The organism is Terriglobia bacterium, assembly GCA_020072845.1.
In the GTDB taxonomy this organism is placed as follows: Bacteria; Acidobacteriota; Terriglobia; order Terriglobales; family Acidobacteriaceae; genus JAIQGF01.
Map to the genome: position 1 here is coordinate 1 of JAIQGF010000009.1, position 230686 is coordinate 230686.

190 protein-coding genes, 3 tRNA genes and 7 pseudogenes (1 of these 200 cut by a window edge) are annotated in these 230686 nt (G+C 61.8%); 113 read left to right on the forward strand and 87 right to left on the reverse strand.

Annotation, left to right across the window (positions count from 1 at the left end; all coding sequences use genetic code 11):
- Positions 1-473: DNRLRE domain-containing protein (locus LAN70_09145; protein MBZ5511326.1), on the reverse strand; the 473-nt coding region annotated here is incomplete at its 3' end.
- 301 nt (positions 474-774) lie between these two features.
- Here LAN70_09145 and LAN70_09150 point away from each other — a divergent pair.
- The 4 genes and pseudogenes from LAN70_09150 to LAN70_09165 all read left to right on the forward strand — a co-directional run bounded on the left by LAN70_09150 (position 775) and on the right by LAN70_09165 (position 3609).
- Positions 775-1241, forward strand: a pseudogene (locus LAN70_09150) (NAD-dependent epimerase/dehydratase family protein).
- 353 nt (positions 1242-1594) lie between these two features.
- Positions 1595-2719 carry a Gfo/Idh/MocA family oxidoreductase gene (locus LAN70_09155; GenBank protein ID MBZ5511327.1) on the forward strand — a complete coding sequence of 375 codons (1125 nt, stop codon included), beginning with the start codon at positions 1595-1597 and terminating at the stop codon, positions 2717-2719.
- Complete coding sequence (locus LAN70_09160; protein MBZ5511328.1) at positions 2716-3213, forward strand: N-acetyltransferase; 498 nt, start codon at positions 2716-2718, stop codon at positions 3211-3213. Before LAN70_09155 ends, LAN70_09160 begins: the two co-directional genes overlap by 4 nt.
- Before the next feature lie 36 nt (positions 3214-3249).
- Positions 3250-3609, forward strand: a complete 360-nt coding sequence (locus LAN70_09165) for a fibronectin type III domain-containing protein (protein ID MBZ5511329.1) — start codon at positions 3250-3252, stop codon at positions 3607-3609.
- A gap of 9 nt (positions 3610-3618) precedes the next feature.
- On the opposite strand, the gene LAN70_09170 is transcribed toward LAN70_09165, so the two are convergent.
- Both LAN70_09170 and LAN70_09175 read right to left on the reverse strand, forming a co-directional pair.
- Complete coding sequence (locus tag LAN70_09170; protein MBZ5511330.1) at positions 3619-5046, reverse strand: choice-of-anchor D domain-containing protein; 1428 nt, start codon at positions 5044-5046, stop codon at positions 3619-3621.
- A 52-nt stretch (positions 5047-5098) separates the two neighbouring features.
- Positions 5099-7930, reverse strand: a complete 2832-nt coding sequence (locus tag LAN70_09175; protein MBZ5511331.1) for a choice-of-anchor D domain-containing protein — start codon at positions 7928-7930, stop codon at positions 5099-5101.
- Between the two features lie 372 nt (positions 7931-8302).
- On the opposite strand from LAN70_09175, the gene LAN70_09180 reads away from it, so the two are divergent.
- Positions 8303-9016 carry a response regulator transcription factor gene (locus LAN70_09180; protein ID MBZ5511332.1) on the forward strand — a complete coding sequence of 238 codons (714 nt, stop codon included), beginning with the start codon at positions 8303-8305 and terminating at the stop codon, positions 9014-9016.
- Between the two features lie 13 nt (positions 9017-9029).
- On the forward strand, positions 9030-9683 hold the full coding sequence (locus tag LAN70_09185; GenBank protein ID MBZ5511333.1) for a hypothetical protein: 654 nt from the start codon (positions 9030-9032) through the stop codon (positions 9681-9683).
- A gap of 1165 nt (positions 9684-10848) precedes the next feature.
- On the opposite strand, the pseudogene LAN70_09190 reads toward LAN70_09185, so the two are convergent.
- The 6 pseudogenes from LAN70_09190 to LAN70_09215 all read right to left on the reverse strand — a co-directional run bounded on the left by LAN70_09190 (position 10849) and on the right by LAN70_09215 (position 18993).
- Positions 10849-12678: pseudogene (locus tag LAN70_09190) on the reverse strand (choice-of-anchor D domain-containing protein).
- Between the two features lie 216 nt (positions 12679-12894).
- Positions 12895-13524 (reverse strand): annotated as a pseudogene (locus LAN70_09195) (discoidin domain-containing protein).
- Positions 13525-13662: 138 nt separating this feature from the next.
- Positions 13663-13986, reverse strand: a pseudogene (locus tag LAN70_09200) (discoidin domain-containing protein).
- A 117-nt stretch (positions 13987-14103) separates the two neighbouring features.
- Positions 14104-14439, reverse strand: a pseudogene (locus LAN70_09205) (discoidin domain-containing protein).
- Between the two features lie 429 nt (positions 14440-14868).
- Positions 14869-16428, reverse strand: a pseudogene (locus LAN70_09210) (discoidin domain-containing protein).
- A gap of 609 nt (positions 16429-17037) precedes the next feature.
- Positions 17038-18993 (reverse strand): annotated as a pseudogene (locus tag LAN70_09215) (carboxypeptidase-like regulatory domain-containing protein).
- Between the two features lie 1245 nt (positions 18994-20238).
- Between LAN70_09215 and LAN70_09220 the strand changes: the two are divergent.
- From LAN70_09220 to LAN70_09235, 4 genes are all read left to right on the forward strand, one after another.
- On the forward strand, positions 20239-21639 hold the full coding sequence (locus LAN70_09220; protein MBZ5511334.1) for a UDP-glucose/GDP-mannose dehydrogenase family protein: 1401 nt from the start codon (positions 20239-20241) through the stop codon (positions 21637-21639).
- A gap of 284 nt (positions 21640-21923) precedes the next feature.
- On the forward strand, positions 21924-23165 hold the full coding sequence (locus LAN70_09225) for a hypothetical protein (protein ID MBZ5511335.1): 1242 nt from the start codon (positions 21924-21926) through the stop codon (positions 23163-23165).
- Positions 23166-23271: 106 nt separating this feature from the next.
- Positions 23272-24765 (forward strand): glycosyltransferase, encoded by a 1494-nt coding sequence (locus tag LAN70_09230; GenBank protein ID MBZ5511336.1) that lies wholly within the window; start codon positions 23272-23274, stop codon positions 24763-24765.
- 155 nt (positions 24766-24920) lie between these two features.
- Positions 24921-26060 (forward strand): DegT/DnrJ/EryC1/StrS family aminotransferase, encoded by a 1140-nt coding sequence (locus LAN70_09235; GenBank protein MBZ5511337.1) that lies wholly within the window; start codon positions 24921-24923, stop codon positions 26058-26060.
- A gap of 45 nt (positions 26061-26105) precedes the next feature.
- On the opposite strand, the gene LAN70_09240 is transcribed toward LAN70_09235, so the two are convergent.
- The 5 genes from LAN70_09240 to LAN70_09260 all read right to left on the reverse strand — a co-directional run bounded on the left by LAN70_09240 (position 26106) and on the right by LAN70_09260 (position 30316).
- The gene (locus LAN70_09240; protein ID MBZ5511338.1) at positions 26106-26495 is read right to left on the reverse strand and encodes a PIN domain nuclease; all 390 of its coding nucleotides are present in this window, start codon (positions 26493-26495) and stop codon (positions 26106-26108) included.
- Entirely contained in the window at positions 26492-26692 is a 201-nt protein-coding gene (locus tag LAN70_09245) for a type II toxin-antitoxin system VapB family antitoxin (protein MBZ5511339.1), read from the reverse strand. Before LAN70_09245 ends, LAN70_09240 begins: the two co-directional genes overlap by 4 nt.
- 112 nt (positions 26693-26804) lie before the next feature.
- On the reverse strand, positions 26805-27557 hold the full coding sequence (locus LAN70_09250) for a glycosyltransferase family 2 protein (GenBank protein ID MBZ5511340.1): 753 nt from the start codon (positions 27555-27557) through the stop codon (positions 26805-26807).
- Positions 27558-27689: 132 nt separating this feature from the next.
- On the reverse strand, positions 27690-29840 hold the full coding sequence (locus tag LAN70_09255; protein ID MBZ5511341.1) for a molybdopterin-dependent oxidoreductase: 2151 nt from the start codon (positions 29838-29840) through the stop codon (positions 27690-27692).
- Positions 29837-30316 (reverse strand): (2Fe-2S)-binding protein, encoded by a 480-nt coding sequence (locus LAN70_09260; GenBank protein MBZ5511342.1) that lies wholly within the window; start codon positions 30314-30316, stop codon positions 29837-29839. The genes LAN70_09255 and LAN70_09260 overlap by 4 nt, the downstream gene beginning before the upstream one ends.
- Positions 30317-30522: 206 nt before the next feature.
- Between LAN70_09260 and LAN70_09265 the strand changes: the two genes are divergently transcribed.
- A complete protein-coding gene (locus tag LAN70_09265; GenBank protein ID MBZ5511343.1) occupies positions 30523-31881 on the forward strand; it encodes a nucleotide sugar dehydrogenase in 1359 nt (452 codons plus the stop codon).
- 14 nt (positions 31882-31895) lie between these two features.
- Positions 31896-32849, forward strand: a complete 954-nt coding sequence (locus LAN70_09270; GenBank protein ID MBZ5511344.1) for an SDR family oxidoreductase — start codon at positions 31896-31898, stop codon at positions 32847-32849.
- A gap of 19 nt (positions 32850-32868) precedes the next feature.
- Here the strand turns inward: LAN70_09270 and LAN70_09275 are convergent, their stop codons facing one another.
- Positions 32869-33819 (reverse strand): SDR family oxidoreductase, encoded by a 951-nt coding sequence (locus tag LAN70_09275; GenBank protein MBZ5511345.1) that lies wholly within the window; start codon positions 33817-33819, stop codon positions 32869-32871.
- A 630-nt stretch (positions 33820-34449) separates the two neighbouring features.
- Here LAN70_09275 and LAN70_09280 point away from each other — a divergent pair.
- The 25 genes from LAN70_09280 (at position 34450) to LAN70_09400 (ending at position 67753) form a co-directional block, all read left to right on the forward strand.
- Positions 34450-35025: a UpxY family transcription antiterminator gene (locus tag LAN70_09280; GenBank protein MBZ5511346.1), complete on the forward strand. Its 576-nt coding sequence runs from the start codon at positions 34450-34452 to the stop codon at positions 35023-35025.
- Between the two features lie 124 nt (positions 35026-35149).
- Positions 35150-38608, forward strand: coding sequence for an SLBB domain-containing protein (locus LAN70_09285; protein MBZ5511347.1), 3459 nt, complete (start codon positions 35150-35152; stop codon positions 38606-38608).
- 266 nt (positions 38609-38874) lie between these two features.
- On the forward strand, positions 38875-41511 hold the full coding sequence (locus LAN70_09290; protein MBZ5511348.1) for a phosphatase PAP2 family protein: 2637 nt from the start codon (positions 38875-38877) through the stop codon (positions 41509-41511).
- 32 nt (positions 41512-41543) lie between these two features.
- Positions 41544-42542: a GDP-mannose 4,6-dehydratase gene (gene gmd / locus LAN70_09295; GenBank protein MBZ5511349.1), complete on the forward strand. Its 999-nt coding sequence runs from the start codon at positions 41544-41546 to the stop codon at positions 42540-42542.
- A 34-nt stretch (positions 42543-42576) separates the two neighbouring features.
- On the forward strand, positions 42577-43539 hold the full coding sequence (locus LAN70_09300; GenBank protein ID MBZ5511350.1) for a GDP-mannose 4,6-dehydratase: 963 nt from the start codon (positions 42577-42579) through the stop codon (positions 43537-43539).
- Positions 43540-43588: 49 nt separating this feature from the next.
- Positions 43589-44980 carry a lipopolysaccharide biosynthesis protein gene (locus LAN70_09305; protein ID MBZ5511351.1) on the forward strand — a complete coding sequence of 464 codons (1392 nt, stop codon included), beginning with the start codon at positions 43589-43591 and terminating at the stop codon, positions 44978-44980.
- Between the two features lie 72 nt (positions 44981-45052).
- The gene (locus LAN70_09310) at positions 45053-46372 is read left to right on the forward strand and encodes a polysaccharide biosynthesis C-terminal domain-containing protein (GenBank protein MBZ5511352.1); all 1320 of its coding nucleotides are present in this window, start codon (positions 45053-45055) and stop codon (positions 46370-46372) included.
- Between the two features lie 36 nt (positions 46373-46408).
- On the forward strand, positions 46409-47272 hold the full coding sequence (locus tag LAN70_09315) for an FkbM family methyltransferase (GenBank protein ID MBZ5511353.1): 864 nt from the start codon (positions 46409-46411) through the stop codon (positions 47270-47272).
- Complete coding sequence (locus tag LAN70_09320; GenBank protein MBZ5511354.1) at positions 47256-48290, forward strand: glycosyltransferase family 4 protein; 1035 nt, start codon at positions 47256-47258, stop codon at positions 48288-48290. The genes LAN70_09315 and LAN70_09320 overlap by 17 nt, the downstream gene beginning before the upstream one ends.
- A 118-nt stretch (positions 48291-48408) precedes the next feature.
- On the forward strand, positions 48409-49272 hold the full coding sequence (locus tag LAN70_09325) for a class I SAM-dependent methyltransferase (GenBank protein MBZ5511355.1): 864 nt from the start codon (positions 48409-48411) through the stop codon (positions 49270-49272).
- A 59-nt stretch (positions 49273-49331) separates the two neighbouring features.
- A complete protein-coding gene (locus LAN70_09330; protein ID MBZ5511356.1) occupies positions 49332-50168 on the forward strand; it encodes a glycosyltransferase family 2 protein in 837 nt (278 codons plus the stop codon).
- Positions 50156-51463, forward strand: a complete 1308-nt coding sequence (locus tag LAN70_09335) for an O-antigen ligase family protein (GenBank protein MBZ5511357.1) — start codon at positions 50156-50158, stop codon at positions 51461-51463. The genes LAN70_09330 and LAN70_09335 overlap by 13 nt, the downstream gene beginning before the upstream one ends.
- On the forward strand, positions 51460-52551 hold the full coding sequence (locus LAN70_09340; GenBank protein ID MBZ5511358.1) for a glycosyltransferase family 4 protein: 1092 nt from the start codon (positions 51460-51462) through the stop codon (positions 52549-52551). Before LAN70_09335 ends, LAN70_09340 begins: the two co-directional genes overlap by 4 nt.
- Positions 52552-52556: 5 nt before the next feature.
- On the forward strand, positions 52557-53324 hold the full coding sequence (locus LAN70_09345; protein ID MBZ5511359.1) for a class I SAM-dependent methyltransferase: 768 nt from the start codon (positions 52557-52559) through the stop codon (positions 53322-53324).
- A 292-nt stretch (positions 53325-53616) separates the two neighbouring features.
- Positions 53617-54558 carry a class I SAM-dependent methyltransferase gene (locus LAN70_09350; GenBank protein MBZ5511360.1) on the forward strand — a complete coding sequence of 314 codons (942 nt, stop codon included), beginning with the start codon at positions 53617-53619 and terminating at the stop codon, positions 54556-54558.
- On the forward strand, positions 54551-55762 hold the full coding sequence (locus tag LAN70_09355) for a glycosyltransferase (GenBank protein MBZ5511361.1): 1212 nt from the start codon (positions 54551-54553) through the stop codon (positions 55760-55762). Before LAN70_09350 ends, LAN70_09355 begins: the two co-directional genes overlap by 8 nt.
- Before the next feature lie 67 nt (positions 55763-55829).
- A complete protein-coding gene (locus LAN70_09360; protein ID MBZ5511362.1) occupies positions 55830-56456 on the forward strand; it encodes a sugar transferase in 627 nt (208 codons plus the stop codon).
- 107 nt (positions 56457-56563) lie between these two features.
- Positions 56564-57565 (forward strand): UDP-glucose 4-epimerase GalE, encoded by a 1002-nt coding sequence (gene galE / locus LAN70_09365; protein MBZ5511363.1) that lies wholly within the window; start codon positions 56564-56566, stop codon positions 57563-57565.
- A gap of 241 nt (positions 57566-57806) precedes the next feature.
- Positions 57807-58448, forward strand: a complete 642-nt coding sequence (locus LAN70_09370) for an SIS domain-containing protein (protein ID MBZ5511364.1) — start codon at positions 57807-57809, stop codon at positions 58446-58448.
- A gap of 181 nt (positions 58449-58629) precedes the next feature.
- Positions 58630-60069: a sugar transferase gene (locus LAN70_09375; GenBank protein ID MBZ5511365.1), complete on the forward strand. Its 1440-nt coding sequence runs from the start codon at positions 58630-58632 to the stop codon at positions 60067-60069.
- Complete coding sequence (locus LAN70_09380; protein MBZ5511366.1) at positions 60038-61129, forward strand: GHMP kinase; 1092 nt, start codon at positions 60038-60040, stop codon at positions 61127-61129. The genes LAN70_09375 and LAN70_09380 overlap by 32 nt, the downstream gene beginning before the upstream one ends.
- 21 nt (positions 61130-61150) lie before the next feature.
- Positions 61151-61879, forward strand: coding sequence for a nucleotidyltransferase family protein (locus LAN70_09385; GenBank protein MBZ5511367.1), 729 nt, complete (start codon positions 61151-61153; stop codon positions 61877-61879).
- Positions 61873-62550: an HAD family phosphatase gene (locus LAN70_09390; protein MBZ5511368.1), complete on the forward strand. Its 678-nt coding sequence runs from the start codon at positions 61873-61875 to the stop codon at positions 62548-62550. The genes LAN70_09385 and LAN70_09390 overlap by 7 nt, the downstream gene beginning before the upstream one ends.
- 345 nt (positions 62551-62895) lie before the next feature.
- A complete protein-coding gene (locus LAN70_09395; protein MBZ5511369.1) occupies positions 62896-66990 on the forward strand; it encodes a M36 family metallopeptidase in 4095 nt (1364 codons plus the stop codon).
- Between the two features lie 265 nt (positions 66991-67255).
- On the forward strand, positions 67256-67753 hold the full coding sequence (locus LAN70_09400; protein ID MBZ5511370.1) for a hypothetical protein: 498 nt from the start codon (positions 67256-67258) through the stop codon (positions 67751-67753).
- 77 nt (positions 67754-67830) lie between these two features.
- Here the strand turns inward: LAN70_09400 and lhgO are convergent, their stop codons facing one another.
- The 4 genes from lhgO to LAN70_09420 form a co-directional block, all read right to left on the reverse strand.
- Positions 67831-69045, reverse strand: a complete 1215-nt coding sequence (lhgO, locus tag LAN70_09405; GenBank protein MBZ5511371.1) for an L-2-hydroxyglutarate oxidase — start codon at positions 69043-69045, stop codon at positions 67831-67833.
- 195 nt (positions 69046-69240) lie between these two features.
- Complete coding sequence (locus LAN70_09410; GenBank protein MBZ5511372.1) at positions 69241-74385, reverse strand: hypothetical protein; 5145 nt, start codon at positions 74383-74385, stop codon at positions 69241-69243.
- 302 nt (positions 74386-74687) lie between these two features.
- Positions 74688-75479, reverse strand: a complete 792-nt coding sequence (locus tag LAN70_09415; protein ID MBZ5511373.1) for an ABC transporter ATP-binding protein — start codon at positions 75477-75479, stop codon at positions 74688-74690.
- Between the two features lie 73 nt (positions 75480-75552).
- Entirely contained in the window at positions 75553-77058 is a 1506-nt protein-coding gene (locus LAN70_09420) for an efflux RND transporter periplasmic adaptor subunit (GenBank protein MBZ5511374.1), read from the reverse strand.
- 228 nt (positions 77059-77286) lie between these two features.
- Here LAN70_09420 and modA point away from each other — a divergent pair, with 228 nt between their 5' ends.
- Positions 77287-78102, forward strand: coding sequence for a molybdate ABC transporter substrate-binding protein (modA, locus tag LAN70_09425; protein ID MBZ5511375.1), 816 nt, complete (start codon positions 77287-77289; stop codon positions 78100-78102).
- A complete protein-coding gene (modB, locus tag LAN70_09430) occupies positions 78099-78773 on the forward strand; it encodes a molybdate ABC transporter permease subunit (protein MBZ5511376.1) in 675 nt (224 codons plus the stop codon). The genes modA and modB overlap by 4 nt, the downstream gene beginning before the upstream one ends.
- Here the strand turns inward: modB and LAN70_09435 are convergent.
- Complete coding sequence (locus LAN70_09435; protein ID MBZ5511377.1) at positions 78770-79471, reverse strand: VTT domain-containing protein; 702 nt, start codon at positions 79469-79471, stop codon at positions 78770-78772. The two genes, modB and LAN70_09435, sit on opposite strands and share 4 nt — an antisense overlap.
- 28 nt (positions 79472-79499) lie before the next feature.
- Between LAN70_09435 and modC the strand changes: the two genes are divergently transcribed.
- Positions 79500-80678 carry a molybdenum ABC transporter ATP-binding protein gene (gene modC / locus LAN70_09440; protein MBZ5511378.1) on the forward strand — a complete coding sequence of 393 codons (1179 nt, stop codon included), beginning with the start codon at positions 79500-79502 and terminating at the stop codon, positions 80676-80678.
- 11 nt (positions 80679-80689) lie between these two features.
- Here modC and LAN70_09445 read toward each other — a convergent pair whose 3' ends face one another.
- The 5 genes from LAN70_09445 to cysK (LAN70_09465) all read right to left on the reverse strand — a co-directional run bounded on the left by LAN70_09445 (position 80690) and on the right by cysK (LAN70_09465) (position 85899).
- Positions 80690-81736, reverse strand: a complete 1047-nt coding sequence (locus LAN70_09445; GenBank protein ID MBZ5511379.1) for a UDP-N-acetylmuramate dehydrogenase — start codon at positions 81734-81736, stop codon at positions 80690-80692.
- Positions 81737-81852: 116 nt separating this feature from the next.
- Positions 81853-82230: a hypothetical protein gene (locus LAN70_09450; GenBank protein ID MBZ5511380.1), complete on the reverse strand. Its 378-nt coding sequence runs from the start codon at positions 82228-82230 to the stop codon at positions 81853-81855.
- A 213-nt stretch (positions 82231-82443) separates the two neighbouring features.
- The gene (locus LAN70_09455) at positions 82444-83625 is read right to left on the reverse strand and encodes a hypothetical protein (protein ID MBZ5511381.1); all 1182 of its coding nucleotides are present in this window, start codon (positions 83623-83625) and stop codon (positions 82444-82446) included.
- A 107-nt stretch (positions 83626-83732) separates the two neighbouring features.
- A complete protein-coding gene (gene aroF, locus LAN70_09460; GenBank protein ID MBZ5511382.1) occupies positions 83733-84785 on the reverse strand; it encodes a 3-deoxy-7-phosphoheptulonate synthase in 1053 nt (350 codons plus the stop codon).
- A gap of 142 nt (positions 84786-84927) precedes the next feature.
- Positions 84928-85899 carry a cysteine synthase A gene (cysK, locus tag LAN70_09465; GenBank protein ID MBZ5511383.1) on the reverse strand — a complete coding sequence of 324 codons (972 nt, stop codon included), beginning with the start codon at positions 85897-85899 and terminating at the stop codon, positions 84928-84930.
- A 120-nt stretch (positions 85900-86019) separates the two neighbouring features.
- Between cysK (LAN70_09465) and LAN70_09470 the strand changes: the two genes are divergently transcribed.
- The 5 genes from LAN70_09470 to guaA all read left to right on the forward strand — a co-directional run bounded on the left by LAN70_09470 (position 86020) and on the right by guaA (position 93421).
- Positions 86020-87021 carry a deoxyribonuclease IV gene (locus LAN70_09470; protein ID MBZ5511384.1) on the forward strand — a complete coding sequence of 334 codons (1002 nt, stop codon included), beginning with the start codon at positions 86020-86022 and terminating at the stop codon, positions 87019-87021.
- Positions 87022-87118: 97 nt separating this feature from the next.
- On the forward strand, positions 87119-89659 hold the full coding sequence (leuS, locus tag LAN70_09475) for a leucine--tRNA ligase (protein MBZ5511385.1): 2541 nt from the start codon (positions 87119-87121) through the stop codon (positions 89657-89659).
- A 360-nt stretch (positions 89660-90019) separates the two neighbouring features.
- Positions 90020-90706, forward strand: a complete 687-nt coding sequence (locus tag LAN70_09480; protein MBZ5511386.1) for a lipid-binding SYLF domain-containing protein — start codon at positions 90020-90022, stop codon at positions 90704-90706.
- An 86-nt stretch (positions 90707-90792) separates the two neighbouring features.
- Positions 90793-91779, forward strand: coding sequence for a hypothetical protein (locus LAN70_09485; GenBank protein ID MBZ5511387.1), 987 nt, complete (start codon positions 90793-90795; stop codon positions 91777-91779).
- Positions 91780-91855: 76 nt separating this feature from the next.
- Entirely contained in the window at positions 91856-93421 is a 1566-nt protein-coding gene (gene guaA / locus LAN70_09490) for a glutamine-hydrolyzing GMP synthase (protein ID MBZ5511388.1), read from the forward strand.
- A 107-nt stretch (positions 93422-93528) separates the two neighbouring features.
- On the opposite strand, the gene LAN70_09495 is transcribed toward guaA, so the two are convergent.
- The 5 genes from LAN70_09495 to LAN70_09515 form a co-directional block, all read right to left on the reverse strand.
- On the reverse strand, positions 93529-93909 hold the full coding sequence (locus tag LAN70_09495) for a hypothetical protein (GenBank protein MBZ5511389.1): 381 nt from the start codon (positions 93907-93909) through the stop codon (positions 93529-93531).
- Positions 93910-94164: 255 nt separating this feature from the next.
- A complete protein-coding gene (locus LAN70_09500) occupies positions 94165-95172 on the reverse strand; it encodes a tagatose 1,6-diphosphate aldolase (protein ID MBZ5511390.1) in 1008 nt (335 codons plus the stop codon).
- Positions 95173-95250: 78 nt separating this feature from the next.
- A complete protein-coding gene (gene rph / locus LAN70_09505) occupies positions 95251-95988 on the reverse strand; it encodes a ribonuclease PH (protein ID MBZ5511391.1) in 738 nt (245 codons plus the stop codon).
- A gap of 187 nt (positions 95989-96175) precedes the next feature.
- On the reverse strand, positions 96176-97258 hold the full coding sequence (locus LAN70_09510) for a VWA domain-containing protein (protein MBZ5511392.1): 1083 nt from the start codon (positions 97256-97258) through the stop codon (positions 96176-96178).
- A complete protein-coding gene (locus LAN70_09515; protein MBZ5511393.1) occupies positions 97242-98309 on the reverse strand; it encodes a VWA domain-containing protein in 1068 nt (355 codons plus the stop codon). Before LAN70_09515 ends, LAN70_09510 begins: the two co-directional genes overlap by 17 nt.
- Positions 98310-98454: 145 nt before the next feature.
- Between LAN70_09515 and LAN70_09520 the strand changes: the two genes are divergently transcribed.
- Positions 98455-99915, forward strand: coding sequence for a DUF1015 domain-containing protein (locus tag LAN70_09520; protein MBZ5511394.1), 1461 nt, complete (start codon positions 98455-98457; stop codon positions 99913-99915).
- Positions 99916-100196: 281 nt separating this feature from the next.
- Here LAN70_09520 and LAN70_09525 read toward each other — a convergent pair whose 3' ends face one another.
- The gene (locus tag LAN70_09525; protein MBZ5511395.1) at positions 100197-101078 is read right to left on the reverse strand and encodes a hypothetical protein; all 882 of its coding nucleotides are present in this window, start codon (positions 101076-101078) and stop codon (positions 100197-100199) included.
- Positions 101079-101162: 84 nt separating this feature from the next.
- Positions 101163-102047 carry a helix-turn-helix domain-containing protein gene (locus LAN70_09530; GenBank protein ID MBZ5511396.1) on the reverse strand — a complete coding sequence of 295 codons (885 nt, stop codon included), beginning with the start codon at positions 102045-102047 and terminating at the stop codon, positions 101163-101165.
- 387 nt (positions 102048-102434) lie between these two features.
- Between LAN70_09530 and LAN70_09535 the strand changes: the two genes are divergently transcribed.
- The 5 genes from LAN70_09535 to LAN70_09555 all read left to right on the forward strand — a co-directional run bounded on the left by LAN70_09535 (position 102435) and on the right by LAN70_09555 (position 107069).
- Positions 102435-102647: a hypothetical protein gene (locus tag LAN70_09535; protein ID MBZ5511397.1), complete on the forward strand. Its 213-nt coding sequence runs from the start codon at positions 102435-102437 to the stop codon at positions 102645-102647.
- A gap of 79 nt (positions 102648-102726) precedes the next feature.
- Complete coding sequence (locus LAN70_09540; protein ID MBZ5511398.1) at positions 102727-104172, forward strand: N-acetylmuramoyl-L-alanine amidase; 1446 nt, start codon at positions 102727-102729, stop codon at positions 104170-104172.
- Positions 104169-104753, forward strand: a complete 585-nt coding sequence (locus LAN70_09545; protein MBZ5511399.1) for a GerMN domain-containing protein — start codon at positions 104169-104171, stop codon at positions 104751-104753. Before LAN70_09540 ends, LAN70_09545 begins: the two co-directional genes overlap by 4 nt.
- Before the next feature lie 104 nt (positions 104754-104857).
- Entirely contained in the window at positions 104858-105802 is a 945-nt protein-coding gene (gene cysK / locus LAN70_09550; GenBank protein MBZ5511400.1) for a cysteine synthase A, read from the forward strand.
- 103 nt (positions 105803-105905) lie between these two features.
- Complete coding sequence (locus tag LAN70_09555; GenBank protein MBZ5511401.1) at positions 105906-107069, forward strand: PLP-dependent aspartate aminotransferase family protein; 1164 nt, start codon at positions 105906-105908, stop codon at positions 107067-107069.
- Positions 107070-107187: 118 nt separating this feature from the next.
- Here LAN70_09555 and uvrC read toward each other — a convergent pair whose 3' ends face one another.
- Positions 107188-109008: an excinuclease ABC subunit UvrC gene (gene uvrC, locus LAN70_09560; protein ID MBZ5511402.1), complete on the reverse strand. Its 1821-nt coding sequence runs from the start codon at positions 109006-109008 to the stop codon at positions 107188-107190.
- 288 nt (positions 109009-109296) lie between these two features.
- Between uvrC and LAN70_09565 the strand changes: the two genes are divergently transcribed.
- Positions 109297-110025: an OmpA family protein gene (locus LAN70_09565; protein ID MBZ5511403.1), complete on the forward strand. Its 729-nt coding sequence runs from the start codon at positions 109297-109299 to the stop codon at positions 110023-110025.
- A gap of 307 nt (positions 110026-110332) precedes the next feature.
- Positions 110333-111088 carry a hypothetical protein gene (locus LAN70_09570; GenBank protein ID MBZ5511404.1) on the forward strand — a complete coding sequence of 252 codons (756 nt, stop codon included), beginning with the start codon at positions 110333-110335 and terminating at the stop codon, positions 111086-111088.
- Here the strand turns inward: LAN70_09570 and LAN70_09575 are convergent.
- Positions 111057-111692 (reverse strand): hypothetical protein, encoded by a 636-nt coding sequence (locus LAN70_09575; GenBank protein MBZ5511405.1) that lies wholly within the window; start codon positions 111690-111692, stop codon positions 111057-111059. The genes LAN70_09570 and LAN70_09575 overlap by 32 nt on opposite strands.
- Before the next feature lie 90 nt (positions 111693-111782).
- On the opposite strand from LAN70_09575, the gene LAN70_09580 reads away from it, so the two are divergent.
- A complete protein-coding gene (locus LAN70_09580; GenBank protein ID MBZ5511406.1) occupies positions 111783-112298 on the forward strand; it encodes a DUF1569 domain-containing protein in 516 nt (171 codons plus the stop codon).
- Between the two features lie 123 nt (positions 112299-112421).
- Here the strand turns inward: LAN70_09580 and tpiA are convergent, their stop codons facing one another.
- From tpiA to LAN70_09605, 5 genes are all read right to left on the reverse strand, one after another.
- Positions 112422-113171, reverse strand: coding sequence for a triose-phosphate isomerase (tpiA, locus tag LAN70_09585; GenBank protein MBZ5511407.1), 750 nt, complete (start codon positions 113169-113171; stop codon positions 112422-112424).
- Between the two features lie 31 nt (positions 113172-113202).
- Positions 113203-113772: an O-acetyl-ADP-ribose deacetylase gene (locus LAN70_09590; GenBank protein ID MBZ5511408.1), complete on the reverse strand. Its 570-nt coding sequence runs from the start codon at positions 113770-113772 to the stop codon at positions 113203-113205.
- Positions 113773-113804: 32 nt separating this feature from the next.
- Positions 113805-115019 (reverse strand): phosphoglycerate kinase, encoded by a 1215-nt coding sequence (locus LAN70_09595; GenBank protein ID MBZ5511409.1) that lies wholly within the window; start codon positions 115017-115019, stop codon positions 113805-113807.
- Positions 115020-115187: 168 nt separating this feature from the next.
- On the reverse strand, positions 115188-116198 hold the full coding sequence (gap, locus tag LAN70_09600) for a type I glyceraldehyde-3-phosphate dehydrogenase (GenBank protein ID MBZ5511410.1): 1011 nt from the start codon (positions 116196-116198) through the stop codon (positions 115188-115190).
- 143 nt (positions 116199-116341) lie between these two features.
- Positions 116342-117001 carry an NYN domain-containing protein gene (locus LAN70_09605; GenBank protein MBZ5511411.1) on the reverse strand — a complete coding sequence of 220 codons (660 nt, stop codon included), beginning with the start codon at positions 116999-117001 and terminating at the stop codon, positions 116342-116344.
- 548 nt (positions 117002-117549) lie between these two features.
- Between LAN70_09605 and LAN70_09610 the strand changes: the two genes are divergently transcribed.
- A complete protein-coding gene (locus LAN70_09610; protein ID MBZ5511412.1) occupies positions 117550-118446 on the forward strand; it encodes an AAA family ATPase in 897 nt (298 codons plus the stop codon).
- A 91-nt stretch (positions 118447-118537) separates the two neighbouring features.
- Positions 118538-120589 carry an acetate--CoA ligase family protein gene (locus LAN70_09615; protein ID MBZ5511413.1) on the forward strand — a complete coding sequence of 684 codons (2052 nt, stop codon included), beginning with the start codon at positions 118538-118540 and terminating at the stop codon, positions 120587-120589.
- A 4-nt stretch (positions 120590-120593) separates the two neighbouring features.
- Here LAN70_09615 and LAN70_09620 read toward each other — a convergent pair whose 3' ends face one another.
- Positions 120594-121196, reverse strand: a complete 603-nt coding sequence (locus tag LAN70_09620) for a hydrolase (GenBank protein MBZ5511414.1) — start codon at positions 121194-121196, stop codon at positions 120594-120596.
- A gap of 231 nt (positions 121197-121427) precedes the next feature.
- Here LAN70_09620 and LAN70_09625 point away from each other — a divergent pair.
- A tRNA-Gln gene (locus LAN70_09625) sits at positions 121428-121501 on the forward strand.
- A 28-nt stretch (positions 121502-121529) separates the two neighbouring features.
- Here LAN70_09625 and LAN70_09630 read toward each other — a convergent pair.
- The gene (locus LAN70_09630; GenBank protein MBZ5511415.1) at positions 121530-121943 is read right to left on the reverse strand and encodes a cupin domain-containing protein; all 414 of its coding nucleotides are present in this window, start codon (positions 121941-121943) and stop codon (positions 121530-121532) included.
- A gap of 56 nt (positions 121944-121999) precedes the next feature.
- On the opposite strand from LAN70_09630, the gene typA reads away from it, so the two are divergent.
- Entirely contained in the window at positions 122000-123904 is a 1905-nt protein-coding gene (gene typA, locus LAN70_09635; GenBank protein ID MBZ5511416.1) for a translational GTPase TypA, read from the forward strand.
- Between the two features lie 18 nt (positions 123905-123922).
- Here the strand turns inward: typA and LAN70_09640 are convergent, their stop codons facing one another.
- Genes LAN70_09640 through LAN70_09650 form a run of 3 tightly spaced genes read right to left on the reverse strand, consistent with a single transcriptional unit; the run spans position 123923 to position 126697 of the window.
- Positions 123923-125053, reverse strand: a complete 1131-nt coding sequence (locus LAN70_09640) for a glycosyltransferase (GenBank protein MBZ5511417.1) — start codon at positions 125051-125053, stop codon at positions 123923-123925.
- Positions 125050-125874 (reverse strand): hypothetical protein, encoded by an 825-nt coding sequence (locus LAN70_09645; protein MBZ5511418.1) that lies wholly within the window; start codon positions 125872-125874, stop codon positions 125050-125052. Before LAN70_09645 ends, LAN70_09640 begins: the two co-directional genes overlap by 4 nt.
- Before the next feature lie 37 nt (positions 125875-125911).
- Entirely contained in the window at positions 125912-126697 is a 786-nt protein-coding gene (locus LAN70_09650) for a class I SAM-dependent methyltransferase (protein MBZ5511419.1), read from the reverse strand.
- A 189-nt stretch (positions 126698-126886) separates the two neighbouring features.
- Here LAN70_09650 and LAN70_09655 point away from each other — a divergent pair, with 189 nt between their 5' ends.
- The 5 genes from LAN70_09655 (at position 126887) to LAN70_09675 (ending at position 132286) form a co-directional block, all read left to right on the forward strand.
- Positions 126887-129277, forward strand: a complete 2391-nt coding sequence (locus tag LAN70_09655) for a trehalose-6-phosphate synthase (protein MBZ5511420.1) — start codon at positions 126887-126889, stop codon at positions 129275-129277.
- Positions 129278-130026: 749 nt separating this feature from the next.
- A complete protein-coding gene (locus LAN70_09660) occupies positions 130027-130425 on the forward strand; it encodes a four helix bundle protein (GenBank protein MBZ5511421.1) in 399 nt (132 codons plus the stop codon).
- Between the two features lie 7 nt (positions 130426-130432).
- Positions 130433-130843: an OsmC family protein gene (locus tag LAN70_09665; protein ID MBZ5511422.1), complete on the forward strand. Its 411-nt coding sequence runs from the start codon at positions 130433-130435 to the stop codon at positions 130841-130843.
- Positions 130844-131025: 182 nt separating this feature from the next.
- Positions 131026-131184 (forward strand): glutaredoxin family protein, encoded by a 159-nt coding sequence (locus LAN70_09670; protein ID MBZ5511423.1) that lies wholly within the window; start codon positions 131026-131028, stop codon positions 131182-131184.
- A gap of 115 nt (positions 131185-131299) precedes the next feature.
- Positions 131300-132286, forward strand: a complete 987-nt coding sequence (locus LAN70_09675) for a DMT family transporter (GenBank protein ID MBZ5511424.1) — start codon at positions 131300-131302, stop codon at positions 132284-132286.
- A 104-nt stretch (positions 132287-132390) separates the two neighbouring features.
- Here the strand turns inward: LAN70_09675 and LAN70_09680 are convergent, their stop codons facing one another.
- Positions 132391-133641 (reverse strand): MFS transporter, encoded by a 1251-nt coding sequence (locus tag LAN70_09680; GenBank protein ID MBZ5511425.1) that lies wholly within the window; start codon positions 133639-133641, stop codon positions 132391-132393.
- A 142-nt stretch (positions 133642-133783) separates the two neighbouring features.
- Here LAN70_09680 and LAN70_09685 point away from each other — a divergent pair, with 142 nt between their 5' ends.
- A complete protein-coding gene (locus LAN70_09685; protein ID MBZ5511426.1) occupies positions 133784-134086 on the forward strand; it encodes a HigA family addiction module antidote protein in 303 nt (100 codons plus the stop codon).
- Between the two features lie 9 nt (positions 134087-134095).
- Here LAN70_09685 and LAN70_09690 read toward each other — a convergent pair whose 3' ends face one another.
- The 6 genes from LAN70_09690 to LAN70_09715 all read right to left on the reverse strand — a co-directional run bounded on the left by LAN70_09690 (position 134096) and on the right by LAN70_09715 (position 140413).
- The gene (locus LAN70_09690; GenBank protein ID MBZ5511427.1) at positions 134096-135337 is read right to left on the reverse strand and encodes an ABC transporter permease; all 1242 of its coding nucleotides are present in this window, start codon (positions 135335-135337) and stop codon (positions 134096-134098) included.
- Positions 135338-136588 (reverse strand): ABC transporter permease, encoded by a 1251-nt coding sequence (locus LAN70_09695; protein MBZ5511428.1) that lies wholly within the window; start codon positions 136586-136588, stop codon positions 135338-135340.
- A gap of 228 nt (positions 136589-136816) precedes the next feature.
- Positions 136817-137758: a bifunctional riboflavin kinase/FAD synthetase gene (locus tag LAN70_09700; GenBank protein ID MBZ5511429.1), complete on the reverse strand. Its 942-nt coding sequence runs from the start codon at positions 137756-137758 to the stop codon at positions 136817-136819.
- 134 nt (positions 137759-137892) lie between these two features.
- Positions 137893-138663 (reverse strand): MBL fold metallo-hydrolase, encoded by a 771-nt coding sequence (locus LAN70_09705; GenBank protein ID MBZ5511430.1) that lies wholly within the window; start codon positions 138661-138663, stop codon positions 137893-137895.
- Positions 138660-139268 (reverse strand): DUF1844 domain-containing protein, encoded by a 609-nt coding sequence (locus tag LAN70_09710; GenBank protein MBZ5511431.1) that lies wholly within the window; start codon positions 139266-139268, stop codon positions 138660-138662. The genes LAN70_09705 and LAN70_09710 overlap by 4 nt, the downstream gene beginning before the upstream one ends.
- Positions 139269-139342: 74 nt before the next feature.
- Positions 139343-140413 (reverse strand): aminomethyltransferase family protein, encoded by a 1071-nt coding sequence (locus LAN70_09715; protein ID MBZ5511432.1) that lies wholly within the window; start codon positions 140411-140413, stop codon positions 139343-139345.
- A 178-nt stretch (positions 140414-140591) separates the two neighbouring features.
- On the opposite strand from LAN70_09715, the gene LAN70_09720 reads away from it, so the two are divergent.
- The 10 genes from LAN70_09720 to LAN70_09765 all read left to right on the forward strand — a co-directional run bounded on the left by LAN70_09720 (position 140592) and on the right by LAN70_09765 (position 153100).
- Positions 140592-141647: a 3-isopropylmalate dehydrogenase gene (locus tag LAN70_09720; protein ID MBZ5511433.1), complete on the forward strand. Its 1056-nt coding sequence runs from the start codon at positions 140592-140594 to the stop codon at positions 141645-141647.
- 107 nt (positions 141648-141754) lie between these two features.
- Entirely contained in the window at positions 141755-143221 is a 1467-nt protein-coding gene (locus tag LAN70_09725; protein ID MBZ5511434.1) for a hypothetical protein, read from the forward strand.
- A gap of 102 nt (positions 143222-143323) precedes the next feature.
- Positions 143324-144196: an S-methyl-5'-thioadenosine phosphorylase gene (gene mtnP, locus LAN70_09730; GenBank protein ID MBZ5511435.1), complete on the forward strand. Its 873-nt coding sequence runs from the start codon at positions 143324-143326 to the stop codon at positions 144194-144196.
- 81 nt (positions 144197-144277) lie between these two features.
- Positions 144278-145201, forward strand: a complete 924-nt coding sequence (locus LAN70_09735) for a sugar kinase (GenBank protein ID MBZ5511436.1) — start codon at positions 144278-144280, stop codon at positions 145199-145201.
- A 110-nt stretch (positions 145202-145311) separates the two neighbouring features.
- On the forward strand, positions 145312-147015 hold the full coding sequence (locus LAN70_09740; GenBank protein ID MBZ5511437.1) for a hypothetical protein: 1704 nt from the start codon (positions 145312-145314) through the stop codon (positions 147013-147015).
- A 77-nt stretch (positions 147016-147092) separates the two neighbouring features.
- Positions 147093-147836 carry a diaminopimelate epimerase gene (gene dapF, locus LAN70_09745; protein MBZ5511438.1) on the forward strand — a complete coding sequence of 248 codons (744 nt, stop codon included), beginning with the start codon at positions 147093-147095 and terminating at the stop codon, positions 147834-147836.
- A 108-nt stretch (positions 147837-147944) separates the two neighbouring features.
- The gene (locus LAN70_09750) at positions 147945-148961 is read left to right on the forward strand and encodes an LD-carboxypeptidase (protein ID MBZ5511439.1); all 1017 of its coding nucleotides are present in this window, start codon (positions 147945-147947) and stop codon (positions 148959-148961) included.
- A gap of 89 nt (positions 148962-149050) precedes the next feature.
- A complete protein-coding gene (gene mpl, locus LAN70_09755; GenBank protein MBZ5511440.1) occupies positions 149051-150469 on the forward strand; it encodes a UDP-N-acetylmuramate:L-alanyl-gamma-D-glutamyl-meso-diaminopimelate ligase in 1419 nt (472 codons plus the stop codon).
- A gap of 11 nt (positions 150470-150480) precedes the next feature.
- Complete coding sequence (locus LAN70_09760) at positions 150481-152343, forward strand: PDZ domain-containing protein (protein ID MBZ5511441.1); 1863 nt, start codon at positions 150481-150483, stop codon at positions 152341-152343.
- A 49-nt stretch (positions 152344-152392) separates the two neighbouring features.
- Positions 152393-153100, forward strand: coding sequence for a 1-acyl-sn-glycerol-3-phosphate acyltransferase (locus LAN70_09765; protein MBZ5511442.1), 708 nt, complete (start codon positions 152393-152395; stop codon positions 153098-153100).
- 254 nt (positions 153101-153354) lie between these two features.
- Here the strand turns inward: LAN70_09765 and ribA are convergent, their stop codons facing one another.
- On the reverse strand, positions 153355-153987 hold the full coding sequence (ribA, locus tag LAN70_09770; protein MBZ5511443.1) for a GTP cyclohydrolase II: 633 nt from the start codon (positions 153985-153987) through the stop codon (positions 153355-153357).
- A 155-nt stretch (positions 153988-154142) separates the two neighbouring features.
- On the opposite strand from ribA, the gene LAN70_09775 reads away from it, so the two are divergent.
- Positions 154143-154218 (forward strand) — tRNA-Ala (locus tag LAN70_09775).
- A 23-nt stretch (positions 154219-154241) separates the two neighbouring features.
- Here LAN70_09775 and LAN70_09780 read toward each other — a convergent pair.
- Complete coding sequence (locus LAN70_09780; protein MBZ5511444.1) at positions 154242-155516, reverse strand: threonine ammonia-lyase; 1275 nt, start codon at positions 155514-155516, stop codon at positions 154242-154244.
- A 449-nt stretch (positions 155517-155965) separates the two neighbouring features.
- Here LAN70_09780 and LAN70_09785 point away from each other — a divergent pair, with 449 nt between their 5' ends.
- Positions 155966-156433 carry an Rrf2 family transcriptional regulator gene (locus LAN70_09785; GenBank protein ID MBZ5511445.1) on the forward strand — a complete coding sequence of 156 codons (468 nt, stop codon included), beginning with the start codon at positions 155966-155968 and terminating at the stop codon, positions 156431-156433.
- 81 nt (positions 156434-156514) lie between these two features.
- On the opposite strand, the gene LAN70_09790 is transcribed toward LAN70_09785, so the two are convergent.
- Positions 156515-158125 carry a UbiD family decarboxylase gene (locus LAN70_09790; GenBank protein MBZ5511446.1) on the reverse strand — a complete coding sequence of 537 codons (1611 nt, stop codon included), beginning with the start codon at positions 158123-158125 and terminating at the stop codon, positions 156515-156517.
- Between the two features lie 75 nt (positions 158126-158200).
- Between LAN70_09790 and thiS the strand changes: the two genes are divergently transcribed.
- The 3 genes from thiS to LAN70_09805 all read left to right on the forward strand — a co-directional run bounded on the left by thiS (position 158201) and on the right by LAN70_09805 (position 159373).
- Positions 158201-158410 carry a sulfur carrier protein ThiS gene (thiS, locus tag LAN70_09795; protein MBZ5511447.1) on the forward strand — a complete coding sequence of 70 codons (210 nt, stop codon included), beginning with the start codon at positions 158201-158203 and terminating at the stop codon, positions 158408-158410.
- Between the two features lie 145 nt (positions 158411-158555).
- Positions 158556-159080: a MerR family transcriptional regulator gene (locus LAN70_09800; GenBank protein ID MBZ5511448.1), complete on the forward strand. Its 525-nt coding sequence runs from the start codon at positions 158556-158558 to the stop codon at positions 159078-159080.
- A 29-nt stretch (positions 159081-159109) separates the two neighbouring features.
- Positions 159110-159373: a hypothetical protein gene (locus LAN70_09805; GenBank protein ID MBZ5511449.1), complete on the forward strand. Its 264-nt coding sequence runs from the start codon at positions 159110-159112 to the stop codon at positions 159371-159373.
- A 115-nt stretch (positions 159374-159488) separates the two neighbouring features.
- Here the strand turns inward: LAN70_09805 and LAN70_09810 are convergent, their stop codons facing one another.
- Complete coding sequence (locus LAN70_09810) at positions 159489-160355, reverse strand: aminotransferase class IV (GenBank protein ID MBZ5511450.1); 867 nt, start codon at positions 160353-160355, stop codon at positions 159489-159491.
- Positions 160356-160441: 86 nt separating this feature from the next.
- Positions 160442-161188 carry a class I SAM-dependent methyltransferase gene (locus tag LAN70_09815; protein MBZ5511451.1) on the reverse strand — a complete coding sequence of 249 codons (747 nt, stop codon included), beginning with the start codon at positions 161186-161188 and terminating at the stop codon, positions 160442-160444.
- Positions 161189-161480: 292 nt separating this feature from the next.
- On the opposite strand from LAN70_09815, the gene LAN70_09820 reads away from it, so the two are divergent.
- The 5 genes from LAN70_09820 (at position 161481) to LAN70_09840 (ending at position 167520) form a co-directional block, all read left to right on the forward strand.
- A complete protein-coding gene (locus LAN70_09820) occupies positions 161481-162224 on the forward strand; it encodes a hypothetical protein (protein ID MBZ5511452.1) in 744 nt (247 codons plus the stop codon).
- 326 nt (positions 162225-162550) lie between these two features.
- Positions 162551-162639: transfer RNA gene (locus tag LAN70_09825), tRNA-Leu, on the forward strand.
- Between the two features lie 383 nt (positions 162640-163022).
- Positions 163023-163250, forward strand: a complete 228-nt coding sequence (locus LAN70_09830) for a hypothetical protein (GenBank protein ID MBZ5511453.1) — start codon at positions 163023-163025, stop codon at positions 163248-163250.
- Positions 163251-163461: 211 nt separating this feature from the next.
- A complete protein-coding gene (locus LAN70_09835) occupies positions 163462-163917 on the forward strand; it encodes a DUF4126 domain-containing protein (GenBank protein MBZ5511454.1) in 456 nt (151 codons plus the stop codon).
- A 117-nt stretch (positions 163918-164034) separates the two neighbouring features.
- On the forward strand, positions 164035-167520 hold the full coding sequence (locus tag LAN70_09840) for a carboxypeptidase regulatory-like domain-containing protein (protein MBZ5511455.1): 3486 nt from the start codon (positions 164035-164037) through the stop codon (positions 167518-167520).
- A gap of 123 nt (positions 167521-167643) precedes the next feature.
- Here the strand turns inward: LAN70_09840 and LAN70_09845 are convergent, their stop codons facing one another.
- The 3 genes from LAN70_09845 to LAN70_09855 form a co-directional block, all read right to left on the reverse strand.
- A complete protein-coding gene (locus LAN70_09845) occupies positions 167644-168078 on the reverse strand; it encodes a (deoxy)nucleoside triphosphate pyrophosphohydrolase (protein MBZ5511456.1) in 435 nt (144 codons plus the stop codon).
- A complete protein-coding gene (locus tag LAN70_09850; protein ID MBZ5511457.1) occupies positions 168075-168557 on the reverse strand; it encodes a GAF domain-containing protein in 483 nt (160 codons plus the stop codon). The genes LAN70_09845 and LAN70_09850 overlap by 4 nt, the downstream gene beginning before the upstream one ends.
- Before the next feature lie 301 nt (positions 168558-168858).
- On the reverse strand, positions 168859-170022 hold the full coding sequence (locus tag LAN70_09855) for a radical SAM protein (GenBank protein ID MBZ5511458.1): 1164 nt from the start codon (positions 170020-170022) through the stop codon (positions 168859-168861).
- 46 nt (positions 170023-170068) lie between these two features.
- Here LAN70_09855 and LAN70_09860 point away from each other — a divergent pair, with 46 nt between their 5' ends.
- Positions 170069-170533 (forward strand): iron-sulfur cluster assembly scaffold protein, encoded by a 465-nt coding sequence (locus LAN70_09860; protein MBZ5511459.1) that lies wholly within the window; start codon positions 170069-170071, stop codon positions 170531-170533.
- 53 nt (positions 170534-170586) lie between these two features.
- On the opposite strand, the gene LAN70_09865 is transcribed toward LAN70_09860, so the two are convergent.
- Together LAN70_09865 and LAN70_09870 are read right to left on the reverse strand one after the other, a co-directional pair.
- On the reverse strand, positions 170587-171216 hold the full coding sequence (locus tag LAN70_09865) for an HAD-IB family phosphatase (protein ID MBZ5511460.1): 630 nt from the start codon (positions 171214-171216) through the stop codon (positions 170587-170589).
- An 83-nt stretch (positions 171217-171299) separates the two neighbouring features.
- Entirely contained in the window at positions 171300-171905 is a 606-nt protein-coding gene (locus LAN70_09870) for a nucleotidyltransferase family protein (protein MBZ5511461.1), read from the reverse strand.
- 101 nt (positions 171906-172006) lie between these two features.
- Here LAN70_09870 and LAN70_09875 point away from each other — a divergent pair, with 101 nt between their 5' ends.
- The 4 genes from LAN70_09875 (at position 172007) to LAN70_09890 (ending at position 176674) form a co-directional block, all read left to right on the forward strand.
- Positions 172007-173653 carry a hypothetical protein gene (locus LAN70_09875; protein MBZ5511462.1) on the forward strand — a complete coding sequence of 549 codons (1647 nt, stop codon included), beginning with the start codon at positions 172007-172009 and terminating at the stop codon, positions 173651-173653.
- Positions 173654-173772: 119 nt separating this feature from the next.
- On the forward strand, positions 173773-174795 hold the full coding sequence (locus LAN70_09880; protein MBZ5511463.1) for a zinc-binding dehydrogenase: 1023 nt from the start codon (positions 173773-173775) through the stop codon (positions 174793-174795).
- A 219-nt stretch (positions 174796-175014) separates the two neighbouring features.
- Positions 175015-175581 carry an NADH-quinone oxidoreductase subunit B gene (locus LAN70_09885; protein ID MBZ5511464.1) on the forward strand — a complete coding sequence of 189 codons (567 nt, stop codon included), beginning with the start codon at positions 175015-175017 and terminating at the stop codon, positions 175579-175581.
- Positions 175582-175816: 235 nt separating this feature from the next.
- Complete coding sequence (locus LAN70_09890) at positions 175817-176674, forward strand: hypothetical protein (protein MBZ5511465.1); 858 nt, start codon at positions 175817-175819, stop codon at positions 176672-176674.
- 132 nt (positions 176675-176806) lie between these two features.
- Here the strand turns inward: LAN70_09890 and LAN70_09895 are convergent, their stop codons facing one another.
- Entirely contained in the window at positions 176807-177070 is a 264-nt protein-coding gene (locus tag LAN70_09895) for a hypothetical protein (protein ID MBZ5511466.1), read from the reverse strand.
- A gap of 176 nt (positions 177071-177246) precedes the next feature.
- Here LAN70_09895 and LAN70_09900 point away from each other — a divergent pair, with 176 nt between their 5' ends.
- From LAN70_09900 to LAN70_09920, 5 genes are all read left to right on the forward strand, one after another.
- Entirely contained in the window at positions 177247-177420 is a 174-nt protein-coding gene (locus LAN70_09900) for a hypothetical protein (GenBank protein MBZ5511467.1), read from the forward strand.
- A 210-nt stretch (positions 177421-177630) separates the two neighbouring features.
- On the forward strand, positions 177631-179040 hold the full coding sequence (locus tag LAN70_09905) for an aminotransferase class V-fold PLP-dependent enzyme (protein MBZ5511468.1): 1410 nt from the start codon (positions 177631-177633) through the stop codon (positions 179038-179040).
- Positions 179041-179157: 117 nt separating this feature from the next.
- On the forward strand, positions 179158-180255 hold the full coding sequence (locus LAN70_09910; protein MBZ5511469.1) for a GHMP kinase: 1098 nt from the start codon (positions 179158-179160) through the stop codon (positions 180253-180255).
- Positions 180252-181154, forward strand: a complete 903-nt coding sequence (locus LAN70_09915) for a CPBP family intramembrane metalloprotease (GenBank protein MBZ5511470.1) — start codon at positions 180252-180254, stop codon at positions 181152-181154. The genes LAN70_09910 and LAN70_09915 overlap by 4 nt, the downstream gene beginning before the upstream one ends.
- 102 nt (positions 181155-181256) lie before the next feature.
- A complete protein-coding gene (locus LAN70_09920) occupies positions 181257-182270 on the forward strand; it encodes a hypothetical protein (protein ID MBZ5511471.1) in 1014 nt (337 codons plus the stop codon).
- Positions 182271-182501: 231 nt separating this feature from the next.
- On the opposite strand, the gene LAN70_09925 is transcribed toward LAN70_09920, so the two are convergent.
- Positions 182502-182765, reverse strand: a complete 264-nt coding sequence (locus LAN70_09925) for a hypothetical protein (protein ID MBZ5511472.1) — start codon at positions 182763-182765, stop codon at positions 182502-182504.
- 72 nt (positions 182766-182837) lie between these two features.
- On the opposite strand from LAN70_09925, the gene LAN70_09930 reads away from it, so the two are divergent.
- Positions 182838-183062 carry a hypothetical protein gene (locus tag LAN70_09930; GenBank protein ID MBZ5511473.1) on the forward strand — a complete coding sequence of 75 codons (225 nt, stop codon included), beginning with the start codon at positions 182838-182840 and terminating at the stop codon, positions 183060-183062.
- Positions 183063-183123: 61 nt separating this feature from the next.
- On the opposite strand, the gene LAN70_09935 is transcribed toward LAN70_09930, so the two are convergent.
- The gene (locus LAN70_09935; GenBank protein ID MBZ5511474.1) at positions 183124-183714 is read right to left on the reverse strand and encodes a transposase; all 591 of its coding nucleotides are present in this window, start codon (positions 183712-183714) and stop codon (positions 183124-183126) included.
- A gap of 357 nt (positions 183715-184071) precedes the next feature.
- Entirely contained in the window at positions 184072-184503 is a 432-nt protein-coding gene (locus LAN70_09940; GenBank protein MBZ5511475.1) for a hypothetical protein, read from the reverse strand.
- A gap of 54 nt (positions 184504-184557) precedes the next feature.
- On the opposite strand from LAN70_09940, the gene LAN70_09945 reads away from it, so the two are divergent.
- Positions 184558-184818, forward strand: a complete 261-nt coding sequence (locus LAN70_09945; protein ID MBZ5511476.1) for a hypothetical protein — start codon at positions 184558-184560, stop codon at positions 184816-184818.
- Between the two features lie 54 nt (positions 184819-184872).
- Here the strand turns inward: LAN70_09945 and LAN70_09950 are convergent, their stop codons facing one another.
- The 5 genes from LAN70_09950 to LAN70_09970 all read right to left on the reverse strand — a co-directional run bounded on the left by LAN70_09950 (position 184873) and on the right by LAN70_09970 (position 190016).
- A complete protein-coding gene (locus LAN70_09950) occupies positions 184873-186660 on the reverse strand; it encodes a dynamin family protein (GenBank protein ID MBZ5511477.1) in 1788 nt (595 codons plus the stop codon).
- Positions 186657-187127 (reverse strand): hypothetical protein, encoded by a 471-nt coding sequence (locus LAN70_09955; GenBank protein MBZ5511478.1) that lies wholly within the window; start codon positions 187125-187127, stop codon positions 186657-186659. The genes LAN70_09950 and LAN70_09955 overlap by 4 nt, the downstream gene beginning before the upstream one ends.
- Before the next feature lie 228 nt (positions 187128-187355).
- The gene (locus LAN70_09960) at positions 187356-188342 is read right to left on the reverse strand and encodes a polyprenyl synthetase family protein (protein MBZ5511479.1); all 987 of its coding nucleotides are present in this window, start codon (positions 188340-188342) and stop codon (positions 187356-187358) included.
- Between the two features lie 115 nt (positions 188343-188457).
- Complete coding sequence (locus LAN70_09965) at positions 188458-188955, reverse strand: YajQ family cyclic di-GMP-binding protein (protein ID MBZ5511480.1); 498 nt, start codon at positions 188953-188955, stop codon at positions 188458-188460.
- Positions 188956-188963: 8 nt separating this feature from the next.
- Complete coding sequence (locus tag LAN70_09970; protein ID MBZ5511481.1) at positions 188964-190016, reverse strand: peptidyl-prolyl cis-trans isomerase; 1053 nt, start codon at positions 190014-190016, stop codon at positions 188964-188966.
- 154 nt (positions 190017-190170) lie between these two features.
- Here LAN70_09970 and LAN70_09975 point away from each other — a divergent pair, with 154 nt between their 5' ends.
- Positions 190171-191601 (forward strand): cation-efflux pump, encoded by a 1431-nt coding sequence (locus LAN70_09975; GenBank protein MBZ5511482.1) that lies wholly within the window; start codon positions 190171-190173, stop codon positions 191599-191601.
- Between the two features lie 89 nt (positions 191602-191690).
- Here the strand turns inward: LAN70_09975 and LAN70_09980 are convergent, their stop codons facing one another.
- From LAN70_09980 to LAN70_10000, 5 genes are all read right to left on the reverse strand, one after another.
- Positions 191691-191915, reverse strand: a complete 225-nt coding sequence (locus tag LAN70_09980; protein MBZ5511483.1) for a hypothetical protein — start codon at positions 191913-191915, stop codon at positions 191691-191693.
- Between the two features lie 132 nt (positions 191916-192047).
- The gene (locus LAN70_09985) at positions 192048-192317 is read right to left on the reverse strand and encodes a PspC domain-containing protein (GenBank protein ID MBZ5511484.1); all 270 of its coding nucleotides are present in this window, start codon (positions 192315-192317) and stop codon (positions 192048-192050) included.
- A 24-nt stretch (positions 192318-192341) separates the two neighbouring features.
- The gene (locus tag LAN70_09990; protein MBZ5511485.1) at positions 192342-193304 is read right to left on the reverse strand and encodes an NADPH:quinone reductase; all 963 of its coding nucleotides are present in this window, start codon (positions 193302-193304) and stop codon (positions 192342-192344) included.
- 111 nt (positions 193305-193415) lie between these two features.
- Positions 193416-194087, reverse strand: a complete 672-nt coding sequence (locus LAN70_09995) for a dienelactone hydrolase family protein (protein MBZ5511486.1) — start codon at positions 194085-194087, stop codon at positions 193416-193418.
- A 14-nt stretch (positions 194088-194101) separates the two neighbouring features.
- Entirely contained in the window at positions 194102-194755 is a 654-nt protein-coding gene (locus tag LAN70_10000; protein ID MBZ5511487.1) for a phosphoribosyltransferase, read from the reverse strand.
- 358 nt (positions 194756-195113) lie between these two features.
- Here LAN70_10000 and LAN70_10005 point away from each other — a divergent pair, with 358 nt between their 5' ends.
- The gene (locus tag LAN70_10005; protein ID MBZ5511488.1) at positions 195114-196397 is read left to right on the forward strand and encodes an amino acid permease; all 1284 of its coding nucleotides are present in this window, start codon (positions 195114-195116) and stop codon (positions 196395-196397) included.
- The gene (locus tag LAN70_10010) at positions 196394-197479 is read left to right on the forward strand and encodes an aminotransferase class I/II-fold pyridoxal phosphate-dependent enzyme (GenBank protein ID MBZ5511489.1); all 1086 of its coding nucleotides are present in this window, start codon (positions 196394-196396) and stop codon (positions 197477-197479) included. The genes LAN70_10005 and LAN70_10010 overlap by 4 nt, the downstream gene beginning before the upstream one ends.
- A gap of 204 nt (positions 197480-197683) precedes the next feature.
- On the opposite strand, the gene LAN70_10015 is transcribed toward LAN70_10010, so the two are convergent.
- Positions 197684-198460 carry an enoyl-CoA hydratase gene (locus tag LAN70_10015; GenBank protein MBZ5511490.1) on the reverse strand — a complete coding sequence of 259 codons (777 nt, stop codon included), beginning with the start codon at positions 198458-198460 and terminating at the stop codon, positions 197684-197686.
- A gap of 313 nt (positions 198461-198773) precedes the next feature.
- Between LAN70_10015 and LAN70_10020 the strand changes: the two genes are divergently transcribed.
- Genes LAN70_10020 through LAN70_10035 form a run of 4 tightly spaced genes read left to right on the forward strand, consistent with a single transcriptional unit; the run spans position 198774 to position 201661 of the window.
- A complete protein-coding gene (locus LAN70_10020; GenBank protein ID MBZ5511491.1) occupies positions 198774-199037 on the forward strand; it encodes a 4Fe-4S binding protein in 264 nt (87 codons plus the stop codon).
- Positions 199027-200187 carry a 2-oxoacid:acceptor oxidoreductase subunit alpha gene (locus tag LAN70_10025; GenBank protein MBZ5511492.1) on the forward strand — a complete coding sequence of 387 codons (1161 nt, stop codon included), beginning with the start codon at positions 199027-199029 and terminating at the stop codon, positions 200185-200187. The genes LAN70_10020 and LAN70_10025 overlap by 11 nt, the downstream gene beginning before the upstream one ends.
- The gene (locus LAN70_10030) at positions 200184-201059 is read left to right on the forward strand and encodes a 2-oxoacid:ferredoxin oxidoreductase subunit beta (protein MBZ5511493.1); all 876 of its coding nucleotides are present in this window, start codon (positions 200184-200186) and stop codon (positions 201057-201059) included. The genes LAN70_10025 and LAN70_10030 overlap by 4 nt, the downstream gene beginning before the upstream one ends.
- Positions 201059-201661 carry a 2-oxoacid:acceptor oxidoreductase family protein gene (locus LAN70_10035; GenBank protein ID MBZ5511494.1) on the forward strand — a complete coding sequence of 201 codons (603 nt, stop codon included), beginning with the start codon at positions 201059-201061 and terminating at the stop codon, positions 201659-201661. Before LAN70_10030 ends, LAN70_10035 begins: the two co-directional genes overlap by 1 nt.
- A 162-nt stretch (positions 201662-201823) precedes the next feature.
- Here the strand turns inward: LAN70_10035 and LAN70_10040 are convergent, their stop codons facing one another.
- Positions 201824-203218, reverse strand: a complete 1395-nt coding sequence (locus LAN70_10040; GenBank protein MBZ5511495.1) for a citrate (Si)-synthase — start codon at positions 203216-203218, stop codon at positions 201824-201826.
- Between the two features lie 343 nt (positions 203219-203561).
- Positions 203562-204530, reverse strand: coding sequence for a hypothetical protein (locus LAN70_10045; protein MBZ5511496.1), 969 nt, complete (start codon positions 204528-204530; stop codon positions 203562-203564).
- Between the two features lie 329 nt (positions 204531-204859).
- Here LAN70_10045 and rpsO point away from each other — a divergent pair, with 329 nt between their 5' ends.
- The 3 genes from rpsO (at position 204860) to LAN70_10060 (ending at position 208526) form a co-directional block, all read left to right on the forward strand.
- Positions 204860-205126, forward strand: a complete 267-nt coding sequence (gene rpsO / locus LAN70_10050) for a 30S ribosomal protein S15 (GenBank protein MBZ5511497.1) — start codon at positions 204860-204862, stop codon at positions 205124-205126.
- Between the two features lie 169 nt (positions 205127-205295).
- Entirely contained in the window at positions 205296-207713 is a 2418-nt protein-coding gene (gene pnp, locus LAN70_10055) for a polyribonucleotide nucleotidyltransferase (protein MBZ5511498.1), read from the forward strand.
- 180 nt (positions 207714-207893) lie between these two features.
- Complete coding sequence (locus LAN70_10060) at positions 207894-208526, forward strand: FecR family protein (protein MBZ5511499.1); 633 nt, start codon at positions 207894-207896, stop codon at positions 208524-208526.
- Positions 208527-208707: 181 nt separating this feature from the next.
- On the opposite strand, the gene LAN70_10065 is transcribed toward LAN70_10060, so the two are convergent.
- From LAN70_10065 to LAN70_10085, 5 genes are all read right to left on the reverse strand, one after another.
- On the reverse strand, positions 208708-210372 hold the full coding sequence (locus LAN70_10065) for a carboxypeptidase-like regulatory domain-containing protein (GenBank protein ID MBZ5511500.1): 1665 nt from the start codon (positions 210370-210372) through the stop codon (positions 208708-208710).
- A 53-nt stretch (positions 210373-210425) separates the two neighbouring features.
- Entirely contained in the window at positions 210426-212069 is a 1644-nt protein-coding gene (locus LAN70_10070; protein ID MBZ5511501.1) for a carboxypeptidase-like regulatory domain-containing protein, read from the reverse strand.
- Between the two features lie 78 nt (positions 212070-212147).
- Entirely contained in the window at positions 212148-213452 is a 1305-nt protein-coding gene (gene murA / locus LAN70_10075) for a UDP-N-acetylglucosamine 1-carboxyvinyltransferase (GenBank protein ID MBZ5511502.1), read from the reverse strand.
- 281 nt (positions 213453-213733) lie between these two features.
- Positions 213734-214678, reverse strand: coding sequence for an N-acetylmuramic acid 6-phosphate etherase (gene murQ / locus LAN70_10080; protein MBZ5511503.1), 945 nt, complete (start codon positions 214676-214678; stop codon positions 213734-213736).
- An 84-nt stretch (positions 214679-214762) separates the two neighbouring features.
- Complete coding sequence (locus LAN70_10085; GenBank protein MBZ5511504.1) at positions 214763-215842, reverse strand: beta-lactamase family protein; 1080 nt, start codon at positions 215840-215842, stop codon at positions 214763-214765.
- 75 nt (positions 215843-215917) lie between these two features.
- Here LAN70_10085 and LAN70_10090 point away from each other — a divergent pair, with 75 nt between their 5' ends.
- From LAN70_10090 to LAN70_10105, 4 genes are all read left to right on the forward strand, one after another.
- Positions 215918-218362: a DUF1343 domain-containing protein gene (locus LAN70_10090; protein ID MBZ5511505.1), complete on the forward strand. Its 2445-nt coding sequence runs from the start codon at positions 215918-215920 to the stop codon at positions 218360-218362.
- A gap of 177 nt (positions 218363-218539) precedes the next feature.
- Complete coding sequence (locus LAN70_10095) at positions 218540-219208, forward strand: TrbI/VirB10 family protein (GenBank protein ID MBZ5511506.1); 669 nt, start codon at positions 218540-218542, stop codon at positions 219206-219208.
- 157 nt (positions 219209-219365) lie between these two features.
- A complete protein-coding gene (locus LAN70_10100) occupies positions 219366-220142 on the forward strand; it encodes a hypothetical protein (protein ID MBZ5511507.1) in 777 nt (258 codons plus the stop codon).
- Between the two features lie 240 nt (positions 220143-220382).
- Positions 220383-220994, forward strand: coding sequence for a hypothetical protein (locus LAN70_10105; GenBank protein MBZ5511508.1), 612 nt, complete (start codon positions 220383-220385; stop codon positions 220992-220994).
- 267 nt (positions 220995-221261) lie between these two features.
- On the opposite strand, the gene LAN70_10110 is transcribed toward LAN70_10105, so the two are convergent.
- From LAN70_10110 to LAN70_10120, 3 genes are all read right to left on the reverse strand, one after another.
- Entirely contained in the window at positions 221262-221984 is a 723-nt protein-coding gene (locus LAN70_10110; GenBank protein ID MBZ5511509.1) for an SIMPL domain-containing protein, read from the reverse strand.
- Positions 221985-222168: 184 nt separating this feature from the next.
- Positions 222169-222831: a hypothetical protein gene (locus LAN70_10115; GenBank protein MBZ5511510.1), complete on the reverse strand. Its 663-nt coding sequence runs from the start codon at positions 222829-222831 to the stop codon at positions 222169-222171.
- A gap of 221 nt (positions 222832-223052) precedes the next feature.
- Positions 223053-224150, reverse strand: a complete 1098-nt coding sequence (locus LAN70_10120) for a response regulator (GenBank protein ID MBZ5511511.1) — start codon at positions 224148-224150, stop codon at positions 223053-223055.
- Positions 224151-224320: 170 nt separating this feature from the next.
- Between LAN70_10120 and LAN70_10125 the strand changes: the two genes are divergently transcribed.
- The 3 genes from LAN70_10125 (at position 224321) to amrS (ending at position 229887) form a co-directional block, all read left to right on the forward strand.
- Complete coding sequence (locus LAN70_10125; GenBank protein MBZ5511512.1) at positions 224321-227800, forward strand: GAF domain-containing protein; 3480 nt, start codon at positions 224321-224323, stop codon at positions 227798-227800.
- A gap of 386 nt (positions 227801-228186) precedes the next feature.
- On the forward strand, positions 228187-228711 hold the full coding sequence (locus tag LAN70_10130; protein ID MBZ5511513.1) for an RNA polymerase sigma factor: 525 nt from the start codon (positions 228187-228189) through the stop codon (positions 228709-228711).
- A 216-nt stretch (positions 228712-228927) separates the two neighbouring features.
- Positions 228928-229887 (forward strand): AmmeMemoRadiSam system radical SAM enzyme, encoded by a 960-nt coding sequence (gene amrS, locus LAN70_10135; GenBank protein ID MBZ5511514.1) that lies wholly within the window; start codon positions 228928-228930, stop codon positions 229885-229887.
- A gap of 212 nt (positions 229888-230099) precedes the next feature.
- Here the strand turns inward: amrS and glmU are convergent, their stop codons facing one another.
- Positions 230100-230686, reverse strand: partial view of a bifunctional UDP-N-acetylglucosamine diphosphorylase/glucosamine-1-phosphate N-acetyltransferase GlmU gene (glmU, locus tag LAN70_10140; protein ID MBZ5511515.1) — the end only. It continues 868 nt past the right edge of the window; 587 of the gene's 1455 nt are visible here — the last part of the coding sequence; the start codon falls outside the window, past its right edge — the gene reads right to left on this strand; its stop codon occupies positions 230100-230102.

The window sequence follows — 230686 nt, forward strand, 5'->3', positions numbered from 1 at the left end:
TCGATGATGACGTAGCCATCGACCTGGCCGGTGGAAATGCACTGCGGATGCGTAGGATCGGCAGTCGCGGGAATCGGACTTGCGCAGCTGCCACCAAACACGAGCGAGCCCGGCCCTGAACCAGGCTGGCTATTCCAGGACAGAGCGGACTCCGACCACGGCCCGCCTGCCAGGCGAATGTCGAACGCGCCCGGGGTGGTAGCGGCGGTGACAAACAACCGCAACGTCGCCTTGGTCACGGTGGAACCCGCCGGCACCTGCGACAGATTGAATCGCACGTAGGTGTAGGTGGGCTGCGCACCGGCCTGCACAGCCAATGTGCCTTGGTTGCCGAAGTTACTGTCGGCGCTGGTCTGCGTGACAAACGTATCGTCGGTGACTGGCGCTTGGGCCAATGCCACCGTCGGAACGATTGCGAGAATGCCAAGCAATAGAATTACGGCTGAGAAGGACCACGAACGCAGCGATGACATTTCAGTTTCTCTCCGGCGTGCAGATTCGACACATTCTTGCGATGACAGCTACAGCGATTTTTCAAGCCCTGTCAGCACATCCTGGGAGGGGCGTTCGTAAGAAAGGCACGTGAATTGCCAATCGTTTCAGCCATAAAGTGTTTAGAATCATTCAGAATCAACCTAGATCCTTGCTACTGCAAAAGCTTTGCAACATTTTTGCAACATTGAAGCATGCAGCTTCCTTCCACTTTCGTAACGGTACCCCCCAAAGAAGCCGTCCCATCTGCCGCTCTTTGCTGCTCGCTCAGCGATCGATGAAATGGCGCCCAAATCCGTCCTCGTCACCGGGTCCTCGGGCCTCATGGGCTCCGAGTGCGTAGCCTATTTTGATCGTCTGGGATGGCGTGTCCACGGTGTGGACAACAACATGCACATGGTGTTCTTCGGCGCCGACGGCGACACGCGAACCATCGCGCAGCGGCTCGCGCAGGCCTGCAGGAACTTTGAACACCATGACCTCGACATTCGATTCCGTCAGGGAGTCTTGCAGTTAATCAAAGAAGCTCGTCCTGCGCTCGTCGTCCATTGCGCGGCGCAACCTCCCACGAACTCGCCAAGGCTTGTATTTTTCATGGTTTCGACATCAACACGTGCGGGACCTTCTGCTATATCAGCGACCAGCGGCGATTCCGGGCTGATTACCCAACTTGGACGGTGCAGGTCGCGCTCCCTGAGATCATCCGTCAATTCGTTGGGGAGGATGCCGCAACCATGCGGCGAGGCTAGGGGCGCGCCGAAGGGCGATGCACCCGCGGACACACCCCTGACAGCGCTACTTGCTTTGACGGCGCCGGTCTGGTCCGGCGCGTTCTCGCCAGCCACGCAACTTCCCGGGTGAGCATCTTCAGGTACATCTCCTTTATATGTAGTGGGCGCAAGGGGTCCACAAGACAAAGGTCTTCCTTTGTGTGCAGATGATTGCACACCTCATCTGCCATCAACAAAAAGCGCTCCACGGCATGGGCCTTAATTATCAGCAGCTTACGTCCTTGGCGCCGTTTTCTGCCAAGCGTCTTGGTGGCACGCTGATTGCTTCAACCCAAGCAGCGGCATTCTGGGGTAATGGAGGAGCAGGGATCATGGCAACATGGCCAACGCCTGACGCGGCCGACACGGAATCAACACAGCCACCCAAGGCTGGGGCTCGAACTGGCGGTATTTTGGCCCCCTGGGCACTCCCCGCGGCATCTCTCAAGACCAACGCTCTGCGTGTAGGCGTCATCGGCTACGGCTATTGGGGACCGAATATCGTTCGCAATTTTGACATACAAGAGCACTCGCGGGTGACCGTGGTTTGCGACTCGCGTCCGGAAGCGCTTGCCAAAGTTGCCAAAGCACATCCGCGCATGGAAGTAACCACCGATGTCGCCGGGGTGATTCGTTCACCTCACATCGACGTTGTCGCCGTGGTCACACCGGTTTGCTCGCATTTTGAATTAGCCAAGGCCGCACTGCTCAATGGCAAGCACATTTTTGTCGAAAAGCCATTCACGGCCAGTGTCGCTCAGGCCGCGGAGCTGATCGAAATCGCGGAGCGCAAGAACCTCAAGATCATGGTCGACCACACGTTCCTGTTCACCGGCGCGGTGCGCAAGATCCGCCAGTTGATCGACCAGGGCGTGCTCGGCGACCTCTACTATTATGATTCCACGCGCGTCAACCTGGGCCTGTTCCAGCACGACGTGAACGTCGTGTGGGACCTGGCGCCGCATGATCTCTCGATCATGGACTACCTCATCGAGTCCAAGCCGGAAGCGATCGTCGCCACCGGCCAGAACCACGTTAACGGCGTAGAGGATGTCGCGTACCTGACGGTGTACTATCCCAACAAAGTTATCGCCCATGTGAACGTCAATTGGCTTTCGCCGGTGAAGGTGCGCACGACTCTGGTCGGCGGCGAAAAGAAGATGCTGGTGTGGAACGACCTGGAAGCCGATGAGAAGATCAAGGTGTACGATAAGGGCGTCCAGATGAAGACCCGCGAAGGCGTGTACGACATGCTCGTCAGCTACCGCTGCGGCGACATGTGGGCGCCGCAGATCGAGCAGACCGAAGCCCTCAAGCTGGAACTTGAGTACTTCCTCGAATGCATTGCCACCGGCAAATCGCCGATTAACGACGGCCATGCCGGATTGCGGATCGTCAAAATGTTGGAAGCGGCTGACGAATCCATTCAGAAACGCGGTAATATCGTCCAACTATGAGCGAATTCGTTTGTATCGCCCCCGACGTCAAGCTCGGCAAAGACGTTAAACTCTCAAAGTTCATCAACCTGTACGGATGCGAAATCGGCGATAACACAAAAATTGGCGCATTCGTCGAGATCCAGAAAAAAGCCACCGTCGGCCGCAATTGCAAGATCTCCAGCCACACCTTCATCTGCGAAGGCGTGACCGTTGAGGACGACGTTTTTGTGGGCCACAGCGTGACGTTTATCAACGATTCCTACCCGCGCGCCACCGCCGGCGGCCAGTTACAGACCGAAGCCGACTGGAAGGTGGAGACCACGGTGGTGAAGAAGGGGGCCTCCATCGGCTCCGGATCCACCATCCTCTCAAGGGTTACGATCGGCGAGAATGCGATTGTCGGCGCCGGCAGTGTGGTCACCAAGGACGTGCCGGCGAACGCGATTGTCGCCGGCAACCCCGCGAAACTGCTCCGGTATATCGCGCCTGCAACCAGCCCGGTCGGCCGTTAAGCGGCATTGCATTGCTGGCTTTTCAGAGAGTGGGACTTGAAGGGCATTTTCCAACCCGCACGCCTCCTAGGAATCGCCCTACTCCTTCTTGTCTGCATCGCCATCAGTTTCAGAGGCTACTCCCGCCTCAGCTCGCCTAAGCGGGCATCCACCCCGCATTCGGCCAAGTTGTCGTGGAAACCGAGCACATCGGCGGTGAAGGGCTACAACATTTATCGGACGAAACCTGGCGGCTCGTACACCCGCATCAACCCCACTGTTCATCCCGATACGTCGTATGTCGACTCCGATGTTGAGGCCGGCGCGACTTACTACTATGTGACGACGGCTGTGACCGCTGCTGGTGTTGAAAGCAAGTTTTCGGACCGGGTCGTGGCCGTGATCCCGAACGATTGAACCTTGAAGCTAAGGCGTGGGAATCACCGCCGTCGCTGGGCTCGAGTACCCGCTCTCCAATCCTGAGCTGTCCATCTCCGTGACCACGTAGTAGTAAGTGTGTCCTGAGGCCACGGTGGAGTCCGCGTAATTGGCAGCGGCATTCAGCGCGCTGTTCAGCCGCGTATACGGCCCACCCGTCACCGTTGAGCGATACACGTTGTAGCCAGTCGCTGACGAGTCGCCTTGCCAGCTCAGCATGGCGGTGTGCTGGACCGGGGCCGTGCCCGAGCCGCTGAGCGCCACCGTTGTCGGCGAGTTCGTCGCATTGCTCACGAACGAGACACTGCCCGAGGCCGGGCCGCTGCTGGGCGGCGCAAAGGTCAAACTGGCACTCTTGCTGGCCGCCGCGGCCAGCGTGAACGGGAATGTAAGTCCGCTCACCCCGAACCCCGAACCGGTGAAGCTGGCCGATGAGACCGTTGCCGCCGAGTTGCCGGTATTGCTAAGCGTCACCGCCTGGCTGGCCGACCCTCCCACCAGCACCGACCCGAATGAAACCGAGGTCGGAGAAGCTGACAAGAGCACGGTGGCCGGGGCGTTGATGGTTATGTTGGCCAGGGCGCTGGATTTGGGATTGGCCACGCTGGTGGCAAGCACCGAAGCGGTACCGGCCGTGGAGGGCGCGGTGTAGAGGCCGCTGGTCGAAACCGTCCCGCTGCCGCTGGCCACCGACCAGGTCACCGCCGTGTTCGTCGAACCTGTTACCGTGGCGGTGAACTGCACCGTGCCATTGGTGGTTATCGTCGTGTTGTTCGGTGTAACGCTGACGATGACTGGCGCAGTAACGGTTGCGGTGGCGCTGGCACTCTTGGTCGGATCGGCGGCGCTCGTGGCCTTGACGGTGTAGGCGCCGGCGGTGCTCGGCGCGGTATAGAGACCGGTCGAGGAAACCGTCCCACCGGTCGCCGACCAGGTCACCGCGGTATTGGTGGAGCCGCTGACCGTGGCGGTGAATTGTGCCGTGCCGTTGGTGGTCATCGCTGTGCTAGTAGGCGAAATACCGACACTGATCGCAGAGCCGCCGGCCGCAGTGATCGTCACGGTGGCGGTTGCAGTCTTGCTGGGATCTGCGACGCTGGTGGCCATCACCGTAGCTGTGCCGGCTGAAGCCGGGGCAGTGTACAGACCGCTGCTGGACACCGTCCCTCCGCCGCTGGCCACGCTCCAAGTCACCGCGGTGTTGCTGGTGCCGCCTACCGTGGCGGTGAACTGCACGGTGCCATTGGCAGCAAGCGTCGTGCTGGTTGGGGCGACGCTGACGCTAACCGTCGCAGGAGCGCTGCTCGTTTTCGATGTTGTCGTTGAACCCGCGCCGGCTGCTCCGCCGCAACCTGAATGGATCAGCGTTAGGGTGACGAGAAGCACGACATGTAGGGCTTTCCATAATTGCTTCATCAACCAACCTCGCGACAACGGACTTGCGCTGCAACCAGCTTTGGCCAGGGTCTTACGGCGTGGGAATCACCGCCGCCACCTGGCTCGAGTACCCGCTCTCCATTCCTGTGTTGTCCAATTCAGTAACAACGTAGTAGTAGGTCTGTCCCGATTGCACTGTGGAATCTGTGTAACTGGGAGTTGCGTTCGTGGTGCTGTTTACCCGTGTGTATGACCCGCCACTGATTGATGAGCGGTACACATTGAAGCCAGACGGGTTCGAGCTGCCGGCTTGCCAGCTCAGCATGGCGTTGTGCTGGACCGGGGCCGTGCCCGAGCCGCCGAGCGCCACCGTTGTCGGCGAGTTCGTCGCATTACTCACGAACGAGACACTGCCCGAAGCCGGGCCGCTGCTGGCCGGCGCAAAGGTCAAACTGGCACTCTTGCTGGCCGCCGCGGCCAGCGTGAACGGGAAGGTAAGGCCGCTGAGACCGAACCCCGAACCGGTGAAGCTGGCCGATGAGACCGTTGCCGCCGAGTTGCCGGTATTGCTAAGCGTCACCGCCTGGCTGGCCGACCCTCCCACCAGCACCGACCCGAATGAAACCGAGGTCGGGGAAGCTGACAAGAGCACGGTGGCCGGGGCGTTGATGGTTATGTTTGCCAAAGCGCTGGACCTGGGATCGGCCACGCTGGTGGCAAGCACCGAAGCGGTACCGGCCGTGGATGGGGCGGTGTAGAGGCCGCTGGTCGAGACCGTCCCGCTGCCGCTGGCCACCGACCAAGTCACCGCCGTGTTCGTCGAACCTGTTACCGTGGCGGTGAACTGCACCGTGCCATTGGTGGTGACCGTCGTGTTGTTCGGTGTAACGCTGACGATGACCGTGACGGGCGCAGAAACGCTCACGCTGGCGCTGGCACTCTTGGTCGGATCGGCGGCGCTCGTGGCCTTGACGGTGTAGGTGCCGGCGGTGCTCGGCGCGGTGTACAGGCCAACTGTGGAAACCGTTCCACCGGTCGCCGACCAGGTCACCGCGGTATTGGTGGAACCGCTGACTGTGGCGGTGAATTGTGCCGTGCCGTTGGTGGTCGTGGTTGTGCTGGTAGGAGCAACGCTGACGCTGACCGTGGCCGGTGCAGAAACGCTCACGCTGGCGCTGGCACTCTTGGTCGGATCGGCGGCGCTCGTGGCCTTGACCGTGTAGGTGCCGGCGGTGCTCGGCGCGGTGTACAGGCCAACTGAGGAAACCGTTCCACCGGTCGCCGACCAGGTCGCCGCGGTATTGGTTGTGCCGCTCACAGTGGCGGTGAACTGTTGCGTGCCGCCGGTGGTTACCGTCACACTCGTGGGTGCAACGCTGACACTGACAATGACAGGCGCACTGACGTTCACGGTAGCACTTGCCGTCTTGGTCGGATCGGCAGCGCTTGTGGCCGTGACCACGTAGTTGCCGGCGGTGCTGGGTGCGGTGTACAGGCCGGTCGAGGAAACCGTTCCACCGGATGCCGACCAAGTTACCGCGGTATTGGTTGTGCCGCTCACAGCGGCGGCGAACTGTTGCGTGCCAGCGGTGGTTACCGTCGCCGTGGTGGGCGAGACGCTAACGCTAACAACAGGGGAGGAATTCGTGCTAACAGTCACAACCGCGCTGGCCGACTTGGTCGGGTCGGCTACACTGGTAGCTGTGACCGCGTAGGAGTTGGCGCTAGGTGCCGCAGTGGAGGTGTTGGCGCTAGGTGCCGCAGCAGAGGTGTTGGCGCTTGCTGCCGCAGCGATGTCCGCAGCCACCATGCCCCACTGGTCGTTGGCAATCCGGTAATTCATCCCCACCGAAGCTGCACCAGCGGCTATCGATTGAGCTCCGTTGCTGCCTCCAGTAGAACAACTGATTTGCTTCATCCATGCCAGGGCCTGTGCCGAGCTGCCACCCGAGCATCCATAGTCGATCGCGTTGACGACCATGTCCCCGATAGCACTGCTGATCGATATCGAGGGCGTGCTGCTATACCCAGTACTGGTGGCGGTGTGGCGAAGAGGGGTCAATTGATTGACACCGGTAAAGCTGACCGACCCGCACTCCAAGTCCGCCGTTGTTCCGGACAGCGTTACCATCACCGTTTGTTGACCGGTGGGCGGGGCGACCAGGTAAAACATCTGCACCGCGCCGTCCCCCGTGCCGTTGACCTTTTTCAGGCTGACGGGGTCGCTGAGCATGCTGATGCCGCCGTAGGTCACCGAGAGCGTGAATGGCGGGAGGTCGAGTTTGCCAAGCGAACAACCGACCATCACGAGACGGTTGTCGCCAGAAGCCGCGTGCAGCCAGCTCACGGTTGAGCCGTGCCTGACCGAGGCGCCTGCCGGACTCGGTCCCACTGCGTCCGGCAGCACCTGCGCCGTGCTGACGGGGCTGGGGGCGGTGTACAACCCGGTGGACGATATGGTTCCACCGGTGGCCGACCAGGTTACGGCAGTGTTGGTTGTGCCGCTGACGGCGGCGGTGAATTGCTGCGGGCTGCCCGGGCTTAATGCGGTGCTGCCCGGTTCAATGCTGACACTGACGGGCGCACCGGCAGTGATCGTGAATGTCACCGCACTGGAAAACGTGCCCGACCGGGAATCCCATATCGCTACGTTGGCATTACCGGCACTGGCCAGGTAGTTAGCCGGAACCACTGCCTGGGCCTGCGTCAGCGAGACGAGCGTTGTGGTGAGCCGCACGCCATTCCAGGTAATCTTGTCCTTGCCATTGAAGTATGAGCCCGAAACCGTAAGAGTGAAGCTGCCGGAACCAGCGGGGACCGCACTAGGCGAAATCGACGTGATGGACGGCAGATTATTGGCTGCTAGGGGGAGGGTGACCGCAACGACGACCGCCACGATAAGAATGAGCCGCGTAGCCCGCATGAGTACATCTCCCAATAAGATTGCTTTCCTGCAAGGTTAGGAGAGGCCACGCGGCGAAACTACTGGACAGGGTGTCAGAAAAGGGACAGCAAAGGGTTGCTGTACTTCGCCTGTACTAAGGTCCAGCCTGCCGCGCATTCCGCTGCCAGGCGATGTTGGATGGGGGGTCGAGCCTGGGGGCCATGCGCTTAACCAGCGAACCGCAGGCTTGTCGCAGTACCGTGGGGACCGGAACCAGTCGAGGAGATGATCCCGAGTTGCAGTCGCAACTACCCTGCCAGGGCTCGTTTTGGGTCTTCCTTCTTATGCAATCAGGGCGCCTGCTGAGAATTGCCCACACCACGGTTTTGCGCTATTCTGAGCATTCGCGACATGCCAATACCGCCGGCGTCAACCCGGAAGATCTCCGTCTGCCTGCTGGCGAACCACCCACTCGTGCTGGCAGAGTTTCAGCGGTTGCTCAGCACGGTTCCCGCTCGCGTTCAGCCCAAGAGAGTCGAGCCGCAGCTTTCAGGCAAAGCTTCGCTTCCACGTGCGAGCGTGTATGTCGTCGATTTCGAAGGCAACCGGATGGCGACCGAATCCCTGGTGGCAAAGGTAATGGAACGGTATCCCAACGCCCGCTTGCTCCTGGTCGGTGGAGATTTCAGTGAGGACGTCGCTTTTCCGCTGCTTCGACTGGGGGTGAAGGGTCTTTTGCAGCACTCACAACTTGCGGATCAGCTCCAGCGTGCCCTGCAGTCAATTGATGCGGGCGGATATTGGGTGCCGCGGACGTTGCTGTCCAGGTTTGTCGATTCCGTTCTCGCCAAGACGACACATGGTGCGGCCATGTCCTCCCGCGCACGGCTGAGTCGGCGCGAAAAGGAAGTCATCCAGGCTCTGCTGGAAAACCTCTCGAATAAGGAAATCGGGAGTCGACTGAACATTTCCGAACGCACCGTCAAATTCCATGTCTCCAACCTCTTGCGGAAATTCGGGGTGGGTCGCAGAGCTGACCTCATTGTGATGGCCTACCAGGAGGCTTCTCGGACCTCTCCTTCCGTTGCCGGCGCCACCCTGGGCGAATTCGGGCGTGTCCATTAGTGATTCTGCTCTAATGCGTGCTCGCGTCCAGCGGTGGATTCGGATTCTAGCCGTTGTCGTCCTGGCGAGCTGTATTGCCATTGGTGTACCGGCGATTCGAAGCCACATTCTGCGGTCGGCTGGATGGGCGCTGGTTCTTAGCTACCAGCCCGTCCTGTCCGCCGACATCATCGTCGTCGGCGTGAGTGCCGACGGCGCCGGGACGCTCGAGGCGGCCGACCTTGTCCACAACGGCGTGTCGACGCGCGTCGCGGTTTTCGCCGACCCCCCGGACGCCATCGACCGCGAGTTTCTCCGCCGGGGATTACCTTACGAAGATCGTGCCGCGGTTTCCACTCGCCAGCTCCGATCGCTTGGCATCTACAACATTGAGCAAATCGCAAGAAATGTGACGGGAAGCGAGGAGGAGGGGGAAGTGCTTCCGGCTTGGTGCGACCAGCACCAGTACCGCTCTGTCGTGGTGGTGACCACATCCGACCACTCGCGACGGCTCGGCCGCATACTGCGGCGTGCCATGAAAGGCCACAAAACGAGCGTCACGGTTCAGCCCGCGCACTACTCCAAATTCGATCCCGACCGGTGGTGGCAAACGCGCGATGGCACTCGAACCGAAATCGTCGAATTGGAAAAACTCTTGCTTGATATTGCCTGGCATCCCTTTTCGTAAACTCACCTTGTGCGTCGCATTTCTTTGGAACGTGGTAAAGCGCTGAAGCCCCATCGATCAACGCTCTATTTCACCAGCCTCGCCCGCTCCCGACCAAGGCGCTCCGTGCCTTCCGTTTTCGACAATGCAGCTCCCAACCTCGGAACGACTGCAGCTTTTTTCGCTATTAACGTAACTATTACCTGGAAAATGTTTTCCACGGCTGTCGTTTCCTTTTAAAGTCAAGGGAATGAAGTGGTAATCATCCTGCAAATGCAGACTTGAAGCTCCAACAACCAGTACATATGGAGGCCCAGTTGGATCATATCCTGCAGTGTGTTGTTGTCGATGTCGAGCTTCGGGTCCCCGGTCACGATTGCGGCCCGGATTGCCCTTGTTGGGGGTCGGTAAAAGCTGAGCGCAGTATTGTTCTGCCCTTCCAGGACGAGACTCGAAATCGCGCCGCGAGCCCCGCAACCCTAAAAGCAGGTAGTCCCATGTAATGGCAAATCGTTAAGCAGCAGCACCGCGGGAAAGCCGGAAGCAAACTCGATCCTAGGCAGTGCGACGCGGATTATGGCGTTCCCACTGTGGCAGAAATCTCCGTGGAATAACTGCTTTCTGTCCCGTCTCCACCGAGGGCCGTTATTACCCAGAAATAGGTTTGGCCGCTGGCGAGACTGGAATCGACGAACGTTGTTCCCGTCACCGGCGCAACGTTGATTTTCTGGAACAGGATTCCCGATGTCGTTGACCGATACACGTTGTAACTGACGTCCGTGGCGGTTGTGCTCGCTGTCCAATTGAGAGTCGCCGTGTGGCCGGAGGCAAACCCTCCCGTGCCCGTCAATGCGACGGGTGGCGCTGGAGTACAAGTAGCATTTGTGTTGAAAGTTACCGTGCCGGAGGATGGACCGTCCCCCGGCGGTGTAAACGATATCGTAATCGGCTGGCTGAAGCCGACCGGGATTGTTATTGGCAGAGCGGGGTTGGTAACGCTATACCCGGCGCCAGTCACCGTAGTGCTGGACAGGGTCAGCGATGTGTTACCTGTGTTGGATAGCGTAACGCTCTGCAGCGACGTGAACCCCAGTATTGCTGTCCCGAACGATACATCCGTGGGAGCCACGGTGAAGCAAGTGATGGGGGTGATGCCGTTGCCGCTCGCAACCAGCGAAACTACCGGGGAAGAGGCCGCATTGCTGGTAAACGTCACACCGCCGGTGATAGAACCGATCGATTGCGGCGAGAAGGAAATCGTTACCACCTGATTCGCTCCGGCAGCTAACGCCAGCGGGAAAGTCGGACTGACAATTGCAAATCCAGTTCCACTCGCGGTGCCAGCGGACACGATTGTACTGGTCGTGCCTGGATTCGAAATGGTGATTGCCAGGGTCTGTGTATTTCCGACAGCCACATCTCCAAACGAGATCTCCGTCGGTGTGACTGCCAGCGCTGAGGACTCGGGAGGCCCGGCTGCGGCGTAGCAACGATCAGCATTGAAATCGATTAGAACCCCATTAGCGTCCTTGGTAGCGTTGTCGTAGCAAAGTTGCGCCGGAAGTTTATAGGCGTGACCATCGATATCCGGGATGTCCCCACCGGTCACATCGGGGCCGACCGCCGGCCAGGGCATGGTGCCCCACCAACCCGGCTTTGCGTTCAGAAAGAACGACGGCGGCAGGGTGTCGCCGGCCGGAACGGGGTTGGCGTAGGCGCCAATTCCGCTCGGCACTTCCGACGCCAAGAAGCGATTTGCTCGGTTCACGGTATCGTAGTTTCCCCAGCGCATCATGGTGGAAACGACGATCGAATCGTCGGCAACCACGACGCCGTCGCAACAATCTCCACGGCCGATGTCGTAGATGGGAACGTCGCTGTTTTCATAGGCAGTCTGTACTCCGGACTGGCCGAGAACGTTGCCGATTAAGTTCTCGTATCTGTTATACGAGCTGATTATGATCGGGTTAAGCGATTGCGTCTTGCCGGATTCCCACCCGTTATATCGGTTGCGGAACAGGGTGTTGAGGCCACCGGCGCCTTGCATGACGTCAGCCCGGAATCCGTTGCCATTGTTGCTTTCGAAAAGATTGTAGATCGTTCCCGCACCATGCACGTCGGTGCTCTGGTTCAAGAGACTCGGTACCCCGCTGTAATTATCGTTGATTGAGAAGTTGTAGCCGTACACCTCCGCTTCGGAAGTACCCGCCAGCAGCGGCGTATCGACGTTCTGGAAGATGTTGTTCATGATCAGGTCATCCGACGCGATGCCAGATTCAACGCCGCGGCTGCTCGTTCCCAGCACTCCGTAGAAATAGCTGTCTTGCACAGTATTGTGCGCCGACTGGAAAAGCCACACGTGATTGCGGTAGTAGCCCGGGGAGATCGAACGTACGCCCTTGATCCAGCAATTCATCGCTCCCGCGAGCATGACCGCTCCTCCCGTGAAGGCTCCATTATTGTTGTTATCGATCGAGAGGTCTTCGAGTCCCGCCGACTGGATCGGCGACATCCACCAAGCGCCAGGATTTTTCGCTGCGCTCCAGTTGCCGGCGTAAAGGCCCGGAGTGATCGTGAACGTGCTTCCGCTGGTGCAGGACGGAGTGCAATCGGTGATCTTGACGATCTGGATCTGGCTGCGGTCAACCCCGTTGAGGTTGCGCCCCGGTGAGCTGCCTAGAGCGGAGCAGGCGAACGGACTGGTGGTATCGCAAACGAAGAGACTTCCGTTGTCGGCAATGTCGTTGGCCTGGTCCAAGAAGATGTACTGACCAACAGACAGACCGGAGCTGCCGATGTTGCTCAACGTGATTTGCGTGGTCCCCTTCGCGTACCCCGCGGTCCACGTCGCTGCGTTACTGCCCCCCGGCTGAACCTCGCCACTGCCGTAGTACAGGGGATGTTTTTGGAAGCAAATGTCCGTCGGGATAAGCGTGCAGATCGCAACGTCGCTGAGTGTGAAAACCAGGAAAGTCTGGTCGGCTCCAGCTCCGCGCAAGGTCACGTTTTCTTGCATCACGATGCCGGTGGAGAGATGGTAGATGCCCGCATTTAGATACACGACTTGACCGCTCGGGCAGTTTGCAATCGCGGTGTTGATGGCATCGGCGGGCCCGGCGTAGGGATTGATCGTCGCACAGACGGTGGTGCGGTTGGGAATGCCGCCGGTGACTCCTGCGCTGCTCCAGTTAATCGCCCGGCTCGGGGCGAGGAGGCCGGACCAGACCGGCGCTCCGAGCACGTTCAGTTCGGCGACGGCAGTCCAAGGGCCACCAGTAACTTCCGTCAACGCCCGCAGCCGCACGTAGCGTCCCGCCGTGCCGGTGAAGGTCACCTGCTTCTGCGTGTGATCGGAGGCGCTGGTCATCAGCGTGCCACTGGCAACGGCTGTCCCCCAGTTCACCCCGTCCATGCTGACGTAAAACTCGTAATTGGCGATGTTGCCGTTGCTGTACTGATCCTGCCGCGGCAGGTACTGGAAGCCGCTGATGGTGTAGCTGGCGCCCAGATCAATCTGGATCTCGTGGGGCGCCGGAGGCGACGACTTGCACCATTCCGTGAACCACGTCGTGCCGGGATTGCCGTCGATGGCGTTGGTCGCGCCGCCGTTGCCGCAGGTCGCCACGCTATCCACGTACAGCACCCGCCATCCACTTTGGGGAATACTAGCCAGCGAAGGCGGGGTAACGGTCAGGATGGCCGTTCCGTTCGATCCGTTGACGGTAGCGCCAATAACCGAGGTTACCGTCGTGCTCACGGTAGAAGCGGAAGTCACAGGGAAGCTCGCGGTTATTGTGCCTGCGCTCACGGCTACCGTCGCCGGCACCGTCGCCGCACCCGGGTTGCTACTGGTGAGGGCCATGGAGACATCGGTTAAGGGCGCGCTGGTCAGGGTCACCGACGCCGTGCTGGTATCCCCGCCTGCAGCAATGGACGCGGGAGTCAGTATCACACTGGCAACTTGCGCGCCGCTGGTCGCCACGGCTGAGCCGAGCACATTTAGCTCCGCCACGACCGTCCAAGGGCCACCATTGACTTCCGTCAGCGCCCGCAGCCGCACGTAGCGTCCTACCGTGCCGGCGAAGGTCACCTGCTTTTGGCTGTGGTCGGAGGACTTGGTTATCAGGGTCCCACTCGACGCCGGGTTGCCCCAGTTCACCCCGTCCGTGCTCACGTAGAACTCGTAATTGGCGATGTTGCCGTTGCTGTACTGATCCTGCCGCGGCAGATACTGGAAGCCGATGATGCTGTAGCTGGCCCCTAGATCAATCTGGATCTCGTGGGGCGTCGGGGGCGCCGAGTTGCACCATTCCGTGACCCACATCGTGGCGGGATTGCCGTCAAAAGCGTTGGTCGCGCCTTGGTTGGTGCAATTGGTCTCCTGGCTGTCCACGTAGACCAGTCGCCAACCTGCACGTGGAATCGTGCTCAGGGCCACCGTGCCGAGCACGTTGATCTCCGCCGCATCGGTCCATGGTCCGCCGTTGACCTCGCTTAACGCGCGCAGGCGCACATACCGTCCCACCACTCCGGTAAACGTCACCTGCTTCAGAGATTTGTCCTGGGAGCTGGTTATCAGCTTGCCATTCGCAACCGGATTGCCCCAGTTCACACCGTCGGTGCTGACATAAAACTCGTAATCGCGGATATTTCCGTTGAAGTACTGATCCTGCCGCGGCAGGTACTGGAAGCCGCTGATGGTGTAGTAAGCCCCCAGATCAATCTGGATCTCGTGCGGCGTCGGAGGCGCCGAGTTGCACCATTGCGTGACCCACATCGTGCTGGGATTGCCGTCGATGGCGTTGGTCGCGCCTTGGTTGACGCAACCGGTTTCCTGGCTATCCACGTACAGCACACGCCAACCGTTGTGCGGAATCGGCGCCGTCGCTGAGGTCCCCGGCGTCACCGTCAGCAGCGCCGCTGCGGTGGAGCCGTTGTAGCTGGCGTTAATCACCGACAACGCTGTCGCACTCACCGACGAGGCGCTGGTGACGGTGAAGTTCGCGCTCGTCGTGCCCGCATTCACGGTGACCGTCGCCGGCACCGTCGCCGCCGCCGGGTTGCTGCTGGCGAGTGTGACCGTGGCGTTGGCAAGTGGCGCACTGGTCAGCGTGACCGTGGCCGTGCTGATTGTGCCGCCGCCCGCAATCGAAGCCGGACTCAGCGTCAGACTCCCCACCTGCGGCCCGCTGGTCGCCACCGCCGATCCCAGCACATTCAGCTCCGCCACGTTCGTCCACGGACCACCATTGACTTCCGTCAGCGCCCGCAGCCGCACATAGCGTCCTACCGTGCCGGTGAAGGTCACCTGCTTCTGCGTGTGATCGGAGGCGCTGGCCATCAGCGTGCCGGTCGATACCGCCGTCCCCCAGTTCACCCCGTTCGTGCTCACGTAGAACTCGTAATTGGCGATGTTGCCGTTGCTGTACGGATCCTGCCGCGGCAAGTACTGGAAGCCGCTGATGGTGTAGTTGGCCCCCAGGTCAATCTGGATCTCGTGCGGCGTCGCGGGCCCCGAGTTGCACCATTGCGTGACCCACATGGTGCCGGGATTGCCGTCGATTGCTTTGGTCCCCGCTTCGTTGGTGCAACTGGTCTCTTGGCTGTCCACGTACAGTACCCGCCACCCGTTCGCTGGCAGCACTCCCGAGGTCAGAATCGAGAACGACCGTGGGACGTCGGCGGCTGGGTTGTAGTTGTTGTCGCCGGCCTGCGAAGCCGTAATGGTGCACGAGCCAGCACCGCTGATGTGCACTGTCGAGCCGGTCACGGTGCAATTGCCGCTGGCCGCAAAGGTCACCGCGAGTCCAGAGGACGCGGTCGCGCTCACGGTGAAATCGGGGTCGCCCAGCATCTTGTTAGCAAGAGCACCAAAAGTGATCGTCTGTGCCGCCTTGGCAATCGAGAACGACTGTTGCACGTTCGCCGCCGGACCGTAGGTGCCGTCGCCGACCTGCGAAGCCGTGATGGTGCACGAGCCAGCACCGCTGAGGTGAACCGTCGCGCCGGTCACGCTGCAATTGCCGCTGACCGCAAACGTGACTGTCAATCCGGAGGACGCAGTAGCGCTCACGCCGAAGTCAGGATTACCAAACGTCTTGTTGGCCAATGCGCCGAAGGTGATCGTCTGAGCCAGCTTTTGTACGGTTAAGGTGCCTGACCCGCTGCTTGCGCCGTATGCCGAGTCGCCCGCAAAGGCGGCGGTCACCGCGCCCGGATAGCTGCCTGCACTGATGCCAGCGAGGCTCACGGCGGCGACCGTCGCATTGCCGGAGGCGTCGCTGATGGCGCTGCCGACGTCGTTTCCATTGAGCTTAAAGCTGATGGACTTGCCGCTCACACCGGCGCCGGCCGAAGTCAGCGTGGCGGATAAATCAGCCGTGCCGCCGACCGGGCCCGACGCTGCCGCCACCGCCAGCGTGCTTGGGCCTAGGTCGCTGAAGCACACACTCACGTCGTGGAGCGTGGGGGTGACCGCGCTGCTTGTGGTGCTGAGTGAGGCCTGATACTTCAGGTAGCGTTGGCCGGTGAATTGCGCCAGCGACCCGCCGTTGGTGAAGAACGTTCCCGCCGTGCCGTCGGGTCCGACAAAATTGAATGGCCCATCCGCATTGTTGCTGGCCGCCACTTGGAATTGAATGGCGGTACCGGTAGGAGTGTCGGCCGTCCATGACAGGGTGGACCAGTTTACATTCGCGCCTGGAGCCGGATTGGCATCTTTGGTCGAAGATACGAGGGTGCCGGAGGACGCAAAGCCGGACATCATGAACACCGTAAAACCGAGATCGCGGCCGCCCGACGTCGAATCTGCCGTCCAGGTTGAACCGCTGTTCGTAGAGGTTACTTGTTGCCCGTTGGCGAATGGATTGCTGTCGGGTGAAGTGCAACTGCAGACGTACGCATAGGTGCCCACGGAGGGATTCGATGTAGCGCGGAAGATCACTGCGTACGTTGTGCCTGCGATGAGCGTCGGCGGACTGCTGAAGTTCGCAGTGAAGTAGCCCCCACTGCCGCTTGAAAATCCTGTGATCGTCGCGGTCGCCAGATCGGCGCCCGTAGGCACAGCCGGGCTGCCCGTGGTCGCTCTGATCGAAACGGTAATGTCCGGAGTAGTGCCAGTGCAGCCGCTGCAGAACAGGTCCAGGTCGACTCTTGTTAGTTGACCGCTAACTCCCGCTTTGAAGGTCTGGCCGGCCCAGCTCGTGGCAGTAAAGCCGAAGCCGCTGGTGGTTACCGTTGTGTTCTGCTGATCGATGTTCGCAGGATTCGCCAGAATGACGTCGCCAGGACTGCCGGTGAGGTCGCAATTGCTGGGTACGCCGGCTTGGAAGTCCGCTTGCGTCGTATCCGTGAAGCAGCCGCTGGTGGCCGCCGCCGTCAGGGCGAAGTTCTGCGTAGTGATCGCGCCATCGCTCACCACGATATTCGCTGCCGTCTTGGAGTTGTAACCCGGGAAGCGGGTCGCAACACTCGGATAGACGCCGGAAGCAAGAGCCGCAAAACTGTAATTGCCATTCACGTCGGTGGTCGCTGTCCTGCTCCCAAATTCCACGGTCGCGCCACTGATTGGATTGCCGCTCGCTGCCGCCGTCACTGTGCCTTGCAACGAACCAGTAACCACCCCCGTGCAACCCGGCAAACTGAATGTGCCGATGCGGGTGTTGAAGTTCAATCCCGTGGTCTGGTAGTAGAGGTTGGTGTACCAGAACGTGCAGCCATCAACGTCGAGGGTCATCGCGCTGTAATCACCCCAGCGTATGCAGGACGACGAACCGCAAATCCCAGACTGTGATCCCGTGCCCTCGATCAGCGATTGCTCCGTTTGCGTGATCGAGTTCACCGGATCACCGGCGAGGCGTGCCGCATAACGAATGGCTGGTTTCAAGGTGGCGCTCGACGCCGAGTATCCGATCGCCATGTCCCCAGCGCGGTCCACGGCGACGCTGGGCATGAAGCGAAACACGGCGGCATCGGGGCTATAGGTGAAGGACTGGGTAGCGCTGGCTTCCACGCTCCCCCCGGTGACTTTCACCTGGTAGTAACGCACCGCGGCCTGGGTGGAGGTGACGTTGGAGGTTGGATTCCCCGCGCCAACGGTGTGGCTGGCCCACAAGGATTCGACTCCTCCGAGGTTGGTGTACTGGTTTTGCGCCATCAGGCGGAGGTACAGCGAATCCAGCCGGTTGGCGGGAGATGGCACAGTCGTGGAGTTGGAGTTGGAATACTGCGCCCACCACGTGGGCGTGATAGAGATGAATGGGCCGCTGAATGTGGACGTGCTGATGCTGGTCCAATCCACATGGAATTTATAAACGCTGACCGCGCTGAAATACTGCCATACAACCGCGAAGTAGTTCGGGCTGCCTGCGGGTGGCGTCCCGGTTTGCAGCCGGGCATTGCTGGGAAGCAGCGTGAATTCGGCGGACGGAGCATCGAAGGAGAGGATTTGGACCGTCGGCTCTCCGGCGTACATTTGCGCCTTATTGAACGCCCACACGCGAACGTTCTGATATGAACCGCCGGCGCCAAAGCCAAACAAGTTGGCCGACATGTACAGACCATCAGGCCAGAGACCAAACTTGGGGTAGTCGCCGAACCCGCTGGTGGAACTGATGGAATAGAAATTCCAGCCGCCCGCCACCGGATCGCCCGACTTGGAAACTGCGAAACACTGATACGCAGGAGCAATGATGTTGCCCGACCCATCGAACTTGAAGGCAAAATCGGTCAGGATCCAGCGGTCCTCAAACGTGTCATAGAGGACGACCGGATCCCCGAAATTGTTGGTGTCGCACAGGTTGCCGAAATTGCCCTGGCTCATCAACGAATTGAACGTGAACGCCGCCAGGCGAACGCCGTTCTTGCCATAAATGCCAACCGAAAAATTGATGGTCTGAATATAGTGTTGAGGCCCCACGTCTCCGTTGGTGTCGGGCGGATGGCCGCCCCCCCAGTTGGCAAAATCGAGTCCCTCGAAACTGCTGCTCGGCGTTGGGGCAGGTGCGTTGAGGGTCGCTGCTGCGGCCGAGGTTGCCATGCCACTCTGAGCGACGGCGGCGGTCCCCGGGTAAGGCACCGGCGTGACTTCCGGCTCTTCAAATTCCGGCCGCTCGAACTTCGTTGGGGGCACCTGCGGCAAGGTCCTCACGTCTCCATGAAACGGCTTCCCGCGCGTCAAGTGTTCCTCTCGGGGGTGGCGCATCACGTTGACGCCGGCAATGGCTGAGGAGGGGGCTTGCGCCGTCACTTCCTGACCACGGACGCAGACCGGCAGCAGAAATGTGAAAGGGAGAACTAAGGCACTCCACCTGCGGACGACCCCGTGGCGCATCAGGCGAACCTCACATCAGGCAGGGAAAACGGCGCGCGGTTTGGACTGAGAGGATTGGTTTGCGCTGCTGCCAGCACGGCAATAGCAAACCAGCAACAGATGGCCGTCCCGAGATGTTTCAATGTGAGTACTCTCCCCGCAGAATCCCAGTAAGGTTTAAGGGGGAGAGGAATATAGCTTACAGCAGCAGCGCCGGACAATCAACCGGAATGTTCGGTTTTGGTGCAATTTTGGCGCAGTACTGGGACGAGTTAAGACCATGCGCAGGAACACCTTACGTGGAAGGTTGGTGGACCTGACCTGGACAGGAGAACCGCTTCCCGGTTCGGACACGGGGGCGCATAAACCGTTACTGCTGATCGGGCCGAGCGAAGTTTTCAGTCCCACTTTGCACCCTGCGTGTGGCAGTCGATGAGGGCCGCTCATCGCTCCGGTAGGCCTTTGTTTTGTTCATGCCGGCGGTCGGCGCGGTCCTGCGGCCCGTCTTCCATCGGAATATGTCGTTCGACAATCTTGGGTTGATGTAAACTGCGCCACGAGCGACCCCCCTCAGGTGCAAATCGGCACACTTTCGGAGGCGTATCTGCCGACGCAGTGCTGTGAGCTAAGTGCATGGGCGCTGTTTGACGTTGGGGCAATCCCGTTGGTCCGCCTTTGTGAGGAAACTGGAATGTTGCGTCGCAGTCACAACCACTCCCGAGCTCATGGCTACCGTACAGTGTTGGGTTTAACGGCGGGTCGTGCGCGTACGATCACTGTGTTAACGTTTTTGTTAACAATAGCAACGATAGCGCAGGAAGTTCCAACCCGCCCCGCCCCGCCAATATTGAGTGCGCCCGCCGTTCAGCAGCGGTCCGTTCCCTCAGCGGTCCCCCGGGAACAGAAAGTCCATTGGGCGGAACTGAGTTGGACGCCGAGCTCGAGCAAAGGCATCGATGGTTATTACGTATATCGAACCGTCGCCGGAAGCGGCGCTAAGCCCCAGCGCATCACCGCTCATCCGGTGAAGGGAACAAAATACAGGGACACTACGGTCAAGCCTGGCACGACATACATTTACTCCATCAGCGCTGTGCAGAAGATCAACTCCCGGTGGGTCGAAAGCGATCGCACGCCACTGGTGACAGCGCGAATACCAAGTCCGTAGACATTGCCGGTTGTTGCCAACTGCCGAGACGTGCGGTTGCGGATGCGGCCCAGGCTGCGAGCTGGCCGCGATATACTTTGGTTGAATCAGGAGGAATTTTGCGGGTTTCGATCTTCGGGTGTGGATACGTCGGGCTGGTGACCGGCGCATGTCTGGCGGAAATCGGGCACCAGGTGCTGTGCTCCGACAACGATGCCGCCAAGGTTCAGACGCTGAAAAGCGGCAAACTGCCGATTTACGAACCCGGCCTGGACAGCGTGGTCGAAGCCAACGTCGCCGCCGGCCGGCTGCGCTTCTCGTCCGATCTGGAGGACGCGGCGAAGTCGGGAGATGTGCTGTTCGTGTGCGTCGGCACGCCACCGCTGCCCAATGGCGAAGCCGACCTGAGCGCCGTCGACAACGTTGCCCGCCTGATTGCCAAGGTGGCCCGAACGCCCAAATTGGTGGTCGAGAAGAGCACGGTTCCCATTCAGACCGGCCAGCAAGTGAAGCGCGCGCTCGCGGTCTACGGACGTCAGCAGGAGAAGTTGTTCCGCGTGGCATCCAACCCCGAGTTTCTGCGCGAGGGAACGGCGGTCGCCGATTTCCTGCACCCGGACCGCATTGTCGTGGGGGTGGACGATCCCGAGTCGGAACAGATCCTGCGCGAAATGTACGGGCCGATTGTGGAGCGAAACTTCCACTGCCGGATCCACAATAACAACTGCGGTGTGCGGCCCGCCCCGCGCTTCCTGGTTACCACCATCAACAGCGCGGAGCTCATCAAGCACGCTTCCAATTCGTTCCTGGCGCTGAAAATCTCCTATGCAAATCTTATTGCCGACGTCTGTGAGCAAATGGGCGCGGACATCGCCCAGGTCACGCAAGCCATGGGAATGGATCCGCGCATCGGCAGCGCATTTCTGAACGCCGGCCTCGGGTTCGGCGGCTTCTGCCTGCCCAAGGATGTGCAGGCGTTCATCCACCTGGGAGAGACCGCCGGCGTCGACATGGCGATGCTGCGCAGTGCCGAGGAAATCAACAAGAGTCGCGTCACCAAATACGTCAACCGGTTGCGGAAGCTGCTCTGGGTCCTGAAGGACAAGCACGTCGGGGTGCTCGGTCTGGCCTTCAAGCCCTACACCGATGACATCCGTTTTGCCCCCGCGATTGACTTGATCAAGGCACTCGCAGGCGAGGGAGTCCGGGTGAAGGCGTATGATCCGGAAGCGATGGAGCGCGCTGCGACGGAGCTGCCGGGCATCCAGCTATGCCGCCGCGCCGACGAGGTCGCGGAAGGCGTCGATGCGCTGCTGGTGGCCACCGAGTGGCCGGAATTCAAGCAACTCGATTGGCAGCTGTTGCGCGAGCGCATGAGCCGTCCCCTGATTCTGGATTGCCGAAACCTGCTGGATGCGGACAAGATGATCTCGATCGGCTATGAGTACTACTGTGTCGGCCGGCCGGAGCGGGATCCAGAAGCGGGGACCAGCTTTGGGGAAGCCGCATCCCGCCGGTAGTATTCGTCGGTTTTTGCGGCATTGTGGTTCGGAAAGAATTTGCGAGCCCAAGAATCTTGAATTCTCGCGAGGGGCAGGGAACTCGTGCGCGGCGCGTTCTCGTTGCGCTGCTGATGGCACTCCTGACAGCGGCCACGGTGCTGCCCATTTGGGCGGTCAAGTTTCCGCCTCTCCTTGATTACCCCAATCATCTGGCCAGCAGCTATGTCCTCGCCCACCTGCATGATTCGCTCCCGTTTCATTCCTGGTACGCGGCCGATTGGGGACCCTATCCCTATGTCGCCATGGACGTCATGCTGCGAGCACTGCAATTTCTTTTGCCGATTGAGGTGGCCGGCCGGTTGTACCTCACTTTCGCGGTGCTCGCATTGCCGGCGGCCATGTGGTTCTTTGTTCGGCAATCGAATCCAGGACAGGACGCCATTGCCTGCTGGGCGTTGGTGGGAACGCACAACATTTTCTTTCTGCTGGGATATTTGAATTTCTACGTTGGGCTGGCGTTCGGCTTCCTGGCACTCGGGCTTTGGCTGAAATGGAATGCGCGCCCGTCACTATTCTCTTGGCTGCTCGCGATGCTGGCGGTCAGCGTGACGTATTTTTCGCATTTGCTTGCCTTCGGCATCGTTGGCATCGCGGTTACCGCCTATTGCGCCTTTGCGCGACAGTCTGTCCGCTCGCTGCTGCTGACCTGGGTCATGTTCGTGCCCGGCGCGTGCTGCTACCTGTACTCCGCCCGAATCATGGAAAAGCAACACAGCGGGTTCGTTTTTCTCGGCTTGTCCGAGAAGATCGACAACCTGCACGGCATGATGCACGGATATTCCGACGCACTGGATGTCGTCACGCTGGTCGCGTTATGCGTTTACTTCCTGTGCGCATGGTTCCGCAATAGCGAGTTCCGCTGGAACTGGCGCTGGATCGGCGTGGGAGCGGTTCTGTTAGCCGCGTACTTCATACTGCCTTATTCCTACGGCGATGGTTTCGACCTGGACATACGCGTTCTTCCCGTTTTGTTCGGTATAACGCTGGCGTTCGCCAGGGTTGGTCGGCGAGCTTGGTGGCTGGCTCCGCTGGTCCTCGCGCTGTTTTGCGTGCGAGTGGCGGATATCACATACAACTACCGGAGCATGCAGCCGGAATTGAAAGGCTTGGCAGCGTCCTTCGACCTTACATTCCCGAACGCGCGCGTGCTCCCAATCGTCCAGGCCGATGAAGATAGCGATGCGTTGCACCACGCCTTCGCGCATTTTTGGGCTTATGGCGTCATCCGCCGGCGCTGGTTCTCGCCCTACTTGTTTGAGTTACCCGGACTGAATCCACTAAAAGTAGCTCGACAGTCGTACACGCTGGATGGTTTCTGGGAATTGGATTACCGGGAAACGCCGGATTGGCGAGCGATCCAGGCGGACTACGATTTCGTGTGGAGTTATAACGCGCCCCAGTACGATGCCGGCTTGAAGAAAATCGGCACGTTAACGTATGCGGACGGAAAGCTCCGCCTGTACCGCCTCACGGCGTTGCGGTGACGTAGAACACGTTCTCAATCGTGGGGGCGGCGGCTTCCAAGGCAGCGTCAGATGCGGCGCGACATGGCGCGCCGGATAGTCAGTTAAAATGAAATCTATCCAGGGCATGGCATCTATAGGAAATTCATTGCGCTCAGCGGCGCCCTCGAATGGCGCCGGCGCACGCACCTCTCTGTCCGTTGTGGTGCCGGTGCACAACGAGCAATACCTGGTCGAGGCCAGTCTGTTGCGGCTCCTGGATTTGACAGAATCTCCCCTATTAGCCCGCATCCAGGTGATCGTTGTGGATGACGGCTCGTGCGACCAGACCCCGGCCGTGCTGGAGCGCTTCCAGAAGCATCTACCGGCCGATAGTTCCGGCGCCATCGAGTGGCTTTTTCTTCGCCACGAGCGCAATCAGGGAAAAGGCGGCGCGGTTCGAACGGCGATCGAGCACGCTGATTGTGATCTTTGCGTCGTCCACGACGCCGATCTCGAATACCACCCGCGAGACCTGCTGCAAATGTTGCCGCTGTTCCTGCACGAGAATGCGGACGCTGTGTTCGGCTCGCGCTTCATGGCCGGCGGATTCAAGCGCGCCCTGTTCTTCAAACATTCCGTCGGCAATCACATCCTGACATTCCTCTGCGATCTTGCCTGCGACCTCAACCTGACCGATATGGAAACCTGCTACAAAATGGTGCGCACCGATCTGCTGAAGACCATTCCCCTGGTGAGCAGCGATTTCCGTATCGAGCCCGAGTTGACCATCAAACTGGCCAAACGCGGCGCCAACATTTTCGAAGTTCCCATCAGCTACTCCGGTCGCACCTACCAGGAAGGGAAGAAGATTGGGTGGAGGGACGGAGTGCGGGCCCTGGGGGCAATCGTCCGGTTCAAAGTTTCCGACCTCATCTGCAAGCCCGATCAGTACGGCAGCGAAGTATCCGTTCGCCTCGGACGTGCGCCCAATTACAGCCGTTGGCTGGCGGATCTGGTGCGGCCGCAACTCGGCTCGCAGGTATTGGAAATTGGCGCTGGTACCGGCAGCCTGACCGTGCAGTTGATCCCTCGGGCGCAATACTGGGCCTGTGACGGGAACCCGCTGTTTGTGCGCGCCTTGCAAAAACTGACCGTCACCCGGCCCTATCTTGCCGCCGCGGTTGTCGATCCCGCGGATCCGAGCTCGTTTCCCGCGGGTCACTCGTTTGAGACGGTGATCTGCCACAATGTGCTGGAGCACGTCGATGACGACGTGGGCGTGCTGCGCGGCATCGGCAACACGGTCGGTGAAAGCGGCCGGATTGTCGTTCTGGTGCCGAACGCGCCCGGGCTGTTCGGCGCCATCGACCGCAGCTTGGGCCACCGGCGGCGGTATACGCGCGCCCAGATCCGTGCGCTCGCCGAAAACGCCGGCCTGCAATGCGTCGCCATTATTCCTTTTAACCGGTTCTGTTATGTGCCGTGGTGGGTTGCGGGCCGTCTCCTGCGCCGCCGCCATTTCAGTCTGTTGCAAGTTAAGCTGGTGAACTGGATCGCGCCCGTCCTGCGGCGTCTTGACAGGTTTGTCCCGGCGCCGCCGCTGTCGTGGATCGCAGTTTTCGAAAAGCGGGCTGGGTAGTCATCGCCGGCAACATCCGTCGAGGAACGGAACTCTTCTTCTGTGCTTGTCCCGTGAAACGAACGCGATGCCGCCGGGACCAGCGATCCGCTTGCGCCGCCGAGGAGCTGTTCATGCAGACAAAAGCCGTTACCAAGGCCCCTGCTCCCGTACCCATGCAGTTTCCTTTTCTCGACTTGAAGGCGCAGTTTGCCACGATTCGCGACGAGGTGATGGCGGCGGTGAACCGGGTGATGGAGTCGCAACGCTTCATCATGGGCCCGGAAGTCAGCGCCCTTGAAGAGGAAATCAAGGCGCAGGTCGGTTGCCAATTTGCGTTCGGTTGCGCGTCAGGCTCCGACGCGCTGCTGCTTGCGCTGATGGCATTGGGGATCGGCCCTGGCCATGAGGTCATTACGGTTCCGTTCACATTTGTTGCCACTGCCGGCAGCATCGCCCGCTTGCATGCCAGGCCGGTGTTCGTGGACATCGACAGCGCCACCTTCAACATGGACCCGGCCAAGCTGGAGGCAGCGATTACGCCGCGTACCAAGGCCATCATTCCGGTCCACCTGTTTGGATTGTCCGCCGATCTCGATCCGATCCTTGAGATCGGCAAGCGGCATGGCATTGCGGTGATCGAGGATGCCGCCCAGGCGATCGGGGCGAAGTACAAAGGGAAGCCGGCCGGGAGTATGGGAACCTTTGGCTGCTACAGCTTTTTCCCGTCGAAAAATCTTGGCGGCGCCGGCGATGGAGGGCTCATTACGACCAACGACCCGGCGCTGGCAGCCCAACTCAAACTTTTGCGCGAGCACGGCAGCCGCACCAGGTACGACTATGAAATCCTCGGCATCAACAGCCGCCTTGACGCGCTGCAAGCGGCGATTCTGCGCGTCAAGCTGAAGTATCTGGATGGTTGGACTGCCGGCCGGCGGCGCAACGCCGATCGCTATCGCCATCTCATCCAGGAGCGCGGATTATCCAAGCACGTGCGGGTTCCGGCATGCCCGTCGCACGCCACCCACATTTACCACCAGTTCACCATCCGCGTACGCCAACGCGATCAACTCAGAACGCACCTGGCGCAGCAGGGCATTCCGAGCGAGATTTACTATCCGCATCCACTCCATCTGCAGCCGGCGTTTGCAGATCTCGGATATCGGCCCGGCAGCATGCCGGAATCGGAGGCAGCGTCGCGCGAAGTTCTGTCGCTGCCGATTTATCCGGAACTGACTGACCGGCAGTTGCAGATGGTGGTCAAGGCGATCGCCGGGTTCGATCACGCCACGCCAGCGCCGGAATCCCGAGCCTAGACGTCGCTCTCCCACCGTCGCTGGAGGATCGTGGACGTCGGTGCCTCAAAAGCTGTAGAGCGCGAGGGTCGTAATGCGAGCGATTCTGGAGAAATCTTGGTCGAGGGTGAAAACGCTGGCCTTGTGTTCCAGAGCAATGGCCGCGATCACGGCATCAATTGTGGTCGGAGTAAAGCCTTTCGCGCGTGCTGCCCGGTAGATGGCCGCCGCCTCGCGGTAGGTTTCAAAGCCGCGGGGTTCGAGCATCTCCCAGTGCGCCAGATACTGCTCAATGCGGCTCGCGTCCCTGATGAGACCCTGCAACACTTCGGCAACGATGACTCCGGTAAGGGCGAAGGGCTCGGCCTCCTCGATCAAGCGGCGCAGCTCGGCGCCGGCGCGACCGGGAGAAGAACTGAAGAAATCGATCCAGACGGAGGTGTCCACCAGGATCAAACGCGGTTTCTCCGTGAGGCTTTGAGGTCGCCCTTCCAGATGCCGCTCCCGTAGAAGCGAAGAATGCCTTTGCGACTCTCGGAGCGAACGAGCAATTCCAGGGCTCTATCCACGATCTGCCGTTTCGTCCTGAGACGAGTCAGTTTGCGTGCCTTGCGGATCAAGCCCTCGTCGATGTCGATATTGGTTCTGCTCATAGACAAACAATACACCATTTCGCGAAAAAATTGTGTATCCCTGGCCATTCGTCGAACCAGCCAGGGGTGCCTTCGGGTGGCCGGACTGAAACCCGGGCTGAGCCTGCGGCGGCTAGCGCGCTGCCGCTTGCGTGACCGCCGGCTTGGCGTACTTGCCGCTCACGCCGTTCCAGCGGATGCTGAGCAACTCGCGGAACATCCGCGCGCCATCCACGACAGGATTGATCTTCGATTCTCCCACGTGCCCCCACTCCACCGGTACTTCGGCCACGCGCAGGCGATACAGCTTCGCTAGGAACAGCAATTCAGGGTCAAATCCCCAGCGCTCAATTTTCTGCGCCGAAAAGATCAGGCGGGCCGCCGGGCGCGTGAACGCCTTGAATCCGCATTGCGTGTCCCGGTAGTCCAGGCCGAGAACGACCCGGAGCAGCAGGTTGTAAATCCGGCCGTACAGTTGTCGCAGTAGGGATTGCCGCTGCGTCTGCACCTCGGAGTTGAGCCAGCGTGAGCCGATGGCCACTTCGGCGCCGTTTTCAATGGCGGCGAACAGTTTGGGCGCTTCTGAAATCGGGGAAGAAAGGTCGGCATCGCTGAACAGCAACACGTCGCCATGCGCGTTGAGCATCCCGTTGCGCACGCTGTACCCTTTGCCGCGATTGCCGGGGTTCTGCACCAGCCGCACGATCGCGTTGCGGCGAGTGTATTCGCGCACGATGTCGGCAGTACCATCCGTGGAACCATCATCGACCACGATGATTTCCGCCTTCCAGTGCTGCTGAGACACGTAGCTCAGCACTGTTTCGAGAGTCGGGGCCAGCCTCGCACTCTCGTTAAAGGCGGGAAAGATTAGGCTGTACGTTGCCATTTGGGGATATGTGTATCTTACCTTGGTCTGCCCCGTCGCGGCGATTGCCACCTTTGAGTGAGGCTGGCTGGGCCTCATCGGCATTATTCCCCGCAGACTACAAGGAAGACTCTGGGGACCCTGTGCAAGAGGTCAGGCGCGTTTCATGGCCTCGAGCACGCGTGCAGGAGTCATAGGCAACTGCAGCACCCGCGCACCCACGGCGTCAAAGATCGCGTTGGCGATGACGGCGCCCATGGTGATGATCGCCGGTTCTCCGCAGCCCTGCGGCGGCACCTCGGGATTCTCGACCAGGATGGTCTCGATCTGTGGCAGCCATGTAAAGCGCGGGATCTCGTAGGTGTCGAAATTGCGATCCAGTATCTTGCCGTCTTGGAACCGGACTTCCTCGGTGAGCGCGTAGCCCAGGCCCATGGTGATGCAGCCTTCCATTTGCTGGCGCGAGCCGTCGGGGTTGACGATCACACCTTCATCCTGGGCGCAAACCACGCGCTTCACCTGGACGCGCCCTGTGCTCTTGTTGACGTCCACCTGGGCCATGGTGGCGACATAGGATCCCGAGTCGATGCCGCAAGCCACCCCCACGCCGCGGCTGCTGGGCGTGCGCACCGCCTTCCAGTCGAACTGTTTTGCGGCTGCTTCCAGAACACGCCGCATGCGCTTGTCGGCGAGGTGGGTCCGGCGGAACTCCACCGGATCCATCCTGAGCTTCCAGGCCAGGATGTCGATCTGCGACTCCCGCGCAAACGTGTTGGTGTTGGCGGAAGGCGCGCGCCAGGGGCCAACCCCAAAGGGATGCATCTCCGCCGGATTGCCCCCCTGCCAACCACCGGCGGAAGTCGTCCGCTGGTGGGGGATCTCATAAAACTGGCGCGCTCCGCGGTCGCCGGCGGCCAAAACCTCGAACTGCCACAGAACCAATTTTCCAGCGCCATCGACACCGGAGCGGACCTTGACGACGGCCGCGGGCCGGAAGGTATCGTAGAAAAACTCCTCCGCACGCCCCCACACCACCTGCACGGGTTTCCCCACCAATTGAGCGAGGCGTGCCGCCTCCGCTGCCTGCCTCGCGGCAGACTTTCCACCAAAACCGCCGCCCAGGTACGGCGTGATGATCCGGACATTCTGCGGCGGGAAGCCGAGCGCCTGCGCGATCTGCTGTTTCAATGGGAAAGGCGTCTGCGTGCTAGCCCAGACTGTCGCTTTGCCGTTTTCGATCTGCGCCGTCGCGGAGTGGGTTTCCAACGCGGCATGGGCAACGTAGCTGTTCAGGTAGGTCTGCTCCACGAGCGTGGTGGCGGCTTTTTCGCCTTCCGCGAGGCTGCCGCTTTCGTGCACCACGCGGGGCTGCGGCGCATGCTGGAGCAGGTGTGCGAAGATCGTCTTTTCATCCGGGCCCGGGCGGGGCCGGTCGAAGCTTGCTTGGACGAGCGCAAGCGCCTTGTCAGCCACATCGCGACGTTCGTGCAACACGGCGATGAGGTCGTGGTCGCGGACTACGCGCACGCCGGGCAGCTTCTCCGCCGCCGTGGTGTCGGCATCCTTCATGGCCGAGCCATGCGCCGGGGGGCGCACCAGGCGCGCATGCAGCATGCCGGGTAGCGCGATGTCGCCGGCGTAGCGGGCCTTGCCGGTTACTTTTTCCAGCGTGTCTTTGCGCGCCGGCGATTGCCCGATCACCGTGGCCATGGTGGCCAACTTGATCGGCACTTTCTCGATGTGCCGCTCGATGCGCTGGCCCTTTACCAATTGGCCGTAGGAAATGTGCCTGCCTTGCTGCGGGTCGGTGACGATCCCGTCCTTGACCTGCAACCGCTCGACCGGCGCTTGCAGTTGCTCGGCCGCCATCTGTAGCAATACCGCTCGGGCTTCGGCGCCGGCAGCCCTCAGGACGGGCCCGAACTGCCGCACCGAAAGCGATCCGAAGGTGCCCATATCCCAGGGGCACTGGTCGGTGTCGCCCATGATCATGTCGACGGAGTCCAAGCGCACATCGAGTTCATCGGCCAGCAATTGCGCCAGAGAAGTCATGATCCCCTGGCCCATCTCGATCTTGCCCACCAGGCAAGTGACGCGCCCATCAGGAGCAATTCGAAGGTAGGCGTTGAAATCGGTCGGGTAGCCCGGGCGGACAGGCGCGCGCTGCGCTTCCTGCAGGGCAGAGAGGGGGTCGATCATGCAGAAGACAAACAACCCTGAACCGAGCGCGAGGAACTCGCGCCGGCTCAGGTCCGGAGGTTCGGCCGTCTCGACACCGGCCTGCAGATGACGATCGTCCTTCACGACGCGCCCCCTTTCATGGCGGCCGCGGCTTCCTGGATGGCATCCACAATGCGGGTGTACGCGCCGCAGCGGCAGAGGTTGTCGTCCATGCCCTGGAGAATTTCGGCGCGCGTGGGCCGCGCTGTACGCAGCAGCAGTGCATAGGCGTTTAGGACCATTCCCGGCGTGCAGTAACCGCACTGAAAGGCGTGATGCTTGGCGAATGCCGCTTGCAGGGGGTGCAGGGTGCCGCCGGCGCCGAGCCCTTCGATCGTCAGCAAGTGTTTGCCGGAAACGTCCTTCATGCGGACGGAGCAGGAACGTACCGCTTGCCTGTCCACGATGACGGTGCAGGCGCCGCAATGGGCCTCGCCGCACCCGAACTTCGTGCCCGTCAAGCCCAGGTCCTGGCGCAGAACCCAAAGCAGCACGCGGTCTTCGTCGACCTTGACCTGGGTCGGTGTTCCATTGAGAGTGAATGAGATGGTCCGCTGCATCAGGACCTCCGTCGGCGTATGCCGTTCCTACGCTCTTTACACGAACTCCGGGGCAAGAAGCTGTGACAGATGTGACCCGCGAATGTGACGTAGAGCCGCGGGCAGTCCCGTCGTATGAAGCTAACCAGGATTTTCTGGTTGAGTATGCGGTCGTTGGAATAATCCGCTAGAATTGCAGGGCGAAACCAACACTAATCAAAGGACCTATGACTGTCGCCTCCGCTGCGGTACGAATCCCGAGCGATTTCCGGTCCAGGATTGATGCCCGCACCGCTCGTATCGGAGTGATTGGTCTCGGCTACGTCGGCCTCCCCTTGGTGCTGCTCTTTTCCGGCGAAAAGTTCGCCATCACCGGTTTCGACGTGGACCAGCGGAAAGTTGACACGCTGAACAGCGGCGGGTCGTACATCGTCCGTATTGAGGCTTCGCAGATCCGGTCGGCCCGCGAACGCGGGTTCACCCCCACCACCGAATTTGCCCGCATTTCCGACATGGACGCGGTCATCATCTGCGTTCCCACCCCGCTGGACGAGTTCCGCCAGCCGGACATGAGCTACATCGTCAAGACCGCCGAGTCCATCGCGCCCTATCTCCACGCCGGCCAGCTCGTGATTCTCGAGAGCACCACCTATCCGGGCACGACGGAAGAGGTGCTGGTTCCCATCCTCGAGAAAGGAAACAAGAACGGCCTGAAAGCCGCGCGCAACGGCCAGTCCGCGGACAACGTCTTCTATGTCGCTTTCTCGCCCGAGCGCGAAGATCCGGGCCGAACCGACATCGAGCGCCATGACATTCCCAAGGTTGTCGGCGGGCTGGATGCGACCGCCGGTGAGCTGGCAGCGGCGGTGTACGGCGCCATCTTTCGCCGCACCGTCCGCGTCTCCACCCCCGCGGTGGCGGAAATGACCAAGCTGCTGGAGAACATCTATCGCTGCGTCAACATCGCCATGGTGAACGAACTCAAATTGCTTTGCCTGCGCATGGGTGTGGACATCTGGGAAGTGATCGAAGCCGCGAAAACCAAGCCCTTCGGATTCCAGGCGTTCTATCCCGGTCCGGGTCTCGGCGGCCACTGCATTCCCGTCGATCCCTACTATCTCTCGTGGAAGGCGAAGGAGTTCGATTTCCAGGCCCGTTTCATCGAACTCGCCGGCGATATCAATACCGCCATGCCGTACCACGTCGTCGCTTCCGTTTCCGGGGCCCTGAACCGCCACAAGAAGGCGCTGAACGGCGCCAAGGTCCTGGTGCTCGGGGTGGCTTACAAGAAGGACATTGACGACCTGCGCGAATCCCCGTCGCTCACCATCATCGAGCTATTGCAGCACGAGGGCGCCGCGGTGTCGTACAACGATCCGTACTTTGCCTTTGTCGGGAAGGGGCGCAAGTACGATTTGCAAATGAGGAGCACGCCGCTGGACAACCTCGGACAGTACGATTGCGTGCTCATCGTGACCGACCATTCCGCTTACGACTACGCCCGCATCGTGCGTGAGTCCAAGCTGGTGGTGGACAGCCGCAACGCCACCCGCGGCATCACTGCGCCCAACATCGTGCGCTGCTGATCTGACGCAAGAACATGCCTGTTTATCTGGTTACCGGAATCGCGGGCTTCATCGGATCTGCGCTCGCCCACGCATTGCTGGAGCGCGGCGAGCGCGTGCGCGGCATCGACAACTTCAGCACCGGCAAGTCGGCCAACGTTGCCGGCATCCGCTCGCGGATCGAGCTGATCGAGGCCGACCTCAACGATACCGCAGCCGCCGCCGAAGCCTGTCGCGGCGCCGACTACGTGCTGCACCAGGCGGCCATCCCTTCCGTTCCAAGGTCGGTGGTGAACCCGATGGAAAGCAACCGTGCCAACGTGGACGGCACCCTCAGCCTTCTCATTGCCGCGCGCGATGCCAAAGTCAAGCGCGTCGTCTACGCGTCGTCGTCGTCGCTGTACGGCGACACGCCCACTCTGCCGAAGCGCGAGGACATGCTCCCCAGCCCCATTTCGCCGTACGCCGTGTCCAAGCTGACCGGCGAGTACTACATGACTTCCTTTTACCGCGTGTACGGATTGGAGACGGTGTCGCTACGCTACTTCAATGTCTTCGGCCCGCGCCAGGATCCCACGTCGCAATATTCCGGCGTGCTGGCGAAATTCATTTCCTGCATGCTGCGGGGCGAGCAGCCCACCATTTTCGGCGATGGCGAGCAAAGCCGTGACTTCACCTTTGTCGATAATGTTGTGAATGCCAACCTGTGCGCCTGCACTGCACCAGCAGCGCAGGTGGCGGGACACGCGTTCAATGCGGCCACCGGGCGCCGCGTGACGCTCAACCAGACATATGCGGCGCTGCAGAAGTTGACCGGCTACAACGGCCCGCCGGAATATGGCCCTGAGCGCGCGGGCGACATCAAACACTCACTCGCCGACATCTCACGGATCGAAATGGTAATCGGGTACAAGCCCACGGTGATGTTCGAGGAGGGTCTGCGCCAAACCGTGGACTGGTATCGTACCCAGGCGGCCGCCGCAGAGTGATCGCCGGCTGCTGGCGCCATCAGCGCCTAGTTCCGACTGCAGCAGCCCGGTCACGGAAGTAATGCAACGTTCGCTCCAGCCCCTCCTGCAGCGAAATTTCCGGCTGCCAATTCAACAGGCGCTGTGCCTTGCTGATGTCAGGCCGCCGTTGCTTGGGATCATCCTCGGGCAGCGGCTCAAACACAATCGGTACATCGGATGCGGTCAGCGACTTGATGCGTTTCGCAAATTCCAGGATCGTAATCTCGTTCGGATTACCAATGTTGACCGGAAAATGTTCCTCCGATTGCATCAGCCGGTAGATGCCTTCGATCAGGTCCGACACGTAGCAGAAACTGCGCGTCTGCGACCCATCTCCATACACGGTGATCGGTTTGCCCGTCAGTGCCTGGTAAAGAAAGTTGGGCAGAGCGCGGCCGTCGTTCAGGCGCATGCGAGGACCGTAGGTATTGAAGATACGCACGATTCTGGTGTCCACGCCGCGGGCCCGGTGGAACGCCATGGTTAGCGCTTCGGAAAACCGTTTGGCCTCATCGTAAACGCTGCGCGGCCCAACCGGGTTCACGTGCCCCCAGTACGTCTCCGGCTGCGGACTGACTTCCGGATCTCCATAGCACTCCGAGGTGGATGCCAACAGGAACTTGGCGCGCTTCTCCTCCGCTAGCCGGAGCGCGTGGTACGTGCCGAAGGACCCGACCTGCAGCGTCTCGATGGGAAACCGGTGGTAATCCGGCGGGCTGGCGGGCGAGGCAAAATGCAGCACGTAATCCAGGCTGCCGGCATACGTGAGGTCTCGACTGACATCCGCCCGAACGTACTCAAATCGTGTATTGCCGAGCAGATGGCATAGGTTCGACTCGGTTCCGGTGACCTCATTGTCGATGCAGACCACATCCCAGTCGTGAGCTAACAGGTAGTCGCACAGGTGTGACCCGAGAAATCCCGCACCACCGGTGACCAATGCTCGCATAGGCTCTCTGGGTTGAATTATGGCGGCCGGTTCCGAGTGTAATGGGCGTCGCCACTCTTGGCAATTTTGCCGCACACCGATGAACGACCCCGGTGGTTGGTGCGGCAGCCCTGCAGTATCAGTTGGTCTGTCCTGAAAGCAGCCACGGCAAAGAAGTAACAACGTTACGGTCCAACGACTTACTCCGGTTTCGACATTTTTTCGCCACCTCCTCGCTCCACCTGCGTGCCCCGGCATAGTGACGTACCCGGCACTCTCGTGGTATACATACTTTTCGTCCTAAGTGCTCCTGGCCAGCTCTTTTCCTATGGGACCGCCAAGTGCTGGTGTCCGATAGTTGCGACCTGGCGGTGAGACCGGTTTGTGTGCGCGACTGAACTAGGGCAACAACCCCGATAGGAGCTGATCGGCTTTTCGGTTATTGTTGGGCCGAGTCATTTCGTAAGTGGTGGAGCGGAAGGTCCTCACGCCGTTGTTCTTGCACTCGTCGGCAGATGAGAAGCAGCCCCACTGATGGCCCACAATTTCTGCCCGTCTCCAGGGACACTCACGGCAGTATTTTTTTCTTATAAGTAGATGAAGTAGCTAGGTTTATTTCAATTAAGGCCCTGTAACTGACAGGGCGAAGCCATGTCATCGCCTGCCACTGTGATGAGCACATTGCTGTCCTCGCCGATGCTCACGCTGGCTCCCGCCGGGCTGGCAGAAGCGTCACCCGCTGAGTGGTACGCGCTCTACACTCGCTCTCGTCACGAGAAGCAAGTTGCCGCCAGGCTTCAGCAGCTCGACATTGAGTATTTCCTTCCGGTCTACTCCAGTGTTCGCCGCTGGAAAGACCGCCGGGTCAACCTCCAGCTCCCCTTGTTTCCCGGTTATATCTTCGTCCAGACCTCCTTCCAGCACCGCATCCAGGTGCTGAGTGTTCCCGGGGCGCTACGCTTCGTCGCCTTCAGCGGGCGTCCTGCCGCTCTTCCCGAATCCGACCTGCTGCGGTTGCGCATCGGTCTGGATCACGGAATTCGTGCCCAGCCTCATCCTTATCTGAAAGTCGGCCGGCGGGTCCGCGTCTGCAGTGGTCCCCTGGCCGGGACCGAAGGAATTCTGCTACGCAAGAAAAATCAGTTTCGGCTGATTGTGTCCATCGATCTCATCATGCGCTCGGTCGCGGTTGAAATCGACTCCGCCGACGTCGAGCCCGTGCGCTGAGGTTCCCAAGGTTTTCGTTTGATGCGGTTGAGTGAGAGGTCGTATGAGCAGTTTGATCCCCCAGAATGACCGGTCTTCGTGCAAAGTGGTCTGCGCGCTTGGCGCGCCTCATCCGGGCCGTTTCATGGGCAGTCTGATCCTGGTTGCTTTCCTGTTGACCGCCGCTTCGGTGGCCCAGGTCCCGCGGGATGACGTTCGCCCGCGTCGTGACCCGGACGAGCCGCAAGTCTCGGCCGCGCGCCGTGCCGCCGACGCTGCCGTCGCTTTGTCACCCGAAATTATTATTGACACCCTCCGCCGCGAGCCCGGCCTCTTGCTCCAATTGAAGAAAGTGTTGGTCGAAAAAGCCTATGAGCAGGGACGGCTGCTCGATCCCGAAGACTTGACCGACGACGTCCTTTTCCATCTGATCCGCGACGACCAGAAGATCCGCATCCTTGCCACCCGCGAGATGGAAACTCGCGGCTACATTCACGTCAAGCCGACGCTGCAGGAACAGAAAGAGCAACTCGAACTGGAACGCCGCTGGCGCCAGTTGGAAGGCACGCAAGGACGCGAACCGGCGCAACCGCAGCAGCCGGTGGGAACTGACCAGCGTCGTACCCTGAGCACCAGGCAGGAAGACGATTACTACGCCCGCCACGAACCCCTTCCTTACGTGCCGCCTTCGCAGGCGCGGCCCCGGCAGCAATCTCCGGACCAGCAGCCCGTCCCCGATTACGACCAGTCCCAGCCCCAGCAACAGCGTCGTCAGAATCGCGCCTCGCTCAACGCCGAACCGCCGGCTGATACCGACGTTCCGCAAATGGCGCGCGTCCGCCCCGATGATTTGTCCGGCATTCTTCCTGAGCAATCCGTCGAGACGCCGACCCTTGCGGCTGACCGTGGGCGGCTGCGCCCGAGGCCGGAGCAGTCCGACATACCGCCGGGCAGCCTGCCTCCCGCGGGTTCGTATGGCTCACAAGTCGAGGAATCTTCGCGGCCGCGGACCTCGGAGACCGCCGCCTTGAACCGGAGCGCCCTTGGCCCCTGGATGCCGGAGCGCGAGCCCAGGTACGAGCAACCGCCGATCCGGCGTCGCCCGAACCCCTATGCCGACGTTCCCTCGCTCTACGATGTTTATGCGCAGGTGGCGCGGCATGCGCCGGTGCTGGACCGCTTTGGCAGCGACATTTTCGTCAATGGCACCGGGAACACCGACGAACTTCCCATGGACTTGCCGGCCGGTCCCGATTACGTGCTCGGTCCGGGCGATGGCCTTACCATCAATCTGTGGGGCGGAATCTCCCAGCGGCTGCAGCGCACGGTGGATCGCGAGGGCCGGGTGGCGCTTCCCGAGGTTGGTACCGTGCTCGTCGCGGGGCGAAACCTGGGGGATGTCCAACGCCAGATTCAGACCGTGCTGCGCACCCAGTTTCGCGACGTGCAGGCCGATGTCTCACTGGGAAGGCTGCGCACCATCCGGGTGTATGTGGTTGGGGACGTTCACCGTCCCGGCGCCTACGACATCCGTTCGCTTTCCACCCCGCTCAACGCCCTGTATGGGGCTGGCGGGCCTACCTCGCGTGGCTCGCTGCGCACGCTGAAGCATTACCGCGGCAAGCAACTGGTCCAGGACGTCGATCTTTACGACCTGATCCTCCACGGGGTGCGCTCGGACGTGCTCGGTCTGCAGCCGGGTGACACCATCCTGGTGCCGCCGATCGGCCCCCAAGTGACCGTGGAAGGCATGGTGCGCCGTCCCGCCATTTACGAACTGCGTGGGCCCGACGCCAGCCTGGCGGAAGCGCTGGAATTGGCGGGCGGCGTGCTCTCCACCGGCACCCTGCGCCACGTCGCCGTCGAGCGCGTGCTCGCTCACCAGCAGCGCACCATGCTCGACCTCGACATTCCCGAGACCAACAACCAGGAGGCGGTCACCACGGCGCTGGAAAACTTCAAGATCCAGGACGGCGACAAGATCCGCATCTCCCCGATTTTGCCTTACAGCAACCGGACCGTGTACCTCGACGGGCACGTGTTCCACCCCGGCAAGTACCCGTGGCAAGAGGGCATGAAGTTGACGGATCTGGTGAAATCGTATTCCGACCTCCTGCCCGAGCCCTCCAAGCGCCATGCCGAGATCATTCGCCTCAACCCGCCCGACTTCACTCCCACCGTGCTTGCCTTCAACCTGGCGGACGCGCTGTCGGGCAAAGGCGACGTGCCGGTGCTAAAGCCTTTTGACACGGTTCGCATCTTCGGACGCTACGACTTTGAGGATCCCCCGCAGATTACGGTTTCCGGAGAAGTTCGCGACCCCGGCGATCGCCTAACCAATGGAGTCACGCACGTGCGCGATGCCGTGTATTTGGCAGGCGGCGTGACCCCCGACGCAAAGCTTGACGACGCCGAGATCCTGCGCAAGGACGGCAACACGCTTCAGGTCATTAGCGTGAATCTGGCCAAGGCGCTGGCTGGCGACGACGTCCATAACGTTCTCTTGCGGCCCAAGGATCGCCTCATCATCAACCGTGACCTCGCCAAGCTGGACCCCCCCCGCGTCACGATTGAGGGCGAAGTGGCTAAGCCCGGCAAGTATCCGCTCGGCGACAACATGACTGCCGCCGATCTGGTGCGCATAGCCGGAGGGCTGAAGCGCGGTGCATATAGCAAGTCGGCCGATCTTACGCGCTACATCCTGCAGAATGGCGCCAAGGTGATCGCAGAACACGAAGAGGTCGCCATTGGCAAGGCCCTCTCCGGCGACGCCGACACTGACATGCGCCTGCGCGATGGCGACGTGCTTACCATAGGCCAGCTTGCCGGCTGGTCCGATGTCGGGGCCACGATTGCGGTCAAGGGCGAGGTCGTTCACCCCGGGTCCTACGGCATCCAGGCTGGCGAGCGCCTCAGCTCGATCCTCGAACGAGCGGGCGGCTTCCGCGCTGGGGCGTATCCCTATGGCGCAATCCTTCTGCGTAGCCAGGTCCGCGAGCTTGAGGAGCAAAGCCAATCCGAAATCATTCGCCGCGTCGAGGGTCAGAAGGGCAGTCTGATGCTGATTCAGGACACTGACCCACAGCAAAAGCAGGCCAAGGAAGCTGTCCTCCAACAATGGGAGGTTACGCTGGAAAAGCTGCGCAGCTATCCGCCCCAGGGACGCCTGGTGGTTCACATCGGCTCCAGTATCGAGCACTGGAAGAATACCGCCGGCGATGTGGAAGTCCGCGCCGGCGATGTGCTCATCATCCCCAAACGTCCCAACTACGTTACTGTCTCCGGCCAGGTATTCAATCCCACCGCGCTGACTTACAGGCCGGGGAAGAGTGCGCGCTGGTATCTGGGCCAGGCTGGCGGACCGACAACCCTGGCCAACAAGAAGGCGATTTTTGTTATCCGTGCGGACGGCTCTGTGGTGGGCAGCTCCGGCGGCGGATTCTGGCAGGGAAGTCCCCTCTCTACGACTTTGCAGCCGGGCGATACGGTTGTCGTCCCCGAGCGCGCGATTGGAGGGCCGAGGAATTGGCAGGGCATCTTGCAAACTGCTCAAGTACTGTCTTCGATCGCTGTGACTTCCCTCGTGGTTTCCACCAGTTTCTAACTGCGAACTGGCTTGCCTAGACTCAGGGACGGTGCAGGGTGATTGAATCTCTGAAGCCTGTTGTCGCAAAACTCGTCATCGGGTTACTGCTTGGTGGCGCCGCATGGGCGCAGTCCCCTCCCGGCAATAGCGACTCCACTGCGCCAGTATGTACCGATCTGTCGGGCAAGATTCCACTACCCTGTCCCGGACAAAAGAACCCCGCGCCGGCCCGGCCTGCTAAAGCACCCGCACCGGCGCCGGCCCCAGCGTCTGATGTGCAAGGGATGTCGGCACCGGCTGCCCAGGCGAGTCAGCGTGACGCATCTGCCGCAACTGGGCTGCATCCGATTTCGGCTACCACACCCCCGCCGGTAAAGGTAGAACCGCCTCATGCGGAGCCGCCGCCGTCCGCGAGCAGTTCCGCGTCTGCCGCGCTCGTACCGACGCAGGGCTGCACGGATCTGTCCGGCAGGCATGCGGTGCCCTGTCCAGCCAAGACTTATGCCGTGGTTGCGACGGAGGCGACTCGCGGTCCGGATGCGGGTCCCGGTGCGACTCCTTCCGGTGCAGCTTCCTCGGCTGCCGTTGAACCGAAACCGGATTCGCCACCGGCCGGCCCCAGTGGTCATTCGCCCGAGCGGGCGTTGGTCCGCAACCTCGTCCAGGACCAGAAGGACATCTGGACCAGTCCCCTGCGCTTGCGTCTCAACGACGTCCAGTGGCTCGTTCCTCTCCTGGCAGCGGGAACCGTAGCCGCTCTCAGCGATACTGATATCCAGCGCCATCTGCCCACCAGCGCCACGCTGCAGTCGCGCAGCAAAAGTTATTCCACTTACGGTGCGGTTGCGTTCGCGGGCGCCACCGGCGCCGCCTGGCTCTGGGGACGCTCCACTCACAACGACCATTTGCGGGAGACCGGCATTCTGAGCGGCGAAGCCGCCCTGGATAGCTTCGCGCTGACCTATGCGATCAAGAGCGTCACCCAGCGCGACCGGCCGTATCAGGGCAGCGGGCACGGTACTTTCTTTTCCAACGGCGACTCCTTCCCCTCCGAACACGCCGCCGCTGCCTGGTCGATGGCCACGGTAATCGCGCACGAATATCCCGGGCCCTTCACCCAGCTGTTGGCTTACGGCGGCGCTGCCGCGGTGAGCGCCCTGCGGGTCACCGCCCGCCAGCACTTCACTTCCGATGCCCTGGTCGGAAGCGCGCTCGGATATTTCGTCGGCCGTCACGTCTACAATGCACACCACGACCGTGAGGACCTGGCCAGGTATGGCACGTTTGAACGTTTGCCCACGGCCGAAACGCCGCGCTCGCCCGAGAATATGGGTTCCGCGTTCGTGCCGCTCGATAGCTGGGTCTACGATGCCTTCGATCGCCTGGCTGCGCTCGGTTACATCCACACTGCGTTTACTGGCCTGCGGCCGTGGACCAGGCTGGAATGCCTGCGCCTGGTAGACGAGGCCGCACCCGCGCTACAGGAGTCAACCGGCGACAACGACGCAGTCCTTCGGCTGTTCCGCAGCTTGCAGGCCGAGTTTGCTCTCGATGCCGAAAGCGTTGCCGGCGGACGCAACCTCAGTGCTGAACTCGAGTCCCTCTACACGCGCTTCACCGGCATTTCCGGCAAGCCGCTCAACGACGGCTACCACTTCGGGCAAACCCTCATCAACGACTACGGCCGGCCCTACCAGCAGGGCTTCAACATGGTGTCGGGATTTTCTGCCCGCGCCGAGGCCGGCCCGCTCGCCTTCTACGTCCGTGGCGAATACCAGCACGCCCCGGCAGGTCCCGCCTATCCGTTGAACGTGCGTACGCTCATCAGCACGGTTGACTGGAATCCTGTGCTGCCCGCCACTCCGGTAGCGGGCCACGATGACTTCCGTTTGCTCGACACTTATGTCGCCTTAAACATCAAGAACAATGAATTCTCCTTCGGCCGGCAGAGCGTGTGGTGGGGTCCCGGCCAGGGCGGTGCGTTGATGTTCTCGGACAACGCTGAGCCCTTCTACATGCTCCGCTGGAACCACGTGAGCCCTTCAGCGCTGCCCTCGTTCCTGCACCTGCTCGGCCCCATGCGGACAGATATGTTCGTGGGAAAACTTGAGGGCCATCACTTCCCGGCAGATCCATTTATTTCAGCCCAGAAGGTCAGCTTCAAGCCGACCGAGAATCTTGAGTTGGGCTTTTCGAAGCTGTCCATTTTCGCCGGCGGAGGCCGCACGCTGACTTGGTACAATTTCTACAAGTCAAGCTTCAGCATAAACGACACTACTTCACTAACGCTTCAGCAGTATCTCGCAAACAAGTACGACGTCGGGGATCACCGCGGTGGCTTCGATTTCTCGTACCGCCTTCCCGGGTTGCGCAATTGGCTGACCCTCTACAGTGACTCCCTCGTGGACGATGATCCTTCCCCCTTGGCAGCGCCGCGCCGGGCTGCGATCAACCCCGGCATCTACCTGTCGCACGTGCCGGGCCTCCCAAGACTCGATTTCCGCGCCGAGGCAGTCAACACCGATCCGCCCACCGGCCGCAGTTTGGGCGGAAATTTCATTTACTGGGAAAACGTTTATCACGACTCCCATACCAACGCCGGCAATCTCATGGGAGACTGGATCGGGAGGGAAGGCAAGGGTCTGCAGCTCTGGTCCACGTATTGGCTCTCCGGCGTCAGCACGGTCCGTGTTGGCTACCGCAATGCTCACATCGCTCACGACTTTATTCCCGGAGGCGGCAGTCTGAACGATTTCTCCGCCAGAACCGACCTTCGCCTCCGCCGCGATCTGTTCTTGACAGGCTGGATGCAATACGAACGCTGGAACCTGCCGCTGCTCGCCGTCACCCCACAGACGAACTTTTCGGCATCCTTTCAGTTGACGTTCCGTCCCGGCTGGCGGCTGGAAAAGAAACACTGAACATAAATGTCTTTAACCGAGGTGGCGCCGCTTTGAAACAAAGAGCCTTGATCACCGGCATTACCGGCCAGGATGGCTCCTACCTGGCGGAATTTCTGCTCGCAAAGAACTACCAGGTATTCGGTCTGGTGCGGCGAAGCAGTACCATCAATTTCGAACGAATCGCGCACCTGCAGGATCGCGTGACTCTCCTCCCCGGCGATCTCCTGGATCCCAGCTCGCTGGTCAGTGCCATGCAGCAGGCGGAGCCTGACGAGGTGTACAACCTTGCCGCGCAGTCTTTTGTGCCGACTTCCTGGAATCAGCCGGTGTTGACCGGCGAATTTACCGCGCTCGGTGTCACCCGCATGTTGGAAGCGATTCGCATCGTGAATCCGAAGATTCGCTTTTACCAGGGTTCTTCCAGCGAAATGTTCGGCATGGTCCAGGAATCGCCGCAGAACGAAACGACCCGTTTTTACCCGCGCAGTCCTTACGGTGTCGCCAAGTTATACGGCCACTGGATGACCATCAACTGCCGCGAAAGTTATGGCATGTTTTGCTCGTCGGGCATCTTGTTCAATCACGAGTCGCCTCGCCGCGGCATCGAATTTGTGACCCGCAGGGTCAGCTACGGGGTGGCCCGAATCAAGCTTGGGCTCGAGGACAAATTGAAGATCGGCAACCTGGACGCGGAACGCGACTGGGGATTTGCCGGCGATTATGTGCGTGCGATGTGGTTGATGCTGCAGCACAACCACCCCGATGACTTTGTTATTGCCACCGGGGTTACCCATTCCGTGCGCCAGTTGGTGGAACTGGCTTTCACCCACGCCGGTCTCGATTATCGGGACCATATCGAAGTCGATCCTGCGCTCCTCCGCCCGGCGGAGGTACATCATTTGCGAGGAGATTGTGCGAAAGCCCGCCGCGAACTCGGTTGGATTCCAGTGGTCAGTTTCGAGCAACTGGTCGCAATGATGGTTGACAGCGATCTGGAGCTGGTCAGCGCGACCGCCGGCAAGGTGGCCACGACTGCGGCGGCGCGGTGATCGGCATCGCGGGCCTAATCGTCCCTTCTGAGTCATGCGAGCTCTAATCACCGGGGGAACCGGGTTTGCCGGCGGGTACCTGAGCGAGTTTCTCCTGGCTCAGGGATGGAGTGTCACGGCAGTTTCCAACATTCGAGATTCCGCCGGTCCTCCCGGCGTGAATGTCGTCACGGCTGACGTTTCCAATGCCGAGGCAATCGCGCGTGTTATCCATGAGGTGCAGCCCGATCACGTTTATCACTTGGCGGCCATCTCTTCGGTCCCGGATTCGTGGCGCGACCCGCAACTCACCTTGACGGTGAACGTCTGGGGCACGTACAACGTGTTTCGGGCATGCGAGCATCTGGCTCAGCCGGTTCGCATTCTTTACGTAAGCACCGCCCACGTTTACAGCACCGGCTGCCCGACTCCCATCCGCGAGGACTGGCCGGTCCGCCCCGCCACGCCCTATGCCTCCAGCAAAGCGATGGGAGAAATCGCTGCGCTTCAGTTTGTCGCACACGGAAGCCACATTGTGATTGCCCGGCCGTTCAATCACTCCGGTCCAAGGCAGACCCCTGACTTTGTGCTGCCGGCGTTGACCAGGCAGGTCGCCGAAATTCAGGCGGGTCTGCGCCCGCCGGTGGTCGAAGCCGGCGACCTCAATGTACGCCGTGATTTGCTGGACGTCCGCGACGCCGTGCGCGCGTATTATTGTCTGCTGGCCGACGGTGTGCCCGGTGAGGCCTATAACGTCTGTTCCGGCTTCCCCTGCCTTCTTACTGACGTGGTGGATGCTCTGAAGAACATGGCCGGCGTTAATTTCGACCTTGCGTTGAAGCAGGGTCTCGGCCACTCAGGCCAGCCATCGACGGTCGTGGGTGATTTTGCAAAAATACAGAAACAGACCCGCTGGTGCCCCACGATTCCGTTGGAACGAACGCTGCGGGATCTGCTTGAATACTGGCGAACACAACCTCGCCGTTCCGTCGGCAGTTCGGCCGTCTCTTGTTCGTGATCTACTGAGAGCAAGTAGGGAATTCCAGCAACCGTAGATTGATGTAACCATGGATTACGACAGCGCGACCGATCAGCACGAAACGCTGGAAGACCGGATTCCTGATTCGGTCATTCTGCCCGCCCCGGCGCCGCGTGGCCGGCTTGCCTTTACCAGGCTGCTTTGGGAGCGGCGGGCTCTTCTATGGCGCCTTACGTGGCGTACGGCTGTCGCCGCCACGATTGTGGCCTTTCTCCTGCCAAAAACATGGACATCCGTTGTCCGTCTCATGCCTCCTGACCAGGCGCCCGGTGGCTTGTCGGCCTTGGCCTCGCTCTCCTCGTTCACGTCGCGAGTCGGGGATTCTGTGCCAGGTCTTGCTTCTCCCGGCGGGCTGGCGAGCGATCTGTTGGGGGGCAAGAATAATGGCGCATTGTTTGTCGGTGTGCTTCGCAGTCGCACCGTGCAGGATCGGCTGATCAATCGTTTTGACCTTCGCCGCGTCTACTTCGTCAAAACCTACGAAAGCGCTCGCAAGATCCTCTCCGAACGTAGCGATATTGTGGAGGACCGGCGGAGCGGCATTATCACGGTTTCGGTGCGTGATCGGGACCCAAATCGGGCGCGCGATCTCGCCAGCGCCTACATCAATGAGCTGGACCGCCTGATGGCCGAGGTCAGCACTTCCTCGGCGCGCCGCGAACGCATATTCCTGGAGCAGCGCCTGGTTGCCGTCAAGGCCGATCTCGACCTCGCTTCCAAGCAGTTGAGCGAATTCTCCAGCAAGAATGCCACGTTGGACGTTTCGGTTCAGGGCAAGGCCATGCTGGAAGCCGCCGCCACATTGCAGGGGCAGTTGATCGCGGCTGAGTCCGAGCTCCGCGGCTTGGAAGCAATTTATACCGAGAACAATGTGCGAGTGCGTTCCTTGCGTGCCCGCATTAAGGAACTCCAGAGTCAATTGGATAAGCTCGGCGGCAGCAGTACCAGGCCTGACATGACGGGCGGCAACGAGCCACCCTATCCCTCGATCCGTCAGCTGCCGGTGCTCGGTCTTACCTACGCCGACCTTTATCGCAGGACTAGGATTCAAGAGGTGGTCTACGAGACACTGATCCGGCAATACGAGCTTGCCAAGGTACAGGAGGCGAAGGAAATTCCGACCGTCAAGGTCCTGGATGCGCCTCTAGTTCCGGAGAAGAAGACTTCGCCCCAGCGGCTGCAGATCATCTTTGCGGCCTCCGCACTCGCTTTTCTGTTCGGCGTCGCCTGGCTGGGCGGCCGGATGAAGTGGGAGGCCCTCGATCCTGCGGATCCTCGCAAGCTTTTGGCCGAGGAAATGTTCGGAACCGTGCAAGCGAGTCTCTCCGGCCGGCGACAGCAACTCCTGGAATCGAGTTCTGTCGGGAAATGGTGGAGGCAGCGTCGCCTGACCTCCGGCCACCCTTCCGAGGAGCCCTGAACCTCGGCTCGCGGCCTGCACCCCCGCTTCCTAAGAATCCCAGATCATTGTTTCCCGGGCAGCTAAGCGCCGTTGCCGTTGCGTCTCGTCGAGGAAGTGACACCTAAGGTCAAGCAAACGATCCGTTCCTTGCTGCGCCTCAGTATGGGTGAGGCAGGTTCCCGCGTTGCTTCATTCATTCTTTACGCTTACATCTCGCGCCGTCTTGGCGTCGAAGTCCTCGGCATCGTGGCCCTGGCACAGACGGTCGCCTCGTACGTGACCTTAAGTACCGACCAGGGGCTGCGGCTAATCGGTGCTCGCCTCGTAGCGAGGGATGCCGGTTCGGCACGCATAGTGGCGCGGCAGCTTGTGCCCAAGCGGCTGCTGCTCGCGGCATTTTCGATCGCTGCTGGCACGCTTTATGCGCTTTTCGGGCCTTTGCCCGTGCCGGCGCGCCCCTACGTGCTCTGTTTCGTTCTGGCAGTACTGCCCTACGCGTTTTCCCTGGACTGGCTGGCGTGGGGACTCAATCATTTGGGCTGGCTCGGTGGGTGGCGATCGGGCATCAGCTTGGCTTTCGCCCTGGGCGCCGTCGCCGGTATTCACTTTACCGGCAACGTATTTTCTTCCATTACCTTGGCCAATGCGCTGAGCGCCGTGCTGGGTGCAGCCTTCCTCTGGCCGGTGTGGCGCTTCTTCTGGGGTGACGCAAGTCGGCCCGCGCAGCCGCGATCCGCAAAATTGGACTCCGAGATTCTCAGCGAGCTGAGATGGGCCCCAATCATGACTCTGGGCATGGCGAGCATTCTGAACCTGATGTTCAAGAATTTCGACACCGTCATGTTAGGCGCGCTTTCCACGACTGCGGAGGTCGGCCGTTATAGTGCCGCGACCAAGGTTTTGTTTTTCGTTTTTAGCGGCTATTACCTGCTGATGCAGACCTTGTATCCGCAGTTGTCGCGTGTGGCAGATGACAGAATGCGATTTCTCGTCAAGCGCGCGCTGGTCAGTGTTGCCGCGATTGGCTTCGTGGTTGCCATTTTGACGGCAGCGCTCGCCCCCGTCATCCTGCGCATCATTTATGGTTCCGACCTGGGTTCAACCCGGTTATTGCGCATCTTGGCCATTTCCGTACCTTTCGATTTTTGTGTTTCGCTGCTGGGTACGGTGTTTGTGAGCCGTGGTTTTGACAAGCTGGTCCTCGCGACCGCCGGAATCTCTGCTGTCGGCAATATCCTCATGAACTGGTTCTTGATCCCGCGCATGCAAGCGGAGGGCGCCGCTTGGGCCACACTCGGCTCCTATGTCTTGTTCTTAGCCATATTCTTGGTGTTTTTGTTCCGTCTGCCAAAGCTGGAACACCTCAAGGCGCGGGGGAACGAGACTGAATCACTGGCGGTCGTGCCCTAAGCAATTCCGCCTACTGCAGATCGCACCCGGAAATTGATGACAATCACCAGCCTCGTACCGCGCTCGATCCGCCGATTGCCCTTGCTACGCCGGCTCTATTTCAATCTGTTCACGATGCGCTATGTTCGCGCCCTGCTATTCCCGCGCCCCAGCTACGCGCAAGCAGGCGAGGACACCAGGATTCGCGAACTGTTGAAGGATGTTCGTTTCTTCATCGATATCGGCAGCTATGACGGCATCACCGATTCCAACACGTTTTTGTTTGCCCTTCGTGGAGCCCACGGTATCTGCTTTGAACCCGTACGGGAGACCTTCATCAAATTGTCGGCGCTGTACCGTTTTAATCGGCGTGTCGAATGCAGGTGTTGCGGCATCTCGGATATCAAACGGCAGGGAACCATCTACCCCATGCAGGGTCTTTCCTGCATCCCTGAAACCGAAGATCCCGACCACAGCGTATGCCATCCCGTCCTCGCCCAACGCACCCGGTGTGAGCCAATCCAGTTGGTGACTTTTGCCGACGCCGTTGCCGGCCTCGACCTCCCTGACCCCATTGATTTGCTCAGCCTCGATGTCGAGGGCCACGAACTTAACGTCTTGCGCTCCATTCCATTCGAGCAGTTCCGGTTCCGCATGATTGTCGTCGAGACCCATCTTCGGCAACCGCTTACGAGTGGATTTCTGTGGCGGCATCGCGACCTGGATGCAATCAATGCCTTACTGAGGACTTGCGGCTATTACCCCGTTTCAGAGAGCTGGGCAAATACGCTTTATGCGCCTCGGTCAGAACCCGCTGACGTCGCTCGGGAGGAAACAGGTGCTGCCAACCACGCGCAGGAACACCCATTCGCCGAACCGCGAATGACAGTGCTTGACCCTCATAATGATTGTTGCGTTTGACGCCCGTTCGCTCGGTCCGGAAACGCGGCACTGGGGCGTCGGAGTAGTGATTGACAATATCCTCTCCCGGCTCAACGCCCGGTTCTCATTTGTCGGCATCACGCACCGGTTCCAGGGCGCGGCCGCGCAAGGTCTACGGACTTGGCCGAGGTTGCCCAAGACGAACGCTCTGTTTTTCGAAGCGAGCACGATCTTGGCCGGTACCTTTGATCTGTACTGGGGCACCAACCATTTCGTCCCGGCCTCCTGCCATAGACCGGCCGTAGTGACCGTCCACGACCTTTTGCTGCTGAAGTATCCGCATGAGCAACCCCATTCAGGAATGTTGGCGCGCCGCTTGGCGTCCTCGGTTAACAGGGCTCGCCGCGTCTTGGCAGACTCTCGCACCACGGCCGATGACTTGATCGAGGCGTTCCCGGAGGTCAGGAGCAAGGTGCAGGTCGCCACGCTGGGATTTGAAAGCTGCGAAGCGGTGGTTCCCGGCGGCGACTCACAAGCCGATCCCTACGTCATCATGCTGGGCGCGCATCATCCTCGAAAGAACCTTGCCTTCGCAGCACAGGTGATGCAAAAGCTGCAGGAAGCCGGCTTGCGCGTGCCCCTGAGGCTGACCGGAGACGTGCACCCCTGCTTTGCCGAAATCCTGCGCTCGCATGGCGCTTGCATCCAGGCGACGGGAGTGTTGCCCAAGCAACAGGTGTTCACCCTTTTGCGCCATGCGCGAGCCATGATGTTTCCGTCTCGTTATGAGGGTTTCGGATTTCCGGTCTTGGAAGCCATGGCGGCCGGCTGCCCCGTTCTCGCGCTGGATACCCCGATTAACCGGGAGACCGGCGGAGATGCAGCCTGGTTCTTGCCGGACGATGCCCAAGCATGGGCCAGCGCAATCCAGGAGTTGCTGCGTTCAACCTGGCTCGCGAGCGACCTGTCGGGCAAGGGTGCGGAAAACGTGAAGCGATTTTCCTGGGATCACACCGCACAAATTTATGCCGACGCGTTCGCCGGGTTGTGCGGTTAATACGCCTTTTCCGAGTTAGGCCGTCGCCGGATTTCTCATGATTCACACTGCTCCCGGCCAGTCCGCAATTGGCGTCGACATCAAGGGCATTCCCCTATGCTGCCCTCGTTGCAGGAATGTGCTTGCCGCCAATTATGCATGCGCCTCCTGTGGCATCACGTTCCCAGCGGCGGGCAACCGCCCGATCTTGATTAACGAGACCAACAGTGTATTCCGCATTCCAGAAATTGAGAGCTTCAGCTTCATGGGCATGCACCAAAGGCCCTCGATTTTTGTCAGGCTGCTTCCTAGTCCGGATTGCAATGTCGCTGCCGACCGCAACTACCGCCGACTGGCTCAGCAACTTCTGCCCGGCGCTCGCATCCTCGTGCTGGGAGCGGCCAACGGTGGGTTGGGAACCGAGACAATCTATCATTCCAATTTCACGGTCATTAATTCCGATGTCTGGCCCGGCGCCGTTGTCGACATCATCCTCGACGCGCACGACATCCCTTTTCCCAGCGAGTCCTTTGACTGCGTGGTCGCGCAAGCGGTGCTCGAACACGTGGCGGATCCGTTCCGCTGCGTCGCCGAGATTCACCGCGTATTGAAGCCGGACGGCATCGTCTATGCGGAGACGCCGTTCATGCAACAGGTCCACGGCGCGGAATACGACTTCTGCCGCTTCACACACCTGGGTCACCGGCGCCTGTTTCGCTGGTTTTCCGTTATTGACAGCGGCATCGTTGCCGGACCTGGCATGTCGCTGGCGTGGGCTTGGGAGTATTTCTGGATGAGCTTTGTCAACCGGCGCGGGCTCATGCGCAAGCTGTTGCGCGCCATGTCGCGCCTCACTGCTTTCTGGATGCCTTGGTGCGATGCATTTCTCAGCACTCGATTGGGCGCGTACGATGCTGCGTCGGGCTTTTACTTCATGGGTCGCAAGGCGCCACAGCCAATCAGTGACCGCGATCTGCTGGCCGAATTTCGCGGGGTGCGCTAATGCAGGCACTCCCCCTCGCTCCGACCGCATGCGGTGAACCGGTTGGGCGCCACGGACGAATGAAGTTCTCTCTCATCTTGTGCACTCTCGGCCGGACAACGGAGCTGGCCAGGTTTCTGGAACACTTGGACCGTCAGACCTATCGTAATTTCGAACTGGTCGTCGTGGACCAGAATCCTGAAGGCCTTCTCGATCCGGTATTGGCGCCGTATCGGGACCACTTCCAGGTCGTCCACGTCAGATCGAAGCTGAGAGGACTGTCCCGTGCCCGCAACCTCGGGCTGGCGCACTTGAGCGGCGATATCGTCGCCTTCCCTGACGATGACTGCTGGTATTCGCCCGATATCCTGGAGCAAGTCGCACAGAGCTTGCAGCGTCACCCCGACCGCAATGGACTGACCTGCCGCTGCGTTGATGAATCGGGTAGCGATGCGTTCAACAAGTTCGATAGCGCCGGCGGCGATGTCACCAAGTACAACGTCTGGCGGCGCAGTAACTCGAATTGCATTTTCCTGAGCGCTCGATTTGTGGCGGCTGCGCGGCAGTTCAACGAGGATCTTGGAAAAGGCACCGCATCCGATACCGCCGCGGAAGAAATGGATTTTCTGTTGCGGGGCATGCAGACGGGCTTACAGGTCTTGTACTGTCCGGATTTTCATGTGTATCACCGGCTGAAAGTCCCGTCCTACGACGAAGCCGGCACGCGCGAAGCCCGCAGCCACGCCACAGGTCAAGGCTACGTCCTCCGCCAATATGGCTACTGGTTTCCTTACGTGGTGTATTTCTGCTCTCGCCCGTTAGGGGGAATGCTGGTGGCTTTGGCGACCGGCAATTCAGGCCGCTTCCGGTACCACTTGGCGATGATGCAGGGGAGACTTCGAGGATGGATCGGCTAACCCCAACCCGGTACCTGTTCGGCTTGGCCCTGGTGTTGATGCCGGCGTCGTACACCATGAAGTACTTTCTAGGGGCGCTGGACATCACCTGGGTCAATCCCACCCTGGTGCTCGGTGCCGTGGCGTTCCTGCTCGTCGGGTACCGCGCGCGCGACGGATGGACCTTTGCCCTCACCGCCTACGCATTCATCGCGGCGCTGCTCGGCAGTTTTTATCTCGCGCCGTCCCTGGAAAGGGAGAAGGCGCCTCTGTATGTCATTTATGCGGAGCCCGTTCGTCTGGCCCTGAATGTTGCCTGGTTCTGGGTGTGCTTACAGTACTGGAAGAAGCACCGCGACTTCACACTGCGGTGGCTTGCCATCTCCGCCATTCTGCAATTTGCCGTCGCGGTTTATCTGTATCTGGCTATGCTGGAGCTGCTGCCGGTACCGCAACTCGTTCAACTCTATCTCGACATTTACAAGACCCGACAGGTCGTTTGGTTTGGCGACCTTCCGGTGTATCGGATGGCAGGGACGTTTTTCGAATCGCCTCCCTTCGGGCTATTCATGATCTGCTGTTTTGTCGTCCTGGCGCTAGAATGGATTGCGCCGGCTGAAACCCACGATCCGCGTCTGCAATTGTGGATTAAGACCGGTGCGGCTGTTTCCCTGATCGCAACCATCGCCTCCCTTTCCGATCAGATCCTGATCGCGTTCTTTGTGCTGGGCGTAGCGTTCCTGTTGCACAGGATGAAACAATCCAAGCGCAACCAGGCGCTCGTGTGGGCTGGTATTGCTTTTGCCGCAGCTCTTTACATTGGCGCTCAAGCGATCGCGAAGTGGCAATCCGCGCAATCCGTCGGCCAGGATATCTATGGGCAAAGCATGGGCGAGCGGCTGTACCACACCGGGTACAGCTTCCGGATATTGGCCGAGGCGCCGGCCAGCATAATCACGGGCATTGGCCCGGGACGATACGGCGACTATGTTGCGCGTACCGGTATCTTTGAAAGTACAGTTAATCCCGGAGTGACCGTCATCCAGTGGATGGTTGAGTTTGGGCTTGCCGGCTTAATCCTGCTGACGGGCTGGTTTTGGCGAATTTGGTCGAAGGCATCGCTTCGCTTCGGGCCGCTGGGCACCGCCGCGGTCGCCACGCTGCTCATGGCCAATATGTTCCAGATGAACTGGAAACTGGAGAGCTGGTTTCTCGCACTCGCGTACCTGTACGCCGCGGATCCCGTCGAACACTTGGCCTCCACGGCAGAGGTGAGGACGAACACCGGCGGCGCCTTGGCGCGCGCGGGGCTATGAAGCAGCTGGTTTGCGACGCCCGTTGCATGGGCACAGGACTTGGCACCTATGTGACCAACGTGCTTCGCTCGCTGCGCGCGCTCAAGCCCGAGTTTTCCACCACGGTAATCACCACCCGCCAGTACGAACCCCAAGTGCGCGGCTTGTGCGACAGAACCATCGCACTCGATCTTCCAGTCTATTCGGTGCGTGAGCAGATTCAGATACCGTGGGCTGCGCGCGGCGCCGACTTGCTGCACGTCATGCATTACAACGCTCCTCTGGCCCGAACCGGGCGCCTGGTTGTATGCATTCACGATTTGACCCACATCTTGGACAAGACGCATGCGCGCACATTGAAAAGTTGGATCTATGCCCGCCCCATGTTGAACCTCGTGGCGCGCAAGGCCGATCACATCTTTACCTTGTCGACCTACTCCAGGGACCAGATCGTGCGGTGCTTGGGTGTGCCGCCGGAAAAGATCACCATCACGTATGTCGGTGTAGGTGATCAATTCCATCCCATGTCCGCCGAACAAACCAGGCCGGAGTTGCGCAGCCTGAAGGTGGATCGTCCGTATCTATTGTTCGTCGGTCATCTCAAGCCCCACAAGAATGTCAAGACATTGCTGCGGGCGTTCGCAGAATTGGTCAAACACGGCCACGATGCGGACCTGGTCATTGTCGGTGATGACCGCATCGGTCGCCCGGCCGTCCTCGCCGAGATTGAAGCCCTGGGCATCCAGGATCGCGTCAGGATCTTTCAGGGACTCGAAATTCGACTCCTGGCCGCACTCTATAGCGCTGCGGAAGTCCTCGTACTCCCCTCGTTCGAGGAAGGCTTCGGGCTCCCGGTTCTGGAAGCGATGGCGTGCGGCGCGCCCGTGGCCTGCTCCCGGGCGGCCTCGCTACCCGAAGTCGGAGGCGATGCCGTGGAGTACTTTGATCCGCATAGTTGCTGCGAGCTCGTGGCCTGCCTCGACCGCATCCTGCAATCACCCGAAAAGCGGCAGCGCATGCGGGAACTGGGATTGGCCCGGGCGCGCTTGTTTAGCTGGTCCGACTGCGCGCAAAAGCATTACGATGTTTATCGGCGATTTCTGTCCTAATATCCATGAATCCCAAAGAAATTATTGCAATTGCCAGGACCGTTGTAATGAATGCGAATTTGTCTGCGCTGCTTCTGCTTCGCCGACCACGCGAAGCCGCCTACTACGTCAGCGAATGCGGATTCTTGAAGCGTGCGCTCTTTCCCAACCGCGATTTGCCGCAACGCCAAGTTTATGAGGTGTTTGGCGATCAGGATTTGTGCGTGACCATTCTTCCCAAAATAGCCGCAGAATGGATGCGGCCGGTTGGTTCTTTTACCGCCGATTTACTGGCATTATGCATGATCTGTCGTGCCATTAAACCCAAGATGATCTTTGAGATTGGCACATTCCACGGAGCCGGCACATTGCACCTGGCGGCAAATGCGCCGGAAGCCGAGGTTTTTACGCTTGATCTTCCGCTCGAATCCGCTGCCGCGCTGAATGTGACTGCCGTGGATTCGCTACACATCGCTGCAAGAACGAGAGCCGATTGGCTGAGCGGGGCGAAACGGATTAGTCGAGTTTATGGCGACAGCGCCACATTCGATTTCTCGCCCTGGCGTGGGAAAATCGACCTGTTTTTCATCGACGGCGCCCACTCCTACGAGTACGTTAGGAACGACACCCTGAAAGCTCTCGACTGCTGCCGGCCGAACGGCGTCATCGCTTGGCACGACTACGGCCGTGTCGGCGTAAACGGAGTCTCCCGCTGGCTGCACGAATTTGCCCGCCAAGGCCGTCAAGTATCCCGGGTGCCGGGCGGATCTTTGGCGTACTACATCAAGCATTAACCGACTTCTTTCCTCGGCGGCATAGGATTGCGTGTCGGGGGATGGTCGCCGTCAGGAGCGATCGCTAGCCGCCTCCCGCCTTTTTTCGGGATGCCACACTTTCAATCTGATGAGCATGGAGCCCATTCCTCGGTCGGCAAGACAGCCTCGACCGCATCTTGCAGTCACCCGGGAAGCGACAGCGCATGCGCGAACTGGGATTGGCCCGTGCGCGCCTGTTTAGCTGGTCCGACTGCGCGCAAAAGCATTACGAGCTTTACCGTCGGTTCCTGTGCTGATGGGAGATAAGAACATGGAAGCTGCACAATGTCCCGCATGTGGGGTCAGCCGTCCCGACCACTTGCCGTGCGGCAGTCGTAGCGAATATCAGCTATTGTGCTGCGCTGCGTGCGGCATCCTTTTCTCTGACCCCATGGTGCCGGCCGACAATGCATGGTACGAGCACTCCGAAATCTATTCAGCCCGTCATCAATGGCTTAAACACGTGGCAGTCTCGTCACAGCGGCCACGTTGGGAGTTCAACGAGGCGTTGAAGGTGGTGGGCTCGGGTGCGACGGCGCTATTGGACGTGGGCTGTGGCTTCGGCGATTTCCTGTTCCACGCACGGCGTGCAGGCTGCGACGTGACTGGAATCGATTTCAGTGCAGCGTGCGTAGAGTTCGCGCGCACGGAGCTTGGCATTCAGTCTGTTTTCAATTGCTCTCTTGAACAGCTTGCCAGCCGCTGTTCGGGACAGTTGTTCGACGCGATTACAATTTTCGAGGTACTGGAACATACCGCCGACCCGTTTGAAGTGCTGCGGAGTGCCAAGTCACTGCTTCGCCAAGGTGGTCAGTTGTGTGTGTCCGTTCCCGGGTACCGACGCTGGCCGGCATTATTCGACCCCGACGTCGATTTCCCGCCGCACCATTTGACCTTATGGAGCGAGCAGGGCCTCGAACGTCTGCTGGAACGCGCCGGATTTCGAGTTATAAAGGTTAGCCGAAAACCGCTACAGGCAGCCGATCTGGGACTGCACATAAAATGGGCGATTCGACGGGCACTGAAGCGCCGGATCACCACCGTACCTGCGTCAGAACAGCAGGTGTATGCAGCAACACCTACGGCTAAGAAAATCGTTGCGAGAGCAGTCCGCAGGCTTGCGGGAGGGCTGCTGGCAATCGCTTGCGTTCCGCTGCGCGTACATCGGCGCGCGGGCGGCTTTACCCTTTTCGTGCACGCAGAGAATGCTTGAGACAAAAGTAAACCTCGACCGGTTGCGTGTTGCCATCGTCCACCACTGGTTCGTAGAACCGTGGGGTGGGGCCGAGCGTGTCGTCGAAGTCATCGCTAGCGTGTTTCCAAACGCGGACTTATTCACCCTCATGTCCGACCCCAGCGTTCTCCCGCCCGATCTTAAGCGGCGCAGGATCCAGACCTCTTTTCTGCAGCACATCCCCGGCAAGTATCGCTGGCGTCGGCAACTGATGCCTTTGTATCCCCTGGCCCTGGAGCAACTCGACCTCAGCGGTTATGATCTGGTGATCAGTTCCGAATCCGGTCCTGCCAAGGGCGTGGTGACTTCTCCTCGCACCTGCCACATCTGCTACTGCAACTCGCCGATGCGCTATATCTGGGAGATGTACCACGATTACCTGGGCAGCATTCGCGGACCTGTCGCTCGTGCTGTTTTCAGGCTCAGCGCCCATTACATGCGGCTTTGGGACTTAGCGACGGCTTCGCGCGTGGACTACTTCATTGCGAATTCTCACAACGTGGCCTGCCGCATAGGCAAGCACTATCGCCGTGATGCCGCTGTCATCCACTGCCCGGTCAGAACTTCCGAAGGATTCCTTGCGTCCGATGTCGGCGATTATTATTTGGTTGTAGGCCGGTTGGTGGATTACAAACGCGTCGACCTGGCCATTGAGGCCTGCAACCGGCTGAAGCGTCCGCTGAAAGTGATCGGGGATGGCCCACAATATAATGCACTCCGTCGCATCGCCGGTCCCACGGTGGAGTTTCTCGGTTTTGTCTCGACGGAACTCGTGCAACGCTCTTATGCTGGTTGTCGGGCACTGCTCTTTCCGGGCGAGGAAGATTTTGGGCTGGTGCCGGTGGAAGCCCAGGCTTTTGGCAGGCCGGTGATCGCCTTTGGCGCTGGTGGAGCTTTGGAAACGGTGAATGGTCTCTATCCTGGCGATGCCTTTGCGTCCGCGGCCACCGGCGTTTTCTTCCGCGAGCAGTCGACGGAATCCCTGATCGAAGCGATCCGGTATTTCGAGGCGGTGGAATCGCGGTTTTCGAGCGCATCCATTCGCGAGCATAGCGCGGCTTTCGACGAGGCGCATTTTCGCGCCGCTTTTGAGAGCTTTGTCGCTGCCAAATGGGCGGAATTCCTGGATGTTACCTCGCATTCGGCTAAGAACACTCAGATTGCGGCGGGACAGCGTATCTAGGCGTAATCACAGACTCATGCTCAAACCTGTCGATTTCACTGAAACCACCCGGGGTGTTACCGGGCCGATGCTCGTGTCGTCGCGGCACTGGAATGATCCGGTGCAGCGGGCCTTGAAGCGCGTCTTGGATATTGGCCTTTCGGGGTTCCTGCTCGTCGTCCTGTCGCCGTTGTTCCTGTTGTTGGCCGTCTTGGTTAAGCTGTCCTCCCCAGGTCCGGTTTTCTTCCGTTGGTGTGTCGTCGGAAAACGCGGGCGCCCGTTCGTCGGCTACAAGTTCCGGACTATGCTGGTCGGCGCGGACCAGATGAGGGAGCAGTTGGGGCACAAGAACGAAATGACCGGCCCATTTTTTAAGATGACCTACGATCCTCGAGTGACCGCTGTAGGACGCATCCTGCGGCGGTTCAGCCTGGACGAACTGCCGCAACTATGGAGCATCCTCAAGGGCGACATGAGTTTGGTCGGCCCCCGTCCCACCCAGGTCTTCGAGTATGAGCGGCTGCTGGAATGGCAGAAGACCAGGGTGCACGTGAGGCCAGGTGCGGTTTCATCTTGGATTGTCTCCGGCAAATCGCGTGATTTTGACGAAATGGTGCGCTTGGACTTGCGGTACATCCATGAATGGTCCATTTGGACGGATATTCGCATTTTGCTCAAAGCACTGCCCTACGTCTTGCTGGGCAGGAATTGTTGACGGACCAGTACGAGCGGAACATGCGTCCGATTTCCTCCTGAAATACACATTCTGCTGATGGGCTCTCAGTTCGCATGGATTGGATCTGGGTCCGGAAGGAGCACCTGATGGCCAGGGTCCTCGTAACCGGCGGGGCCGGCTACATCGGTTCCATTTGTGCTCGAGAATTGCTGCGCCTTGGGCACGAAGTCATCATCATTGACGATCTCTCGGCCGGGCATCGGCAAGCCGTGCCGGCGGGAGCGAAGTTTTACCACCTCGATATCGGCGATCGTAATGCGATTCGTGAACTGCTCGCCTCCACGCCCATGGATGTCGTCTTCCATTTTGCGGCCAAGGCGCTGATCTCGGAATCGGTCACCAATCCCGGCGTTTTCTTCGATCGCAACCTGGCCTCCAGCATTGCCCTTTGCGAAGAGCTGCGGCGCGCCGGCGTCGCCAATTTTGTGTTCTCCTCGTCCGCGGCCGTCTACGGCAATCCTTCCACCGTTCCCATCCCCGAAGACCATCCCAAAGAGCCTGTCAACGCATACGGCGAGAGCAAGCTTGCCTTCGAACGTGTCCTGCGCTGGTACGCCTCCAGTTACGGTTGGAGCGTGGTCGCTTTCCGCTACTTCAACGCTTGTGGAAGCACTCCGTCCGGCGGTGAGCTCCACGACCCCGAGACCCACATTCTCCCGCTGCTCCTGCAAACCGCATCCGGCCGCCGCGCGTACTTTGAGATCTACGGCGCTGACTACGAAACGCCGGACGGAACTTGCCTTCGCGATTATGTCCACGTGTCGGATATCGCCGACGCACATCTGCTGGCTTTCCAAAAGATGAATGTTCCAGGCTTTCGCGCCTATAACATCGGAACCGGGACCAGCTACTCCGTGCGGCAGATCTGTGATGCAGTTGCTGCCGTGACGCAAAAGCAACTTGACCTACGCGTCGGCCCCAGGCGATCGGGAGATCCGGCCGTGCTGTGCGCCAGTCCCGCGCGTTTGATCAATGACTTCGGCTGGAAGCCCGGGCGATCCGATCTGACGACGATCGTGGCATCGGCTTGGGAATGGGAACAGCGGCAGGTTCGTAACCTTCGACCCGCCTCGCGCTCTCTCTCCTGACATCTCCCAAAACGTATCGCGTCCGTCCGTTAACCTGGCGCTCATTAGATTTCCGGCTGTGTTTCGACCTGCGCTCGATTTCCACAGCCCGAGGGTCGTTAGTAAGCGTCTAGCGACTCCGGCGTTGTATACTTGGCGACGATCTGAATACCTGCGATCCAGGTACTTTTGTGTTCCGCAACAACTTGACCCACCTTTACGGGTTTCGGGTGATTGGGACAGCGAACAAGGGGCAACCTAGATGAATGTTTCTCCCGATCCAGTTTCCGGCGCTCCCGTGCTCGACGTATTTCGTCCCGCCGGCTACTTCAGGGCATTGACGGATGTCATTGCGCGCATGCCGTTGTCGGTCATCAATGGCATCGTGGATGTCATCTTGCGTGCCTATCACGAACGCCGCACCGTGTTTCTTTACGGCAATGGTGGTAGCGCAGCTCTCGCTTCGCACTGCGCCTGTGATCTGGGCAAGGGGACCAGCAACGGTGATGACCGGCGCCTGCGCGTCGTCTCGCTGACCGATAACGTACCGTTGATCACCGCCTGGGCCAATGATTCCGCCTACGAGTATATTTTTGTCGAGCAGCTTCGGAATCTCTTGCGGCCGGGCGACATCAGCTTCGCAATCAGCGCCAGTGGCAATTCGCCCAACGTCGTGAATGCGTTGCAGTACTCGCGCGATGTGGGTGCAAGTAACGTTGGTATCACCGGATTCGGGGGCGGACGAATGAGGGACCTTTGTGATCTCTGTCTCGTCGTCCCGTCGGATAACATGCAATTGGTGGAAGATCTTCACCTTTCCGTTTCCCATGCGGTGTTTACCAGCGTTCGCCATCGCATTGCCGAGTCCGCTCGCGCCAAAGCGGCAGAGGTGGCGGCAGATTGAACGGCGGTTGTAATTCCGCCAATGGGAAATGGGAAGTGCGTTACCACGGCATGCCGTTCGAAGCCTTGACTTCGCATTGGCAACGCGAAACAATTCTTTGGCATCATCGTTCTTGACAATCGCTCCCAACTGCAAACCCTACACGACGTTTTAGTCTGGCAACTGGTCGACGACACCCAACATGACGCGAAGACTGGCGCAATTCATTTTTGTTGCTGATTTGCTCGTCGTGGGCGCCTCGTTGTTCCTGGCGTACTACGTCCGCTCCTTGGCCGGACCCTCGCCGGGGACCCTTGCGGTCTTCATTGCACAGTGGTGGCCAATGATCCTCTCCGCCATTGGCCTATGGACGATCCTGTATATTCACATGAAGCTGGACGGATTCCGCGGCGGGTGGCATCTTCCCAGACTTACGTCGCAGCTTACCCTGGCTGTCTTTCTTCTTATCACTCTCCTGCTCGCGGTGGGCTATCTCCAGCACCAATTTTATTATTCCCGCCTCGCGCTGCTGTCATTCGGATTTCTTGTTCTGGTTGGCTTTATCCTCGTCCGTTGTTGCGTGCGTTCGTTGGTAATGTCGAAGACCCGCTCCGGTGGCAGCCGGAAGGTCGTTATCCTGGGCAACGGTAACGTCGCCCGCGAACTGGCCCACAAGATTGAGCAGCATCCGGAACTCCTGCTGCAAGTCGTGGGCTTTCTCTACCCGGGGACTTCCGAGTCCATGAACGGCGCCGCCGCGATTCTTTCGTCCGCGAAGGACTCGCAGCCGGTGACGAGTCTCGGTGTCGTCGACCTCTTCCGGGCATCGCAGGTCGAGGAACTGATCGTCGCGCTTCCCGACTCCTCCGCCTTGGAAACAAGAAAGCTTATTGCGGTTTGCCGCAGCGAGGGCTTTCACGTATCCCTCATTCCGCAGTGGTATGAACTCTATGTTTCCAGGGCGCGTCTCGTGGAACTCGACGGCCTTCCGATGATCTCGCTGGAAAATCGCAGCCTCTCGCCCGTCAGTTTGTTGTACAAGCGCACCATGGATCTGGTTCTCGCTTCCTTCCTGGTTCTGCTCGCCTCGCCTCTTCTGCTCGTCATCGCCGCCTCTCTACTGGTCCGGCGTGGCAAGATTTTCAAGTTTGAGGTGCGCTGCGGAGAGAATGGCAAGCCCTTTAGGATGTACCGCTTCAACGTTGATCGCGAGCACCCGGATCGCCTGATTGGTTTTGAGCGCCTGCTTGCCCAGCTCAGCCTCACCGAGCTGCCCCAGCTGTGGAATGTGCTGCTCGGAGACATGGCTTTGGTCGGGCCGCGTCCCGAATCACCGGATCGCGTTCGGCACTACTCGGATTGGCAGAAACAACGCCTTACCATCACCCCGGGGCTCACCGGCCTGGCCCAAGTCTATGGCCTGCGCGACCGCCATTCGTCCGAGGCCAAGGCGCGCTTCGACGTTCAATACATCTACGACTGGTCGCCATTGCTCGATTTGTCGCTGGTGTTGCAGACGGTGTGGACGTTGGCAGTTCGGCTCTTCCATCCCGATCGTGCCGTGGCGCAGGTTCCGCCGGTCGTTGCGCCCGGGCTCACGGAGGTGATGCGTGCTAATCGTACGCACTCCGGTGCGGATTAGCTTCGGCGGGGGCGGAACCGATCTCCCTGCCTATTACGAGCAGTTCGGCGGTGCCGTCCTCAGTGCCGCTATCAATAAGCATTTCTATACCATCCTGCAGAAGCGCACCGACGGCAAGGTGCAGGTGATTTCCTCGGATCTGCGGGCGATCGAGACCTGGGAAGACATTACCCGCATGGCGGGCAAGGGCAGTGATCTCGAGATCCCGTTCTCCGTCCTCAAGGAAATCGGCTGTGCGGTTTCCGTCAGTTTATTTCTCGCATCCGAGATTCCGCCCGGCACCGGCTTGGGTTCCTCGGCCAGTGTCTGCGTCAACGTCCTCAAAACTCTTGCGACCTACTTGCGCATGAACCTGTCCAAGTACGAACTGGCGGAACGCGCGTTTCACATCGCCCGCAACGTCCTGCGCAAGCCCGTCGGTAAGCAGGACGAGTACGCTGCTGCCTTTGGCGGCCTGAATTACATCAAGTTTGAACGTGACGGCTCCGTCGTTGTTGAACCGCTGATGCTTGACTCCGACGTCATGCGCGAGCTGCAAAGCAGCCTGATGTTGTTCTTCACCGGCGCTTCGCACGATTCCTGGAAAATTCTGGCGGAACAGGAGTCCTCGACGAAAGACGAACATGGGTTGGCGGTGGAATCGCTGCACCAGATTCGTGAACTCGCCGATGAGATGCGGGTCGCCCTCAAAAGTGGTAACTTGCGCGCCTTCGGATTGCTGCTGCACCAGGGGTGGCAAGCCAAAAGACGTGTCTCCAACAAGATCTCTACCGCTCGCATTGATGCGATGTATGAGGCGGCTCGCAATGCCGGTGCTCTGGGCGGCAAGATTACCGGCGCGGGCGGCGGCGGTTTCCTTCTTTTCTTCTGTCCGGAACAGCAGCAGGCTGACGTTCGCGCAGCCATGAGCCAGTTCGGCGCACGGGAAATGACCTTCGATTTCGATTTTAACGGCGCTCAGGTCGTCGCCGACGACCCCTTCATCGACGGAGATGAACTCGGCGGCATGCGCTGGACCTTTTCCCCGGTGCGTTCCACCGCTTCTACTCCTCATCCCTAGAAATCATCCAGGAATCTCCGCGTGAAAGCCTTTCTCCTCGCGGCGGGGCACGGAACACGCCTGCGTCCGCTCACCGATAGCATTCCCAAATGCCTCGTGCCCATCCGTGGCACCCCGATGTTGCGCATCTGGCTGGAGCTGTGTCGCCGCTACGGCATCAACAAGGTCTTGATCAATCTTCACGCCCACGCCGACCAGGTGCGCGCATATCTGTCGCGCGAGAATTGCGGGCCCGCCGTGGAGGTCTTCGAAGAGCCAACGTTGTTGGGCAGCGCCGGCACGCTGTTGGCCAATCGCGGTTGGATCGACTCGGACGAGTTGTTCTGGGTTTTTTACGCCGATGTCCTGACCACCGTCAATCTTGGGCGCATGTTGGATTTCCACCGCAGCCACGGCGCATGCGCCACTCTCGGCGTATACTCCGTGCCCGATCCCTCACGCTGTGGCGTCATCACCGCCGACCCGCGGGGAGTGGTTCGCAATTTCGTCGAGAAGCCGCTCCACCCCACCAGCAACGTAGTGTTTTCGGGGATCCTGATCGGAACCCAGGCCATGCTCAGCGCCATTCCTGCTGTGCCGCAAGCGGATATCGCTCGCCACCTGCTCCCCAACCTGCTGGGCCGGATGTACGCCTATCCCATTTCCGAGTTTCTGGTTGATATCGGTACAATGAATAACTATCGCTTTGCACAAGAGAGCTGGCCCGGTCTTTTGGGTTCCAAGTCCGATTCGGGATTGACCTCATGCTGAAGGGCATAATTTTCGACTTGGATGGCGTCGTGATTGACAGCCATCCCATTCACAAATCAGCTTGGAAGCGTTTCTTGGCCTCCCTCGGCAGGCACGTGACCGACGACGAATTGGACTTTGTTCTCGACGGTCGGAAAAAAGAGGACATATTGCGGCACTTCCTGGGCGATCTGTCGGAGGAACAGATACGCAATTACGGCCATCAGAAAGAGATGATGTTCCGTGAAGAGTCGCGGGCCATCAAGCTGGTGGACGGCGTCGCCGACTTCCTCGGCCAGATCCAACGAGCCGGAATTCCCATGGGTTTGGCGACTTCGGGGAGTTATAGCAGGGTGCAATACATTCTTGACCGCTTGGACTTGCGCCGCCGCTTCCAGGTCGTTGTAACCGGCGATGATGTCCTCAAGGGCAAACCCGATCCCGCGATCTTCGTCCTGGCTGCCCGACAACTTCAATGCCCCCATGCAGATGTGCTGGTTGTAGAAGACGCGGTCGCCGGGGTCCGGGCAGCCAAGCAAGCCGGTATGAAGTGCCTCGGCATTGCCGGCTCCAACGGCCTTGGCCCGTTGTTGCGCGAGGCGGGTGCGGACGGGGTTGTGTCCAACTTCGTCGGCCTTTCCGTGGAATCCTTACACAATATCGGAAACGGCTATCGCATTGATCTGGCCTGACGGGCCGTGCGGAGAAAGTTCGCACCGTTTATTGCCCGGCCCTTAAGGCCGGGTTTTTCTTTGGGCGCGGTCCCTGTGCCGCTGTAATGCCTCACAACTGAGGCAACGCCTTCGCAGTTATCACTTGCAAAAGTGACCGTCGATACAGACAATATGCTTCGCGCTGAAGGAGCATTTAGCGCTAACCTTCATTCCCCCACGGCCCCGGGTTCCCACAAGACGGGCAGGATAGGATCACGCTTTACTACCCATGGCCAGCAAGCAGGCCATGACATGTCAGCTCCGCATGGCAGCACTTCAGGATAAAACGTCACCGCAAACACGTTCCCTGAATGGAGGCATGAAATGAAATCGCTAATCCTTCGTCTTCTGCTGATCACATTGAGTTTCAGCCTGTACGCCAATGCGCAGAACTCCACCAAGAGAATTCCCGGACCACGTCCGGATCCCACCCGAGATGCATCGTTCTTGTGGATGCGCGATTCTGAGCGAGCCGCACGAGGCCTTCCGCTCACCGACTTCGACATGCGCAACCGGTGGCGGCCCACGACGCCGCCCACGCATGCTCCCGGCGATGTCCAGCCGCTGCAACGCAGCCTCGGAAAGAGGGCGGAGGTGTCGGTATCGTACGACGCCGCGTCCGGCGTGCCGCGCCACCTGTTTGCGACGAAAGGCCGGTTGAGCGCGCCCGGCACCCCGTCCAGCGATGCCGTGATCGGGTTCCTGCGCTCCCACCCGGAGCTTTTCCGGATGAGCGACAGCGACCTGAATCGGTTCCTCGGCGTCCGTAACTACACCGACGCTCATAATGGCGTCACTCACGTCATCTTCAAACAATTCGCCAACCGAATTGAAGTCTTTCAAGGAGATGTCACCGCCGCGTTTGACCGCGACGGAGCGCTGGGCAACTTGGCCGGCTCGCTCCATCCCGGATTGCAGTTTCCACCTCTGGCTTACAAGATCGATGCGTTTGAGGCGGTGCGGCGGGCTGCAGCGAACGTTTTCCCCGACTTGAAATACAACCCCCAGTACTACACGCTCCCGCAAACCGACGACCAACTCACAGAATTCGAGCAGGGGCCGTTCACCAGCAAGCCGTGGGCGCGGCTGGTGTGGTTCCCCATCGACGGCACCGCGCGGCTGGCCTGGCGCGTGCGCCTGAATTCCGCTCGGCGTCTGGGTTGGTACGACATGCTGGTAGACGCCGTCAGTGGAGAGCTCCTATTCCGCTACAACCTGTTCAAATCCGACCAGGGGCTCTATTTTCCGATCAGCCCGGATGCCACGCCGGCACAGCAAATCTCCTTCAATGGTGACCCGCTTGCCTCGCCTAACACCTGGGTGTTTGGTTTCTCTCCGCAAAAAACGCGTGGCAACAATGTTGTCGCCGGCGAAGATCACGATGGCGATCTGGAAAATACGAGCAGCTTCCTCTCCGTCAACGCCGGTTTCCCCCTGATTCAGGATTCGCATGCCGCCGGAGGGAACTTCAGCGTTTACACCTTTAAGAACACCTTTTTGAATACTGGCTCAAGCCAACTCACGACATTCGATCTGGCCAATAAGCGGGTTCGCTACGCCCCAAATGCCGTGACGGGAGGTTATGACGTAACGCTTTCTTCCGCGGCATTCACCGCTCCCGGCACCGTCACAGTGGCTGGCGTCAGCACATGCGATGACTGCTTCGCCAGCGTTACGGCGACCGGCTTTACTTTCCAGTTTTATGGAACCCCGTACACCACCTTCTACATCAGCAGCAATGGTCTGGTGACCTTTGCCGCCGGGGATTCGGACGGTTACCCGAGGACGGACAAACTCCGCGTCACGGCGGCGATTGCTCCCCTCTGGGACGACTTCGATCCATCGGCCAACCCGGGCCACGTTTTCCTCGATACCTTCGCGGAAGGCACCGGAACCAGCCTTCGCATCACTTTTTCCGCCATCCCGGAGTTCCTCACAACCAATTCCAACACGTTTCAGATCACGTTGCACAATCATGGCGCCGGGGCCTTGGCGGACGTGATTGACGTTGATTATCAGGCCGTGGCTGCCTCGGTTGGTGTTCTGGGTATCAGTCCGGGAGGAGGCGCCAACACGGTGCTGTGGCTGCGTGATTTCTCGGCTGATCTGCCCGTCACCAGTCTGGTGAGCGCCGGACAGGGCATCGCAGAGCCCTATCCTGCCCCCGACATCAACGTCGCCATCGTGAACCTCTTTGTTCAGGCCAATCTGTACCATGATCGCATGTATCACCTCGGGTTCACCGAAGCGGCGGGCAACTTCCAATACGACAACTTCGGTCGCGGAGGTGTGGGCGGAGATATGGTTCTGGCGGGAGCGCAGGCGGGTGTCCTTAATGGCGACCTGTGTAATGCGTTTTTTGCGACCCCGGAAGATGGTACACCGGGGATCACCATGTTCTTCCTCTTCTCCCAGCAGTTCTGCGGCTTCCGAAATGTGGATGGTGTTCTCGACGCGACCGTCACCATCCATGAGTTAACCCACGGTCTCTCCAACCGCCTGGTCGGCGGACCTCTGAATGTGACGGCTCTCGCAGGATACCAGGGTGGGGCGTTGGGAGAGGGCTGGAGCGATGCCTACGCGGCTCACTTCAACAATACGCCGATAATGGGCGTGTATGCCACCGGAAACAGCACCACCGGGATTCGCACCGTGGCCTACAACAACAGCCCGCTCACCTATGCGCAATTCGGCAATCGCGTGCAGGTACTGCTTCCCCCATCGTTTGCCCCGCCCATTGGATCTATATTCGTGCCGGAAGTGCACACCGATGGCGAAATCTGGGCCTCTACCATGTGGGATTTGCGTACTCAACTGGGTGGCGACACCTTCATACAACTGGTTACCGATGCGATGAAGCTGACGCCCCCCTCCCCATCGATGCTGGATGCCCGCAATGCCATCTATGTCGCCGACGTGCTGGACTCCGGGGGGGCGCACATCGCAACCATCGTGCGTGTCTTCGCCGCGCGCGGCATGGGGTCATCAGCGTCGATCGAACCGCATGCGACGGGGAGCAGCAACGCCACGACGGTGTTTGCAGCTTTTGACAATCCTAAGGTGGATCCCATCCGCCGGATCGTGTGGCAGGATCGCGCCGAGTCGGGCATGGGCGGTTGGACCTTGGATCCGAACCCCAACAATCTCTGGCATATCACCACCTACCGCTCGGCGGACCTCCCCGGGGGACACTCCTTCTACTTTGGGCTGGAATCCACCCATACCTACAGCAACGGCAGCCGTGTGCTGGGCACGCTGACTTCACCGCCCATCGCTCTCCCGCGGGTGCTGAGCAATAGCAACCTGGTATTGGAATTCGATGATTTCTTGGCGACGGAAGCTTTCTCGATCTACGACTCCGGTTATGTACGCGTGTCCACTGACAACTTTGCCACCTTCACCCAGGTTGCGTTTCGCAACCTGAACACCATCGGCTATTACACCAGCAGCAGTTTTGCTCACCAGCGGATCAACCTGGCGCCGTTTGCCGGCAAGACCATTCAAGTCCAGTTCTATTTCGATTCCCTCGACAGTGGTGGAAATGCCTACGAGGGCTGGTACGTGGATAACGTCCGCGTCGTGATGGAAGGCAATGACGTTCGCCTCATGCGCAACCAGGCTGGACGATTCTTGGCTTCCAGCGGAGCATCGAATTTCGGTGTTTTCCGTCCCAGCACAGGTCAATGGTTCATTAATCCCAGCGGACTTGTAGCTGTGTTCGGCGGCATTGGGGACGTGCCCGTGCCCGCGGACTACAACGCGGACGGCAAGTCCGAAATTGCCATCTTCCGGCCCACTACCTGCCAGTGGTTTATCGCTGGCGTCACTGTTACCGCGTTCGGCTGTGGCACTCTTGGAGACATCCCCATGCCTGGAGACTACGCGACTAACGGTACTTTCACCGTGGCTGTATTTCGTCAGCCTACAGGCGAGTGGTTTGTGCCAGGTTTGCCGGCAGGATTGATTTTGTCCAATGCACCGGATGCGATCCCCGTCGTCGGCGACTTTGATGGCGATGGCCTTATTGACCTGGCTGTCGTGGCCCACGAGTCGACCGATGAGCTAACCGACAACCTGACTTGGACATACCGAAGGAGTTCCGACGGAGTAATCGTAAAGTCGGTCTTTGGCAGTCTGCTGACGGGCGATATACCCGTCCCAGCAGATTACAACGGCGATGGCAGAACAGAAATGGCAGTCTTCCGCCCAACGACGAGTCAATGGTTCATCAACGGTGTGGGCACATTCTATTTTGGGGCCGCGGGCGACATCCCCGTGCCGGGCGATTACGTAGGAGATGGGAGGGCCCGGATCGCGGTGTACCGCGTCAGCGGCGGAATTGGCCACTGGTTCATTGTCGACGTGGGAAATTTCTATTTCGGCAACTCTACGGACATTCCGATAGGAGCACAGAACTAAACAGAACCAGATTGTAACGGCGCCTCGACCGCTCGTGCGTTCTGTGGCGCCGTTGGGTTCGCAGTGGATCTTCACACCTCTTGGCTTGGCGATGGCGAGGGCACGCAACCTTCGCTCATCGCCAGGCCATCTTCTGTCTAGCATCTATTTTGCTACCCGAACAGACACCAATCCAGCGTGGCACGGGTGCTATGAAGACCCATCAAAAACGCATGTGGGCGCCGGCCCTTCTCGCTGTCGCCGCCGCCGCGGCGGTTTATATTGCATGGCAAGACAAACGGCCACAGCAGGTGATTTCACCGCAAGGCAGCGAACAACGGCTGATCACTCCGGCAGTGGCAGCGCCCGCCCCGCCTCCGCCGGTTGCTGGCTCGCGACCGCCTGCGCCAATGCCGGCACTATCTCCCAAGTCGCAATCAAAACGCGCTTCGAGCTCGGGACTTCCGTCCCGTGCTTCCGGTACCGTCCTTCGTCCGCTGCTGATATCGTTCTCGCACTCGGCACACCTGTCGACGTTTCCGGTACACCGCTTCGCCTCACCGTAACCGGGTTTGCCGATTCCCGCTGCCCTCCAGGAAAGTCGTGTGTTTGGCAAGGCGAGCTTGCGGCAGCCGGAGAGGCGGTCAATACGCAAACCGGCGAGAAGACCGAATTTCGCTTCGGAACGGTCAAGATGCCGGAAGCGCAGATTCTCGGCTACAAGTTCGAGCTTGTCAGTATTGATGCGAAGCGCAGGATCTTGTGCCTGCACCGACTCCCCTAGAAGCGCACAACTTTCCCATGACGAGGCGGTCTGCGGCTGCTGTTCATTGAGTGCACGCGCGCGCTGATGGCGGGCTCTCATGCATTCGTTAGGCGTTCCGCCGCCATCTTCACGATCTCCCGGCCGATGACGATCGAGGCCGTCGCTGCGGGCGAGGGAACGTTGACGACGTGCACGGCGCGCTCGCTGACGGCAAACCGAAAATCGTCCACCAGTTTGCCGCTGCGGTCCACGGCTTGCGCTCGCACGCCCGAGCCGCCCGGCGCAAGATTGGCGGCCTGCAACTCCGGGACTAGCCGTCGCAGCGCCTTCACGAACGCCGCTTTGTTGAGCGACCGGTAGTACTCGCCGGCGCCCACCTTCCAGAACTTGCGCGCCATGCGCCAGAAGCCGCCGAAGGTCATGGCTTGGCCTAACTCGCCGATGCTGATGTCGGTCTTGCGATAGCCCTCGCGGCGCAACGCCAGCACCGCGTTGGGGCCCGCTTCGATGCTGCCGTCCACGCGCCGGGTGAAGTGCACGCCAAGAAAGGGCAGGTCGGGGTCGGGTACGGGATAGATCAGGCCGCGCACCAGGCTCCGCCGCGCGGGCGCGATCTCGTAATACTCGCCGCGAAACGGAATAATCCTGACATCGGTTTCAGCACCTGCCAAACGGCTGATCCGATCGCTGTACAGCCCGGCGCAGTTGATTAGAAATCCTGCACGGTAATCCCCGCGCGTAGTCTGCACCACAACTTCTCCGCTGCCGCGCACGATCCCCACGACTTCCGTTCCCGTCAGCACGGTTCCATTCGCCGCCGCGACGATTTCCGCATACTTGCGGGTGACGGCGGCGTAGTCCGTGATGCCGGTGGTGGGCACGTGCAGTGCGCGGATTCCGGCGGCGTGCGGCTCCAGTTCGCGCAAGCGCTCCGGGCCGATCATCGCCAGGCCGAAGACACCGCTGGCATGACCACGGCGCTGCAACTCCTCCAAGCCCGGAAGTTCGCGCTCGTCGGTCGCGACCACCACCTTGCCGCAGATCTCATACGCGATGCCATGCTCGCGGCAGAAGGCGACCATGGCGGAGGCGCCGGCGACGCACAACTTCGCCTTCAGCGAGCCGGGACGGTAATAAAGGCCAGAGTGGATAACGCCGCTGTTGTGGCCGCTCTGGTGGGCGGCGAGGCCGGCTTCCTTCTCCAAGACGGCGAGGCGCAGGGCGGGGAAGCGGCGCGTAACTTCCATGGCGGTGGCGAGTCCGACGATTCCGCCGCCGATAATGATGAGATGGAAGTGGTTATCAGTCATGTAACGTTTGTTTGAAAGTAAACATTAGAACGTCCCCGGACCCCCTCCCCCCATTCATAATGGAATCAGAAACTTACACCCGAGATCACGGCGCCATTCAGACTGTAGCGCGAGCGCAAATGGTGAAGGTGGTGCCGGGGAGTCGAGAGTACCACCATAGTTAATGGAGATCTGAACTGCCGGCGGCACTCTGCACTAGTTCACCTGCAGGGTGATCTGTGTGAAGTGCGACAGGGAGGTGGCCCCGCTGCCGGAGGCGCCGGTAACGGTGATTTGGTATGTGCCCGCGGGCGTGCCCGGCTTGGGGATCGGTGGCGTGGTGGTGCTACCGCCGCCGCCTCCGCCACAACTTGCCAGCATGAGCAAGATTCCGAGCACTACAACCAGCCCGATATGACCGAGCAATTTTCCGCGCCGGTTCCTGGGCGTAACCCCGATTCCGATGATCCCAACCACGATGCCGGGCAAGGTCAGCCAGAAGGCGTAGAGAGGAACGGTATGTCTGTCCGAAGGCGGGCGCAGTAGCGACACACTGGGCGCGGTGGTGGTCACGGTGAGCACGGTGGAAACCTGACCGTTCGTTGGATCCAAAGTTATGGACGAGGCGTTGTTTGCGCCAAACTGGCATGCGGCGAGACTCGGCACGCCCGAAGTGCACGAGACCGTGACGGACCCCGTCGCTCCTGCCGACCCTGGTGCGATTGCAATGGTGTAGACCCCGGACTGACCTGCTGTCACCGAGCCGGTGGTGGTAGTCGGGGTCATCCTGAAATCGAGAACCGGCAGATTGGGCGTCATGCTATGGCTGACAATCGAGTCCGATGTCGCGATGGTAATCGCGTAGGAACCGCCGCAGGAATTCGCGCTGTTGGTGCAGTTCGGGCCGGAAATGGTTGCCGTCGTAAGCGGCACGGATACAGATCCGTTAATGGGGAAATTTGGTCCCGGCGGGTTGAGCGAGCATCCCACGCCGGAGCCGGACGGCCCGGTGCACGTCACGTTCACAGTTGCGTTAAAGCCGTTTAGCGGGGCGATGGTGATTGGAATCTGGGTTGATCCGCTGGCGCCATTCGGTATGACCGCAGCCGGAGTCCCTGTCGTGAGGGCATAGTCGATGATCGAATAGTTGAACGTCTGGCTCTTGCTGGTAGTCGTGTCTTGAGCGGTGACAGTGACCACCTGGTTTGTTGCCGGGGTGGCGACCGTGGTGGTAACGACCACGTTGACCGTCTGAGCGGTCGACGACGTCGCCGGGGTGAACGTAAGCGTTAAGGTAGTCAGAATCGTTGTCGGAGAACTTGGTAAAGAAAAGCCGCATGATGTACCGGTCGAATCAGACAGGGCGCATGTGAGCGAAACTGTGCCGGTGTACGCGGAAGGTGTAATGGTCACGGTGCCAGAAAGTGGCTGTCCGGGTCTGGCGGGCGTGGGAGACAGGTTGCCGGCCGAAATTCCCCACGAGTTGCCGGTCACATTCAGCGTCAGCGACTGCGAATGCAGAACCACGCCGTTGGTAGTTGACACGCTGGCGTTGACGGCGACCGTGTAGGTCCCCGGCGCGACGGCGGAAAGCGGCAGGGTCACTTGCACCGAGGTGGCAGTTGTCTGCCCGGCGGTGAGGCTCGGCGAAGCAGGAGTGAAGGCGCAGGGTCCTGCGCCGGTTGGCAAGCCAGTACAGGAGAGACTTACCGTGCCGGACAGCGTGGTGTTCGGCAGGAGAGTGAAACTGCTGGCAGCCGTGTCGGTCGTGCTCAGGTTCAAGCTCGCCGGCGACAGCGCACTCATGGTGAAGTCGGGCGGCGTTGTCACACTTAGGGTTGTCGTCGTTGTCTGCGAGAATCCGGAATAGGTTCCGGTAATCGTGATTGAATAGCTGCCGATAGGGGTGGTCGAGGCCGTCGGGATTGTGACGCTTACGCTGGCGGTTTGCCCAGCACTCAAGGTCGGAACGGCGGGTGAAAAGCCACACGGGCCGGCGCCTGCCGGCAGTCCCGAGCATGCGAAGGAAACATTGATGGTGCCGGAGACAGCAGTGGAGGCGGTGACCGTAAAGCTGGTGGTGGCGGCACCGCCTGCGGGAGCGCTTGTGTCGGCGGCTGCTCCCAGGCTGAACGGGATGACGGAGTTGAGAGTCACCGGAAACTGCTGGGTCACGGCTTTGGGATCGCCACCGACGGCGACAATCTTGAAATTAAAGGTGGCTGCGGTGGAATCGCCGACAGTCACGGTGAACGTGGTGGCTCCTGGGGCTAGCGTCGGCGGGTTGGCGGTGCACGTCGAGGGAAGGGCGCCGCCGACCGGCTGGCAAGAAATAGAAATCGAGGAGTTGTAGCCGTTGAACAATGTGATGGTGCCGTTCAGGGTGGCGGTTTGGCCGACGATGGAGGTTGCCGCTGCCGGAGTAACACTCAACTGAAAACCGGGCGCGGTGCTGATGGGAATTTCCCAGATGCCGCGGCCGTAGGTGGAGGCGCGCAGGCGCAGCGGAATGGAGTCGCTGGGATTGTTGTAGATCTTTAGCTGCGTGATCGTCACATTGGGCAGGGAGCCGGCGCCGGAAGAGGGGCCAAGCTCGGTCCAGGTGCCATCTCCGATTGACTGGAATGCGCCGACGTCGGTGCCGATATAAACCAGGTTGGCGACGCTGGGATCGGCGACGACGGCGTCGGCGGGGGCGTCGGGCAGGCCGGTGGTGCTGGGATCGCCGTCGAGCTTGGCCCAGGTGACGCCGGCGTCGGTGGTCTTGAAAATGTGGCCGACGCCGAAGCCCATGACGGTGACGTACGCGGTCTTGCCGGTGGCGTCCTTGGGATCCAGCGCAATGCCGGAAATGTTGTAGTGCTTGGGATTGATGTTGCAGGCCGACGGCGTGGAGGTGCAGGCGGTGCTAGGGTTGGTAGTGAGGCCACTGACCTCGCTCCACTTATTCGGCGTTGTTGAAAGATCAGCATCTGCTTGAGTGGTTACCCACACCTGGCCGCCGCAGGGAAGGCCATTGGGACATTGCACAGCCGCGCTGCTGGAATCGGCAATGCCTTCCATGCCCGCCCAGACGACCTGTGAGCCTCCACCGCTGCTTGTTCCAGGCGTGGCTCCCGGATCGCACGTTCCGTTGCACGGGCCGCCAGCGGTGATGGTGTTCACAAAAAATGGCGTGCTCGCGCCGCAAGTGGCCCCGCTTCCTGTCGTGCCGGTGTCGAAATTTTGACTGAGCGGACTCCCACCGCCGGACGACCAGTCGCTGCCGGAGCCGTCGCTATTGCCGCGCCAGACGCGGCAAGAGCCCACCAGCATTCGGCCTGAGGCCTGCGGATCGAGCGTGAAAAACGTGTAGAAGGACGAATTGTCGCTGCCGATCTGGTTTTGCGTGATGGCCGAAAGGAAAGTCTGAAACGTGCAGGTAATCCCTGTCGCACAGCGCTGAATTCCGCCACCCAGGGTGAGGGGGGCGGGATTGGAGGTGAACCATTCGTTGGCGTTGAGCGGGTTGATGGCGTTGAATCCGCCGTCACCATTGTTGACTTGCAGCCAATTGCCGGTGGAAGGAGAAGCGCTGCTCACCGCCGGCGATCCATTGTCCTGAGTGCCGCCGACCAGGGTCGTGGCGTCGGAGGCGGCCTGCGAGAAGCCCACAAACTGGATCATGGAAAAGCCGGTGGAGGAACTGAGGTTGTCAAATGGGCTGGCCGGTGTTGCACCCGATGCCGGACACGTTCCGTTGGTCAGCGACGAGCTTTGCAGCACGCGATAGACGCCGCCATCGTTGCCAAAGAAGACGGGAGGGCTGAACGTGGGGTGGGCGGCGAAAAACGCGCCCGTGCCGTCGTTCCCCAGGAAATCAACGCCGTGTTCGTCGGGATGAACGTGGGCGATATTGGCAGTCGGGCTGCAACCGTATACATGCGTCAGGTTCAAAAAGGGCGACGTGGTGCAGGTGGCGTTGGTTACCGGATTGATGGCGCACTTGTATTCGTTGACGCCTCCGGCATAGAGATCGGTAGCGGAAGTGCCGTTGGGCACCGCGGCGAGCGCGATGTTGTAAGTGCCTTGGCCGGTGGAATCGTTGCCGCAACCCTGCTCCGGTCCACAGTTATCAATGCCGGTGGTCGAGATCTGCGTCCAGGCGCTTTGCCCGCCGTCTTTGGTCTGGAAGATTCCGATGTCATTCTCGCTGGAGTTGTAAACCCAGACGTACATCTCGTCGCGTCCGGAGACGATTGCCATCTCCGCGCGGTAGAGGGGACAACCGCTGCTTGCCGGGGAGGAGGGGCAATTGGACAGCGTGATGTTGGCGGGTTGGTTGGCCAGGCGCGTCCAGGTGGCGCCATCAGCAGAGGAATACACGCCGTGGAAGCGGAGGTTGGCGTAGAACTTGTGTTGCTGCGCATTGTAGATGACGGCATTGGCGGAGCCGGGATCGGGAGTAATTTGAGTCGCACCCGATGAGTCATCGGTGACCTTTGCACGCGTCCAGGTGATGCCCACGTCCGTCGAGAAGTAGATTCCTCGGGCATTGCTGCCGCCGGTCTCGGCGCCGACGCTGATGCCGCCGCTGGCCGCCGCGGCGGTGGCGACCACGCGGCTAGGGGCATCGGTGCTGAAGGCAATATGCGTGAACCCCAGGCCATGGAACGACACGGTTCCCGACGCAGCGCAGGCCGGATTTTGAGTGGGGCAGGTGGCGCTGCTGATCAAGCTCCAGGTGGCGCCGGCGTCGGTGGAGCGCAGGATGCCGAGGCCGTAATACGAATCGGCGGAGTTGTTGGCCTCGCCGCTTCCGACCAGGATGAGGTTGCTGTTGCCGGGCTGAAGCGCGATGGAGCCGACCGTGAGCGTCGCCTGGCCGTCGGTGAGAGGAGCCCACGTTACCGGCGCGGTGCAGACTCCGTTGCTGTCGCAGGTGCGCGCGGCGCTCACCGCGTTGGTGGTCTTCCACACGCCGCCGGATGCGCCGCCGATGTACACCGTGTTGCCGGTTGTGTCGCCCTGGTCCACCGCAACCGCGGTGACGCGTCCCACGGCGGGGCCGTAGTTCTGCTGCTTGAGGTTGTTGAAGGCGGCGGTGGAGGTTGGGGCTGGGCCGAGGAAATTCCACGGCGCACTGCCGGCCGGCGCCGGCACGAACAACGGCCTGGGAGACGCGGTGGTTCTACCGGATGTGCCCTGAGCGGCAGTGGCCCAGGCCAGTCCCAGTAAGCGGCGATTATTCAGCTTCTGGTCGTAGGCGCGGTGGAGCTGCTCGGCGCCGGGCTTGCCGTCCACCATGCGCCCGCGCATGAACCACTTGGCGCGCTCCTGGGGCCGGTCGCGCTCGCTTTCAGCGGGATTTTCCGTTGACACTTTGGCGCCTTGCGCGAAGGCGGTCGAACAAAGCAGCAATAGAACCATGGGAAAGGACAGGAATGGCCTGACAACTGATCTCATAATTCCTGGCAGCAGAAGGATTCTGGGAAAGCGGTCAAGTATGTTGCTGGCTAGGAACTCTGTCAATCGGGAAGGGAACCTAAGAAAGGCTTCAGGCTCCAGGCTTCAGGCGCAAGGCAGAAACGGTTCGATTTTCTTTGGCCGGTTGAGCTTGGTCGGTTGAGTTTCGTGCCTAAGGCTTCCAGCACGCCTGGAGCCCGAAGCCTGAAGCCCGCAGCCTAGTCTTCCAGCACCGGCATGTGCTGTAGAACTTCGATGGCGCGGGGGCGGTTGGAGAGCACTTCGTCGCGGCGGATTTTTCCATCGCGGAAGAAGAGATTGCGCTTGGCGAACTGCGCAATGTCTGGCTCGTGCGTAACCAGCACGATGGTCAGCCCGCGCTCTTCGTTGAGGCGCTGGAAGATGTCCATGATTTCCACCGCGGTGCGGCTGTCGAGATTGCCGGTGGGTTCGTCGGCGAGCAGGATGGTGGGCAGGTTGACGAGCGCGCGAGCGATGGCAACACGCTGCTGCTGCCCGCCGGAAAGCTGGGAAGGGAAGTGCTCGGCACGATCCGCGAGGCCGACCTGGTTGAGCGCGGCCACGGCGCGGCGCGTCGCTTCCTCACGCGGGATGCGGGCATAATGCGTCGGCAATTCGACATTCTCCATGGCGGTGGTGCGCGCCAGCAGGTTGAATCCCTGGAAGACGAATCCGATTTTGCGGTTGCGGATGGCGGCCAGGTCGCGCTTGGTCAGGGTGGAGACGTCGGTGCCTTCCAGCACGTAGCGCCCGCTGCTGGGCCGGTCAAGGCAGCCAAGGATATTCATGAAGGTGGATTTGCCGCCGCCGCTGGCGCCCATGACGGCAACGAACTCGCCGGCGGCGATGTCCACCGAAACACCGCGCAGGGCGTGCACCTTCGCTTCGCCCAGGTCGTAGTACTTGTGCACCTCTTCGACATGGATGACGGGGGTGGAAGCGGTGGTTTGTGATGTCGAGGATGTGGTCGTTTGTGAAGTGGTTCCCATGAAGAATTAAAGTATCACTTAAAGTCTGCGGCACGCTCTCTGGTTTGTCATCAACCAACAACTGCCAACTGCCTTACCGTCCCGGCGGGCGACCACCCATTGGCCCTCCCACGCTCGCACGCCCGCTCTTGCTGGCGCCGATGATGAGTTCGTCGCCCTCCTTCAGGTCGCCGTGCAACACCTGCACCAACTCGGTGACAGTGTGGTCAGTAATGCCGGTGCGTACCTGGACGGGCTTCAGGGTCTTGTCGGCCAACTGCGTCCAGACAATGCCGAGATCGGTCGGCGCTGCTTCGTGCGGCTTCACGCCGCCGCCGGGCTGCTCGCCGCCCTGACCGGCGCGGTGTCCACCGGTACTGGGGGCACCGCTTGCGACTTGAGCTCCCGGACCGCGCGCGCCACTCGCGCGTGGCTGGCCTTGGGCTTGCGGCGGTCCTCCACTCGCTTGCGTTGCCGGTTGTGCAGGGACTTGCGCCGGCGTTCCCGGCTGTCCCTGACCTTCGCCTTGCCCCGCGCGGCGGCGTCCGCCAGCGGGCTCGATGCCGTTCTCCTTGAGCAATGCGCGGAGTTCGTCAGGCTTTAAGTCCGGCGTGTAGCGGAGGGCCCCGTTGGGAATTTTGATGACATCACGCGCGCTGGCCACCGGGATGGTGACGTAGGCGGTCATGCCGGGAAAGAGCTTGAGTTCGGGATTGTCGAAATCAATGATGGTGTCGTAGGTGACGACGTTCTGCACCGTGGTGGGATTCATGCGGATCTGCGAAACCGCGCCGCTGAAGGTCTCGCGTGGGAAGGCGTCCACCTTGAAGGAAACCTTTTGGCCGACCCGGATCTGGCCGACGTCGCTTTCGTCGGTCTTGGTGTAGACCTGCATCTTGGTCAGGTCCTGCGCGATGGTGAACAACGTGGGCGCCTGTAAGGAGGCGGCGACGGTCTGTCCGACGTCGATGGCGCGGTTGACTACGGTGCCGTCAATCGGGGCGTAGATGGAGCAGTGATCGAGATTGGTTTGCGCCACTGAAACCGCGGCCTTGCGCTGTTCGACCTGGGCCACGGCCTGCGTCACTTGGGCGTCGGCGGCGGAAACGGCAGCGACGGCGGAGTCGTAATTGGCCTTGGCGAGATCGAGCTGCTGCTGGCTCATGACGCCCTGCCTGGTCAAACCCAGGGTGCGCTCGTAATCGGCCTTGGTCTGCTCCTGCGCGGCCTTTGCTTTTTCCAGATTTGCCTTGGCGGAAGCGACATTGGCCTTGGCGTTTTCATAATCAGCCTTGGCTTGGAGCAGCGCGCCGTCGAAAAGCGAGGGTTCAATCTCGGCGATCAACTGACCGTGCTTGACCTTGGAATTGAAATCGGCGTGGAGCCGGTAGATGTTCCCGGAAACCTGCGATCCGACCTGGACCGAGGTGACGGCGTTAATGGTGCCGGTGGCATCCACCACGGCGCGGATGTCGCCGCGCTCCGCCCGGGCGGTAAAGTATTGCGTTTTGTCCTTGCGATTGAGTCCGAAGGCCGCAAACAGCACCACGGCGACCAGGATGACGGCCACAATCGTCCATTTGTTCTTCAGTATGTTCACGAGGGAAACAGCCTCTCTTATGACTTATGATCGCAGATGAGCACGGTGCAATCTTTAAGTGTATCTCGCCCTGCCGGAGAGCACTGCGCGTTTTTACAAAAAATTACACCCTGCATCTATTGTGGCGCGCGCGGAATGGAACCGCAACTGGCTTCGGATTCCGGCCCCTGAGACCGGGCGCGTACAATCGTTGGTCCAAGATTCGATGCTTTTTCGCGGGAGAGGTCTATGACGCGGGTCACAAGAGCAGGGCCTGTCGGTCCGCCGGTCTGCCGGTCCATCGCAGTTGTGTTGCTGGCCGTCATTTGCGCAAGCTGTGCGCTGCAGGCGCAAACCACTCTGACCGTGGCGGCCGCTGCCAATCTTGGCCCCGCCCTGCGCGAGATTGCCGCCGACTTCGAAAAAAGCAACGGAACGCGTGTCACGCTGGTGTACGGGGCTTCCGGTAATCTGGCGATGCAGATCGAGAACGGCGCCCCCTTCGACGTATTTCTTTCCGCGGACGAGGATTACCCGCGCAACCTGGAAACCAAAGGTGCGGCTGCACCCGGGTCACTTGCCGTTTATGCGACGGGGAAACTGGTTTTGTGGGTCACAAACGCGTCCGGCATTGATGTTGGCCGACTCCAGCCGCAGATGTTGCTCCTGGATTCCGTGCACAAAATTGCCATTGCCAACCCGCAGCACGCGCCTTACGGCAAGGCAGCAGTCGAGTTTCTTCGCAAAGCTGGACTGTACGAGCGTGTCGCAGGAAAATTCGTCCTGGGGGAAGACGTTGCGCAGACGGCAGAATTCGTCCGCTCGGGTAACGCGGATGTTGGCATCATTCCTCTGTCACTGGCGCTCGCGCCGGCGATGAAGGAGCGGGGAAAGTACCAAGAGATCGCGGCCGGCTTGTATACGCCGATCCGGCAAGCCGGCGTGATTCTTAAGAGTGCGAAAAATCCATCCGCAGCGGCGAAGTTTCTTGATTACATCAGGTCGGCGGAGGCGGCGGCGGTGCTGACGCGTTATGGCTACGAGCCGCCGGGAACGCAACGATGAACTGGCAAGCTTTCGCCCTGACCGCGCGGCTGGCGGTGATCGTGGCCGGTGTGCTGGTGGTGATCGGGTTGCCGATCGCCTATTGGATCACCTATTCGCGCTGGCGCTGGAAGTTCCTGATCGAAGCCGTGGTGTCGGTCCCGCTGGTGTTGCCGCCGACGGTGCTCGGTTACTACCTGCTGGTTTTGTTCGGCAACGCGACGTGGTTCGGGCGTTGGTATCAATCGCTGACCGGCCACACGCTGGCGTTTACCTTTGCGGGCCTGGTGATCGGCTCGATCTTGTATAGCCTGCCCTTCGCGGTGCAGCCCTTCGCCGCTTCGTTTGCGGCCGTGGACACGCGCCTGCTGGCGGCTTCGGCCACCTTGGGGGCTTCTGGATGGCGGACGTTCTGGCGCGTGGTCTTGCCGCTGTCCAAGCCGGGGCTGGTGACCGGAATCGCTCTCAGCTTCGCGCACACGGTCGGCGAATTTGGCGTCGTGCTGATGATCGGCGGAAATATTCCCGGCGTGACGCGCACCGTCTCCATTGATATTTACGACCGGGTGCAGGCGTCGGAGTTCGCGCAGGCGGGGCAAACCGCGCTGCTGCTGCTGATTTTTTCCTTTGTTGTGCTCTCGCTGGTGTATGCGCTGAACCGCAAGGTATGGGCGGTCTGGCCGTTTCGCTAGCAGCTCGGAACTTGCTGCTTGCCCTGCGCCTCCTGCTGGGCGCGCTCGATTTCCTGGCCGATGCGATGCCAGACCAATGCCGCCGCCACGAACACCAGCACCACCGCGACGGTGATGCTGATGGTGACCACCGCGTACTGCTGGGGATGGCGGAAGACGCGGATGATGCGGCGGCTGTAGTGTGACGCGATCCAGGCCACCAGCGAATAACGAAACGCGCGCCCGGCGACGAGCGCGGCCAGGTACTTGCGAATCGGAAATTTCAGCGCCCCCGCCGCCACGAAAAACGGCGAACTGGGAAATGGCGGCGGCGCGACCCCCGCAATCACCACGGCGAACACTCCGTACTTTTCCAGCATGCCGTCAACGCGGGCGACCCGCGCCGCCCCCATCCGCTTCTGCAGCCACCCGGTCCCGGCGCCGCTGGCCAAGCGGTACATCAGGTAGGCGCCGGCCACCGATCCGGCCGTGCTCATCATGGCGTAGTACCACCACAGGTCGTGATGGCGCGCGGAGAGCACGGCGTTGAAAATATCCAGGCTGCCCAGCGTCGGAATGAACGAGCTGTCAATGATTCCGATCAGACACAAGCCGGGCCCGCCCCAGCGGCGCAGGGTGGTCCAGAGGGAAGCCGCTGCCAGGAGCTTCACCTGAGGCGCGACTTTAGCGTGCACGATTTTGGCCGGAACGATTTCCATCCCACAGCTAGCTTAGATGTGAATTGCGGTGCGCGGCGGGAAAAAGCGACGAGGCATCAATCATGGCAGCAGCGACCGATTACAATGTCCCGCTACGACCTGCCCACCACCATCCGCGCTCGCCGTCTCGCTCCGCAAGCGGCTGTCCGAGAGCTTCACGCTGGAAGTGTCGTTCACGGCTGCCGCGGGCATCACCATGCTGTTTGGGCCATCGGGCGCGGGCAAGACCACGCTGCTGGAGTGCATTGCCGGGCTGCTGGCGCCGGACTCGGGGCGCGTCGCCGTGGGCAGCATGGTGCTGTTCGACTCCGAGACAAAGGTGAATGTGCCGGTGGCAAGCCGGCGCGTCGCCTATGTGTTCCAGACGCTGGCGCTATTTCCCCACATGAGCGTGGAAGCGAACATCGCGTATGGTCTTGACCGCTTGCCGGAGGAGCAGCGCCGCCAAGCCGTGGACGCGATCGTGGACGCATTCCGCATCCGGCATACTCGCGAACGCCGGCCAGGGGAAATCTCCGGTGGCGAACGGCAACGCACCGCCCTGGCGCGCGCGCTGGTCACCAATCCGCGCGTGCTGCTGCTGGACGAGCCGCTCTCCGCGCTCGACGTTGCGACCAAGACGGCGATCATCCAGGACCTGCGCGCCTGGAATGACGCGCACCGCATTCCCGCGCTCTATGTCACCCACAGTCGCGACGAGTTGTTTGCGCTCGGCGAGGGCGTGATCGCGCTGGAGCAGGGAAGAGTGGTCGCGAATGGATTGCCGCAGGAGGTGCTGCACGCCCCCCGGCTGGAGTCGCTGGCGCAGGCGGCGGGTTTCGAAAATATTTTCGACGGCACGGTGGCCGCGCTACACGAGGACCTCGGGACCATGACGTGCCGCATCGCCGGGGATGTGCAACTGGAAGTCCCGTTGGGGCACGCCGCGGTTGGAGAAGCGGTGCGCATCGGCATTCGCGCCGGCGACATCCTGCTGGCCAAGGCGAAACCGGAGGGGCTGAGCGCGCGCAACCTGCTGCCCGCGACCATTGTTTCGCTGGTGCGTCGCGACGTGACGGTGGTAACGCGGGTGCGGTGCGGCGACGCAGCCACCGGTTCGGAAATGGAGGTCCACCTCACGCCGGCGGCGCAACAATCCCTGGACTTGATACCCGGACGCGCGGTGTGGCTGGTGATCAAGACCTATTCCTGCCATCTTCTGCGGTGAGAAATTCCCACCTACTCGAAGCCGACGAATACCGGCTCGGGCGCCAGGGCTACGCCGACTTTGTCCTGTACGGCGCGGCGAATCTCGTCTTGCAAGGCGATGACTTCGGCTGCGGTAGCGCCGCCGCGGTTCACGATGGCCAGTGCGTGCTTGCGCGAGAGCCCGACATGGCCGCGGGTGTACCCCTTGTGAAACCCGGCGTTCTCGACCAGCCAGGCGGCTGGAATTTTGCAGCGCCCGCCGGGCGCGGGATAGCTCGGCACGGTTCCGCCGGCGCAAGCGGCAACGCGCTCGTACTCCGCCGCATCGAGCACGGGATTCTTGAAGAATGAGCCGGCGCTGCGCGAATCCTCATCGCCTTCCACGATCAGCATGGCTTTCGACAAACGGATTTTTCTTACCGCCTCGCGCACCTCAGCGAGTGTGGGCCGGGTGGTCGCGGGCAAGGAGGCAAAATATGCTTTCAGGTCGCGGTAGTGGATGGTCGGCTCTCCTCCCGCTTGCAGCGCGTACTTCACTTTCAAAATGATGTAGCGCCCGCGCTCGCCGCTGTTGAAGATGCTGCAGCGATACGCGAACCGGCACGCCTCGTTGCAGAGGCTGCGCAACTGCCCGTCGCGGAGATCCAGCACCTGTACTTCCGCAATGGTTTCGGAAACTTCCTGCCCGTACGCGCCGACGTTCTGCACCGGCGTGCCGCCCACGGTGCCAGGAATGCCGCTCATGCATTCCAGGCCGGCGCAATTGGCCGCGACTGCCTGGGCGACGAGCGCGTCCCACGCGACTCCCGCGCCGGCTTCAAACATCTGCTTTCCGTTTTCCGAGAGACGCTCGACACCGCTGATGCCGATGTGGAGCACCAGGCCGGGAAACCCGGTATCGGCGATCACCAGATTGCTGCCGCCTCCGAGTACGAAGAGCGGAAGCTGGCGCGACTTTGCCCAATCCACCGCCTGCCGCGCGTCCGCGGCGGTGACGGCGGTCGCGAAATATCGCGCCGCGCCTCCGACCTGCAGCGTCGTCAGCGGCGCCAGCGGCACATGTTCGACGATTTGCATGCGCTCGAAACTATACACGGAGTACTGCCAGCTACCCGGCCCCGCACAGGCAAAGAAAAAAACCGGCGGTCGTGGAACCGCCGGTTGTGATTTGAATTCCAAGCTGGCGCCGCAGCTTATGGTGTCACGGCCTTGTGCTTGTACCTGTCGCCTCCAAATACGACCGACTGTAAAACTTTTTCGCCGGCGTCGTTTTTGGTGGTGTCGTACTCGGTTTCAGCCGCCTTGTTGTCCAGTTGCTCGATGGTGCAGTTGACGCGCGCCCGTTCTTTGTTGCCCGCGTCTTTGAAAACGAGCACGTGGTTGTCGCCATCTACGAGCTGCTGGGCCTTATAGGTGCCCGCGGGCAGCATGGTCGTTCCCACCTTGGTTGAGTTGTAGAAGGTGATGCTCCACGTCTTGCCGGCACGGGGGGAGGACGCGTCCGCTGCGAACGCGCCCGCGGCAATCGTCACCAGCAGAACCAACACCAGGGTTTTCGTTACTCTGTTCATCGCAATTCCTTCCTGCGTTGAGCCGGCGTGGCTCCCGCAATCGGCGTCGTCAGAGTCCGGACTGCCCTCGTCAAGCACCGTCCGGAGCGGGCGACGCGCACTTTGTGGTGCGCGGCGGTGCTCGGCCGCACCATCAGCGAATAGGGTTTGATAGACGCTAACTTTCAAGCAAGGTGAGCACAGCAGAAGACCTGAAGGGACGAAACCCCAAGATTAGGGGGCGGGCGCTATCATTTTCACCGCGATTCCATTGGGCTGGATTCCGACCGGCACCATGGTAAAAAGCGCGCGCTGCCGGTTCGGATTCTGTCCCTTGATGATGGCCTCGGGCAAGCTGATCTTATCGCCGCGCGGCAGCTTGGTGAGCCGCACCACCGCGACGTCGCCGGGCTGCGTATCCAGCGCGAGCAGAAAATCCTCCGCCGGCGTGAGCGCCAGTTGGTCGGGATGATTGCCCACGGAAATGGAATCAATGACGCGCCCGGTGTCAATGCTCAGCACCGACACCGCGTCCGAGCCGAAGTTGCTGACATAGAGCAGGGAATTATCGGCGCTGACCACCGCGTGCACCGGCTGGTTGCCGATCAGGTAGGTGGCGCCGACCTCGTTGGCCGCGGTCTCGATCACCGAAACCGATGCCGAATCGAAATTGCACACGAACAGCTCGCCGCCGTCGGGCTTAAGCGCAAGGTGGATGGGAGTCTTGCCGACATCGAGCAGGGCAAGCAGCTTGTCCGACTTCAAATCAATCGCCGCCACCTGCGCCGACCCGGTGCAGGCGACGAAGGCCTTGCCGGAGTCGCGGAGGATGGCAATGTCCTCGGGGTGTTCGCAAATCGGCACGGTGGCGCGCACCTGCATCTTCGCGGTGTCCAGGATCGACACGGAATTGCCGCCGCGGTTGGACACCACCACGGTTTTTCCATCCGGCGAGACGCGCGCCAGTCCCGGCGCCGCGCCCACGCCCACGGTGGCCAGCACGAGCCGTTTCTCCAGATCGAGGATGCTGACGTTGGCGGAGCCGGAATTCGCCACGTAGCCGCGCGTCCCGTCCGCCGAAACGTCGATAAAATACGGCGCGCGATGCACGCCCACGGTCGCGACCACCACGTTTTTCGTCGCGTCAATGAAGCTGATGTTGTTGGACTCGGTGTTGACCGCGTAAATCTCGTTCTTCTTCGGGTTGGCCGAGACGCCCGTGGGATTGCGTCCGACAGCGATCGTCTTTGCGATCTTGAACTGGCCAAGATCGATCACCGAAACGCTATCGCTCTTTCCATTGCTGACGTAGGCGTTCAGGTCGCCGGGGTAATCGCGCTGCTTGCGCCGGCAGCCCGAAAGCAACCCCGCCGCGAGCACCGCGACAGCGACCAGGATGAGGAAGTTTTTTCTCAATGTAGAGCGATTCCAGCAAGAACGGCGCGGCTCCTTCCGCCGCGCTGCGCTCGGCGTCAGGACAAGCTCTGCCGCGCGGTAAATCACACGATCACCTGATCGCCCGATTACCGGATGTGTGTTGCCGCCACCGCCACGGGTTGCGGAACCGTGCGCTTCACAATCGGCGCGATCTGCCGCATTTCGGCGATCAATGCCTCGAACTGCTCCGGGTAGATGGACTGCGGGCCGTCGGACAAGGCGCGGTCAGGATCGTGGTGCACTTCCACGATCAGTCCATCGGCGCCGACCGCGATGGCGGCGCGCGACAGCGGAATCACCTTGTCGCGCTTGCCGGTACCGTGGCTGGGGTCCACCAGGATGGGCAGATGGCTGAGGCGATGCACGGCCGGCACGATGCTCAGGTCGAGCGTGTTTCTGGTGTGGTCGGCGAAGGTGCGCACGCCGCGCTCGCAGAGCACCACCTGGTAGTTGCCTTCGCTCATCACGTATTCGGCCGCCATGAGGAATTCTTCCAGGGTGGCCGACATGCCGCGCTTCAGCAGGACCGGACGCCGGGCTTTTCCGGCGCGCTTCAGCAGCGAGAAATTCTGCATGTTGCGCGCGCCGATCTGGATCATGTCGGCATAGCGCTCCACCAGGTCGAGCGATTCGTAGTCCACCGCCTCGGTCACGATCAGCAACCCGAAGCGGTCGCGGATCTCCGCCAGAATGCGTAGGCCTTCTTCGCCCAGTCCCTGGAAGGCGTAGGGCGAGGTGCGCGGCTTGTAGGCGCCGCCGCGGAAGAAGCGCGCGCCCGCTTTGGCAACACGCTCGGCGACCGCAAACGCCTGCTCGCGCGATTCCACGGCGCAGGGCCCGGCGATGACCGCCAGGTCAGCTCCGCCGATAGTAGTGTCGGTGCCGGGAAATGCGATGACCGTATCTTCGCCCTTCACATCGCGGCTCACCAGCTTGTACGGCTTGCTGACCCGGATGACATCCTGGACGCCCGGCATGTCCTCCAGGCCGATTTCCACCATGCCCTGGTTGCCGGTGATGCCGATCGCAGTTCGTTGCGCGCCCGGAATGGCGTGCGGGCGCAGCCCCATCGACTCGATTTTTTCGCAAACCGCGCGCACCTGCTCTTCGCTGGCGTGCGCATCCATGACGACCAACATAATGACCTCTATGCTCCCGAGACGAAACATCTAGTCTAATGCCAATGCTGCACGCGGGACAATGGCTTCCGCCAATCCGGTGATCGGGTGATCTGGTGATCGGGCGATCTGGAATGCGGCGAGGCTGCGCGGTTTAATGTCATCACATTGCGACTTCCTCGGTCTGCATCCGCTCTGCTTCCTCGCGCAGATTGGCGAACAGCGCGCTGCTCAAGTAGCGCTCGCCGAAATCCGGCAAGATGACAACGATGAGTTTGCCCGCGTTCTCCTCGCGCCGCGCCACCTGCAACGCCGCAATCACGGCCGCGCCCGACGAGATCCCCACCAGCAAGCCTTCTTCGCGCGGCAGGCGCCGGGCCATGGCAACGGAATCGTCGGTTGGAACGGCAATCACTTCGTTGATGTAATCGGCGCGCAACACATCAGGGACAAAGCCGGCGCCGATACCCTGCGAATTATGCGGTCCCGGTTTCCCGCCCGAGAGCACCGGACTCTCTGCCGGTTCCACCGCCACCACGCGGAAAGAAGGTTTTCTAGGCCGGATGTACTCGGTGACGCCGGTAATGGTGCCGCCGGTGCCGGCGCCCGCCACCATGATGTCCACCTTGCCGTCGGTGTCCTCCCAGATTTCCGGCCCCGTGGTCTCGAAGTGGATCTTCGGGTTCGCGGGATTGGAAAACTGTTGCGGCATGAATGCATTCGGAGTCTTCGCCAGCAGTTCATTGGCTTTGGCGATGGCGCCCTTCATGCCCTTGATTCCGGGGGTGAGCACGACCTCGGCGCCAAAGGCGCGCAGCAACACGCGCCGCTCCTGGCTCATGGTGTCCGGCATGGTGAAGATCATCCGGTATCCGCGAATGGCCGCCGCGAAGGCCAGACCGATGCCGGTGTTGCCGCTGGTCGGCTCGATCAGCACCGTCTTGCCGGGATCAATGGCCCCCGCGCGCTCCGCCTCGCGGATCATGCTGACGCCGATGCGGTCCTTGACGCTGTTGCAGGGGTTGAAGCTCTCCAGTTTCGCGACCACCGTCGCGCGGCAGTCCTCGGTCACGCGGTTCAGCCGCACCAGCGGGGTGCGGCCAATCAGTTCCGTAACATCGTTAGCGATCTTCATAGTCACCAAAAGTCCTTTTGGGAAATCGTGATTCGTGAGTATTGATTTTCTGATGCGCGGGTCGCGACCAGCGATGACAAATCGTCAATCGTCAATCGTAAATCATCCATCTAATTCGCGATGCCCCGCTCCATGGCGCAGGAACAGAAAGACATTCTCAAGCTGCCGCCGCCGAAGACACCGCCACGCCGTACTGCGCGCCGCATCGGCATCCATACCTCCACCGCGGGCGGGGCCGGGAATGCCGCCGAGCGCGCTTACCGCCTGGGCTGCAGCGCCTTCCAGATTTTTTCGTCGAGCCCGCGGCAGTGGGCGCCGTACCAGCTCACCAGCTCGCAATGCGATGCGATGAACCGCCTGCGCCTGCAATATGACCTGAAGCCGCTGGTAATCCACGCCAACTACCTGGTGAACCTGGCGGGCGGCAATTCCGAGTTTCACCGCAAATCAATCGCCGCCTTCCGCGGCGAGATCGAACGCGCCCTCGCCCTGTGCGCCGACTACCTGGTGGTCCATCCCGGCTCGTTTCGCGGCATGACCCGCGAGGAAGGTCTGGCGAAGGTCGGCGCGTCGATTGCCGAGGCGGCCGGCGGTCACGATCTGCGCCGTGGCGGCCTCACCGTTCTCATCGAAAATACCGCCGGCGCCGAGTTTTCCCTGGGCGGCAGCTTCGAGCAGGTGGCGGCGCTCGTCGGCGTCCTGCGCGACATTGTGCCGGCCGAGGCCTGCATTGACACCTGCCACACCCATGTCGCCGGCTACGACATCGTTACGGAAGAAGGATACGCCTTGACCCTGGAGCACCTGGACCGCACGGTCGGGCTGAAGAACGTGCCTGTCTGGCACTGCAACGACGCCAAGGCGGCGCGCGGCTCCCATCTGGACCGCCACCAGCACATCGGGCAGGGAACCATTGGGCTGGAGCCATTCCGGCGGCTGCTGAACGATCCGCGGCTTGCAACGTGCGCGTTTATTGCTGAGACGCCGATTGATAATCCCGGAGACGACTTGCGAAATGTGGAAACGCTGAAGTCCCTGGTCGCCGACAAGGCGGTACGAAAGCAGAATGCGGTAGGCCCCGGCGCCCCCGCCGGGGCCGCTGCCCGCGCTCGCCGGAAGTGATGTGGCGCGGGCGCCCTCGCCCGCGCGCCGCCGACCATCGACCATCGACCATCGACCTTGTAAAATCAAGAATTGCTTTCATCAGGACTACGCATTCATGGCCGATACGCCGCAGATTACCGACCGCCGCGAAGAGCGCTACGATCCCCAGCCGATCGAGGAGAAGTGGTCCGCCCGCTTCGAGGCCGACCCCGAACTCTATCGCGCCGAGCCGCCCAGCACCGACAAGCCCAAGTATTACGTCCTGGAAATGCTGCCGTACCCCAGCGGCGCGCTGCACATGGGACACGTGCGCAACTACTCCATCGGCGACGCCCTCGCCCGTTACATGTGGATGAAGGGCTATAACGTGCTCCATCCCATGGGCTGGGATTCGTTTGGTTTGCCGGCGGAAAATGCCGCCATCAAAGCCGGGGTGCAGCCGCGCGAGTGGACGTTGGGCAACATCGCGCACATGAAGTCGCAGATGAAGCGGCTCGGCTTCGCCTACGACTGGCAGCGCGAGATCACCACCTGCCTGCCCGAGTACTATCGCTGGAACCAGTGGCTCTTCCTCCAGCTCTACAAACGCGGGCTCGCCTACCGCAAGAAGAGCAAGGTGAACTGGTGCCCGGAGTGCGCCACCGTGCTCGCCAATGAGCAGGTGGTCAAAGGCTGCTGCTGGCGCCATGAGACCACGCCGGTGGAGCAGCGTGAGCTGGAACAGTGGTTTCTGCGCATCACCGATTACGCAGAACAACTCCTGCGCGACCTCGACCAGCTCAGCGGCTGGCCGGAAAAAGTCCGCATCATGCAGCAGAACTGGATCGGCCGCAGCGAAGGCGCGCTGGTGGATTTTCAGGCCGAAGATGCTGCCGACAAGATCTCGGTATTCACCACGCGCATTGACACCATCTTCGGCGCCACCTCCATCCAGCTCGCGCCCGAGCATCCGCTGGTGGACAAGCTGGTAGCAGACAATGCCGAACTGCGCACGGATATCAACACGTTGGTCGAGGAACAGCGGAAGGCCAAAGAAGTCGGGGATGTGGGCGCCATCGAGAAGCACGGCGTGTTCATCGGCCGCTACGCTATCAACCCCTTCAACCAGGACAAGGTGCCCATCTGGGTGGCGAATTACATTTTGATGGACTACGGCACGGGCGCGATCATGTCCGTCCCGGCGCACGACGAGCGTGATTACGAGTTCGCGAAAAAATATGAACTCGAAGTCCGCGTGGTGGTGCTGCCGCGCCGGGAAGGGGAAACCGACGAAGAAAAATTTTCCGATGCCACCATCCCCTACAGCGGGACGGACTCGCTGGTCATCAACTCGGGCGAGTTCAGCGGCCTGGGCTGCGTGGAAGCGATGAAGAAGATGGCCGCCTTTGCCCGGGAGCACGGCTTCGGCAAACCGACCGTTACGTACCGGCTGAAGGACTGGGGCATCTCGCGCCAGCGCTACTGGGGCACGCCCATCCCCATGCTCTATTGCGAGCGCTGCGGAATTGTGCCCGTACCCGAAAAGGAGCTTCCGGTCAGGTTGCCGGAAAATGTCGAGATCACGCTCACCGGCGGGTCTCCGCTCGGGCGGCTGCCGGAGTGGGTGAACACCGCGTGCCCGAAGTGCGGTGGCCGCGCGCGCCGCGAAACCGACACCATGGACACCTTCGTGGATTCGTCCTGGTACTTTTATCGCTACACCGACGCGCGCAACGACAGTGCGCCGTTTGACAGCCGCATTGCGAATTACTGGTTTCCCATCGAGCAGTACATCGGCGGCGTCGAGCACGCCATCCTGCACCTGATCTACTCGCGCTTCTGGACCAAGTTCATGCGCGACATGGGACTGGTGGCGAATGCGGAGCCGGTACAGCGCCTGTTTACCCAGGGCATGGTGATCAAGGACGGCGCCAAGATGTCGAAGAACTTGGGGAACGTAGTCGCGCCCGACGACATGATTGCCCGTTACGGCGCCGACGCCACCCGCATGTACACCCTGTTCGCCGCGCCGCCCGACCGCGACCTCGACTGGCAGGACGCCGGTGTCAAGGGGGTGCAGGACTTCCTCTCGCGCGTGTACCGCTTCGTCTCCGCCAACGCCAAGCCGAATGTCCCGGGGTGGCGCGGCCCTGTCCCTGCCGAGCTGTCGCCGGAAGCGCGCCGCATGCAGCGCCGCCTGCACCAGTCCATCAAGCGCATCAGCGACGAGTTTGCCGGACGCTGGCACTTCAACACCTGCGTGTCCACCCTGATGGCGCTGGTCAATGAGTTCTACCTGCTGCGCCCGGAAATTGAGCGCGGCCTCATTCCGCTCCCCTTACTGGCACAGGCGCAGCGCGATCTCGTGCTCTTGCTGCATCCCTTCGCGCCCTTTTTGTCGCACGAACTCTGGGAAATGCTCGGAGAGAAGGGAAGCCTGCTGCGTCATCCCTGGCCGCAGTACGACCCGGCGCTCGCCCGCGAGGAGCAGGTCGAAATTGTGGTTCAGGTGAACGGAAAAATTCGCGCCCGCCTGCTGGTGGCCGCCGACGCCGGCGAAGAAGACGTGCGCCAACTCGCCCTGAACGATCCCAAGGTGCTCTCCTCGCTTGACGGCAAGAAAATCCTGAAGGCGATCGTGGTGCCGCACAAGCTGGTGAACATCGTCGTGAAATGAGCGCGTTTGCGGGTAGTGGCATGAGCAGAGTGCGCGCAATAGTGGCCGGAATCGTGGCCCTCGGCCTTTCTTTTCCGGTATTGCGGTTAGCAGCAGAACTCTGCGCAATCCTCATTCGCCGACAGTGGCCGAACGCTTGGTTTTCAGGTTTGATTACCTGGTACGCCCTTTTCTTCGCTGCCGGATGTTCAGTCGTAATTGCTGTGTTTGTTGGGCGATATGCATTCAAACATCAGCAAAACTTAAACTGACCCACTACCCGTTGGTGGGGCGTGTGAGCCCCGCGCGCTCATCCCGAGCGAAGCGGGGGATCTCCCGCCTTGGGACTAGAATGTTGGGGAACTCCAATCGAGGTGACTTATGCGCAAATTGATCGCCCTCGCAGTCATGTTGGCCATCGCCGCTCCCGCGTTCGCGCAGAAGAAAGAACAGGAACGCCTGCAGGAAGCGGGCACGGTGATGAAGGAGATCCTCAACATTCCGGAGGGAATCCCACAGAGCATTCTCAATAAAGCGGAGTGTGTGATCGTGTTCCCATCAGTGTTGAAGGTTGCCATCGGCATTGGCGGCAGCTACGGCCGCGGCGCCATCACCTGCCGGACCGGCAAGAACCACAGTGGCCCGTGGAGCGCACCGGCCATGATGGCGCTGGAAGGCGGGAATATCGGGATTCAGCTCGGAGGACAAGCCACCGACTTCGTGTTGCTGGTGATGAACGATCGCGGCGCCGACTCCGTTCTCTCCAGCAAAATCAAGCTGGGCGCTGATGCCGCCGCGGCCGCAGGTCCGAAAGGCCGCGATGCCGCTGCCGCGACCGATATCGTCATGCGCGCCGAGATCCTCAGCTACTCACGCTCGCGCGGCCTGTTTGCCGGCGTATCGCTGGAGGGGTCCACGCTCCGCTCCGACGGCGGCGCCAACCAGAATCTTTATGGCAAGAAGCTCGACGCGCGCGACATCGTGCAGGGGGGCAAGGTCGGAACGCCGCCAGCGGGCAGGGAACTGATCGGCGTGCTCAGCCACAAATCTCCCAAGCGCTCGAAGTGAAGATTGGTTTTCGGTTAACGGTTTTCGGTTATCGGTCTTAATCGGTGCCGACAACCGTAAACCGACAACCGTGAACCGATAACCAGATGCACATTCGCGCCGGATTCCGCGCCGTGGTTCGCCGGCCCGCGCTCGCGCTGGGCGAGATCGCCTGGCGATGGGCATTCGGGGCAGCAGCGTGGACGCTGGTCATCATCGCCATCCGACGCATCCTTGCGCACGTGGATATCACCCAGGCCGAACTGCTGCTCGCCCGTCACAGCGATGTTTTTCTGATCGCCGATGCCGGTGCGCACATCATTGTCCAGGTCCTGCCGCAGTTGGCGCGCGAGTGCCTGGTGCTGGCGCCTGCGATCGCCGTGCTGTGGATCGCCGCCGCCACCCTTGGCCGCGCCATCACCTTACAATCCCTTTTTTCGACAATTGTCATCCCGAGTGAGGACGCGCCGGCCGACCCGCGTGCCCTGCGCTTGAGCGACGCAGGCGCGTCCGAGCCGAGGGACCTGCATTTCGGCCCTCTCCTGGCGCTAAACTTCATGCGCGCCGTCTTCACGCTGGCTGCCCTGATCGCCTTCCTCGGCGCGCTGTTCCTCACCGGCCTCGCGATGCCGGTCCAGAATCCCGCCGCCGCTGCGCTGGTCGGCATCCTGGTTGCCGCGCTGATTGGATTTTTCTGGTCGGTGGTGAACTGGTTCCTGGCGCTTGCCCCCATCTGGATCGTGCGCGAGGGCCACCCGGCGCTCCGATCCATCGCCGATTCCGTGGATTTTTACCGCCGCGTTCCCGGTCCGTACGTCGGCATTGCATCCTGCTTCGGATTGTTGCGCGCCGCCGCGCTGGTCGCGGCATTCGTTGCCGCCCTCCTCGCCAGCCAGGCCAGCGCGGCGAAGTCGATCGCACTCTGCTTGGTCATCGCTCTGATTTACTTCGCCGTCGCCGATTTCCTGTACATCGCGCGCCTGGCGGCATTGGTAGCATTGGACGAGAGCTCTCAGCCATCAGCCATCAGCTCTCAGGCCATAGCCCCGGCACCCGAGCCGATCATCAAGCTGCCTTCCGAGGCTGACAGCTGATAGCTGAGCGCTGAATTTGCTACCCTGATCCTGACCAGGCGCTTTACTCCGCCTCGGACATCTGAGACATTACAAAGTGGAACCTCAATCCATCGTCATCCTCGACTTCGGTTCGCAGTACACGCAGCTCATTGCGCGCCGTATCCGCGAGCAGAATGTTTTCTCCGTCGTGCTCCCCTGCACCGCTTCCCTGCAAGAGATCAAGAAGTGCGGTCCGGTGGGCATCATTTTGTCCGGCGGCCCCTCCTCGGTGTACGACAAGGATGCGCCGCCGGCGGACAATCGGGTCCTGGGGATCGGCGTGCCCATGCTCGGCATCTGTTACGGGCTGCAATACATGGCGCACGCTCTCGGGGGTAAAGTCGTACCTGGCGACAAGCGTGAATACGGCCATGCCGACGTCAAGCTTGAGAACGATTCGCCGTTGTTCAAAGACATACCGCGCAAGATCAAGGTCTGGATGTCGCACGGGGATCATGCCCTTGAGCTGCCCTCCGGATTCCACTCGGTCGCGCGCAGCGCCACCGCGCTGGCTGCCATGGAAGACCCCGCCCGCCGCTACTACGCCGTGCAGTTCCACCCCGAAGTTCACCACACGCCGCAGGGCACGGCGATCCTGAAGAATTTTGTCTTCGATATTTGCGGCGCCGAGCCCAACTGGACGGCGCAGCGCTTCATTGACGAGACCGTGGCGAACGTCCGAAAGACGGTGGGCCCGCACGCGCACGCCATCTGCGCGCTCTCCGGCGGGGTGGACTCATCGGTGGCGGCCACGCTGGTGGCGCGCGCCATCGGCGAGCGTCTGACCTGCGTCTTCGTCAATAACGGCGTGCTGCGCAAGAACGAATTTGAAAAGGTGCAGCACAACCTGCGCCGTCTCGGTCTCCAGGTCGTCGCCGTGGACGCCTCGCGCCGCTTCCTCGCCAAGCTGGCCGGCGTGGCCGACCCGGAGAAAAAGCGCCGCATCATCGGCAACGAGTTCATCGCGGTCTTCGAAGAGCAGGCACTGAAGATCGTCGTCCGCGACCGGCGCAAAACCGCCCATAAGGAACCGGAATTCCTGGTCCAGGGAACGCTCTACCCCGACGTCATTGAATCGCGCTCCGTACGCGGCCCTTCGCAGACCATCAAGTCGCACCACAACGTCGGCGGGCTGCCGGAAAAAATGCGGCTCAAGCTGATCGAACCGCTGAAGGACTTGTTCAAAGACGAGGTCCGCCGCATTGGCCGCGATCTCGGCATGCCCGAGGAAATTCTTCAGCGCCAGCCGTTCCCCGGGCCCGGACTGGCGGTGCGCATCCTGGGCGAGGTCACTGCCGAGCGCATTGCCATTCTTCAGGAAGCCGACGACGTGGTGGTCAGCGAGATCAAGGCCGCCGGCTTGTACACCAAAATCTGGCAGGCTTTTGCCGTGCTGCTGCCGGTCATGTCGGTGGGCGTGATGGGCGACCAGCGCACCTACGCTTACACCTGCGCCGTCCGCGCCGTGCACTCCGAAGACGGCATGACCGCCGACGTTGTCGAACTTCCGTGGGAGGTCATCAAGCGCATTGCCACGCGCCTGGTGAACGAAGTGAAGGGCATCAATCGGGTGGTTTATGACGTAACGTCGAAGCCTCCCGGAACGATTGAGTGGGAATAGCCGCTAAAGCATAAGGGTTATCGGTTCACAGTTGTCGGTTCTCGAACCGCGCGCAAGGCCGGATAACCGAGAACCGAAAACCGAGAACCGATAACCGAGAATCTTGCTCAGCCGGTGGCGCGCTCGGCCTTCTCGCTCACCAGCCAGTCCATGGCTTCCTCGCGCGTCTTGAAGGCGGGGAACTCGCGCGCCGAAAACGAGACCAGGTTGTGATAGTAGACGTCCGGCAGGTCCTCCACCCCGACGATGGCCGACCGCAGCACGTGCGCCCGATTGTAGGTTGCGGTGATCTTCATCTGATCGGCCGCTTGCCGGTTGAAGTGCGCGCCGGTGAAGTCGGCGAGCGTCAGCAAGGAATGCGGCGGCTCAGCGGCAATTGTCAATTTTGCCTGTTCGAAGACTTCGAGAAGTTCGTTGGGCCCGCAGCCCGTGCAATCCAGCAGCAAGATGCGGTGACCATCGTGATCGAAAAACCGGACGCGCTCCATCGCACACCTCCGGCGAAAAGGCTGGAACTTGCGTGAACTCCGCGCGCGGCCGCGCCCCACGCGCCTGCCGCAGCGTTCCCCGCTGTATACACCCGCACCGGCGGCGAGGCAAGTCATTGGGGAGAAAAACATTTCTTAATCGGTGGTTTGCGTTTTGTGATTGAAAACTCTTGCCAACCCTGCTCCGGATGACGGCTGAAACAGAAGGGCGCGGCAGCCACGCCGCGCCCCACCACTCGCCACTCAGCGTGGTTGCTACGCTTTCGCCATTTCCGCCTGCACTCCGTACATGTCGAACCACGGTGTCGCTGCCTTCAGCTTCTCATTGACGTTGTTGATGTTCTTCACGCCCTCGTCCTGCAGCCACTTGCGGAACGCCTCGGCGCCCTGCTTGGCGTAAATCGGAATGCCCTCTTTCCAGGTGGCGCGGCCGCAGAGCACGCCGTTGAACTTGACACCCGCTTCCGCCGCCGTTTCCAACCCCTCGGTGAACTCGGCGTTGCTCACCCCCGCCGACAGGTAGATGAACGGCTTGGTGGCCGCCCGTGCCGCGTCGCGGAAGTGGTTGATCGCCTCCTGCTTGGAGTAGGCTTTCTGGCCCGCGTAGCAGCGCGCGCCCTCGACGTACTTCATATTGACCGGCACTTCCACCTTCATCACATCCACGCCGTAGCGGTCCTTGGTGAACTCGGCCATGGAGCCTTTCACGACCTCCGGCTTCCGCTTGGCGAACTCGAATCCCTTTTCGTCCATGTCGCCTTCGTAGCCCACGAATTCGAGGAAAAACGGGATGTCGTTGGCGCGGCATTCGTCACCGATGCGCTCCACCCAGGCATGCTTCTGATCGTTAATGTTCTTGGGATCAAAGGGAGTGTAGTAGAGCAGGATCTTGCAGCAGTCGGCGCCATGTTCCTTCAGCCGGCGCACCGACCAGTGGTCCAGCAGGTCGGGCAAGCGGCCGGCACCCGTCTTGTCGTACCCCGTCTTCTCGTAGGCCAGCAGGAGTCCCGCATTGCGGCTGCGGCGTTTCGACGCGGGCAGCCCCCACTCGGGATCCAGCAGGATGGCGCTGGCATGGGGCGTGAGAACTTCGGTCACCAAGGCCTTGAACTCTTCCATGTCGCGGTCGGTGATCTCGCCGCCTTTTTCCTTGGCGAGGGATTTCTTCAGCGAGCCACGCTGGTCCATGGCCGCCGCGGCAATGATCCCGCGCTCGGTCGAAACTGCTTTCAGTCCGGACAACTTTCCAGGAGTCAACTTCACGCGACACCTCCTCAGGTGCTTGGTAACGATCGATGACAAAAGGTCTGATACTGCAAACCGGACATTCTACCGCGTGACCTACTGCCGCAACAGCAGATTGCTGAGCACCGCCTGCTGTTTCGCGATCAGCGATTCCACGCCGTGTTTGGCCAACTCGATCATGCGCCTGAGTTGCGCGTCGTCGAAGGCGCGTTGTTCGGCCGTTGCCTGCACCTCGACCATTTTCTTGGCGCCGGTCATGACGAAGTTCATGTCCACCTCGGCGCGCGAGTCTTCTTCGTAGCTGAGGTCGAGCATGATCTCTCCATCCACCATGCCCACGCTGGTGGCGGCGACGAAGTCTCGAATCGGCGCATGGGTCAGCGTGCCGGCTTCCACCAGCTTTTGCATGGCCAGGCCGAGCGCCACAAACGCGCCGGTGATCGAGGCCGTCCGCGTGCCGCCGTCCGCCTGGATGACGTCGCAATCGATCCAGATGGTGCGCTCACCGAGCCGGGCAAGGTCCACCACCGCCCGCAATGACCTGCCGATCAGGCGCTGAATCTCATGCGTCCGCCCGCCGACGCGTCCCCGCGCCGACTCGCGCGGCGAGCGCGTCAGGGTGGAGCGCGGCAGCATGCCGTACTCGCTGGTGATCCATCCCTTGCCGCCGTTGCGCATCCACGAGGGCACCGATTCCTCGACCGACGCGGTGCAGATCACGCGCGTGTTGCCCAGTTCGATCAGCGCGGAGCCTTCGGCGGTGGAGATGAAGTCAGGGACGATATTGACGGGGCGCATCTGCTCCGGCGTGCGGTTATCGCTGCGATAAACCATGGGGTTTGAATTGTAAATCAGTGCTTGAGGCTGGTGGGATTGGTGGTTGGTAATTTGTAGTTTGTGATTGGCAATTTGCCGGAGCCTGCTGGTGGCCTGAATTGTGTCAGCCCCAAATGGACCGGGAGGAAAAACGCCATTGTAGGCGCACGTCCGAAATTACAAATTACAAATTACCAATTGCAAATTACTTTGCCGCCCGCTCCTGCCCGGGATAGTACCCGCTGCGGGTACGCACCATCAGGTGCTTGTATCCGGGCGCGTGCGCGTCCACTTTGATGGTGCGATATCCGCCCTGCGCCTGCGGGCGGACCGGCTTGTACCCGATCGTGTATTGGTTGCGGATATCGTGGGCCACCGACTGGGTGATGGAATCAACCTCGCCGAGGTTCTTGGGGAAGAAAGCGATCCCTCCGGTCTGTTCGGCCATCTCGGTCAGGGCGCGGCGGGCGCGGCGCTGTTTTTCTTCGCCGAGCAGGCCGACGGTATAGACCGTCGGTCCATTCTCAGCCTGCAGCCGCCGGATGGCCTGCTCCAGCGACTCGCGGCTGGCGTTGTCCTCGCCGTCGGTCACTACCAGCAGAACCTTCTTGTCGAGGCGGGCATTTTTCTTCAAATGCTCGGCGGAAGCGACCACCGCGTCATACAGCGCGGTGCCGCCGCGCGACTCGATGCGGGACAGAGCTTCCTGCAACTGCGGAATCTGGTTGGTGAAGTCCTGGTCGAGGTAGTACTCGTCGTTGAAATTCACCACGCAGACTTCGTCTTGGGGATTGCTGGAACGCACCAGGTTGACGGCCGCCTGGTTCACCTGCGGGCGCTTGTCGCGCATCGAGCCGGAGTTGTCAATTACGATTCCCAGCGCCACCGGGATGTCTTCGCGGCGGAATGAGGTGATCTGCTGCGGCGCTCCATCCTCGAATACCTGGAAATCGTTTTTCGTGAGGCCGGTGACCAGGCGGTGCTTGTCGTCAAGCACGGTGGCGTGCAGGACGACTTCCTCCACCTGCTTCTTGAATACGAAAACGCCGTTGTCCTCGCGCGACGGCTCCTGTCCCTGCGGCCTGCCTGCGGGCGCCTGGACGGTGTTGCCCGGCTGATTGGGCGCATCCCCGGGCAGCGGCTCGGCGGCTCCCGGCGGCTGGCCGGAACCCTGCGCCGGTGGCCGGGCGGGCGCCTCACCGGGATAAGACGAGGTTTGCGCCCCCAGCCAAACACTCAGCGCAATCAGGGACACGAGCAGGAGCAGGAACCTATTCCGTGGGAGCATAGTAACCCGTTTTCGCATACACATGCAGAGGCGGCAGGCCTTTGGGTGGATTCAGTTTTACCTTCACCTTGCGCCATTTGCCATCGTGCCCTGGTTTCTTTGGACGGTACCCAAGCACATATTGGTTGCGTAGCTCGACGCCTATCTTGGTCGCCACGTCGGCCAGCTCGTTTGGGTTATCAATGGTAAATGTCCGCCCGCCGGTCACATCGGTGATCGAGGCCAGCATGGTCGGGCCCATGCGCTCCTCTTCGGTCCGCGGGGTCGAGTCGAAGATGCCGATGGCGTAAATCTGAACATCGGCCTCTTTCACCAGGTTCTTGATCTCGCTTTCCGTATAGCGGCTGTGGTTGTCGCCGCCGTCGGAAATGATGAGCAGCGCCTTCTTCTGCTGGTGCGCGTGGCGCATCTTGCTCAGGCCCAGGTAAATCGCGTCCAGCAAGGCGGTGCGGCCCTTGGGAATGATGGTAACCAGCTTGCCCTGGATGTCTTCCACCGATGAGGTGAAGTCGCTGAGCATCTCGGGCCGTTCCGAGAAGGCGATGATGAAGAATTCGTCCTGCGGGTTGGCGGTTCGGAAAAACTCGACCACGGCCTCCCGCGACTTCTCGATCTTGTTGCTCATGCTCCCGCTCATGTCGAAAATGACGCCCAGCGAAAGCGGCGCGTCTTCGCTGGAAAAGTGCCGGATTTCCTGCTTCTCGCCGTTTTCGAAGAGCTCAAAATTGTCGCGCTCCAGGCCCGTGACCAGCCGGTTCATCGGGTCGGTGATGGTCGCGGGGATCAGCACCAGGTCCACGTCCACCCGCATGGGTTTAGTGTGAGTCTTCAGCGCCGGGTCAGCCGACTTGGCCGCCAGCGCCGTGTCGGACGGCTTGGCGTGTGGCTGGATGTGAACTTCGTCCTGGTTTTGTGCCAACCCGCCAGGGACGAATATCAGCGCCGCCACCAACAGGAACGCGAGCAGCCGTAAGTATCGGGAGGGATGCGACGGATCTGCGGCCGATGGTGACTGAGTCAGGAGCACAGTCTGAAGAGGATGCGTCGCCATGCGGCGAGACCCGCATTGGCTGCTGCGGCGGGTCATAGTGCCTCGTGTGGTTCGATGGTACCACAGGCGGGCGAACCGGATTTTCCCTCGCGCGCTCCAGCCACGACCTGCCCGGGACGAGTTCAGACGGATTACAATCGGCGGCATGGAGATCGCACCCTTTTCTGCTTTCCGGTATGACTCGATGAGAGTCTCCATCGGCGATGTGGTTACGCAGCCCTACGACAAGATTTCGCCGGAGATGCAGGCGCGCTACTACCAGGCCAGCCCCTTCAACCTGGTGCGGATCATCCTGGGGAATCCGGACGTGGAACAGCCTGACGTCTACCAGGCTGCGGCGGCGCATTTTGCGTCGTGGCGCGAGCAGGGCATCCTGCGCGCCGATCCTGAACCGTCCTTGTACGCGTATTCCCAGCGCTTCATGGTTTCCGGGACCGGTGAGGAGACCGAGCGCCGCGGGTTCATTGCGCTCGGCCGTATTCATGACTATTCCGAGGGTGTGGTCTTTCGTCACGAGCGAACCCTGGCCAAGCCCAAGCAGGACCGGTTGAATCTGTTGCGTGCCACCCGCGCGCAATTCGAGCAGCTTTTCATGGTCTACAGCGATCCGCGCGGCGAAGTGGACGGCCTCCTGCAGACGACCGCACCGCCGGACATTGACGTGCGCGATGAATACAACGTCCAGCACCGCATGTGGCGCATCTCCAGCCGCGAGACGATCCGCCGCGTGGCGGCCCTGATGGCGGACAAGAAGACCATCATCGCCGATGGCCACCATCGCTACGAAACCGCTCAGGACTACCGCGACGAGCGCGCCGCGGCCGCTCGCGGCAAAGGCGATGCGCCCTACGATTACGTGGTGATGACCTTCGTCAACATGGACGCGCCCGGGCTGGTGATCCTGCCTACCCACCGCGTGGTGAGCGGCCTGTCCGGTTTCGATAAAGACCTCTTCCTGCGCAGCGCCTTCCCATACTTCGGCGTTGAGCAGGCCGCCACCACCGATCCGGCCGGCCTGGTCGCTCTCCTCCAACATGCCGGGCAGCAGGGGACCGCTTTCGTCGCGGTGATAGGACACGAGGCATTTCTGCTGCGCGCTCGCTCGGGCGCCGCCGATGCGGTGCTGGCGGCAGTATCGGCACGCCAGCGCCAACTCGACTTAGTGCACCTCCACAAAGTCCTGCTCGAACACGTCATGGGAATTTCGGAAGAAGCGATTCGCCAGCAGCAGAACATCAAGTACGTGCGGGAGGCAGGCGACGCCATCCGCCAGGCGCAGGCAGGAGCCAACGTCGCCTTTCTGGTAAATCCGGTACGCATTGACCAGGTGCGCGATATCGCTTTCGCCGGCGAAGTCCTGCCGCAAAAGTCCACCGACTTCTATCCCAAGTCCCGAGTCAGTCCCGAGCCGCGGGTCGATTTTCGGTCTTTGTTCTCGCGACTCGCGACTCAGGGCTCGGGACTATTCTCGCGCATGTTCGAGAGTTGGGGAGAAGTACCTGCCGCATTAGTTCGGCAGATGGATTGGAGGAATTCGCTCGATGGGTGCATCGGCCTTGAAGATTACACCCATGCACCCTTTTCTACGACTGGGGTCGTTCGTTGAGATCGATGCCATAGATCAGGAAGTTGGCAGCGGTGAGTTCGGAAGTTTGCGATAGCTAATATGCGGCTGGTGCGAACTCGATGCCTCCTACTTGATCCTCGTCCCGTGCCCGCATTAGCGCGGCAAATTCGGAAGGTGCGCTACCCGGGAGACGCGGACATTGTCGGTCGAGTCACCGCTGTTACCGCGCGCATTCCGGAATCCACGCGCAACCCCCAAGAGGACCCCCAAGCTTGAATTCTTGGCAGCTGACCCGTATCGTTGCCGGATCGTGGGCTACGCTAGGCCCCCTCAGCAAGAGACAGGTTCTGATGGTCGCCAAACTGATGGGTTTCCGGATGATTCCAAATCATTTTGAAGTGTTCCTTCCACTTGACGGACACTTCTGAATTGTCACCTAGGACCAACATTGGAGTCTTACCGCCGATGGTACCTTCTGCTGCCGTGGCCGTGGCAAACGGATAAGGCTCGATGAAAAGGAGCTTGTCTGTTATCAACACGAACGCAAAAGGCGGGAGGTCGTAGCAGCGGGACTCGACTCTGTCTGGAGCGGCTCTCCGCAACTGCTCAAGCCATTTGCCGCTGTTGCGAATGTCCGACTTCGTCGGGTGATAGGGTTCTAGGCCTTTCCTTATCTCAGCCCATTCACACTCCGGACATAGCAGGAGAACCCTGAGTTTGCATTGTCCTGGATCGTCAGTCATGCGCTTCCACAGAATCCTTCCGATTTCTGCATCAGAACGAAAGAAACCGGGTGCCGCGACGCACGCAACTAGGATTTCGCCCCGCCTAGTCTCAAGCTGCTCTGTAATGGCCTCCCTGATTCTCTCGGAAGCGCGCTGTCCATGGTCATCACCATAGCGCAAGAGAATATCCTCGACTTTCAGTTCGTGTCCTGCTTTCAACAGCCCGAAATGTGTCTCCAGAAACCTAAGGATAGACTCGAGTTCCTGCAGAAGGGACTGATGGAGTAGATGCTCGACACCCAGCGCAACAAAAGAAGAGATGGCGAGAGCGATCGAGAATTCTGTACCCAGCCTAACGAGACCGAACTGCTCGTATCGCGAGAGAACTGCGGCACTTGCAATTCCCACTGCACCAAAAAAGAGGACCTTCCAAAACAAAGATCCACGTATTTTGCCGAACCGATCGCGAATTGTCATACTTACCTCCGTCTGGTTACCGGAACCTACTTCAGGAAGCCAACCCCGCCATTCGCTGATACGATCTCCGTCCGCAAGGATGTGCTAACGCTGTCGCGTCGTGCCGTCACGTACCACATCCTTGAGCAGAACCGCGTTCGGCCCCTGCCAGGAACGCTCAAAGTGGTTAGTTACATATTGACCGTAAATATCCTCGCTGTTTTCAGTCCGCGCCACCTCGAGCGTAAACGTCTTGAACGCTTCCGTCTGGTAGGTATATGGGTTCAGTAGCAACCTTTCTGGAGTAAAAAGCATAAATACGGTGGGCGCGCCTCGATAAAATCGAATGCTCTCCTTGCTGATGCCCCAGTCCTGGGTGATCGTATTCACCGACTCCCAGATCTCGTTTGCAATTGACCCCTTTTCCCTAACCTCCTGCTGTTCCCGCAAGTTGCTAACGTCTGGGTCCGTCATGAGAATCCGCCAGGTGATGGTCTTTGCTTTGTGTTGGAGAAGAAGGGATACCTTCTGCGGGGCGACTCTTATGACGCCCATGAAGGACGAGCAGACAACACTGATAGAGTCCGCTTCCTTTTCAAGGACGGGGTAGAAACCGTTGAGTGCGTCTGTGCGGTTCTTGTATGCATTTCTAATTCCCATCGCATCAATCGTCTGCAGCAACCGAATCGCAAATGATACCGGGGTGCGTCCAGAATCCCACCTGGTCTCGCCCAGTAAATCGCCAAGGTCTACCGGAGCCTTCTCTTTTGCAATCTGCTTCAATCTGAGAAGGGTTCTCACATCAGGCGTCGTGACACCCTGTTCCCATGAACTGAGCGTTTGTCGTTTGACGCCAAGGTGCCGCGCGAAGTCTTCTTGCGTGTAGTCGAGACGAACACGTGTCTCTTTGAGTTGTTCGCCGAACTCCTTCACCTTCACGAGAAGCAGATCATTCTCGCTATTGGTTGCTTGTTGTTTGCGTTTTACCATCTACATTTCCCTCCGCAGAAAATTAATCATGTCCGGTGGATAAGTCAATATTCAATTTACAAACAATGCCGGTGGGACCCACCCATGGAATGTATAGATAATCAAACGACCGGAATCAACATGTAAGGAAAACTGAACGTCCCTGCAGGTCTGTTTGTTTGGCGTTAATTCTCCAAGGGGCTGTCCAATCGCACACTAACCCTTGTTAAAGGACGAGTAGCGCCAAACTACTTCGTCACGCTTGAAACTTGACATCACAACTCTTGTTGATCACTGTCGGTGCTAGATCCCCGGCCTGATCGAACCCCTCAGTGCCGGATCTTGCATGGATGAAGGAAATTGTTTAGGTGCTCGCAGCACTCTGCCGATGGTCACTTCGAGCACGTCATGGGAATTTCGGAAGAAGCGATTCGCCAGCAGCAGAACATCAAGTACGTGCGTGAGGCAGGCGACGCCATCCGCCAGGCGCAGGCAGGAGCCAACGTCGCCTTTCTGGTAAATCCGGTACGCATTGACCAGGTGCGCGATATCGCTTTCGCCGGCGAAGTCCTGCCGCAAAAGTCCACCGACTTCTATCCCACGATATACGCAATGGAGTAAAGAAGTCGCGAGTCCCGAGTGCCGAGACGCGAGCCTCAAAGCACCGGGACTCGGGACTGGGTTAAGATTCTCAACACAGGTGAAATCCTGGAACCAGGTCGTCGCGATTGTGCTCACGATCGCAGCGCTCGCCGCCACCGCCGCCGACGACAAGCGCCTGAGCATCTACACGCCGCAGTCCTCCTACGCCGTCAACGTGCTGGACCGCGACGGCCACGAGTACGTGCCGCTGCTCGATGTCCTCGCATCGCTGGGGTCGGCCGGCGCCTACCAAGCCGGCGACAAGTGGAAGCTGCAGTTCAGCGGCACCGAATCGGAATTTAAGACCGGCAAAACCAAGGCCAAAGTCAATCGCAAGAATCTCCAACTGTCGGCTCCGTTCGTCATCGAGAACGGGCGCGGCCTGGTGCCGCTGCACTCCCTTGCGGCCGTGCTGGGTCGCCTGGTGCCGGTCGCGGTGGATGTCAGGGAGCCGGCCAGGCGCGTGTTCATAGGCGGTGCGGCCACGCATTTCACCGCCGAATTGCAGCCCGCCGGGGCGAAGCTGGTTTTGCATTTTTCCGCCCCGGTGAACCCCGCCATCGCAACCGAACCCGGCAGGCTGCGCATGATCTTTTCGCGCGAGCCCGTGGTTGCGCCCGCCGGCACGCAGGCCTTTGACGACAAGGTCATTCGGGCGGTGAACTTTTCCGAGCACGATGGCGTGGCGGAACTGCTGATTCACTCCGGCGCACCGGTCCTGGCCACCTTCAGCGACCAGAATCGCACCATCACCATTGCGCCCGCCCCGCAATTGCGCGCGCAGGCCCCCGCCCCTTTACCGCCCTCGGCCGCGCCCTCGCCGCCGCCCCCAGCTTCGCCCACTGCCCCTGCGCCCGTGCAGGTTGCTCCGGAAGCGGCGCAGGTCACTCACCCCCGCGCCACCGTGGTGATTGATCCTGGCCACGGCGGCGACGATCGCGGCGCGGCGCTCTCGGCAACGCTGGCGGAAAAGGACGTCACGCTCGCCTGGGCGCGTCGCCTGCGCGCGGCCCTTGAGCAGAAGGGAATTCCGGCGGCGCTATTGCGCGATGCCGACAACGCGCTCACCTCCGACCAGCGCGCGGCGATCGCCAATGCGGCACGCCCGCTGGTGTTCATCACCTTACACGCCGGAACCACCGGGTCGGGGGTGCGTGTTTATACCGCCCACCTCGGCGAGAGCGCGCCGCGCGCCGGCAGCTTTCTTCCCTGGGACACGGCCCAGAGCGCCTTTCTCGACGGCAGCCGCGCGCTGGCGGGCAGCGTGGTGGCGGAAATCACCAAGCGTGAGATTCCGGTGGCCACGGCGCCAGTCATGCTGCGGCCGCTGAACAACATTGCGGCGTCGGCCATCGCCATCGAAATCATGCCGCCGGCGACCGACGTCGCGGGGCTGACCAGCGCTGCCTACCAGCAGACGGTCTGCGCCGCCATCGCCGAAGGCGTTGCCGGGTCGACCAAGCCGGTGGTATCACGGGCGGGCGCGGCGGGAGGTTTGCGATGACCCCGCGGGTCAAGATCGCGCTGGCGGTCCTGGTCATCCTGGTCGCGGCGATGGGCTACTACGCCCTCCGGCTGAAGCGCCAGGCGGAAAGGCTGCCGATCCGTGCCTTCGATACGCGACCCATCGCGCCGCCGATTTCCGGTCCTACCGAACGCGTCACGTTGTACATCGCCAGCGATCGCGACGGCATGCTGCACCGGCAGGACGCGGCCATCGGCGTGCCCGGCGACCCCAGCGAACGTGCCCGGCAGCTCCTGCGCACGCTGCTGTCGGTGTACCTGGAAAAAAACTCGCCCCATCCGCTGGGCAGCGGCGCCGACATCAAGTACGTATTCCTGGTCAAGCCCAACATGGCGATCGTGGACGCCAACGCTGCTTTTGCCGACACGCACCGCTCCGGCATCCTGGTGGAGCAACTCACGGTCGCCTCCATCGCGCAAACCCTGGCGGCGAATTTGCCCGGCACCATCCGCATCAAGATTCTGGTCGAAGGCAAGGAGCGCGAGACCCTCGCCGGCCATGCCGATCTTGCCGACTTCTACGACACCGCTGCCGGCGACCAGTTTCCGGTGGCGCAGTAGCTGTTAGCCATTAGCCATCACGCTCACCAGCGAATCGGCAATCTTCAATCCGCAATCGCAATTGACTCCGCTCCCCGCCTCTCTTACCCTGTCGAGTGCCTCCCATGACGCTCCAACAAGCCTTCCGCCTGCGTGTCGCCGAGGACATCACGGAGCTGGTCGGCGAAACGCCGCTGCTGCACCTGCGGAAACTTCCGCCGCCCGGTGTTGCCGACGTCTATGCCAAGCTCGAATACCTGAACCCCGGCGGCAGCATTAAAGACCGCGCCGCCATTGGCATCATCAAGCGCGCCGAGGCCGAAGGGCGCCTGCATTCCGGTTCGACCATCCTGGAAGCGACCGCGGGCAACACCGGCATCGGGCTGGCGCTGATCGGCGTCAATCGCGGCTACCGCGTCATCGTCTGCATTCCGCAGAAATTCGCCAAGGAAAAAGTCGTGCTCATGCAGGCGCTGGGCGCGGAGGTGATTCGCACTCCCGACGACGAAGGCATGGCGGGCGCTATCCACCGCGCCGAGGAACTCGCGGCCAAGATTCCGGGCTCCTTCATGGCCGGCCAGTTTTCCAACCAGGCCAATCCCGACTACCACTACGAAACCACCGCCCGCGAAATGTGGGAGCAGATGCAGGAGAAGGTGGACGCGGTGGTGCTCGGCGCCGGAACCGGCGGCACATTCACCGGCGTGGCGCGATTCGTGAAAGAGCGCAACCCGCGCGCTCAGGCGTACCTGGTTGAATCCCAGGGATCCATCTACGGCGGCGGCCAGCCCGGCGACCACAAGGTCGAGGGTATCGGTTCCAGCTTCATTCCGCAGACTGCCGACATGAAGCTGGCCGACGGCGTCATCATGGCGAAAGATCCTGACGCATTTGAGATGACTCGCCGCCTGGCGCGCGAGGAAGGAGTCTTCGCCGGCTCCAGCGGCGGCGCCGCCGTTTGGGCCACGATTGAAGTCGCGAAAAAATTGGGCGCCGGCAAGCGCGTCGTCACCGTGATCCCTGACAGCGCGGAGCGCTATCTCTCGAAAAACATTTTCGAAGGACCGTAGAAGAATTTGTAATTGGTAATTTGTAATTTGCAATTTTTCTGATGTCGCGTGCGCCGTGGAAATTGCAAATTACAAATTGCAAATCCGTCCGGAATCACAAATCATGTCCAAAACTGATCGTCGCGGCTTTTCCACCCTCGCCATCCACGCCGGACAAGAGCCCGAGCCTCTCACCGGCGCCGTCTCCTTCCCAATCTTTGCAACTTCGACGTATGTGCAGGACGAACTCGGCAAACCGCGTCTCGGCTACGAATACGCGCGCGTCACCAATCCCACCCGCGACCGCCTGCAGGAAAGCCTGGCGGCGCTGGAAGGCGGCGCCTGGTCGCGCGTCTTCGCCAGCGGTATGGCAGCCATCAACGCCATCTGCACCACGATGAAAGCCGGCGACCACCTCGTCTGCTCCCACAACGTCTATGGCGGCGTGCCGCGCCTGTTCAACCAGATCCTCACCAACTACGGACTCGAGTTCACCTACGTTGACACCTCCGACCTGCGCGCGGTGGAGCAAGCCATCCGCAAAAACACGCGCTACGTGCACGTCGAGACTCCGACCAACCCGCTGATGACGATCAGCGACATCCCGGCGATCTGCGATCTTGCGCACCGCCGCCGCGCCGAAGTAATCGTAGACAACACCTTCATGTCGCCGTTCTTCCAGCGACCAATTGAGCTCGGCGCCGACATGGTGGTGCACTCCACCACCAAGTTTCTCAACGGCCACAGTGACGGCCTCGGCGGCGTGGTGGTGTGCACGACCAACGAGCAGGCCGAGCAGCTTGCGTTTATTCAGAAGTCGGCGGGGGCGATCATGTCGCCGTTTGAGTGCTGGCTGGTGCTGCGGGGAGTGAAAACGCTGGGCGTCCGCATGCAGCGCCACGACGAAAACGGACGCCGCATCGCCGAATACCTTGCCGGCCACAAGAAAGTGAAAGCGGTCTTCTATCCCGGACTGCACAGCCATCCGCAACACGACCTGGCAAAGCGTCAGATGTCCGGCTATGGCTCCATGATTACCCTGGAAACCGGCTCTCTCGGCAATGCCAAGCGCATGCTGAAGAAATCCAAGGGCACGCTGTCGTTGGGCGAGTCGCTGGGTGGGGTCGAGACCCTCATCTCGCACCCGGCGACCATGACCCACGCCGCGCTCGGCGAGAAGGGTAGACGCGCCATCGGCATCACCGACGGCATGGTCCGCATTTCGGTGGGCATCGAAGACGTGGAGGACATCATCGCGGATTTGGAAATCGCTCTTACCGCAATCTGACTCTTGCTCAGTCGTGTTGGAACTCAGTGCTGCAGTGGCCAGTGGTCAGTCAAAACCGGGATTCTTGCTGGCCACTGACCACTAGCCACTGACCACTTGCTGAAACTGAAACTGAAACTTACTTCCTGAAATGCTGCAAGATCGCTTCCGCCTGCGGTTTGCTCACCACTGCCGACAGTGCCGCCGCGTCCGCGTCTTTCACCGCCTGCACGCTCCCGAAATGCTGCAATAGACGCCGCGTCGTTCTCTCTCCGACTCCCGGTATTTCCAGCAGTACCGTGCTGCGGTCGCGCATCTCACGGCGTTTGCGGTGGAAAGTTACGGCGAAGCGGTGCGCCTCGTCGCGAATCAACTGGACCAGGTGCAGCACCGGCGAGTGGTGGTCCAGCACCACCGGCTCATCCTCCTGCCCGTGGACGTAGATAATCTCCTCGCGCTTGGCGATTGCGGCCAGCGGCTGGTTGGTGATCTCCAGCGACTCCAGCGCCTCGGCGGCGGCGTGCAGTTGCCCGACGCCGCCATCGACCAGCACCAGGCTCGGCAGCTTCGCCTTGTCCTCCAGGACGCGTTTGTAGCGGCGCGTCACCACCTCGCGCATCGAGGCGAAATCGTCCACCCCCTCCACCGAGCGAATGATGAACTTGCGGTAGTCGCTCTTCTTCATCCTGCCGTCTTCCCACACCACCATGGACGCGACCGTCTCCGCGCCTTGGATATGCGAGATGTCAAAGCATTCGATCCGGCGCGGCATTTCCGGCAGCGTGAGCGCGTCCTGCAACGTCTCCTGGATCACCTTCGCGGCCGGCTTCATTACCCGGAAGCGCTGGTCGAACGACTGCTTCGCGTTCTGGCCGGCCAGGTCAATGAGCGACCGCTTCTCGCCGCGCTGCGGAACCGTGATGTGCACCTTGTGCCCGCAGTTTTCCGAGACCAGCTCTTCCAGGCTCTGGCGATCTTCGAAGTCCACCGGCACGAAGATCTCGCGCGGGACGTACTGCTGGTCAATGTAGACCTGCTTCAGCAGCGCGGAGAAGAACTCGCCCGGCGTGAATTCGCCACTTTCGCCCGCCAGCGTGGCCGGCAGGTCTTCCCAGAAAAATTCCCGGCGATCGAGCACCCGCCCGCCGCGCATGTGAAACAGGTTCACCGCCAGCATCTGGTTTTCCCAGTGGAAGCCGAACACGTCGGCGTCGCTGCCCTCGACCGCCGCCATGCGCTGCTTGTCCTGCAACTGTTCGACGGTGGAGATCAAATCGCGGTACTTGCCCGCCAACTCGTACTGCTGGTTCTCCGCGGCGGCTTCCATGCGGCCTCGCAGCGAGCGCGAGAGCTCCGTCTGCCGGCCTTCCAGGAACAACTTCACGTCGCGCACCGCCTCGTCGTACGCCGCGGGCGTGGTCAGCCCCTGCACGCACGGTCCCAGGCAGCGCCCGATGTAGTACTGCAGGCAGGCACGCGGGTGAAACCGGTTCAGGTCCACCTTACAGCTCGGAATCAGGAAGTGCCGGTGGATCAGGTCCACGATCCGGTAGGCCAGGTTGGCAGGGAAGTACGGGCCGTAATACTGGCTCCCGTCCTTCTTCAACCTTCGCGTGACATATACCCGCGGAAAGCGTTCGCCCAGCGTGAGTTTCACGTACGGATAAGTCTTGTCGTCGCGCAGCAGAATGTTGAAGCGCGGCTTCTTCTGCTTGATTAAATTGTTCTCGAGCGCCAGCGCTTCCTTCTCGTTGTCCACGACGATGTAGTCAACGTCCACCGCCTCGCGCAGCAGGCTGCCCGTCTTGGCGTCTTCCGCCCGGCCCTCGACAAAGTAGCTGCGCACCCGGCTGCGCAGGTTCTTGGCCTTGCCGACGTAGATCACCTCGCCCTCGGCGTTCTTGTACAGGTACACGCCGGCCTGGAGGGGGAGGCTGCGGATTTTTGCCAGCAGATCCACGGGAGCGTTTAGGGAGGGCAGGAGCCTTTACCTGAATGTTAGCAGACCTGCGGCCCGGTAAAAATTCTACGGGCGCGCCCAGGATTGCCTGCCCGGGGTTCATGCCGGTATGAGCGCGACAATGCAAGTCAAAGAAAACTCACTAGTTCCGAGATAACTTAGCGGAAAAGTAAATGGCAGGGCGCTTGCTCTTTCCTGGGCGTCGTCACGTCGCGTGCGGCACTATGGATCGCAGCCTGATTGCGCAAATGCAGCCGAGCTGCCGCAAACATTAAGGAGTTCTCCCCCATGAAAAGAATTTCCGTTTTCGCCTTGGTAATCGCCGCCAGCCTACCGCTCAGCGTTGGCTGCGCCACCAAGAAGTACGTGCGCAACGAAACCGCGCCCACCATCAACAAAGTCAATGAACTCGACGACCTGACGGCCAAGAACACGCGCGACATCAGGGACGTTGATTCGCGCGCCCAGCAGGGAATCCAGTCGGTGCAGGCCGCCGCTGCCGCTGCCGATCAAAAGGCCTTGAGCGCCGGCCAGTCCGCCGACCAGGCCCAGAACATGGCAAACCAGGCCGCCAATCGCGCCGACAGCCTCACCGGCGTCGTCGCCAACCTGGATAATTATCGTCCCGTGACCGAGACGGCCGTGAACTTCGGCTTCGACAAGTTCAACCTGACGTCCAAGGCGAAGCAGGCGCTGGATGAACTCGGCGCCGACCTGCCCAATGCCAAGCACTACATCGTGGTGGTGGACGGCAACACCGACTCGGTCGGTTCCGCCGACTACAACTACGTGCTCAGCAAGCGCCGCGCCGACTCTGTGATCGAGTACCTGGTGACCAAGTATCAGATCCCGGCGCATAAGATTTACCTCATCGGCTTGGGTAAGGATAAGCCGGTGGCGGAGAACAGCAACACCGCCGGGCGCGCGAAGAACCGCCGTGTGGATGTCCGCCTGATGACCAACATGATCGATCAGGCGCCCACCTCGGCTTCCAGCAGCGTTCCGCAGCAGCAGTAAGCGGTTTTTCCCTGCCCTGGACCCTGGCAACCGGCCGTCCGCCCCCCCACGGACGGCTTTTTTTGTAGCTGGTAGTTCGTAGCTGGGAAGTCGGGCCTGAAATTGTCATGTGTTGGGGATTCCGGCGGGGGGACGAATACTATCGGGCGAGCCCAAGGTCTAAAGTGGCAATCAACTCAGCCGCGGAGCGGCGGTATTCGTTAGCCCAGCGCGGAAGCGCTGGGAAGGCTGGAACATTGAAGCGAGCGCCAGCGGCGCGACACCTACCCGCTACTTCTGCGAGCCCGCGGGGTTTAGAATCGTTGAGATGCTGCGTTTGCTCGCATTTCAGGTGTTGTGTGCAGTCGTGCTGTTCTGCGCAGCGGCGGTTGCGCAGCAACCCGAATCCCAACTCCCCGACGCTCCCCAACAGCAGCCCCAGGCGCAGCCACCACAGGCTCCGCCGCCTTCCGATGAGCAGCCCAAGGAAGAAAAGAAGCCGGAATCGAAGATTAAGCGGACCCTGAAGCGGGGCGCGCCAAACTGTATTCACATTGGCGGCGCGGAAAAATGCAAGGCGCCCAGCGCGGATGACGATGAGGCCGGCAGCGAGCCACCGGCGCCGCAGCAACCGAAGGTGCCGAACAGCCAACCGCTCCCGCGCTCTTCCTATCCGGAGGAAAGCTCCAGCAAGGATTCGGTTCCGCTGACCCCGCCTGCGGGCGAGGAAGGCAGCGCTCCCGCCTCCGACGTGCAGGAGTTTCATCCCTACAATCCGCATAAGGCCGACAAGAACGTCGAGGTCGGCGACTTCTACTTCAAGCGCAACAACTATCGCGCCGCCGAATCGCGTTATGCGGAAGCGTTGGACTACATGCCGAACCACGCCGTCGCGACCTACAAGCTCGCCGAGGCGCAGGAAAAGCTGGGGAAGGCAGCGCTGGCGCGCGCCAATTACGAAAAGTATCTGAAGATTCTGCCCAGCGGTGAGTTCGCGGGCCCGGCCAAGGCAGCGGTGGCCCGCCTGGATGCGCAGGCGAAAGGATCGCCGCCTACTTCTCCACCCGTTCAAAAACGCCGGTAGACGCGTCGACCGCCACCCTGAGCTTGGCCTCCGCAGGACTGCTTCCGTAGATCACGTGCCAGGTCAGCTTGTTCTCCTGCGGATTCCAGTCGAGCAAGTAAATGACGGGCTGGTTCGGATTCGCCTTGATCAGCTTTTCGCCGCCGTGCTGCTGCGCCGCCTCGTACGCCTTATCGGAGTCAATCTTGAGGAACGCGGAGTCGAACACCTGCGTGGAACTATTGCTCGGGCTGTAGGTGTCTTCCACGCCGGAACTGACTCCGGGCGAAGGCGCGTCTGCGGAGTGCACGCCGGACCAGAGGAAACCCTTGAGGGAGCGCCGCGTCGGCGAAGCGAAACCGGCGCGCCAGATCGCTGCCTTTCCGTCCGTGCCGGTGTAGTCCTTGAACAGTTCGGATTGCAGCCGATACGGACGTGCGTCGGGCGCCCAGAGATGCGCCGTCGTGTACATTTTCTGGAAGGCTTCACGCCCGGTATGGGCGACGGTTGCGGGTTCTTCTTTCTTGGCCGGCGCAGGCGCGGAGGAAGCGCCGGGTTTGCCGCCTTCGCAGGCGGCCAGGATCATTAAGATTGCGAACGGCAGTATCAATCGGAACTTGCTCATCGTGCATCCTCAAAGGCCGCCACGGCGCACATAATCCGCAGCCGCCAACCGGGCAAAACCATTATTGTAATAGACGTGAGGGAACGCTGAATGGATTTCTACCTGCAACGCGCACTCGACGCCGTCGAACGGGAAACCCGCGGCATGCCGGCCGAGCAACTGGCGTGGCATCGCGAGGGCAAATGGAGCGCGGCACAAGTCCTCGAACATTTGTCGCTGGCCTTTAGCAGCACCAGCAAGGCGATGGAGCGCGCGCTGGAACAAGGCCGCCCGGCAAAGAAAAGAGCGACCGCGCGCCAATGGGTCGCCACCCTCGTCGTGGTGAAGTTCGGATATTTTCCTTCAGGGCGGCAAGCGCCGGAATGGACGCTCCCTCGCGGCCTGGAAGCAGCCCGTGCGGTCGAGACCATCCGCACCGCGCTTATCGAAATGGACGCAAAGATTGGCGAGGCGCAGGCAAAACTTGGCAAGGGCATGGTCGCGGTGCACCCGATTATCGGGCCCCTGACCGCAAGCCAATGGCGCAAGTTCCACTGGGAGCACACGCGCCATCACATGAAGCAGATCGCGGCACTGCGAGAGCAGTACCGCACCGCTAAATGGTGATTGCGATCATTGGAGTTCATGATGGGCTCCGCGGAAAAACTAACCACGGATGCCCGCAGATGAACACGGATAAGAAAAAGAAAAAGCAATCCGTGTGAATCTGTGTAGATCCGTGGTGAATTCTTAATACTTCACAATTGCAGTGAAGGATTTCGGGTCGAGGCTGGCGCCGCCGACCAGCGCGCCGTCAATTTCAGATTGCGACATCAGCGCTTTGGCGTTGTCCGGCTTGACGCTGCCGCCGTAGAGAATGCGCAGGTTGTCGGCTGCGCTCTGGCCGAAGGCCTTGGCCGCCTCGGCACGGATCACGCCGTGCGCGTCGGCGGCGATGGCGGGAGTCGCGGTCTTTCCCGTGCCGATGGCCCACACCGGTTCGTAAGCAACAATGATGGGCGCGGCTTTGTCGCCGGAAATGGTGCGGAACGCGCCCGTTATCTGCCGGCGAAGGACTTCTTCGGTCAGGCCGGCCTCGCGCTCCTGCAAGACTTCGCCCACGCAGACGATGGGGACCAGTCCGGCTTCGAGCGCGGCCAGCAGCTTGCGATTCACCGTGTCGTCGGTTTCGCCGAAGTACTGGCGGCGCTCGGAGTGGCCGATGATGACGTGCGTGCATCCCGCGGCCTGGATCATGCGGGCGGAAATTTCACCGGTGAAGGCGCCTTCCTTTTCCCAGTACATGTTTTGCGCGCCGATCTGGACATTGGAGTGGCGCGCCGCCTGCACGGCCGTCGGAATGTCCACGAACGGCGGGCAGAGGACGATCTCGTCGCGGTTGTGTCCGGAAACCTCGCGGAGGAAAGCCTGGATGAAGTTGAAGGTTTCGTCCGGGGTCTTGAACATCTTCCAGTTGGCGGCAATAACTTTTTTTCGCATAAAGAAGCTATCAGCTTTCAGCTATCAGCTTTCAGCTACTGTGTTGTGCGGCGTTGGTGGAAATCGCGCGGCCCGCTTGGGAATAAGCATCGAACGTGGTTTGGTCGAACAGCACAAAGCGGACTTCGGTGACGTGCTGGGACGATGGCACCGCTTCGGCGACGGCGTGCAGCGCAACCGCCGCAGCGAGTTCTACGGGATAGCCGAAAATTCCGGTGGAGATAGAAGGGAAGGCGATGCTCTTCAGCTCCAATTCGTCGGCGACGCGGATGGATTCGCGATACGAGCTGGCAAGGTTCTCCGCTTCACCACTGCGGCCGCCGTGCCACACCGGACCGACTGTGTGAATGACGTAGCGCGCCTTCATCCTGCCGCCAGTGGTGGCGACTGCCCGCCCGGTGGGCAGCGGACCGCGCTGCTGCACGATCCTGGCGCACTCCTCCCAGATGGCGGGCCCGCCGGCGCGGTGAATGGCGCCGCAGACGCCGCCCCCGGGCGCAAGCTGCTCATTAGCGGCGTTGACGATGGCGTCGGTGTCCTGCAGGGTGATGTCGCCCGTGAGGAGCGTGATGGAGCGCCCGGCTTGTATGGAGATTCTCATTGGGCCATCGACCAACGACCATCGACCATCGACTATTTCTTGTCCGACAGCGCTTCCACGCCCGGCAGCTTCTTGCCTTCGAGGAATTCCAGCGATGCGCCGCCGCCGGTCGAGATGTGCGTGATCTTGTCGGCAACGCCGGCCTCGTGCACCGCGGAAACGGTATCGCCGCCGCCGACGATCGAAATCGCTCCTGAATTTTCCGCCACGGCTGCGGCCACCTTGCGCGTCCCACGGGCAAACAGCGGCGTCTCAAAAACACCCATGGGGCCGTTCCACACGATGGTTTTGGCGCGCGAAATCTCTTCGGTGAAAAGCTCGATGGTTTTCGGCCCGATGTCGAGGCCCATCTGGTCGGGGGGAATCGGCTGGCCCTCGCCGACGATATGGGTGAGCGCGTCTTCGGCGATTTTCGCGGCCGTGACATGGTCAACGGGGAGCACGAACTTCACTTTTTTCGCGCGCCCTTCGTGGAGCAGTTGTTTGGCGAGGTCGAGCTTGTCTTCCTCGACCAGCGATTTTCCGACCTCGTGCCCCTGCGCCTGCAGAAAGGTGTACGCCATGCCGCCACCGATGATGAGCGCGTCAACCTTGTGCATCAAGTTCTTGATCACGCCGATCTTGTCGCTGACTTTGGCGCCGCCAAGGATGGCGACAAACGGCTTGGCCGGCGAGTGCAACGCCTTGCCGAGGTACTCGAGTTCTTTTTCCATCAGCAGGCCGGCGGCAGAGAGCTCGACAAACTTGGTTATGCCCACGGTCGAGGCGTGCGCGCGATGGGCCGTGCCGAAGGCGTCGTTGACGTAATAGTCGGCGAGCTTGGCCAGTTCCTTGGAGAACTTCTCGTCGTTGGCCTCCTCGTCAGCGTGGAAGCGAAGGTTCTCTAGCAGCAGGGTCTGACCTTTTTCCAGCTTGCCCGCCATCTCCTCGGCCTGGATGCCGACGCAATCGGTGCAGAAGCCGACGTTTTCGCCGCGTCCTAATGCCCGGTCCAACAGCATGCGCAGGCGCTCCGCCACGGGACGCAAGCTCATCTTCGCGTTGAGCTTACCCTTGGGACGGCCGAGATGCGAGGCGAGGATGAGGCGCGCGCCATGACGCAGAGCGTATTCGATGGTGGGTAGGGTCTCGCGAATGCGGGTGTCGTCGGTGATGCGGCCGCCGTCATCGAGCGGAACGTTGAAATCCACGCGCATGAAGATACGATGATCGCTGAGCGGCAAATCGCGGATGGAGAGCTTGGTCATCGTTAACCCCTCGACGCGCGCTGCAAATTCGGCCTGCATGAAGAACTAGTTTCCAGTTTCTAGTTTCTCCCCACTCTCGTTTCGGTTGCCCCACCCTTGTCTCGCCCGGGGGCGCCTGCCCCGAAGCGCAGCGAGGGGGCGAGACAGGGTGGGGTTTTTCCCGAGAAACTACAAGCCCTTTTTGCCGATGAAGTTGATCAGGTCGCGGACGCGGCAGGAGTATCCCCACTCGTTGTCGTACCAGGAAATGACCTTCACGCAGTTGCCGGCCACCACGCGGGTGAGCGGCGCGTCCACGATGGACGAGCGGTCGTCGCCCTTGAAATCGGAGGAGACCAGTTCCTCCTCCTCGTAGCCGAGATAGCCCTTCAGCGGGCCGGACTGCGAGGCCTTCTTCATGGCCGCGTTCACTCCCTCGGCGCTTGTCTTATTTTCAACAAAGCAGACCAGGTCCACCACCGACACGTTGGGCGTAGGCACGCGCATGGCAAAGCCGTCGAGCTTGCCCTTCAGTTCCGGAATCACCAGGTAAACCGCCTTGGCCGCGCCGGTGGTGGTCGGAATCATGTTGATGGCCGCCGCGCGCGCGCGCCGCAGGTCCTTGTGCGGGAAATCGAGGATCACCTGGTCGTTGGTGTAGGAGTGGATGGTGGTCATGGTGCCGCTGACGATCTTGAATTCGTCGTTGACCACTTTCGCGATGGGCGCCAGGCAGTTGGTGGTGCAGGAGGCATTGGAGATGATTTTGTGCCGGGCGGGATCGTACTTGTCCTCGTTCACGCCCAGCACGATGGTGATGTCTTCGTTCTTGGCGGGCGCGGAAATGATGACCTTTTTCACCGGGCCGCGCAGGTGCTTGCGGGCGTCTTCGGCGTTGGTGAAGCGGCCGGTGGATTCCACCACGACCTGCGCACCCACCGACTCCCAATCGATCTTGGCGGGATCCTTTTCGAAAAAGACGCGCACCCTTCGGCCGGCCACCCTGATGGAATCCTGCTCGGCACGCACCTCATGCGTCAGGTTGCCGAGGACCGAATCGTACTTGAGCAGGTGGGCGAGGGTCTTGGGATCGGTGAGATCGTTGACGGCGACAAACTCCAGGTTCGAATCGCCGAGCGAGGCGCGAAGAATGTTGCGGCCGATGCGGCCAAAACCGTTGATGCCGACTTTGATTGCCATCTTGCCTCCAGAGATCGAGCTGCGCGCTACAGAACCATTCAGCGCTGCAAGGAAAACAAAAAATCGTAACACCGAGAGCATAGGTGCGCAAACCACAGAATTCGGTAGTGGGTCAGTTTGAATCTTTCCGAAATACGCAATAGCTAGGGACGGCAGATTTCATTGCGGTTGGCGAAAATATCGAACGATGCCCAGCATGCAGTCGCCAGGTGCACGCCACTTGGAGGGAACCCCGCCTGCACCACTTTTCTGCCCTTCTGATCGAGAAACGCTACAGCTGGAACCAGGTCCGCATCTGAGGATGCGAGCACTGCAACTTCATACGCGTCCTCCCATGCCAACCGAATCATGTCCGTCACAATGGCAGTATCTACGCCCTTTTCTATTGTCCCGGCAATCTGTGCGCCGCAATCGGCATGTGGACAGATTCTGATGTCGCGATGACATACGTTACATTTTGGACAGTTTCTCGTTTGACGGGGGCGCGACTCTGCCTGAATCCCTGGTTGCCTATTAAGCCATGTTGTTACCCAAGCGTTGAACTTGCGGCCCTCGGCTGTATTTGGGTCGTGCGATGTGTAGATAATCGCGCCCTCGAAACTGTATGCGCCAATCCCGGCTTTTTCCGCTGCCTTCTTGGCCAGCCACAGGGGAAGCGCTCTCCAATCGATCTTGAAACGTACATCAGCCTGCCCCGTGGCTTGCTGCTCTCTATCATTGAGCGTTAGCTGGAGATTCCAGTAATCGACGAAAACCCGGATTCGGGGATTGGCACCTTTCGGTGCGACAGGAATTGCGCCCACCACGGCCCTCCGCTTACAAAAAACTAATTTACTAAATGATTCGGGGGCCAACGATCATATACTGACCGCTGACCCCCGGGGTCTGAATAACCGGGACCGTCTCTGCTTATGCGACGCAGGCTGGTACTCCGGTGGGCTTCAATGAAATCTAGTCTAGCATATAGACTCCTCTGTCAACGTAAAAGTTGTACAAAAAGTGCATTACATAAGTACCTTTAGTGATAATGCCTTAGCTTCCAAAACTGGTCACTTTTCCACAGTTCGCCTTATCTTCGCTCTTGGAACAATGCTGGCGGCGAGTACGTTAGGGTCACTGCTTGAGCGTTTAGGCATGGCCCTATCTTGCCATATCTCCCGCCCTCCCTCCAGCGCCCGCGAATTCAAGCTGACCCACTACCAATTCGCCGCTGCCGCCGAACGTTCGTCTGGCATGCGCGTCGGGCATGCGGTGCCTCGCAATAGGCAGGTAACAAGGCTGAGGCGGCGCGTTGCCGAATGTCGGCCGGGTGTGTTCCAATCGCAGCATGCGCAAGTGGCAGCGCGACCGCATGAGGCGGCGCAAAGCGAAGCCGGAGGGGCCCTCGCAACCGGCACAGCCGCAACCCGAACCGCTGCAGCCGGCGTATCCCGACATGGACCGTCCGCTGCAGATGGCAAAGCGCGAGCCGGAGGCGGCGCCCGAACCGCAGTTTGAGCCTGCTCCCGAATCGCAGCCGGCGCCCGCGCCGGAATCATTTCCGGCAGAGGCCGGAGAGTCCCGGCGTCCCGCGCGGGGCGGCCAGCGTCGCCGCAGCCGAGGGGGACGGGGACGGCGTCGCACCGCCGCTCCGGCCCAGCCGCCGCTGCCGGTCCAACCGGAAGCGCAGGAACCCGCGCCCAGTGAAGTTGCACCGGAATTGCCGGCGGCGGCCGTGCCGCTGGAGCGTCGTCCACCGCAGCCGGCGCACCGTCCGCCGCGCCCGCCCAAAGGCGCCGTCGTGCTTGCCATCGGGCTGCCAGGGTCGGGGAAGAGCAGTTGGTTCAAGCGCCGCGGCGTGACGCCGCTGTCGAGCGACCTGCTGCGCAAGCTTTTGTTCGACGACACCACCGAGCAGCGCTACCAGGACCTGGTGTTCGGCACGCTGCGCTCGCTGCTGCGCGCCCGCATGGTCGCCCGCATGCCGTGGAATTATGTGGATGCCACCAACCTGTCGCCGCGCGAGCGTCATGGGTGGATCAAGATGGCGCGCGAGTTTGGCTACGACGTGCACGCCGTATTCTTCGACGTGCCGCTCGAAGTCTGCATGGAGCGTAACCAGCGCCGCCAGCGCATCGTGCCGGAAGACGTGATGCAGCGCATGGCGGCCAAGCTCCGCCCGCCGACCTTCGACGAGGGCTTCGCCAAAATCATTGTGGTGCGCGTGAAGAAGAAAGAACAGGCCCCAGAACAGCAGGGCGAGCCCTAGCCCACGCCCGACAGCTTCGCCCGTTGACTTCGCCCGAACCCCTTCCTATGATGCTCGCTCCCTGAACCAAAATTTACCGCGGAGGCGAGCCATGGCTGCGCCGCTCACATCCTTGTTCCGTCCGTCTCGCATCGCCATGATCGGAGCGTCGGCCAACCCCGAGAAGCTCAGCTTCCAGATTTTCCGCAACCTGCGGGACGCCGGGTTCGCCGGCGAGATCATTCCGGTCAATCCCAAGGGAGAAACGATCCTCGGGATTCCATCCCTGAAGTCCGCGACGGAGATCCCGGAGGGCACCGATCTCGCGGTCGTCATGATTCCCGCCAAGCTCGTGCCGGGCGCGATGCTGCAGCTTGGCGAGCGCAAGGTGAAGGCTGCGATCGTCATTACCGGGGGCTTTGCCGAGTCCGGCGATGAGGGCGCCGCACTGCAACGGGAACTGGCGGAGAACGCCGCCCAGAGCGGCATCCGGGTGGTGGGGCCAAACTGCCAGGGGGTGAATTATCCCTATCACGGATTGTGCGCGTCGTGGCCGCTGCTGACGCGCCGTGGCGACATGGCGATCGTGTCGCAGAGCGGCACCGTCGGCGCCGCGCTGATTGACTGGGCTTCACAGGACCGGCTCGGGTTCTCGGCGTTCGTCAGCCTGGGAAATCGCGCCGACGTGGACGAGGCGGACCTGATCTCCTTTTTTTCCGACGATCCCAACACCAAGGTCATCGCGCTCTACATCGAAGGCGTGAAAGACGCCGCCAAGTTTCTGGCCGCGGTAAAGGCTTGCCGTAAGCCGTTGGTGATCCTGAAAGCGGGCCGCACGCAGCAGGGACGCAAAGCGGCGGAGTCGCACACCCGCTCGCTGGCGGGGCGGGACGAGATTTATGAAGCCGTCTTCCGCCAGTACCGCGTCCACCGCGCCTACACGCTGGAAGAACTTTACGATTACGCCAAGGCCCTGGCGTATGTACCCGCGCCGCAGGGAGAGCGGGTGCTGATCGTCACCAGTTCGGGCGGGTCCGCCATCCTCGCCACCGACGCGCTGGAAGAGGAGGGCTTCCGGCTGGCGCCTGTCCCACCGGAACTGGCCAGGCAACTGCGCGAGTTTCTCCCCTCGCATTGTCCCATCGGCAATCCCATTGACCTGACCGGCGATGCCACCGCAGCTTGGTATCGAAGAGTGCTGGAACTGGCTGACGGCCACTACGACCTGGTGGTGACCATATTCGGCGATCCCATCCCCGGCGCCAGCGAAGTGATACGGCCGGGGCGATGCGAGCTGGTCGCGTATCTCGGCGGCGCCGACGTCGAGCGCGAAGAGCGGGCGCGCATGGGCGAGAGGAAGATCGCCGTGTTTCCGACGCCGGAACGGGCGGTGAAAGCGCTGGCGCGTCATACCTATTTCCGCCGGCAGAAGTTTGCCGGCGAAGCCCTACCGGCCACGGCCGCCGCTCCGGCGGCTGCGCCGGCGTCGCTCACTCCCGCCGACTCGATGGCTTTCCTAAAGCAAGCCGCGTTGCCGGTGACGCCGTTCGCCGCTGCGGCCAATGAAGACGAGGCGGTGGCGGCGGCGCGCAACATCGGCTTTCCGGTCGCCGTCAAAATCAACTCACCGGACGTGACCCACAAGACGGATGTCGGCGGGGTCGTGCTCAACGTGCCCGACCAAGCCGGCGTGCGCGCCGCGTTTCGGCGGTTAGCGGCCGTGGAAACTGCCGGCGGCTTCCGTGCCGGCGGGGCGCTGGTTTGCGGCATGGCGGCCGCCGGGGTGGAAGTCATCATCGGGGTCACGCGCGACCTCCAGTTCGGCCACGCGGTCATGTTCGGCATGGGCGGGACCATGGTGGAGGTGCTGAAGGACATCTCCTTCCGCATCGTGCCATTTTCCGAGCTGGACGCGGCCGAGATGATCGGGGAGGTTCGGGGCGCGCGCATTCTCGATGGCGTTCGCGGCGCGAAACCGGCGGATGTTGCGGCACTGAAAAAGCTGCTTGTCCAGGTGTCGGAACTGGTGACGCAGCATCCCGAGATCGAGGAGCTCGACCTCAATCCGATTTTCGTTTCTCCCCGTGGGGTGCAGATCGCGGACGCGCGCATTGTGCTGGCGAGCGCCCGCGCGGCGGGCGCCGGAGACGCTTCCGCCAAATAAGCCATCACTTCAGGTGCTTGAGCATTTCCTTGAAGGCCGCCGTTCCTGAGTTGTGCAGCAGCTCGTAGATGATCATCTCGGTGGACGAGATCACCGCCCCGGCCGCTTCCATGCGTCGCAGCCCGACCTTCCAGTTCCACTCGGCGCGCGAACTGACCGCGTCGGATGCGACGTGCACCAGGTAGCCGCGATTCAGCGCTTCCAGCGCCGTTTGCATCACGCAGATGTGGGTTTCCATGCCACACAGCAGCAGCGTGTTGCGGTTGCGGGGCATGGACTTGACGGCGTCGCAGAAGGCATCGGCGCCAAAACAATTGAACTCCATTTTGTCGTGGGGTTTGGTGGGCAGCAGGGAAGCGATCTCCGGCACCACCGGGCCCAGGCCCTTGGTGTACTGCGTGGCCGCCATCACGGGCAGGTCGAGGATCTTCGCCAGCCGCAGCAGCAGTTGCGCGTTACGCAGCAGGCGGTCTTTCTCAAAGATCGGGGGCAGCAGCTTTTCCTGGATGTCCACCACCACCAGGGCACATTGTTCCGCCTGCAAATGGCGGCGCGCGATTTCCGCCGGATCGTGCACGGTTTCGATCATGCCAGTTTGAATTGCCATAACAATGCCTCCGAAGGAACGGCGCTATTGTACTGCCCGATCGCGCGGAATTTCAGTACGGCAGTTTTCAGTCAGTCCAGGCTCCCAAGGCTGGCCGGAATTGCGCGGCTCCGCTCTGACTGGCCACTAGCCACTGACCACTGGCCACTGCAATGTGATTTGACCGCACTCCCAGACAGCCCCTAAAATCTAAGTGGGTCCGCCGTTTCGGGACCTGCCAACCGCCGACGCTGCCCCCTCGTTCAATGGTAGGACAGCTGACTCTGGATCAGCATATCGGGGTTCGAATCCCTGGGGGGCAGCCAAACATCCAAGCGCTCACGCCACTGCCTACTATTCAGCTTTGGTGGTCAGTGGTTTGCCTTTCTCGGCAACGAACACGGCCGCCAGCTTCGCGGTGTCGCTGCCTTTGTTGATCGCCTGATGGATCTGGCCGGGAGCAACGTAGAAGTGGTCGCCGGCTTTCAGGGTCACGTCGGGCTTGCCTTCGAACTGCTGCAGGATGGTGCCTTGCAGCACGAATACGTACACTTCGGCCGGGTGCGTGTGCCGGCCCTCGGCGCTGCCGGGAGGCAATTCGACCAGGGCCATCACCGCTTCATGGCCCGGGATGGTCATGTCCTGCTTGAGGACGATGTTGCGTTTGACAGCGGCAGGCGCTTGGCTGGTCTGCGCGTACATGGCAAAGGCGGCGACGACCGCCACCAGCAAGAGAGCTGCGGCAACCGCGAAACGAGTGTTTCTCATGTCTGTCTCCTCGGCAAATGAGTTGCGGTGCGGCACGGCGCACGCAGCCAGATTGTATGCGAGCCGGCTGGCTGCGATTCAACAAATTCGCTTGCGAGGCGGCGGAAGGCTCGCAACAGGTTAAGGACTACATCTTGAGTATTCGCAATATCGCCATCATCGCCCACGTCGACCACGGCAAGACCACGCTGGTGGACGCCATGCTCCGCCAGAGCGGCGTGTTTCGCGCCAACCAGGAGTTGGTGGACCGCGTCATGGATTCCAACGAGCTGGAGCGCGAGCGCGGCATTACCATCCTGGCCAAGAATACGGCCGTTTTTTACCACGACATCAAGATCAACATCGTGGACACGCCCGGCCACAGCGATTTCGGCGGCGAGGTGGAACGCGCGCTCAAGATGGTGGACGGCGTCATGCTCCTGGTGGACGCCAGCGAGGGCCCGCTGCCGCAAACCCGCTATGTGCTGGGCAAGGCGCTGGAAGCCAAGCTGCCGCCGATCGTCGTGATCAACAAGATTGACCGCTCCGACGCGCGTTCCCAGGAAGTGCTGAACGAAATTTACGACCTGTTCATCGATCTCGACGCCTCCGAGGAACTGCTCGATTTTCCGGTTCTGTATACCAATGCCAGGCTGGGCACGGCGTCGGCGGACGCGGACACCGCCGGTCAGAATCTGCAGCCGCTGTTCGATGCCATCGTGGCGACCATTCCTGCGCCCGCCGGCGAGGCCGATGGCCCGCTGCAGATCCTGGTGGCGAATCTTGATTACAGCGATTACCTCGGGCGGTTGGCCATCGCGCGCGTCTTCAACGGCACGCTGCGCACCGGCGAGGATGTCGGCATTGCCAAGCTCGACGGCTCCCTGCAGAAAGTGCGGATCACCAAGCTGTTTTCCTTCAACGGGCTCGAGCGCGTCGACATTACGCAAACCGAACTGGGTGACATCGTTGCGGTCGCGGGCGTCACCGGCATCACCATCGGCGAGACCATCACCGGCGCAGAAAATCCCACCCCGCTGGCCAACATCGCGATTGATGAGCCCACCATCGCCATGCAGTTCACGGTGAACACCTCGCCGTTCGCCGGCCTCGACGGGCAGTACGTCACCTCGCGCAACCTGCGCGAGCGCCTGGAGAAGGAGTTGCTCACCAACGTTTCCATCCGCGTCGAGGAAACCGGCAGCACCGATTCCTTCAAAGTCATGGGCCGCGGCGAGCTGCAGCTTTCCATCTTGATCGAAACCATGCGCCGCGAGGGCTATGAGCTGATGGCCGGCAAGCCCGAGATCGTGACCAGGAACGTGAACGGCAAGCTGATGGAGCCGGTGGAGCGGCTGACGGTGGACATTCCCGAGGAGTTCGTCGGCGTGGTCATGGAAAAGCTCGGCATGCGGAAATCCGAGATTCAGAAGATGCACAATCACGGCTACGGGCGCGTGCGCATGGAATTCCGCGTGCCCAGCCGCGGGCTCATCGGGTTGCGCAGCGAACTGCTCACCGACACGCGCGGCACCGTGGTCATGAACTCGCTGTTCGACGGCCACATCGAGTGGCAGGGCGAGATCCCGCACCGGCTGACCGGCGCGCTGGTCGCCGACCGCGCCGGCGCCACCACCGCCTACGCGCTTTGGAACCTGCAGGAGCGCGGCGAACTGTTCGTCGGGCCGGGCGTGGAAGTGTACGAGGGCATGATCATCGGCGAAAACTCGCGCGACAAGGATCTCGACGTCAACTGCGTGCGCGAGAAAAAGCTGACCAACATGCGCTCTTCCACCGCCGACGAGGCCATCCGCCTGGTGCCGTTCCGCACCCTCAACCTGGAGCAGGCGATCGAGTTCGTGGCCGACGACGAATATGTCGAGGTCACGCCGAAATCGCTGCGCCTGCGCAAGAAGGTACTACAGGCCAACCGTCGCCCGCGCAAGGACGCGCTCCCCATCGGCGTTCCCAGCCAGGAATAGAAAAACGAAATTTCAGACTCAGTTGCCGTGCAGCGATGGAGCGGCGCGGCCCGCTAATCGCCGAAGCCTTTTGTCAGTCCAACGCTCAAGCAAGGGGCCGATCCAACGCAGGTCATAGATTTTTCGTAGTTGGGCTTTTTCCCAAGCGATGCGCGAATCCCATCCCCAGGTGCGCAGATAATCGGACATCCACACCAGTTCTGCGGCGGGATCGTAGGTCATCGACTGGCTGAGTTCCATCACCTCGGCGTACAGATCCATCCATTCGTGGATGACGGTATCGAGCGCGGACCCAGCGCGCACGAGCTGGGAGACAGCGTGAGCATCGGAGGAATCGTAATGCGAGATCTCCGCCGCCAGCGATTCGGCATGGATGGGCCGCGTCAGCGCCCGCCGGCCACAATTCAGCAGTTTCAGTCCGGCGAAATTGATGCTCGTCACCATCCCGCCCATCGCGCCTGGATCAATCAGAATGACCGCGCAACCGAGGGCCACGGCTTCCAACGCGCAGCGGCCTTTGGCGAAGACGAGGTCGTATTGACCCAGCAAATCCTCCGGCGCGTCGCACTGGCGCCCGACGCCCCTGCCGGCAACGTCCACAAGGATGCCCGCACTGCGGCAAACGCTGCGAACCAGTTCCAGGTAACGGCCCTCAGTCACGTAGTTGCTGAACACCAGCGCGCGGCGCGGACGTACCGGAAGAGGGCCGCGCACGCGAAAACGCTTCAGGTCCACTGCATTCGGAATAATGGAGATCCGCTTGGGATCGACTCCGTCGGCCACCAATCGATCGCGGCATGTCAGATCGACTGCGACATAGCGCAGGATGCGCGGAAATAGTGGTGCAGCGTCACGCCAGCTCGCCGCGTCATGGCAGGCAAAAATTCCACAGGTCCGCGGAAAACGCAACAGCGCGGTCACGGTGTTGAGGTGGTGATGGCCGTGAACCACCTCGGGCTCGGAGACCTCCGCAAGGTCGGAGGTGAGGCGCGCACCCGCGGTTCGCGCTCGTTCGGCGATGACTCCGAGCCGAGGCGAATAAACCGTGACCTCATGTCCGCGCGAACACAGCTCGCGGGCCAGATCGCAGACCACAATTTCCGTGCCGGTGGGCCGCTCCAGCACGCAATTGGTGATGAGCACCCTCACGCCTTGGGTCCCTCGGCGAAGTTGCGAATCGCTTCCATGATGGCGAGGACGTGCTCCATGCGAATCACGGTGGGGTAGTATCCCGCCGCTACTCTCTGTTCTGCCCACGATTCGTACTGCGGTGGTTGCCGATAAGGGTGAGTGGTAAACGGCTGCTCCACCAGGCGGAAACACTCGGTCGCAAAATAATTCTTGCCGCACCGATTCAGAGCGCCTTCGACCTCCGCTGCAAGTTCTTCATAGGTGAGCGCGCATTGCAGCTTGTGCCTGAGAGCCCGTTCGTCCAGTTGGAAATGGGAACATGTCGTGGAATGTCGCGAGTCCGCGTCGGTTGGGGATTCGGTCAGCAGGAACTCATAATTCCTGATGGCAAGTGCTGATTGTCGCTGCGCAAGGGTGATCGCGGCATTGATCATCCAGCGGCACAGATCGTGAGTGGGGTTGTAGCCTTCCAGCGCGTCGCCGGCCACGAAATTAATTTTGTCGCGGAGGAACGCTTCCACAAGGCGGCGGGTCTGATCGCAAAAGAACGAGGTGTCTCGGTTCAGGATCGCAGCGTAGACATCCCGGTCGGAGCAGTTACCGAAACAGGAGTCAACGGAAGCCTCTAACCCCCCAAGAAGACTCCTCGATCTGCTGGTCCGGGGGGTTGAACCATGGCCGGAACCATCGGTCAGGATAAATGTGCGAGGCCGGTATGCCGCGGTCCAGCCAAACACCTTGAGTTCATGTCCCGGATGGCCCAACACGAGAGCTGCGCGCGTTGTTTCAACGGGCGACAGATCGGTGAGAGAAGAGAAACAAAAAGAGGTTTCCGCCACATTCTCCTCCACATCCAGGGCATCAAGTGCACGGATTCTACTCTGATCTTCCGCCGCAAACCAACTTTCCTGTTCTCCGAAAAGCAGTCTGGAAGGTGCAGTACCAAATCCCGCAGCGATTTGCTAGGTAGCGTCGCCAGCGGCGCAACTTGCCGCGCCCAAGCCCACGGGCCGGCGCTGAATTTCGGCGGATCGCAAGCCAACATTGGCCATGCGCCTCGTCTTGTCCGAACCTGCTCACTTGCAGGTCTCGGTTCTTGCACTCGGCCTTAATCCACCGGGAGCTGTGGCGAATGCAGCCGGGCGTCTCGGACTCGTGGCTCGTACCTACCCAGTGATCGCCTTTGTAGTCAGCGTGCCTCCAGCTTGACGGGTAATAAGTGGCCAGAAGAACACCATTCTCTTTCGAATCTCTGACGAACGCGTCCAGCATGGTCGCGATCTGCGGCTTGGACGCGTGCGTCCAGATGGAGTACGCCACGAAAAAGTCGAACTTCTCGCCGAAGACCGAGGTGTCGAAATTCGGGTTAGTGTCAAAACGCGGCTGCTTGAGCTTGATGATTTCCGGCTCCAGGATGTGGTCCGTGCCGATTTGCAGGCGTTCTTTGTGCGGCTCGATTCCGCAATAGCATCCTGCATCGAGAAAATGAATCAGCCAGTAACCACCCCGCAGAACTCCACAACCCACATCCACGACCTTGGCGGCGGGAGTCAGGCCGGCCCGCAACAGGTAAATGAATTGCTCCCTGCCGGCGCCTTCAAAGTTCTCAGTCGGAACGCCCAGAAACTTTCCCGCGCTCGCTAACTCCACCTTTGCCCTCATACTTACCCTATCGTACAAGAGTCGCTGCAATGGGGAGCTTTGGGGCAGGCGGACGAGGCAACCCAACGTCCTGTTCTTTCCTTCTAATCATTGTCATTTCGTGTCCTATGGACGTCGTCCATGGCCACGATGTCCCGTCCCAACCATCCGGCAAGATCTGCAGAGGCTCAAAGTTCGTAACGAGGGGTTATGCGTATTGTGGCGCGGCTGATCGGCTGCCTGGTGCTCTGCGTTCTGCTGGTGTCGGTGTTCTCGTCGTACTACCAGGCGGAGCGGGAGAGGTTGGTGCTGCGCCAGGAACTGGAGCATCGCGCCGATGCACTGGCGGAGAGCCTGCAGCCGCGGGTCGAATCCATGTTGCACCGCGGCGACAAGGCCGGCATTCAGCGGCTGGCCGTGCAATTTGCCAACCAGAAGCAACTCGCCGGACTTGCGGTGTACGGCGAAAGCGGCGGCCCGGTAGCGATCTCGGCATCGTTGGTGGGGCAGATTGCGGGGCGGCCCGAAACGCTTGCGAAGGCCATGCATGAAGACATGCCGCAGGGAGCATTCTTGCGCCTCAACGGCCATCCGGTCCACTTCCGCGCTATCCCCCTCCACGAAGATGACCATGTCGCGGGTGGTTTGCTGGTGGTGCACGACGCCGCTTACATCGTCGCCGCGCGATGGCAGGCGTGGCGGGACATGTCGTGGCGCGTCCTGGCGCAGGTGCTCCTGATCATCCTGACCACGGTGATCATGTTCGAGCGCAGCGTGGTGAAACCCATTGCGCGTACCGCGGCCTGGATGCGCGAACTGCGCCACGGACGCAATCCCGGCGCGTCCGGCCTGGCCGGCTCCGATGATGTTCTGAAACCCCTCGCCAACGAGGCGCATAACTTTGCGCGCAGCCTGGCGGAGGCGCGCGCTTCGGCGGAGCGGGAAGCCCGGATGCGCGAAACGGCGGAATCGTCGTGGACGGCGGAGCGCCTGGCGGTCTCGCTGCGCACCCGCTTGCAGGGAAGCCGCCTGTTCGTGATCTCCAACCGCGAGCCCTACATGCACACCCGCAAGGGGAACCTGCTGCAGACGATGGTGCCGGCCAGCGGCCTGGTCACCGCGCTGGAGCCCATCCTGCGCGCCTGCGACGGCACCTGGATCGCCCACGGCAGCGGCGACGCCGACCAGGAGACGGTGGACGCCAACCAATGCGTCCGCGTTCCCCCGGAGGACCCGCATTACACCCTGCGGCGGGTCTGGCTGACGAAAGAGGAGGAAGAACGGTATTACTACGGGTTTTCCAATGAAGGGCTATGGCCGCTTTGTCATATTGCGCACACCCGGCCGACGTTTCGCGCCGCCGATTTTGAGGAGTACCAGCGCGTCAACCAGAAATTCGCCGACGCGCTCTGGGACGAGATGCGCGGCGTGGAGCAACCGATCGTGGTCGTCCAGGATTATCACTTCGCGTTGCTGCCGCGGATGATCAAGCAGCGGCGTCCGGACGCGCGGGTCGGCGTGTTTTGGCACATCCCGTGGCCGAACCCGGAGGCGTTCGGCATTTGTCCGTGGCAAGCCGAGTTGCTCGACGGACTGCTGGGGGCGGACCTGGTCGGGTTCCATATCCAGGCGCATTGCGACAATTTCCTGGAAACCGTGGACCGCGTCCTGGAATCGCGCATCGAGTGGGACCGCAGGAACGTGAATCGCGGCGAGCACATGACCATGGTGCGGCCGTTTCCCATCAGCATTGTGATGCCTCCGGTCACCGAGCAGGAGGAGAAACCCAACCCGCACCAGCAGCAGGCGGAGCTGCTGCAGGAAATCGGCGTGGACGCGCTCTACATCGGTCTCGGCGTGGACCGCATGGATTACACCAAGGGCATCGTGGAACGCATGCTGGCCGTGGAACGGTTCTTGGAGAAGTACCCGCAGAACCAGGGGCGGTTCAGCTTCGTACAGATCGGCGCTCCCAGCCGCACTCATATCCAGCGCTACCACGACTTCATGGGCGAGGTGGCGGCCACGGCGGAGCGCATCAACCGGCGCTTTCGGTCGGGAAAATGGCAGCCGATCATCCTCCGCGACCGCCATCACACCCACGCCGAACTGGAGCGGTTCTACCGCGCCGCCGACGTCTGCCTGGTGACTTCGCTGCACGATGGCATGAACCTGGTGGCCAAGGAATATATCGCGTCACGAGATGACGACGAGGGTGTACTTGTCCTCAGTCCCTTCACCGGGGCGGCGCGCGAGCTGCCCGACGCCCTCATCGTCAACCCCTACGACACCGAGAAGCTGGCCGACGCCATTTACCAGGCGCTGGAGATGGAAGGCACGGAACGGCGGGCGCGCATGCGCCGCATGCGCCAGGTGGTGCGGCAGCACAACGTGTACCGCTGGGCGGCCAACCTGATCGGCGAGTTGTGCGACGTGCGCCTGGATCTGGCCGCTCCGCCGCGAAAGCCGGCGCTAGCCGCGGGTGTGGCGCAGGGCGTAGCGCCCGAGGTCGTTGTCGAGAAGCTGCCCGATCAGCTCCGCCACTCCGGCGCCATGAGCGGAAGCGGTAACCAGGGCGGCGTTTCGCTTGATCTGCGGTAGGGCGTTGGCCACCGCCGCGGCACAGCCGCACGCGGCGAGCATGCTGGCGTCGTTTTCCGCGTCGCCGATCCCGACCACGTTGGCGGGCGCCAGTTGCAGTTCGGCGAGCGCCGCTTCCAGGCCGGTCTTCTTGTCCACGCCCGTGGGAAGAATCATCAGGGAGCCCTTGTTCAGGATGATGTGGACGTCGAGGGCGAGATTCAGTTCGTGAATCGCCGAGGCCACCGCGGCGTGGTGGGCGTCGTCGGTGGCAACGATCGCGCGCCCGGTAGAGTACGGAACTTCGCGGCCGCGCAACGCGGCCAGCAGCCTGGGATCAGGCGGGCCGCATAACGCGATTTCCTGGTTCGACGAAGGCCGGAACAGCAACGCGCCGTTCTCGGCGACGATGCGGTCAAAGAGCGCTGCTTCCGGGAAAGCATTCTGCAGGTCGTGCAGCTCGCGTCCGGTCACCAGCAAGAGTTTGCGGCCGGAGGCGCGCAACCGGTCCAGCGCCGGAAGCACGATGCCGTCAACTCGGCCGTGGGTGGCCAGCGTTCCGTCGTAATCGGTGGCAAGCGCAAGAAAGCGCATGGCGGATTGGATGCCAGAAAAAGCAAATTCATTGCTGATTGTCGATTGTCGATTGCCGATTTTCAAATCAATCTTGCCGATTAGGGAATCGCAAGTATTCACGGCGACATTTTCCATTGAGAACGCCCAGATATCTCGCTTAACCTCATTAGTTCTCCATTGTTGCGGAGGTGAACATGGGGGCACAAGCCGAGCAGCTGAAGCAAAGGACCAAGGAATTTGCCGTTCGGGTGGTCCGCGTGGTCGAAGCCCTGCCGCGAAAACCCAGCGCCAGTGTCATTGGCCGCCAAGTGCTTAGGTCCGCGACGTCAGTTGCAGCAAACTACCGCGCCGCGTGCCGTTCCCGCTCTCGTGACGAATTTGTCGCAAAACTGGGAATTGTGATCGAAGAAGCGGACGAGACGACTTTCTGGCTCGAAATGCTGGTGGATACCGGCTTGGTGCCGCCCAAGCGCATGGCGCAGCTCATTGACGAAGCAAACCAACTGGTCGCGATCTTTACCGCTTCGAAACGAACGGCGGAGGCGGCAAAATCGGCAATCGACAATCGACAATCGGAAATGGTTTTGCCTTAGGAGGAAAATGACAATGGTAACTGCCTCCGCATCGTGGACCGATGGGGAACGATTCGTGGGGGTCGCCAGCAGCGGGCACGCGATTGTCGTGGATGCCGCCAAGGACAAAACCGGACCGAGCCCGATGGAACTGGTGCTCATCGGCCTGTGCGGCTGCACCGCCAGCGATGTCGTCGGCATTCTGCGCAAGAAGCGCGAGCCGTTCACGCGCCTGGAAGTCAGCGCCGAGGCGGAGCGCGCGCCCCAGCCTCCGGCGGTCTACACCTCCATCAAGCTGCGCTACCGCGTCGCCGGCAAAGTCTCGCGCAAGTCGGTCGAGGACGCGGTCCGCCTGTCCAAGGAGAAGTACTGCTCGGTCTCGCAAATGCTGGGCAAGACGGCGAAGATTACGTCGGAGATCGAGGTCCTGCCGGGGTGAGTTCCCGCCCCCTCGGTGGCTCGGTGGTGAATAGTTGCTGACTTGTGCATCCACAACGAAAATATTTGCAGCCCCGAGCCAGGTAGCTGCGTCTAGCCTGCATGCCAAAAAATGTCGTCATCTTCACGCAACCGGGTTGACCGCCGTGCCGCACCGCCAAGGCCTACCTCTCGGCGAGAGGTATCGAGTACGAGGACCGCGATGTGTCGGTGGACGCACAGGCGGTAAACGACTTGGTCCACAAGTACCAGAGCCGCTCGACGCCGACGCTGGTGATCGGCGAAGAGGTGATGATCGGATTCGATCCCGACCGCCTGGACGAGTTGATGATGGGCGACTAGCCGCAGATTTGGATGAGGGACACGGAGGCACGGTGTGAGCCGTGCCTTTTGTGTTGGACGCAGTCGACGGTCGATGGTCGATGGTCGACGGCCATTCAGATAAACTCGAGCAGCCGTGAAAACGGAGATCGCAAACGCCGAATCGCGACTGCCGCCCAGTGGCGCTCATGCGGCCCACCCCGTTCGCGGCTACGTGTTCATCGCGGCGGCGGCGTTGTGTTGGGGAATTTCGGCATCGCTGGGAAGGGCAGCGTTCACCGGCCGGCTGGTCACGGGGCAGGCGCTGCCGCCGATCGGACCGCTGATTCTGGCGCAGACGCGCGTCACGCTGGCCTTGCTGGTGCTCGCGCCCGTTCTGCTGGCGCGGCGGCGAGCGGCGGGGCTGAAGATGTCGCGCGCCGACCTAGTGCGCGCACTGCTGATCGGCGTCCTCGGCGTGGCGGCCTCGAATTATTTCTATTACCTCGCGATCCAGAAGACCAACGTCGCCACCGCCATCATCCTGCAATACACCGCGCCGGTGTGCGTACTGCTGTACATGGTGGCGCGGGGCGTGCAGAAGGCGACGGCGTCGCGCGTATTCTCCGTCGCGCTGGCGGTGGTGGGCAGTGCTCTCGCCATCGGCGCCGTGGGCACAGGCCAGTTCCGCATCAATCCGATCGGGGTAGCGGCAGGCATGGCCGCGGCACTGTCATTTGCGTACTACAACATTTTTATTCCGCCGCTGCTCAAGCGGCACGACCGTTGGAAGGTGCTGCTCTACATTCTGATCGGCTCGGCGCTGTGCTGGCTTGTGATCAACCCGCCGTGGCGAATCATCGCCGGGCACTACTCGCGGGCGCAGTGGGCATTTCTGGCGGTGTTCTCGGTGACCTCGGTGCTGCTGCCGTTTTCGTTTTACATTGCAGGATTGCAGCACCTGGATGCCACCCGCGCCATCGTGACCAGTTGCCTGGAGCCGGTGTTCTCCATCCTGATCGCCGCCCTGACGCTGGGCGAACTGGTGCGCGGGGTGCAGGTGGTGGGAATCGTGGTGGTGCTGACGGGCACGGTGCTGGTGCAACTCTCGGGGAAAGAGGAGATGGTGGAGCCGATAGAGTGATTTGTAATTTGCAATTTGTAATTTGCAATTGTTCTGTCGCGGCAGTGTCCAGAACCTGGAAATTACAAATTACAAATTACAAATTACCAATTACAAATTCGGGACTATTCCCACGCCTTCAGCTCTTTGCCTTTCGTTTCCGGCAGGAACACCACCGCTACGATCATCAGCAGGTACGCGGACAGGGAAAACGTTGCGATCGCAGCTCCCAGCGAGATGCGCACACTGAGGTAGCCGACGAGAGCGGGGAACAGGGCGCCGATGCCGCGTCCGAAATTGTAGGAAAAACCCTGGCCGGAGCCGCGCACGCGGCTGGGGAAAAGTTCGGTCAGAAACGCTCCCATGGGGCCAAACGATCCCGAGGCAAAAAATCCCAGCGGAAATCCCAGCACCAGCATGACGTGGTTGCCGATCGGGAGATAGGTGTAGGCGGCGACGGCCACCAACGAGCACACGGCGAAGAGGATGAGCGTGCGCCGCCGGCCGAGCCGGTCCGTCAGCCAGGCGCTGACCATGTATCCGGTAAACGATCCCACGATCACCACCAGCAGGTACGCGCCCGTGTTCAGCACCGACAGGCCGCGCGCCGTCTTCAGGTAGGTGGGCAGCCAGGTGGTGATCGCGTAGTACCCGCCCTGCGCGCCGGTCGCCATCAACGAGGTCAGCACGGTGACGCGCAGCAGCGAGGGCGAGAAAATTTCCAAAAACCGGCTGGCATCGCCGGATGCGGCCAATTCCACCCGGGTGCGGCTATAGACCTCGGGCTCCGGCACGTAGCGCCGGATGTAAAAGACCAGCAGCGCCGGAAGGATCCCGATCCAGAACATGGCGCGCCACGCCAGTGTCGCTGGCAGGGCGGAAAATAGCACGGCATAGAAAATCGCCGCCATTCCCCACCCGACTGCCCATCCGCCTTGGACAGTGCCGACGGCCTTGCCGCGATGCTGGGCGCGGATGGCCTCACCCATCAACACCGATCCGACCGCCCATTCGCCGCCAAATCCGAGGCCCTGCAGGCCGCGCGTGACCAGCAATTGCCAAAACGAATTGGTGAAGCCGCTGAGAAAGGTGAACAGCGCGAACCAGGCAATGGTGATCTGCAGCACGCGGGCGCGTCCGTAGCGGTCGGCCAGAAGTCCGGCGAGCCAGCCGCCGACGGCGGAGATGATGAGCGTGGCGGCGGCCAGAATCCCGGCGCGTCCTTTGCTGATATGCCACAGCGTAATCAGGGCCGGAATCGCGAAGCTGTACACCATAACGTCCATGCCGTCGAGCGCCCATCCGCCAAAGGTGGCGATTAGCGTGCAGCGCTCGTGGGGAGCCAGGTCGAGGAGCCAGGGCTTGGACTGATGCATGGCGGCGGGATTATAGAGGATTGACGACTGAAGATTGGAGATTGACGATCCTTTGGCTCGGCTGACATCCGGATGCGCTGAGTCGCGTACTGCAGCCGATCATGGCATTATGCTTGACGTAACGCGTAGCTTGGAGAAAATCATGCCACTTACCGCTATTCACCCTGGTGAACATCTGGCCGAAGAGCTGAAGAAACTGGGCATGAGCGCCGCGGAGCTTGCGCGCCAGCTCGATGTTCCGACCAACCGCGTCACCGAGATCCTGAATGGAAGGCGCGCCATCACTGGCGACACGGCCCTGCGCCTCGCCCACTTCTTCGGCACAACTGCCGAATTCTGGCTCAATCTGCAAAGTCTTTATGATTTACGGATCGCGCAGAAGAAGGTTGGGAGATCCATTAAGGGATTGCCGATCCTGAAACGTGTCGAACACGTACACGCATAGAACTCTTATTTATTCGTAGCGCAGCGCTTCGATGGGATCGAGGTTGGCGGCGCGGATGGCGGGGAACATGCCGCTGGCGAGTCCAACAAAAGCAAGGATGGCGGTGGCGATGGCCAGGATACGCGGTTGGATCAGCAGCGTGATATCGCCGGCTTCCGCGTGCTTTGCCAGTGCGCTATAAAGAGTGATGCGTCCGGCGCCGAGCGAAACCGCATACGACATGATGATGCCGCAGACCCCGCCCACCGCGGTGATGACCAGCGCTTCGGCGAGGAATTGAAAGAGGATGTCGCGTTTGCGGGCGCCGAGCGCTTTCTCCACACCGATCTCGCGGGTGCGCTGGGTCACCGACACCAGCATGATGTTCATCAGCCCGACGCCGCCGATCCCCAGCGTGAGCGTGCCGATGAAGCCCATCAGGATCTGGATGCCGAGGGTGATGATTTCAAATTGCGCGAGCTGCTTTTGCGCGTCGAACACAAAGATGGCGCGCTGGTCCTCGGGATTGAAGCTGTGCGCGATTCCCATGGTTTCGCGAATGGTCTTGGTCACCTTGTCGTGGTCGAGCGCCTCGTAATCCAGCCAGATGCTGCCGACATAATGGATGTCCTTCAGCAGGCCCATAGTGTTGTAGGGGATGTAGACGGTGCGGTTGATGTCGTCGTCGCCCTCCTGCATGCGCGCATTGAGCACCCCGACAACTTCAAAGGTCACGCCGCCCAGGCGCACACGCTGGCCCACCGCGGGCGCTCCCGAGAACAGCTTTTGCTTGGCTTCCCAGGCGAGGACCGCGACCCGCGCGTGAGAAAAATTGTCTTCATCGGTAAGCAGGCGGCCGGACTCGGTGTTCAGGTTCCAGATATTTTGTGCCGGCGGATCGATGCCCTCAACGTCGAAATTGAAGGCCCGCTCCTCGCGCTGCACGGGAACGGTCTTGCCGTTGGCACGGGCCATGTGGCGTACCAGCGGCACAACGTTGCGCAGGCGCTCCAGGTCGTCGTCGGTGAATCGAGTCTCCACGCCCGCTTTGTTGCCGCCCGCCTGCATCGAAGTGCGCCCGGGAAATACGCCGACCGCCTTGGCGCCAAAATTGTTGAAGATGGCATAAATAGCGCGGCCGAAGCCGTCGCCGTAGGCGAGCAGCAGCACCACGGTGGCGATGCCCCACGCCATGCCGAGCATGGTAAGGAGGGTGCGCCGCCGGTTGTGGCTCATGGCCTCGTACGCCATCTTGAGCAGGTCGCCGCTCATTTATTCCTTCCTCAACGCTTCCACCGGCTGCAGCATGGCGGCTTTGCGCGCCGGATAGAGGCCGGCGATGATTCCCGCCAGCGCCAAACTCCCGATCGCTATAGCCGCCGATGAAGGCACGATCTTGGGCGTGTCCCATCCCGGCGGCGCGGGCAGCGTGCCCAGCGCGGCACACAATGCGGCGGCCACGGCCATGCCAAAGCCGCCGCTGAGCAGGGTCAGGAACGCGCCCTCGGCAAAAAACTGGAACATGACGCTGCGATTGGTGGCGCCCAGCGCCTTGCGCAGTCCGATCTCCGGGGTGCGCTCCGCCACCGCCACCAACATGATGTTGATGATTCCGATCGCGCCCAGTGCCAGGGTCACCAGGCCGACGGTGCCGAGAAACATGTCCATGGCGTCAAAAATCTTGCCCACCATGTCGTAGGTCTGGATCGAGTCCCACTCGTCGAAGGCGTCTTTGTTGGTCCAGTCGAACTGGTGGTTGCGGCCCACGATCTTGTGCACCTGGGCGCGGGCGAGTTCATGCAGCGCGTGCACCCGCGGCTGGTAATTGATAAACGAAATTGCGTCCGGCACCTCGCCGGTGTCCTTGCGGGGAAAGAACATGCGCATGGTCTCGAAAGGGATCATGATGCGCAGGTTCATGGTGTTGTTATCGCCGTGCCCGATGCGTTCGACGGTGCCGATCACCTCGAAGCGGACGCCGTTGAGCAGGATGGTGCTGCCCACGGCGGGTTGTCCCTGGAACAGGATTCGGCGCGCTTCATCGCCGAGCACGACCACCGAGTGGCGTTCGGTGTTGTCGCCGTCGTTCAGCCAGCGGCCGGTCTTGATGGGGATGTAGCGAATCAGGTTGTAATTCGGGGTCACGCCCATGAGCTGGCCGGAGGAGCTGTTGAACGCGCTCACCGCGCGGATGTCGCCGCGAAAAATTCCGGGAGCGGCAGCGCGGCACTCGTTGCATTCGCGAACGATATCTTCCCAGTCGCGAAAGGTGAGGTAGTACTGGCGCATGCCGTTGAAGTTGCCTTCAACCGCCGGCGCGCGCCCGCCCCAGATAAAGAGCACGTCTTCGCCCAGCGTCGAGAGCTGCTTCTTCTGACCGGTGCGGAAGCCTTCCCCAAGGCCCACCAGCAGCAGCAGCGAACCCACGCCCCACGCGATGCCGAACATGGTGAGAAACGAGCGCATCTTGTGCGCCCACAGGGTGCGCAGCATCTGGCCGAGAATATCGAACAGCATGCGCATGTTGCTGTACCGGGATAGACGGGGCGAACGGAGCTTGGTTATCGTCCCTGTCTACACATACGCCAGAGTAAGCGGAATTGTTCCTGGGAGATGACGCGAAACGGGGAATTTACAACGTTTTACATAGGTTCTCGGTTCACGGTTATCGGTTCTCGGTTTGTGACTAACGCCGGCCATAAGGTCACCGAAAACCGATAACCGAGAACCGAAAACGTGCCAGCGAAGTCACTAGGTCTTGCTCGCCAGATGGAAGTACCTTCTCGCGTGCTTCACATCATGCGCGATCTGCTCGCGCAGCGCTTCCACGTTGGGAAACTTCTGTTCGTCTCGCAGGCGCCGCAGGAAACAGAGCTCGACCTCCGTTTGCGCGGTCAGGGAAATGGGATGGAAGTTGAGCAAGTGGCTCTCGATGGCGAAGGAGTCAGGTCCGAAGGTGGGACGGACGCCAACATTGGTGACCGAGTCGAAGGTCTCCCCGTTGACCCGCGTGCGCGTGATGTACACGCCGTTGCGCGGGACCATCTCGTCGTAGCGGCTCAGATTGATGGTCGGGACGGTGTACTTGAGCCCGTAGCCGCGGCCGCGCCCGGGCGTGGAGACGATGCTGAACACGCGGTCCAGCAGATGACGCGCGCGGCTCACATTGCCCGCGGCCAGCAGTTCCCGGATGCGCGAGCTGGAAACCACTTCGCCGCGGATGGTGAGCGCGGGGTAGATTTTCACTTCGAACCCGAACTCGCGTCCGAACTCGGCCAACCGGTCCACGTTCCCCTGCGCGCGGTGTCCGAAGTGGAAATTGAAGCCCTCGTGCACTTCGCGCGCATGCAGGGCGCGCACCATCACCTCCTCGACAAATTCCAGCGGCGTCATCAGCGACAGGTCGCGCGAAAACGGGAGCACGAGCACGGCATCAACGCCGGTTTCCTCCAGCAGGCGCAGCTTCACCGGCAAGGGCGTGAGCAGGCGCTGCGCTACGTCGGGGCGCAGCACGCGCATGGGATGCGGGTCGAAGGTGACCACGATCGAGCTGCCGCCGATCTCCCGCGCGCGACGCACCAGTTCGCTCACCACTCGGCGATGTGCCCGGTGCACGCCATCGAAGTTGCCGACCGAGGCGATGGCAGGTCCGTGGTCGGCCGGAACTTCGTCGAGATGGCGGAAAATCTTCATTCAGGTGCGACTAGCGACTCACCAGCAAAAAGCTGAACCGCAAAGGACGCCAAGGACGCAAAGAAGGAAGAACGAAATCCTTTGCGGCCCTTCGCGTCCTTAGCGGTTGACTCTTTTTCGATTCCCAAGTTCATTCAAATCTCAAATTCCAGCTTCATTCCATCGTGCGAAAGCCGCACGTGCTCCGGCAGCCCGGCATTGGTTTCTTCGTGCCCTAGGTCGTGGGAGATGTGGGTGAAAAATGCCCGGCGCGGATGGAGCCGCTCGATCAACTCCAGCGAATTCGCAACCGTCGAGTGCGTCGGGTGCGGCTTGTGGCGCAACGCGTCAAGGAACAGGATGTCCAGTCCTCCCAGCCGCTCCATCGAGCGCTCCGGAATTTCGTTGAAGTCGGTAAGATAGGCGGCCGAACCGAAGCGGAAGCCGCAAATTTCGACGTCGCCGTGCATCACCGGGATGGGATCGAAGCAGACGCCGTGCAGTTCCAACGGTCCCTCCAGCGTATTCAGTTCCACCTGCGCGATGCCGCCGTACTTGTAATCACCCGCAAAGATGTAGCTGAACATTTCGCGGATGCGTCCAATCGCCGATGTCTGCGCGTACAGCGGAATCTTGCCGGCGCTGTGAAAGGTCAGCGGGCGCAGGTCGTCGAGGCCGAGGATGTGGTCGGCGTGAGCATGGGTGTAGAGCACGGCGTCGAGGTGGCGGATGCCTTCGCGGATCGCCTGCTCGCGAAAATCCGGCGTGGAGTCGATCAGCACCCGGTGCTCGCCGTACTCCACCAGGACGGACGGGCGCGTGCGGCGGTCGTGCGGGTCGGTCGAGGTGCACACCGCACACCGGCAGCCGATGGTGGGCACGCCCATGGACGTCCCGCTGCCGAGCACGGTCAGGATGGCTTTCATTTGATGTTGAGTCCACCTGGTGGCGGCGGCGCGCCCGGCGTCTGCGGGCCGCGCGCGATCGCGTTGGTGACCTCGACATAGGCCATGCGCAGCTCGTAGAGGACGTTTTGCATCAGGTTGTCTTCCATCATCGTGAGATTGCCCTTGGTTTTGTCGGCCAGCATCCCCAGCGTGTCAATGGTCGAGCGCGCGCCCAGCAGGTCCACCCCCGCCTGGCCTCCCTGCTCGTGCATCAAGCCCAATTGCATGAGAGCGCTCATGTACAGCGAGGCGATGAAGCGCTCGAAGTTCATCTCGAAGTCCTGCACGCGGCGTCCGCCGAGTTCGGACTGGATCTGCGCATCGAGCTTCTTCGACGTTTCCTTGAAGGCATCGTGCTGCGCCTGGCGGTCGGCAACGCTCGGCGGCGGCGGGACGTTGCGCTCTTCCGGCTTCGGCGGTTCGGGTGGCGGCGGCTCAGGCGCCACGGGCGCCACCGCCTTTGGCGGCTCCGCAGGGCGCGCTGCCGGCGCCGGCTCGAGCGCCGGTTCGGGCGCAGTTTCACCTTCCGACGTGAAGCGCCGGCGGTCGGTCACGGTAAATTCGGGTTCTTTCTTGTCAGGCATAGCTGTGACTGTTTAGAAGAATTACGGGTCCTTACATCGCCCCGGCTGAAACTGAAACTGAAACTGAAACTGATTCATGCCGCCAGCTCCTTGTAGGGCAGCAGTTGGGCGATGGCGCGCGCACCGTCAACCCTGAACTCCGTGCCGGTAGCGAGGGCTTCTGTGCGCACATACCCGAGCGCCAGCGTGCGGGCGCCGTTGCTGCCCGGAACCGTGAGCGCGCTGGTGACCTCGCCGACGTCCTTGCCGTCCTGCTGGATCTTGGCGCCCGGTACGGGCGGTGGGCCATCCACCACAAACCCGGTCAGCTTGCGATGGAGCAGCGCGCGCGAGTGGATGCGTTCCACGATTTCCTGCCCAATGTAACAGCCTTTCTTGAAATTGAGTGCCTGCCCCTGATCGGTTTCCTGCGGCAGGTAGCGCTCGCTGATGTCCTGGCCGTAGCGCGGAATGCCGGCGGCGAGACGGAACATCTCCAGCGCCTCGGTGCCGACCGGCTTGGCGCCGCTGCGCACCAGCGCATCCCATGCAGCGCCGGCGTTGGCGGGCGCGAGCCAGATTTCATAGGCGTGCGAGATGTCGCCGGCCGTGCGCGTAACCGAAAGCCCGATGTCGTTCCAGGTAATGTCCTGCACCTGAAGCGGCTCTGCGTCGGCCAATTTGAAGCCGAATCCCGCATCGCCGAGCACCTCGCGCGCGCGCGGCCCCTGAACGGCGAGCGAGGTGAGCTTGTCGCTGATCTCGGTGAGCTCCACATCATCCATGATGATGTATTTGTTCATCACTTCCAGCAGCTTGGGCGCCTGCCAGCGCGCCGTGTCCATCAGCAGGTAGTCGCCGCGATTGTAGATGTACATGTCCGCCAGGATGCGCCCCTGCGCGTTGAGCAGGAAATTGTAATTGCCGTGGCCAAACGGAAGGTCGCGAACGTTATTGGTAACCATGCCATTCATCCAGCGGACGCGGTCGGCGCCGGTGGCCACGATTTTCGCGCGCCAGCCCAGGTCGTAGATGCCGGCCCCGGAGCGCAGTTCCACGTATTCGCGCCGGGCATCGCCGAAGGCGGCAGCGGTTTCCGCGCCCAGGTAGTCGCTGAAGCGCGCGCCGGCGGCGGCAAGCCGGTCATGGAGTGGAGTCGTGGGCATGGTCGAAGAAATGATTATAGTCGACGGTCAGCGGTCGACGGCTGACGGCAAACTCAAGATCCCTCGACTCGCGCCACCCAAAACCAGGCAGCGCTCGCTCGGGATGACATTTCAATCAGTGTCGGTCCTTGGACCGTCGGGTGTCGACCGTCGACCGTAGACCGTCGACTGCTGTATCGTGTCACCCGTGAGCGAGAGAAAAAGGATTGCCGTGGTCCCCGGCGACGGCATCGGCAAAGAAGTCATTGCCGAGGCGCTGAAGGTGGTGCGCGCCTGCGGAGCGCCGGTGGACTGCACCGAATTCGACTGGAGCGCCGATCGCTACCTGCGCGACGGCACCACCATCCCAGCCGACGGATTCGAGATGCTGGCGCGCGATTTCGACGCCATCCTGGTCGGCGCCCTCGGCGATCCGCGCGTTCCCAGCAACCTCCATGCCAAGGAAATCCTGCTCGGCATGCGCTTCAAGATGGACCTCTACGCCAACCTCCGCCCGGTGCGGTTGCTCGACGAAAGTCTCTGCCCGCTCAAGAACGTGAAGCCCGAGGACGTCAACTTCACCATCATTCGCGAGAACACCGAGGGCGTGTACATGGACATGGGCGGCACGTTCAAGCAGGGCACGCCCGATGAGGTCGCGACGCAAGAGGACATCAACACGCGCAAGGGCGTGGAGCGCGTGATCCGCTACGCGTTCGATTATGCGCGACGCCACGGCCGCAAGAGAGTTCTGATGACCGACAAATCGAACGTCATGACCTATGCGGGCGGGCTGTGGCAGCGCGTGTTCAAAGAAGTGGCAAAGGAATCTCCGGAGATCGCAACGCAGCACATGTTCGTGGACGCGCTCTGCCCTGCGATGGTGCGCGAGCCGCGGCAGTTCGAGGTGATCGTCACCAACAACATGTTCGGCGACATCCTCACCGACCTTGCCGCCGCGCTGCAGGGCGGGCTGGGAATGGCCGCAAGCGGAAACATTCATCCCGGCCGCACGTCGATGTTCGAGCCGGTGCATGGGTCGGCGCCGCCGCTGGCGGGAAAAAACGTGGCCAACCCGCTGGGTGCAATCCAGAGCGCGGCCATGATGCTGGCGCACCTGGGACTCCAGGAGCATGCCGGCCGCATGGATGCCGCGGTGTTGGCGGCGGTCCGGGCGAAACAGTTGACCCGGGACGTTGGCGGAAACATGGGCACGCGAGAGGTAGGCGACTGGGTCGCGAAGCGGGTGAGCTAATCGGGCGATCGGGTGATCGGGTGATCGGGTGATCTGAAAATCCCAGTAAGTTCAAACGCAGCATGCGAACCTCAGTGAATTGTCATTCCGAGCGAAGCGAGGAATCTTTGTTTCATTTCCGATTGTCGATTGCCGATTGCCGATTGTTGCTGCGCGTCGCGATTCTCGTCCTCTTCGTCGTTTCATTGGCAACGGCGCAGGCGCCTCCGCAAGCCCAGCCACCGCCATCGAAGCCCAACGTCACCCTGCAACCGCCGCAGCAGCCGGGAACCAAGCCCACGCCGCCCGCGCAGGCCACCCCCGAGCACCGCATCACGCCCGAGGAAGCCCAAGAACTGCTCAATGCGGTTGATGAGGTGCTGAAGTTCGACAGCGCCGACACCGGCCTGCGCATCAAGCACCAGATCAAGCGCCAGCTTGCCGACCGCGAGCAGGTGCAGACCTACATCGAGGCCCGGCTGAAAGAGGATGAAGACACGCAGCGGCTGCGGCGCTCCGAAGTTGTGCTCAAGAAATTGGGTTTGCTGCCGCGCGATTTCGATTTGCAGACCTTCCTGGTTGAATTGTTGCGCGAGCAGGTGGCCGGCTATTACGACACCAAGAGCAAGACCGTGTACCTGCTCGACTGGCTGCCGCCGGCGTCGCAACTGCCGGTGATGGCGCATGAGCTGACGCACGCCCTGCAGGACCAGAATTTCGGGCTGGAGAAGTGGATCGAGAAGGGAACGTCGGAGAAGACGCCGACGGAAGAGGCGCGCGGTGACGAGGAGATCGCGGCGCGCCACGCGGTGGTCGAGGGCCAGGCGATGGCGGTCATGATCGATTACTTGCTGGCGCCCACCGGCAACTCGGTCGCGAACTCGCCGACCATCACGCAGGCGATCCAGCAGGGCATGATGGAGAGCGACGACTCCCCGGTGTTCAACCGCGCGCCGCTGTTCCTCAAGCGCGTGCTGCTGTTTCCTTACCGCGAAGGGCTCAATTTCGAGCGCGAGTTGCTGGTCAAGGGCGGCAAAGACAAGGCCTACGCCGGCGTGTTCAAGTCGCCGCCGCAAAACACGCGCCAGGTGATGGAGCCCGCAACCTACCTCGCCGGTGAAAATCTCCCGCAAATGCCGGTGCCCGACATCGCCAAGCTGCTGGGAAAAGATTGGGAGAAGTATGACGTGGGTTCGATTGGCGAGTTCGACGTCGCGGTGATGGCGGAAATTTATTCCGGCGCCGACGTGGCGAAGAAAATTTCTCCGCAGTGGCGCGGCGGCTGGTATTACGCGGTGAAGCGGAAAAATGGCGGCGAGCTGGCGCTAGTGATGGTGACGAAGTGGGCGAACGGGATAGCGGCGAACGATTTCTATGGCCTGTATGGCGGTTACGTCCCCAAGCGCTACCAGACGCTCCCGGCGCCCTTGCCCGCTCCTCCCGTGCTTTCAGGACCAGCACCTCGTGCCGCCGAACTCTGGAACACCGCCGAGGGCCCCGTGGAAATCAGGCTGAGTGGCGATATCGTCATCACGATCGAGAGCGTGCCGGCGGAGATAGTCGAAAAAGTGCGGCAGGCAGTGCTAGGGAAGTAAGCTGTGGCACACGCGCCCTCGCGTGCGCAGTACGAACCACCAACCACCCACCCTAGCCACCGTTTTGTATAATCCCGATTCACCCCTCATCAGGAGACTTCCTTGCCGGAAGCGGAAATCGGAATCATCGGCGGCAGCGGCCTGTACCAGATGCCGGGCCTGACCGGCATGCGCGAGAGCAAGCAGGAAACACCTTTCGGGGATCCCTCGGACAAGTACATCCTGGGCACGCTCGAGGGCCGCAAGGTGGCTTTTCTTTCGCGGCACGGGCGCGGGCACCGCCTCATGCCCAGCGAACTGAATTTCCGCGCCAACATTTACGGCTTTAAACAGCTCGGAGTGGAGCGCATCCTGTCGCTTTCGGCGGTGGGATCGCTGAAGGAAGAGCACAAGCCGCTGGAGTTCGTTATCCCCGACCAGTTCTACGACCGCACCCGGCGGCGCGTTTCCACGTTCTTCGGTGACGGCGTAGTGGTGCACATCGCCTTTGCCGATCCCGTCTGTCCCGAGGTCGCGCAGGCAATGCAGCAGGCATGCGGCGCGGCGGGCGTGGTCGGCAAGCGCGGCGGGACCTACCTGTGCATCGAAGGGCCGCAGTTTTCCACCAAGGCGGAGTCCAACCTGTACCGCTCCTGGGGCATGGACGTGATCGGCATGACCAACCTGCAGGAGGCCAAGCTGGCCCGCGAGGCCGAGATCTGCTACGCGACGTTGGCCATGGTCACCGATTACGACTGCTGGCACCCGGCGCACGATTCCGTCACCGTGGACCAGGTGGTCGCGGTCCTGCTGAAGAACGCGGCCAACGCCTGCAACGTGGTGCGCGAGGCGGTGAAGGTGATGCCGAAACAACGCAAGTGCCATTGCGGGTCGGCGCTGGCCTCGGCGATCATTTCCGACCCCAAGTTGATTCCGGCGGAGACGCGCGAGCGGCTGAAGCTGATTCTGGAAAAGTATCTTGGCAAGAGTTCGTAAGAGTCTTCAGTCTTCAGTCGCCGGTCTTCAGGCCCGCGCTGACGACCGAAGACTGACGACTGAAGACTTCTTGGGGGAGTAATGGCAATTCTAGTTGTAGGCTCGGTCGCGTTCGACACCATCCAAAGTTCTTTCGGCAAGGTGGAAAAAATCCTCGGCGGATCGGCGACTTACTTTTCCCTCGCCGCCAGTTATTTCACCGAGGTGCGCATTGTCGCCGTGGTGGGCGACGATTTCACGCGTGAGCACGAAGACGTCCTGCGCGCGCGCGGCGTCTGCCTCAAAGGCCTGCAGCGCGCCCCGGGCAAGACGTTTCACTGGGGCGGCGAGTACGGCGAGAACGTCAACGAGGCCAAGACGCACTTCACCGACCTCAACGTCTTCGAAAAATTCCAGCCGCAGATTCCCGCCGAATATCTCGACTCCGAATTTCTTTTTCTCGCCAATATTGATCCCGTGCTCCAGGCGCAGGTGCGGCGCGAGCTCAAGCTGGTGCGCCTGGTTGGCGGCGACACCATGAATTTCTGGATCAACGGCAAGCGCCGCGAGTTGCTGGAGACGCTCAAGCTGATAGACCTGCTGCTGATCAACGACACCGAAGCCAAGATGCTGGCCGGCGAGTCCAACCTGTTGCGCGCGGCCAACAAGGTGATGGCGATGGGTCCCAAGGCGCTGGTCATCAAGCACGGCGAGTACGGCGCGACCATCTTTTTCGGCGACCGTATGTTCGGCGTCGGTCATCATCCGTTCCGCGCGCCCGCGCTGCCGCTGGCCGAAGTCCGCGATCCTACCGGCGCCGGCGATTCTTTTGCCGGCGGATTCATGGGCTACATCGCCTCGCAGGGCGAACTGAACCGAGAAGTGCTGAAGCGCGCCATGTTTTATGGCGGCGTGATGGGATCGTTTGCCGTGGAGCGCTTCGGCCCGGAACGCCTGCAGAACTTGACGCGGGAAGAGATCGACGCGCGCTTCGAGATTTTCCGCGAACTCACGCATCTCGAGTGACCAGTTCACCACCGAGACACCGAGATCACCGAGCTTCACCGAGAGATTACAAACTCGGTGAGTCTCGGTGTCCTCTGTGCCTCGGTGGCAAGTTCATTTAAGCTTCTCCCATGGCCGTTGCGCCGAAAAACTGGAGTGTGCGCCAGGAACGCGCCGAGCGCCTGCGCGAACGCGCTGTCGGCATCGGCGAGGTGCAGGTGCTGGCGCTGGCCGCGATTGTGCTCTCCGTGGCCTCGGTCGCGCACTACTACAAGTGGGGCCAGATCCTGCTTTCCGGCGATGCCGTGGCGCACATCAACATCGCCCGCCGCGTCTTCGATTCGCGCACGCCCGGCTTGCAGCAACTCGGCACCGTATGGCTGCCGCTGCAACACCTGCTCACCATTCCATTCATCATCTCCGACGCCGGCTGGAGCAGCGGAATCGGCGGCGCCATTCCCTCGATGGCCGCGTTTGTTTTCGGCGTGCTCGGGATGTTTCGCCTGGTGCGCTCCGGACTCGCCTGGATTGGCGGCGAGGATGGTCCCGCGCGCGTGGCCGCCTGGATCGCCGCCGGCATCTTCGCCGCCAATCCCAACCTGATTTATCTCCAGACCACGGCGCTCAACGAGCCGCTCAGCCTGGCGCTGCTGATCTGGGCCACCGCCTTCTTTACCGACTTCGCGCAGTTCGCCCTCCACGGTGAAGACGAGGAGGCGGCGCGCCATCTGAAGTGGTGCGGCTGGCTGCTGATGTGCGACATGCTGCTCCGCTATGACGGCTGGTTCTACGGCGCGGCATTCGTCGCGGCGGCTGCGGGGGTCGTCCTGGTTGCATCGCGCGCGCGCCTGCGCCGCAACTTGCTGGGCAATCTCGGTCGTGCGCTCGCCACTTTCGTTCTCATTAATGCGCTCGCGCCCGCGCTCTGGTTCGGCTACAACGCATTTCTCTGGGGGAACCCGCTGGAGTTCGCCACCGGCCGGTATTCGGCCAGGGCGATTGCGCAGCGCTCGCGCCACGCCGGCGAACCGCATCATCCCGGCTGGCACAGCCCGACTGTCGCCACGCAACACTTAGTCCGCAATGCAACCCTGACGCTCGCCGAAACGCGCCGAGATCCGCGCTCTCCATCATCGTGGATGGAGAAAACCTGGGTGTTGCTCGCGATGGCGTCAATCGGTCTTGTCCTGGTCCGCTGCCGGGGACTGTTGCCGTGGCTGCTGCTCTGGCTTCCATGGCCGTTTTACGCCATCGCCATCGCCTGGGGCGACGTGCCCATCTTCATTCCGCAGTGGTGGCCGTTTTCGTATTACAACACGCGCTACGGGCTGCAATTGTTGCCGGCCGCCGCCGCCTTGGTCGCGCTGCTGGTGTATTTCGCCATGACCCGTGACCGTTCGCCGGTGTGGCGCGCGGGCGTGGCGGTGATGGTGTGCGCGTTCGTCGCCCTCAGCTACACCTCCGTTTGGCGAAACGTGCCCATCTGCCTGCGCGAAATCAGGGTCAACGGCGGCCCGCGCTACGCCTTGGATGGGCGGCTGGGATCGCTGCTGGCGAGCCTGCCGCCTTCTTCGACCCTACTGATGTTCCTCGGCGACCATGGCGGCGCGCTCGAGCGGGCCTCGATCCCCATGAAGCGCACCATCAATGAAGGGACTAAGAACGTGTGGGACGCCGCCCTGCGCGCGCCCGCCGCGAATGCGGATTTTGTGATTTCCGGCACCGGCGACCCGGTGGCAGAGGCGGTGGCGCTGCATCCCGAGAATTTGGAATTGCTGATCGTGGTGCAGACTGCGGGCCAAGTGCCGGTGAGAATCTATAGGAGCAGGCATTAGGGTTTTAGGCTTTAGGTTTTAGGCGTTAGGCTTTAGGCTGCCTAAGACCTGAATCCTAACGCCTAAGACCCAAAAATATGTCCGCCATTCCATTCACCAAGGCTCACGCATGCGGCAACGACTTCCTGCTCATTGAGGGCAAGCACGCCCCCAAGGATCTGGAGGCGTTTGCGGTTAAGATCTTCGACTGGCATCAAGGCGTTGGTGCCGACGGCGTCCTGTTTAACGCCGACGGCTCTGAGGCCGAAATCTCCGGCAATGGCACGCGCTGCGTCGCCGCCCACCTGGTGGCGCAGAAAAAACGCGACAAGCTGACCATCCGTACCGGCGCGGGCATCAAGACCTGCGCCCTCATCCGTCACGAAGGGCATCATTTTGAATTTGAAATCGCCATGGGCGAGCCGCAGGTCGGCGATCCGTTTTCCCTCAAGATGGCTTTCGGCGAGCAGCTTGGCATTCCGGTCTCAATGGGCAACCCGCACTTTGTGTTGTTCGTGGATGAGTTCGTTCCCGGATGGCAGGCGGAGGCGAGCGAGATCGAGCATCATCACGACTTCAAGTTTGGCACGAACGTTGAGCTGGTACGCATTCTAGCCAAAGGAGAAATTGAAATCCGAATTTTCGAGCGTGGGGTGGGCGAAACGCGCTCCTCGGGTACCGGATCGTGCGCCGCCGCCGTGGCCGCAATCGCCAGCGGACGGGCGCAGTCGCCGCTGCGCGTGACATCGCCCGGCGGCTCGCAGACGGTGCGCTGGGAACGCGAGGTCTTCCTCACCGGCCCGGCGGAGATTGTGTGTCGTGGAGAATTTTTCATCGGGTGATCTGGTGATCGGGTGATCGGGCGATCTGCGCAGCGAAAGGCGACCGACGACAAGCAGCCGAAAACCTAACGCCTAAAACCTAAAGCCCGAAGCCTCATCGCTGCTACCATGAACGCAATGCCGGGCGTGCGAAACGATTCATCCAAGACGCCAACTCTGCTCAAGCCTCCCGCGCTCCGTCCCGGCGACCGCGTGGGGATTGTCGCGCCCGCCAGCTATTTCAAGCGCGAGCTATTCGATCGCGGTGTGGCGGCGCTGCGCCGGATGGGATACGAGCCCGTATTCCTCGACACCATCTTCGACCGCGATCTCTATTTTGCCGGTTCGGCCGCCAGACGAGCTCGCGAACTGGAAGGCATGTTCTCCCGCGATGACATCCGCGCCATCCTCTGTGTGCGCGGCGGTTACGGCGCCAATTACCTGCTGCCGCATATCGACCTGGACATCGTCCGCAAGCATCCCAAAATTTTTGCCGGCTACAGCGACGTCACCTGCCTGCTCACATGGTTCCACGATGCTGCCGGCCTGGTGACGTTTCACGGTCCCATGATCACCGGTGATTTCGCCCGCGAGCACGGCGTCAACGAAATGTCGTGGCAGGCGGCGACTGCGGGGAACTTCAACTGGGAACTGGCTTCGCACCAGGTGTTCGGACTCAATCCGATGGTGCCGGGCCACGCCGAGGGCGCGCTCTACGGCGGCTGCCTGTCCATCCTGGTGGCTTCGCTCGGCACCCCCTACGAAGCGCAGACGGAAGGCAAGCTGCTTTTTTTGGAAGACGTCGGCGCCAAGCCTTACCAGATCGATCGTATGCTGATGCAGATGAAGTTCGCGGGAAAGTTCCGCGACGTGCGCGGCATCATCTTCGGCGAGATGATGGACTGCATCCAGTCGCCCGACCAGCCCTACACCTTGCAGGAAATCGTGCAGAGAATTGTCGGCGATCTCCGGATTCCCATCGCGTATGGCTTGAGATCGGGACACGTCTCGCGCGAAAATGCAACCTTGCCTTTTGGGGTGAAAGTGGCGCTCACCGTGACCGCGGAAACCGTCCGCCTCGAGTTTCTGGAAAGTGCGGTGGCGGCGCGGGGAATTGCAACATCGGGTGATCGGACGAGCGGGTGATCTGAAATAAAGATGGAGCGCGCTCGCCCTCGAGCGCGTTTCAATCGGCAATCGGCAATCGACCATCGAAAATGGTTTTGCGTTAACTCATGTCGAAGCACGTTCATCTGATCGGTATCTGTGGCACCGCCATGGCATCGCTGGCGGGCATGCTGAAGCAGCGCGGCTTCGATGTCCGCGGCTCCGACACCGCCGTCTATCCGCCGATGTCGGATTTCCTCGCCTCGCTCGACATTCCGGTTGCGCAGCCCTACGCCGCCCAAAACCTCGATCCCCGCCCTGACCTGGTCATTGTCGGCAATGCCATCTCCCGCGGAAACCCTGAGCTGGAGCGCGTTTTGAACGACCGCATCCCGTTTCAGTCCATGGCCCAGTTGCTCTACGACGAATTCCTGCGCGGCCGCGAAATCATCAGTGTCGCGGGCACGCACGGCAAGACGACCACCACCTCCATGCTGGCGTGGATCTTCGAAGCCGCCGGCCGCCGCCCGTCGTTCCTCATCGGCGGCATCGCGGAAAATTTCCGCGCCAGCTTCAAACTGGACGGCGGGCGCCACTTCATCATCGAGGGCGACGAGTACGACACCGCCTTTTTCGACAAGGGCCCGAAGTTCCTGCACTACTTTCCCGACGCCGTCGTGCTCACTTCCGTCGAGTTCGATCACGCCGACATCTACAAGGACCTTGACTCGGTGAAGACCGCCTTCAAGCGCCTGGTCAACCTGGTGCCGCAGCGCGGGCGCATCATCGCATGGGACGGCGCGCCCGAGGTGGACGAATGTGTCGCGCGCGCCTTCTGCCCTGTCGAACGCTACGGCTTTGCCGGCGAGTCGCACTGGCGCGTCACCGGCGTCCGCTACGATACCGACCGCACCCGCTGGTCGGTGCTGCGCCAAGGAAAGCCTTGGGCGGAGTTCGATTTCGCGCTCGCCGGCGAGTACAACGTGCTCAACGCCACCGCTGCCGCGGCCATGGCGTCCACTTCCGGCATTGACGCCGCGCAGATCGCCGAAGCGTTGAGCACCTTCCAGAGCGTGAAGCGCCGCCTGGAGGTGAAGGCCGAAATCGGCGGCATCACCATCATCGACGATTTTGCGCATCATCCCACCGCCATAGCCGAAGCGCTGAAGGCGCTGCACACGCGCTATCCCGGACGCCGCTTGTGGGCCGTGCTGGAGCCGCGCTCGAACACGCTGCGCCGCAACGTCTTCCACGAAGCTTTGGCGCAAAGCCTCTCCATGGCCGACGAGGTGATCGTAGCCGGCATCTTTAAGTCGGAGGCGATTCCGCAGGCCGAGCGGCTCGATGTCGGCGAGGTCGTGCTGGCAGTCCGCCGCCGTGGCACGCCGGCGCGGCAATTGCCCGATGCTGACGCCATCGTCAGTGCCATCGTGCCCGAACTGCGCTCCGGCGACGTGGTCGCCATTCTTTCCAATGGCGGCTTCGGCGGCATCTATGAGAAGCTTCCGCGTTCGCTGAAAAGCCGCGAGGTCTCCGCGAAAGCGTGAACTACTCCCGCATGAAAAGACCCACATCTGCCAAACCCGGGCAGATGTGGGCCACCCTCGTTCTTATCCTTGTATGTAGCTGGCCGGCCCTGGCGCAGACGGCCGCGCCGGTTACGCCCGAGCAGGGAACTGGTCCAGGCCACGTCGGCGGCGTCAACATCGAGGTCGGCTATACCGTTTCGTTAAAGAGTGCGGCGCAGCATATCGTGCATGTATCTATGCGTGTCCGCCCGCTTGCCCCGAAGCACTCCTACCAGCTGCAGCTTCCCGTGTGGAACGCGCTCTACCAGGTTCGCGATTTCGCGCAGTATGTCCGAGCGGTTGCGGCTCACGACAATGGCGGTGTTGCACTGAACGTGACGCTAGTCGACAAAACGACGTGGAAAGTGGATGCGCAGGGTCCCCTGACCTTCGAATATGACGTGCTCGCCGACAACGCCGGACCGTTCGGGGCGGAGTTGAATGAGCATCATGCGTTCTTGAACCTTGCCGAAATCCTGATGTACCCGCTTGGATTGAGGGACGGCTGGTTGCAGGTGGTGTTCACGGACGTTCCCACAGCCTGGAAGCTTGCGACATCGCTGCGGCAAATCCGCACGAATCTATTGCTCGCCCGCAATTACGATGAGCTGGTCGATTCTCCCGTTGAGCTAGGAACGTTTCAGGAATCTGTTTTGCAAGAACCCGGCGCAACCTACCGCGTCGTGGTGGATGCCAATCCGGGCGATTACGACATGAGCGCGATCACCGGGATGGCTCATAACCTCGCAATCACCGAGGTTGAATGGATGCAGGACCGTCCGTTCGGCGAGTACGTTTTCATCTACCACTTCCCGCGCGGCCCCGCGGGCGGCGGCATGGAGCACGCCTACTCCACCGCGATCGACGCCTCCGCCGACCGCGTCAAGCGCAACCCGCTGTCGCTCGCCGACGTCACTGCCCACGAATTTTTTCACCTGTGGAACGTGAAGCGCATCCGCCCGCAGTCTCTGGAACCGGTGGACTACACCAAGGAGCAGTACACGCGCGCGCTGTGGTTCAGCGAAGGCGTCACCTCCACTGTCGCCGACTACATGCGGGTGCGCGCCGGCTATCTCGACGAGAAAGGATTCCTCTCCGAACTCGCCGCCGACATCCGTTACTTGGAATCCCGCCCGGCGCGCCTGACCCAATCCGTGGAAGAATCCAGTCTCGATACCTGGCTGGAGAAATATCCGCCGTATGAGTCACCGCAGCGCTCGATTTCCTACTACAACAAGGGCGAGATCCTCGGCATGCTGCTTGACTTGCAAATGCGCGAGGCGAGCGCCGGCAAGCGGTCGTTGCGCGACCTTTTCCTCTGGATGAACGACCATTACGCCAAGCAGGGCAAATTCTTTCCCGATTCCCGCGGTGTTGAGGAAGCCGCGGAGGCGGTCACGGGCGCCGACTTCCGTGAATTTTTCGCGCGCTTCGTCGCCGGCGCCGATGCCATTCCGTACGATGAGTTTTTCGCGACCGTCGGTCTTCGTCTCGACAAGCAAACCGTCGTGCTCCCCGATCCCGGTTTCCGCACCGTCCGCCGCCCGGCCAACGCCGCGATCGTGGTATCGGTGAATGCCGACAGCGAAGCCGAAAAGGCGGGCCTGCGCCCCGGCGATATCGTTCAGCAGGTCAACGGGAGGGCGCCCGCCGAGGCGCCGGAGAATAATCTGATGACCCTGCGCATCGGCGACACCGTGGACCTGCGAGTTTCCGGCGCCACCGGCGCGCGTCGCGTGAAATTCAAGCTCGCCGGCACGCCGGCTGAGAACTACGCGCTGGTGGAGCGCGAAGGCGTTACCGAGGCCCAGCGTGCCCGCCGTGCCGCCTGGATCCGCGGCGACTCGGAATAAACAGTTTCAGTTTCAGTTTCGAGTTTCAGAAGACCGGACCTGATAGCCAATGCGCACGCTGCTCATCCTCGCCTGGTGGACGCTGATGACGCCCCTCACTGCTTTGCTGACGCTGCCGGTTGCGCTGCTCACCGGCAACAGCGATTTCCTCTATCGCGCCAGCATGTGGGTGGTGCGCGTCGGCGTCAGGCTCGCCGGCGTTCGCCTCCAGATCGTCGGACGCGACCAGCTTGATCCCGCCCGAACCTACATCTTCATGTCGAACCATGTCTCCAATCTTGACCCGCCGGTGCTCATCCCGCTTCTGCCCGGGCGCACTTCGGTGCTGGTCAAAAAGGAGTTGTTCCGCATTCCCATTCTCGGGTTCGCGATGCGCGTCGCCCGCCTTGTCCCGGTGGACCGCCGCAATCGCGATGCCGCCATCGCCAGCGTGCGCGCCGCCGCCGATGTGATCCGCTCCGGCCTGAGCATGACCATCTTTCCCGAAGGCACCCGCTCGTTGGATGGCCGCCTGCAGCCGCTCAAGAAAGGTCCCTTCTATCTCGCCATTGAATCCGGTTGCCCGATCGTGCCGGTCACGCTGCTCGGCACCTACGAAATCCTGCCGAAAGGGAAGCGGCTGATCGCGCCGGAGAAGGCAGTGGCGCAGATCGTTTTTCACCCGCCGATCTCACCCCAGGATTTTCCGGATCGCGACGCCCTCATCGCCGCGGTGCGCGATTCCATCGCCAGCGCGCTGCCGGAGGATCGAAGATAGAAGCTCACCACGGAGACACGGAGTAATGAGGACCTGATTTGGTAATTTCGTAATTTGGTGATCTGGTAATTCTGCCGGCCCTTCTCGGCAGAGATTATGGACTGAGACCGTTTTTCCGATTACCAAATTACCAAATTACAAAATTACCAAATCCCCTCCGTGTCTCCGTGGTGGAAGGGATACTCGCGCGCGACTGCGTCTTCCCGAAAATCGGCAATCGGCAATCGAAAATCGGAAATGGTTTTGTAGTTGGTTTACTTCGAGAACAGGTGCCCCATCTTCTCTTTCTTGGTCCTGAGGTACCGCTTGGAGTGCGCTGACCGCGGCTCCGGCTCGCACGGCACGCGCTCCCGCACCGCGATCCCCGCGGCCTCCACCGCCGCCACTTTGTCCGGGTTATTTGACAGGAGCTTAATCTCCTTCAGATCCAGCGCCTTCAGCACCTCGACCGGCAGCGCGTACTGGCGGCAGTCGGCGGCGAACCCCAGCTTCTCGTTTGCCTCCACCGTGTCTAGGCCGCGGTCCTGCAGTTCGTAGGCCTGCAGCTTCGCCATCAGCCCGATGCCGCGCCCTTCCTGCTGCTCGTAGACCAGAACGCCGCAACCGGCCGCGGCGATCATCTCCAGCGCCATCTCCAGTTGCTGGCGGCAATCGCAGCGCAGCGATCCGAACACGTCGCCGGTCAGGCACTGCGAGTGGATGCGCACCAGCGGAGCGCGCGCGTGAATGTCGCCCATGACCAGCGCGACCGCGGTTTCCTTGCGCCGCTCGCCGCTTCCGTTCGACCCCGTGGGGAACTGGCCTTCGAACCCGACGATGCGGAACTGTCCCCAGCGGGTGGGAAAATCCGCTTCGGCGAGCTTGCGCACATGTTTCGATGGCGTCACAGCTTCATTATATTCGCCCGCGCTGGGGCACGGCGGCGCGGAACCCGGTCACACTGCGATGTGATCGAGATGGCCGCCAGCGATTGGTTACGCGTGCTCGCGCGCCCCTTGACTGGCGGGGCTCGGCGCGCTGCTGCTAAAATCAATTTACTCGTGGGCCTGTAGCTCAGCTGGGAGAGCGCATCGTTCGCAACGATGAGGTCACCGGTTCGATCCCGGTCAGGTCCACCATTTCCAACCACGTAGGACACCCTTCAGACGATGCGCTCGTGTTCGTAGCCTGCTTCCTCGAGGGCGCGGATCAGTTGATCGCAGTGCTCATGGCCGCGTGTTTCCATGGTCAGATCGATCACCGTGTGGCTGAGCTTGGCGCCATGAAAGGCGCGGTGGTAGCTGGTCTCGACGATGTTGACGCGGTTGCGGGCGATCACTTCGGTCAAGCGGTGCAGCGCGCCGGGATGATCGGGCAGGGGAATTCTCAGCCTCACCAGCCGCCCGTCTTTGACCAGGCCGCGCTCGATAATGCGGGAAAGCAGGGTGACGTCCATGTTGCCGCCCGAGACGATGGCGGCTACGCGTTTGCCGGCCAGGGACAGCTTGCCATGCATCAGCGCCGCCACCGCGACTGCGCCCGCGCCTTCCGCCAAAGTCTTTTCACGTTCCAGCAGCAGCAGCACGGCGGCCGCGATCTCTTCCTCGTCCACCAGCACCAGATCGTCGACCAGGCGCGCGACAATCGGCATGGTCTTCTCGCCTGCCGATCGCACCGCGATGCCGTCTGCAATGGTTGATTTGCCGGCCAAATGGACCGGCTTGCCGTGCTTCACCGCCTCCAGCATCGAGGGCAGCAAGGCCGTCTGAACGCCGATCACCTGAATCGACGGATTGATTTCCTTGAGCGCCACGGCGATGCCCGCAATCAACCCTCCGCCACCAACCGGAACCACGACCGCGTCGAGCTTCGGCAGTTGATCCACCAACTCCAGAGCCAGGGTTCCCTGGCCGGCCATCACTCGTTCGTCGTCAAACGGATGAATAAAGATCGCCCCGTTCTGGCGGCAACGCTCCAGGGCTGCACCAAACGTATCGTCAAAATTTGTGCCTTCCAGCACCACTTCGGCGCCCCAGGCGCGAGTAGCCGATACCTTGATCAGCGGCGTGGTGAGCGGCATCCAGATCTCTGCTTTGAGGCTCAGTCGCGCAGCATGGTAGGCCACCGCCTGGGCATGATTGCCGGCCGAAGCTGTCACCAGAGCTTGTTGGCGCTCGGCAGGCGTGAGCGCGAGCAGACGGTTCAGTGCGCCGCGCTCTTTGTAGGAGCCGGTGCGTTGCAGATTCTCAAGCTTCAGAAAAACGGTGCCACCTGTCAGCTCCGACAGCGCGCGCGACACCGTACAGGGTGAGGCCGGGATCGCCTCACGAATCCGGGCCGCCGCCAGGCGTATCTCGTTCAGCGTGACACCGCTGGTCGCTGGCAGGGCTGGGATCGGAAGATTCGGCGCACCCTCTTTTGCGGTTGGTTGCAGCATGTGCCTTGTGTCTCCTTTGCTTTGAGGGAACAAATGAAAAGGCCGCCACCGGTTGCGGGATGACGGCCTTTCGAGCAGAGCTGAAGGTTCGGCGTCGTCACCCGCTCAGTGGCGGGCTAATAATTCGCACGACGACGGCGATAGCGACGGTGCGCTCGAGCCGGCACGAGACGGCTGTGCCATAGCCGGCGGCAACGTGATGACGATCGCTTTGGGTCGAAGCGCACATCGCAAAATCTGCTGTCTTGTAGCACTGTTAATGCTGCGAATTCCAATTGATTATGTTGATGCGGCGCAACTGAAAAAGTAATCACGGGCTGCTGGCCCGAGGAGATGGGGCTGCGCCCGTTTTGTCGTGTCCCGATCTATCACAGGAAAAAGTGACGTGTGTCACAGCGCGGACGACTGCCCTCCCGGTACAAGAGGATTTCTGTATCAAGAGGTCACCAATGCTCTCCGCCACCTCCGAATACGCCCTGCGCGCGCTCAGCCGGCTGGCTCAGCTCTCTCGCGGCGAAGCCATCCTCGGCCGCGACCTGTCCAAAGCGACCGGCGTGCCCCAGCAGTACCTGGCGAAGATCATGCTCTCGCTGCGCAATGCCGGGCTGGTGTTGGCCACCCGCGGTACCGGCGGCGGCTACATGTTGCTCCGTCCCGCCGACGCCATTCACCTCATCGATGTCGTCAGCCTCTTCGAAGGCCCTTCCACCTGGCCGCATTGTTTGCTGCGCGGCGATCGAAAATGCACCTCGGACAAGCCCTGCACGGCCCACGCCCACTGGGGCAAGGTCCGCGACGGCTACCTCGAATTTCTCGAGCGCACCACGCTCATTGACATTACGGAGGGCAACGCGCATGAGACGCAGCTCACCCGCCCTCTGCGCAAAAAACGCGCCCGCGCTACCACCAACTGCTGAACGTCGGCCTCCAGCCTGCAGCCTGACCTGAAGCCCGAAGTCCGCAGCCCGAAGCCTAAAGCCTAAAACCTAAAGCCTGTTTTATTCGATCCCCAGGCTCTTCCACATCCGATCAACCTTCTCTTTGGTAGCGCGGTCCATGGTGATCTCATCCGGCCAGGGCCGCGTGAAGCCTTCGCTCGGCCATTTGCGCGTGGCATCCACGCCCATCTTCGACCCGAAATCCGGCAGCCGCGAGGCGTGGTCCAGCGAGTCAACCGGACCCAGCGTGAACTGAATGTCGCGCTCCGGATCGATGTTGTTGAACGCCCGCAGTACCACCTCGCGCAGGTCCTGCACGTCGCAATCTTCGTCCACCACAACGATGCATTTGGTGAACATGGCCTGCCCCAGCGACCAGATCGCGTTCATCACCTTGCGCGCCTGTCCCGGATAGGACTTGCGTATGGACACGATCATCAGGTTGTGGAACACGCCTTCCACCGGCAGGTTGACGTCCACCAGTTCGGGAATCGTCAGCGTCATCAGCGGCAGGAAAATTCGCTCCACCGCCTTGCCCATCCATGCGTCCTCCATCGGCGGCTTGCCGACGATCGTGGTCGCGTAAATGGGGTCCCGCCGGTGCGTGATGCAGGTTACGTGGAAGACGGGATAGAGATCTTCCAGCGAGTAGAAGCCGGTGTGATCGCCGAACGGACCCTCGGTGCGCAGCTCGTCAAGATTGACATAGCCCTCCAGCACGATCTCCGACGTCGCCGGCACTTCCAGGTCCACCGTCTCGCACTTCACCAGTTCCACCGGCTTCTCCCGCAGGAAGCCGGCGATCATGAATTCCTCCACATCGGGCGGCGCCGGCACGATCGCTGCAAAGGTCAGCGCGGGCTCGGTGCCGATGGCGACCGCGACTTCCATTTTTCCCTGCGGCCGCTCGCCGTCGGGCACGCGCGCGCCACCCGACGTCCGCGCCATGATGTCAACGCTGGATGTGGCGCGGGCGCCCTCGCCCGCGGCTTTCTCCGCCATCGCCTCGACCGCTGGCGACTGGCGACTGGCGACCGGCGACTGCGATGCTGCCGCCCTTCGCATTGCCTCGCGGTAATGTTCCGCGCCCACCTTCTGCCGCTGCCAATGCATGCCGGCGGTGCGCTCGTCGTACACCTGCATGCGATACATCCCGACGTTGCGCTTGCCGGTGCGCGGGTCGCGGCTGATCACGCACGGCAACGTGATGAACCGTCCCGCGTCTTTCGGCCAGCATTGCAGGATGGGAAAATCGAGCAGCGAGAATCTGTCCTTCTTGATCACTTCCTTGCACGGCCCGGTCGCCACCGTCTTGGGGAAAAACTTGCCGAGGTCGGCCAGCATCGGGAGCATCTTGATTTTGTCCAGCAACCCCTGCGGCGACTTCACGTCCATGAACATCCGCAGCCGCTCGGCGATTTCGTCCAGCGACTCCACTCCCAGCGCCATATTCATTCGCCGCGCCGAACCGAACTGGTTGATCAGCACTTTCGACCCGGCATAGCCCTTCACGTTCTCAAACAGCAGCGCCGGCGACCCGAGCGCGTTCTTGCTCACCCGGTCGGTAATTTCGGTGATTTCCAGAATCGGGTCCACCTCGGCGCGCACCCGTTTCAGTTCGCCGGCCTTTTCCAGCGCCGCTATCCACTCGCGCAGATCGTTGTAGGCCATGGTCAGGAGTCCAGTACGACGCACGATTATAGCGAGCCCGGACGGCGACCACGGGTGATATTCTCAACCAAAGCCATGCGTCTGCTCATCAATGGCGAAGAGCGCGAGTTTGCCGCCGACCGGTTCACCCTGGCCGTCCTGGTCGAACAACTCGGCATGAAAGCGGACCGCGTGGCCATCGAACTCAACCGCGACATTGTCGCCCGCGACCGCTGGCCCGCCACGCTCCTCTGCGAAGGCGACCGCCTCGAGATCGTCCATTTCGTCGGCGGCGGCCGCTCCTGATTCCGGCATTTCCGTTTTGAATTCATCCGCGCCGTTGTGGTCAACCCTTGCGGCCGGTTTCATCTTGACATTCAACATCCCACGCCTAGAATGTTTTAAACATTTTCAGTTGCAAATGTCTTTTCGATTTGGGGTTGCGTGAGGCATGGAGCAGAGGTTCACATCGAACGAGGTCATGGCGCTGACCGGCCTTAGCGCTCGCCAGCTCCAATGGTGGGACGAGCGCGGCCTGGTGGTACCGCTCAAGCAGGGCCACCGCCGGCTGTACTCGCTGGACGACGTCGCGGAAGTGGCGGTGATCTGCGATCTGCGGCGGCGCGGCTTCTCGTTGCAGCGCGTCCGCGTGGTGATTCGTTTTCTGCAGAAGGAATTCGGCAAGCGCCTGGTGGAGACCGTCAGCGCCGCCTCCGATTACCACCTGCTTACCGACGGCAAGCGCCTGTTCCTGGAAACTTCACCCCGGCAGGTGATCGACATCCTGAAAAACTCGCGCCAGCCGATGTTCACCATTTGCCTGAGCGATACGGTGCGGCAAATCCGCGCCGAGCTACCAGCAATGCGACCCGAGGCTGCGCCACAACGGCGCACTGCGGGCGCGCACTCTCGTGAGAGGAAAACAGTCCGCTCTGATTCCGGTGCGCGGCGGTTGCGCGCCCGGCGCATTTCCTAGGAGCACGGCATCTACTGTGGAGGTGACGGATGGTCGCTGAGATTGACGTCCTGAACGAGTGGATCCCGGAGCAGATGGGCCCCGGCGCGATGTTCGTGCTGGAAAATGCCGGCGAAGTCGGCGAGGCCGACGACCCCTACTGGGCGGTCCTGGCCTGCCCGGCTTGCGGCACGCTGGGCTTGATCACCCGTCGCCAGATTGCCGGGCTCATTCCCATCATCTGCGGTTCCGATAAGTGCTCGGCGCAGTTTTTCCTGATCGAAGGCCAGGTCGTCGCACGCCAGCCGAGTTAGCTTTTGCTGCCCGGCGGTTCGCCGCGCGAGTGGAAAGGAAATTCTTCGGACCACCACCATCGCCTGGCGAGCATGTGTTCAGCTAACAACCAGAAACCAGAAACTAGAAACTGCCTCACTTCACTGCCGCGGCCGCTCGCGCCAAATACTCTTTCACGTACTCCTCGAACAGCTTTGCCAATTTTTGCGTCACCGGACCCGGCGCCTGCTTCATGGCCCGCTTTTCGATGTGCGAAATCGGCTGCACGTGCCGCGTGGTTGAGGTGATGAAGACCTCGTCGGCGTAGTAGAAGTCTTCCAGCTTCAGCACCCGTTCGGTGATCGACACCCCAATCTTGGGGCCTTCTTCCATCAAAATGGCGCGGCTGACCCCGGCCAGGCACCCGGAACTCAGCGGAGGCGTGGCCACGTCGCCACCCCGGATGCAGTAGATATTGGCCGCCGTGCACTCCGCAACCTCGCCGCGTTCATTCAGCAGCAGCGCATCGTCGCAGCCGCGCCGGTGCGCCTGCTCCACCATCCACGCGTTGTTCAGCCACGAGGTCACCTTGGTTCCGGTCAGCGGGTGCGCGGCATGGCGCCCGTGCTCCTGCACCGACAGGGTGGTCGGACCCACGCGCTCGGGCACGTCCATGGCGTACATGATCAGATCCACTTGCGGGAACGGCTCGGCGCTCTTCCAGATTCCGATGGTGTTGAAGATGAAATAAATCCGCACGCAGGCGTTGCCGATTCGGTTGGCCTGCAGCATTTGCAGCATGGCATCGCGCACTTCACCCAGGCTGGTCTTCAGCGGAAGCTGGATGCGCCCCGCATCGCGCGAAAGGCGCTCATAGTGGCGCTCCAGGGCGAACGGAATGCCGTCATACACACGGACTGTGCTGAAAATTCCCCAACCGTTGATCAGGCCCGCCTGCCCGGGCGACAGCCGCACCTCTTCCAGGGGAAGCACACGGTCATTGTGATAGATGAATCGGTGCATGCGGCCTCCATCGAGCCTGCTGTAGTGGGAGCTTCTATTCTAAACGGAAGCGCAAATCAGCGTGTACGCCAGGGTGGGCGCGAGCCTCACCGGGTGCTGTCACGGCCGGTCCAGCGCGCCAGGGCCCGCCGGGTACCGCGCACGGCATTGCGCAAAAGCTTCTTGCGGCGCTGCGATTCGTAGAGTTCCGGATGCACCATGCCGAGCACCTCCGGCGTCTTCTCGGGCAGGTGGTAGCGCGGCGCGGCGGAATCGGCGACATACAGAACCGTGTTTTGCCGGTACCACACCTCCACGCGATCATCATTCCAGATTCGCGGACGGATGAAATCGTATGCGGAATAATTCCTGGCTCGAAACAGCGCCTGCCAATACGCCGGCCACTGCTCGTTGACATGGTGCACTCCGCCCTGGCCCGGGATTGCGGCCGAGAACAGGACTACGTCCGACAGGGAAGTCAGCGTGCCGGCCAGCGTCGCCGCGGAGGTTGCCGGCAGGTGCTCGGCGACTTCGCAGGAAATTGCCAGATCAAACTTCCGCTCCGCTTGCAGGGGCTGGCGGAGATCAACCGCCGCGAACCGAGCTTGCGGAATGCACAACTGGGTGACGTGCGGGCCATCGTACCCAAGGTAGTCATGCGCGCCGAGTTCATAGGCCGCACGCAACCACGTCCCGGTCCCGCAGCCAAGGTCTACGACACTGCGCGGGGTGACGATAGAGAAAACCAGCGGCAGCACGATCATCGCCGAGCGATAGGATCCCTCGTTCTTGCCCGCATAAAACTCCTCGTCATACGGGCTGCTGGGCGAGGGACGGCCTTTCCGCGTCGTCATGGCGAAATCATACAGCAGCCCAAAATGACACGGCATCGCTCCGCTTTTCGCTCGCAGGTGCCGCTCCCCCATTGCGAACTCGCTCACCAGCAGTATGATTCGGGGGATTCAGAGCTGAAACAGGAAATTCCGGTTAGCCTCTTGGGGAAAGTTTCGGAGGTCTCGGACAAAAATATCGAAACCTGGGCGTAAAGTGATCCCTTGCGGACAGACCCCAAGTTGCATCTAATTAGCATGATGAAGAAGCAGTGAGCGTGAACCGACCCATTGCGCTCAAAAGGAGCACGGATCAATGAAACGAGCGGGCATTCTCAGCACAGCAGTTCTGTTCTTGCTTCTCGGAAACACTGCCCCTGCCAACGCACAGCAAGAGCAACGCGGTAAGGAGCAGGGCAAATCGCAACCAGGGCAGCAACATCAACAGGCGAAACCCGCGCCGCAACCGCATCAGCAACCCGCGCCGCAAACGCATCAGCAACCCGCGCAGCAACCGCATCAGCAGCCGCCATCACCGCGCTCAGGCGCAATCCCTTATCAAACAAAAGTTCAACCAACCAACCGGCCTGCGCATGCTCAGGAGAAACCTCAATCGAGCTACGGCACCGCCTATCACGGCGGCGTCAAGCCCGGCGGCCCTACCTATGGTGGCGTCCACCATAGCGGTGTCCCACAACAGAAAGCACAGGTGCACAGCGGCTTCGGCCAGTCGCGCGCCAGGTCGTGGGATCACGACCACCGCACCTGGGCGCAGCGCGGCGGCTACAACGGCTACCGCATACCTGATGACCGCTTCCGGACCTACTGGGGGAGAGGGCACTACTTCCGCATTTACAGCCTGCCGATGCTTTTCGTAGGCGGGTATCCACGCTTCCGCTACGACGGCTATTGGGTCACCTTCGTTGATCCGTGGCCGGAAATGTGGCCGGCAGACTGGTACGAAACCGACGACGTATATCTGGATTACACCGACGATGGGTACTACCTGTATGACCTCACCCGTCCCGGCCCCGGTATCGCCGTCACCATCTCGTTCTGACGAGATGGAAGGGAAACGGGACGGGATTGAACTCCCGTTCCGAATTCGACCATGGTTCTCGCGCCGGCGCCGATTGCAGGTGGCCGGGGTGTCGACTCGTGTTCCTTTCCAATGGGCAGCATGCGAGGCGGCACAGCACGATGAGCATGGCGTGTAGCCGCATCTTCCTCGCGCCGGCCTGCCAGTTGGCCGTGGTGGAGCGGCTGTGTGACAATAACCCTGATGCACAGGCTGGGATGACTGACACCTGATCTGGCGTCGAGCCCGCCACCACAGGCGGGCGAGACCGTTAGTGCCAGCTCGCGTTCATCGCGTCAGTTGATGTTGCCCGGGTGGCGAAACTGGCAGACGCACGGGACTTAAAATCCCGAGAGCCGAAAGGCTCGTGCCGGTTCAATTCCGGCCCCGGGCACCACTTTCAGAGCCGTACTCTCGCCCCGATTTGAACGCGTCCCAACATGGGACGGTCAGCCGCCGGACTGACTGCAAGTCGTTGATTCTTTTACTTCTACGCCTGTGTGTGCAGCCACCAGTTAGTGGTGTAATCAGTTGATTCGCAAGCACTTGCCGGCTGCTGGCGGGAGCACGCGTTTTTTTTCATTTTTTTTGCTTGTTCAAGCGGGGAAAAAGCCTTAAAATCGTTAGTTTTGGCGGGGTTTCTGGAACGCATCTAGGGCCGAGGCATGGGGCAAGTCGGCGCGTTTCCCATGAATCCTTCCCGCTGTTTTTGGAATCCAATCAGTTGGCCCTTAAAAATCTAGGACATAAATCCATTCTTGAGGCAGGTCAGAACTCATCATGGCGAAGCGACGTGGAAATCCGAACTGGGGCAAGCCTGAGCCGATTGGTCCGGTTGTCCCGACCATTACCGAGTTCGAGCAAGTGGTGCGCGAGTTCAAGCTTTCACCCGATCAGTACTTGCGTTCGACGCGGCTCCGCGAGTGGGCGCGCCGCAACAAGAACTCCAAGTACATCCCCGAACCGTTGCTGGAAGCGTGGGGATTTGAAATCGAGTCCACTCTGTAGTCGGTCGCATTCCGCAATGCGGGCCGCCGGCATGGCGGCCCTTTTCATTTGGAATTGGCGATTAGTGATCTGCGATTTCCTGCCTGCTCAAGTGCCCGTCCCCGCTCCACCGGTTCGCGACATTCAACCAAGCACAGCAATTCACTGAATCACGAATCACGCAACCGCAGATCACAAAATGACCCTCGCCCCTGACCAGCTTGCTGGTTTGATGTCTGCGATTAGTTTTGCGGCCGGGTGGAGCGTCCATGCAACCGTCGCCACACTCGGTCGGCTGACCCGCGCCGGCTTCCTCGCTCTCCCGCCGTCGCCGCACCTGGTCGGAAGCTGGCCCGTCATCGCGACCTGTGCGGTCATGTTTGTGATGGAGTTCTTCGCCGACAAAATTCCCACCTTCGACTGGATCTGGAACGCGCTGCACGCTTTCGTGCGCGTCCCGGTTGCGGGCTCGCTCGCCTACGCCGCCGCCGCCCATCTTTCTTCCCTGGCGCAGGCCATCAGCGCCTCTGCCGGAGGTGCCATCGCGCTGGCGGCGCACGGCGGCAAAACGGCAGCGCGAGCCGCGGGGTACCATAACCCCCCAAATCCTCGGGCTGCGCGGGCTCAAGGCAGCTCCGATTTCATTTTCCATAGCAGCCACTATGAAATCCTGAACCAGCCCTCGTAACTCATCCCAAAATACAGCTTAAGTTGCTGATTCTAAGTTGCCAAGTTTTGGCCGACGACGTGCAGTGCTCAAGCTGGCTTTCCCCAGACAGACACAGACTCACGAACTGGAGGCAGTATGAACGCTGCGTTTACACGGCGCTTGGTCACAATCTTTGCGATCACCGTCGTCATGGTCAGCTTGTTCTCCACCGCCGCCTTGGCCGATGAACTGTACGCACGCGTCCGCGGCACAGTCACCGACACCAGCGGCGCGGTGGTACCAGGCGCTACATTGAAGATCAACAACTTTGCCACCGGCTTCTCGAGACAGACCACTTCGAGCGGCGAGGGGAGCTATGAGTTTATCAACCTGAGTCCCGGCACTTACTCCATTAGCGCCGCCAAAACCGGGTACGCCACCACCACGGTTAGCAACATTAAGCTGGAGCCAAACCAGACCTATGTTGGCGGTATCAGTCTGAAGGTGGGAGCTGTCACCGAGGAAGTGACCGTCACCGCCAACCCTGCCCAGGTTGAGCAGACCAGCATACAGTTGACGGCCACCATCGACTCAAAGACCATCACCGACCTGCCGCTGAACGGCCGCAACTGGGTTAACTTGCAGCAGAACCTGCCCGGCGTGGTTATTCCGGACACCCGCTTCGGCGTCAACTTCTCGACCAACGGCAGCCAGGCGCAACAAAACAGCTACCTGATCAACGGCTCGGATAACAATGACCTGCCGCTGAACAGCCCGCTGGCGCCGCCCAACCCGGACGCGATCGCCGAAGTCCGCATGATCACCAGCTCGATCAATCCGGAATACGGGCGCAACTCGGGCGCGATTATGAACGCCGTGACCAAGTCAGGAACGAACTCGTTCCATGGCACGCTGTTCGAGTTCTACCGCGACCATTCGCTGAACACCGCTAACTACTTCCAGACCACCGTTGTTGGTGGGGTTGTGAAGAAGAATGTCTCGCCATTCCATCAGCACCAGTACGGCGGGACGGTTGGCGGCCCGATTATCAAGAACAAGAGTTTCTTCTTCTTCAGCCTGCAGAACACCCGCAACGCCAATCCGCAGGTGCTGGGTGCGACGCCGACGGTTTTCCCCGCGTCAGCGTTGGCTGGCACCCTCTCGGGGTTCCAGTTTCCGGGTTGTACCTCTGCCCCTGGCGCGGCTTGCCTGAGCACGAACCCAACACCATTCGCGATTAACGGACATCCAGCCGGCACACCGTGGAATGTGGCTCTGGCCGGCGGCTCGGTCCCAACGGCGGCATTTAGCCCGCTGTCTGTAAATTTGGTGAAGCAGTTCGTCCCCGCGCCGAACGCCAGTGCGAACCAGTTTACCTGGAACCCGATAACGCGCACCAAGGTCAACCAATACCTCGGCCGGTTCGACCAGAACGTCGGCTCGAAGGACGCTTTCTGGTTTTACGCCTTCGCCAACAACCAGGCAGCCCAGAACGACTTGGCATTTACGGCAGCGAACCTGCCGGGATTTGGCGACCAAAGCGCGCCACAAACCAAGAATTTCGTGGCCGCCTGGAGCCACACCATCACCAACAACATGCTGAACGAATTGCGCCTCGGCTACACCCGCTTGTACTTCCCGACTGGGCAGCCGCTGAATGTTCGTCAACCCAAGGACGTCGGTTTCCCGAACATCTTCCCGCAGCTCCCGAGTGCAGCCGACTACCCGCAGATGGCCATTACGGGGTACTTCACGCTCGGCGGCACGACCAACGGTCCGCAGCCTCGCAAGGACCAGACCTTCCAGATCACCGACAACTTTAGCTGGCAGCATGGACACCACAGCCTGAAGTTCGGATACGAAGGCCGCAAGATGCTGGTCTGGAATCCGTTCCTGGCCCGCAACGAAGGCGTGTTTAACTTCGACGTCAGCGCGACCTACAGCACCGGCGATCCGGGTCTGGATTTCCTGCTGGGCATTCCCGCCGGCTACAACCAGCAGACCGGCCAATTGATTGTTGCTCAGGCCTATGAACACTACATGTACGCCCAGGACCAGTGGCGTTTCCGCGACAACCTGACCCTGACCTTCGGCACGGGCTACCAAATCGATCAACCGATCCAGGAGTTCCAGGAGAAAGGGTTGGCCCGTATATGCTTCCAGCCTGGCGTGCACTCTACGGCCTTCCCGACCGCTCCGGTGGGCTACACCTTCCCTACTGATAAGGGTTGCAACAAGGGGGGCGGTGCTACCACCAAGTACTCCCATTTCGGTCCGCGCTTGGGCTTCGCTTACAGCCCCAACTGGGGCCGGATCTCCGGCGCACCGGGGAAGATGTCCATCCGCGGCGGAATCGGAATCTACTTCAACCGTTCGGAAGAAGAATTGAACCTGCAGGACTTGGGCGTTCCGCCGTTCGGCCTGGGCAGCGCCGGTATCGGCGACGTGGGCGGGGATCCGTCGTTCCCGAACCCGTGGGTTGACATCAAAACCGGCGCGGTGCTGGCGAACAAGTTCCCGTTCGCCGGCGTCACTCCGGGAACCCCTGTTGACTTCAGCGGGTTCCTCCCGTTCGGCATCAGCGTGATAGACAAGAACGCAACCATTCCCTACGCGACAAACTACAACCTGACGCTGGAGCGTGAGATGCCCGGCCAGGCGATCCTGCGTGTCGCTTATGTCGGGTCGGCGGGCCGCAAGCTGTGGGTTTCGCGTTCCTTCAACCCGGCGACGCCGGCGGGCGTGGCCGCTTGTCTGGCAGGCGCGGTTAACGCTGCCGGGCAAGTTTGCACTGCCAGCCCAGCCAACATGGCTGTCCGCTTCCCCACCTTCTTCACCTACCCGGGCGATGTCTGGGGCAGCAGCGGCATCCAGTACAATGGCGGCTCCTCGAACTACAACTCGCTGCAGATCACCGTGGACAAGCACCTCAGCCACGGTCTGCAACTGCTGACCACCTACACCTGGGCGCATGCGATCGACACGGGATCGTCGTTTGAAGACGTTGCGTTCCAGGCGGCCGGTTCGTTCGACGCATATGGCAACCTGAGGCGCGACCGCGGTGACTCGGCGTTTGATGCCCGGCACCGCTTCACCCTGAGCACCAGCTACGACATCCCGAACCTGAACAAGCTGTCCGCGTTCTCGTGGATGCCAAGCCGGGTATTCGGTGGGTGGCGCATCACCGGCATCAACGCGTGGCAAACCGGCTTCCCGATCAACTTCCAGGACAGCGGCAGCCGGTCGCTGACATGCAGCTTGAACTACTCGTTCTACGCCTGCCCGGACCGCCCGGATCTGGTGACCAGGCCGACGGCGCTTGATCCCAAAACCACCACCACCCACAACTACTTCGCCGCGGCGGACTTTACACGTAACGCGCTGGGCACGGAAGGAACCACCCCGCGTGGCTTCTTCCATGGTCCCGGCTTCTGGAACATCGACTTCTCTCTTCAGAAAGATACGAAGGTCACCGAAGGCACGACGTTCCAGTTGCGCGTAGAGGCGTTCAACTTGCTCAACCACACCAATTTCGCGAACCCGACCGGAAGCATCACTAGCGGCAACTTCGGGCGCGTCACCGCGATTCGAAACTTCACGAACTCGCGGTTGGTGCAGTTGGGTGCGAAGTTCATCTTCTAAGACGAGCTTCGTGGCAAGACTTGGGGCACCCGGTTTCGGGTGCCCTTTTTCTTGGTCTGTCGGTCGTTCGGTCGATCGGTCTTTCCCAAGCCGGGTGACCGATAGACCGATCAACCGACAGACCTACAAGATTTCCCCGCGCGCGATCTCATCCACCAGCCCGGCGTCGGCTTCCAGGAAATCGAACTTCGGCAGGTCCTTGCGCGCCACCCAGCGCACGTCCTTGAAGATGCGGTTCTCGATCTTCCCGGCGAATTCTTCCACGATAAAAAACCGCAGCTCGACCGTGCCGCCGCGCGGGTAGGTGTGCTGGATACGGAGGACCTCGTCGCCGATTTTCGCGTCCATGCCGAGTTCTTCGTCCAGCTCGCGCCGGAGCGCGTCGCGCGGCTGCTCGCCTTGCTCGATCTTGCCGCCGGGGAACTCCCACTTCAGGGGAAACGGCTGGTGGCGGGTGCGCTGGCAAATCAGGATCTTTCCGCGCTCCAGGATGAACGCGGCCGCAACGCGCTTGATGGGACGGCGGCGCCGCGCTGGTTTCGCCGGTACCCGCTTCATCCCTGCTTCTCGAGCCGGCGCCCGACCAGCTCGGCGCAGTGCTCCACCAGCTGGCGATCGTCGGCGGTGAAGGCGGCGGAAAAATGGCTGTCAATGTCAATCTCGCCCACCACCTGCCCGCGCACGAAGATGGGCGCCACGATTTCCGACTTGGTCTCGATCGAGCACGCCAGGTAGCGCTGGTCGCTGTTGACATCGTCCACCACCACCGTTTTTCCGGTGGAGGCGGCCGCGCCGCAAATGCCCTGGTTCAGCTGGATGCGGGTGTGCGGAGTCATGCTCCCCACAAAGCGGCCCAGTTGCAGCACGCGTTCGCCGGCGTCTTCCTCGATCATGTAGAAGCCGACCCAGTTGTACTTGAGCATGCGCTGGTGCAGGCGCTCGCAAATGGCATTCATCAGCTCGTCGGCGGACCGCGCCGAGCGCGCCGCTTCGTCCACTTCGCGCATTACGTCCGAAGTTTTGATTGCGGGAGTCATACGCGGTATTAAAACACAGAAGCCGGCCGGCGCCGGATTCCCTCCGCTGTGGGAAACCGGTCGGGTTGAATGGCGTGCGCTGAGCATGACCTGGATACAAATTTCTTCAAAATTGGCCTGAACCTGGAAACAAATCTCTTCAGACTTGTAGGCCCCGGCGCCCTCGCCGGGGCCGAATCGGAATTGCCCAAGAATGATAATGTCGCGGGCGCCCTCGCCCGCGATTACAACATGCGCGCGTCTGGCTTCCCATGAAACGCAGCCTGGAAAAACCGGCAACCGCGAACCGATAACCGATAACCTACACCGGCGCATCTCTTACCTGGAACCGCTCGAATTCTCGCGCCTCGCTTTGCGGCAACCGCTGCCACCTCGATTTCAGGTACGCCCACGGAATATGGAAGAGCAGCACCCGGGGACTGAACTTCGACGACGCATGGATCCAGCAGGAGTGCGTGCACCAGCACTTCGCTCCCGGGATCGCCTTCACTTCCTCCTGCATCTCCTGCGAAGCCAGCGCGGCGGTAAGATTGAAATCGAAATCCTGCAATCGGCCCAGCTTCGGCCGCAGCTCGCAGGCCCGGAAGTGGCCGTCGTGGTCAATTACTACCGTGCTTTGACCTGCCGTACAGGCCATCGGCCAAGCCTTGTCGCTGTAATGATTCTGCTCGTGAATGTCGAAGTGAAACTTGATGTTTCCCAGGTAGTATGCCCGGGCCAGCGCGCGCGGCACCGCCGGTAGGTGTGCGAACAGGCGCTCGGCATAGCGCGCGTGAAACCACATCAATTTTTGATGGAGTGCGGCCAGTTCTTCCCGCGGCAAACGCTTGAGCGAGGCGTCCATCGGATCGCCGCGAATGATCTCGAAGTAATGTCCGTCGCTGTCGCTCTCGCGCATCATCTTCAGCCCGAGTTCCACCAGCTCGCGATAATTCTCCGCCGTAACGCAACTGACCACGTTGCGCCGCAGCCGCCGCACGCCGCGCCACTTCTTCGCCGCCATGTCCATGGTCGCCAGCGTCTTCTGAAAATTATTGGGCACGCCGCGAATGGCGTCGTGGGTGTTGGCCAGCCCGTCGAGCGAGAAATTCAGGTCAATCACCAGCTCGGGGCAGCGCTCCAGCAGCGCCGAAATCACCGACTCTACTTTCCCTGGCAACAGTCCGTTGGTCGGCAGGTTGATGTGGCGCACGCCGTTGTTGACGTAGAACAGCTCGACGATTTCCGCCAATTCCTTGCGCATGAAAGGCTCGCCGCCGGAAATCCAGAGCTTGTGAAACCGCGGCGCGGTGCGGCTCAGCTCTTCGATCTGCTCGAAGCTGAGGTCGCGCCCCTGGTTCAGCTCGTCCCAGTAAAAGCAGGTCCGGCAGAGCGAGTTGCAGGTCGAGGTAACGAACAAGAACACGGATTCCAGGCCCGCAGGACGAAACACCGTCTTGGCGTAATGAAAGTAGTCGAACCCCACGAGGTGATTATATGCGGTAGCCCGGTTGGTAGCTGGTAGCTGCCAGTTGGGCAAGAATCTCGACCGTTCTTTAATTACACTTGTCCCCGACTACGGACCCCCAACTACCAGCTACGAGCTACCAGCTACCAGCTACAATTCCCCCATGTACTCCGCCCAGGTTCTGGACCATTTCGAGCATCCGCGCAACGTCGGCGAACTCACTGACGCAACGGCCGTCGCACAGGTGGAGAATCCCGCGTGCGGAGACGTGATGAAGTTGTGGCTGCGCGTTGAAGAACGACTCATCGTTGAGGTTCGCTTTCGCGCCAAGGGATGCGTGCCCGCGATCGCCTGCGGGTCAGCACTAACCGAAATGATTGCAGGTCGGACCCTCAGTCAAGCGCGCGCCGTACGCAGGATCGAGTTGGTATTGAAGCTGGGAGGCCTGCCCAGCGCATCATTGCACGCGAGTCATCTCGCAATTGACGTATTGGCGAAGGCGCTGAATCAGGTGCCGGGTCGCCAGTAGTGTGGAGATCGTTGACGGCTCGCCCGCTGCGGATTCGCTCGGCTCTGCTGCCGTCATGGGTGGTAGATGGTCCACCCGCGCCGGCGCGCAACTTCCTCCAGATCAGGATTCGGATTGATGGCGAACGCGTGCTTCCCCAGCTCCATCATGGCGAGGTCGTGTAGGGAATTGCCGAACACCGCGTCCGGAGTGCGCGGCAGCAACTGGTGAATCGCCGCCGCTTTCAGTTCGTCGGTGGGAACCCGGATCAGCCGCCCGGTGCAGCGCCCATTCTCGTTCTCCACGCAGGCGGCGATGACGCGTTCCGCGGGAAAGCGGAACCTCGCTGCGGCGGCGCGGATCACCCAGTCATTGGTGGAGGAGACTGCCCACAGCTCGCATCCCGAATCGGCGAGGCGGCGCGTAAGTTCCGCCATCTCCGGAAAAATGCGCGGCACAATGCGCTCGGCGAAAAATTCGGCGGCGCTGCGCTCCAGCGTTGCCCAGTCGATCCCCTCGTTGATGGTGACCATTTCGCCGCACATCTGCTCCTCGCCGACGCGCCCGGCCCGATATTCCTCATAACGCGCGCGGGCCCAGCGCGCAACGTCATCCGGCAGCAGGCCGCGTTCCATCTCCCAGTAAAAAAACTCTTCGCCGGCGTCGCCATCCCATAACGTGCCGTCGCAATCAAACACCGCGATGCGCAGCCGCAGCCGCAGCACCGAGGCGACGAACTCCTCGGCGGGCGCCGGCAGGGAAGTGGTCTGAAAATTTCCGCGCGTGCTCATCCTTGGGTGATCCGCTGGTAATCCTCGGGGGTATCGACATTCCAGACTACCAGAGGATCATCCACGGTCACATACTCGATGTGCTGCTGGTGCGCGTGCTCCACGTCGCGCGCGGTCGCCGTCGGCGGTGCGGAAAGGAACGCGTTGATCATCTCGCGCCCCACCACCAGCGGGTGTCCGTTTCGTTCCCCGTAGCGCGGAATCACCGCCCAGATGCCCTCCGCCGCGCGCTCCAGAAATCGGTCTATCAGCAGCGCCACCGTCGCCGGACTTGCCGGCGGACGGTCCACCAGCGCGACGATCGCCGCATCGCGTCCGTGGTTCATCACGTCCTGCAACCCGAGGCGCAGCGAGCTGAACTGCCCGCGCTCCGGCTCGCGGTTCACCACCAGGTACGCGCTTGCGGCGTAGACAAGCGGCTCCAGTTGCGGCGCGTTTTTCCCCGCGACCACGATCACCATCTCCGTCAGCGGCGCCAGCAGATCAATCGCTCCCCCGAGAAACGTTGACTCCCGCCAGGGCAGCAGCGCCTTGTCCCGTCCCATGCGCGAGGATTCCCCCGCCGCCAGGATGACTCCGCAAAAGCTGGGTGAACGTGCCATTGCTGAACAGCTTAACAAATACCGCCATTTTTTCGCTCACCTTCCTGGCCGCATCGCGTCCAACCGCCCGAGCGCTTATACTCTGACGCCGGAGTCTGCCCATGAAGACACGCATTGCCCTCGCCGTGTTGGCGGCCGCATCTCTGTGCTACGGACAACAGCAAACGCAGGTCGAGGTCGGCATGCGGCCCGGGTCCTCGCGCCAGGCCGAGCCGGCTCGCAAGGCCACGCCCGAACAATTGGAGCGCGGCCGCCAGATGCTGGAAGTTGCCGAGGTCCAGGCGGCGGGCCTGGAGGGCGGAATGCGCAGCTACGCGTTGCTGCAGGTGGCCCGCGCCTATCAGCCGACCGACAAGAAAAAGGCGCTGGCACTGCTGGAAGACGCGCTGGCCGCCACTCGGGCCATCGACGACGACAATCTGAACACCCGCTTCCAGCTTCAAAAGCAGATTCTCCAGGAGATGGTGCCGCTGGCGCCGCAGCGCGTCGATGAGCTGCTCACCCAAGTCGAGCCGCAGGCGCGCGCCTCCGTGCTCAGCTCCCTGCTTCAGTACTACGAAAAGCAGAAGGAACTGGGCCACGCGGTGGAAGTGCTCTACCGCATCGCGCAGGAATCGGAGATGCCGTACGGGGCGGCGTTGCGCGTGATGCAGGCGCTGCCGCCGGAGCGTGCCGCCGACGCGCAGCAACTCTTCGCTGTCTCCCTCGCCAGTTTCCAGGATCACAAGCACAGCGGCGGCTGCATGGGCGACTGCGACTTCGTGCCGCTCATCCTGCGCTTCTGGAACCGCCTGCCCAAGGAAGCCGTGCTCGACGCCATCCACGCCGTCCTCAAGGACGCCCGCGACAACGGTCAGAAGAGCTCGATCTCGATGGCCTCCGACCAGGGCGCGGTCGCCTTCAGCTCTCTCTACGAATTCCGCCTGTTCCAGGTGCTGCCCGTTTTGCGGCAGCTCGACGAATCGGAAGCCAAGAAACTCCTCGAGCAATACCAGCAAGTCCAGACCCTGCTGGCCAAGTATCCGCAGGGTACCGACTCGTTGCAGCCGCCGAAAGCCCCCGGGGGAGGCCAGGATCGGAGCCCGGGCGCCTCCTTCATGATGAGCAACGACGGCCCGGGCGGCGGCGGACGCCCTGGTCCCGGCCCGCAGATGCCGGCGCCGCTTGAGATGCAGCAGGTGTCGAAGGTCGCCGCCGAGGCCGAGAAGCATCCCCGCGATGCTCTCGCCATGTGTGCCGGCATCTCCGATCCCGGACTGCGCTCGCAGGCGCTGCTGATGGTCGCGCGCTCCACCTGGAAGAACGATTCTTCCATCGCCCGCGAGGCTTTGCAGAAGTTCATGGAGCTGAACCCCAAACTCGAGATCGCGCAGCAGGTCATGTCCCTCTCCACCGCGGCCGACATCTACCTCAAGATGGGCGAGACCGACGACGCCAAGGGCGTGATCGAGAAGGGTCTGGCCGCCGCCGAGAGTGCCTACAAGAAGGACAGCAATGCCGACGATCCCAACAAGGCGCTGAAGGCCTACTGGCCTTCGGCCGAGGCGTATCGCGGCATGTTGCGCCTGGCCGTCCGCATTTCCCCGGTCTGGGCCGCAAATTTGGTCAAGGAAATTTCCGATCCGGAGATGAAGGTCGTCGCGCAGATCGCCATGGCCGCATCCTTGCTCGACATTCCCACCGGCTCCACCATGATCATGAACTCGACCAAGCAGGGCACCAATATGAGCATGAGCATGGAGCGGTGAAGCAAGTCTTCAGTCTGGCGGGCGTCCGCCTTTCCTGAAGACTGACGACTGAAGACCGACGACTGTGGTAGCTTGGTGCGTTTCAATTCCCGCACATCACCCTTTAGGGGAGGCTCGCCATGAAAGCCGTCCGTCTCCACCAGTTTGGCGGTCCGGAAGTCCTCAAGTACGAAGACGTCCCCGACCCGCAGCCGCGCCAGGACCAGGTGCTGGTCCGCGTCCGCGCCTGTGCCCTGAACCATCTTGACCTCTGGGTCTGCAAGGGCCTGCCCGGAGTCAAGCTGCCGCACATCCTGGGCAGCGATGTCGCCGGCGAAATCGTGGACGTCGGCGGGTTCGTCACCGGGCTGCAAAAGGGCCAGCGCGTCATCCTCGCGCCCATGGTGTTTTGCGGTCACTGCCGTTTCTGCGTCTCCGGCGTGCACAACATGTGCCGCGAGTTCACCGTGCTCGGCAACGGCGTGGACGGCGGCGACTGCGAGCTGATCGCCGCGCGCCACGATTGCGTCATCCCCATCCCCGATTCGCTCAGCTTCGAGGAAGCCGCGGCGGTGCCGCTGGTCGGCCTTACCGCGTGGCACATGATGGTCACCCGCGCGCAAATCCGCCCCGACCAGAACGTGCTCGTGCTCGGCGCCAACTCTGGCGTCGGCATGGCGGCCATCCAGATCGGCAAGCTGTTTAACGCCCGCGTCATCGCCACCGCCGGCGACGAGCATAAGATGCAGCGCGCCCGCGAACTCGGCGCCGACGAGGTCATCAACCACTACACCCAGAAAATTTCCGACGAGGTCAAGCGCATCACCAACAAGGAAATGTGCGACATCGTCATCGAGCACGTCGGCCAGGCCACCTGGGGCGAGAGCATGAAGTCGCTCAAGCCGGGCGGGACGATCGTCACCTGCGGCGCCACCACCGGGCCCAAGGTGGACCTCGACCTGCGCTTCCTCTTCTCCAAGCAGTTCTCGTTCATCGGCTCCTACATGGGCACCATGGGCGATCTGCACGAGGTGCTGAAGCACGTTGTCGGCGGCAAGATCAAAGGCGTGGTGGACTCCACCTTCCCGCTCTCGGAAGCCCGCGCCGCCCACGAGCGCATGGAGAAAAGCCAGATGTTCGGGAAAATCGTGCTGAAGCCGTGAGCTTCTTCACCACCGAGACACCGAGGTCACCGAGGCTCACCGAGTTATTGGTTAGTCAAAATCCCAGAACGTGTTTTCTCTGTGAATCTCGGTGTACTCGGTGTCTCGGTGGTGACCGACAGACCGACAAACCGACAGACCGACAGACCGATAGACCGATAGACCTTTCCCGCGTCTCCGTACTCGTTTCGTCATCTAATCAATTACAATGGTCCCCGCATGAACGGCGACGAACGCTTGGAAAATCTCGAGGGTAGCCACCAGCACGAGTCCAAGGGAATCCTCCGCGAGGTCATCTTCGGCGATCCGCAAGCCGAAGGCATCATCATGACCACGCTCGACAACGCCGTGAACTGGGTGCGCAAGAACTCGCTCTGGCCCATGACCTTCGGCCTGGCCTGCTGCGCCATCGAGATGATGTCCATGGGCGCTTCTCGTTTCGATATCGCGCGCTTCGGTGCCGAGGTCTTCCGCCCCTCGCCGCGCCAGTCCGACCTGATGATCATCGCCGGCCGCGTCTCGCAGAAGATGGCGCCCGTCATCCGCCAGCTCTGGGAGCAGATGCCGGAGCCCAAGTGGGTGATCTCCATGGGCGCATGCGCTACCTCCGGCGGAGTGTTCAACAACTACGCGCTGGTGCAGGGCGTCAACCAGGTGATCCCCATCGACGTCTACGTCCCCGGCTGCCCGCCCCGTCCCGAGCAACTGATCTACGCCATCACCCTGCTCCAGGAAAAAATCCAGAACGAACGCGGCTCGTTCAAGGATGCGCTGAACCTGAAGTAATCTAGGCGATCTCAAGTCTTCAAAATGGGGGCTGGCTGACCCTTTGAGTCAAGAATAAACTTTGCGGTTGCCCCGCCCTTGTCGCTCCCGGGAGCGGGAGCGGCTCGGAATCTGTCCGCGATTGAGGCAGCGCGATGGACAATAACAGCCCCACCCTTCGCCAAACCCGGGCGAAAGGGTGGGCCACCCGCGGTCGGTTACGGTGCAGTGCGAAAAGAAAGCACAAGGGAATGGTATGGTCACGCGTCGCTTTGTCGCAATGATTGACATTCTTGGATTTAGACGGATGGTACAAACCTTACCTGCCGAGGATGTCGTCCGACGGGTAGAGAAGCTATTTAAGCATATTCCGAAACTGGACATAGCTTGGGGAGTAGGTGGCGGAAACATCCAGGAGGAGTCGGGAATAACGAAAACCGCGCATGCTCAGTTCAGCGACACAATCTTGCTGTGGACTCCCCCAATAGACAGCTGTTCAATTTACCGTCAGGATTTTGAACTTCAGGGCCTATTATTCGCAACGACTGGAGCTATCTTTCATGGGTTCCTCAATGGGCTACCATTGAGAGCCGGTGTTGCATTTGGGGAATGCTACATCAATAAGAGGACCCAGACTTATGTCGGCCAAGCTATCGTTGACGCCTACAGCACAGAAAGGCAGCAGGACTGGATAGGAGGCGCATTGCACCCAAGCTGTGATGGCCGAGTAGCACATAGAACTGATTTCAAAAACGTCGTTATGCCTTATTCAGTACCTGTAAAACCTGGCAGTACGATCGCTATCACTTATGCCTTGAATTGGCCCGAGACCGCTCACTCAAGCGTGCGGGTCAACAGAAGAAAGTACGGCGTCTCCGTACGTAATTTGCTGCGGCAGGCTCTTCAAGAGCATCTCGCGTCGGAGATTCCGGAATCCGTGAATCTGAAGTACAAGAACACCGCGGCATTCATCGAAGATAGTCTCAGGTCGGGCGTTTTGTATTGGTTGAATTCCGCCAGGCGTTTTCGGCGGCGACAACGGCAACTACGCGCAAGAAAAGCACGCGCAAGAAAAGCACGCGCAAGAAAAGCACGCGCAAGAAAAGCACGCTAGGTGTAGCGCTTGCTAAACTTGGCTGGTGGCCCACCCTTCGGCAGTAAACAACATGTGGGTGCCCCACCGTTCGCGGTTTTCGAACGGTGGGAATAGGGGATTTCAACTCCAAGAAGGAGGCGCGCGCCCCGCCTAAGCCGCTTTCACCGTGGCGGTTCGCAGACACGCCGAAACATCGTCGAGGACCTTCTCGTAGTCGGCGGTCATGGCCCGCTCCACATAAATGCGAGCGCCCTTTACACCCGCTTCTTGCGCCATCCGCTTGAAGTCAAACTGAAGAAAGTTTTCAACTTGCTTCGGGGTCAGGAAAGCGATGCCGACAGTGGCGGACTGGCCTGTCGTGGTCTCGATCTTCACCGAGTACGGGTATTCAGCCTGTTGCGTTTCCGGGGTCATGCGACACCTCCTCTTGAGCGACGAAAGGTGGCCAGAGAATCTGCGCTTTCTTGATCGACAAGAGTGGCGGGAAAACGAATCTGTCAGATTCTAGCGTGATCTGCTGCATGAGTTGTAGTGCATGAATCAAGAAAAGCATCCCTCCCTCCTCTGTCGAGCATCTCACGTGAGACCCCATGAATGTCGAGAAGATCATCGCCGAGGTGGAGTGGCTGGAGGGCATCTACTCCCTTCCGGACACAAGACCCCTCGGGCTGACCGACCGCGACGCTGCGAATCAAAGTCACGACGAGAGGTACGCGGACAACCCGTGGTTCCGGCTTTGGCAGCGCTACGGCCTTCCTCGATAAGCGGGCAGAACGCTGTGCCCGAGAATATTCAAACTGCGAGCGGCGGCTCCGTTTCGACGCCGCAGGTTGGCTGATTTCACTCCACGCCTGACGACTGAAGACTGGTGACTGAAGACTCTTCGGGTTTACTGTTCACCCGCTGCACGCGTTATTCTTCCAAACGCCGGGGCTCCAAGCCCGACGACTGAAGACTGACGACCGAAGACTCTCATGTCCCAACTCGAAATTCCTCCCGAACAATTCTGGCGCGTGGCCGGCTACATCCTCTCGCTCGCCAATGATTATCTCGGCGAACTCGACACGCTCCCCACATTCCCGCCCGATGCCACCGGCGCGGAACTCAGCCAGGCGTTTGCCGAACCTCTGCCGCAGCAAGGCGCGGGAGAAGACGCGCTCGTCGCCCTGATGGGCGTGCTCCGCTGGTCGCGCCCGCCCAGTCCGCGTTTTTTCGGGTACGTGCTCGGCTCCGGCGATCCCATTGCCGCCTGCGCCGATCTGCTCGCCAGCGTGATGAACCAAAACGTCACCGCCTGGCGTACTTCGCCGGCCGCGGTCACCCTCGAACGCATCGTCGTGGGCTGGCTGGGGGAGGCGATCGGCTGCCGCGACTTCTCGGGAAGCCTTACTGGTGGCGGATCTTCAGCCAATACGATGGCGCTGGCCATGGCCCGCGAAGCACGTCTGCCGGCCAACGAAGACGGCGCCCAGCCCGCCATCGTGTACGCCTCCGATGAAGTTCACATGTCCATTCCCAAAGCGGTGGCGCTGCTCGGCTTGGGCCGCAAGAACCTGCGCCTGATTCCGACTGACGAAAACTTCCGCATGCGTTCTGCGGAACTCGAAAAACAGATTGAGGCCGACCAGCGCGCAGGCAAGAAGGCCATCGCAGTGGTCGCCTCCGCCGGCACGGTGAGCACCGGTGCCATTGATCCGCTGCCCGAAATTGCCGACATCTGCCGCCGCCACCATCTCTGGCTGCACGTGGACGGCGCTTATGGTGCGCTCGCTGCCATCGCCGCGCCCGAAAAGTTTCCCGGCCTCTCGCTCGCCGACTCCATCTCGCTCGATCCGCACAAGTGGCTCTACCAGCCTCTGGACTGCGGCTGCCTGCTCTATCGCGATCCGCAGCACGCGCGCGCCGCCTTCGCCCACAGCGGCGATTACGCGCGCTCGCTCAGCCAGGACCCGGTGGAAGGGTTTGCGTTTTTCGAGGAGTCGCTGGAATTGTCGCGCCGCTTCCGCGCGCTCAAGCTCTGGCTCTCGCTGCGCTATCACGGGCTGAACGCTTTTCGCGACGCCATCCGCGCCGATCTCGACCACGCCCAACAACTCGCCGAACTGGTCCGCGCCAACGAGAAGCTCGAATTGCTGGCGCCGGTCGAGTTGAGCGCTGTGTGTTTCCGCTACGTGTGGCGCGGGTCTCCGGCCCGCGAGGAGGACCTGAACGCGCTCAATGAGCGCATCCTCAAGCGCGTCATCCAGCGCGGTCGCGTATTCATCTCCAACGCGGTCATCCACGGCAAGTTCGCGCTGCGCGCCTGCTTTGTCAATCACCGCACAAAATCGGAGGACGTGCAGGCGGTCGTCGACGAAGTCATCGCTGCCGCCACCGAGGTCTAAATCGGCACTTTCCCGTTTTGAAACCGGCCCGGCAAATAAACGCGATTTCCACAGGGGTTCCACGTAGAACATCATGCCAAACCTGCTTCGCCTCTAAGTTCGTGATAAAAAAAGGGCATGCCATCTCAAAATGATCGCCGCGCGGTGCTGGCCAAGGCCCCCTGCCGCGCCGACCTGGCCGGCGCCACCATTGACCTGTGGCCGCTGTATCTGTTTCATCCCGGAAGCGTTACGGTCAATTTTGCGGTCAGTGTCATGACCACCTGCCGCATCACTCCGCTCGCCGGTAAAGCCATTCAGCTCAAGTCGTTAGACACCGGGCGTGAGGAGCGCTTCGCCGACCTGGAGGCGCTGTGCCGCGCCCCCAAATACGCCCACCCGCTGGCCGCCCGGCTGCTGCAGTTTTTTCAGCCGGAGGGCGGTCTGGCGCTGGAGACAACGTCGGAATCGCCGGCGGGCGCGGGCATCGCCGGGTCATCGGCGCTGATGATAGCGGCCACCGGGGCGCTGGCGCGCTACACCGGGCGCCGGATCGGGCGCGAGCAGATGCGCGTGCTGGCGCAGAACGTGGAAGCGCAACTCATCAACGTGCCCACCGGCTGCCAGGATTATTACCCGGCGCTCTACGGCGGCGTGAGCGCCATTCATCTCGACACCGACCAGGTGCGCCGCGAGGCCCTGCCGGTTGCCCCGGAAGAGATCGAGGCGCGTTTCCTGCTGGTGTATACCGGCGCGCCGCGCGCTTCGGGCATCAACAACTGGGAAGTGTTCAAGGCGCACATTGACGGCGACCGCAAGGTGGTGCGCAACTTCGAGCGCATGGCGCAGATCTCGCGCGCCATGCACGGCGCGCTCTCGCACGGCGACTGGGACGAGGTGGCACGCCTGCTGCTGGACGAGTGGAAGTTTCGCAAGAGCAACTACGCGGGCATCTCGACGCCGCTGATTGACAACCTGGTGGCGGTGGCGGCGAAAAATGGCGGGCGCGCCGCCAAGGTGTGCGGCGCCGGCGGCGGCGGGTGCGTGGTGTTCATGGTGCGGGAGGATGCCAAGCAGCGCGTGGCCGAGGCGCTGCGCCAGGCGGGCGGGCGCGTGCTGCCATTCCGCGTGGCGAGCGACGGGCTGGTAATTTCGGCGGTCAACACGGAGACGAAACAACCACATCTGCCAAGCGCGGGCAGATCTGGGGCACCCAGTCCGAGGGGGCGCGCGTGAGCCTGTGGCTCGACAACCAGGAGCGGGTGCGCCCGGGGTGGCGCTTCCTGCTCGGCGCCGCCGTCGCGGTCATCGCCAACTTTATCGCCATCGGCGTGGCCGGGCCGCTGGCGCACGGCAAGACGAGACTGCTGGAAGCGTTGTACCGTCCGCTGACCTTGCTCCTGCTGCTGGGCGGCTATGCGCTGCTGCTGATGTCCGCCGACCAGGTGCACGAACGTTTGTTCTCCGCCATGGGCCTGGGGAGGTTTCCCAGGTGGGTCCGGCAGGCGGTGTGGGGCGTGGCAATCGGGACAGGGCTGACCGTGGTGGCGGTACTCTGCATTGTGATTTCCGGCGACCTGGCGGTGGTGACGCTCAAGCTCAACAGCCACAGGCTCGGGCTGGCGCTGGTGGAGTTGTTCATCCTCTCGACCGCGGCCATGGGCGAGGAGATGATGTTTCGCGGCTATCCGTTCCATCGGCTGGCAGAAACGACGGGGCCGGCGATCGCGGTGGTGGTGATGTCGTTGCTGTTCGGATTCGCCCACGGAGGAAATCCGCACGCCTCGAAGCTGGCCATGGTGAACACCTGCGCCATCGGAGCGCTGCTGTGCACGGCCTACCTGCGCACGGGCGCGCTGTGGATGTCGTGGGGAATCCACTTTGCCTGGAACACCGCACTGGGCCTGGTTTTCGGGCTTCCGGTCAGCGGCCTCACCGACTTTGCCGTGATCCTACGGACGCGCGCCACCGGCCCGCGCTGGGTGACCGGCGGCGCCTACGGCATCGAGGGCAGCGTGGTGGGCACGATCGTCATCCTGCTGGGATTCATCCCCGTGATCCTGCTGACGCGCACGGGCGCGCGTGGGCCTGCCGGTGAGTTGGAAATTCCCCACCCTGTCGCTCCCCCTTGCTAACGCTTAGGGGCAGGCTTCCCCGGAAGCGACAAGGGTGGGGCAACCTCAGCACCTCTGGATGTACAACCGCGGCTATAATTGAGTTACTCCGGCCGAGTATTCATGACGTTCCTACGCAGTACGCTTGCCATCCTCGCCTTGCTGATTGGTGCGACGCTGCTGCTCGCCGACAACCGGCGCGCGTCCTCCGCCGAGATGACGGAAGAGACGCGCATGACGGTGATCCGCGGTCTTAACGCCGAACTGGTGTTCATCCGCCGCCCGTTTCCGCTGGGGCGGAGAGGGCTGACCATCAAGGACGGCAAAGTGTCGCCCAGCGAGGAAGAGGTGCAGCGCATGATCGCGGGCTACGGGCCGGCGGTCAAGCCGGGCGATCGCGCGCACATCACCGGCATTAAGTTCAAAGGCGACAAAGTCATCATTTTCGAGATCAACGGCGGGCCGGTCAAGAAAAGGAAATGGTACGAGCACATCCAGATTTCGGGCATGGGAGGAGGAGTCACGCCCACCGATCCCACCGCCGACGAAAAAGCCAACGCGCGCGGCACCTTTGTCGCCTTGGTGTTTGATAACTACGTGCCGGATCTGACCGTCGGCGAGATCAAGGACATGCTCAGGCCGGTGTTCGATTTCAACGCCAAGTCGGTGGAGCAGGCCTACATTGACACGCTGCCGCCGAAGGTGAAGGAAGCGATCACCAAGCACCAGGTGCTGGTCGGCATGAACCGGGAGATGGTGACCTATGCCCTGGGGCGTCCGCCGAAAAAATACCGCGACCGCGACGGCGACACCGACTACGAGGAGTGGATCTACGGCGCGCCGCCGGCCGAGGTGCAGTTCGTGCGCTTCGTGGGCGACGAGGTGGTGCGGCTGGAGATCATGAAGGTGAGCGGCGAAAAGGTGGTCCGCACCGAGCGCGAGGTGGCGCCGCAACCGACGGTGGCGAAGCAGCAAGTCGACCCGGTGGAGCTGACCAACAATCCCGGCAAGGCGCCGACGCTGCGGCGTGCCGGAGAGCCCGCGCCCGCGGCTGAACCCCTGCCCAAGGGCGGCATTGACGATCCCACGCCGAAGAACGCACCGCCTCCGATCCCGGGGAACGGCCCGCCGGAGTAAGCGCGATCGGGTGATCCGGGTGATCGGGCGATCGGGTGATTTGCCCCACCGTTCGCGCCTTCGATTCCGCTTGCCGTGCTCCCCCGGGCGAAAGGATGGCCACACTGCGAATGCGCTCCGTGTCTGTGATGGGGGACAGAAAATCCCCACCCTGTCGCTCCAAACCCGGGAGCGACAAGGGCGGGGCAACCTCATAGTGATCATGCAGCGAAAGGGCGGGCCAGCCTCCAGCTATTTTGAAAAAGTTTCCGGAGCGTCCGGGTGAGTTAAGCAGACGACCGCAAATACGCCTTCCGGTAGCTCTTCGACTGAGAACTTACAGTAATGCTGGCCAATATGCACGCGCATGGAGTTGAGGTTGTTGCACTCTGACTCAGCTTGCCGAACAAATTCCAGTGTCCACACGGGCCGCTTGCTGTACTCGATGTTATACGGCGTGGGATTTTGTTCTGTCGCATTCTCCTGGGGCTTATAGTCGGCCACGTACACTTTCATGAGCGGGATTGTAACCCATCAGTCGCCGCCTGAAGATCCGCGCGGTTATGAGGTTCGCGTAGAATTGGACGCATGAGCATGGTGATTTCTGTGCGCGAAGACAGCGAACGCGGACCCTACATTGGTTTTCGAGTTGATAACGAGATCCTGGAGTGCAGCGAATGCACGGAAGCGGCGGCATACCGGCTTCGCCACACCGAGGACGAGCAAAGAAATCCCGCGGAGCACCGTTTTGCTGCCCATCGCATAATTGAAGCGGAGTACCCGAGCCACAGCGACGAAATCCGCGTTGGGTAAGATCCCGCTTCAGTGCGATAGCAAACTCACGCGGGGGCCTGGCCCACCCTTTCCTCCGCAGCTACTTTTGAGGTTGCCCCACCCTTGTCGCTCCCGGTTTTGGAGCGACAGGGTGGGGTAGTTCCTGACGGCGCACCATCCGCAAGTCATTTCCCGTTCGCTCTCGCTTGCGCGCGGTCCATTGCGATTCGATCTCGACGGTCCCCTCGCGTCCGGTCGCGACGTGCAGAAAGCTGCTCCACTTCCAATCGTCGGGCCGTTTCACGAGCCCGCGCTTCACTGGATTCTGATGGATGTAGTGCAACTTTTCCAGCCGCTTCTTTTCGCTCGAGACCGGAAAATCGTAGTAACGGGTCTGCCAGAACTGGCGCTCACCGGGCCGGCGGAGCTTGCGCGACACGATCTGCTTCAACATCTGGATCGCAACCGAAAGCTGTTTGCGCTCAGGTTCGCTGACCAGCAGGTGCACGTGCTCGGGCATGACCGCGTATCCGCAGACATAGAATCCGTACCAACGGCGCACGCGCTCCAGTTCCTCTTCGAAGGTGTCCCGCGCCCGCGCCGTCGCCAGCAGCGGCTCGCGCCGATAACAACTGAAGGTGATGAAGTGCAGGCAGCGCGCCTGCTGGTAACGCTTCAGTCCCCAAGGCATGCGAAGAGGGTAAAGCTGGAAAATGGTACGTGTCTGTGATCTGGATGGAAAATCCCCACCCTGTCTCGCCACTGTATATCCGCCTTAAAACAGGCTTCCTCCCGGGCGAGACAAGGGTGGGGCAACCTCAGGATTCTAGTACGTGGGAAAGGTTGGACAGGCACCGTGAGCATAGATCGCCTGGCCTGAGGGTCTGTGACGTAGGACAGAAAATCCCCACCCCTTCGACTTCGCTCAGCGCAGGCTCAGGGCGCCCACGCCACTCAGCTCTTCGACTCGGCGTCACGGCGACGCCTCGCTCAGGATGACATTCCTCAAAAATGGTGCGGAAGGAGACGCCCGCCGGCAGGTGCGTGGTCAATCTCCAGACGACAAGCGAAAGTCGATGAACAGGGTCGTGACCTTGATTGTGTCCTCGCGCCGATATTTTTCCAGCTTGGCCATGGTGATCATACGAAGCATGGCGCCGGGATTTCCGCCGGAAAGTTCCGCGACACGCGCGACGAAATCGGGCAAATTGTCTGCTGTGAGGCGCTGATGTTCGGCTGCGGCCTTGGCGAAATCGTAGGCGGCGGCCGGCGGCAGATTACGGATCTCGAAGCGATCGTTGCGATCGGGAAACAGGCCATGGAGAGAGCCGAGGTCTTCCATGTGCGGCGAGCGTGCGATGGCGATGACTGGGGTGTTCGCCCAGCCGATGATTTCGCGAACGGCGGAGCCGAAAGAAGCTGCAGGGCGGTCAACCTGGTCGAGGACGAGAGCGTAGCGGCTGTCGCGAAGCGTGTCCACGACCAGACCTTTGAGGCTGACGGCGGACTTGCGGCGCAGCGCGGCGAAATCTCCATGGCAGGCGCGCTGGAGGCGGGGCGCGCCGGCCCGGCACAATTGTTCGGCGAGCGAGCGGAGGACGGCAAGCAGGGTGGCGGAATCGCCGCAGTAGAGCAACGAAGGGAACTCGGGCAGAAGAGCGCGAACCAGGAATGTCTTGCCGGCGCCTGCCGGTCCATGGATGAGCGAAGGAGCGGGATCGGCAAAGCGGCGGCGCAGGGCCGCCGCTTCTTCGGGTCGAGGAAAATCAAAATCGTGCATGAAGCGGAGTGCTGAAAACCGCCACCATGGCGGATGTTGACGGGCGCGCTGATTCGCGAAGAACCTGCATCAATCACCTGGGCCCGCCGGGGGCATGGTCGCGCAGCAGCGATCCGCCTTCGAGGTCAATCGAGTGATGGCGATCAATTCCGACTCGCTGGCGTTGAGCCGCGTGAGGGCATCGCCGACGGCGGTGGCGCCGGATTGCTGCGCCGCGCGGGCATGCGCCAAGGCCTGCCCGGCGACATGCGTGACCTCGCGCAACAGGATGCGAATATCGGCCTCAAGCCGGTTACGGCTTTCCAGGAGCCGCTGGTTGATGTCACTCCGCACGCGGCTGCTGTTGACTTCCAGCAACTTTTCCAGAAACGCCGCACCATCACGGCGGATGCGATCATAGCCGCCGAAGAATCCGAGAAACAGATCGGCGGCGAAGCGGAACACGGACGACGGTTGCGCCAGAGTTATGAAGTCATGAAAGTAGAAGCGAGAACGGGTGCGCAAGCCGCGCTCCGGGTCAAGCGCGTGCGGGAGCCTGGCCAGTTCGGGCAGGCCCGCGCCGGCCAGGCGATGCAGAAAATCGTTGGCGAACTCCACGAAACGCTGCGTGGCTTCGCGATAAACGTGGCCGGCAAATTCCTCCTCGGCGGAGAGCCATGGAACGATGTGGTGGCGAGCGATGTCCTGGGCGCGAGCCATGATCGCGCGGCGGAACGAAGGTCCGCCGGCGGGAGAAAGCGCGTTCACGGTTTCGTCAAACTTCGTGCGCGAGGCAACGAGAGCGGTAGCGAGAAATTTCTTGCGGCGGTCGAGGAAGAGGTCGGAGAGGCGGTGCTGCTCGGCGGTGAAGCGGTAGCCGAGTTCGTGCATGGCGCGCTCGGCTTCGGCGACCGTTTGATCCATGGCAGCCAGACGGCACTCCGATTCCTGGAGCGGACGCAAGAGGGCGCCGCGTTCTTCCGCGATGGCGGCGAGGACCTGCTCAACGATGCGCTGGAGGCCGCGCAGACCCGCGCTGGAAACCAGCTCCGCGCCGGAGCTGTATGCCAGCTCTTCCAGGGCGCGCACGAATGCCGGCCAATCGCGGTCGGGGCCGGTGCGCGCGAGGCGCTCGGCAGCGCTCAGGATGTACATCGGGCCGCTCGGGCGACCAAGGCGGGTGGCGAGATTTTCTCTGGCAAAATCGGCGGAGGCGGCGACTTCGGCGTCGGAGACGCGATCGGCCTTGTTGATGACGATGAGCAGGTCGCAGACATGCCGGGAAACCGTTTCGACCAGGCTGGCTTCGTCGCCGGAAATGGGAGGATCGGCGCCGAGCACGACAATGGCAGCATCCACGTGAGGAACAAAGGCGTGCGTGGCTTCGGTGTTGGCGGAGAACACGGAACCTAAGCCGGGCGTATCCACCAGGCACATTCCGCCGGCCAGAAGTGCGCTGGGCACGAAAGCCTCGACGCCCTCGATGCCTTTCGCATTACCCGGATTCAGCGCTTCGGAAACGAATTGCGCGAGATCGGCGATATCGGTGGCGTGCCATGTGCCATCGCGCGTGCGGAAGCGGGCTGCGGGGCGCTCCCCGAAACGAACGATGGTGGGCACGGCAGTAACGGGGATAATCCCGGCGGGCAAGATGGATTGACCAACGAGCGCGTTCAGCAGAGTGGACTTGCCGCGCTTGAATTGGCCGACGCAGGCAACGTAGAAGCGGCCCTCGGCGACGCGGGCGGCCAAATCGCGTGCCTCGGAGGAGGCGCGGTCGGCTCCCAATTCGGCAGCGATGGCGGACAGGCGGGCCAGCGCCGTGGTGATGTCGCTGCCGACGGTCTCGCGGACGATCTGATCAGCGCTTTCAGTCATGGCGTATCGGCGGGCGAGTCCGAGAAATCCTGACCACGGGACAGGAGCGCATCAACCTGGTGGACGAGCTGTTCCAGTTGGTCGACAGTGCGGTCGAGTTGGGCGGCGGCTTCCGGGGGAACGGCGCCGTAGCCGCGCATATAGCGGGGGCGCAGCTCGGTGACCGCGATGTCAATGAAGTTGAGAGCGCTGCGGATGGCCTGGACAGCCGAGATCGAGGGCGGCTCGACGGCAATGTTGTTGTCCGCCAAGGCTTGGGTTAGCCGGGCGCGAATTTGCGCGATCCCGCTCTGCAGAAGGACGCGTTGCGAGGGCGCGAAGTCAACCGCGTAGCGCGGAAACAGAGCGCCGGAGTCGCGAGGAGTCAGCATGGCGTCGATGGCCGATAGCAGGTTATCAATGTACTGAAAGGTAGCTCGCAGCCGGCGCTGATGGTGCGGATTGAGAGTGGCGAGTTCGGCTGACATGGGCCTCCCGACAAGATTGCGGGCCATTGTGCTTGCGGGAGACGCTGGCGCAGCCGACTCCCGGCAAGACAAGCCTTGTAGGAGTCATCTGCCCAGCAGGGGCGGTTATGAGGCGAACTCCAACGCCTGACACCCGATTATGCGAAGCGGAGAGCGCAGTGTCAACCTGGGGAGGTCTCCTGGCTAGTCCGGCGGAGTGAAACAGCTTTGGTCGCCGCGCAAACGCCGTCATTTTTCGCGGGCGACGACGAAGTCGGGAACCCAGAGCAGGGCGCGCTTGATTTCCGAGTCGGGGAAGTTGCCGAGGGCGCGGCGGGCGTCTTCGGCGAACTGCGAGGCGCGGGCGAGGGCGGCGTCGAGCGAGCCGTAGCGGTTGAGAATGTCGAGAATCTGGGGGTGGGAGACGCTGCCAAAAGCGCGCTCGTCCATGACGGTCTGAATCTTTTCGCGTTCCTCGGGGGTGCAGCGCTGGAGAGCGTGGATGACCGCCATGGTCACCTTGCCTTCACGGAGATCGCTGCCGACCGGCTTGCCGAGGATATCTTCCGAGGCGGTATGGTCGAGGACGTCATCCACGATCTGAAACGCCATGCCGGTGGAGCGTCCGTAGAGCGCGAGCTTGTCTTCCTGCTCGGAAGTGGCGCCGCCGAGAATGGCGCCGAGGCGCATGCAGGTGGAGAACAAGCACGCCGTCTTGCGGTAGATGAGGTCGAAATGCTCGTCGAGCGAGATAAGGCGGCCGAGCTTCTCCATCTGCAGCAGCTCGCCTTCCACCATCATCTGGGTGAGATCAGTCAGCACATCGAGCAGACGGAAGTTGCGCTGCTGGACGGCGACCTTGAAGGCCTGCATGTAGAGCCAGTCGCCGGCAAGCACGCATTTGGAATTGCCCCACTGGGTGTTGGCAGCGGCGCGGCCGCGGCGGGTCTGGGCTTCGTCAATGATGTCGTCGTGGACGAGCGTCGCGGTGTGGATGATTTCGACCACTGCGCCCAGTTGGATGGCGCCCCTCTGGCCGTCGCCGAACAGCTTGGAAGAAAGCAGGAGCAGGGCGGGCCGGATGCGCTTGCCGCCGCCGGCGCGCAGGTACTCGCCGATCTCGGTGATGACGCGGACGCTGGAGACCGTGTCGCGGCCGAACTCGCGCTCGATGGCGGCGAGATCGTCGCGCAGGAGCTCGAAAACTTCGCGCGCGTTGGTAGCGGTGGTGGACATCAGTCGATGGTCGATGGCCGATGGTCGATGGCGAAGACCCGTTTACATTTCGGCGACTTCAACATCAGGTCCCTCGCTGCGCTCGGGATGACACCACTTGAGAAAACTTCTTCAATCAGATAGTCCGGTAATTCGTGAATTGCATATCAATGCCGAAATCGGAGTTGCGCAAGAGAGCGATCACCTCCTGCAGGGCGTCGCGATCGCGGCTACTGACGCGCACCAGGTCGCCTTGAATGGATGCCTGGACCTTCTTCTTGGAGTCTTTGATTTTCTTGACGATCTCGCGCGCTTTCTCGATCGGGATGCCCTGCTGCATAGTGATGCGCTGGCGCACGGTGGCGCCGGCGGCGGGCTCGACCTTGCCGTAGGTGAGCCCTTTCAGCGGCACGCCGCGCTTGACCAGCTTCTGCTGGAACACGTCGTTGACCGCCTTGAGCTTGTAGTCATCGGCCGAGGAGAGAATGATGGCGTCCTTGCCCTCCAGCGCGATGCTCGACTTGGAATCCTTCAAATCGAAGCGGGTATGGATCTCCTTCATCGCCTGCTGAATGGCGTTGGAGACCTCTTGCAGGTCAATCTTGCTGACGATGTCGAAAGAGTTGTCGGGCATAGTCGGCCTTATGGGCTGCGCGGTTTCGGCGGCGGCGGCGTTGCCGGCAGGCGACGCGCCGGGGCACCCGCACCCGGAGGTCCCGCGGGCATGGCGCCGGGGCCCGCCGGCGCTCCGAAATACTCCTGGTTGAGCTCCGGCTTGACGCTGTTGGTCAGCTTGTCCACGGCGTCCTTCATCCGCTGCTGTTCGAGCACGTGATTGATTTCCGGGGTGGCCTCGTCGAGCGTGAGTTTCTTCTTCGAGTCGAGCTTGAAAATGTACAGCCCGCCGGGTTCGTTCATCACATCCGAAGTCTGTCCCGGCTGAAGATCGAAGACCTTGGCCTGGCTGGGCGGGAGGCTCTCACGCCGTTGCGTTCCGGTGGCGGTGGGAGGCGGCGGGGTCTTGAGGCCAAGATCGTCAAAGGCCTGCTGCTGCAGCTTCTCAAAATCGCCACCCGCGGCGGCGGCAGCGCGGATCTTCTGGCCCTCGGCTTCCAGCGTCTTCTCGTCGGGGGGCTTTTCTCCGCTGGCCGGCATCTTGGGAATGAAGATGCGCTGGAAACTGCCCTGCTCGTACTGCGCCGCATGCTCGTTGTAGTACTTCTCGGTATCGGCGGGCGGGACCTTGGCGGCTTCCTTCTGGATTTCCCGGCCCAGCAGTTGCATCAGCGCCTGCATGTGGGTGAAGTGAAGGATCTGCTGCGCCTCGGGCGTGTTCTGGATGCCGCGCTGTTCGGCCACGTCGCTCATGACCAGCATGCGGGAGTAGGCGTCGGCGAGTTGCCGGCGGCGCGCGCTGGGCATCTGGGGATCGAACGCGTCCACCAGCTTTTCAAACTCGGCACGGGTGATCACGGTCTTGCACTCGGCCGAGGGCGTGGCCGGGACCTTGCCAGGGCAGATGCCCTCAATGGTGATGACCGCCGCGGTGGGCGGAAGCTCCGCCTTTTCGGCGGGCTTGACCGGAGTTGCCGGTTGGGCTGTTTGCGGCGTGGCTGCCGGGGCGCTTTTCGCGGGCGGCGCGGCCTGGGAGAAAGCGAGGGCGGACAACAGAACTACGGCGAACAGTCGGTACATTCGGCTGGCTCCAAAGCGTGAATCGTAACACGAGGGGAAGTCCCGAGTCGCGAGTTGCGAGTTGCGGTCCAGGTTGCGGCGGAGGCGGCAACAACTCGAAAGCATTTGCCCGCATCTCGCGACCCTCCGGGACCCGGAATGAGATAATCCCGGGATGGGGGATGCGCCGGCCACGCTGACCATGGAGGCGATGCGCGGGGAAAAGCGCGCGGTGGCGCAGAACTCCGTCTATGCGGCGATCGGGATCACGGGGCTGAAGACCATCGTCGGCATCAGCACCGGCTCGCTGGGCATTTTGTCGGAAGCGGCGCACTCCGGACTGGATCTGGTGGCGGCGGTGATCACGCTGATGTCGGTGCGGGTTTCCGACAAGCCCGCCGACGCCGAACATCAGTACGGCCACGGCAAAATCGAGAATTTTTCCGCGTTTATCGAGACCGGGCTGCTGCTGCTGACCTGCGTCTGGATCGTGTACGAGGCGACCAAGCGGCTGTTCTACCACCACGTGCACATCAAGCCGAGCGTTGCGGCCTTCCTGGTGATGTTCATCTCCATCGTGGTAGACGTGTGGCGGTCGCGGCGGCTGAAGAAGATTGCCGACAAGTGGGACAGCCAGGCGCTGCATGCCGACGCGCTGCACTTCAGCACCGACGTATGGTCGAGCACGGTGGTGATTGCCGGCCTGACGCTGGTGATGGCGGGCGAACGCTGGAACGTGCCGTGGCTGCAAAGCGCCGACCCGATCGCGGCGCTGATGGTGGCCGGCGTGGTGGTGTACGTGAGCTGGCGGCTGGCGCGGCAGACGATTGACGCGCTGCTGGATGCGGCGCCGGCGGGCGTGCGGGGGCAGATCATCGGCGCGGTCTCGGGCGTGGAAGGCGTGCTGGAAGTGGACCGGGCGCGCATCCGGCGGGCCGGGAACCGCTATTTCGCGGACCTGGACATCGGCATGCACCGCAACGTCACCTTCCAGAAATCGGAACAGCTCGGGCAGCGGGTGACGGAGGCGGTGCACCGGGTCCTGCCCGATGCCGACGTGGTGGTGCACTCGGTGCCGCGGGCGCGGGGAGAAGAGAACATCTTCGAGCGCATTCGCGCCGTGGCCGCCCGCGCAAATTTCAATGTCCACGACATCAGCGTGCAGGACCTGGCCGGGCGATTGCACGTGGAGCAGCACCTGGAACTGGATGAGCGCCTCAGCCTGAAGGAGGCGCACGATCAGGTGACGGTGCTGGAAACGGAGATCCGCCGCGAGGTGCCGGAGATTTCCTCCATCCTGACGCACATCGAGAGCGAACCGGCGACGATCGAGGCCGGCAGCGAGATTGCGCGCGACCGGCGCCTGGAACAAGCAGTGCGCAAGATTTCCCGCCACGTCGCGGAGGTGGTGGACATTCACGAGATCACGGTCAAACGCGTGCGCGACAAGCTCTACCTGTCGTGCCATTGCACGCTGCCGGACACGCTGCCGCTGTCGCGCGTGCACGACATCCAGACGGAACTGGAAATCCGGCTAAAGCAGGAGGCCCCGGAACTGTTCCGGGTGCTGATCCATCCCGAGCCGGTGACGGACAACCGGAGATAAGCCAAGTCAGAAGTAAGAAGTTTCGAGTTTCAGTTTCAGTTTCAAGTTTCAGACGATGTGGCTGAAACTGAAACTTGAAACTGAAACTTTCAGGCGGCCTTCTTGAGGCTGGACTTCTTCAGCGGGGTGAAGCGGCGCACGAAATTATCGCGGTGCGTGACTTGCCGGGCGGTTTCGCCTTGCGCAACAGGAACCCAGGTGCACAAACCCTTCTTCACGTTCACGAGCAGGACAAGCTGCCCGTCGAGATCGCGGTAGATCCCGCCGCGTTCGGGTCGGGGCTGGGGGAGGGCTTTCCGCACTGCAATTACCATGATGCGGCCTGTGCGGGCGCGGGTTGCGCAAGAAAGTGCGCCAGGAATTGCGCCGGCTCCCAAAACGCGCATGATTCCCGTTTTTGCACGTTTAACTACATCGTGCAACGATATGTTATCCGTCCGTGCCGCTCACTCGTTGGGAATGACGATCCAAAGGATGATGTAGAGCAGGCCGCCGGCGCCGGCGAAGAGGAAGAGTAGCAGCCAGACCAGGCGCAGCGCCGTGATGCTCCAGCCAAAGTGCCGTGCCACTCCGGCACAGACGCCGGCAATCACCCGGCCCTGCCGCGGCCGGATTAACTGATGGGCGACCGCCGCCGCGCCGGCCACCGCTTGGGCGCAATACGGGCACAGGCGCGCGTCGTCGGGAATGGACTTGCCGCAAGCGTTGCAGTACATGACGCAGTCCTCGCGGATGAGAGATTAGGGTACGAGCACGATTTTTCCGTACGCGCCCGCTTCCATGACCGCCTGATGCGCGCGCGCAGCATCCTGCAACGGCAACTCCTGCCCGATCACCGGACGCAACGTGCCATTCTCCAGGCCGGCGACCAGCGCGGCGTGAATGGCGGCAAGGTCGGGGTCGGAAATGTTGAACGATGTCATGCCGATAATGGCGCCGTCGCGGCCCATGATATCGCGCGGGTTGATCTCGACCGCGCCCCGGCTGCCGACCACCGCCACCCGTCCGAACTTCGTCAGCATGGCCAGATCCTTCGCCAGGTTCTTGTTGGCGAGCATCTCCAGGATCACGTCAAATCCGCGCCCGCCGGTCGACTTCATCAGCTGCTCCTGCGCATCGGGAGCGTTGTGGTCCACCACGTGGTGCGCGCCCTCGCGCGCGACCAGCTCTTTGCCTTTGCCGGTGCCGGCGGTGCCGGTGATGTTCATACCGGCGGCGCGTGCCAACTGCACCGCGGCAACTCCCACACCGCCGCTGGCGCCGTGTACCAGCAGCGTCTCGCCGGGCCGCGCCTGCACCTTGTGAAACAGCGCGCGATACGCGGTCGTGTACGGCACCCCGATCGCGGCTCCCTGCGCGTAGGAAACGTTTTTCGGAAGCGGATGCACCTGCGCCTCCGTGCACAGCGCCTTTTCCGCGTAGGCGCCGCTCACCGAGCGGTAGATGTACACGCGATCGCCGGGACGGAAACTGGAAACGCCCTCGCCCACCGCTTCCACGTCGCCGCCAGCGTCCGATCCAGGCGTGTAGGGCAACGGCGGATTGATGGCGTACTGGCCGCTGCGGATGTAGGTGTCCACTGGGTTGACGCCGACGGCGCGAATGCGCACCAGGACTTCGCCGCGTTTGGGACGCGGGTCGGGCACTTCCTCCATGCGCAGGACTTCGGGAGCGCCGAACTCCCGCACGCGAATCGCTTTCATGGTTGTCTCCTTGCAACAAAGAGTTTCAGTTTCGAGTTTCAGTTTCAGTTGGTTTCCAGTTGCCAGTTTCAGGGCAGAAACTGAAACTGAAACTGAAACTACGAAGCCAGATTACGCCACGCGAGTGTCGCGCCGGGCGCCGAGGTAACGCGCAAACCATGCCCGCGCCAGCTTCGCCACTTCTTCCAGCGCGCCGGGTTCTTCGAACAAATGCGTCGCTCCGGGGATGATCTCCAGCTTTTTTTCAGCCCCGAGTTGCTCGAAGGCATCGCGATTCATTTGGATTACCGGCCCATCGTTGCCGCCGACAATCAACAGTGCCGGCGCCTGCACGCGTGACAATGCATCGCCGGCCAGGTCGGGACGTCCGCCGCGCGAGACCACGGCGCGGATCAGGCCGGGAAGATCGCCAGCCGCGATCAGCGCGGCGGCTGCGCCGGTGCTCGCGCCAAAGTAGCCGAGGTCGAAGCCCGACATGTCCTCCCGCCGGTGCAGCCACTCGGTGGCGACCCCGAGCCGCTGCGCCAGCAGGGGGATGTTGAAGCGCAGTTCCGAGGTGAAGTTGTCCACCGCTTCTTCCGGCGGCGTGAGCAAATCCATGAGCAGGGTACCAAGGCCGGCCTGGCGCAGGACTTCGGCGACAAAGCGGTTGCGCGGGCTGTGGCGGCTGCTGCCGCTGCCATGCGCGAACAGTACAATACCGCGCGCATGGGGCGGCACCATCAAGTCACCGTCCAGGGTGACTGCGGCGACCGGAATTCGGACTTGCTCGACCTGCTCCATGGCTCCCCCCCAAGTTATTGGCTGCCGCCGCTGACCACCGCGCGATCCAGCAGGTCGCGCACTTCTTCATCCGTGGTCTGGGCGAAATCCTTGTACCACTGGCCGACGGCGAAAAACGGTTCCGGAGTGGTGGCGCAGACCACGTCGTTGCCTTCCTCGCGAAGCTGATCGCAGGTGGCGCGCGAGGCCACCGGGACCGCCACCACGATGCCTGCCGCGCCTGCCTTGCGCAGTGCCGCCGAGGCCGCGCGCATGGTGGAACCGGTGGCCAGCCCGTCGTCCACCAGGATCACCGTTTTGCCGCGCACGTCCAGCGGGGAACGGTTGCCGCGGTACTGGAGCTCGCGCCGTTGCAGCTCCTCTTCTTCCTGGCGCGTCGCCTGCTCGATGGCCCAGTCGGGAATGGCGAACGAATCCACCACGTCGCGGTTGAGCACGCGCACTCCGCCGGAGGCGATCGCGCCCATGGCCAGCTCGGGCTGCCCGGGCGTGCCCAGTTTGCGCACCACGAACACGTCCAGGGGGACGCCCAATTCATGCGCCACCACGTAGCCGACGGGTACGCCTCCGCGCGGCAGCGCCAGCACGACCACGTCCGGCCGTCCGGCAAACTCGCGCAGGCGCTCCGCCAAGGTTTCACCCGCGTCGTATCGGTCGCGGAACATCATGCGTCGCACGTCCATTTACTTGTGATGAAGAGCGTGGCCGTGGCGACGACGGTCGCCATGGGACACCTCCATTTTATGGCTGAAACGATACTCTTGCGGTGCGGGCGAGGTAAACTCGGCAAGCGATTCTCGGTTGTCGGTGGTCGGTTCTCGGTGTTTGGACTTTTGTTTTGACGTGGTATTAGGACGCCCGCACCGATTCTCCGGACGCACTTGGCCCAGCTGTGTACGCGAATACCAACAACCGCAAACCGAAAACCGATAACCGACAACCCTCTTGAGTTCCGCGCCCAAACCGCCCGCTGCCCAGCCGACGCCAGCCACGCTGGCCCGCAGGCTGGGGCTGTTCGACGCCTCCATGATCGTGATGGGCGGGATCGTCGGCGCCGGCATTTTTATCAATCCTTACGTCGTCGCGCAGCAGGTGCACACACCCATGCTGATCCTGGGCGCGTGGGTGGTCGGCGGGCTGATCGCGCTCGCCGGCGCATTCGTCTATGCCGAACTGGCCGCGCGCATGCCCGACGTCGGCGGCCAGTACGCCTATCTGCGCGAGTCCTACCACCCGGCGGTAGCATTTCTGTATGGCTGGGTGCTGTTGCTGGTGATTCAGACCGGAGGCATGGCGGCGGTTTCGATCACCTTCGCGCGTTATTTCCTCGACCTCGCCGGGACGCAAGCTTCGGAGTGGCTGCTGGCCGCGGTGGCGCTTGCCGTGCTGACGGTGATCAACTGCCTCGGCGTGAAGCAGGGAAGCGCGGTGCAGAGCGGTCTGATGGTGTTGAAGATCGCCGCCATCGCGGCGCTGGTTTTCTGTGGCGCATTCCTGCTGGGCCGGCCGTCGCAGTTTGCGCTGCATCCGATGGTGGGCGAGCGGCCGTCGTTCCATCTACTCTCGATGTTCGGCGCCGCCATGGTCCCGGTGCTGTTCGCCTACGGTGGATGGCAGACCGCAAACTTTATCGGCGGCGAAATCAAGGACCCGCGGCGCAACCTGCCGCGCGCGCTGCTGATCGGAGTCTGCGGCGTGATCGCGCTCTATGTCGGCGTGAGCTGGGTCTGCGTGCGCGCGCTCGGCGCCGCCAGCTTGGCCGAAACGCATACTCCGGCGTCGGCGGTGATGCGCATCGCGCTCGGGCAAACCGGAGTCCGGCTGATTGCGGTGGGGATCGCGATCTCCACGCTGGGCTTTCTCAGCCAGTCAATCCTCACCGCGCCGCGCGTGTACTTTGCCATGGCCGGCGACGGGCTGTTCTTCCGCGCCGTGGCCCGCATCCATCCGCGCACCCGCGTGCCGGTGGTGGCCATCATCCTGCAAAGCGTGTGGACCATGGTGATCGCCGCATCCGGGCGCTACGAGCAGATCCTGAACTACGTGGTCGCCATGGATTTCATATTTTTCGGCCTGACCGCGACCTGCATCTTTGTCCTGCGCCGGCGCGACCGCACCCATGCGGGATACCGCGTGCCCGGACATCCCGCGACCACCGCACTGTTTGTCGCCGCGTGCTGGATGGTGGTAGCGAACACGATTTACCGTTATCCCGCCAACAGCCTGGTCGGCATGGCGATCCTGGCGGCAGGCGTGCCGGTGTACTTTTTCTGGAGCGGACGGCGGAAGGGAAGAGCGGCAGCAAAATGAATCGCACCACGATATGTTCGCCCTACATGGAATTCGCCAAGCTGCGCTCCTCGTCGCGCTTTAACCTGGCGACCAGCGGGATCATGAGTTACCCGCTGTCCGAATTGCCGGTCACCATCGACCGGCTGGAGATCAATGGCCACGACGGGTACGGATACGAGCCGCTCATCGAGCGCCTGGCGGCGAAGAACAAGGTCACGCCCGAGTGCGTGGTGTATGTCAACGGGGGCACGTCGCTGGCGAACAACGTCGCCATCGCCGGGACCACGGAAACCGGCGATCACGTCCTGGCCGAAACGCCCGGCTATGAGTTGCTCGACACCACGGCGCGCTTCCTCGGCCTCGAGGTCGGGCATTTCGAGCGCCGCCCGGAAGACGGCTTCCGTCTCGATCCGCGCGAAATCGAGCGCCGCCTCACGCCGCGCACTCGCCTCATCATCATCACCAACCTGCACAATCCATCCGGAGTGCTGGCCGGCGAGGAAACCCTGCGACAGATCGGCAACATCGCGCGCAGCGCCGGCGCGCGCGTGCTGGTGGATGAGGTTTACCTGGACATGGCGTCCGAGCGCACGCCGGCGTCTTCCTTCCACCTCGACCCGAAAACATTTGTGGTCACGAGCAGTTTGACCAAGGCATACGGCTTGAGCGGCTTGCGTTGCGGATGGATTCTCGCCGAGCCGGCCTTGGCGGAGCGTCTCTGGCGGATCAACGATCTGTACGCGGCCACACCGGTTCATGCCGCGGAGCTGCTGAGCGTGATCGCGCTCGACAACCTGGGAAAGATCGCCGCGCGCGCAAAAGGGCTGCTGGAAAAAAATCGCGCGCTGCTCAACCGCTTTTTCGATGCCTGCGCCGATCTCGAAATCGTGCGCGCGGAGTTCGGGACGGTCGGTTTTCCCCGGCTTCGCCAGGGCTCAGTCGAGAAACTGTTCACGGTTCTGCGCGACAAGTACGAGGCGACGGTGGTTCCGGGAAAGTTTTTCGGCGCGCCGCAACACTTCCGGATTGGCGTCGGGGGTGATACGGAAATGACGCGCGAGGGCCTGAACCGCCTGACGAGCGCGCTGCGGGAATTCTGAGTTATGAGTTGTGATTACCGGGGCTGGAGAGTCTGTGTGAGAACTATACCGCGCCGCTGGCGCTCGATAATTCTGTTCCACTTTTCCCAGCGCTGCCGCGCTGGGCTAACGAATACCACCGCTCCGCGGCTGGATTATGCGTGCGTTTGGACCACTGCGCTTCCACCATGTCGCAACGCTCGCAACTCAGAACTCAACTCGGAACTATTTTCCCGCCCAGCAGGCCGCCCGTTTTCCCAGAAACGCCGAGATGCCTTCCTGCGCGTCGGCTGCCATGGAGTTCATGCTCATGATTTCTTTGGCGTAGGCGTACGCCTTGGGCTGGTCGAGATCGATTTGCGTGTAGTAGGCCTGCTTGCCGATGGCGAGCGTCAGCGGGCTGGCGCCGGCGATTTTCAGCGCCAACTCCCTGGTGCGCGAGCGCAGCTCCGCTGCCGGCGCCACGGCATTGATCAAGCCCCACTCGGCGGCGGTTTGCGAGTTCACCGGATCGCCCGTCATCAGCATCTGCAGCGCGCGCTTGCGCCCGACGGCGCGGCTCAGCGCCACCATCGGGGTGGTGCAGAACAATCCGATTTTCACACCCGGGGTTGCGAAGGTCGCCTCCTCCACCGCGATGGCCAGGTCGCAGGTGGCGACCAACTGGCATCCGGCCGCGGTCGCCATGCCTTGCACCTCGGCGACGACCGGCTGCGGGATGGACTGGATCTTCATCATCATCTCCGCGCAAACATCGAAGATGCGCCGGTAGTCGTTGATGTTCCGGCCCACCATTTCGCTCAGGTCATGGCCCGAGGAAAACACCTTGCCCTCGGCCGCCAGGATCAGCGCGCGCACGGCGCTGTCGGCGCCGACCTGGTTCAGGCACTCGATCACCTCCAGCATCATTTCGAGCGAGAGCGCGTTGCGCCGGTTGGGCCGGTTCAGGGTCAGGATTCCCAGCGGCCCGTCGTTTTCGAAGCGGATGTTTGCGTACGCCATGACTCACCTCGCGTAGCGCTCGATTCTATACAAAGCGGGGTTGCGCGGCGGACAAATTGGTCTGACCATTCGGCGCCCGATGTGTCTTTCCTCACATGAACTTGTGACCCGCGTCATACACGCCTGCATCATGCAACATGCACAATCGTCACTGGTTGAGGATGTGCCATCGCACACCGTTTGACTTGACCGCATTTTCAGGGGTTCTCTGGCCGATAGTCCCGCCGGCCTTCCACCCGCGGGCGTCCGGCACGGAAAAACAGATCACGTGGTTTCGTGATACCGGCCACAGCCCCCGGTGAGAGAGGATCGGATGGCCAAAGGCAGCGTTTCCATTCACGTCGAGCGGTGCAAGGCGTGCGGCTTCTGCGTCGAGTTTTGTCCCACGAAAGTCCTGGCGCTCTCCTCGGCATTCAATTCCAAGGGATACCACCCGCCGCAAATGGTCGCGCCGGAAAAGTGCAGCGGCTGCGACCTGTGCGGCATGTACTGTCCCGACTTCGCCATTTTCGGGTATCGCCTCAGCGCGGCCGAACCGGCAAGCGCGACGGAGAAGGAGGCCAGCGATGCACGCTGATCCCGCCGGGGTTCTAACCGGCACGCATTTCCTCGATGGCGACCACGCCTGCTGTGAAGGCTGTCTTTCCGCCGGCGCGCGTTTCGCCGCCGGGTATCCGATCACGCCGTCCACCGAAGTCGTCGAGCGCTTCGCCCTGCGCATTCCGACGGTGGGCGGGACGTTCATCCAGATGGAAGACGAACTGGCGGCTTCCATCTGCCTGCAGGGCGCGGTCTGGGGCGGCGCCAAGGCGTTCACCGTCACCAGCGGCCCCGGCTTCTCGCTGATGATGGAGCACATCGGGTACGCGGCCATGACCGAGACGCCGTGTGTGTTCGTCAACGTGCAGCGCGGCGGCCCCTCCACCGGCCTGCCCACGCTGCCGGCGCAAGCCGACATGATGCAGGCGCGCTGGGGTTCGCACGGCGACTACGGCATTATCGCCATCTGCCCGAATTCGCCGCAGGAATGCTTCGACCTGACCATCAAGGCTTTCAATTTTTCCGAGGAATACCGCGTGCCCGTGATGGTGATGATGGACGAATGTGTCGGCCACATGACCGAGAAGGTGGTCATTCCTCCCGCCGACCAGCTCGAGGTCACGCCGCGCAAGCACACCAAGAAATCGCCCGCCGATTACAAGCCCTACGAGTGCAACGGCGACGGCTCGCTAGTCCCCGAGATGGCGCACGCCGGCGAAGGCTACAGCTTCCATATCACCGGCCTGACGCACGACGAGCGCGGCTATCCCAACATGACCGTCCCCGTTCAGGACAAACTCGTCAAGCGCCTGCGGGCGAAGATCGACAACGCCAAGGACCTGGTCCTCTACGAGGCTGCCAACCTCGACGACGCCGACGTGGTGGTCGTCTCCTACGGCATCACTTCGCGGGTGGCGCAGCGGGCCATTGAGATCGCCCGCGGGCAAGGGCTGAAGGTCGGGAAGTTGCGACTGATTGTGGCCTGGCCGTTCCCGGAAAAAACGTTTCGCGACCTGGCGCAAAAGGTGAAAGCGTTCGTCGTTCCCGAGCTCAACCTCGGACAGATGGTGCTCGAAGTGGAACGCGCGGCGCACGGCGCCGCCAAAACCATTCACGTCCCACACGCCGGCGGCGGCGTGCACGATCCCAACGACATCGTGAAGGCCATCGTGGAGGCGAACCAATGAGCACCATCCCGATCAATCCCGTTCTGCCGTTTCTGCGCACCGACCGCTTGCCGACCATCTGGTGCCCGGGCTGCGGCATCGGCACCACCGTCAACTGCTTTTCACGGGCGCTGCTGGATTCCAAGGTGGACCTGAAAAATCTCGCCATCGTCTCCGGCATCGGCTGCACCGGCCGCGTCGCCGGGTACGTGAAGCTGGATTCTTTTCACACCACGCATGGACGCGCCATCCCGTTTGCCACCGGCCTGAAGCTGGCCAATCCGAAGCTGAACGTGGTGGTGTACTCCGGGGACGGCGACATCTCCGCCATCGGCGGCAATCACCTGATTCACGCGGCACGGCGCAACGTGGACATCAAGGTGATCTGCGTCAACAACCTGATTTACGCCATGACCGGCGGCCAGACGGCGCCCACCACGCCGGGGCACGTCATCACCTCGACGCATCCCTACGGCACCTTCGATCCGACCTTCAACCTGTCGCACCTGGTGGAGGCCGCGGGCGCGGTCTATGTCGCGCGCTGGACGACGTTCCACGTTCGCCAGATCGCACGCTCCATGGCCGAGGTCTTCAAGAAGCCCGGCTTCTGCTTTATCGAGATCCTCTCGCCCTGCCCGACGCTCTACCAGCGCCGCAACCGGATGGGCGACGGATTGGACGCCATGAAGTTCTACAAAGAACACAGCAAGATCAAGAACGGCGCTTCCACCAGCGAGATCGGCCTGACCAAGTCGGGCGAGATCATCGTGGGCAAGTTCGTGGACCGCGACCGCCCCGATTACATCAACGCCGCGCGCGAGCAGTTTGTCGAGTCGCTCGGCGACCGCTACGTGGATGAGTGCGCAGCCGGCTGCTGCGGGGAGGACTACTGATGCAACTCACCGAGATTCGCATCGCCGGGTTTGGCGGGCAGGGCGTGATCCTTGCCGCCATCGTCGTCGGCAAGGCGGCTTCGATCTTCGAAGGCGACTACGCCACCATGACGCAGAGCTTCGGGCCCGAAGCCCGCGGCGGCGCCTGCAGCGCGCAGGTGATCCTGTCCGACTCGCCCATCCTGTATCCCTACGTCACCCAGCCGGACATCCTGGTGGTCATGTCGCAGGAGGCGTACGGCAAGTTCGCGCCGGAATTGAAAGAGGGCGGCACGCTGGTCATTGAGCAGGACCTGGTGCGGGTCAGCCATCTGCCTCCCGGCACCAAGGTGCTCAGTTGCCCGGCCACCCGGCTGGCGGAAGAGCTGGGGAAGAAAATGGTGCTCAATATCGTGATGGTCGGCTTCTTCGCCGCCGTCACCAGCCTGGTGAAGCCCGAGTGTATGCGCCAGGCCGTTGCCGACTCCGTGCCCCCGGCTTTCAAGGAGCTGAACTTGAAGGCGTTCGACAAAGGATTCGAGTACGGTCAGTCGCACGTGTGCGGCGAAGCCGCCACGGCGGAGGAATCCGAGTCTTCGGTGAAGGCACTGGAAGTCCACTAAACGGCAGTTTCGAGTTTCAGTTTCAGTTTCAGCAGACTATAGGCCCCGGCGCTCTGGCCGGGGCCGATTTTTGTCCCGCTAATCGTTGGTGCAAGAAAAAAGGCGCGGAACCTGTCCGCGCCAAATCACAAATCACTAGTCAAGCTCCGACTATTACCAGGCCTAGCGAACGCCGGTAATAGCGGCAGTGGCAGCGGCAGCGACACCAGGAGCCGCTTTCGTCGCCGCCGTTCCCAGCTTGCGGCCACCTTCCGCAGCCCACTGCTCCAGCATCGGAGTGGTGACAGACTTGGGACGCTCGATAGGAGCTCCCAGAGCACGGTCCCAGGTGATGTTCGCCATGCACCCGAGGGCGCGGCCGACACCGAACAGGACGGTGTAGAAGTCCCATTCGTGCAGCCCGTAGTACCACTGGATGACGCCGGACTGGGCATCCACATTGGGCCACGGATTCTTGGCCTTGCCGTGTTGCGTCAAGACGCCGGGCGCCACTTCGAAGATCATGGAAACCAGTTTGAACAGCGGATCAACCTTCAGCCCCGGAGTCGCCAGACAGAACTCGCGCTGCGACATGTAGCGCGGGTCGGTCTTGCGAAGAACGGCGTGGCCGTACCCCGGAATCACCTGGCCGGCCTTGAGCGTATCCCACAGAGCCTGGGTTACCAACTCCTTGGTCGGCTCCGCATCTTGGCAGTATTTCTTCTCGAACTTCAGCAGCCAGTCCAGAACCTCCTGGTTGGCGAGACCGTGCAGGGGGCCGGCAAGGCCGTTGAGACCGGCGGAATAGGCATAGTAGGGATCGGAGAGGGACGAGTGCACCAGATGGGTGGCGTGGGCGGAAACGTTGCCGGATTCGTGGTCGGAGTGGAGGATGAAGTACATGCGGGCAACATCCTTGTACTCTTCGCACTGCCCGATCATGTGCGCGAAATTTGCGCCCGCATCCAGGTCGCGATTGATCGCTACCTGGAAATCGCTGCGATACTTCAGGTTGTAAATGAACGCGGCGATGATGGGGATACGGGCCACGATATCAAAGGCATCTTCGTAGACGTATTCCCATGCCGCCATCTTGTTGAAATTGCCCGACCCGTAAAAATGCGCGAACTTGGAGTCCTTCTGCATGGCCAGGATGCCGGTGGAGAGCATCACCATGGGGTGGCTGTCGCGGGGCAGGGCGCGGATCACGTCCCACACGTAGGAAGGAACCATTTGCCGGACCTTCCATTCGCCGAGAACTTCACGGTGCTGCGACTGGTTCGGCGATTCGCCCGTCAGCAGGAAGTACCAGAATGCTTCTACGGTCGGATAATTTGAATTTCTTGCTTTGGGAAGGAACGCCAACGTCTCCGGAATGGTTTTGCCGCGAAACCGGATCCCTTCCTGCGGATCGAGGTAGGAGATATCGGTAACCAGGCTGCGGATGTCCCGCGCGCCTCCCATCGTCTGTTCGATGGTAACTTCGTCGATAACGACATGGCCGAATTGCTTGATGAGCTTGGTAGTACGGGGACGGAACTCCTCGATTTTCTGCCTAAGCACTTCCTTCAGCGCCATATTATTAGAGCTCCTTTCACGCTCACAAAGGCCGTATCGCGGCACTCCTGATTAAGCGGAGGAAACTAATCGGGAAAAACCGGGCTTACACTGCACCTCAGCCGCGGCTATTGTGTGGCTCAATGGGCAACGAAGCAGTGAGCGGAATCACATTCGCGGGTGATGTCGGCCACAATCCAGGCCCGGTGTTCGCCGATTCTGGCCGGAAAAACCGGGGCCGGACGGCGCCGGAGCGCGGCTATCACAGCTCCAAGTGACCTGCGAGCCTCCTCAGGGTGAGCTGCAAGGCGAGATCGCCGCGGTGGCCCACATCCACGCGCCCCTGGGCAGAGGCAGAACCGGGCTACTGCCTGCCGGTCGCCCGTTGCCGCTCGGCCGGCGTCATTTCCCGCCACAGCATGGTCAGGTTCCGCTCAAAGTAGCGGTTGCCGGGCTCCCGGGCATAGGCCCGCCGGAACCACGCGTAGGCCACCGCCCGGTCCATCGGCACGCACTCCCCGGTGGCGTACAGCGCGCCCAGGTGGCTGAACGCCTGCGGGTTCTGCATGGCCGCGGCGGCATTGAAGTAGATGACCGCCTGATTGCAGTTCCGCGCCACCCCGCGGGCGTACAGGTACCTTTCCCCGCTGCTCACCAGCTCGCTACCGGCATTGCCTGGCGCTGCGGGCGCCATCTGCGCCGCCGGCTTCGATGCCGGCTCGGCCGCACGCTTCGAGCTGGCGCGCGCAGGAGTGGGTTTGGGGCTGTCGTCAGGCTTACTCGCGGCGGAGGATTGCGGGTCAGCGTGAGGAAGTTCCTGGCTGGGCTGCGCCGCCTGGCTGAGCTCCGGTTTGTTCTCGGTGGTGAGCGCCGGCTGCGACGCTGCATCGCTGGCGGCAAGCGTGGTGGCCGGCGCGGAGGTAGCGGAGCTGGAGGGTCGCTCGTTCTTCGTCTCCTGCGCGGGTGGCGGCTGCGGACGCGAATGGGAGGGCGCCGTGGTCAGGACGTAATCCCGGATCGGCTGCCATTTCGCATACAGCACGCCGCCCAACACCAGCACGGCCACCAGGAACACCCACAACCTGGTGCGCGACGGCTGTTCTTCTTCGGGCAGGTACGAATACCTGCCTCCATTGCCTGAGTCGGTGCTACTCAGCCCCAGGATCGACAGCCCGCCGCCGCCGCTGGTGGTCTCGCTTGGCTCCTCATCCACCCACCACTTGTCACTGCGCGGCGCCGGTTCCGCCACCGGGGCTGCCGGCTCCGGCGGTGGCGGCTCGTGCGGCGGATCTACCGGGTCCACCGCTGTGGCGAGATCGGGTGGCGCCTCCACAGCCAGCTTATTCCCGCACATGCCGCAAAACCCGTATTGCTCCGGATTCTGATGACCGCAATTCCGACAGAACACGCGAACTCCTTGGGAACCCCTTATGCTATGAACACCGGCCATGGCACTGGAGTTGTCATTCGGCCTGCGCCGGAGCTGGTGGCCGGGTCTGGCGCCTTGCAAGTTGAGATTCTACCGCCCTGCGGCAGGGTTGGATGGAACCCATCGCGCAGGGCTAAAGATCGCTGCTGCTCAGCTTTACAGCCTTCCGCCGCGCATGGTACGCTGCTGGACGTACACTAGATCGGAAAAATTACAGGAGTGCACCCAGTTCCGTGTTAGCGCGAGAGCATAAGCAGTCCGTCATTGACCAGTACCGCACCCATGTGAGCGATACCGGCAGCCCCGAGGTCCAGATCGCCCTCTTGAGTGAGCGCATCGGTCAGTTGACGGAGCACTTCAAGACGCACAAAAAGGACCACGCGTCCCGGCGCGGCCTTCTGATGTTGGTTAGCAAGCGGCGTCGCTTGCTCGACTACCTCAAGAAATACGACACCGAGCGCTACAAAGACGTTATTTCGAAACTTGGCATCCGCAAGTAGCGTTTGCCCCCGATACCACCGTCTGTGACTCGGCAGGTTTGCGTCTTCCCGGCATTTTTGCCCACACCATCGCCTCACCGCGCTGGCGTGGGGGCGTTCGCCTATGCCGGCCTTTCTCTCGCGCACAGCCCACGGCCCCTCCGGTGCGCTCATCTTGGAAGGAATTGGAATGAAGCCAGAAACACAGTCCGTTACCGTTGAATTAACCGGCGGCAAGACCATCTCATTTGAAACCGGCAAATTGGCCAAGCAGGCGCATGGCTCGGTCGTGGTGCGCACCAGCGACAACGTTGTCCTGGGCACCGCCACCGCCAACCAGGAACCGCGCGAGGGCATTGATTTCTTTCCCCTCACCGTGGATTACCGCGAGTACACCTACGCCGGCGGGCGCATCCCCGGCGGGTTCATCAAACGCGAAGGCCGGCCCAGCGAGCGCGAAATTCTCACCAGCCGCCAGATTGACCGTCCCATCCGGCCGCTGTTCCCCGAGGGCTTCCGCAGCGAAACGCAGATCATCGCCTTCTGCCTCTCGGCCGATACCCAGAACGATCCCGACGTCGCCGCCATCAACGCCGCCTCGGCCGCGCTGACGCTCTCCGACATCCCGTTCGCCGGCCCGGTCGGCGCCGTACGTGTCGGCCTGAAAGACGGCCAGTTAATCACCAACCCGACCTACGAAGAAATGCGCGACGGCCTGCTCCGCCTGATGGTGGTGGGGACCGCCGACGGCATCGTCATGATCGAAGCCGGCGCCAGCCAGGTGCAGGAAGACACGATCGTGGATGCCATCGAGTTCGCGCACAAGGAGATCAAGAAGATCACCGCCGCCATCAGCGACCTTGCCCAGCGCGCCGGCAAGCCCAAGCGCCCGTTCGAGGCGCCGCAGGTGGACGAAGCGGCCATTGCCGCGCTGCGCAAGAGTATCGGCGCCAGGCTCTCCGACGCCCTCGACACCGAGAAGCACCCCAAGGCCGAGAGCCACAGCCTGGTCAAGGCCATCAAGACCGAGTTGAAGGAGGCCATTCCGGAAGAGGACGAAGACGCCCGCAAGCGGCTCTCCACGAATTTCGAGATCCTGCGCGAGCGCATCTTCCGCGAGCAGGTCATCGGTCAGCACCGCCGTCCCGACGGGCGCGCCTTCGACCAGGTGCGGCCCATCTGGATCGAAGTCGGCGTGCTGCCGCGCACCCACGGTTCGTCGATTTTCACCCGCGGCGAGACGCAGGCGCTGGTCACCACCACCCTGGGCACTTCCGACGACATGCAGCGCCTGGAACTGTTCGAAGGCGAATCCAAGAAGCGCTTCATGTTGCACTACAACTTTCCGCCGTTCTCGGTGGGTGAAGTGGCATTTCTACGTGGCGCGGGACGCCGTGAGATCGGCCACGGCGCCCTCGCCGAGCGCGCCCTTTCCGGCGTCCTGCCTGACGTAACCGACTGGCCGTACGCCATGCGCGTGGTCTCCGACATCCTGGAGTCCAACGGTTCGTCCTCCATGGCGACGGTCTGCGGCGCCTCCCTGGCGCTGATGGATGCCGGCGTTCCGCTCAAGTCCCCGGTGGCAGGCGTGGCCATGGGCCTGGTTAAGGAAGGTGAGGAGTACGCCATCCTTACCGACATCGCCGGCGCCGAGGACCACTACGGCGACATGGATTTCAAGGTTGCCGGAACCGGCACGGGGATTACCGCCCTGCAGATGGACATCAAGGTGATGGGAATCACGCCGCAGATCATGCGGGAAGCCCTGCAGCAGGCCAACCGCGGCCGCCTGCACATCCTGGAGCACATGAACCAGGCGCTGCCCGAGCCGCGCGCCGCGGTCTCCGAGTACGCGCCGCGCTTCTACACCCTGCAGATCCCGACCGATAAAATCCGCGACCTCATCGGGCCGGGCGGCAAGGTGATCCGCGGCATTATCGAGGCCACCGGCGTCAAGATTGACGTCGAGGACAGCGGGCGCGTCAACGTCGCCTCCAACGACCAGGAGTCGGCGAAGAAGGCGCTGCAGATGATCGGCGACATCACCGCCACCGCCGAAGTCGGTAAGACCTACCTGGGCACGGTGGTTCGGCTCGCCGACTTTGGCGCCTTCGTCGAAATCATTCCCGGCACCGACGGCCTGCTGCACATCAGCGAGGTCGCCGAGCACCGCATCAAGGATGTGCGCGACGAACTCAAGGAAGGCGACCAGGTGCTGGTGAAAGTGCTTTCCGTGGAGGGCAACCGCATTCGCCTCTCGCGCAAGGCAATTCTCAAGGAACAGCGCGCCAAGATGGGCGGCGGTGAGCCCAGCCTGGAAGGCAGCCCGGCTGGCGCTCCCGTAACCTTCGAAGGCGGCGGCGAATTTACCGAAGAGCCCGAACCCGAACAAGAGGGCGAGCCCAACTTCAACCGCGCCGAGGCCCACAGTGCCGGCAGCGGCCCACGTCCTGAGGGTGGCAGCGGCCCTGCCCCCGGTGGCCGGCGTCCCAGCGGCGGTAGCGGAGGACGAGGCGGACGCGGTGGCCGTGGCGGACGCGGCCATAGCGGCGGCGGCAGTCGCGGCGGGTTCGGCGGAGGCCGTGGCGGCGATCGCGGACGTCGCTAGGCTTTAAGCGAGAAACAGCAAGGCTGGAGCGCGCTCGACCGCGAGCGCGCTTTTTTCTTGGACGCGAACTTACGTCGCCAACGGTCTCACTCTGAGCGAGGGGTCGGCAAATTACCAAATCACCAATTTACGAAATTACCAACTTACAAAATCCTCCAATCCCGCTACACTTCTGACCCCATGCGCACCTTTTTCCTCCTGCTGCTCCTTGCCATCCCGAGCGCAGCCGACACCCGCGCCGGCAGCGTTTCCGCCCTGCTGCCCAACGTCAAAATCGAGCGCGGCAAGTCCACCTCCGCCGCCGCGCGCGGCGCCGAGGTCCAGGTAAACGATCTGCTGCGCACCGATGACCAGGGCCGCGTCCGCATCAAGCTGCTCGATCAGTCGGTGCTTTCCATCGGCGTCAAGTCGCAGCTTCGCGTCGTCCGGCACGATCCCGCCTCGCGTCAGACCTCGGTCGAACTCAACTTCGGCAAGCTGCGCGCCCAGGTCGCCAAGATCACGCGCGCCGGAGGCAGGTTCGAGGTGCGGACGCCCACCGCCGTCGCCGGCGTGATCGGCACCGACTTCGGCGTGGACGCCTCCGACCCCGACCTCACCAAGTTCATCTGCATCTCCGGCAACGTTCAGATCACCAGCGTGGACCCCAGCGTCACTGGAGCGATCACCTGCCGTGGCGGAACCACGGTAACAGTTCGCCGCGGGCGGCCTCCCGAATCGCCCGAGCGCGCCACCCGCGACCAGATGGAAACCTGGAAGACCATTACCGAGCCGGACGCATCCGAAACCAAGGATCCTTACAAGACGTACTGAGTTGGGGAGAGGGATGTCACCACCGAGACACCGAGAACACCGAGAACACCGAGCAAATCATCACCAAAAAAGAAAGAACATGTGCTCGGTGCATCTCGGTGAACTCGGTGCCTCGGTGGTGAATCCCCAGGCCTGGTGGGCCAGAGGCAATGCTGCCAGGTGATGATCACTCCGAAATTCTCTACTGCACCTTCACGCGCAGGTTGTGATTGCCCTTCGTGTCCACCACGATGGGATCGCCGTTTGCCAGAAATGGCTTGAGCACCGCGGCGTCACTCCACTGCAAATCCCATCCATTTTCCAGCGCCAGCAGCGTGTAACGTCCGGGAAGGACCGGCGACAGCGTGAACGAGCCATCGCTGTCGCTCTGATCGCGGCGAAACAGCGGCAGATTGTTTTCGGGATCTTGCGGCACCAGCAAAATCATGACGCCTGATTGCGGCTTGCCGTCGCGTAAAGCAACGCCTTCGATCTTTCCCGTTCCCGCGCTCACCACGACCGACAGTTTCACCGCATCCGAGCCGCTGATGTGCAGCATGCGCCCTGCGATCTTCGCGCCGGTTGCAGTCACGCTGCGGATGAACAGGTCATCGCCGCTGCTCATCACCACTTCGTAAGTGCCCGTGGCAAATCCCTGCGGAAACGCGAATTCGCCGCCCGCATTGGCGCGCGCGTCGAAGGCGCGCCGCATCGCGCCCCGCCGCAGCACGATGGTCGACGGTTTCGCCGGCGCCTGCCCGTTCGCCAGCTTTACGGTTCCGCTGACCGTCGCCGTCGGCGTCATCGCGCTCGCATCCAATTCCGTATCTGACACCAAATCCACCTCGCGCACGCGCGCCGGCTGCCCCGATTCCTCACTCGGCGGCTGCGGCATTCGTGGGAACCTGCGCCCGTTGGGCGTTACGCGCAGCAGATAATGACCCGGCGGAATTCCGGAGACGAGGTTGGCGTTGCCGCCCATCCCGCTTGTGCTGGTTTGCACGGGCACTTCGAGGCCATCGAAGATCATTTGTACTAGCGTCGCGTTGGCGAACTGCTGCCGATCTCCCTCGCTGGTCGCATGATTGATCCGCACGTGGAGCGCCGGCACCACGCGCAGCATGATGTCGGCCGAGGCGCGATCGCCCGCATGCAGCGTGATCGCGCTCGCCGACGCCGCATCGGTCACGTCGGGATAAAACGTCAGCGGATAGGCGACATCGAGCGCCGAGTTGTCTTGGACGTTGATGCCGCGCTCGGCAACAATTCCCCCGCGCGGACCCGGAGCCTGCGCGTACCACGGCCGCGCCGACACTGCCAGGTAATACGCGCCCGGCTTGAGATGGCCAAAGTGATAGCGGCCCTGATCGTCGGTGGCGACATTCGCCACAAGCGCCTTGATGGCGCGGCCTTCCGCTACTTGCTCGCGGATGAGCATGACGCGCGCATTGGCCACCGCGTCGCCCTGCTCGTCGGCAATGCGCCCGGAAAAGGACGCATCGGGCACGATGCGGAAGACGATGTTGCCGGAATCCAGGGCAGGGCCGGCCGCAATCGCGGTAGAGAAGTTTTCGTGCTGCTGGTATTGCTGCGAGGCAAAGCCGCGGCGCTCGGCCGAAAGCTGATACTTGCCGGCGCGCACGCCGTCGAACCGGAACGCGCCGTCAGCAGCGGTCATGACGGTGCGGGCCGCCGCGCCCTGAACGGCGGTAATGGTGACGTACGCGCCCCCGAGCGGCTGGTCGTTGATGGCGTTGACCGCGGTTCCGCTGATTCGAAACTGGCCTCCGCTGCCCGAGGGCGAAGCGTTGCGTTCCTGCGCTGCCGACGTGACCGTGAGTAAGAGCAGCAACGCAAACACCCACATCTGCCGACTGCAGGCAGATGTGGGGCACCATCTGGGACGATTACGGCGCAACATCATGGCTCGCCTCGCTTGATGAGCGTGAGCGTGACCGTCGCGTTGCCCCTGCTGTTCACCGTGACGCGCGCGGCCCGGGACGCGTACGGTTCGAGCGCTTCGCGATTGGTGTATTCCAGACCATCCACGCTGTCGAAGGCGAACAGCTGGTAATCGGCAGGCGCGAGGTTGTTGATGGTGAATCCGCGCTCGGATGCGTACTGCGTCTGCGGCGCGGTGGAGCGGCGTTCGGGCACGAGCAGCAGGACCGCGGCCACGGCAACATTGTCCGAGGTGGCAGTTCCCGCCACCGAGCCGCCGTCGTCGCGCAGCACGATTTCGATCGGACTGGCATCGCCTTGCGCGACCACCAGGTCCTCGCGCAGCACATCGGTCTGACCGTGCGCAGCGGATTGCACGTACCACGGCCCATGCGGAGAAATCTGCACCGCGTAGCGTCCGGGCTCGACATTGCGCAAGGTAAGCGGAGCATTGTTGTCCGCCGCATCGTAGGTGGAATAGACGCTGGTCGCCCCATCCAGTCCCGTCAGTTGAACGGACGCATATTGCGGCGGTCTGCCGCTGGATCCAACTGTGCTGGTTCCGCCCCCAACACTCGGCGAGCTCTGCTGATTGGTGAACTCGGTCTTTACTACCACCGGAATGATTGCGCCGGGCAGCAAAGGCAGCCGGATTCCGCTGACGTTGGCGGCGACGGTGATGGTGGCGGACGCTCTCGCAGGAGGGCCCTGTCGGCTGAACGATGTCGCCCGCACGGTGTAGGTTCCCCCCGGAAGCCGGGCGCTGAAACTCGCGTCGTCCGGATTGAAGCGCACGTTGGCCGCGAGCGGGTCGCCGGAGCGGTTGACGAATTCGATGTTTGCCCCGCGCTGTTCAGGCGCAATACCGGTCACAAATCCCGCAACTTCGTACACCGGCTGGGAGCGCAGGCGGAACTCGATTTGGACTGTCTGCCCGCCGCCCACCTCGATGGCGGAAGCCGAGGCAAGATCGGGCACGCCCGGATAATACGACGGCGCATATCCGATGTTCGGTTCAGCGGCGGCGCGTGGCGTCGAAGGCCGCTGCGCCTGCGCCACCATGTAGTACGTTCCAGGAATGAGGTTGGCGGCGCGGAACTCGCCGATGTCGTTGGTGGTTGCCTGCCCCCGCGTCTCCCACTGCTTGCGCCCATTGTTGATGACCTGGCGCTTCAGCCGCAGGTGCACGCCTTCGAGCGGCTCGCCGTCGTCGCCGGTGATGGCGCCCGCGACAATTCCTTCCGGCGTGAGCTTCAGCACCAGCGATGACACGTCGCCGGTGATCATCACCGGCGCGCGCGGACGGCCGCCGCCGCGGGACAGTTCTTCACTGCTGAAGAATCCCGGCTTGCGGGTCATGAGCATCGCGCGACCTTCAGGAACGCCTTCGAAGCGGAAGCTGCCTTGGGAGTCGGTCAGGTCGGAACGCTGCAGCGGCCCCATGAACTGTACCAGCGCGCGCGGAATGGGCTCGCCGGTGGCGGAGTTGACCACGCTGCCGCTGACGGTGTGCGTGGGCGAGTTCGGATCATAGGCGCGCGGGCCGACGTAACCGCCCTGCGCGTGCGCCAGCGCGCACGGCAGCAACAGCGCGAGCACTGCGAAAACAGACTTCCTGCGCATGGATGCGGCGATAAGGTTACAGGCTCAAGGCGCAAGGCTCAAGGCGCAAGGCCCTGCCGCGAAGCGCCTTTCGAATCTTCAACCCTGGGCGGCGGGAACAGTCGCGCGCTTGGGAAGCATTTCGCCGATGCGGCGGATCTGGCCGCCGACGCCGCGCAGCTTCTCCTCAATGCGCTCGTAGCCGCGATCAATGTGATAGACGCGGTCGATGATGGTCTCGCCGTCGGCCACCAGCGCCGCCAGCACCAGCGACGCAGAAGCGCGCAGGTCGGAGGCGAGCACGGCGGCGGCGCTGAGCGGCGTGCGGCCGCGCACGATCGCCCGGCGTCCTTCAATCTTGATATTCGCGCCCATGCGCAGCATTTCCTGGGCGTGCATGAAGCGGTTCTCGAAAATATTTTCGGTGATGATCGAAGTGCCCTCGGCCTGCGTGGCCAGCGCCATGTACTGCGCCTGCATGTCGGTGGCGAAGCCGGGATACTCCTCGGTGTTGACGTCGGCGGGCTTGAAGCTGCCCTCGCTCATCACGCGCACCGAGTCTCCGCCGTGCCGCACCTTGACGCCGGTCTCCTCCAGCTTCTGGAGCAGCGCGGTGAGGTGCGAGGGCTCGCAGGCGGTGACGTTGAGGTCGCCGCCGGTGAGCGCGCCGGCAATGATGAAGGTGCCGGCCTCGATGCGGTCGGGAATGATGCGGTGGCGCGCGCCGTGGAGCTTTTCGACGCCGCGGACGCGCAGGGTCGAGGTGCCTGCGCCTTCAATGCGTGCGCCCATCTTGACGAGCAGCGCGGCCAGGTCGGCGACTTCGGGCTCGCGGGCGCAATTTTCCATCAGGGTTTCGCCTTCGGCGAGCGTGGCGGCCATGAGCAAGTCTTCGGTGCCGGTGACGGTGATCCTGTCGAAGACAACGTGCCCGCCCTGGAGGCGCTCGGCGCGCGCGACCACGTAACCGTGCTCGGTGGTGATGGTCGCCCCCAGCCGTTCCAGGCCCTTGATGTGCAGATCAATAGGACGCGCGCCGATCGCGCATCCGCCGGGAAGGGAAACCTTGGCTACGCCGCAGCGCGCCACCAGCGGCCCCAGCACCAGCGTGGAGGCGCGCATGGTCTTGACCAGCTCGTACTGCGCCGCCGGATGTTCCAGGCGGGCACAGGCAATCGTGGTGCGATGTTGCGCGCGGCCGTAACCGAGTTCGACCTCGGCACCCATGCTGGCGAGCAGGCGGCGCGTGGTTTCGATGTCGCGCACCTGGGGAATGTTTTCCAGCACGACCGGCTCTTCGGTGAGCAGGGCGGCGGCCATGGCGGGCAGGGCGGCGTTCTTGGCGCCGCTGATGCGCACCGTGCCGAGCAGGGGGTTGCCGCCGCGAATGACGAATTTGTCCATGAGGGTTGTCGGTATTCAGTTTGCCATGAACGCGCGAAAGCCGAAATCAGACGCGAAACCCGGCTGACATTGTACTTGGAGATCGAAGTTTGCTGCGAAAGCGGCGCTCACCACTGCTCTTTGCCGACCGGATTTCCCCAATCAGTTTCGCTGTGGCGATTTCTCCTAGTGATCCGTCTGATCGATTGCGAAATCACTGATCGCCGCCTCGATTTGGGTGGGCCCAGGCGCTTGGGCTTAGGTTGACGCTTCATGGAATCTCCGCATTCATCGGTGCGCACTCAACTCTTCCGGGAACTCCTGCGCGCGCTCAGGGGCTGGGCGGACTCGATGGCACGGCGCACATTGCCGCCGGCGAGTTCGAGATGACGCTGGGCATCAGCCTTGCTCACGCCCGCCTTCAGCATGATGAGCGCCACCGGCACACTGTTGCCGGATTCCTTCAGGGCAGCGGCGGCGCGCTCGTGATCGGTCTGCGCCGCGCTTTCCAGGATGCTAACGGCGCGCGCGACCAGCTTTTCGTTCTTCGGGTGCACGTTGACCATCAGGTTGCCGTACACGTAGCCGGCGCGCGCCATGGCGCCGGTGGTGATCATGTTGCAGATCATCTTCTGCGCCGTGCCGGCCTTCATGCGGGTGGAGCCGGCAAGCACTTCCGGGCCGACCTCGACCACGATCTCGATTTCGGCGGCGCGGCCCAGCGGCGTGTCGTGATTGCAGGTGACAGCGATGGTGGTTGCGCCCTTACTGCGGGCATATTCGACGGCGGCGAGGGTGAAGGGAGTGCGTCCGCTGGCGGCAATGCCGGCCACGACGTCCTGCGGGCCGGGCTTGCGGCGGGCCATTTCGCGGTGGCCGGATTCGGCGGAATCCTCGGCGGGTTCGAAGGGGTTCCACAGGGCGTCCACGCCACCGGCCATGATGAACTGCACCGTCTCGGGACTGGTGTCGAAGGTGGGCGGGCACTCGGCGGCGTCGAGGGCGGCAATGCGCCCGCTGGTGCCGGCGCCGACATAGATCAGGCGGCCGCCATTGGCGATCGCTGCGCCGACCGCGTCAATCGCCCGCGCGATCTGCGGCAGCGCGCGCTCCACCGCGCGGGCGACCTTGGCATCTTCCAAATTGATGATGTGCGCGATTTCCAAGGCGGACTTGGTGTCCAGATCCGCCGACGCGGGGTTCTGGTCTTCCGTGGTCAGGTCGCGCAAGTCCTCGGAATCAGACATTGCAGGAAGTGTAGCAGTGGAATTGCGAGTTGTAAGTTGTCAGTTTTGAGTTGGGAGTGAAAACGATCGGCTCCGAGGCTCGAGCTACCAACTTAACGCTTCCACGATGGCATCGTGCACGCCGGGACGCACGCGCTTGATCTCCTGCGAACTGCGGTCGGGCCAGGTGCGGTTCGTGAGCAGAACGATCGCGAGTTCGCGCTCGGGATCGAGCCACAGCGATGTGCCGGTGAAACCCAGGTGACCGAGCGAACCCGGCGAGAAGTGGCGGCCGGACTGCGAGGGCGCCGTGGGCAGATCGAAGCCGAGGGCGCGCGGGCTGCCGGATTTTGCCGCCTGCGGCCGGGCGAATGCGCGCAGCGTTTCGGGAAGAAAGATGGTCTTCGCACCGGGCCGGGTAAGGCAACCCAGTATCGCTTGGGCGAAGCGGGCGAGATCGGGCGCGCTGGCAAAAAGTCCGGCGTGGCCGGCTACGCCGCCCATCACGCCGGCGTTCTCGTCATGCACTTCGCCTTGGATGACGCGATGGCGGAAAGCGCGGTCATCCTCGGTCGGAGGAATGAGCGAGCGCTGTGCCGGCGGCGGATTGAAGCAGGTGGTTGCCATGCCGAGCGGACCGAAAACTTCGCGGCGGCAGAAGCTGTCGAGCGGCTCATCGGCAATCCGCGCGAGCGCTTCGCCGAGAATGATGAAGCCGATGTCGCTGTACTCGGTGCGCTCGCCGGGAGCGGCCTCCAGCGGCGTGCGACAGGCGGCGAGAACAAGTTCATCGCGGGTGCGCGCCTGTTCGAACAGGCGGACATAGCCGGGCAGGCCGGAGGTGTGCGCCAGCAAGGTGCGGAGGGTGACGTCCTGGCGTCGTGGATCAGTCGCGAAGAATTCGCGCACCACCGATTCCATCGGCAGGTCCAGGTCGAGCATGCCGCGCTCGTACAGGATCATGGCCATCGCGGTAGTGGCGACGATCTTGGTCAGCGAGGCGACGTCGAAGATGGTGTCCGCGGCAACTTCCGGCGATTGCGGCTCGTAGGTGAAGCGTCCGAAGCCAGTGGATGCGACAGGTTCGCCGCGATGCATGACGGCCAGCGAGCAGCCGGGAAAGGCGCGGCTGGCGACGGCGTCGCGCAGCAGATCGAGGGCGCGGGCAAAACGCTCTGGTTTCATGGGTTGTGTCGCACTGATCACTGTACTGTCGCGGAGAACTCCTGTAAATTTCGCGATGAGATTCCTTCCTTGTTGATGAAAACTTTTCGGACCTCGTGTTGCTGGGTTCTTGCCCTGATTGTGGCCTGCGCCCTCGCCGTTCCTGCCGCCGCGCAGACGAGCGCGCGCAAACCGGCAGGGAAGTCCGCCGCGAAGAAGCCGAAGCCGTCGTCCACGACCGACGCACGTCTGAGCGTTCTGGACCGCATTTTCAACCAGGCCGTCGCCGAGCACCAAATCCCCGGCGCGGTGGTGCTGGTGGGGCATGACGGCAAGGTGGTATTCCGCAAAGCGTACGGCTATCGCAGCCTGGAGCCACGGCGCGAGACGATGACGCTGGACACGATCTTCGACATGGCGTCGCTCACTAAGTGCATGGCGACGGCGGTCGCGGTGATGCAGTTGGTGCAGGACGGGCAAGTGCAGCTGAACGATCCGGTGGCGCGTTACATCCCGGCATTCAGCGCCAATGGGAAGCAGGACATTACGGTGCGGCAGTTGCTCACGCATTATTCCGGGCTGCCCGACGATCTCGATCTCAAGCAGCCGTGGCACGGACGCGACACGGCGTTCCGCATGGCGATGGACGAGACGCCGGTGTACACGCCGGGCTCGCGGTTTTTCTACAGTGACGTGAATTACGAGGTGCTCGGGTTCCTGGTGGAGCGCGTGTCGGGGATGGCGCTGGAGAAGTACGCGTCGGTGCACATCTTCCAGCCGCTCAAGATGCAGGAGACAACCTATCTGCCGCCGGCGTCGTGGCGGCCGCGAATCGCGCCCACCGAGTACGACGAAGGCGGCCACATGCTGCGCGGCGTGGTGCACGATCCCACGGCACGGCGCATGGGCGGAGTGGCCGGACATGCGGGCGTATTCTCCACCGCGAATGACCTGGCGAAACTTGCGCAGGCGATGCTTGACGGCGGCGCGCCAGTGTTGTCGCCGCTGATGGTCGAAAAGATGACCACGCCGCAGCAGCCGCCGAATGCGACCTCGGTGCGCGGATTCGGTTGGGACATTGACACGCCGTTCTCCAGCAACCGCGGCGATTTGCTGCCCGTGGGATCGTTTGGGCACACCGGGTTCACGGGAACGTCGCTGTGGATTGATCCGGTGACGCGGACGTACATCATCATCCTGGCCAACGCGGTGCACCCGCGCGGGCAGAATAAGGACATGGTGTCGCTGCGCAACCGCGCGGCAACCGCGGTCGCGGCGGCCTTGAAGCTGTCGGCGAGCGAAGAAGAAAAAATGCGGCTGGCGCGCATCACCGGGTACAACGACAGCTTCGCGGCGTCGCGACGCATCAACGTGCGCAACGGGCAGGTGAAGACCGGGATTGATGTGCTGGAACTCCACAACTTCGACCAGTTGCGCGCGCCCGAGCCGGGCAAGCTCCGGCGGATCGGGCTGCTGACCAATCAAACCGGTGTGGACGGGCTGGGCCGGCGCACGATTGATGTGCTGGCGCACGTGGACGGTATCAAGCTGGCGGCCATTTTCAGTCCGGAGCACGGCGTCACCGGCGCGCTGGACACGACGGCGGTGGGCAACACGGTGGATGCGGCCACCGGCGTGCCGGTATACAGCGTGTATGGCGACACCGACGCCAAGCGCCGCCCGCCACTCGACATCATGAAGGACCTGGACGCGGTGGTGTACGACATTCAGGACGCCGGCGCGCGCTTCTACACGTATGAGACAACGCTCGGATACCTGCTGGAGGCGGCGGCGAAGGCGGGAACCGAGGTCGTGGTGCTGGATCGGCCGAACCCGATCACCGGCGCTTATGTGCAGGGACCGGTGTCGCAGCCTGGGCAGGAGAGCTTCGTCAACTACACGCAGGAGCCGACGCGGCACGGGATGACGGTGGGCGAACTGGCGAAGATGTTCAACGCCGAACGGCACATCAACGCGCGGCTGACGGTGATTGCGATGGAAGGCTGGATTCGCGGCGATTGGTACGACTCCACCGGACTGGTGTGGATCAACCCATCGCCCAACCTGCGCAGCCTGACGCAGGCGACGCTATATACCGGAGTGGCGGAGATCGAGGGCACGAATGTCTCGGTGGGGCGCGGGACCGACACGCCATTCGAGGTGGTAGGCGCGCCGTGGATCAAGGCCAAGGAACTTGCGGATTGCCTGAACGCGCGCGGCATCCAGGGCGTGCGCTTTGTCCCGATCAGCTTCACGCCGGCGGCGGGGGCAAAGTTTGGCGGGCAGAAGATCGGCGGCGTGAACATCGTGATGCTCGATCGCAATACGCTGGACGCGCCGGAGTTGGGAATTGAGTTGGCGTCGGCGCTGCACAAGCTGTACCCGAACGAATGGGACATGCGGCAGATGATTCTGCTGGTCAACGATCCGCGCGTCATGAGCGCGATTGCCGGCGGCGCCGATCCGCGCATCATCGCCGACGATTGGCGCGAGGAACTGGAGCGGTTTGAGCAGATCAGGAAAAGGTATTTGCTGTACTGAAAGAGGTCTATCGGTCTCTCGGTCTATCGGTCAGTCGGTTTTGCCGACTGGTGACCAGATGCGTTCGAGTGCTCTTCGACGACCGATGATAGACCGAACGACCGATAGACCATCTGAGAAACAATTTCAACCCAGGCGTGTTCTAATTTCGTAAGGAACCGTTCGGAGGGCACGAGTATGCGTTGGGCAATTGTCGTTGTGCTGCTGGGCACATTGGCAGCGGCGCAGCAGGTGGCCGAGGAGCGCGAAGGGAACCGCGGCGGCTGGCGCGCCGGTATCACCGTCCCCGCCGGCACCCAGATTCCCCTGAAGCTGGCGCAGGGCATTTCCACCAAGAGCGCGAAAGTGGGCGACGCGGTGTATGCCCAGACCGTGTTTCCAATCACCGCGAATGACCGCATCGTGATTCCCGCCGGCACCTACGTGCAGGGACGGATCAGCGACATCAAGCGGCCGGGGCGGGTGAAGGGCCGGGCGGAATTCCTGATGCACTTCACCACCATGATCTTCCACAGCGGTTACACCGTCATGCTGCCGGGCGCGGTGGATAATTTGCCGGGATCGGAGAAGCAGACGGTGAGGGACAAGGAAGGCACCATCCAGCAGGACGGCACCAAGGGCAAAGACGCGGGCACGGTCGCCAAGACGGCCGGCGAAGGCGCGGTGGTGGGCGCGATTGTGGATCGCGGCATCCGGGGAGCGGGAATCGGTGGAGGCGCCGGTGCTGCCGTGGGCCTCGCCAGCGTCCTGCTGACGCGTGGACCCGACGTCCATCTGCCCGCGGGAACCAGCGTGCTGATCGTGCTGGAACGGCCGCTGTCGCTGGATGGAAACAAGATCCGATAAACAGTGGCCAGTGGCTGGTGGCTAGCGAATCGTTCCGCAACTGACCACTGATCGCTGACCACTTACGCTCCCAGATCTCCCGCTCGCAACTCGGGACTCGGTATTCGGTGCAGGCCGCTGCTAGACTCGAATCGTGGCTGTCCGCACCATATTTTCCATGGCGGAAGATTGCGCCCGCGGCGAGCGCCTGGGCTGGCAGGAGTTCGTCCGCGACTATGCTCCCATCGCGCGCACGCTGCTGCACCACTTCTTTCCCATGCTGGCGCCGGAGTTGGAGACGCAGGTGGCGGCGGTGTTGCAGCGCGCCCGCGCCAACGACAACGCCTGGTTCCATCAGCTCAAATTCCAGAACGAGCGCGAATTCCTGGTGGCGTTCCGCGAACTGGTATTTGCTTATGGCCGCGAGGTGGCGCGCGTGCCGACGCCGGAGCTCTCGCTGGAGCAGGTGCGCTCAATCATGAAGGACCTGGCGGTGGTGGAGCGCGAGGTGCTGTGGATGTTCATCAAGGGCTACGACGCGCCGCGGATCGGGCCGATGATGATGAACACCGAGGCCACGGCGCAGGCAACCAAGGACATCGCCGACCAGCGGCTGGCGCAGGTGCTGCCGGGCGCGACGGCGGACGCGTTCAACATCTCGGCGCGGGTGCTGATGGCGGAAGCGGAGAAGACCGGCGGCGAATCCTGCCTGCCGCTGAAGACGTTCAACAACCTGGTGAACGGGCAGGTGTCGTGGCGCGAGCGAGAATTGGCGGAGCAGCACATCCGCGATTGCTTCCACTGCCTGGACCGCTACACGTCGTTCCTGGAGATGATCCGCTTGCGCAAGGACGCGCAACCGCTCGGCGAAGCCGAAGTCAACGCCATCCTGGCGCAATTGAATCTGCCGCCGGAGAAGGGAAGGGGGCTGTTGGCGAAGCTGTTCGCGAAATGAACGGCGGGACAAAAAGTAAGAAGTAAGCTTAGATGAAGCTTGCAAGGCAAACAACACACTTGATGCGGGCAATGTTACGCTGCCAAACCAAGCAGTCTTCGGTCGGCCTCACGCTTGAAATAGGCTACCCAGCAAGCCGCTTGCAGCCGGGGACGCCGGGTGGATCATGAGCGTCCCGTGCGGGTGAGCGCAGTCGTTAGGCGGCGCTGGGCCAAATTGTCTGCGGACAAGGAGAAAGAGATGCGAATCCCTCATACTTTGTGTGCGACGGCCGCTATTAGCTTGCTGATTGGAACTTGCTTCGGACAAGCTCAGGGCACATGGCCAGAGGTAACCAAAGAATCTGGTTTTCAAGCAAAAGTTATCCATGCAACGATGCCTGATTCCCCGGCTATCCGGCGCGGGCAAGGCGTTTTCCCCGAGGACGTGCTGCCTAAAGGAAAAAAGTGGCTTTACTTGAGTATTGAGGTCACGGTCCCGGTTATTGACTTCCAGTTACCAGTGGCAAGCCTCAAGGTGCTGGCTGAAAACTCAGAGCTTTGTCCAGCCATGGCGATAGGTGACGCGACACTCTTTGATCTTTTCACAAATGCTGAAGAATCGCGTCGGGCCATTGGTCAAGTTGGATCAGACAGCAGGCTCGAGTTAGCTGCCTTTATTAAAGAGGGAGAGTCAATATTGGAGATCAAAAGGAAGACTGTCAGCATCGGTCTTCTATATGCCGTCCCCAGTACAGCGAAGGTTCTTTCGTGGCAGGTCGGAGCAGGCGCATCAACACCCATTACTGTCGGGCGTGACGCAGCCAAGCATACGCAGCGGGCTTCTACTAATGCGATTATTACTTTCAGGTGAGTAGATTTCAGCAGAAGCCTGGCTAGGCACCACTGCGGTAATTGCGCGTGCAATCTTCGTTGTTAGGGCTGACATGCGCTCAGGATGGGCTCGCGTGGCAGATCGTCGTTCGTGAGTACACGGGAATGTTCGAGGAGGAGGACTGCCGGGCGTTGACGCTCTCGGAAAATGCAGGGTAAGAAGTCAGAAGTAAGAAGTAAGAGGTAGAGATCACCAAGTTGGGTGCGTGGTCGCGCAGCTTTTGTTTTCACTTCTGACTCTTACTTCTTACTTGAGAGAAAACACCGCACTCACCCGCGCCGTGATAGTGACCTTGTGGGCGGAAAATTCTTCCGTGGGGGCGGCGACCGGCTGTGCCTGCGCGGCCATGGCGCGGAGTGGCATGGGGGCACTCAAGGGGCGGATCGTCTCAATGGTATCGACCGAGGCGTAGCTCAACTCTCCCAGCGCGCGATTTCCGGCCTTGGCGACGGTGGCGGCCTCGGCGCGGGCGCGCTGGAAGGCGTCTTCGACGGCGCGCATCTTGGCCGCGTCAATGTCCTCGAGGGTGTAGCCGAGGTTGACGTTCTCATTGAATTCCTGGGCGCCGAGTTGCTGCACGATCAGCCCTACCTTGGCGAAATCCTTGAGCTTCAAACTGACGCTGCTGCTGACGCGGTAGCCGACGACGCGACGCTTGGCGTCTTTATAGTCGTACACCGGCTGCAGCGAGAAGAATCCGATCTCCGCCGACTTCGGATCCACGCCGTTGCTCCGCATGATCTGCCGAAGCTGCTCGGTTTCCTGGGCGGCGCGATCGTAGGCGGCGCGCGGCGAATTTTCCTGGGCGGAGATGTTGAACTGGATGAGCGCGGTGTCGGGCGCCGATTCGAACTTGCCGTCGGCGCTGACGTACACCGTGTTCATCTGCGCGGTGACGGTGGGGGTGTTCTGCGCGGCGGTGGCGCACGCCAGCAATACAAGCGCGAGAAAAAGCGATACCGTTCTCATGGGGGTTCCTTCGCAAGCATGTCGATGATAGAACGCAGGATGGACTCGGGCTTGCAAAAATTCACGGTGAGGGCGGCCGTGAGGATACAAGGACCCACATCGGCCAACTGCAGGCAGATGTGGGGCACCAGAATCTCAGGGTGAAGCAGCGCGTTGCAGCAACTCGCGCGAGCGGCCTAGACCATCACTCCGCGGGAATCTGCAACGGGCGGTCGAGGCGCAATTCGAGTTGCTGGCCTTTGTTGAGCCTCAGGTCGCGGTCGGTAAGCACGCCCGTGCCGCCCCCGAAAGCGCCTCCGGCAGCCGCGCCGATGATGGCGCCGTGCGCGCCGGCGGCAATAGCTCCGGCGGTAGCGCCGACGGCCGCGCCGACAACCGCGTCTTCTGCGATTCGCCTGCCGCTGGTGCCGGTCTTCTGAACCTCGCCCTCTTCGCCGGTCGACTTGGCGCCGTGCTCGCCGGGAACATCGCTGACGGTGGCTGCCAAGGGACGCCAGCCATGGCGGGTTTCGATCTCATCAAAGCTGAGCAGGATGCTGCCGTGCAAGCCGCGGTTGATGGAGCTGACGTGCCCGTGGATCTTATTGCCAAAGGGAATTGTGGAGCCGTCAGGCGCGGTGAGATCCTCAGCCAGCTTGGCGGTGAACCTCTTGCCCGGTTTCAGCCTGGAGGTGTCGAGAGTGTCGTTGAGCCGGACCACGAACCGCGTTCCCTCGGGAATCGCGCTGTTCGCGTACGGCGTATTCGAAGGCGGATTGTTGCCGTAACCCTGGTTGGAGCTCTGGTACTGCGCCCAGAGCGGCGCCGCCGCAAGCAGAAGGAAAGTCCCAAGTACAAGCCGTTTCATAAGATCCCTCAAGTTGAGTTCGCAGCCCGTGTCCCGTTGCAAGGGGCAGCACGGCTGGGTGTTGCTCGTAGAAACCCCGAAAATCCGCCCGGGATGCGCCCCGCGGGGAAGAAAAACGGGTACTGAACTCAAGAGGGTAGGGGCTAGCGGCTGGAGGCTGCCAGCTAGGGAATGGAAATCACGTCGACCCTAGCTGCTAGCCCCTAACTGCCAGCTACGACCTAAGCTTTGATCGCCATCTTCTGGGAATAAGTGAAGCGGTAAATCTGCTGGTCAATTTCCTTGCGCAGATCGTGCCAGATGGATTCGGGGATGGTGAGAAAGACCTTGACGACTTCGGGATCGAACTGCCGGCCCGACCAGCGGACAATCTCGTCGCGAGCGGCGGAGAAGGGCTGCGCCGCGCGGTACGGCCGGTCGGACATGATGGCATCCAGCGTGTCGGCGATGGAAAACAGGCGTGCCCCCAGCGGAATCTCGTTGCCCTTGAGCCCTCGCGGATAGCCGGTGCCGTCCCATTTTTCCTGGTGCGAATAGACGATCTCGGCCGCCTCGGTGAGAAAGGGAATCTTGCGCAGCATCTGGTAGCCGCGATAACAGTGCTCCTGCATGATGGCGATTTCTTCCTGGGTCAAGGCGCCGGGCTTGCGCAGGATGGAATCCGGGATGGCCATCTTGCCGATGTCGTGCAGGAAGGCGCCGCGGGCGATGACGCGGATCTTTTCTCCCGCCAGGCTCATGGCGCGTGCCATGGCGATGGTGAAGGCGGTGACGCGCTTGGAGTGGCCCTCGGTTTCAGCGTCTTTCAAGTCGAGCGCGTCGCCCAGTGCTTCCAAGGTGATGTCGTAGGAGCGCTCCAGGTCCACCATGGTCTGGCGCAACTGCTCGGTGCGAGCCGTGACCAGCGCCTCCAGGTCGGTCTGGTAAGCGCGGTTCTCGACCTTGAGGCGGCGGTTTTCCAGCGCGCGCCGGCTAATGGCCAGCAGTTGCTCGCGCTCGAAAGGCTTCAGCAGGTAATCGTAGGCGCCGTTGCGGATGGCGGCCAGGGCGACGGAAATATCGTGGACGGCGGTGACCATTACCACCGGCATATCGGGATATTTTTCCTTGGTGCGCTCCAGCAGGGCGATGCCGTCCATCTCGCCCATCATCAGGTCCGACAGCATGAGTTCGAACTGCTCACCGGACTCCAGAACGGCGAGGGCCTCGACGCCCGAACTGGCCTGGTGGCAGCGATAGCCCGCCATCGAGAGCATGGAGTGCACAATTTCGCGGATTGCTTCCTCGTCGTCGACAATGAGGATTCGGTCGGCGGGCATGATTTTTCCGTGAGAGCTGGTCGGCGCATTGTACCCCACAGGACTGCCGACCGTGCCTTGAAAGACACCGGCGGCGGTACCAAAATGCGCAACGTCGGGCGCCGATTCCATGCTATACAACGCTCGAGAGAGCCACTGTAGATGCGCACGCACACGCGCCAATCCAGCGCATGAACCAGGCAACGCTGAGTACGGTTTGGGACCGCGGCGGCCCTGCCATCGAGCTGCTGGCCGACTGCTCCGGTGTCTTGATCCTGCTGGCCGCCGGCTTTCTGGTCTTCCGCACCTTTCGCGAACGCTACCTGCTGGCGTGGATCCTGGGATGGTCGTTCTACCTGGTGTACCGGGTTTCCACCGCCAGCTCTTCGCTGATCACGCCGCCGGCCTGGCTGATCGCGGTTTCGCAGGGTGCGTATGGGTGCGCGATTGCCCTGTTCGTGGCCGCCATCCTCTACTACACCAGGACGCTGAAGTACGTCATGCCGCTGGCGGTCGCGGGCGTGGCCGCTACCAGCTTGGCGGTGGCGCGAGCGCTGTGGTGGCCGGGATCGTCATTGCTGGTGGCGGTGGTTCGCGGCGTATGCGCGCTGATGGCAGTGGGCGGCGGAGTGCAGTTGGGGATCTTCAGCCGCGGGCGCCGCCAGGTCGGGCCGTGGGTGCTGATCGCCATGCTGCTCCTGCTCCACATGGACCAGGACACCACCAGCCCCCACTTCCTCGCCGGCATTGACATGGTGATCGAGCTGCTGCTGGGGCTGAGCATGCTGGTGATAGTGCTGGACGATTCCAAGCAGCGGACCGACCGGCTGGGCGCGGTCAACGTGATTTCCGGCGCCATGGCAGGCGCGCAGGAACACGGCTCGATGGTGCTGACCGCGCTCGAGCAACTGAAGAAATTGACGGGAGCGCGCGCGGCGTGGTTCCGGATTCTGGATGGCAACCAGTTGGTGCTGACGCGCCACATCGGTTTGTCGGAACAGTACATCCGCGAGCGTTCAGCCCTGGATGTTCGCACCGCCGACGGCGCCCGGGTCGCGCAGCAAGGCGTTCCCACCATCCTGCGCGCCGCCTCCCTGGAGGAAGATAACCGGCGCCTGGTGCGGGAAGAGGGCTTTGACCACATCCTGCTGGTGCCGATCCTGGGCAAGACCGCGGTGATCGGTACGATCAACCTGGGACAGGCGAGAAACCGGTCGTATCCGCCCGACGAACTGGATTTCCTGACCGCGACCGGGCACCAGGTCGGCATCGCGGTGGAGAACCTGCGGCTGCTGGAAGAGATCATCCGCTCGCACCGGCAATGGATCAGCACCTTCGACTCGATCGAGGATATGGTCCTGGTGCACGACTCCGACTTCCGCATCCTGAAGTTGAACCGCGCGGTGGTGCAGCGCCTCGGAGTGGCCATCGCGGACGTGGTGTTTCATCAGTGTGACCAGGTGCTGCCGGGCGCGGGCGTGAAATGGCAGCAGTGCCCCTATTGCGAACACGCGCGCGCCAACTTCGGCGAAGGCGCTGACCCGTGCTTCGGCGGGTACTCGATCGTGTCCACGTCCACCTTCACCGAGGGAGGCGCGTATCGCGGGACAATTCACGTCATCCGGGACACCACCGAACGCCGTGCGGCGGAGGAACGTTACCGGCTGCTGTTCGAGCAGGTGCAGGAGGGGGTGTTTGTTTCCACGCCGCAAGGCCGCATCCTCGAGTGCAACCATGCGTTCGCCAGCATGCTTGGCTACGAGCGTCGCGAAGAGGTGCTGGCGCTCGACATCGCGCGCGATATGTATGAATCGCAGGAGCAGCGCGAGACATTCTGCGCCCTCATGAACGAGCGCGGCTTTGTCCGCAATTACGAGGTCGACCTGCGGCGGAAGGACGGCACCATCCTGCACGCCCTGGAAAACAGCTTTGCCACCCGCGATGCTGCGGGGAACATTGACTGCTACCAGGGGTTCCTGCTGGATGTCACGGAGAAGCGGCGCGCCGAGGACGCGATCCGGAGGCGCAACCGCGAACTGCACGCGCTCAACGCCATCGCGGTGATCACGGCGCAGTCCTTCGACCTGGACGAGATCCTGAATACCGCGCTGCGCCACGTGGTGGATGTTTTCGCGGCGCACAGCGGCGCCGCGTACCTGATGGACAATTCCAACGTCCTGCATTGCCGGGCCGGGTACGGGCAGCGGGCGCCTTCGGCCAACGCCGACATAGCGCTGCCGCCCGAGTTCCTGCAGCGCATCCGCGACACCAGGGTTGAAGTGGTGACCGAAGAAGAAGCGGACCAGATGCCGGAGGTCATTCGCGAGTACGTTCGCAGCGAGGGCTTGCGGCGCTGGATTTGGGTCATCATGCGGACCAACGACGTCGCGGTGGGCGTGCTCGGTATCGGCAGCCGCGAAGAACGCCGGTTCGGCGAAACCGATCAGCACCTGATGGTGGCCATCGCCCGCCAGTTGGCGACCACCATCGAGAAGGTCCGCCTGTACGAAGAGACTTGCCGCGCTTATGAGAACCTGCGGCGCACCCAGGAACAACTGCTGCAGAGTGAGAAGATGTCGGCCATTGGGCAGTTGATCTCGGGCGTGGCGCATGAGATCAACAACCCGCTGACCGCGATCCTGGGATACGCGCAGCTTCTGGAGAACGAAGGTTTGGGCGAGCGGGCGCGTGACTTCGTCGGCAAATTGTTCAAGCAGGCGCAACGCACCCAAAGGCTGGTGCAGAACCTGCTGTCGTTCGCGCGCCAGCGCAAGCCGGAAAAGAAACAGGTGGACATCCGGCAGGTGCTGGACGACACCCTGGCGTTGCGCGATTTCGATTTCAACCTCCGCAACATCAAGGTCACCTGCGATGTCGCGCCGGCACTGCCGGCGGTGATCGCCGATGCCCATCAGATGGAGCAGGTGTTCCTGAACGTGATCAACAACGCGGTGGACGCCATGCTGGAGCACGAGCAGGGAGGCACACTCTCGGTCAAGAGCTACGCACAGAACGGGCACGTGTGCATCGAGTTCCGCGACTCCGGCCCGGGCATCCGCGAGCCCAAGAAGGTTTTTGACCCCTTCTACACCACCAAGGGTGTGGGCAAGGGGACCGGCCTGGGGCTGAGCATCTGCTACGGAATCGTCAAGGAACACGGGGGCGATATAGTCGCCCTCAACTCCCCGGAGGGCGGCGCGCTGTTTCGGATCCAGTTGCCGGCATGCGCATCCGTTCCGGTGGATACGCCCGCGGAGGCGTCACGGCACGAACCGCCGTTGAGCGGGCGCGTCTTGCTGGTGGACGACGAAGAGGCGGTGCTGGAATTCGAACGCGAAGCGCTGGCCGGCGCGGGGGCGCAGGTGGTGGCGGTCTCCTCCGGCGAGCAGGCCATCCAGCGCCTGCAGCAAGAAAAGTTTGACGCCATGCTGGTGGATTCCACTATGCCGGGCGGATGGACGGGAATAGACCTTTACCGCTGGGTGGCGGCCAACCTGCCTGGGGCGGAGAAAAACATCATTTTCACCATCTCCGACATCCGAGAGAGCGAAACCGGCTCGTTCTGCCAACAGGGAAGCGTGCCGTGTATCGTGAAGCCATTCCAAGTGGCTGACCTGATTGCGGCTACCCGGTCGCTGTTATCGCGAACGGAGAAAGCGGCCGCCAACTGACGCCGCGGTCAGCGTAGCCTGGCTTGCGCCCGCGCCGCGAGTCTCCTGGATAAGAATTACGCGCTCCGTCCTCAATGGGTGTCTTGCGGTGCCAACTGTTGGCACCGATGTTCTACCTGTGGGCCCGATTTGTTGCTGCTACGGGTACCCCCGCGAGAATAGTTTCTTGCACAGCCGATGCTCCGGTTCGCGTTGCAATGTAACGATTTGTGCCATGGCGATAACTTCTTCCGCCGAGCCGTGTTTAGCTTGGGTATCGGGGTTGCTTTAATCGTGGCGGTTATGCAAGTACCTGAAGTGGTTTGGCAAATGCAGTCAATCACCCCATGATGGCGAACAAAGAGATCAGAAGCGACATTCCGAAGGACTTAGCGGTGGGGGACGACATGGCAAACATCTTTCAGCAGGTAAAAATTTCAGGGTACGCCACACTCTTACGCGCGGTCGCCCCGGAACGAGCGGAAAAGTTTCAAGCCGTGTTTCAAGAGAACCGGCACCGCATTTACGCCCTGGCATTCTGGATGACCGACAACGAACTGGCGGCTGAAGAACTGATGCGGCTGACCTTCTGCCGCGGCTTCGTCCACAGCTCCGAGCCCACGGCGGAAGCGCTGGATGGCGCGCTGATTACCGAGTTGCGCGAGCAGATGCCGATCGGGGTGCTGACCGTGGACGAAGGCATCTGCTGCGAAGCGCCCAGCGTGCGCCAGAATACCTTGCGCGTTCACCTGGAGCGCGCCGTCGTCCAGTTGCCCCCCACCGAGCGCATGATTTTCCTCCTCCACGACGTGGAAGGCTACGACCACGCGCGTATCGTCCGCACGCTGGGTGTCAGCGAGGACGAATCGCGGAACGGGCTGCATCAGGCGCGGCTCCGCATGCGCAACCTGCTGGCAAAGATGCTCCGTTAGCAGCACGCTCAGCAGCTTTTTTTCCATCTCCTCTCTGCAACCTGGCCCCTCGAAAGAGGGGCTTTTTCAATTGGTAATCTGAAATTTGTAATTTGCAATTTTCAACTGGCTGAGGGCGCCCAAAGTCTTGGACGAGTTACAAATTACAAATTACAAATTTCAAATTACAAATCAGAAACACACGCTCGCGCTGGCGCTAAAATACAACCAGTCGTCATGCTCCCCGTCCTCAATACCGCCCACCATCCCGCTCGCTGGTGGGAAACCATGCCCGACGGGCGCCTGCACTGCTACCTGTGTCCGCGGCATTGCCACATCGGCGAGGGGCAGACCGGTTTCTGCTTCATACGCAAGAATGAAGACGGGCGGCTGGTGCAGCTCGGCTACGGGCGTCCAGCGGCGCTGCAGATGGACCCGGTGGAAAAGAAACCGCTCAACCACTTTTTCCCCGGCACGAAGATCCTCTCCATGGGAACCGCCGGCTGCAACATGGGCTGCTTTTTCTGTCAGAACTGGGACATCTCCAAGGCCAAGGCCGACCAGGTCAACTCCACCAGCCTCAGCCCCGAGCAGGTGGTGGAGCTGACGCTCCAGCACGGCGCGCCGTCCATCGCCTTCACCTACAACGAGCCGACCATCTGGGGCGAGTACGTCATTGACATCGCGAGAATCGCGCATGAACAAGGCATCAACACCGTCATGGTGTCCAACGGCTACATCACTCGCGAGGCCTTCTTCGACGTTTACCAGCACATTGACGCCGCCAACATTGACCTGAAAGCCTTCACCGAGAATTTCTATTCCAAGATCACGCTCACGCACTTGCAGCCGGTGCTGGATACGCTGAAGTGGCTGCGGCACGAAACCGACGTCTGGTTTGAGATCACCAATCTAATCATTCCCACGCTGAACGACGGCGACAGCGAGTTCCGCCAACTCTGCGACTGGGTGCTCAACAATCTCGGCGATGATGTCCCGCTGCACTTCACCGCCTTCCACCCCGACTTCAAGCTCCAGGACAAGCCGCCGACGCCACCGGAAACGCTGCACCGCGCCCGCGCCATCGCCTTCGAAATGGGCTTGAAATTTGTTTACGAAGGGAACATCTGGTCGGAAGGCGGCAACACCATCTGCCCCGGCTGCAAGCGCGCCATCATCCGCCGCTCCTGGCACTAGGCTGAAGCCGAGCGCCGCAGAGGAGCGGGGCATCTACATCCCGCGAGCGCGCAGTGATCCGGGGAATTAACCACAGAGGACACAGAGGTTCACAGAGGTAAACGGGTCGTCGAACATAGGTTGCCGGCCTGGAGCTGCATCCGCTCAAAGTTTGTTCTGCAAGCTGAGTTTTCCGCTTTAATTTCCTCTGCGTTCCTCTGTGCCCTCTGTGGTTAAGTTCTTGTTTTTGCCGCCGCCATCGCCTCGCGCTTGGCCTTGACCCAGCCATCCTTGTTGACCTGGCGCGAGCGCGCGATGGCGAGGGAGTCCTCGGGCACATCGTCGGTGATGCAGGCCGCGGCGCCAACGTAGGCATTGCGTCCGATTCTTACCGGCGCCACCAGCGTGCTGTCGCTGCCGATAAAGGCGCCGTCTTCGATGACGGTGACGTGCTTCTTCACTCCATCGTAGTTGCAGGTGATGGTGCCGGCGCCCACATTCACCTTTTCACCGATGATCGAATCGCCCAGGTAGGTGAGGTGGTTCGCCTTCGAGCCCCGGCCCATTTTCGTTTTCTTCAGCTCGACGAAATTCCCAATGTGCGCCTGCGGGCCGACCTCGTTGCCGGGGCGCAGATGCGAGTATGGCCCCAGGCTCACTTCCGGCCCGATCCGGGATTGCTCCAGCACGCATCCGTACTGCACCAGCGTGTCGTCGGCGATTTCACACGATTTGATGGCGGTGAAGGACTGAATGCGGCAGTCCGACCCGATCCGCGTGCGCCCCAACAGGTGCACGAAGGGTTCGATGATGGTGTCGG

Excerpts from the sequence above, each read along its gene's own strand:
- typA (MBZ5511416.1), top strand. The coding sequence starts at position 122,000 with ATGCGAGCCGGCTGGCTGCGATTCAACAAATTCGCTTGCGAGGCGGCG.
- LAN70_09160 (MBZ5511328.1), top strand. The coding sequence starts at position 2,716 with ATGAGCGAATTCGTTTGTATCGCCCCCGACGTCAAGCTCGGCAAAGAC.
- LAN70_09935 (MBZ5511474.1), bottom strand. The coding sequence starts at position 183,714 with ATGCCTTGGGGACTGAAGCGTTACCAGCAGGCGCGCTGCCTGCACTTC.
- mpl (MBZ5511440.1), top strand. The coding sequence starts at position 149,051 with ATGTCGAAGCACGTTCATCTGATCGGTATCTGTGGCACCGCCATGGCA.
- LAN70_09880 (MBZ5511463.1), top strand. The coding sequence starts at position 173,773 with ATGAAAGCCGTCCGTCTCCACCAGTTTGGCGGTCCGGAAGTCCTCAAG.
- aroF (MBZ5511382.1), bottom strand. The coding sequence starts at position 84,785 with ATGTTGGTCGTCATGGATGCGCACGCCAGCGAAGAGCAGGTGCGCGCG.
- LAN70_10040 (MBZ5511495.1), bottom strand. The coding sequence starts at position 203,218 with ATGGCGCTGAAGGAAGTGCTTAGGCAGAAAATCGAGGAGTTCCGTCCC.
- LAN70_09360 (MBZ5511362.1), top strand. The coding sequence starts at position 55,830 with ATGCTCGTGTCGTCGCGGCACTGGAATGATCCGGTGCAGCGGGCCTTG.
- LAN70_09555 (MBZ5511401.1), top strand. The coding sequence starts at position 105,906 with ATGTCCAAAACTGATCGTCGCGGCTTTTCCACCCTCGCCATCCACGCC.
- LAN70_10110 (MBZ5511509.1), bottom strand. The coding sequence starts at position 221,984 with ATGAGAACGGTATCGCTTTTTCTCGCGCTTGTATTGCTGGCGTGCGCC.
- LAN70_09230 (MBZ5511336.1), top strand. The coding sequence starts at position 23,272 with ATGGCATCTATAGGAAATTCATTGCGCTCAGCGGCGCCCTCGAATGGC.
- pnp (MBZ5511498.1), top strand. The coding sequence starts at position 205,296 with ATGAAGCCAGAAACACAGTCCGTTACCGTTGAATTAACCGGCGGCAAG.
- LAN70_09820 (MBZ5511452.1), top strand. The coding sequence starts at position 161,481 with ATGAAACGAGCGGGCATTCTCAGCACAGCAGTTCTGTTCTTGCTTCTC.
- LAN70_09350 (MBZ5511360.1), top strand. The coding sequence starts at position 53,617 with ATGGAAGCTGCACAATGTCCCGCATGTGGGGTCAGCCGTCCCGACCAC.
- LAN70_09805 (MBZ5511449.1), top strand. The coding sequence starts at position 159,110 with ATGGTCGCTGAGATTGACGTCCTGAACGAGTGGATCCCGGAGCAGATG.
- LAN70_09800 (MBZ5511448.1), top strand. The coding sequence starts at position 158,556 with ATGGAGCAGAGGTTCACATCGAACGAGGTCATGGCGCTGACCGGCCTT.
- LAN70_09690 (MBZ5511427.1), bottom strand. The coding sequence starts at position 135,337 with ATGAGCGGCGACCTGCTCAAGATGGCGTACGAGGCCATGAGCCACAAC.
- LAN70_09960 (MBZ5511479.1), bottom strand. The coding sequence starts at position 188,342 with ATGTCCACCACCGCTACCAACGCGCGCGAAGTTTTCGAGCTCCTGCGC.
- LAN70_09495 (MBZ5511389.1), bottom strand. The coding sequence starts at position 93,909 with ATGGAGCGCGTCCGGTTTTTCGATCACGATGGTCACCGCATCTTGCTG.
- LAN70_09595 (MBZ5511409.1), bottom strand. The coding sequence starts at position 115,019 with ATGACCAAGCTCTCCATCCGCGATTTGCCGCTCAGCGATCATCGTATC.
- LAN70_09330 (MBZ5511356.1), top strand. The coding sequence starts at position 49,332 with ATGAAGTTCTCTCTCATCTTGTGCACTCTCGGCCGGACAACGGAGCTG.
- LAN70_09570 (MBZ5511404.1), top strand. The coding sequence starts at position 110,333 with ATGCTGCGTTTGCTCGCATTTCAGGTGTTGTGTGCAGTCGTGCTGTTC.
- LAN70_09945 (MBZ5511476.1), top strand. The coding sequence starts at position 184,558 with ATGGCAGGCGCGCTGGAGGCGGGGCGCGCCGGCCCGGCACAATTGTTC.
- LAN70_09870 (MBZ5511461.1), bottom strand. The coding sequence starts at position 171,905 with ATGGCACGTTCACCCAGCTTTTGCGGAGTCATCCTGGCGGCGGGGGAA.
- cysK (MBZ5511383.1), bottom strand. The coding sequence starts at position 85,899 with ATGAAGATCGCTAACGATGTTACGGAACTGATTGGCCGCACCCCGCTG.
- LAN70_09950 (MBZ5511477.1), bottom strand. The coding sequence starts at position 186,660 with ATGACTGAAAGCGCTGATCAGATCGTCCGCGAGACCGTCGGCAGCGAC.
- LAN70_09835 (MBZ5511454.1), top strand. The coding sequence starts at position 163,462 with ATGTCTGCGATTAGTTTTGCGGCCGGGTGGAGCGTCCATGCAACCGTC.
- LAN70_09965 (MBZ5511480.1), bottom strand. The coding sequence starts at position 188,955 with ATGCCCGACAACTCTTTCGACATCGTCAGCAAGATTGACCTGCAAGAG.
- LAN70_09250 (MBZ5511340.1), bottom strand. The coding sequence starts at position 27,557 with ATGGCAACGTACAGCCTAATCTTTCCCGCCTTTAACGAGAGTGCGAGG.
- LAN70_10005 (MBZ5511488.1), top strand. The coding sequence starts at position 195,114 with ATGATCGTGATGGGCGGGATCGTCGGCGCCGGCATTTTTATCAATCCT.
- LAN70_09970 (MBZ5511481.1), bottom strand. The coding sequence starts at position 190,016 with ATGTACCGACTGTTCGCCGTAGTTCTGTTGTCCGCCCTCGCTTTCTCC.
- LAN70_09185 (MBZ5511333.1), top strand. The coding sequence starts at position 9,030 with ATGCGTGCTCGCGTCCAGCGGTGGATTCGGATTCTAGCCGTTGTCGTC.
- LAN70_09485 (MBZ5511387.1), top strand. The coding sequence starts at position 90,793 with ATGCACATTCGCGCCGGATTCCGCGCCGTGGTTCGCCGGCCCGCGCTC.
- LAN70_09920 (MBZ5511471.1), top strand. The coding sequence starts at position 181,257 with ATGACGTTCCTACGCAGTACGCTTGCCATCCTCGCCTTGCTGATTGGT.
- LAN70_09925 (MBZ5511472.1), bottom strand. The coding sequence starts at position 182,765 with ATGAAAGTGTACGTGGCCGACTATAAGCCCCAGGAGAATGCGACAGAA.
- LAN70_09700 (MBZ5511429.1), bottom strand. The coding sequence starts at position 137,758 with ATGAAGATTTTCCGCCATCTCGACGAAGTTCCGGCCGACCACGGACCT.
- LAN70_09895 (MBZ5511466.1), bottom strand. The coding sequence starts at position 177,070 with ATGACCCCGGAAACGCAACAGGCTGAATACCCGTACTCGGTGAAGATC.
- LAN70_09280 (MBZ5511346.1), top strand. The coding sequence starts at position 34,450 with ATGTCATCGCCTGCCACTGTGATGAGCACATTGCTGTCCTCGCCGATG.
- modB (MBZ5511376.1), top strand. The coding sequence starts at position 78,099 with ATGAACTGGCAAGCTTTCGCCCTGACCGCGCGGCTGGCGGTGATCGTG.
- LAN70_09685 (MBZ5511426.1), top strand. The coding sequence starts at position 133,784 with ATGCCACTTACCGCTATTCACCCTGGTGAACATCTGGCCGAAGAGCTG.
- LAN70_09955 (MBZ5511478.1), bottom strand. The coding sequence starts at position 187,127 with ATGTCAGCCGAACTCGCCACTCTCAATCCGCACCATCAGCGCCGGCTG.
- LAN70_09890 (MBZ5511465.1), top strand. The coding sequence starts at position 175,817 with ATGGTCACGCGTCGCTTTGTCGCAATGATTGACATTCTTGGATTTAGA.
- LAN70_09180 (MBZ5511332.1), top strand. The coding sequence starts at position 8,303 with ATGCCAATACCGCCGGCGTCAACCCGGAAGATCTCCGTCTGCCTGCTG.
- LAN70_09975 (MBZ5511482.1), top strand. The coding sequence starts at position 190,171 with ATGGGGGATGCGCCGGCCACGCTGACCATGGAGGCGATGCGCGGGGAA.
- LAN70_09535 (MBZ5511397.1), top strand. The coding sequence starts at position 102,435 with ATGGGAATTTCGGAAGAAGCGATTCGCCAGCAGCAGAACATCAAGTAC.
- rph (MBZ5511391.1), bottom strand. The coding sequence starts at position 95,988 with ATGGTTTATCGCAGCGATAACCGCACGCCGGAGCAGATGCGCCCCGTC.
- LAN70_09290 (MBZ5511348.1), top strand. The coding sequence starts at position 38,875 with ATGTCGGCACCGGCTGCCCAGGCGAGTCAGCGTGACGCATCTGCCGCA.
- LAN70_09885 (MBZ5511464.1), top strand. The coding sequence starts at position 175,015 with ATGAACGGCGACGAACGCTTGGAAAATCTCGAGGGTAGCCACCAGCAC.
- LAN70_09610 (MBZ5511412.1), top strand. The coding sequence starts at position 117,550 with ATGAGGCGGCGCAAAGCGAAGCCGGAGGGGCCCTCGCAACCGGCACAG.
- LAN70_10000 (MBZ5511487.1), bottom strand. The coding sequence starts at position 194,755 with ATGATGTTCCGCGACCGATACGACGCGGGTGAAACCTTGGCGGAGCGC.
- LAN70_09785 (MBZ5511445.1), top strand. The coding sequence starts at position 155,966 with ATGCTCTCCGCCACCTCCGAATACGCCCTGCGCGCGCTCAGCCGGCTG.
- LAN70_09340 (MBZ5511358.1), top strand. The coding sequence starts at position 51,460 with ATGAAGCAGCTGGTTTGCGACGCCCGTTGCATGGGCACAGGACTTGGC.
- LAN70_09335 (MBZ5511357.1), top strand. The coding sequence starts at position 50,156 with ATGGATCGGCTAACCCCAACCCGGTACCTGTTCGGCTTGGCCCTGGTG.
- LAN70_09530 (MBZ5511396.1), bottom strand. The coding sequence starts at position 102,047 with ATGGTAAAACGCAAACAACAAGCAACCAATAGCGAGAATGATCTGCTT.
- LAN70_10100 (MBZ5511507.1), top strand. The coding sequence starts at position 219,366 with ATGGCGGAAGATTGCGCCCGCGGCGAGCGCCTGGGCTGGCAGGAGTTC.
- LAN70_09765 (MBZ5511442.1), top strand. The coding sequence starts at position 152,393 with ATGCGCACGCTGCTCATCCTCGCCTGGTGGACGCTGATGACGCCCCTC.
- LAN70_09375 (MBZ5511365.1), top strand. The coding sequence starts at position 58,630 with ATGACGCGAAGACTGGCGCAATTCATTTTTGTTGCTGATTTGCTCGTC.
- LAN70_10010 (MBZ5511489.1), top strand. The coding sequence starts at position 196,394 with ATGAATCGCACCACGATATGTTCGCCCTACATGGAATTCGCCAAGCTG.
- LAN70_09480 (MBZ5511386.1), top strand. The coding sequence starts at position 90,020 with ATGCGCAAATTGATCGCCCTCGCAGTCATGTTGGCCATCGCCGCTCCC.
- LAN70_09990 (MBZ5511485.1), bottom strand. The coding sequence starts at position 193,304 with ATGAAAGCGATTCGCGTGCGGGAGTTCGGCGCTCCCGAAGTCCTGCGC.
- lhgO (MBZ5511371.1), bottom strand. The coding sequence starts at position 69,045 with ATGACTGATAACCACTTCCATCTCATCATTATCGGCGGCGGAATCGTC.
- tpiA (MBZ5511407.1), bottom strand. The coding sequence starts at position 113,171 with ATGCGAAAAAAAGTTATTGCCGCCAACTGGAAGATGTTCAAGACCCCG.
- LAN70_09235 (MBZ5511337.1), top strand. The coding sequence starts at position 24,921 with ATGCAGTTTCCTTTTCTCGACTTGAAGGCGCAGTTTGCCACGATTCGC.
- LAN70_09355 (MBZ5511361.1), top strand. The coding sequence starts at position 54,551 with ATGCTTGAGACAAAAGTAAACCTCGACCGGTTGCGTGTTGCCATCGTC.
- LAN70_09415 (MBZ5511373.1), bottom strand. The coding sequence starts at position 75,479 with ATGGGAACCACTTCACAAACGACCACATCCTCGACATCACAAACCACC.
- LAN70_09445 (MBZ5511379.1), bottom strand. The coding sequence starts at position 81,736 with ATGCAAATCGTCGAACATGTGCCGCTGGCGCCGCTGACGACGCTGCAG.
- LAN70_09695 (MBZ5511428.1), bottom strand. The coding sequence starts at position 136,588 with ATGCGCATGCTGTTCGATATTCTCGGCCAGATGCTGCGCACCCTGTGG.
- LAN70_10020 (MBZ5511491.1), top strand. The coding sequence starts at position 198,774 with ATGGCCAAAGGCAGCGTTTCCATTCACGTCGAGCGGTGCAAGGCGTGC.
- LAN70_09525 (MBZ5511395.1), bottom strand. The coding sequence starts at position 101,078 with ATGACAATTCGCGATCGGTTCGGCAAAATACGTGGATCTTTGTTTTGG.
- LAN70_10125 (MBZ5511512.1), top strand. The coding sequence starts at position 224,321 with ATGAACCAGGCAACGCTGAGTACGGTTTGGGACCGCGGCGGCCCTGCC.
- LAN70_09615 (MBZ5511413.1), top strand. The coding sequence starts at position 118,538 with ATGGCTGCGCCGCTCACATCCTTGTTCCGTCCGTCTCGCATCGCCATG.
- LAN70_09840 (MBZ5511455.1), top strand. The coding sequence starts at position 164,035 with ATGAACGCTGCGTTTACACGGCGCTTGGTCACAATCTTTGCGATCACC.
- LAN70_09810 (MBZ5511450.1), bottom strand. The coding sequence starts at position 160,355 with ATGCACCGATTCATCTATCACAATGACCGTGTGCTTCCCCTGGAAGAG.
- LAN70_09300 (MBZ5511350.1), top strand. The coding sequence starts at position 42,577 with ATGCGAGCTCTAATCACCGGGGGAACCGGGTTTGCCGGCGGGTACCTG.
- murA (MBZ5511502.1), bottom strand. The coding sequence starts at position 213,452 with ATGGACAAATTCGTCATTCGCGGCGGCAACCCCCTGCTCGGCACGGTG.
- LAN70_09545 (MBZ5511399.1), top strand. The coding sequence starts at position 104,169 with ATGACCCCGCGGGTCAAGATCGCGCTGGCGGTCCTGGTCATCCTGGTC.
- LAN70_10105 (MBZ5511508.1), top strand. The coding sequence starts at position 220,383 with ATGCGAATCCCTCATACTTTGTGTGCGACGGCCGCTATTAGCTTGCTG.
- LAN70_09225 (MBZ5511335.1), top strand. The coding sequence starts at position 21,924 with ATGGACGTCATGCTGCGAGCACTGCAATTTCTTTTGCCGATTGAGGTG.
- LAN70_09930 (MBZ5511473.1), top strand. The coding sequence starts at position 182,838 with ATGAGCATGGTGATTTCTGTGCGCGAAGACAGCGAACGCGGACCCTAC.
- LAN70_09715 (MBZ5511432.1), bottom strand. The coding sequence starts at position 140,413 with ATGCCCACGACTCCACTCCATGACCGGCTTGCCGCCGCCGGCGCGCGC.
- LAN70_10130 (MBZ5511513.1), top strand. The coding sequence starts at position 228,187 with ATGGCAAACATCTTTCAGCAGGTAAAAATTTCAGGGTACGCCACACTC.
- LAN70_09470 (MBZ5511384.1), top strand. The coding sequence starts at position 86,020 with ATGCCCCGCTCCATGGCGCAGGAACAGAAAGACATTCTCAAGCTGCCG.
- LAN70_09680 (MBZ5511425.1), bottom strand. The coding sequence starts at position 133,641 with ATGCATCAGTCCAAGCCCTGGCTCCTCGACCTGGCTCCCCACGAGCGC.
- LAN70_09450 (MBZ5511380.1), bottom strand. The coding sequence starts at position 82,230 with ATGAACAGAGTAACGAAAACCCTGGTGTTGGTTCTGCTGGTGACGATT.
- LAN70_09575 (MBZ5511405.1), bottom strand. The coding sequence starts at position 111,692 with ATGAGCAAGTTCCGATTGATACTGCCGTTCGCAATCTTAATGATCCTG.
- LAN70_09265 (MBZ5511343.1), top strand. The coding sequence starts at position 30,523 with ATGACTGTCGCCTCCGCTGCGGTACGAATCCCGAGCGATTTCCGGTCC.
- LAN70_09660 (MBZ5511421.1), top strand. The coding sequence starts at position 130,027 with ATGGGGGCACAAGCCGAGCAGCTGAAGCAAAGGACCAAGGAATTTGCC.
- thiS (MBZ5511447.1), top strand. The coding sequence starts at position 158,201 with ATGCGTCTGCTCATCAATGGCGAAGAGCGCGAGTTTGCCGCCGACCGG.
- LAN70_10085 (MBZ5511504.1), bottom strand. The coding sequence starts at position 215,842 with ATGAAACCAGAGCGTTTTGCCCGCGCCCTCGATCTGCTGCGCGACGCC.
- LAN70_09850 (MBZ5511457.1), bottom strand. The coding sequence starts at position 168,557 with ATGACTCCCGCAATCAAAACTTCGGACGTAATGCGCGAAGTGGACGAA.
- LAN70_09345 (MBZ5511359.1), top strand. The coding sequence starts at position 52,557 with ATGAATCCCAAAGAAATTATTGCAATTGCCAGGACCGTTGTAATGAAT.
- cysK (MBZ5511400.1), top strand. The coding sequence starts at position 104,858 with ATGACGCTCCAACAAGCCTTCCGCCTGCGTGTCGCCGAGGACATCACG.
- LAN70_09285 (MBZ5511347.1), top strand. The coding sequence starts at position 35,150 with ATGGGCAGTCTGATCCTGGTTGCTTTCCTGTTGACCGCCGCTTCGGTG.
- LAN70_09590 (MBZ5511408.1), bottom strand. The coding sequence starts at position 113,772 with ATGAGAATCTCCATACAAGCCGGGCGCTCCATCACGCTCCTCACGGGC.
- LAN70_10065 (MBZ5511500.1), bottom strand. The coding sequence starts at position 210,372 with ATGTGGGTGTTTGCGTTGCTGCTCTTACTCACGGTCACGTCGGCAGCG.
- LAN70_10015 (MBZ5511490.1), bottom strand. The coding sequence starts at position 198,460 with ATGGCGTACGCAAACATCCGCTTCGAAAACGACGGGCCGCTGGGAATC.
- LAN70_09400 (MBZ5511370.1), top strand. The coding sequence starts at position 67,256 with ATGGCAAGACAAACGGCCACAGCAGGTGATTTCACCGCAAGGCAGCGA.
- LAN70_09565 (MBZ5511403.1), top strand. The coding sequence starts at position 109,297 with ATGAAAAGAATTTCCGTTTTCGCCTTGGTAATCGCCGCCAGCCTACCG.
- LAN70_09655 (MBZ5511420.1), top strand. The coding sequence starts at position 126,887 with ATGCGTATTGTGGCGCGGCTGATCGGCTGCCTGGTGCTCTGCGTTCTG.
- LAN70_09665 (MBZ5511422.1), top strand. The coding sequence starts at position 130,433 with ATGACAATGGTAACTGCCTCCGCATCGTGGACCGATGGGGAACGATTC.
- LAN70_10070 (MBZ5511501.1), bottom strand. The coding sequence starts at position 212,069 with ATGCGCAGGAAGTCTGTTTTCGCAGTGCTCGCGCTGTTGCTGCCGTGC.
- LAN70_09750 (MBZ5511439.1), top strand. The coding sequence starts at position 147,945 with ATGAACGCAATGCCGGGCGTGCGAAACGATTCATCCAAGACGCCAACT.
- LAN70_09780 (MBZ5511444.1), bottom strand. The coding sequence starts at position 155,516 with ATGCTGCAACCAACCGCAAAAGAGGGTGCGCCGAATCTTCCGATCCCA.
- LAN70_09170 (MBZ5511330.1), bottom strand. The coding sequence starts at position 5,046 with ATGAAGCAATTATGGAAAGCCCTACATGTCGTGCTTCTCGTCACCCTA.
- LAN70_09520 (MBZ5511394.1), top strand. The coding sequence starts at position 98,455 with ATGGAGATCGCACCCTTTTCTGCTTTCCGGTATGACTCGATGAGAGTC.
- LAN70_09910 (MBZ5511469.1), top strand. The coding sequence starts at position 179,158 with ATGCCATCTCAAAATGATCGCCGCGCGGTGCTGGCCAAGGCCCCCTGC.
- amrS (MBZ5511514.1), top strand. The coding sequence starts at position 228,928 with ATGCTCCCCGTCCTCAATACCGCCCACCATCCCGCTCGCTGGTGGGAA.
- LAN70_09515 (MBZ5511393.1), bottom strand. The coding sequence starts at position 98,309 with ATGGCGACGCATCCTCTTCAGACTGTGCTCCTGACTCAGTCACCATCG.
- LAN70_09710 (MBZ5511431.1), bottom strand. The coding sequence starts at position 139,268 with ATGCCTGACAAGAAAGAACCCGAATTTACCGTGACCGACCGCCGGCGC.
- LAN70_09790 (MBZ5511446.1), bottom strand. The coding sequence starts at position 158,125 with ATGGCCTACAACGATCTGCGCGAGTGGATAGCGGCGCTGGAAAAGGCC.
- LAN70_09510 (MBZ5511392.1), bottom strand. The coding sequence starts at position 97,258 with ATGCTCCCACGGAATAGGTTCCTGCTCCTGCTCGTGTCCCTGATTGCG.
- LAN70_09175 (MBZ5511331.1), bottom strand. The coding sequence starts at position 7,930 with ATGCGGGCTACGCGGCTCATTCTTATCGTGGCGGTCGTCGTTGCGGTC.
- LAN70_09815 (MBZ5511451.1), bottom strand. The coding sequence starts at position 161,188 with ATGACGACGCGGAAAGGCCGTCCCTCGCCCAGCAGCCCGTATGACGAG.
- LAN70_09245 (MBZ5511339.1), bottom strand. The coding sequence starts at position 26,692 with ATGAGCAGAACCAATATCGACATCGACGAGGGCTTGATCCGCAAGGCA.
- LAN70_09260 (MBZ5511342.1), bottom strand. The coding sequence starts at position 30,316 with ATGCAGCGGACCATCTCATTCACTCTCAATGGAACACCGACCCAGGTC.
- LAN70_09980 (MBZ5511483.1), bottom strand. The coding sequence starts at position 191,915 with ATGGTAATTGCAGTGCGGAAAGCCCTCCCCCAGCCCCGACCCGAACGC.
- gap (MBZ5511410.1), bottom strand. The coding sequence starts at position 116,198 with ATGGCAATCAAAGTCGGCATCAACGGTTTTGGCCGCATCGGCCGCAAC.
- LAN70_09580 (MBZ5511406.1), top strand. The coding sequence starts at position 111,783 with ATGGATTTCTACCTGCAACGCGCACTCGACGCCGTCGAACGGGAAACC.
- LAN70_09740 (MBZ5511437.1), top strand. The coding sequence starts at position 145,312 with ATGGCCGTTGCGCCGAAAAACTGGAGTGTGCGCCAGGAACGCGCCGAG.
- LAN70_09735 (MBZ5511436.1), top strand. The coding sequence starts at position 144,278 with ATGGCAATTCTAGTTGTAGGCTCGGTCGCGTTCGACACCATCCAAAGT.
- galE (MBZ5511363.1), top strand. The coding sequence starts at position 56,564 with ATGGCCAGGGTCCTCGTAACCGGCGGGGCCGGCTACATCGGTTCCATT.
- LAN70_09650 (MBZ5511419.1), bottom strand. The coding sequence starts at position 126,697 with ATGAGGGCAAAGGTGGAGTTAGCGAGCGCGGGAAAGTTTCTGGGCGTT.
- LAN70_10095 (MBZ5511506.1), top strand. The coding sequence starts at position 218,540 with ATGCGTTGGGCAATTGTCGTTGTGCTGCTGGGCACATTGGCAGCGGCG.
- LAN70_09905 (MBZ5511468.1), top strand. The coding sequence starts at position 177,631 with ATGTCCCAACTCGAAATTCCTCCCGAACAATTCTGGCGCGTGGCCGGC.
- LAN70_10060 (MBZ5511499.1), top strand. The coding sequence starts at position 207,894 with ATGCGCACCTTTTTCCTCCTGCTGCTCCTTGCCATCCCGAGCGCAGCC.
- LAN70_09985 (MBZ5511484.1), bottom strand. The coding sequence starts at position 192,317 with ATGTACTGCAACGCTTGCGGCAAGTCCATTCCCGACGACGCGCGCCTG.
- LAN70_09395 (MBZ5511369.1), top strand. The coding sequence starts at position 62,896 with ATGAAATCGCTAATCCTTCGTCTTCTGCTGATCACATTGAGTTTCAGC.
- LAN70_09155 (MBZ5511327.1), top strand. The coding sequence starts at position 1,595 with ATGGCAACATGGCCAACGCCTGACGCGGCCGACACGGAATCAACACAG.
- LAN70_09900 (MBZ5511467.1), top strand. The coding sequence starts at position 177,247 with ATGAATGTCGAGAAGATCATCGCCGAGGTGGAGTGGCTGGAGGGCATC.
- LAN70_09995 (MBZ5511486.1), bottom strand. The coding sequence starts at position 194,087 with ATGGAGCAGGTCGAGCAAGTCCGAATTCCGGTCGCCGCAGTCACCCTG.
- LAN70_09315 (MBZ5511353.1), top strand. The coding sequence starts at position 46,409 with ATGACAATCACCAGCCTCGTACCGCGCTCGATCCGCCGATTGCCCTTG.
- LAN70_09390 (MBZ5511368.1), top strand. The coding sequence starts at position 61,873 with ATGCTGAAGGGCATAATTTTCGACTTGGATGGCGTCGTGATTGACAGC.
- LAN70_09370 (MBZ5511364.1), top strand. The coding sequence starts at position 57,807 with ATGAATGTTTCTCCCGATCCAGTTTCCGGCGCTCCCGTGCTCGACGTA.
- LAN70_09705 (MBZ5511430.1), bottom strand. The coding sequence starts at position 138,663 with ATGAAAGCCATCCTGACCGTGCTCGGCAGCGGGACGTCCATGGGCGTG.
- dapF (MBZ5511438.1), top strand. The coding sequence starts at position 147,093 with ATGTCCGCCATTCCATTCACCAAGGCTCACGCATGCGGCAACGACTTC.
- murQ (MBZ5511503.1), bottom strand. The coding sequence starts at position 214,678 with ATGTCTGATTCCGAGGACTTGCGCGACCTGACCACGGAAGACCAGAAC.
- LAN70_10035 (MBZ5511494.1), top strand. The coding sequence starts at position 201,059 with ATGCAACTCACCGAGATTCGCATCGCCGGGTTTGGCGGGCAGGGCGTG.
- LAN70_09830 (MBZ5511453.1), top strand. The coding sequence starts at position 163,023 with ATGGCGAAGCGACGTGGAAATCCGAACTGGGGCAAGCCTGAGCCGATT.
- LAN70_10025 (MBZ5511492.1), top strand. The coding sequence starts at position 199,027 with ATGCACGCTGATCCCGCCGGGGTTCTAACCGGCACGCATTTCCTCGAT.
- LAN70_09305 (MBZ5511351.1), top strand. The coding sequence starts at position 43,589 with ATGGATTACGACAGCGCGACCGATCAGCACGAAACGCTGGAAGACCGG.
- LAN70_09845 (MBZ5511456.1), bottom strand. The coding sequence starts at position 168,078 with ATGAAGCGGGTACCGGCGAAACCAGCGCGGCGCCGCCGTCCCATCAAG.
- LAN70_10030 (MBZ5511493.1), top strand. The coding sequence starts at position 200,184 with ATGAGCACCATCCCGATCAATCCCGTTCTGCCGTTTCTGCGCACCGAC.
- LAN70_09275 (MBZ5511345.1), bottom strand. The coding sequence starts at position 33,819 with ATGCGAGCATTGGTCACCGGTGGTGCGGGATTTCTCGGGTCACACCTG.
- LAN70_09270 (MBZ5511344.1), top strand. The coding sequence starts at position 31,896 with ATGCCTGTTTATCTGGTTACCGGAATCGCGGGCTTCATCGGATCTGCG.
- LAN70_09875 (MBZ5511462.1), top strand. The coding sequence starts at position 172,007 with ATGAAGACACGCATTGCCCTCGCCGTGTTGGCGGCCGCATCTCTGTGC.
- LAN70_09760 (MBZ5511441.1), top strand. The coding sequence starts at position 150,481 with ATGAAAAGACCCACATCTGCCAAACCCGGGCAGATGTGGGCCACCCTC.
- LAN70_10115 (MBZ5511510.1), bottom strand. The coding sequence starts at position 222,831 with ATGAAACGGCTTGTACTTGGGACTTTCCTTCTGCTTGCGGCGGCGCCG.
- modA (MBZ5511375.1), top strand. The coding sequence starts at position 77,287 with ATGACGCGGGTCACAAGAGCAGGGCCTGTCGGTCCGCCGGTCTGCCGG.
- LAN70_09620 (MBZ5511414.1), bottom strand. The coding sequence starts at position 121,196 with ATGGCAATTCAAACTGGCATGATCGAAACCGTGCACGATCCGGCGGAA.
- LAN70_09320 (MBZ5511354.1), top strand. The coding sequence starts at position 47,256 with ATGATTGTTGCGTTTGACGCCCGTTCGCTCGGTCCGGAAACGCGGCAC.
- LAN70_10090 (MBZ5511505.1), top strand. The coding sequence starts at position 215,918 with ATGAAAACTTTTCGGACCTCGTGTTGCTGGGTTCTTGCCCTGATTGTG.
- LAN70_10120 (MBZ5511511.1), bottom strand. The coding sequence starts at position 224,150 with ATGCCCGCCGACCGAATCCTCATTGTCGACGACGAGGAAGCAATCCGC.
- LAN70_09435 (MBZ5511377.1), bottom strand. The coding sequence starts at position 79,471 with ATGGAAATCGTTCCGGCCAAAATCGTGCACGCTAAAGTCGCGCCTCAG.
- LAN70_09630 (MBZ5511415.1), bottom strand. The coding sequence starts at position 121,943 with ATGAGAAACACTCGTTTCGCGGTTGCCGCAGCTCTCTTGCTGGTGGCG.
- leuS (MBZ5511385.1), top strand. The coding sequence starts at position 87,119 with ATGGCCGATACGCCGCAGATTACCGACCGCCGCGAAGAGCGCTACGAT.